Annotated in this window: 207 protein-coding genes, 4 tRNA genes and 3 pseudogenes (2 of these 214 only partly in view); 126 read left to right on the top strand and 88 right to left on the bottom strand. The window is 66.8% G+C overall.

Features of this window, described 5'->3' with window-relative positions; genetic code table 11:
- On the top strand, positions 1-1001 hold the 3' portion of the coding sequence (locus IB223_RS10610) for a putative DNA modification/repair radical SAM protein (RefSeq protein ID WP_192201630.1). Its footprint begins 250 nt before the window's first position; 1001 of the gene's 1251 nt are visible here — the last part of the coding sequence; its start codon lies beyond the left edge, outside the window; its stop codon occupies positions 999-1001.
- Between the two features lie 9 nt (positions 1002-1010).
- Positions 1011-1808 (top strand): annotated as a pseudogene (locus IB223_RS10605) (TIGR03915 family putative DNA repair protein); the annotation flags it as partial.
- A gap of 102 nt (positions 1809-1910) precedes the next feature.
- Here IB223_RS10605 and IB223_RS10600 read toward each other — a convergent pair.
- Positions 1911-4481, bottom strand: coding sequence for a TonB-dependent receptor (locus IB223_RS10600; RefSeq protein WP_343227186.1), 2571 nt, complete (start codon positions 4479-4481; stop codon positions 1911-1913).
- Positions 4482-5130: 649 nt separating this feature from the next.
- Here IB223_RS10600 and IB223_RS10595 point away from each other — a divergent pair.
- Entirely contained in the window at positions 5131-6060 is a 930-nt protein-coding gene (locus tag IB223_RS10595) for a PD40 domain-containing protein (RefSeq protein ID WP_192201627.1), read from the top strand.
- On the opposite strand, the gene IB223_RS18840 is transcribed toward IB223_RS10595, so the two are convergent.
- Complete coding sequence (locus IB223_RS18840; protein ID WP_225591074.1) at positions 6021-6410, bottom strand: DUF1428 domain-containing protein; 390 nt, start codon at positions 6408-6410, stop codon at positions 6021-6023. The genes IB223_RS10595 and IB223_RS18840 overlap by 40 nt on opposite strands.
- Positions 6399-6758 (bottom strand): annotated as a pseudogene (locus tag IB223_RS18835) (DUF1428 domain-containing protein); the annotation flags it as partial. The gene IB223_RS18840 and the pseudogene IB223_RS18835, both read right to left, overlap by 12 nt.
- 139 nt (positions 6759-6897) lie before the next feature.
- Here IB223_RS18835 and IB223_RS10585 point away from each other — a divergent pair.
- Positions 6898-7629: a hypothetical protein gene (locus IB223_RS10585; RefSeq protein WP_192201626.1), complete on the top strand. Its 732-nt coding sequence runs from the start codon at positions 6898-6900 to the stop codon at positions 7627-7629.
- Between the two features lie 9 nt (positions 7630-7638).
- On the opposite strand, the gene IB223_RS10580 is transcribed toward IB223_RS10585, so the two are convergent.
- On the bottom strand, positions 7639-8739 hold the full coding sequence (locus tag IB223_RS10580; protein ID WP_192201625.1) for a DUF1615 domain-containing protein: 1101 nt from the start codon (positions 8737-8739) through the stop codon (positions 7639-7641).
- A 105-nt stretch (positions 8740-8844) separates the two neighbouring features.
- On the opposite strand from IB223_RS10580, the gene IB223_RS10575 reads away from it, so the two are divergent.
- On the top strand, positions 8845-9519 hold the full coding sequence (locus IB223_RS10575) for a GNAT family N-acetyltransferase (protein ID WP_192201624.1): 675 nt from the start codon (positions 8845-8847) through the stop codon (positions 9517-9519).
- A 20-nt stretch (positions 9520-9539) separates the two neighbouring features.
- On the opposite strand, the gene IB223_RS10570 is transcribed toward IB223_RS10575, so the two are convergent.
- Positions 9540-10679, bottom strand: coding sequence for a helix-turn-helix domain-containing protein (locus tag IB223_RS10570; protein WP_225591001.1), 1140 nt, complete (start codon positions 10677-10679; stop codon positions 9540-9542).
- On the opposite strand from IB223_RS10570, the gene IB223_RS10565 reads away from it, so the two are divergent.
- Both IB223_RS10565 and IB223_RS10560 read left to right on the top strand, forming a co-directional pair.
- Positions 10678-11436: a sterol desaturase family protein gene (locus IB223_RS10565; RefSeq protein WP_192201623.1), complete on the top strand. Its 759-nt coding sequence runs from the start codon at positions 10678-10680 to the stop codon at positions 11434-11436. The genes IB223_RS10570 and IB223_RS10565 overlap by 2 nt on opposite strands.
- Before the next feature lie 68 nt (positions 11437-11504).
- Positions 11505-11888 (top strand): STAS/SEC14 domain-containing protein, encoded by a 384-nt coding sequence (locus IB223_RS10560; RefSeq protein ID WP_192201622.1) that lies wholly within the window; start codon positions 11505-11507, stop codon positions 11886-11888.
- 203 nt (positions 11889-12091) lie between these two features.
- Here the strand turns inward: IB223_RS10560 and IB223_RS10555 are convergent, their stop codons facing one another.
- The 7 genes from IB223_RS10555 to IB223_RS10525 all read right to left on the bottom strand — a co-directional run bounded on the left by IB223_RS10555 (position 12092) and on the right by IB223_RS10525 (position 17017).
- On the bottom strand, positions 12092-12649 hold the full coding sequence (locus tag IB223_RS10555; protein ID WP_192201621.1) for a redoxin domain-containing protein: 558 nt from the start codon (positions 12647-12649) through the stop codon (positions 12092-12094).
- Positions 12650-12721: 72 nt separating this feature from the next.
- Positions 12722-13498: a hypothetical protein gene (locus IB223_RS10550; protein ID WP_225591000.1), complete on the bottom strand. Its 777-nt coding sequence runs from the start codon at positions 13496-13498 to the stop codon at positions 12722-12724.
- A 91-nt stretch (positions 13499-13589) separates the two neighbouring features.
- On the bottom strand, positions 13590-14234 hold the full coding sequence (locus IB223_RS10545) for a MarR family transcriptional regulator (protein ID WP_192201620.1): 645 nt from the start codon (positions 14232-14234) through the stop codon (positions 13590-13592).
- 73 nt (positions 14235-14307) lie between these two features.
- Positions 14308-14841 (bottom strand): hypothetical protein, encoded by a 534-nt coding sequence (locus IB223_RS10540; protein WP_192201619.1) that lies wholly within the window; start codon positions 14839-14841, stop codon positions 14308-14310.
- 21 nt (positions 14842-14862) lie between these two features.
- Complete coding sequence (locus IB223_RS10535; protein WP_192201618.1) at positions 14863-15369, bottom strand: hypothetical protein; 507 nt, start codon at positions 15367-15369, stop codon at positions 14863-14865.
- A gap of 10 nt (positions 15370-15379) precedes the next feature.
- A complete protein-coding gene (locus IB223_RS10530; RefSeq protein WP_192201617.1) occupies positions 15380-16465 on the bottom strand; it encodes a hypothetical protein in 1086 nt (361 codons plus the stop codon).
- Between the two features lie 138 nt (positions 16466-16603).
- Positions 16604-17017 carry a DoxX family protein gene (locus IB223_RS10525; RefSeq protein ID WP_192201616.1) on the bottom strand — a complete coding sequence of 138 codons (414 nt, stop codon included), beginning with the start codon at positions 17015-17017 and terminating at the stop codon, positions 16604-16606.
- Positions 17018-17133: 116 nt separating this feature from the next.
- On the opposite strand from IB223_RS10525, the gene IB223_RS10520 reads away from it, so the two are divergent.
- From IB223_RS10520 to IB223_RS10510, 3 genes are all read left to right on the top strand, one after another.
- Positions 17134-18066, top strand: coding sequence for a LysR family transcriptional regulator (locus tag IB223_RS10520; protein ID WP_192201615.1), 933 nt, complete (start codon positions 17134-17136; stop codon positions 18064-18066).
- Positions 18067-18137: 71 nt separating this feature from the next.
- Positions 18138-19532, top strand: a complete 1395-nt coding sequence (locus IB223_RS10515) for a DUF1800 domain-containing protein (protein WP_192201614.1) — start codon at positions 18138-18140, stop codon at positions 19530-19532.
- Positions 19533-19534: 2 nt separating this feature from the next.
- The gene (locus IB223_RS10510) at positions 19535-20668 is read left to right on the top strand and encodes a DUF1501 domain-containing protein (protein WP_192201613.1); all 1134 of its coding nucleotides are present in this window, start codon (positions 19535-19537) and stop codon (positions 20666-20668) included.
- A 16-nt stretch (positions 20669-20684) separates the two neighbouring features.
- On the opposite strand, the gene IB223_RS10505 is transcribed toward IB223_RS10510, so the two are convergent.
- Both IB223_RS10505 and IB223_RS10500 read right to left on the bottom strand, forming a co-directional pair.
- On the bottom strand, positions 20685-23888 hold the full coding sequence (locus tag IB223_RS10505) for a bifunctional diguanylate cyclase/phosphodiesterase (protein ID WP_225590999.1): 3204 nt from the start codon (positions 23886-23888) through the stop codon (positions 20685-20687).
- Positions 23889-24043: 155 nt separating this feature from the next.
- Complete coding sequence (locus IB223_RS10500; protein WP_225591072.1) at positions 24044-24874, bottom strand: alpha/beta hydrolase; 831 nt, start codon at positions 24872-24874, stop codon at positions 24044-24046.
- A 477-nt stretch (positions 24875-25351) separates the two neighbouring features.
- Between IB223_RS10500 and IB223_RS10495 the strand changes: the two genes are divergently transcribed.
- Positions 25352-25741 carry an MAPEG family protein gene (locus IB223_RS10495; RefSeq protein ID WP_192201611.1) on the top strand — a complete coding sequence of 130 codons (390 nt, stop codon included), beginning with the start codon at positions 25352-25354 and terminating at the stop codon, positions 25739-25741.
- A 122-nt stretch (positions 25742-25863) separates the two neighbouring features.
- A complete protein-coding gene (locus IB223_RS10490) occupies positions 25864-27021 on the top strand; it encodes a hypothetical protein (RefSeq protein ID WP_192201610.1) in 1158 nt (385 codons plus the stop codon).
- 17 nt (positions 27022-27038) lie between these two features.
- On the opposite strand, the gene IB223_RS10485 is transcribed toward IB223_RS10490, so the two are convergent.
- Genes IB223_RS10485 through IB223_RS10475 form a run of 3 tightly spaced genes read right to left on the bottom strand, consistent with a single transcriptional unit; the run spans position 27039 to position 28482 of the window.
- Complete coding sequence (locus IB223_RS10485; protein ID WP_192201609.1) at positions 27039-27263, bottom strand: RNA-binding S4 domain-containing protein; 225 nt, start codon at positions 27261-27263, stop codon at positions 27039-27041.
- A gap of 30 nt (positions 27264-27293) precedes the next feature.
- Complete coding sequence (locus tag IB223_RS10480) at positions 27294-27965, bottom strand: serine/threonine protein kinase (protein WP_192201608.1); 672 nt, start codon at positions 27963-27965, stop codon at positions 27294-27296.
- A gap of 31 nt (positions 27966-27996) precedes the next feature.
- Complete coding sequence (locus tag IB223_RS10475; protein WP_225591071.1) at positions 27997-28482, bottom strand: sigma-70 family RNA polymerase sigma factor; 486 nt, start codon at positions 28480-28482, stop codon at positions 27997-27999.
- Positions 28483-28691: 209 nt separating this feature from the next.
- Between IB223_RS10475 and IB223_RS10470 the strand changes: the two genes are divergently transcribed.
- From IB223_RS10470 to IB223_RS10445, 6 genes are all read left to right on the top strand, one after another.
- On the top strand, positions 28692-30599 hold the full coding sequence (locus tag IB223_RS10470) for a DEAD/DEAH box helicase (protein WP_192201607.1): 1908 nt from the start codon (positions 28692-28694) through the stop codon (positions 30597-30599).
- 150 nt (positions 30600-30749) lie between these two features.
- Complete coding sequence (locus IB223_RS10465) at positions 30750-32357, top strand: GGDEF domain-containing protein (protein WP_192201606.1); 1608 nt, start codon at positions 30750-30752, stop codon at positions 32355-32357.
- A gap of 133 nt (positions 32358-32490) precedes the next feature.
- Positions 32491-34920: an EAL domain-containing protein gene (locus tag IB223_RS10460; protein WP_192201605.1), complete on the top strand. Its 2430-nt coding sequence runs from the start codon at positions 32491-32493 to the stop codon at positions 34918-34920.
- 40 nt (positions 34921-34960) lie between these two features.
- Positions 34961-35680 carry a pseudouridine synthase gene (locus IB223_RS10455; RefSeq protein ID WP_192201604.1) on the top strand — a complete coding sequence of 240 codons (720 nt, stop codon included), beginning with the start codon at positions 34961-34963 and terminating at the stop codon, positions 35678-35680.
- Positions 35681-35768: 88 nt separating this feature from the next.
- Positions 35769-36839 (top strand): sensor domain-containing diguanylate cyclase, encoded by a 1071-nt coding sequence (locus tag IB223_RS10450; RefSeq protein WP_192201603.1) that lies wholly within the window; start codon positions 35769-35771, stop codon positions 36837-36839.
- Between the two features lie 91 nt (positions 36840-36930).
- Positions 36931-37353 (top strand): universal stress protein, encoded by a 423-nt coding sequence (locus tag IB223_RS10445; protein WP_192201602.1) that lies wholly within the window; start codon positions 36931-36933, stop codon positions 37351-37353.
- 6 nt (positions 37354-37359) lie between these two features.
- Here IB223_RS10445 and IB223_RS10440 read toward each other — a convergent pair whose 3' ends face one another.
- Positions 37360-38307 (bottom strand): DMT family transporter, encoded by a 948-nt coding sequence (locus IB223_RS10440; RefSeq protein WP_192201601.1) that lies wholly within the window; start codon positions 38305-38307, stop codon positions 37360-37362.
- A 101-nt stretch (positions 38308-38408) separates the two neighbouring features.
- Here IB223_RS10440 and IB223_RS10435 point away from each other — a divergent pair, with 101 nt between their 5' ends.
- The gene (locus IB223_RS10435) at positions 38409-39053 is read left to right on the top strand and encodes a Pr6Pr family membrane protein (protein ID WP_192201600.1); all 645 of its coding nucleotides are present in this window, start codon (positions 38409-38411) and stop codon (positions 39051-39053) included.
- Between the two features lie 203 nt (positions 39054-39256).
- A complete protein-coding gene (locus IB223_RS10430) occupies positions 39257-40558 on the top strand; it encodes an MFS transporter (RefSeq protein ID WP_192201599.1) in 1302 nt (433 codons plus the stop codon).
- 5 nt (positions 40559-40563) lie between these two features.
- Here IB223_RS10430 and IB223_RS10425 read toward each other — a convergent pair whose 3' ends face one another.
- Positions 40564-41388, bottom strand: a complete 825-nt coding sequence (locus IB223_RS10425) for a DUF72 domain-containing protein (RefSeq protein WP_192201598.1) — start codon at positions 41386-41388, stop codon at positions 40564-40566.
- 69 nt (positions 41389-41457) lie between these two features.
- Here IB223_RS10425 and rraA point away from each other — a divergent pair, with 69 nt between their 5' ends.
- Positions 41458-41940: a ribonuclease E activity regulator RraA gene (gene rraA, locus IB223_RS10420; RefSeq protein ID WP_192201597.1), complete on the top strand. Its 483-nt coding sequence runs from the start codon at positions 41458-41460 to the stop codon at positions 41938-41940.
- A gap of 55 nt (positions 41941-41995) precedes the next feature.
- Here rraA and IB223_RS10415 read toward each other — a convergent pair whose 3' ends face one another.
- Positions 41996-43807, bottom strand: a complete 1812-nt coding sequence (locus IB223_RS10415) for a DUF885 domain-containing protein (protein WP_192201596.1) — start codon at positions 43805-43807, stop codon at positions 41996-41998.
- A gap of 113 nt (positions 43808-43920) precedes the next feature.
- On the opposite strand from IB223_RS10415, the gene IB223_RS10410 reads away from it, so the two are divergent.
- Entirely contained in the window at positions 43921-44271 is a 351-nt protein-coding gene (locus IB223_RS10410; RefSeq protein WP_192201595.1) for a GFA family protein, read from the top strand.
- 105 nt (positions 44272-44376) lie between these two features.
- On the top strand, positions 44377-45261 hold the full coding sequence (locus tag IB223_RS10405) for a DUF2785 domain-containing protein (protein ID WP_192201594.1): 885 nt from the start codon (positions 44377-44379) through the stop codon (positions 45259-45261).
- Between the two features lie 16 nt (positions 45262-45277).
- Here the strand turns inward: IB223_RS10405 and IB223_RS10400 are convergent, their stop codons facing one another.
- A complete protein-coding gene (locus IB223_RS10400) occupies positions 45278-46213 on the bottom strand; it encodes a LysR substrate-binding domain-containing protein (protein WP_192201593.1) in 936 nt (311 codons plus the stop codon).
- 106 nt (positions 46214-46319) lie between these two features.
- On the opposite strand from IB223_RS10400, the gene IB223_RS10395 reads away from it, so the two are divergent.
- Complete coding sequence (locus IB223_RS10395; RefSeq protein ID WP_192201592.1) at positions 46320-47216, top strand: DMT family transporter; 897 nt, start codon at positions 46320-46322, stop codon at positions 47214-47216.
- Positions 47217-47351: 135 nt separating this feature from the next.
- On the opposite strand, the gene IB223_RS10390 is transcribed toward IB223_RS10395, so the two are convergent.
- On the bottom strand, positions 47352-48257 hold the full coding sequence (locus tag IB223_RS10390) for a peptidylprolyl isomerase (protein ID WP_192201591.1): 906 nt from the start codon (positions 48255-48257) through the stop codon (positions 47352-47354).
- 132 nt (positions 48258-48389) lie between these two features.
- On the opposite strand from IB223_RS10390, the gene IB223_RS10385 reads away from it, so the two are divergent.
- Together IB223_RS10385 and IB223_RS10380 are read left to right on the top strand one after the other, a co-directional pair.
- Positions 48390-48755 carry a PadR family transcriptional regulator gene (locus IB223_RS10385; protein WP_192201590.1) on the top strand — a complete coding sequence of 122 codons (366 nt, stop codon included), beginning with the start codon at positions 48390-48392 and terminating at the stop codon, positions 48753-48755.
- Complete coding sequence (locus IB223_RS10380; RefSeq protein WP_192201589.1) at positions 48752-49672, top strand: sensor domain-containing protein; 921 nt, start codon at positions 48752-48754, stop codon at positions 49670-49672. The genes IB223_RS10385 and IB223_RS10380 overlap by 4 nt, the downstream gene beginning before the upstream one ends.
- Before the next feature lie 134 nt (positions 49673-49806).
- Here the strand turns inward: IB223_RS10380 and phaZ are convergent, their stop codons facing one another.
- Positions 49807-51054: a polyhydroxyalkanoate depolymerase gene (gene phaZ, locus IB223_RS10375; protein ID WP_192201588.1), complete on the bottom strand. Its 1248-nt coding sequence runs from the start codon at positions 51052-51054 to the stop codon at positions 49807-49809.
- 79 nt (positions 51055-51133) lie between these two features.
- Complete coding sequence (locus tag IB223_RS10370) at positions 51134-51742, bottom strand: class I SAM-dependent methyltransferase (RefSeq protein ID WP_192201587.1); 609 nt, start codon at positions 51740-51742, stop codon at positions 51134-51136.
- A 98-nt stretch (positions 51743-51840) separates the two neighbouring features.
- Between IB223_RS10370 and IB223_RS10365 the strand changes: the two genes are divergently transcribed.
- The gene (locus IB223_RS10365; RefSeq protein WP_192201586.1) at positions 51841-52257 is read left to right on the top strand and encodes a CopD family protein; all 417 of its coding nucleotides are present in this window, start codon (positions 51841-51843) and stop codon (positions 52255-52257) included.
- Positions 52258-52437: 180 nt separating this feature from the next.
- Here IB223_RS10365 and IB223_RS10360 read toward each other — a convergent pair whose 3' ends face one another.
- Positions 52438-52824, bottom strand: coding sequence for a helix-turn-helix domain-containing protein (locus tag IB223_RS10360; protein ID WP_192201585.1), 387 nt, complete (start codon positions 52822-52824; stop codon positions 52438-52440).
- Positions 52825-53139: 315 nt separating this feature from the next.
- On the opposite strand from IB223_RS10360, the gene IB223_RS10355 reads away from it, so the two are divergent.
- From IB223_RS10355 to IB223_RS10345, 3 genes are all read left to right on the top strand, one after another.
- Positions 53140-54405, top strand: coding sequence for an HlyD family efflux transporter periplasmic adaptor subunit (locus tag IB223_RS10355; RefSeq protein WP_192201584.1), 1266 nt, complete (start codon positions 53140-53142; stop codon positions 54403-54405).
- Between the two features lie 361 nt (positions 54406-54766).
- Positions 54767-55261: a hypothetical protein gene (locus tag IB223_RS10350; RefSeq protein ID WP_192201583.1), complete on the top strand. Its 495-nt coding sequence runs from the start codon at positions 54767-54769 to the stop codon at positions 55259-55261.
- Between the two features lie 180 nt (positions 55262-55441).
- A complete protein-coding gene (locus tag IB223_RS10345) occupies positions 55442-57544 on the top strand; it encodes a peptidase domain-containing ABC transporter (RefSeq protein WP_192201582.1) in 2103 nt (700 codons plus the stop codon).
- A gap of 86 nt (positions 57545-57630) precedes the next feature.
- Here IB223_RS10345 and IB223_RS10340 read toward each other — a convergent pair whose 3' ends face one another.
- Complete coding sequence (locus tag IB223_RS10340) at positions 57631-59325, bottom strand: alkaline phosphatase (RefSeq protein ID WP_192201581.1); 1695 nt, start codon at positions 59323-59325, stop codon at positions 57631-57633.
- Positions 59326-59466: 141 nt separating this feature from the next.
- Between IB223_RS10340 and IB223_RS10335 the strand changes: the two genes are divergently transcribed.
- Both IB223_RS10335 and IB223_RS10330 read left to right on the top strand, forming a co-directional pair.
- Positions 59467-60744, top strand: a complete 1278-nt coding sequence (locus tag IB223_RS10335) for a dicarboxylate/amino acid:cation symporter (RefSeq protein ID WP_192201580.1) — start codon at positions 59467-59469, stop codon at positions 60742-60744.
- Positions 60741-61172 (top strand): GNAT family N-acetyltransferase, encoded by a 432-nt coding sequence (locus IB223_RS10330; RefSeq protein ID WP_192201579.1) that lies wholly within the window; start codon positions 60741-60743, stop codon positions 61170-61172. Before IB223_RS10335 ends, IB223_RS10330 begins: the two co-directional genes overlap by 4 nt.
- Here the strand turns inward: IB223_RS10330 and IB223_RS10325 are convergent.
- The 3 genes from IB223_RS10325 to IB223_RS10315 form a co-directional block, all read right to left on the bottom strand.
- The gene (locus IB223_RS10325; RefSeq protein ID WP_192201578.1) at positions 61169-62035 is read right to left on the bottom strand and encodes a bile acid:sodium symporter family protein; all 867 of its coding nucleotides are present in this window, start codon (positions 62033-62035) and stop codon (positions 61169-61171) included. The genes IB223_RS10330 and IB223_RS10325 overlap by 4 nt on opposite strands.
- A gap of 168 nt (positions 62036-62203) precedes the next feature.
- Positions 62204-62878 (bottom strand): C40 family peptidase, encoded by a 675-nt coding sequence (locus tag IB223_RS10320; RefSeq protein WP_192202385.1) that lies wholly within the window; start codon positions 62876-62878, stop codon positions 62204-62206.
- A gap of 218 nt (positions 62879-63096) precedes the next feature.
- Positions 63097-63654, bottom strand: coding sequence for a C40 family peptidase (locus tag IB223_RS10315; RefSeq protein ID WP_192201577.1), 558 nt, complete (start codon positions 63652-63654; stop codon positions 63097-63099).
- An 83-nt stretch (positions 63655-63737) separates the two neighbouring features.
- Here IB223_RS10315 and IB223_RS10310 point away from each other — a divergent pair, with 83 nt between their 5' ends.
- The 6 genes from IB223_RS10310 (at position 63738) to IB223_RS10285 (ending at position 70007) form a co-directional block, all read left to right on the top strand.
- Positions 63738-64217, top strand: coding sequence for a peptidylprolyl isomerase (locus IB223_RS10310; RefSeq protein WP_192201576.1), 480 nt, complete (start codon positions 63738-63740; stop codon positions 64215-64217).
- Positions 64218-64330: 113 nt separating this feature from the next.
- On the top strand, positions 64331-65578 hold the full coding sequence (locus IB223_RS10305; RefSeq protein WP_192201575.1) for a DUF418 domain-containing protein: 1248 nt from the start codon (positions 64331-64333) through the stop codon (positions 65576-65578).
- 19 nt (positions 65579-65597) lie between these two features.
- Entirely contained in the window at positions 65598-66848 is a 1251-nt protein-coding gene (locus tag IB223_RS10300; protein ID WP_192201574.1) for an FAD-dependent oxidoreductase, read from the top strand.
- On the top strand, positions 66845-68200 hold the full coding sequence (gene gorA, locus IB223_RS10295) for a glutathione-disulfide reductase (RefSeq protein ID WP_192201573.1): 1356 nt from the start codon (positions 66845-66847) through the stop codon (positions 68198-68200). Before IB223_RS10300 ends, gorA begins: the two co-directional genes overlap by 4 nt.
- A 36-nt stretch (positions 68201-68236) precedes the next feature.
- The gene (gene hutG, locus IB223_RS10290) at positions 68237-69013 is read left to right on the top strand and encodes an N-formylglutamate deformylase (RefSeq protein WP_192201572.1); all 777 of its coding nucleotides are present in this window, start codon (positions 68237-68239) and stop codon (positions 69011-69013) included.
- 10 nt (positions 69014-69023) lie between these two features.
- Positions 69024-70007 (top strand): DMT family transporter, encoded by a 984-nt coding sequence (locus IB223_RS10285; protein ID WP_192201571.1) that lies wholly within the window; start codon positions 69024-69026, stop codon positions 70005-70007.
- 7 nt (positions 70008-70014) lie between these two features.
- On the opposite strand, the gene IB223_RS10280 is transcribed toward IB223_RS10285, so the two are convergent.
- Positions 70015-71157: a carboxylate-amine ligase gene (locus tag IB223_RS10280; RefSeq protein ID WP_192201570.1), complete on the bottom strand. Its 1143-nt coding sequence runs from the start codon at positions 71155-71157 to the stop codon at positions 70015-70017.
- 106 nt (positions 71158-71263) lie between these two features.
- Between IB223_RS10280 and IB223_RS10275 the strand changes: the two genes are divergently transcribed.
- Complete coding sequence (locus IB223_RS10275; protein ID WP_192201569.1) at positions 71264-72625, top strand: hypothetical protein; 1362 nt, start codon at positions 71264-71266, stop codon at positions 72623-72625.
- A 73-nt stretch (positions 72626-72698) separates the two neighbouring features.
- Here the strand turns inward: IB223_RS10275 and parE are convergent, their stop codons facing one another.
- Positions 72699-74588: a DNA topoisomerase IV subunit B gene (parE, locus tag IB223_RS10270; RefSeq protein WP_192201568.1), complete on the bottom strand. Its 1890-nt coding sequence runs from the start codon at positions 74586-74588 to the stop codon at positions 72699-72701.
- 281 nt (positions 74589-74869) lie between these two features.
- Between parE and IB223_RS10265 the strand changes: the two genes are divergently transcribed.
- From IB223_RS10265 to IB223_RS10225, 9 genes are all read left to right on the top strand, one after another.
- Positions 74870-75121, top strand: coding sequence for a hypothetical protein (locus IB223_RS10265; protein ID WP_192201567.1), 252 nt, complete (start codon positions 74870-74872; stop codon positions 75119-75121).
- A 141-nt stretch (positions 75122-75262) separates the two neighbouring features.
- Entirely contained in the window at positions 75263-76924 is a 1662-nt protein-coding gene (locus tag IB223_RS10260) for a CTP synthase (RefSeq protein ID WP_192201566.1), read from the top strand.
- A 152-nt stretch (positions 76925-77076) separates the two neighbouring features.
- Entirely contained in the window at positions 77077-77910 is an 834-nt protein-coding gene (gene kdsA / locus IB223_RS10255; protein ID WP_192201565.1) for a 3-deoxy-8-phosphooctulonate synthase, read from the top strand.
- Between the two features lie 17 nt (positions 77911-77927).
- Complete coding sequence (gene eno / locus IB223_RS10250; protein WP_192201564.1) at positions 77928-79214, top strand: phosphopyruvate hydratase; 1287 nt, start codon at positions 77928-77930, stop codon at positions 79212-79214.
- A 3-nt stretch (positions 79215-79217) separates the two neighbouring features.
- The gene (gene ftsB / locus IB223_RS10245; RefSeq protein ID WP_192201563.1) at positions 79218-79568 is read left to right on the top strand and encodes a cell division protein FtsB; all 351 of its coding nucleotides are present in this window, start codon (positions 79218-79220) and stop codon (positions 79566-79568) included.
- Positions 79565-80263, top strand: coding sequence for a 2-C-methyl-D-erythritol 4-phosphate cytidylyltransferase (gene ispD, locus IB223_RS10240; protein ID WP_192202384.1), 699 nt, complete (start codon positions 79565-79567; stop codon positions 80261-80263). The genes ftsB and ispD overlap by 4 nt, the downstream gene beginning before the upstream one ends.
- 18 nt (positions 80264-80281) lie before the next feature.
- Complete coding sequence (gene ispF, locus IB223_RS10235) at positions 80282-80773, top strand: 2-C-methyl-D-erythritol 2,4-cyclodiphosphate synthase (protein WP_192201562.1); 492 nt, start codon at positions 80282-80284, stop codon at positions 80771-80773.
- A complete protein-coding gene (gene truD / locus IB223_RS10230; protein ID WP_192201561.1) occupies positions 80770-81828 on the top strand; it encodes a tRNA pseudouridine(13) synthase TruD in 1059 nt (352 codons plus the stop codon). The genes ispF and truD overlap by 4 nt, the downstream gene beginning before the upstream one ends.
- Before the next feature lie 119 nt (positions 81829-81947).
- Positions 81948-82172, top strand: a complete 225-nt coding sequence (locus IB223_RS10225) for a hypothetical protein (protein ID WP_192201560.1) — start codon at positions 81948-81950, stop codon at positions 82170-82172.
- 59 nt (positions 82173-82231) lie between these two features.
- Here the strand turns inward: IB223_RS10225 and IB223_RS10220 are convergent, their stop codons facing one another.
- Positions 82232-82780, bottom strand: a complete 549-nt coding sequence (locus IB223_RS10220) for a Smr/MutS family protein (protein ID WP_192201559.1) — start codon at positions 82778-82780, stop codon at positions 82232-82234.
- Between the two features lie 89 nt (positions 82781-82869).
- Here IB223_RS10220 and surE point away from each other — a divergent pair, with 89 nt between their 5' ends.
- The 5 genes from surE to IB223_RS10195 all read left to right on the top strand — a co-directional run bounded on the left by surE (position 82870) and on the right by IB223_RS10195 (position 86674).
- Entirely contained in the window at positions 82870-83649 is a 780-nt protein-coding gene (gene surE, locus IB223_RS10215) for a 5'/3'-nucleotidase SurE (protein ID WP_192201558.1), read from the top strand.
- Positions 83646-84323: a protein-L-isoaspartate(D-aspartate) O-methyltransferase gene (locus IB223_RS10210; RefSeq protein ID WP_192201557.1), complete on the top strand. Its 678-nt coding sequence runs from the start codon at positions 83646-83648 to the stop codon at positions 84321-84323. The genes surE and IB223_RS10210 overlap by 4 nt, the downstream gene beginning before the upstream one ends.
- 5 nt (positions 84324-84328) lie before the next feature.
- Positions 84329-84985 (top strand): exopolysaccharide biosynthesis protein, encoded by a 657-nt coding sequence (locus IB223_RS10205; RefSeq protein WP_192201556.1) that lies wholly within the window; start codon positions 84329-84331, stop codon positions 84983-84985.
- Positions 84986-85052: 67 nt separating this feature from the next.
- Entirely contained in the window at positions 85053-85808 is a 756-nt protein-coding gene (locus IB223_RS10200) for a peptidoglycan DD-metalloendopeptidase family protein (protein WP_225591066.1), read from the top strand.
- Positions 85809-85852: 44 nt separating this feature from the next.
- Positions 85853-86674 (top strand): endonuclease/exonuclease/phosphatase family protein, encoded by an 822-nt coding sequence (locus IB223_RS10195; protein ID WP_192201554.1) that lies wholly within the window; start codon positions 85853-85855, stop codon positions 86672-86674.
- Here IB223_RS10195 and IB223_RS10190 read toward each other — a convergent pair.
- The 3 genes from IB223_RS10190 to yhbY are packed head-to-tail and all read right to left on the bottom strand — an operon-like array spanning position 86635 to position 87984.
- Positions 86635-87264 carry a D-Ala-D-Ala carboxypeptidase family metallohydrolase gene (locus tag IB223_RS10190; RefSeq protein ID WP_192201553.1) on the bottom strand — a complete coding sequence of 210 codons (630 nt, stop codon included), beginning with the start codon at positions 87262-87264 and terminating at the stop codon, positions 86635-86637. The genes IB223_RS10195 and IB223_RS10190 overlap by 40 nt on opposite strands.
- Positions 87265-87277: 13 nt before the next feature.
- Complete coding sequence (locus tag IB223_RS10185) at positions 87278-87655, bottom strand: Mth938-like domain-containing protein (protein WP_192201552.1); 378 nt, start codon at positions 87653-87655, stop codon at positions 87278-87280.
- A gap of 23 nt (positions 87656-87678) precedes the next feature.
- Complete coding sequence (yhbY, locus tag IB223_RS10180) at positions 87679-87984, bottom strand: ribosome assembly RNA-binding protein YhbY (protein ID WP_192201551.1); 306 nt, start codon at positions 87982-87984, stop codon at positions 87679-87681.
- Positions 87985-88085: 101 nt separating this feature from the next.
- Between yhbY and rlmE the strand changes: the two genes are divergently transcribed.
- From rlmE to IB223_RS10120, 12 genes are all read left to right on the top strand, one after another.
- On the top strand, positions 88086-88718 hold the full coding sequence (rlmE, locus tag IB223_RS10175; protein ID WP_192202383.1) for a 23S rRNA (uridine(2552)-2'-O)-methyltransferase RlmE: 633 nt from the start codon (positions 88086-88088) through the stop codon (positions 88716-88718).
- A gap of 49 nt (positions 88719-88767) precedes the next feature.
- Positions 88768-90696: an ATP-dependent zinc metalloprotease FtsH gene (gene ftsH / locus IB223_RS10170; RefSeq protein ID WP_192201550.1), complete on the top strand. Its 1929-nt coding sequence runs from the start codon at positions 88768-88770 to the stop codon at positions 90694-90696.
- A 186-nt stretch (positions 90697-90882) separates the two neighbouring features.
- Positions 90883-91782, top strand: a complete 900-nt coding sequence (gene folP / locus IB223_RS10165) for a dihydropteroate synthase (protein ID WP_192201549.1) — start codon at positions 90883-90885, stop codon at positions 91780-91782.
- A 57-nt stretch (positions 91783-91839) separates the two neighbouring features.
- Positions 91840-92790, top strand: coding sequence for a tRNA (adenosine(37)-N6)-dimethylallyltransferase MiaA (gene miaA, locus IB223_RS10160; RefSeq protein WP_192201548.1), 951 nt, complete (start codon positions 91840-91842; stop codon positions 92788-92790).
- A gap of 173 nt (positions 92791-92963) precedes the next feature.
- On the top strand, positions 92964-93242 hold the full coding sequence (gene hfq / locus IB223_RS10155) for an RNA chaperone Hfq (protein WP_062355623.1): 279 nt from the start codon (positions 92964-92966) through the stop codon (positions 93240-93242).
- 34 nt (positions 93243-93276) lie between these two features.
- A complete protein-coding gene (gene hflX, locus IB223_RS10150; RefSeq protein WP_192201547.1) occupies positions 93277-94617 on the top strand; it encodes a ribosome rescue GTPase HflX in 1341 nt (446 codons plus the stop codon).
- A gap of 236 nt (positions 94618-94853) precedes the next feature.
- Entirely contained in the window at positions 94854-95978 is a 1125-nt protein-coding gene (gene hflK / locus IB223_RS10145; RefSeq protein ID WP_192201546.1) for an FtsH protease activity modulator HflK, read from the top strand.
- Positions 95975-96838, top strand: a complete 864-nt coding sequence (gene hflC / locus IB223_RS10140) for a protease modulator HflC (RefSeq protein WP_192201545.1) — start codon at positions 95975-95977, stop codon at positions 96836-96838. The genes hflK and hflC overlap by 4 nt, the downstream gene beginning before the upstream one ends.
- 91 nt (positions 96839-96929) lie before the next feature.
- The gene (locus IB223_RS10135) at positions 96930-97115 is read left to right on the top strand and encodes a DUF2065 family protein (RefSeq protein ID WP_192201544.1); all 186 of its coding nucleotides are present in this window, start codon (positions 96930-96932) and stop codon (positions 97113-97115) included.
- A 221-nt stretch (positions 97116-97336) separates the two neighbouring features.
- The gene (locus IB223_RS10130) at positions 97337-98629 is read left to right on the top strand and encodes an adenylosuccinate synthase (protein WP_192201543.1); all 1293 of its coding nucleotides are present in this window, start codon (positions 97337-97339) and stop codon (positions 98627-98629) included.
- Between the two features lie 307 nt (positions 98630-98936).
- Positions 98937-99257, top strand: a complete 321-nt coding sequence (locus IB223_RS10125) for a hypothetical protein (RefSeq protein WP_225590998.1) — start codon at positions 98937-98939, stop codon at positions 99255-99257.
- Positions 99258-99542: 285 nt separating this feature from the next.
- Positions 99543-99848, top strand: a complete 306-nt coding sequence (locus tag IB223_RS10120; protein WP_225590997.1) for a hypothetical protein — start codon at positions 99543-99545, stop codon at positions 99846-99848.
- 62 nt (positions 99849-99910) lie between these two features.
- Here IB223_RS10120 and IB223_RS10115 read toward each other — a convergent pair whose 3' ends face one another.
- Genes IB223_RS10115 through IB223_RS10105 form a run of 3 tightly spaced genes read right to left on the bottom strand, consistent with a single transcriptional unit; the run spans position 99911 to position 103924 of the window.
- Positions 99911-101635, bottom strand: a complete 1725-nt coding sequence (locus IB223_RS10115) for a deoxycytidylate deaminase (protein ID WP_192201542.1) — start codon at positions 101633-101635, stop codon at positions 99911-99913.
- Between the two features lie 50 nt (positions 101636-101685).
- Complete coding sequence (locus IB223_RS10110; RefSeq protein ID WP_192201541.1) at positions 101686-103548, bottom strand: DUF2075 domain-containing protein; 1863 nt, start codon at positions 103546-103548, stop codon at positions 101686-101688.
- 25 nt (positions 103549-103573) lie between these two features.
- A complete protein-coding gene (locus IB223_RS10105; RefSeq protein WP_192201540.1) occupies positions 103574-103924 on the bottom strand; it encodes a nucleotide pyrophosphohydrolase in 351 nt (116 codons plus the stop codon).
- A gap of 159 nt (positions 103925-104083) precedes the next feature.
- On the opposite strand from IB223_RS10105, the gene IB223_RS10100 reads away from it, so the two are divergent.
- The 6 genes from IB223_RS10100 (at position 104084) to IB223_RS10075 (ending at position 113081) form a co-directional block, all read left to right on the top strand.
- On the top strand, positions 104084-104962 hold the full coding sequence (locus tag IB223_RS10100; RefSeq protein WP_192201539.1) for a GIY-YIG nuclease family protein: 879 nt from the start codon (positions 104084-104086) through the stop codon (positions 104960-104962).
- Positions 104963-105347: 385 nt separating this feature from the next.
- The gene (locus tag IB223_RS10095; protein ID WP_225590995.1) at positions 105348-105839 is read left to right on the top strand and encodes a hypothetical protein; all 492 of its coding nucleotides are present in this window, start codon (positions 105348-105350) and stop codon (positions 105837-105839) included.
- 118 nt (positions 105840-105957) lie between these two features.
- On the top strand, positions 105958-106320 hold the full coding sequence (locus IB223_RS10090; protein ID WP_192201538.1) for a hypothetical protein: 363 nt from the start codon (positions 105958-105960) through the stop codon (positions 106318-106320).
- 400 nt (positions 106321-106720) lie between these two features.
- Entirely contained in the window at positions 106721-111562 is a 4842-nt protein-coding gene (locus IB223_RS10085; protein WP_192201537.1) for a M91 family zinc metallopeptidase, read from the top strand.
- A 794-nt stretch (positions 111563-112356) separates the two neighbouring features.
- Complete coding sequence (locus tag IB223_RS10080; RefSeq protein WP_192201536.1) at positions 112357-112833, top strand: hypothetical protein; 477 nt, start codon at positions 112357-112359, stop codon at positions 112831-112833.
- 172 nt (positions 112834-113005) lie between these two features.
- Positions 113006-113081 (top strand) — tRNA-Thr (locus IB223_RS10075).
- A gap of 67 nt (positions 113082-113148) precedes the next feature.
- Here the strand turns inward: IB223_RS10075 and IB223_RS10070 are convergent.
- Complete coding sequence (locus IB223_RS10070; RefSeq protein WP_192201535.1) at positions 113149-114687, bottom strand: heme peroxidase family protein; 1539 nt, start codon at positions 114685-114687, stop codon at positions 113149-113151.
- Between the two features lie 447 nt (positions 114688-115134).
- Between IB223_RS10070 and radA the strand changes: the two genes are divergently transcribed.
- Positions 115135-116526: a DNA repair protein RadA gene (gene radA / locus IB223_RS10065; RefSeq protein ID WP_343227185.1), complete on the top strand. Its 1392-nt coding sequence runs from the start codon at positions 115135-115137 to the stop codon at positions 116524-116526.
- A 135-nt stretch (positions 116527-116661) separates the two neighbouring features.
- On the opposite strand, the gene IB223_RS10060 is transcribed toward radA, so the two are convergent.
- Entirely contained in the window at positions 116662-117180 is a 519-nt protein-coding gene (locus tag IB223_RS10060) for a demethoxyubiquinone hydroxylase family protein (protein ID WP_225590994.1), read from the bottom strand.
- Positions 117177-117968, bottom strand: coding sequence for a cytochrome c biogenesis protein CcsA (ccsA, locus tag IB223_RS10055; protein ID WP_192201533.1), 792 nt, complete (start codon positions 117966-117968; stop codon positions 117177-117179). Before ccsA ends, IB223_RS10060 begins: the two co-directional genes overlap by 4 nt.
- Positions 117969-118065: 97 nt before the next feature.
- Here ccsA and ffh point away from each other — a divergent pair, with 97 nt between their 5' ends.
- From ffh to IB223_RS10020, 7 genes are all read left to right on the top strand, one after another.
- Complete coding sequence (gene ffh, locus IB223_RS10050) at positions 118066-119436, top strand: signal recognition particle protein (RefSeq protein WP_192201532.1); 1371 nt, start codon at positions 118066-118068, stop codon at positions 119434-119436.
- A gap of 118 nt (positions 119437-119554) precedes the next feature.
- Positions 119555-120355, top strand: coding sequence for an aminotransferase class IV family protein (locus tag IB223_RS10045; protein WP_192201531.1), 801 nt, complete (start codon positions 119555-119557; stop codon positions 120353-120355).
- Between the two features lie 106 nt (positions 120356-120461).
- Entirely contained in the window at positions 120462-120716 is a 255-nt protein-coding gene (gene rpsP, locus IB223_RS10040; protein WP_142124374.1) for a 30S ribosomal protein S16, read from the top strand.
- Between the two features lie 38 nt (positions 120717-120754).
- Entirely contained in the window at positions 120755-121282 is a 528-nt protein-coding gene (gene rimM / locus IB223_RS10035; RefSeq protein ID WP_225590993.1) for a ribosome maturation factor RimM, read from the top strand.
- Positions 121283-121346: 64 nt separating this feature from the next.
- Positions 121347-122105, top strand: a complete 759-nt coding sequence (gene trmD, locus IB223_RS10030; RefSeq protein ID WP_192201529.1) for a tRNA (guanosine(37)-N1)-methyltransferase TrmD — start codon at positions 121347-121349, stop codon at positions 122103-122105.
- A gap of 149 nt (positions 122106-122254) precedes the next feature.
- Positions 122255-122662 carry a 50S ribosomal protein L19 gene (gene rplS, locus IB223_RS10025; protein WP_192201528.1) on the top strand — a complete coding sequence of 136 codons (408 nt, stop codon included), beginning with the start codon at positions 122255-122257 and terminating at the stop codon, positions 122660-122662.
- Between the two features lie 113 nt (positions 122663-122775).
- Positions 122776-123177, top strand: coding sequence for an RNA-binding S4 domain-containing protein (locus IB223_RS10020; protein WP_192201527.1), 402 nt, complete (start codon positions 122776-122778; stop codon positions 123175-123177).
- 78 nt (positions 123178-123255) lie between these two features.
- Here IB223_RS10020 and IB223_RS10015 read toward each other — a convergent pair whose 3' ends face one another.
- The 3 genes from IB223_RS10015 to mutS form a co-directional block, all read right to left on the bottom strand.
- Positions 123256-123870, bottom strand: a complete 615-nt coding sequence (locus IB223_RS10015) for a DUF937 domain-containing protein (protein ID WP_192201526.1) — start codon at positions 123868-123870, stop codon at positions 123256-123258.
- A 173-nt stretch (positions 123871-124043) separates the two neighbouring features.
- On the bottom strand, positions 124044-126290 hold the full coding sequence (katG, locus tag IB223_RS10010; RefSeq protein ID WP_192201525.1) for a catalase/peroxidase HPI: 2247 nt from the start codon (positions 126288-126290) through the stop codon (positions 124044-124046).
- A gap of 450 nt (positions 126291-126740) precedes the next feature.
- Complete coding sequence (mutS, locus tag IB223_RS10005; RefSeq protein WP_192201524.1) at positions 126741-129284, bottom strand: DNA mismatch repair protein MutS; 2544 nt, start codon at positions 129282-129284, stop codon at positions 126741-126743.
- Positions 129285-129641: 357 nt separating this feature from the next.
- Between mutS and IB223_RS10000 the strand changes: the two genes are divergently transcribed.
- From IB223_RS10000 to IB223_RS09960, 9 genes are all read left to right on the top strand, one after another.
- On the top strand, positions 129642-132206 hold the full coding sequence (locus tag IB223_RS10000; protein WP_192201523.1) for a TonB-dependent receptor: 2565 nt from the start codon (positions 129642-129644) through the stop codon (positions 132204-132206).
- A gap of 127 nt (positions 132207-132333) precedes the next feature.
- Positions 132334-132825, top strand: a complete 492-nt coding sequence (locus tag IB223_RS09995; RefSeq protein ID WP_192201522.1) for a CinA family protein — start codon at positions 132334-132336, stop codon at positions 132823-132825.
- A gap of 31 nt (positions 132826-132856) precedes the next feature.
- Positions 132857-134542 (top strand): AarF/UbiB family protein, encoded by a 1686-nt coding sequence (locus IB223_RS09990; protein ID WP_192201521.1) that lies wholly within the window; start codon positions 132857-132859, stop codon positions 134540-134542.
- A gap of 48 nt (positions 134543-134590) precedes the next feature.
- Positions 134591-135232, top strand: coding sequence for a transcriptional repressor LexA (gene lexA / locus IB223_RS09985; protein ID WP_192201520.1), 642 nt, complete (start codon positions 134591-134593; stop codon positions 135230-135232).
- A 194-nt stretch (positions 135233-135426) separates the two neighbouring features.
- Complete coding sequence (gene recA, locus IB223_RS09980; RefSeq protein ID WP_192201519.1) at positions 135427-136461, top strand: recombinase RecA; 1035 nt, start codon at positions 135427-135429, stop codon at positions 136459-136461.
- A 30-nt stretch (positions 136462-136491) separates the two neighbouring features.
- Complete coding sequence (gene recX, locus IB223_RS09975; RefSeq protein ID WP_192201518.1) at positions 136492-137007, top strand: recombination regulator RecX; 516 nt, start codon at positions 136492-136494, stop codon at positions 137005-137007.
- A 93-nt stretch (positions 137008-137100) separates the two neighbouring features.
- Positions 137101-139752, top strand: coding sequence for an alanine--tRNA ligase (gene alaS / locus IB223_RS09970; protein ID WP_192201517.1), 2652 nt, complete (start codon positions 137101-137103; stop codon positions 139750-139752).
- Between the two features lie 151 nt (positions 139753-139903).
- A complete protein-coding gene (gene csrA, locus IB223_RS09965; protein ID WP_142124622.1) occupies positions 139904-140113 on the top strand; it encodes a carbon storage regulator CsrA in 210 nt (69 codons plus the stop codon).
- Between the two features lie 76 nt (positions 140114-140189).
- Positions 140190-140282 (top strand) — tRNA-Ser (locus tag IB223_RS09960).
- A gap of 117 nt (positions 140283-140399) precedes the next feature.
- Here the strand turns inward: IB223_RS09960 and IB223_RS09955 are convergent.
- Positions 140400-140476, bottom strand: a tRNA-Arg gene (locus IB223_RS09955).
- A gap of 260 nt (positions 140477-140736) precedes the next feature.
- Between IB223_RS09955 and IB223_RS09950 the strand changes: the two genes are divergently transcribed.
- On the top strand, positions 140737-142311 hold the full coding sequence (locus IB223_RS09950; RefSeq protein ID WP_192201516.1) for a right-handed parallel beta-helix repeat-containing protein: 1575 nt from the start codon (positions 140737-140739) through the stop codon (positions 142309-142311).
- A gap of 234 nt (positions 142312-142545) precedes the next feature.
- Positions 142546-143943: a TIGR03013 family XrtA/PEP-CTERM system glycosyltransferase gene (locus tag IB223_RS09945; RefSeq protein ID WP_192201515.1), complete on the top strand. Its 1398-nt coding sequence runs from the start codon at positions 142546-142548 to the stop codon at positions 143941-143943.
- A 25-nt stretch (positions 143944-143968) separates the two neighbouring features.
- On the opposite strand, the gene IB223_RS09940 is transcribed toward IB223_RS09945, so the two are convergent.
- A complete protein-coding gene (locus tag IB223_RS09940) occupies positions 143969-144886 on the bottom strand; it encodes a glycosyltransferase (protein WP_192201514.1) in 918 nt (305 codons plus the stop codon).
- Here IB223_RS09940 and IB223_RS09935 point away from each other — a divergent pair.
- The gene (locus tag IB223_RS09935; protein ID WP_192201513.1) at positions 144873-145904 is read left to right on the top strand and encodes a polysaccharide deacetylase family protein; all 1032 of its coding nucleotides are present in this window, start codon (positions 144873-144875) and stop codon (positions 145902-145904) included. The two genes, IB223_RS09940 and IB223_RS09935, sit on opposite strands and share 14 nt — an antisense overlap.
- Before the next feature lie 30 nt (positions 145905-145934).
- Here IB223_RS09935 and IB223_RS09930 read toward each other — a convergent pair whose 3' ends face one another.
- From IB223_RS09930 to IB223_RS09915, 4 genes are read right to left on the bottom strand one after another with little or no spacing between them, the layout of a single operon-like run.
- Positions 145935-146990 carry a hypothetical protein gene (locus IB223_RS09930; RefSeq protein ID WP_192201512.1) on the bottom strand — a complete coding sequence of 352 codons (1056 nt, stop codon included), beginning with the start codon at positions 146988-146990 and terminating at the stop codon, positions 145935-145937.
- Between the two features lie 3 nt (positions 146991-146993).
- Entirely contained in the window at positions 146994-147974 is a 981-nt protein-coding gene (gene nadE, locus IB223_RS09925; protein WP_192201511.1) for an NAD(+) synthase, read from the bottom strand.
- Positions 147971-149479, bottom strand: a complete 1509-nt coding sequence (locus IB223_RS09920; RefSeq protein WP_192201510.1) for an AMP-binding protein — start codon at positions 149477-149479, stop codon at positions 147971-147973. The genes nadE and IB223_RS09920 overlap by 4 nt, the downstream gene beginning before the upstream one ends.
- A gap of 21 nt (positions 149480-149500) precedes the next feature.
- Positions 149501-149749 carry an acyl carrier protein gene (locus IB223_RS09915; RefSeq protein WP_142124353.1) on the bottom strand — a complete coding sequence of 83 codons (249 nt, stop codon included), beginning with the start codon at positions 149747-149749 and terminating at the stop codon, positions 149501-149503.
- Positions 149750-149891: 142 nt separating this feature from the next.
- Here IB223_RS09915 and IB223_RS09910 point away from each other — a divergent pair, with 142 nt between their 5' ends.
- Positions 149892-151106: a PQQ-dependent sugar dehydrogenase gene (locus IB223_RS09910; protein WP_192201509.1), complete on the top strand. Its 1215-nt coding sequence runs from the start codon at positions 149892-149894 to the stop codon at positions 151104-151106.
- A 10-nt stretch (positions 151107-151116) separates the two neighbouring features.
- On the opposite strand, the gene IB223_RS09905 is transcribed toward IB223_RS09910, so the two are convergent.
- The 3 genes and pseudogenes from IB223_RS09905 to IB223_RS09895 all read right to left on the bottom strand — a co-directional run bounded on the left by IB223_RS09905 (position 151117) and on the right by IB223_RS09895 (position 155293).
- Positions 151117-152061, bottom strand: a complete 945-nt coding sequence (locus tag IB223_RS09905; RefSeq protein ID WP_192201508.1) for a class I SAM-dependent methyltransferase — start codon at positions 152059-152061, stop codon at positions 151117-151119.
- A gap of 34 nt (positions 152062-152095) precedes the next feature.
- Positions 152096-154009 (bottom strand): annotated as a pseudogene (asnB, locus tag IB223_RS09900) (asparagine synthase (glutamine-hydrolyzing)).
- Positions 154010-154105: 96 nt separating this feature from the next.
- Complete coding sequence (locus IB223_RS09895; RefSeq protein WP_192201507.1) at positions 154106-155293, bottom strand: glycosyltransferase; 1188 nt, start codon at positions 155291-155293, stop codon at positions 154106-154108.
- A gap of 92 nt (positions 155294-155385) precedes the next feature.
- Here IB223_RS09895 and IB223_RS09890 point away from each other — a divergent pair, with 92 nt between their 5' ends.
- Genes IB223_RS09890 through IB223_RS09880 form a run of 3 tightly spaced genes read left to right on the top strand, consistent with a single transcriptional unit; the run spans position 155386 to position 158577 of the window.
- A complete protein-coding gene (locus IB223_RS09890; protein WP_192201506.1) occupies positions 155386-156417 on the top strand; it encodes an acyltransferase in 1032 nt (343 codons plus the stop codon).
- A gap of 46 nt (positions 156418-156463) precedes the next feature.
- Positions 156464-157951 carry an oligosaccharide flippase family protein gene (locus tag IB223_RS09885; RefSeq protein WP_192201505.1) on the top strand — a complete coding sequence of 496 codons (1488 nt, stop codon included), beginning with the start codon at positions 156464-156466 and terminating at the stop codon, positions 157949-157951.
- Entirely contained in the window at positions 157948-158577 is a 630-nt protein-coding gene (locus IB223_RS09880) for a hypothetical protein (protein ID WP_192201504.1), read from the top strand. The genes IB223_RS09885 and IB223_RS09880 overlap by 4 nt, the downstream gene beginning before the upstream one ends.
- A gap of 12 nt (positions 158578-158589) precedes the next feature.
- On the opposite strand, the gene IB223_RS09875 is transcribed toward IB223_RS09880, so the two are convergent.
- Genes IB223_RS09875 through IB223_RS09850 form a run of 6 tightly spaced genes read right to left on the bottom strand, consistent with a single transcriptional unit; the run spans position 158590 to position 165373 of the window.
- Positions 158590-159681, bottom strand: a complete 1092-nt coding sequence (locus IB223_RS09875; RefSeq protein WP_225591062.1) for a GNAT family N-acetyltransferase — start codon at positions 159679-159681, stop codon at positions 158590-158592.
- A gap of 2 nt (positions 159682-159683) precedes the next feature.
- Positions 159684-160826 carry a GNAT family N-acetyltransferase gene (locus IB223_RS09870; protein WP_192201502.1) on the bottom strand — a complete coding sequence of 381 codons (1143 nt, stop codon included), beginning with the start codon at positions 160824-160826 and terminating at the stop codon, positions 159684-159686.
- Positions 160810-162870: an NAD-dependent epimerase/dehydratase family protein gene (locus IB223_RS09865; protein ID WP_192201501.1), complete on the bottom strand. Its 2061-nt coding sequence runs from the start codon at positions 162868-162870 to the stop codon at positions 160810-160812. Before IB223_RS09865 ends, IB223_RS09870 begins: the two co-directional genes overlap by 17 nt.
- The gene (locus IB223_RS09860) at positions 162867-164072 is read right to left on the bottom strand and encodes a glycosyltransferase (RefSeq protein WP_192201500.1); all 1206 of its coding nucleotides are present in this window, start codon (positions 164070-164072) and stop codon (positions 162867-162869) included. The genes IB223_RS09865 and IB223_RS09860 overlap by 4 nt, the downstream gene beginning before the upstream one ends.
- Complete coding sequence (locus IB223_RS09855; protein WP_185742035.1) at positions 164065-164676, bottom strand: class I SAM-dependent methyltransferase; 612 nt, start codon at positions 164674-164676, stop codon at positions 164065-164067. Before IB223_RS09855 ends, IB223_RS09860 begins: the two co-directional genes overlap by 8 nt.
- 25 nt (positions 164677-164701) lie before the next feature.
- Positions 164702-165373 (bottom strand): J domain-containing protein, encoded by a 672-nt coding sequence (locus tag IB223_RS09850; protein ID WP_192201499.1) that lies wholly within the window; start codon positions 165371-165373, stop codon positions 164702-164704.
- 185 nt (positions 165374-165558) lie between these two features.
- Between IB223_RS09850 and IB223_RS09845 the strand changes: the two genes are divergently transcribed.
- From IB223_RS09845 to IB223_RS09805, 9 genes are all read left to right on the top strand, one after another.
- Positions 165559-166626, top strand: a complete 1068-nt coding sequence (locus IB223_RS09845; RefSeq protein WP_225590992.1) for a polysaccharide deacetylase family protein — start codon at positions 165559-165561, stop codon at positions 166624-166626.
- Positions 166627-166647: 21 nt separating this feature from the next.
- The gene (locus tag IB223_RS09840; protein ID WP_192201498.1) at positions 166648-167943 is read left to right on the top strand and encodes an O-antigen ligase family protein; all 1296 of its coding nucleotides are present in this window, start codon (positions 166648-166650) and stop codon (positions 167941-167943) included.
- The gene (locus IB223_RS09835; RefSeq protein ID WP_192201497.1) at positions 167940-169493 is read left to right on the top strand and encodes an oligosaccharide flippase family protein; all 1554 of its coding nucleotides are present in this window, start codon (positions 167940-167942) and stop codon (positions 169491-169493) included. The genes IB223_RS09840 and IB223_RS09835 overlap by 4 nt, the downstream gene beginning before the upstream one ends.
- Positions 169490-170836: a phenylacetate--CoA ligase family protein gene (locus IB223_RS09830; RefSeq protein ID WP_192201496.1), complete on the top strand. Its 1347-nt coding sequence runs from the start codon at positions 169490-169492 to the stop codon at positions 170834-170836. Before IB223_RS09835 ends, IB223_RS09830 begins: the two co-directional genes overlap by 4 nt.
- Positions 170837-170843: 7 nt before the next feature.
- Positions 170844-171995, top strand: coding sequence for a glycosyltransferase (locus IB223_RS09825; RefSeq protein ID WP_192201495.1), 1152 nt, complete (start codon positions 170844-170846; stop codon positions 171993-171995).
- A gap of 30 nt (positions 171996-172025) precedes the next feature.
- The gene (locus tag IB223_RS09820; RefSeq protein WP_192201494.1) at positions 172026-172667 is read left to right on the top strand and encodes a polysaccharide deacetylase family protein; all 642 of its coding nucleotides are present in this window, start codon (positions 172026-172028) and stop codon (positions 172665-172667) included.
- 109 nt (positions 172668-172776) lie between these two features.
- Entirely contained in the window at positions 172777-173964 is a 1188-nt protein-coding gene (locus IB223_RS09815) for a hypothetical protein (RefSeq protein ID WP_343227204.1), read from the top strand.
- Complete coding sequence (locus IB223_RS09810; RefSeq protein ID WP_192201493.1) at positions 173961-174752, top strand: glycosyltransferase family 2 protein; 792 nt, start codon at positions 173961-173963, stop codon at positions 174750-174752. Before IB223_RS09815 ends, IB223_RS09810 begins: the two co-directional genes overlap by 4 nt.
- A 2-nt stretch (positions 174753-174754) precedes the next feature.
- Positions 174755-175678, top strand: coding sequence for a glycosyltransferase family A protein (locus IB223_RS09805; RefSeq protein WP_192201492.1), 924 nt, complete (start codon positions 174755-174757; stop codon positions 175676-175678).
- A gap of 9 nt (positions 175679-175687) precedes the next feature.
- On the opposite strand, the gene IB223_RS09800 is transcribed toward IB223_RS09805, so the two are convergent.
- From IB223_RS09800 to IB223_RS09765, 8 genes are all read right to left on the bottom strand, one after another.
- Positions 175688-177697, bottom strand: a complete 2010-nt coding sequence (locus tag IB223_RS09800; protein WP_192201491.1) for a heparinase II/III family protein — start codon at positions 177695-177697, stop codon at positions 175688-175690.
- 275 nt (positions 177698-177972) lie between these two features.
- The gene (locus tag IB223_RS09795; protein ID WP_192201490.1) at positions 177973-179835 is read right to left on the bottom strand and encodes a hypothetical protein; all 1863 of its coding nucleotides are present in this window, start codon (positions 179833-179835) and stop codon (positions 177973-177975) included.
- A gap of 10 nt (positions 179836-179845) precedes the next feature.
- Positions 179846-181147, bottom strand: a complete 1302-nt coding sequence (locus tag IB223_RS09790) for an outer membrane beta-barrel protein (protein ID WP_192201489.1) — start codon at positions 181145-181147, stop codon at positions 179846-179848.
- Positions 181148-181167: 20 nt separating this feature from the next.
- A complete protein-coding gene (locus IB223_RS09785) occupies positions 181168-181935 on the bottom strand; it encodes a polysaccharide biosynthesis protein (RefSeq protein WP_192201488.1) in 768 nt (255 codons plus the stop codon).
- A gap of 10 nt (positions 181936-181945) precedes the next feature.
- Positions 181946-183535, bottom strand: coding sequence for an XrtA system polysaccharide chain length determinant (locus IB223_RS09780; RefSeq protein WP_192201487.1), 1590 nt, complete (start codon positions 183533-183535; stop codon positions 181946-181948).
- On the bottom strand, positions 183535-184155 hold the full coding sequence (locus tag IB223_RS09775) for an XrtA/PEP-CTERM system exopolysaccharide export protein (protein WP_225590990.1): 621 nt from the start codon (positions 184153-184155) through the stop codon (positions 183535-183537). The genes IB223_RS09780 and IB223_RS09775 overlap by 1 nt, the downstream gene beginning before the upstream one ends.
- Positions 184156-184250: 95 nt before the next feature.
- Positions 184251-185258: an NAD-dependent epimerase gene (locus IB223_RS09770; protein ID WP_192201486.1), complete on the bottom strand. Its 1008-nt coding sequence runs from the start codon at positions 185256-185258 to the stop codon at positions 184251-184253.
- Between the two features lie 27 nt (positions 185259-185285).
- On the bottom strand, positions 185286-186575 hold the full coding sequence (locus IB223_RS09765) for a nucleotide sugar dehydrogenase (protein ID WP_305079808.1): 1290 nt from the start codon (positions 186573-186575) through the stop codon (positions 185286-185288).
- A gap of 226 nt (positions 186576-186801) precedes the next feature.
- Between IB223_RS09765 and galE the strand changes: the two genes are divergently transcribed.
- Positions 186802-187818, top strand: coding sequence for a UDP-glucose 4-epimerase GalE (gene galE, locus IB223_RS09760; RefSeq protein WP_192201485.1), 1017 nt, complete (start codon positions 186802-186804; stop codon positions 187816-187818).
- Between the two features lie 116 nt (positions 187819-187934).
- Positions 187935-188990: a diguanylate cyclase gene (locus IB223_RS09755; RefSeq protein WP_192201484.1), complete on the top strand. Its 1056-nt coding sequence runs from the start codon at positions 187935-187937 to the stop codon at positions 188988-188990.
- 7 nt (positions 188991-188997) lie between these two features.
- Here IB223_RS09755 and IB223_RS09750 read toward each other — a convergent pair whose 3' ends face one another.
- Positions 188998-189837, bottom strand: a complete 840-nt coding sequence (locus IB223_RS09750; protein WP_192201483.1) for an alpha/beta fold hydrolase — start codon at positions 189835-189837, stop codon at positions 188998-189000.
- A gap of 14 nt (positions 189838-189851) precedes the next feature.
- A complete protein-coding gene (thiD, locus tag IB223_RS09745; RefSeq protein ID WP_192201482.1) occupies positions 189852-190658 on the bottom strand; it encodes a bifunctional hydroxymethylpyrimidine kinase/phosphomethylpyrimidine kinase in 807 nt (268 codons plus the stop codon).
- Positions 190659-190734: 76 nt separating this feature from the next.
- On the opposite strand from thiD, the gene IB223_RS09740 reads away from it, so the two are divergent.
- On the top strand, positions 190735-191784 hold the full coding sequence (locus IB223_RS09740) for an acyltransferase (protein ID WP_343227184.1): 1050 nt from the start codon (positions 190735-190737) through the stop codon (positions 191782-191784).
- Between the two features lie 18 nt (positions 191785-191802).
- Here IB223_RS09740 and IB223_RS09735 read toward each other — a convergent pair whose 3' ends face one another.
- From IB223_RS09735 to IB223_RS09720, 4 genes are all read right to left on the bottom strand, one after another.
- Positions 191803-192516 (bottom strand): YoaK family protein, encoded by a 714-nt coding sequence (locus IB223_RS09735; protein WP_192201480.1) that lies wholly within the window; start codon positions 192514-192516, stop codon positions 191803-191805.
- Positions 192517-192537: 21 nt separating this feature from the next.
- The gene (locus IB223_RS09730; RefSeq protein WP_192201479.1) at positions 192538-193935 is read right to left on the bottom strand and encodes a PhoH family protein; all 1398 of its coding nucleotides are present in this window, start codon (positions 193933-193935) and stop codon (positions 192538-192540) included.
- 115 nt (positions 193936-194050) lie between these two features.
- Positions 194051-194536: a peroxiredoxin gene (locus IB223_RS09725; protein ID WP_192201478.1), complete on the bottom strand. Its 486-nt coding sequence runs from the start codon at positions 194534-194536 to the stop codon at positions 194051-194053.
- A 2-nt stretch (positions 194537-194538) separates the two neighbouring features.
- Entirely contained in the window at positions 194539-195099 is a 561-nt protein-coding gene (locus IB223_RS09720) for a glycine cleavage system protein R (protein WP_142124317.1), read from the bottom strand.
- Between the two features lie 179 nt (positions 195100-195278).
- Between IB223_RS09720 and dapA the strand changes: the two genes are divergently transcribed.
- Together dapA and IB223_RS09710 are read left to right on the top strand one after the other, a co-directional pair.
- Entirely contained in the window at positions 195279-196187 is a 909-nt protein-coding gene (dapA, locus tag IB223_RS09715; RefSeq protein WP_192201477.1) for a 4-hydroxy-tetrahydrodipicolinate synthase, read from the top strand.
- A 15-nt stretch (positions 196188-196202) separates the two neighbouring features.
- A complete protein-coding gene (locus IB223_RS09710; RefSeq protein ID WP_192201476.1) occupies positions 196203-196694 on the top strand; it encodes a hypothetical protein in 492 nt (163 codons plus the stop codon).
- A 160-nt stretch (positions 196695-196854) separates the two neighbouring features.
- On the opposite strand, the gene fdxA is transcribed toward IB223_RS09710, so the two are convergent.
- Positions 196855-197178 (bottom strand): ferredoxin FdxA, encoded by a 324-nt coding sequence (fdxA, locus tag IB223_RS09705; protein ID WP_056881145.1) that lies wholly within the window; start codon positions 197176-197178, stop codon positions 196855-196857.
- 302 nt (positions 197179-197480) lie between these two features.
- Between fdxA and IB223_RS09700 the strand changes: the two genes are divergently transcribed.
- Entirely contained in the window at positions 197481-198188 is a 708-nt protein-coding gene (locus IB223_RS09700) for a pirin family protein (protein ID WP_192201475.1), read from the top strand.
- 80 nt (positions 198189-198268) lie between these two features.
- Here the strand turns inward: IB223_RS09700 and IB223_RS09695 are convergent, their stop codons facing one another.
- The 8 genes from IB223_RS09695 to IB223_RS09660 form a co-directional block, all read right to left on the bottom strand.
- Complete coding sequence (locus IB223_RS09695; protein ID WP_142124313.1) at positions 198269-198427, bottom strand: DUF1427 family protein; 159 nt, start codon at positions 198425-198427, stop codon at positions 198269-198271.
- On the bottom strand, positions 198424-198654 hold the full coding sequence (locus IB223_RS09690) for a DUF1427 family protein (RefSeq protein ID WP_192201474.1): 231 nt from the start codon (positions 198652-198654) through the stop codon (positions 198424-198426). Before IB223_RS09690 ends, IB223_RS09695 begins: the two co-directional genes overlap by 4 nt.
- The gene (locus IB223_RS09685) at positions 198651-200285 is read right to left on the bottom strand and encodes an MFS transporter (RefSeq protein WP_192201473.1); all 1635 of its coding nucleotides are present in this window, start codon (positions 200283-200285) and stop codon (positions 198651-198653) included. Before IB223_RS09685 ends, IB223_RS09690 begins: the two co-directional genes overlap by 4 nt.
- A 3-nt stretch (positions 200286-200288) precedes the next feature.
- Positions 200289-202130 (bottom strand): amidohydrolase, encoded by a 1842-nt coding sequence (locus IB223_RS09680; protein ID WP_192202374.1) that lies wholly within the window; start codon positions 202128-202130, stop codon positions 200289-200291.
- 88 nt (positions 202131-202218) lie between these two features.
- Positions 202219-202677, bottom strand: coding sequence for a DoxX family protein (locus IB223_RS09675; protein ID WP_192201472.1), 459 nt, complete (start codon positions 202675-202677; stop codon positions 202219-202221).
- Positions 202678-202689: 12 nt separating this feature from the next.
- Positions 202690-203346 (bottom strand): hydrolase, encoded by a 657-nt coding sequence (locus IB223_RS09670; RefSeq protein ID WP_192201471.1) that lies wholly within the window; start codon positions 203344-203346, stop codon positions 202690-202692.
- 91 nt (positions 203347-203437) lie between these two features.
- On the bottom strand, positions 203438-204037 hold the full coding sequence (gene wrbA / locus IB223_RS09665; protein ID WP_192201470.1) for an NAD(P)H:quinone oxidoreductase: 600 nt from the start codon (positions 204035-204037) through the stop codon (positions 203438-203440).
- A 59-nt stretch (positions 204038-204096) separates the two neighbouring features.
- Positions 204097-204456 carry a helix-turn-helix transcriptional regulator gene (locus IB223_RS09660; protein WP_185742033.1) on the bottom strand — a complete coding sequence of 120 codons (360 nt, stop codon included), beginning with the start codon at positions 204454-204456 and terminating at the stop codon, positions 204097-204099.
- A 305-nt stretch (positions 204457-204761) separates the two neighbouring features.
- On the opposite strand from IB223_RS09660, the gene IB223_RS09655 reads away from it, so the two are divergent.
- From IB223_RS09655 to IB223_RS09640, 4 genes are all read left to right on the top strand, one after another.
- Complete coding sequence (locus IB223_RS09655) at positions 204762-205379, top strand: response regulator transcription factor (RefSeq protein ID WP_192201469.1); 618 nt, start codon at positions 204762-204764, stop codon at positions 205377-205379.
- A 77-nt stretch (positions 205380-205456) separates the two neighbouring features.
- Positions 205457-206263, top strand: a complete 807-nt coding sequence (locus IB223_RS09650) for a MipA/OmpV family protein (RefSeq protein WP_192201468.1) — start codon at positions 205457-205459, stop codon at positions 206261-206263.
- A gap of 35 nt (positions 206264-206298) precedes the next feature.
- Positions 206299-206877 carry a GNAT family N-acetyltransferase gene (locus IB223_RS09645; protein ID WP_192201467.1) on the top strand — a complete coding sequence of 193 codons (579 nt, stop codon included), beginning with the start codon at positions 206299-206301 and terminating at the stop codon, positions 206875-206877.
- Positions 206878-207004: 127 nt separating this feature from the next.
- Positions 207005-208000: an MBL fold metallo-hydrolase gene (locus IB223_RS09640; RefSeq protein WP_192202373.1), complete on the top strand. Its 996-nt coding sequence runs from the start codon at positions 207005-207007 to the stop codon at positions 207998-208000.
- Positions 208001-208015: 15 nt separating this feature from the next.
- On the opposite strand, the gene IB223_RS09635 is transcribed toward IB223_RS09640, so the two are convergent.
- The 3 genes from IB223_RS09635 to IB223_RS09625 form a co-directional block, all read right to left on the bottom strand.
- A complete protein-coding gene (locus tag IB223_RS09635) occupies positions 208016-209392 on the bottom strand; it encodes an ATP-binding protein (protein WP_192201466.1) in 1377 nt (458 codons plus the stop codon).
- A complete protein-coding gene (locus IB223_RS09630; RefSeq protein ID WP_192201465.1) occupies positions 209389-210054 on the bottom strand; it encodes a response regulator transcription factor in 666 nt (221 codons plus the stop codon). Before IB223_RS09630 ends, IB223_RS09635 begins: the two co-directional genes overlap by 4 nt.
- 161 nt (positions 210055-210215) lie before the next feature.
- Positions 210216-210290: transfer RNA gene (locus IB223_RS09625), tRNA-Glu, on the bottom strand.
- 31 nt (positions 210291-210321) lie between these two features.
- Here IB223_RS09625 and pcnB point away from each other — a divergent pair.
- The 6 genes from pcnB (at position 210322) to pgi (ending at position 215912) form a co-directional block, all read left to right on the top strand.
- On the top strand, positions 210322-211719 hold the full coding sequence (gene pcnB, locus IB223_RS09620; protein ID WP_192202372.1) for a polynucleotide adenylyltransferase PcnB: 1398 nt from the start codon (positions 210322-210324) through the stop codon (positions 211717-211719).
- Positions 211720-211724: 5 nt separating this feature from the next.
- Positions 211725-212207, top strand: coding sequence for a 2-amino-4-hydroxy-6-hydroxymethyldihydropteridine diphosphokinase (gene folK / locus IB223_RS09615; protein ID WP_192202371.1), 483 nt, complete (start codon positions 211725-211727; stop codon positions 212205-212207).
- Between the two features lie 17 nt (positions 212208-212224).
- Positions 212225-213037: a 3-methyl-2-oxobutanoate hydroxymethyltransferase gene (gene panB / locus IB223_RS09610; protein ID WP_192201464.1), complete on the top strand. Its 813-nt coding sequence runs from the start codon at positions 212225-212227 to the stop codon at positions 213035-213037.
- Between the two features lie 36 nt (positions 213038-213073).
- Positions 213074-213916 (top strand): pantoate--beta-alanine ligase, encoded by an 843-nt coding sequence (panC, locus tag IB223_RS09605; RefSeq protein ID WP_192201463.1) that lies wholly within the window; start codon positions 213074-213076, stop codon positions 213914-213916.
- A 102-nt stretch (positions 213917-214018) separates the two neighbouring features.
- On the top strand, positions 214019-214399 hold the full coding sequence (gene panD / locus IB223_RS09600; protein ID WP_192201462.1) for an aspartate 1-decarboxylase: 381 nt from the start codon (positions 214019-214021) through the stop codon (positions 214397-214399).
- A gap of 1 nt (position 214400) precedes the next feature.
- Positions 214401-215912, top strand: a complete 1512-nt coding sequence (gene pgi, locus IB223_RS09595) for a glucose-6-phosphate isomerase (RefSeq protein ID WP_192201461.1) — start codon at positions 214401-214403, stop codon at positions 215910-215912.
- A gap of 189 nt (positions 215913-216101) precedes the next feature.
- On the opposite strand, the gene queG is transcribed toward pgi, so the two are convergent.
- Complete coding sequence (gene queG / locus IB223_RS09590) at positions 216102-217163, bottom strand: tRNA epoxyqueuosine(34) reductase QueG (RefSeq protein WP_192202370.1); 1062 nt, start codon at positions 217161-217163, stop codon at positions 216102-216104.
- Between the two features lie 85 nt (positions 217164-217248).
- On the opposite strand from queG, the gene IB223_RS09585 reads away from it, so the two are divergent.
- From IB223_RS09585 to IB223_RS09560, 6 genes are all read left to right on the top strand, one after another.
- Positions 217249-218721 carry an NAD(P)H-hydrate dehydratase gene (locus IB223_RS09585; protein WP_192201460.1) on the top strand — a complete coding sequence of 491 codons (1473 nt, stop codon included), beginning with the start codon at positions 217249-217251 and terminating at the stop codon, positions 218719-218721.
- Between the two features lie 49 nt (positions 218722-218770).
- Complete coding sequence (gene tsaE / locus IB223_RS09580) at positions 218771-219253, top strand: tRNA (adenosine(37)-N6)-threonylcarbamoyltransferase complex ATPase subunit type 1 TsaE (RefSeq protein WP_192201459.1); 483 nt, start codon at positions 218771-218773, stop codon at positions 219251-219253.
- Positions 219254-219340: 87 nt separating this feature from the next.
- Positions 219341-220921 (top strand): N-acetylmuramoyl-L-alanine amidase, encoded by a 1581-nt coding sequence (locus IB223_RS09575; protein WP_192201458.1) that lies wholly within the window; start codon positions 219341-219343, stop codon positions 220919-220921.
- Between the two features lie 65 nt (positions 220922-220986).
- The gene (gene mutL, locus IB223_RS09570) at positions 220987-222792 is read left to right on the top strand and encodes a DNA mismatch repair endonuclease MutL (RefSeq protein ID WP_192201457.1); all 1806 of its coding nucleotides are present in this window, start codon (positions 220987-220989) and stop codon (positions 222790-222792) included.
- A 34-nt stretch (positions 222793-222826) separates the two neighbouring features.
- Positions 222827-223732 (top strand): DUF1684 domain-containing protein, encoded by a 906-nt coding sequence (locus tag IB223_RS09565; protein ID WP_225591056.1) that lies wholly within the window; start codon positions 222827-222829, stop codon positions 223730-223732.
- Between the two features lie 13 nt (positions 223733-223745).
- Positions 223746-224681, top strand: a complete 936-nt coding sequence (locus IB223_RS09560; protein ID WP_192201456.1) for a TraB/GumN family protein — start codon at positions 223746-223748, stop codon at positions 224679-224681.
- Positions 224682-224693: 12 nt separating this feature from the next.
- On the opposite strand, the gene rnfB is transcribed toward IB223_RS09560, so the two are convergent.
- Together rnfB and metG are read right to left on the bottom strand one after the other, a co-directional pair.
- Positions 224694-225110 carry an Rnf electron transport complex subunit RnfB gene (gene rnfB / locus IB223_RS09555; protein ID WP_192201455.1) on the bottom strand — a complete coding sequence of 139 codons (417 nt, stop codon included), beginning with the start codon at positions 225108-225110 and terminating at the stop codon, positions 224694-224696.
- A gap of 22 nt (positions 225111-225132) precedes the next feature.
- Positions 225133-227182, bottom strand: partial view of a methionine--tRNA ligase gene (metG, locus tag IB223_RS09550; RefSeq protein WP_192201454.1) — the 3' portion only. 11 nt of this gene lie beyond the right edge of the window; 2050 of the gene's 2061 nt are visible here — the last part of the coding sequence; its start codon lies beyond the right edge, outside the window — the gene reads right to left on this strand; its stop codon occupies positions 225133-225135.

Here is a 227182-nt window from a genome sequence, read left to right as displayed (position 1 = left end):
CGCGCTTCGCCACGGCCGAGGTGGTGCGGCTGACGCTGGAGTTCTACAAACGCAATTACATCGAGGGCCTGTTCCTCTCCAGCGGCATCATCCGCAATGGCGACTACACCATGGAGCAGCTGGTGGAGGTCGCGCGCAGCCTGCGCGAAGACCATCGCTTCGCTGGTTACATCCATCTGAAGACCATCCCGGAAGCATCGCCGGAACTGCTCGCCGCCGCCGGCCGCTACGCGGACCGGTTGAGCATCAACGTGGAATTGCCGACGGAAGAGGGCCTGAAGCAGCTGGCGCCGCAGAAGCAGGCGCAGGGCATCCGCGATGCGATGGGCGAACTGCACACGCGCATCCTGGCCGCCAGGCCGACGAAGCAGGAAGCGCAGCCCAGGCGCAGGCGTCCGCCGAAGTTCGCGCCGGCCGGGCAGAGTACCCAGATGATCGTGGGCGCCGACGCCGCGGATGATCGCGCGATCCTGGTCGCCAGCGATGCCCTGTACAACAGGTTCCGCATGCGTCGCGTGTACTACTCCGCCTTCAGCCCCATTCCCGATGCGTCCATGCAGCTGCCGCTGCGGGCGCCGCCACTGCTCCGCGAGCATCGCCTGTACCAGGCGGACTGGCTGCTGCGTTTCTACGGTTTCGACGTGCAGGAGATCGTCGGCGACACCGGCGCGCAGGGCGGCATGCTGGACCTGGATGTCGATCCCAAGCTGGCGTGGGCGTTGCGGCATCCGGACCGGTTCCCTGTCGACCTCAACGCCGCACCGCGCGAGATGCTGCTGCGCGTGCCCGGCCTGGGTGCACGCAACGTGCAGCGCATCGTCGATTCGCGCCGGCAGGGCCGGCTGCGTGTCGCGGACCTGGCACGGTTGCGCGCGCCGTTGCAGAAGGTGCTGCCCTTCGTGGTGCTGCTGGACCACCACCCGCGCCAGCGCCTGGACGATCCGGCGCGCCTGCGACGCGAACTGGCGCCCACACCGCGCCAGGCCGATCTTTTCGGCTGAGTCGCGGGAATGTTCCGTGCCACGGTGACGCCTGCGTGGGATCTGGACGCCTGGCGCGTGCAGGCACGGCATGCGTGGGAAGCGGCGCTGCCGCCGGACGCAGTGGAATGGCAGGCCGATGCGCAGGGCGAACTGCTGGGGGGTGCAGCCGTGATGGACCAGCCGGTGCAGCGGACGGGATTGTCGGTGCCGGCGGACTTCATGGCGTTCGCCGCCTCGGTGCTGTGCCATCGCGATGCCGGCCGGCATGCGCTGCTGTACCGCCTGCTGTGGCGCATCGGCAATGGTGAGCGCGCGCTGCTCGACCGCGCCACCGATGCCGACGTGCACCGCGCGACGCGCTGGGCGCAGGCGGTGCGGCGCGATACGCACAAGATGAAGGCGTTCGTGCGCTTCCGCCAGATCGACGGCGAGGACAACCACTATCTCGCCTGGTTCGAGCCGGACCATTTCATCGTCGATCGCGTCGCACCGTTCTTCATGCGCCGCTTCGCCGGCATGCGCTGGGCCATCCTCACGCCATATCGCAGCGTGCAATGGGATGGCGCGCAGCTGTGGGCAGGCGAGGGCGCGCAACGATCCGATGCGCCGGCAGACGATGCGGAGGATGCGCTGTGGCGCACCTACTACGCCAACATCTTCAATCCCGCACGCCTCAACACGCGGATGATGCGGCAGGAAATGCCGCAGAAATACTGGAAACACCTGCCCGAGACCCACCTGCTGCCGGATCTCGTCCGCGAGGCAGGCCGGCGTGTGCGCGAGATGGACGAACGCGAGGCGCAGGCGCCGCGTCGCCGCATTCCCGGCCGGGTGACGCCGTCCGAATGAAGGCGCGCACCGCTGGCACGCGGCCGCACCTGGCGCGACACGCCACCGGTGCCCCGTGCGGGGCACCGGTGCGCGCGGTCAGAACTTCCAGCCCACGCGTGCGTAGTAGAAACCGCCGTTGAAGCCGTAGGGCGAGTGCACGGGATAGGCCGCGCCCGCCACGGACGCCCCCCACGGGTTGTCGTCCGGGGTTTCGTCGAACAGGTTCTGCGCACCGACGTTGACGTACAGGCCGGAGGGGAACGTCCAGCCCACTTCGGCATCCACGATCACCTTGCTGTCCTCGTAGATCGGCAGGCCGCCGTCGTCGATGCTGATGGCGCCGCTGTCCAGGTGATCCTCGTACCAGGAGCCGTAGTAGCCCAGGCGCAGGTTCGCGTGGAAGACCTCGCGCTTGTGGTTGATGCTGAAATAGCCCTTGGTCTTCGGCAGCGATTCCTCGATCTTGTAGACGCGGGCTTCGTTGATGAAGTTGGGGTCGTAGCGGTCCACCTCGGTCTTGTTCCAGTTGGCGGCGAGCGAATAGGTGGTCGTGCCGCCGAAGTGGTCCGTTTCCACGCTGGTGACCAGGTCCACGCCGGTGGTGGTGGTGTCGAACGCGTTGCCGAAGTAGGTCACCGAACTCAGCGACGCCGCTTCCGGATTGCCGGAGGCCACCAGCGCATCGCGTTCCTCGGGCGTCAGCGCGAAGCTGGTGCTCAGGGCGATGCGGTCTTCCACCTCGATGCGGTAGCCGTCCAGGGTGACCAGCCAATCGCCGCTGTTCCACACCATGCCCAGCGAGAGGTTCTTGGACTCTTCCGGCGTCAACGCCCGCGCGCCCTTCAGGATGGCGATGGGATTGGTCGGCGGCAGCGTGGCGATGTCCTCCAGCACGCTGCCGTTGAACGCGGTACTGATCTGGCTGATGTTGGCCTGGCCGGGCGTGGGTGCACGGAAGCCGGTGTTGTACGCGCCACGCAGGGCGAAGGTGTCGGACACATCGAAGCGCGCGGTCAGCTTGCCGTTGGTGGTGCTGCCGAAGTCGTCGAAATCCTCGTGGCGCACGGCGGCGGCCAGCAGCAACTGTTCGGTGAACTGCGCCTCCAGGTCCAGGTAGACCGCCCAGTTGCGCCGGTCCCATTCGCCTGCGGTGCGCGGGCTGAAGCCATTGAAGCCGTTCGAGCCCAGGGCGAAACCCTGTTCGGTCAACGGGCCGATGCCGGTGGAGGCATCGTCACCGGCCTTCACCTCGAAACTCTCCTCGCGCCATTCCGCACCTGCGGACAGGCGCAGGGCTTCGGCGGTGAACGAGGTCTCGATGTCGCGGCCGACGTCGAAGTTCACGCCCTTCTCGGTCTGGGTATTGCCGCCGGGACTGAAGCGCAGGCCTGCGGGCTGCGCCGCGCCGAGCGACGCATTGACCGTGTTGTAGATGACGAAGTCGATATCGTTGCGGCCGTAGGTCGCACTGACATCCCAGTGCCATGCGCTGCCCCAGGTGCCCTTGGCGCCACCGACCACGGAGATGTCCTCCAGGCTGCCGCCGAAGCGCGGCGTAAAGCCCCCGGGCAACGTGGACAGGAAGGTGAAGCAATTGGCCGGCAACGCGGCCACTGCCGTGCTGACGGTGCTGTACGGGATCAGATTGCCGCCCGCGTCGCGCAGGGCGATGGTCGGGCAGCCGCCGGCGCCTGTGGTGTCGCCGATCAGCAGGGTCTCGCCCCCGTCGTTGGAGTACACACCGGAGCGCGCGGTGGGGTCACGGAAGTAGAAGCCGCCATCGACCTCGCGCTGCGCGTAGTTGCCGAACAGGTAGACATCGACGCTGTCGCCGGTGATGCCGAGGTTGGCGACGAACTTGAGGTCGTCGTCCACCTTCGGCGAGCCCCAGATCTGTGCCGGCACCGGCACGCCGGGATAGCCGGCCGCGATCGCGGCGGCGGCGTCGTTGCGCTGCACGCTGCGCGACGTGTCATCGGCCTGGCGCCATTCGGCGGTCAGCGTGGCGTAGCCGCGCTCGGTCAGCGGCAGACCGATCTGCGCGGAGTACTGGGTGGTGAAGCCATCGCCTTCGTAGTACTGGCCGGCGAAGGCTTCGAAAGCCCCGCCTTCGCTGATCTTCTTCAACCCGAAGTTCACGACGCCCGCGATGGCGTCCGAGCCGTATTGCGCGGCCGCGCCGTCGCGCAGCACTTCCACCTGCTCCAGCGCCAGCGACGGAAACACCGACAGGTCGGGGCCTTGCGAGCCGTCGGACAGGCCATGGCCCAGGAAGGTGATCACGGCGGAGCGGTGGAAGCGCTTTCCATTGACCAGCACCAGCGTGTTGTCCGGCGGCAGGCCGCGCAGGTTGGCCGGCCGGATCAGGCTGGCGGCATCATCGATCGGGATGGTGCTGACATTGAATGAAGGCACCAGCACGCGCAGCTGGTCGAGCGCATCGGTGGCGCCCTGGTTGCGGAACTCCTCGGCACTGATGATGTCGATCGGCACGGCGGAGGAGGATACGGTGCGCGGCTGCCCACGACTGCCCAGCACCGAGACGGTATCGAGCGTGGTTGCTTCCTCTGCCGGCGGCGTCGCCGCCGGTGCAGGTGAAGGTTCCGTCGTCTGCGCGACGGCGGTGCTGCTGCCGACCAGAGTGGCGGCGGCGAGGGCCCATTTCACTGCGGATGCCAATGGCGTGCTCGAAACACGTACGTGCGGCTTCTCTCTGTTGCCCATGCGGTGCGCCCCTTGAATGTGCTGTGTGGTGTCGAAGTAGTTCTTGCGCGAGTGCCGTCAGCGGCCACGCGGATACCGCCCGCACTCCGGGTAGTGGGCGTTACACATTGCTGTCATCGCCGTGCTACCGCCTGCACCTTAGGCGGCAGCAAACAGCTCGAAACGAGGCATGGATCACACGATGGCGCGGTGCACAACGAAAGTAATCATCGTTCCGTTCTTTGCATTCTTCGCACGCTTTTCACGCAGTCCCTTGCACGCGAACGGTGCGCGTTGCGCCAGCGTTGTGCAGCGATGCCACGTGCATGCGTATACGTGCGCGTGGAGAACGTCGATGTCCGCCAGGGACGCGCGATGCACCGCATGCGTGCACGCGCGATCGAGTCTTCGCACCATGCGGGTTCGTTCGGGTCTGCATGGACATCCTCGAGTGGGGACCGCTGTCTTCAGGCCGCAGGAATCGTGACGCGTGCCGGCGCGGATCGACGGCGTCGCACGTTGAGCGGGGCTCAAGGCTGGCTTGCGGAATGTTCGCTTCGCCCAGCGCAGCGTGCCGCGTAGCGTCGCGCCAGCCCTGCGATGAGGAGCCGACATGTTGCGTGCCACGGGTCTATTGCTGCTTTCCGGTCTCGCCATCGACGGCACGGCGGGTGAACCCGGGGATCTCCCCATTCCTGTTCCGCAGCGATGGACGCCGCCTGCGCTGAGCAGTGACCAGTATGAATCGTCGCCCGTGTTCTCCCCGGACGGTCGCGAGGTGTTCTTCTTCCGCGCACCGCCGTCGTTCGACCGTTATCGCCTGCTGTCTTCGCGGTGCGAAGGCGGGCGATGGCGTGCGCCACGCGAGCCGACCTTCGCCGGCGCAGCCGACGCGCTGGAAACCGATCCCGCCTACAGCCACGATGGCACCTGGCTGTATTACGCCAGTGACCGCGCGAACAAGGACGATCTGGACATCTGGCGCGTGCCGCGCCACGCCGACGGCCACTTCGGCGAACCCGAGCGGCTGCCCGCGCCGGTGAATTCGCCGCAGACCGAACTGCTGCCGCGGCCGCTGCCGGATGGCCGCCTGCTGTTCGGATCGCACCGGCCGGGAGGCATCGGCGGACGTGATCTTTACATCGCCACGCCGCGTGCCGACGGTCGCTGGGATGTCGAACCGCTGCCGGCGCCGGTCAACACGGCGGCCGATGAATACGAGGCCGATCTCGCGCGTGATGGCCGGGTACTGGTGGTGGTCGCCCATCGCGGCACCCGCTCGCACCTGTATGTCTACGATCGCGACGGCGACGCGTGGCGCGAACGCGGCCGCGTTCCGGCGCACGATGATGTCTTCCAGGTGGGGCCGCTGCTGTCGCCGGACGGAAGGCGGCTGTTGTTCGCCCAGGCCGATGGCGACGCATCGGGCGAGTTCTTCCTGGTCGATCTCGCGCCGGGGGCCGACTTGGCATGGCCCCCGACGTGCGGTGATGCGCGCGCAAGTCAGCCGCGCAGTTCGACTACCGGCGAGAATCCGCCATAGACCATGCGCTGGCCGTCGAACGGCATCGGCGGATTGTCCGGATTGGACGGGTCCATGCGCGGGTCTTCCATCATCTTCTGCATGCCGGCATCGCGCGTGGCCTTGTCCGGCCACTCCACCCACGAGAACGCCACGGTTTCGTCGTCTTTCGCCTGCACTGCGCGGAAGAAGTCGGTCTGCGTGCCGCGTGGCACGTCGTCGCCCCAGCCTTCGATGATCCGGGTGGCGCCAAACCCCATGAAGATGGTGTCGAAGGTGTTGGCATAGTCGGTGAAGGCGGCCTTCTTCGCCGTGGGTGCCGCGAGGATGAAGCCGTCGACATAGGATGAAGGCGCCCCCGTGCTACCCAGTTCCAGTGCCGGAGTGAAGCCACCATAGATCAGTCGCTTGCCGTCGAACGGCATCGGATTGTTCTCCGGCGACATGCGCGGGTCTTCCATCATCTTCTTCATGCCGGCGTCGCGGGTGGGCTTGTCGGGCCACTCGATCCACGAAAACACCACGCTTTCGTCTTCCTTCGCCTGCACGGCCTTGCGGAAGTCGGTGACGGTGCCGTCGGGCACGTCGTCGCCCCAGCACTCGATGACACGGGTGGCGCCCTGTTCGATGAACACGGGGTCGCCATGGTTGGCATGGTCGATGAACTTCTGTTTGTTGGCGGTCGGCACGGCGGCCACGAAACCATCGATGTAAGGCATGGGAAACCTCCGGGAATGCGACGCCGGAATGGCGCCTTCATGGATGCGACGAGTGGGGCGGGCGGAATTCGACAGACGGCTGGCCGGTACCGGCCGGGCGGGGCGTTCAACCTGCCACGATCCGGACAAAGGTGGTGTGATGGCGGTTTCTGCAACGGGCGCGGTGCCGCGCCGGGCTGGCCCATGGGGCATTGGCAGCGCGGTGTGGATCCTGGCGCTGGCGGCATTGGTGCTGGCGGGATTCTGGAAGACATACTTCAGCCGGTTGAGCCTGGCCGATCTGGTCACGCACCTGCATGCCGGCCTCATGCTGGCATGGATGGCGATGCTGCTGGTACAGCCCTGGCTGGTGCGGACGCGGCGCATGTCGCTCCACCGGCAGGTGGGGCAGTTCTCGTACGGCGTGATGCCGGGCGTGCTGGTGACGGCGCTGTGGCTGTCGCAGCTGCGCATGGCCGCGGCACCGCCGGAGATGTTCAGCCTGCAGGCGATGTTGCTGTACCTGGGCACGGCGGCGTCGGTGATGCTGGCGTTGTTCTGGGGCCTGGCCATCCGTCATCGTCGCGACTCCGCACTGCACGCGCGATACATGGTGGCCACGGCGCTGGTGATGATCGATCCGGCGATGGCGCGCCTGGTGCTGGCGCTTTTGCCCGAAGGCGTGCGCATCAATCCGTCGTGGGTTGGCTATGCGTTGACCTTCGCCGTGCTGGGGCTGCTCATGTGGTGCGAACGTGGCGCTCCGCGTGGCCGTGGCGTGTTCCGCTTCGTCACGCTGGTGTTCGTGGTCAACTTCGTGCTGATGCACGTGGTGCCGGGCACGCAGCCGTGGCAGGCGTTCGCGCGCTGGTGGGGCGGGCTGGCCGGCTGACGCGTGTGCTCAGCGCTGCAGGCAATGCCGGTAGCGCTCGTCCACGCGCGTGGCGAACCACGCGGTGGTGAGGTCGCGGGTGATCTTGGGGCTTTCCAGCTTGATGCCGGGGATCATCGCGCGCGGCAGCGGCTTGCCGGCGCGGGCCTCGGCCAGGGCATACACGCGCGCGTACAGGTCGGTATCGCCGAAGTCGAGCCGGTTGCCGCGCTGGAGTGCGGCGCGGATCGCACGATCGTCCATCCGCAACGCGTCGGCCAACCTGCGGACCGCGCGTTCGGTCTGGCCCGGCGTGTCCAGCGGTGCGCCGGGATTCAGCAGGTCGCCGTCCAGGGCGAGCGGCACTCCGGCCGCGATGCCGACGGCGCTCTGGAATGCCGCATTCCGGCTGGCGTACCAGCCGGCGTTGTAGTCGGCGAAGCGATGCACCTTGCGCGTGTAGGGCGTCTGGTATCCCAGCAGGTGGGCGATGCCGAAATACAGGCCGCCGCGACGGGTGAATACTTCGTCGCGGATGCTGCCCTCGACGGGATACGGATAGTCCGATGCGTTCGATTCCGCGAACGGAATGCCCACCTGCATCGGCCCGCCGGTCTGCACCGGGTTGTAGTCGGAGAACAGCCGTCTGCCCAGCGGCACGCTGCCGATCATGTCCTGGTAGATGTCGCTGAGGTCGCGCTCCGTGCGTACCGCGCGCAGCCGCTCGGCGTAGCTGCGCCCGTCGGGTGAACGCAACGCGAGCGCGGCATCCACCATGAAACCCGGTACGTGCAGGGCCGACGCGCGACGGTCGATCTCGCCGCGTGCGATCTTCGGCAGGTTGGCGACCGCCGGATTGGCGACATAGCCGGATTCCTGTTCGGTCACCGCCAGCACCGCGCAGATGTTCTCGCTGTTGGGCTCGATGCGCTGGGCCGCGAACGCGGTCTCGATGTCGGCGGCCCAGCGTTCGCGGTCGGCGACCTTGGCCGGCATGCGTCGCATGATTTCGCTGCGCGTGTCGGCCGGCGGACGCACAGGGGCGGGCGGTGCGGTGGCGCAGGCCGCCACAAGAAGCGCAGACGCAATCGGGAAAACGCGCAGCAGGAAGCGGAGGACAGGGTTCGTCATGCGCGCAGCATACGTAGCGCGGCGGTGGGATGCACCATGGTTCGCCGCGTCGTGACCTTGCGTGCCCGGCGTGGATAATCACGGTTCCGCACCTCGTGCCCGCCGATGACCGACACACTCGACAATCCATTCTGGGCCGCGCTGGATTCGATCCACCGCGACATCGCCTTGCGCGCGGGCGAGGTTGCCCGGTATCCCGCCGACCACGCGCCGTTCCTCGGGGTCGCGTCCCCTGCGGTCCGCGTCGGCGATGCCTTCGAACGCCTGGTCGCGCCGGGTGAATCGGTCTATCTGCTCGGCGTCGCGCCCACGGTGCCGGCGGGCTGGGCGCTGCAGGCGTTCCGGCCGCTGGCGCAGATGGTCTGCGATGCGCCGCTGGCGTCCGTGGACGGGCCGGAGATCGTGCCGTTGGGCGAAGCCCAGCGGGCCGACGTACTGGCGTTGACGGCCCTGGTGTATCCGCACTACTTCAGGCCGTGCACGATGGACATGGGACGTTACTTCGGCATCTACGAACACGGCCGGCTGGCCGCGATGATCGGGGAGCGGCTGGGCAGCGACGCCACCCGCGAGATGAGCGCGATCTGCACGCACCCGGACTTCAATGGCCGCGGCTACGCGCGTCGCCTGACCGTGTGGCTGACCAACGACACGCTGGCGCGTGGCATGCAGCCGTTCCTGCATGTCAGCCATGAAAATCCGCGGGCCAAGCAGTTGTACGAGCAGCTTGGCTATCGCGTGCGACGCGACATCGGCTTCTGGTCGTTGCGGCGCGCGTGAGTGCGGATGCGCGGCGGGCGCTAGGGTGCGCCCGCCTGCTGCAGCATGCGGCGCATGCCGCCGAAGCGCCGGCGGTACTGCGCGGGCGACAGGCCGACCTTGCGCCGGAACAGGCGGCTGAAGTAGGCCGCGTCCTCGTAGCCCACGGCCTGTGCGATGGCTTCGACGGCGTCGTCACCGGCTTCCAGCTGCTGCTTGGCTTCTTCCAGCCGCAGCGTGTGCACATATTCGAGCGGTGACAGGCCCGTCGCCTGCTGGAACCGGCGCGCGAACGTGCGCTCGGCCAGGCCGCTGGCCTGCAACATGCCCGCGACGGGCGCTGGCGTGTCGTAGTGCTGCGCGATCCACACCTGCGACCGGGTGACCGCGGTGTCCGAATTGGTGCGCGTACGCGCCAGGTTGGCGAAGGGCTGCTGGCCGGTCTGGTGCCAGTCGATCAGGAACACGCGTGCCGTCTGCATGGCGCATTCGATGCCGGCCACGCGTGCGATCAGGTACAGCGACAGGTCCTGCCAGCTGGAACCCCCGCCCCCCATCACCAGGCGCTGGTCCGGTCCGGCGGTGACGACCACGCGTTGCGGATGGACCTTCACGCGGGGGTGCCGTTCGGCCATCGCGTCGCAGTACGCCCAATGCGTGGTCGCATCGCTGCCGTCGAGCAGGCCGGTTTCCGCCAGCAGCATCGCACCGGTGCAGGCGGCGGCGATCACGCTGCCGCGGGCATGGCAGTCCCGCAGCCAGTGGGCTTCCTCTTCGTAGCCGTGCAGGGCGATGTTGCCCGGGTAGATGGCCAGGTCGGGGATGCAGATGAAATCCGGGGCGGGCAGGTCGCGCATCGCGACTTCCGGGGTCACCACGATGCCGTTGATGACCGGCATGGGCGTGGTGTCGCGCGCCACCACGATGGGACGGAACACCGAAGCACCCGGTGGCTCCCCGATCATCGCCGGCCAGTCGCGACCAGCGGAATTGAACAGGTCGTACATGCCGTACAGCACCGACGCGGCGGCACCGTGGGTGGCGAGCAGGGCGATGGTGGGGGGATCGCGGCGCGGCATGACGGAAATGTCAGGTTGGCGGCAGAAATGGCTGCGGTGCCAGGGCGTGGCGGCCCGTATCGTGCCGCCTCCCCCGTAGTAGAACAGAGCTGCTGCCGTCATGCCATCGCCCCTCGAACTCCTGCTTCACCCCCTGTCGTTCGCCTTCTTCGGCATGTATGCCGTGCTGATGCTGTGGGAGGCGATCGCCCCCGCGCGCGTGCTCCCGCGCGTCGCGCGCTGGCGCACGCGGGGCCTGCTGGCGGCGGTGTTCTACTTCCTGCTGTCGTCCTATCTGCCGATGCTGTGGACGCAATACCTGCTGCCCCTGCAGCTGGTCGACCTGAGCCATCTCGCGTGGCCGGTCGGTGGACTGGTCGGCCTGCTGGTGTACCAGGCACTCGCGTACGCGTGGCACCGTGCATTGCATGCCAGCGACGTGCTGTGGCGCTTCGGCCACCAGCTGCATCACAGTGCGGAGCGGCTGGATACGTTCAGCACGTTCTGGTTCAGCCCGCTCGATACGCTGGGCTGGACCGCCGTCGGCAGTCTCGCGCTGACGCTGGTCGTCGGGCTGAGTCCGGAGGCGACCACGTTTGCACTGCTGGCGGCCACGCTGCTGGCGATGCTCACCCATGCCAACGTGAATACGCCGCGCTGGCTGGGCTGGTTCGTCGAGCGCCCCGAGATGCACTCCTGGCATCACGCGCGCGGCCTGCACCGGCAGAACTATTCCGAATTGCCGGTGTTCGACCTGCTGTTCGGCACCTTCCACAACCCGCGCGATTTCGCTCCGCAAACGGGTTTCCACGAAGGCGGTTCCGCGCGGGTCATCGAGATGATGATGGGGCGCGACGTGGCACGCGATCCAGTTTCGTGAAGCGTCCTTGACGCGCCTGCGGGTGCCGACGGGTATGGTCGGGCACTCCCTTCGACGGAATGCCCGGCATGATCGAGATCCTGAGCAGCCCACCGCACGTGGCTGCCTACCGCTTCAGCGACCAATTGACCGGCGAGGACTATGACGCCTGCATCGCCGATATCGAAATGCGCCTGGCGCAGTTTCCGCGCATCGCCGTACTCGGCGACATCAGCGACCTGCACGGACTGTCGGTGGACGTGATCGGCAAGGATCTGCGCTACGCGTTGGCGAAGCGCGGGGAGTACGCGCGCTTCGCGCGGGCGGCGGTAGTGACGGACAAGCGGTGGCTGGTGGCGGTGACCGGCGTGGTCGATCGCCTGATGCCGCAGACCGAGATGCGGACGTTCGCGCCGGAGGAGCGGGTGATTGCACTGGCCTGGGCGGCGGAACTGGACCCTTCGCTGGTCTGAGGAACCGGGTTACGGGAACAGCGCGCCACCGATCAGCGCCAAGGTCATCCCCAGGCCCATGAAGGCCAGACGATGCATCAGCGGGAAGGTGGCAGGGGTGGCCGAACGGTGCATGGTGCTATCCAAACCCAACGGGCGCGAACGCGCCGTGAAACCCCTGTGCCTCATCCAACGCCACTACCGGTGGCCACCGGCCAGCGGCTTCACGCAGGCAGCGCGCATCCCTCCGGACCGCAGCTTTCACCCGTCACCGTCCGGGATTGCGCTCCACCGGCACGTGAGCCCGCGTGCGCCTCATGCACCAGCGCCGCGATCTGCGCGCCCAGCACCAGGTCGCTGACCTGGCCGAAGTGCTGGTGGCGGATGCGTCCCTGTGCGTCGATGAGGGTGAGCGTGGGCGTGCCGCGCATCGCATAAGCCTGCATGGTCCGTGGGATCGGCCCGTGCGTGCCGGGGCGGTCCACGCCGACCGGGAAACCGATGCGGTACTCGTGCAGGAAGGCCTGCAGCGACACCGGCGTCATCGCGTCATGGTGTTCGAACACGGTGTGCAGTCCGATCACGGCGACCTGGTCGTCGGGGAACGTGGCATGCACGCGCGCGGCCTGGGGCAGGCCGTGCGACACGCAGCCGGGGCAGAGCATCTGGAAGGCTTCCAGCACGACGACCTTGCCGCGCAGGGATTCCAGGGTGATGGCTTCGGATGTGTTGAACCAGCGGTCCACCTGCCAGGGTGGCGCCGGTCGGGGTTGCGTTGTCATGGGGGTGATCTCGTGATGCGCGGCGGTGACGGTCCGGGAAGCGGACCGTCACCGCGTGGCGCGTACAGCGGTTTACTGGTTGGGTTTGCCGGGCAGGCTCAGGTTGCCCGAAGCGACCTTGAACACGTCCACCACGCACAGCAGCGGCGCATGCACGCTGGCATTGACGCGCAGGCCGGCGGTGACGCCGTCGAAGCTGCCCGCGGTGACCACGCCGATGTCGTCGAACGGCACCTTCACTTCCACCGTCTCGGCGTTGAGCGTGGGGCTCCAGCCCGGGCTGTCGAGCAGGATCGGGAAACCCGGCCAGGTCTTGGGCAGGCGAGGCTTGCTGCCTTCGGGAATGTCGACCACCGCGAGCGCGCCGGGGCCGCAGGCCTCGTTCGGCTTCAGCACGACCCAGTGGCTGTGCCAGAGGTTGCCGTCATTGTCGAGCTTGCCGTCGCCGTTCTCGTCGTACAGCGGCGTGTCGTCGAAATCCGGGTGCGCGGTGACCGCCATCGCCAGGATGCCGGCGCCTTTCTCGAAGCCGACTTCGTACGGATCGATCGTGGTCGGCCACACGTAGGAGAACACATCGCTGCCGGCCAGCTTGCCGGTGGCGGCGGGCGTGCTCTTGCCGGCCTTGCCGGACACGGCCATGTGGAACGTGGCGATGTTCTTCTCGGTGGTGATCCTGGTGTGCACGATGTCGAAATCGGCGACCACCGCCTTGTCGGCGGCGGGCTTGATGCCGCCGGTGTGCGATGTGCCGTCATGGGCCTGCAGACCGCCGACGACCAGCGCGAGCGCGGTGGCCAGTGCGAAGCGTGTGGTGGATGTTTTTTTGCGGGATGTGTTCTGGCGCATAATCGAATTCCTCTTGCTTGCTCTTGCAGGGTGGGTGGGAGGTACCGGGCGGCGTCCGATTGCAGTCGGGCGCCGCCCATCTTGTTTCCGCCTACGGCGGAGTCGGTTGGCGGAAGCGGGCCACGCTTCCAAGCCGTTGTGCGTCATCGGCGGGCTGCTGTTCGGCGCAGTCCACGCGCAGTTCGGCATCGCCGAACGGTGTACCGAGGAAGGCACAGACATGCGGTGCCCCGGATTCGCCCGAGGCGAAGGGGCGGAAGAACTCGCAGCCCAGGCAGGTCCGCAGGCCGGTGGCCAGGCCCTGTTCCTGCGCCTCGTTCACCAGCAACTGGGTAACGCGCAGCAGGGCGCCGAGGTCGGTTTCGCCCAGCGATTCAACCAGCGAGCCCATGCCCTGGTCCGGGCGCTGCAACTGCGTGGCCATGCGCGAGCCGGAGGAGGTCAGCCTTACGCGCGCCGCGCGCGCATCGTCGGGGTCTGGCGTGCGACGGATCCATTGTTTGCCTTCCAGCGCCTTCAGCGAGTCGCTGAGGCTGGCCGGCGACACGCCCAGGCGCTCTGCGATCTGGCGGGCACGCAGGCCGTCCTGCACGCCCTGCAGCATGCGCAGCACTGCCGCCTGCGTCGGCGGCAGCGAAGGCGTGCCGTCCTGGCGCCACGATTGCGCGCGCACGAGGTGGGCGAGCTGTTCCAGGCCCCGGGTGGCCTGCCTGCGCTGGAAGGGGGTATCGATCATGGCGAGTAAGTTAGGAGTCCTAACTATATAAGTCAACGACCGTTCGTCGGCTTGGCGAGACAGGCCCATCGCGTCACCAGCGCATCATCGGCAAGGGATCCAGCGGGTGCCGGCGCAACCGCTGCAGGGTGAGCATCGCCAGGCGCCGGTGGAAGCCCGCATTCGGGAAGGCGGAGATCACCTCGCGCACGGCATCGCGAGGAAGCCCGAAGCGGCGCACGCCCCGACTGACATCGATCCAGTCCGCACGTCGGAACACCTCCACGCTGGCCCGCGTGCCGGGTGGCAGCTCGCGGATCCGGTGGTGGGCATCGATCATCGCATCGACCTCGTCGCACCAGTCCGCGTGGCCGGTGGCATGCAGATGCGCGCGCGCCAGCTGGCGCGACGGCGGCAGGTAGTCGAATGTGCCGGCCGTCCAGATCCCGAGGTCGTGGAAGGCGACCGCGATGCTCAGCTTCTCGAGCGCGAGGGCATCGCCGGGTGCCAGCAGCCAGTAGAAGTTCGCCACCCGGTACGCGTGGTGGCGATAGGCGGTGGCGTCGCCGCCCAGCGACGTCGCGTGCGCGGCGAGCAGGGCGTCCAGCGTCGGCAGCGCGATCAGCATGGCCGCCGCGCGTCCGCTGGTTCAGGTCGCAGGCTGTGCCAGGGTCGTGCGTCCGCGGCGCAGTGCTCGCACCTGCAGCACCATGCCGACGAGGAACACCAGGAAGGTGCCGCCCACCAGCTTCTGCAGCAGCGGGTCCTGCGGGCCGGATACCAGCGGCGCACCGATCGGCACGCGCGTGAGCGTTTCGGTGAAGCCGGGGATGAAGTGGAAGTACACCGTCAGGGTGAACGCCAGCGCCGAAGCGACGTGCCGCCACGACCCGATCACGGCGTTGCGTCCCAGCAGCACCGCAACCGCCAGCACGATCAATGTCAGCACGGTCAGTCCGTGCGCTTCGCTCAGCTTGCCGGTCCGCATCAGGAAGAAGCTGGTGATGCAGGTGGCGACGGTGAACCACGTGTACGTCTTGCCGAGCGGCGTCGCATAGCGGATGTCGTGATAGCGCAGCAGCGCGTACAGGCCGCCGAACAGTGAGACCAGGCTGATGGCGGTGTGGAACCAGCCGAAGGGCGTGATGTTGAGCATGGGATGTTCCTCAGTGGGCAGGCGGTGGCGGATCGGGAAGATCGAACTGCACGAGGTTCCAGCGGGTGACGTCCTCCTCCCACTCATCGCCACGCGCGGCGGTGAGGGGCAGGGCCAGGTTGGCGACGATCATGCGGCGTCCCTGCACCGCGATCGCTGCGGGGAACAAAAGGCCGCGCGGCGTGCCGTCGCCATCCACACCCAGGAAGTCGCCGGCACGATGGCGCACGCGACCCTGTTCGTCCAGTGCCACGATCGTGTCGATCTGGTTGGCGGCGACCCACAGCAGTCCCTGGTGGAAGAGCAGGCCATCGGCGCCGTACGTACCGTCGGCCAGCACGTCGATCGCACCGTCCGGCATGCGCTTGCGCAGCACGCGCCCGTCGCCGGCGTTGTTGACATAGAGCATCGATTCGTCGGCATTGAAGGCCAGTCCGTTCGCGCCGAACGGCAGCGCGCCCGTGGTCGCGAACAATGGATTGCGCGCGAACACGTCGATGGTGCAGGGCCGGCATGTGGTCGCCTTCGCGATGCGGTAGATCGCACCCTGGAAGGAGTCGGAGACATACAGCGTGCCGGCGCGGTCGAACACCAGTCCGTTGATCGCCGGGAAACCCTGCGAGCCGAAAGAGATCGTGTCGTGGCTGCCGTCGGGGTTGTCGATACGCCGCGTCGACGGCGCAGGTGGCGACAGTGCGGCGAAGGTGGCGACATCCTCGATCGGGCTGTCCGCATCGAACCGTGCCGGTAGCCGTTGCAGTTTCGAGGCGCCGAAGTTCAGTACATAGACATGGCCGTCGCGGAACGTCACCCCGGTAAGCGGCGTGGGCCCGAAGCGGCGCTGCGCCAGCAGCCGGCCATCGGCAGCGAAGCGGAGCACCTGGTTGTTGCGTGCGGACTCCGGCATGCGTGCATCGAAGGTCCCGGCATAGATCTCGCCGGTCGCTGGATCGACATCCAGGCTCTCCGGGTGCCGCACGTCGAGCGGCAGCGTGGCGAAGGGCGTCACCGGCAGGCGACCGATGTCGGACGCGACCGAAGGGCCCGCGATCGACAGGACGGCAAGACCGAAGACGAGCAGGAGGCGACCGCGCATGCGGGGTTCCACGAAGGGGCAGACCGCACGCTGGCACGCCGTTCCCGCGGACGCTTGTACAAGCGTGCGGGCAAGGTCCGGAAACGCGGAACGCCGGCATGTGCCGGCGTTCCACATGACGCATGGAGCGAGGGCGCTTCAGCGGTTGTCGATGCTCCAGCCGCCGGCACCGCGGGCCGCCAGCGTGATGAAGCCACCGGCGATGGCGAAGTTCTTCAGGAACATGATCTGCTGGATCTGGTCGCCCAGGTTGCTGTGGAACAGCACGGCGCTGGCGATGGAGAACACCGCAAGAATGCTGGCGACGATGCGGGTCCTGTAGCCGGCGATGATGGCCAGGCCGCCGAGCACTTCCAGCGCGATGACCAGCGGCAGCAGGGCGCCGGGGACGCCGACGGACTCCATGTAGCCGGCGGTACCGGCGTAGGCGGCCAGCTTGCCGAGGCCGGAGATGACGAACAGCGAGGCGAGCAGGCTGCGGCCGACCAGGTCGGCGGCGCCACGCAGGGCGGGAAGGCGGGTGGTGGTCGGGGTAGCGGTAACAGTGGACATGGTGGACTCCAGGGAATGAGGTGGTGGGTGCAGCGGGTACGGAGCGCAGGTTAGGCCGTGGCGATGCATCCCGGAAGCCTATATATTTCGATGATATCCATCGCCTGGAGCGATACATGCTCGATGCCGTCACGCTCGACCAGCTCCGCACCTTCATCGCCGCCGCCGAGCAGGGCAGCTTCTCCGCCGCGGGGCGCAAGCTGCGGCGTGCCCAGTCGGTGGTCAGCCAGACGCTGGCGAACCTGGAACTGCAACTCGGCGTCACGCTGTTCGACCGCGGTGCCCGCTACCCGCAACTCACCGACGCCGGCCGCGCGCTGCTGGTGGAAGCGCGCGCGGTGGCCGGGCACATGGACACCTTCAAGGCGCGTGCCCGCAGCATGGCCGAGGGACTGGAGCCGGAACTGTCGGTCGCGGTGGACGTCATGTTCCCGATGGGCGCACTGACGCGCGCCGCCGCGCACAGCGGCATCGCGTTTCCGCACACGCCGTTGCGGCTCTACGTGGAAGTGCTGGGCGGCGTGATCCAGCCGGTGCTGGACGGCACTTGCCGCATCGGCGTAGTGGGCTCGTTGCCGGAACTGCCGGACGTGCTGGCAGTGGAGCCGCTGTTGTCGGTGCCCTTCGTCACCGTGGTCGCGCCCGCGCATGCAATGGCCAGCATCAGCGGCACTGTTCCGACGAAGGCATTGGCGCAGCATGTGCAACTGGTGCTCACCGATCGCACACCGCTGACGGCAGGTCGCGATTTCGCGGTGCAGTCGCCGCTGACGTGGCGGCTGGCCGATCTGGGCGCCAAGCATGCTTTCCTGCGTGCGGGCCTGGGCTGGGGCCACATGCCGCTGCACATCGTCGAAGAGGACCTCGCGGCGGGCCGCCTGAAACGCCTGCGCATCGCCGACGCCGATCCGCGCTACGCGCAGATGCCGATGCGCGCGGTATGGCGAAAGGACACGCCGCCGGGCCCGGCGGGACGCGCGTTCATGGCGCAATTGCGCGAGGGCCAGGTCGGCGCATCCAGTCGGGTGAAGCCGCGTCGACATCGCTGACGATGCGTGATGCGTGTCAACGCAGGTGCGGGCCGCGCGTTGGAAGGAGTATCGCTCCACGGAACTCCCCGATGATCCGCCGCGAAACCATCAGCGCCGCCAACCGCTTCGGCCTGGGTGCACGGCCCGGCACGCTGGCGCAGGTCGACGATCCGCGCGGCTGGCTGCATGCACAGCTCGATCTGCCCGCCACCGCGCCACGCACCCCCTTGCCGACAAGTGCGGACTACCTGCGGCAGGAATACGACTACCTGCGTGCGCGGCGCGCCGCCCGCAATGGAAACGGTGATCCGGCGACGGGATTCCGCGAGCGGTTCGCGCGCCTGCAATTAGGGGAACTGGGTTGGAGGTATCGGCACGCGGTGGACACCGAGCAGGATTTCGTCGAGCGCCTGGCGCGGTTCTGGTCGAACCATTTCGCCGTCTCCGCCGACAAGCGAACGGCGGCCCTGTATGCCGCGCCCATGGAGCGCGAAGCGATCCGCCCGCACGTGACCGGTACCTTCGCCGACCTGCTGGTCGCGGTGGAACAACACCCCGCGATGCTGCGTTACCTGGACAACGTGCGGTCGATGGGCGAACAGTCGCGCCTGGCACAGCGCGCGCGTCGCCGCAGGGAAGACGGAGGCGACGATGCGCCGCGCACAGGCCTCAACGAGAACCTCGCGCGCGAGATCCTGGAGCTGCATACGCTGGGCGTCGATGGCGGTTACGCCCAGGAGGACGTGCGCGAACTCGCGCGCGCGATCACCGGCTGGAGCCTGCCGTTGCCGCGCGACGCCGGGGCGGGTTCTGCGACGGCGTTCCGGTTCCGCGCCAACGCGCACGAAGCGGGCACGCGCGACGTGCTCGGGCGTCGCTACGCGGCGGAGGGCGAAGCCCAGGGCCGCGCCATCCTGCGCGACCTGGCGGTGCACCCCGCCACGGCGCGCCACGTCTGCGGCAAGCTTGCGCGGCATTTCGTCAGCGACGCACCGCCACGTGCGCTGGTGGATCGCATGGCCGGGGCGTGGGAGCGCAGCGGCGGTGCGTTGCGCGCCGTGTACGCGGCGATGATCGACAGCCCAGAAGCCTGGGCGCCCGACGCACGCAAGCTGAAGACACCGGACGACTTCGTCGTGTCGGCACTGCGCAGCACCGGCACGTTGCCAGGCGAACAGCCGCGGGCACTGGTCGGATTGCTGGGAAGGTTGGGGCAACCGCCGTTCACGCCGCGCTCGCCCGCGGGCTTTGCCGACGATGCGGCGGAATGGAGTGGCTCCGACGCGGTGTGGAAGCGCATCCAGGCCGCGCAGACGCTGGCCGAGACCGCGACGGGCACCGGCCCGGATCCGCTGCGCGTCGCCGGGGACGTCTTCGGTCCGCAGCTGGGTGCGGATACCGCTTTGGCGTTGCGACGCGCCGAATCGCCGCGCGAAGGGCTGGCGTTGCTGTTCGCCAGTCCCGCCTTCCAGTGGAGGAGCTGACAGTGAGACTGACCCGACGCCATTTCCTCGCGGCCGGCGGTGCCGCGATCACGCTCAGCCTGTGGCCGCGGCTGGCAGGCGCCGCCGATGCACAGGACACACGGTTGCTGGTCGTCCTGCTGCGGGGCGGCCTGGACGGCCTGCACGCGGTGATTCCTGTCGGCGATCCCCTGCTGGCGCGCTTGCGCGGGGCACTGATGGTGAAAGATGCGCGCCGGCTCGATGCCGACTTCGCGCTCCATCCGGCGCTGGCCTTCAGTCATGAACTCCACGCCCGTCGCGAATGGTTGCCGGTGCTCGCCGTGGCACCGCCGTACCGGCTGCGTTCGCACTTCGAGGCACAGGACAACCTGGAGAGCGGCACCGCCGTGGGCGGTGGAGCCTCGAACGGCTGGCTCAACCGCTGCGTCGCCGCGTTGCCGTCATCGCGTGCACTTGCGGTCGGCACGGTAATGCCGTTGATCCTGCGCGGGCCGGCCGACGCGACGACGTGGTCGCCGCCATTGCCGGAAGACGTCAATCCGATCCTGCTGCAGCGCCTGCAACCGCTCTACGCCGCCGATGCGCAGCTCGCGCAGCCGTTCGAACAGGCGGTCGCGGCGCAGGCCATGCAGGCGGGCGGCAACGTGGTGCGCCTGCCGCAGGCGATGGCGGCGGCGGCGCGCTTCATGGCCGCACCCGATGGCCCGCGCATCGGCTTTGTCGAAAACACCGGTTGGGATACCCATGCGCAGCAGGGGCCGGTGCTGGCGCGCAAGCTAGCCGAACTGGACCTGGGCCTGCGCCAGTTCCATGACGGCATCGGCGCGCTCTGGGCGCGCACGGTGGTGATGGTGGTGACCGAATTCGGGCGCACGGCCGCCGTCAACGGCACCGGCGGCACCGACCACGGTACCGGCACGCTGGCGATGCTGGCCGGCGGTGCGGTGGCGGGAGGGCGCATCGCAGGCGACTGGCCAGGCCTTGCGCCGGCACAGCTCAACGAGGACCGCGACCTGCGTGCGACGACCGACCTGCGCAGCGTGTTCAAGGGCGTGATCGGTGATCACCTGGGCATCGCGACATCGGCATTGGAGGCCCGCGTCTTCCCGGACAGCCACGCCGCGGCGGCGATGACGGGCCTGCTGCGCGGATAAGGCGAAACGCGCCCGGTTACGTCTGTGCCTGGCGCAGCTCGCCGCGTGCCAATGCGGTGGCCTCTTCGACTTCCATCGGCCGGCCGAAGAAATAACCCTGCATCTCATCGCAGCGCATCTGCTGCAGCGCGTGCATCTGTTCGGCGGTCTCGACGCCTTCGGCGATCGTGCGCAGGCCCATTTCGTGGGCGAGCACGAGGATGGTGCGTGCGATGGCGCGGTCGGTGCTTTCCGCGGCGATGCCGTCGACGAAACTGCGGTCGATCTTGATGATGTCCAGCGGCAGGCGCTGCAGGTACGACATGCTGGAATAGCCGGTGCCGAAGTCATCCAGCGCGAGCTGCACGCCGAGCGCATGCAGGGACTGCAGCATCTGCTGCGCCGCGCCCATGTCTTCCACCAGCACGCTCTCGGTGAGTTCGAGCGTCAGTGCGTTGGCGGGCAGTGCGTGCCGCTGGAGGCAGTCGGCGATCCACGGCGCCAGGGTGGGCTGGCCCAGCTGGCTGGGCGACAGGTTCACCGCCATGCCCAGCGTGCGCAGGCCCATCGCACGCCAGCGGGACAACTGCTGGCAGGCCTGTTCGAGCACGAAATGGCCGATGTCTTCCATCAACCCCGCGCTTTCCGCCAGCGGGATGAACACCGATGGCGGCACCTCGCCCCATGCGGGATGTCGCCAGCGTGCGAGTGCCTCGAATCCGGTCAGCTGCAGCGTGTCGCCTGCCACCACGGGCTGGTACGCCAGCCGCAACTGGCCGCGGGCGACGGCTTCGCGCAGGGCGGTCACGCGGCTCAGGCGGTCGTTGGCTTCCTGCTGCGTGCTGGCGGAGGGCAGTCGCACCTGGTTGCGGCCTGCGCGCTTGGCGAGGTGCCGGGCATCGTCGGCGCTGCGCAGGAGGGTCTGCAGGTCAACGCCGTGTTCGGGCGAATGGGCCAGGCCGATGCTGGCCGTGACGGTGAAGGAGGGATGCGTGGAATACAGCGCGATCGGCTGCCCCACGGCGCGGCGGATGTCTTCGGCGATGCGGGTGAGCTGGTCGATGTCGATGTCGGCGAAATGCGCGAGGAAGCCCTCGCCACCGTAGCGGTACACGAAACCCTGTTCGCCGCATGCCGCCGAGATGCGCTGGCCCATGCGGCGCAGCACTTCATCGCCGCCGTCGTGGCCGAACGAATCGTTGACCATGCCGAAGCCGTCCAGGTCCATGATCGCCAGGCCGTGGCCCGACATGGAGGGCGTCGCGATCCTCTCGGTGATGAGGTTGGCCTGGGCCGAGAAACGCGGCAGGCCGGTGGCGCTGTCCATCGCGGCGGCATCATTCAGTCGCCGCTGCGCATCCAGGCGGCGTTCGGTCTCCAGAAGCAGTGAGCGCGCGGTCTCCGCCGCTTCCGATGAGCGCCGCCGCGAGAGTTCGAGCAGGAACAGCACGAACGCGATCAGCAGCCCGCTGCTCAGGCCGCCCACCACCAGGGCGCGCGGCAGCACGAACGAGCTGAGTGCCGGCGGCGACCACAGTTCCAGCCGCACATCGTGGCCCGGTAGCGCGACCGTCTGCACCGAGAGCGGCGCCCCCACGGGCTGGCCGTGTTCCACCGTGGCCATGCCCTCGGCCGTCGCGCGCACGGGGCGGTCCGAGAGCACCGCCTTGCTCAGTGTCGTGACGAAGTCATCCAGCGCGACGAAGGCCTGCGTGCGCCGCCCCGCGACATCGACGGTCAGCCACCAGCCGCCAGGGACCGATTGCAGGTGGCCTTCTTCCGCCACCGGCCCGGCGGGCGAGGGCGCTGCGGGGGCATCGAAGCCAGGCCGCACCCACCGCAGCTCGCTGCCGTCGTCGCCCACGCTGCGCACGACACGGAATGCGCCGTAGACACGCACCATGTCCTCGACATGCTGGTCGAAGAGGGTCTCGGCGGCGTCCGGCCGGGCCGCAGCCAGCGCGGCGGACAACTGGCGCAATGCGCCGCGGCGCAGTTCCATGCCGCGCAGGAAGGTGGGTGTGGCGCTGGCGGTCTGGATTTCCATCACGCGGCGCGCCATCGCATCGCGATCGGCCGTCGCGGCGACCCAGTACATGCCGCCGAGGAGCAGCGCCGCCGCCATCGGCATGACGCCGAGCAGGCGATGGCGCAGCGAGTTCTCGCCCGCCACCGCCAGTGCCAGGCCCACCGCCACCAGTTGCGCCGACGCGGTCAGCGATACCTGGTAGATCGACAGGCCTTCACGGTGATAAGGCAACTGGATCAGCAGGCCCAGCGCCGCCATGCCGGCGACCGAGGCCATCGCGATGCCGAGACCGCGGGTGATGCCCCAGCGCAGGCTTTCCCAGCGCTCCAGTGCCTGCGGCAACACGGCAACCGCCAGCCATGCGGTGAGCACGCCGTAGTCGGTATAGCCTCCGATCAGGGGTGTGGTGAGGCGAGGCAGCCAGCCGAGCCGATGCAGGAGGGCATTCGCCGGGGTGACGATGCCTCCGAGCGTCTGCAGCAGCGTGAGCAGCAACGGAACGGTGACCACGGCCAGCAGGATCCACGCCGGCCGTTCCTGTTCGCGCTGGCGCAGCAGCAGGGCCAGCGCCACGAGCGCCACGCAGAGCGTGGAGATGGGCCGCATGGGCGGATAGGCCACGCCCATCTTGCCGACCAGGCTGCCGGGAACGTGCCAGCCGATCAGGGCGAGCGCCGCGAACGCCAGCACGAAGGCGACCAGTTCGGTACTTGCGTCGAGCGTGCGGCCCGAGCGCAGCGATGGCGTATAGACCAGCAGGAACATCGCCAGCGCCGACAGCGCGACCGACCAGCCGATCTCGGCCACGCCGCCCGGCTGCAGCGCGCCCAGCACCGGTTGCACGGCGAGCAGCAGCAGTGCCGCGGCGAATACGCGCATGACGAACTCGGGCCAGAAGCCGCGCCACAACCGCGTCCACACGATGATCGCGGTCGCGGCCAGGACCAGGCAGGTGCCGAGCGCGTGGAAATGCCACAGGTGCAGCAGGAACAGCACCGCGAGCAGCCCGGCGACGGCGAGACGCACCGGGCGCTGCTCGCTGCGCCAGGTGGCGATGGCCACCATCACGCCGATCACCGGCACGCTGTCGTCGACGAAGTGCACGCCGCCGATGTTCACCAGGGTGAAGGTGGCGGCCAACAGCCACGCGAACGCCGCCGCGAAGCGTTGCGCCCAGTGCACGGGCCGCCAAAGGTCCTGGTGTATCGCCAATGCTGTCCCCTGGGGGCCGACACCCCGTCGCACTGTGATACCCAAATCGCCGCCTACCCGCAAGCACGGAGGGTGCAATGGGTGATCCGGCCCGGCAGATCGGCTGCCGGTGCGCGGCCCGCGCTGTGCGGACCGCGCAGGCCTTACCCGGGCCGTCAGCCCTTGGCGAACGCCAGCATGTCGGCGTTGAGCTTGTCCTTGTGCGTATCGGTGATGCCGTGCGGGGCGCCGGCGTAGACGATCAACTGGCTGCCCTTCACCAGCTTGGCCGACGCACGCGCGGCGGCATCGATCGGGACGATCTGGTCATCGTCGCCATGGATGATCACGGTCGGCACGTCGAACTTCTTCAGGTCCTCGGTGAAATCGGTTTCCGAGAACGCCTTGATGCTGTCGTACGTGTTCTTGTGCCCGCCCATCATGCCCTGCAGCCACCATGCGTCGATGACGCCCTGCGACGGCGTCGCGCCGGGACGGTTGTAACCGAAGAACGGGCCCGAGGGGATGTCCTTGAACAGCTGCGAACGGTTGGCCAGCAGGCCGGCGCGGATGCCGTCGAACACGTCGATGGGCAGGCCGCCGGGATTGGCCTCGGTCTTCAACATCAGCGGCGGCACAGCGGATACCAGGCCGGCCTTCTTCATCCGCTTCGTGCCGTGGCGGCCGATGTAGCGCGCCACTTCGCCGCCGCCGGTGGAGAAGCCGAACATCGTGATGTCCTTCAGGTCCAGGTGTTCGATCAGCTGCGCCAGGTCGTCGGCGTAGTGGTCCATGTCGTTGCCGTCCCAGGGCTGGCTCGAACGTCCGTGGCCGCGCCGGTCGTGTGCGATCACGCGGAAGCCGTTCGCGGCCAGGTGGTAGGCCTGGGATTCCCAGCTGTCCGCGTTGAGTGGCCACCCGTGGCTGAGGGTCACCACAGGTCCGTCCTTCGGACCCCAGTCCTTGAAGTAGATCTGCACGTCGTCTTTGGTGGTGAACAGGCCCATGGTGGTTCTCTCGATGGCGGGGGGAGGGGAAGGCAGCGCGGATGTCGCGGAAGAAGCCGCCGGCGGGCGGCTGCACGCCGCCAGGGGCAGCAGCGCGGCGGCGGTGACGGCGGCGCCCGCCAGCATCACGTGCCGGCGTTGCAGGTCTATGTCATGCGGGGAGGGTGGCAGGGCCATGCTTCCGGTCCGGTGAAGGCGACCCGGGGTCGCGGTGGGGTGGGGTCTCCACCTTCCCATCGGGGGCGGCATGCCGATTGCACCCGCGTGCGCAGATGGCACCGCCGTGGCGCAGCGGCGTGGTAGCCGTCAGCCTGCGAAGGTTCCGCCGATCCGTCCGGCACCATCGCGCCACAACAGGCGCCTGAGCCAGCGCCGCGCGCAAGCCGTGAACTACGGCGAAGACTGCAGCCGCCAGGTGCGCGCAGGCGTGCGCCGGGCTGCGCTAGAGTGGGCGGACCTTGCACGAGGCCGTCCACCATGCCGATCGAACTGAAGATGCTCGCCTGGTCCATCGCACTGGGACTGGCGCATGTGCTGCTGGGGGCCGCGCTGACCACCCGGCAACGTGGATTGAAGTGGAATGTCGGCGCGCGCGATGCCGTGCTGCCGCCGCTGGAAGGCGTCGCCGCACGGATGGATCGGGCACTGCGCAACTTCCTGGAGACCTTCCCGTTCTTCGCTGCCGCCACGCTGGCGGTGGTGGCGCTTGATCGTGGCGACGCCGGCACCGCGCTTGGCGCGCAGTGCTATTTCTGGGCGCGTCTTGCCTACGTGCCGCTGTACGCGGCGGGTGTGCCATACCTCCGTACCATCGTCTGGACCGTCTCGCTGTGGGGCCTGCTGCAGGTGCTCTGGGCGTTGCTGTGACGTCGCCACGGACGCCGGGTTCATCGCACGGTGGGCCCGCGCCGCGGGTTTGACACTAGACTAGGCCGACCCTCACCCATGCCCGTGCCTTCGTGCGCAGGCGTCGCGCCCTGATCGACCGGATGTTGTCCCGCACCCTGCACCTTCCCCTGTCCCTGCTGCTCGCCGCCAGCCTCGTGCTGGCCGGCTGTGGTGCGCGCGAGGCGGACGGCGATGCGCCCGATGCGATGGCCCAGGCGCCGGCCACCGACGCCGCACCGCCAGCGGAAACAACCTCGCAGCAGGCCGAACGTGGCGACGGTGCGGTGTCCACCGGTCCGATGTCGCCTGCGCGTGGCGCGCCTGCCGAGAGCGGCTCTCTCGAAGGCCTGCCTACCGACTGGCCGCTGGCGAAAGTCGAGTCGGGCAAGGCCTGGGTCAGTTGCCGCGCCGACTACAACACCGAACAAGGCGATGGCGAGCCCCTGGAATCGCTGGCGTTCTTCAGCGTGGTCGATGCGCTGTCGGCATGCCAGAAGGGCGGCGTGCTGCGCCTGCGTTACCAGGGCAAGATCGCGGCGGATTTCACCGATCTGGTCTCGCGGGTGGCCGACATCGCCGAGCGCATGGCCATCCACAAGCGCATCCTCGATCTGGACTCGGCCGGCGGACAGGTGGAGGACGCGATCAAGGCGGGCGATGCGATCGGCGGCGGCGGCTGGACGATCTGGGTGCGCGAAGGCTCGGTCTGCCACAGTGCCTGCGTGTTCGTGCTGGGTGCCGGCGACAACCGGATGATTTCCGGCAAGGTCGGCGTGCACCGGATCATCCGCATGAGTTCCACCGCGACCACGCGCAGCGAACTGAACGAGGAACTGCGCGGCGTCTACGACCGGGTGAAGGACTATCTTTCGCGCAACGGCGTGGCGGTCGCCGTCGCCGACCTGATGATGACGGTGCCCAACCGCAGGTTGCGCCTGCTCAGCAAGGACGAGCTCCAGGAATACGGCCTGGATGGCACCAATGCCGCCCAGGACGACCTCGACCGCCTGCAGCTGATGCGCCGCTGCGGCGAGGATTTCGTGTTGCGCCGTGACGCCTTCCTGCGCAGCTTCGACAGCGAGTGCAAAGCGGCGGGGAAGGACCTGGACCAGATGCAGGCGTGCGGTCTTACCCTGCGCGAGCGTTTCGAGTTTCCCGATGCGAAATGCCCGGCCGACAGTCCGTTGTCGGAGTTCGACCGCATGGCCGACGCGGAAGAAGCGCTGGAACCCGGCGACGCATCGGGCACCGCGCCCTGACCCGCGCGCATTGAGGCTCAGCCGGAACCGGCGACCACGCGGATCTCCGCATCGCCGACGCGGACGACCTGGCCGGCGCGGATCTTGGCGGTCTTGCGCGATTCCACCACGCCATCCACGGCGACCTCGCCCGCTGCCACGATGGCCTTGCCCTGGCCGCCGCTGTCGGCAATGCCGACCAGCTTGAGCAGTTGGTTGAGTTCCACGTGGTCGCGGTCAAGTTCGAAATCGATGCGTTGCATGCGCGCAGTGTAAGCCACGCGGGTGACGGCTCAGTCCTGCTCGAAGCGTGCGATCTCATCGAACTGGGCGCGTGCGCGGCGCAGGCTGGCACCGCTGATGCTGTCTTCCATCGCCTTCGCCAGGCGTGGCCGCGCCGGGTTGCGCGACCAGCGATGGAACCAGGCCGTGGCCAGCAATCCCGCCGCGCCGACCAGCAGGCCGATCCACACCATGCCGGGTGCGCGGGCGTACAGGTCGGTACCCCCGAGTCCGGCCAGCACCATCAGCACCGGCACCCACAGGAACCACCACGGCAACCCCGCCAGCATTCCGTTGACGATGTAGGTGCGCCGCAGCGTGGCCAGCCGCTTCTGGATGTCGACGATGGGCTGGGCGTAGTCGATCTGCCCGATGCGGTGCAGCGTCTGGCCGGCCATCGCGATGGTCGCGATGCCGTAGAGCTGCACGACGATGCCGGCCACGACGGTCGTCCATGGCAGGCCGTCGCCGGATTGCCCGCCGCGGATCCACAGCAGCGCCGCCAGCAGGATGAAGGGAATGCCGAACAGCGTCTGCGCCACCTGGCCCCAGAACAGCGGGCGCAGGCTCGACAGCGCCTTCTGCTTGCGTTGCTCCAGCAGCACGTGGGCCTGCAGGGCATCGTGCCGTTCCAGGCGGCGCGACAGCGTCTGCCATGCCAGTTTCAGTTCATCGGTTTCCATGGCGATTGTTCCGTAAGAAGAAGTCATCGGGTCAGAGTTCCTGGCGCAGCCGCTGTTTCAGCCGGCTGATCTTGGTGGCGACATTGGTTTCGCTCAGGCCCAGCACGTCGGCCATCTCGCGGTAGCTGTGGTCTTCCAGGTAGAGCAGCAACAGGGCGCGGTCGAGCGGCGGCTGTGCCTGGATGAAGCGGTACAGCAGGTCGACCTGCTGGCGCCCTTCGTGGTCATGTGCATGCGGGTCGGCGAGGTCGTGATGGTCTTCGGTCCACGCCTCGGACGACGGTCCACGCGTACGGCTCCGGACGTGCGAGATCGCCACGTTCAGCGCGATGCGGTACATCCAGGTGGCGAACGGGCGCGCGTGGTCGTAGTCGGGCCAGGCCTTCCACAGCTGCGTGGCGATGTCCTGCATCAGGTCGTCGCGGTCGTCGCGGTGCCAGGCGTAGGTGCCGGCGACCTTGGCGATGATGCCGCGGTGGGCCTGCAGCAGCGCCGGGAAGCCCTCGCGGGCGTCCATGGGGCTGTGGGCATTCATGGCGGTGGTCGAATCCATTCCGGCATCGGCTCGATTGTGCGGTGTGCAGGGTGATTCGCCGACGGGCCCGGAAAATCACGTGGCCGCATCGCCGGCGCCGGGTCAGCGGGTGCTGCAGCGCGACAGGAGCCCCCCGAAAGCGCACAATACGCGGCTCGGCGTGCGGCTCCGCGACGCCCCGGAGTATCCGCATGTCCCAAGAATCCCCTTCGCCCGCCCCCCTCCTTTTCGCCGATCTCGGCCTGCCGGCACCGGTCATGGCCGCCGTCACCGAGGTGGGGTACGAAACCCCGTCCCCGATCCAGGCGGCCACCATTCCCGCCATGCTGGCCGGACGTGACGTGCTGGGCACGGCGCAGACCGGTACCGGCAAGACCGCGGCGTTCGCGCTGCCAGTGCTGGCCAACATCAACCTGAATGCCGGGAGCCCGCAGGCACTGGTGCTCGCGCCCACGCGCGAATTGGCCATCCAGGTGGCCGAGGCGTTCCAGAAGTACGCCGGCAAGATCCCCGGCTTCCACGTGCTGCCGATCTACGGCGGCCAGAGCTACTACCCGCAGCTGCAGGCGCTGAAGCGCGGCGTGCACGTCGTGGTCGGCACGCCCGGCCGCGTGATCGATCATCTGGAGCGCGGCTCGCTGGATCTGTCCGGGCTGACCACGCTTGTGCTGGACGAAGCCGATGAAATGCTGCGCATGGGCTTCATCGACGACGTCGAGACGGTGCTGAAGAAGACCCCGGAAACACGCCAGGTGGCGCTGTTCTCCGCGACCATGCCGCCGGCCATCCGCCGCATCGCGCAGACCTACCTGAAGGACCCGGTCGAGGTGAACATCGCCTCCAAGACCACCACCTCGGCCAACATCCGCCAGCGCTACTGGTGGGTCAGCGGCATGCACAAGCTGGATGCGCTGACCCGGATCCTGGAAGTGGAGCCGTTCGACGGGATGATCGTGTTCGCCCGCACCAAGGCGGCCACCGAAGAGCTGGCCGACAAGCTGCAGGCGCGCGGCCTGGCCGCCGCCGCGATCAACGGCGACATGCAGCAGGCGGCGCGCGAGAAGACCATCCAGCAGCTCAAGGACGGCAAGCTGGACATCCTCGTCGCCACCGACGTGGCCGCGCGAGGCCTGGACGTGGAGCGCATCAGCCACGTGCTGAACTACGACATCCCGTACGACACCGAAAGCTACGTGCATCGCATCGGCCGTACCGGGCGCGCCGGTCGCACCGGCGATGCGATCCTGTTCGTCACCCCGCGCGAGAAGGGCATGCTGCGCTCGATCGAGCGCGCCACCCGCCAGCCGATCGAAGAGATGCAGCTGCCCAGCGTGGAAGCGGTGAACGACCGCCGCGTGGAGAGGTTCCTGGCCCGCATCACGGACATGCTGGCATCCGGCAAGGCCGGCGAATTCCGCGCGCTGATCGAGCGCTACGAACGCGAACAGAACGTGCCCGCGGTCGACATCGCCGCCGCGCTGGCGCAACTGGTGCAGGGCGACACGCCGCTGCTGCTGTCGCAGGAGCGCACCCCGCGCGAGCAGCGCCCGGTGCGCAGCGAGACCTATGGCAACGCCCCGCGCCGCGAGCGCGATGAGCGTCCGCGCCGCCACGAGGACGGTCCGGGCGAGCGCCCGGCGCGCAGCTTCGACAAGCCCGAGCGCTCGCGCATCGAGCGTCCCGACACCGACCGTCCGCGCGCCGACAAGCCGCCGCGCGGTGCGCCCGAGGTCGGCATGGAGACCTATCGCATCGAGGTGGGCCACGCCCATGGCGTGAAGCCGGCGAACATCGTCGGCGCGATCGCCAACGAGGCCGGGCTGGAGAGCCGCTACATCGGCCGCATCGACATCCAGCACGACCACACCACGCTGGACCTGCCCGAAGGCATGCCGCGCGAGCTGCTGATGCACCTCAAGAAGGTCTGGGTGTCCGGCCAGCAACTGCGCATCCACAAGCAGGGCGAGGATGCCGGCAGCGCGCCGCCACGCCGGTTCGCGGGCGCAGGCGCAGGCAAGGGCAAGCCACGCGGCGACAAGCCGTTCGGCGCAGGCAAGCCGGCCGGCAAGCCGCACCGCAAGGGGCCGCCGCGCGAGTGAGGGCTCTGCCGGTACCCGGGCACCGGGAGTGGCACGGAAGTTGCATTCCGGAGACGCAAGCCAGCGCACCGGTCATCGGGAGAGCGGCGACATACCGGAGTGTCTGTGAGGGGGAACGGGGATCAACGTGGCGGGATCGCGGGGTGGCTGATGCTGCTCTTCGTGCTGTCATGCCCGGTCCAGGCCGCTCCTGAAGCCGGCCGGGACTACCTGGTCACCGGTGCGCCCACCTCCGAACAGGCGCCGCAGCGGCACTGCACGCCCGCGATGCTGGCCGGGCTGACCGAGCGGGTCGAGATCCCCGCACCACCGGGAGGGTGGTCGGGTGCCCCGCAGGCGGTCAACGTGTTCAACATCTTCGCGGGCGAGGTGCGGGTGCACCATGGCGACCGCGAGGTCTGTGGGCGCATGCACGACGCCCGCACGCGCGATTCGCGGTTCCGTGCCGGCGTGGGCATGGTGGTGGTGCCCCCGGCGGGCAACCGGGAGCCCATCGAGGTGGCCTGGGCCACGCCATTGAAGCCCGGATGGATTCCCACCGTCCGCATCGGTGCACCCAGCCCGGTCCAGCAGTTCGACACCGCGCGCCTGCTGGTGCGGACGGCGTGCGTGGCCATCGCCATCGCGCTGGCCTTCATGGCACTGATGGGATTCCTGAGCACGCGCGACCGCGTCTTCCTGGGCTACACCCTGCTGTGCGCGCTCAGCGTGCTGGGACAGGCGGTGCTGAGTGGCCTGAGCGGCTACCCGGAACCCTGGCTGCCCATCGGCGATGGCGAATCCCGGTGGCTGGTCGCGTTCTCCTGTCTGGGCTTGCCGACGCTGCTGTACGTGATGTGGCTGCTGGTCGGCGGCGCGCGCGCCTGGCCCGGCACGCGACGCTGGCTGCCCTGGCTCGTCGTGGGCATCGGCGCCACCAGCGTGGCGGTGGCATGGTTGCCGCAGGAAGGCCTGTCGCGGCTGGCGACCGGCGTGGACATGGGGTTTTCCGCAGGCTGCGGTGTCATCCTGGCCCTGGGCCTGTGTTTCCTGCGCCGCCAGCGCGCCGATGCCATGGCGGCGATCGCCGCCGTGATGCCGTTCCTGGCGATGGCCGCGATGGACCTGGCCGACAGCCGCCTGTTGATCGAATACCGCGTGGAAGCCATCCAGCTGTCGATCACCTGGTTCCTGACCGTCAGCGCGTACGTGCTGAACCTGCGCCTGGGCCAGTTGCGCCGCCAGCGCGACGAGATGCGCGCCCTGGCCGACACCGACGAACTCACCGGCCTGCCGAACCGCCGCGCCGGCCTGAAGCGGCTGGAGCAGCACATGCGCGATGCCCGCGCGGGCGAGGAATCGCTGGCCGTGGGCTTCCTCGACATCGACCTGTTCAAGCGCATCAACGACGTGCACGGGCATGCGGTCGGCGACCGGGTGCTGGTGGCGGTGGCGGGCACCCTGACCTCGGTGGTGCGCGACCCCGCGGACGTGATCCGGATGGGCGGCGAGGAGTTCCTGGTGCTGCTGCCCGGCATAGGCGGTGCCACCGCGCGGGCGCGCCTGGAAGCGATGCGTACGCAGGTGCGCGCGACCGGCGCCGGGCTGGGCATCGAGGGCCTGCTCGTCACCGCCAGCATCGGCCTGGCGACACTGGAGCCGGAGGACCTCGACGCGGCATCACTGCTGCGTCGCGCCGACGAGGCGATGTACCGGGCCAAGCGGGCCGGGCGCGACCAGGTGGTCGACGCCGGGGCCGCCCCGGATGACAGCAACTGACGCGGGACGACCATTTGTCGGCGGTCCGTGTCGAATGATGACCATGGCCTCAAGCGCGCCGGGGCCGGGCCGATGAACGACGATGGAGGCCCGCGCGAATGCCTTCCGTCGCGTGGACCAACAGGAGTGACATGTGGACAACAGGGAAGCACCCCTAGCGGGCGGAATGTCCGGCGGTGACCGCGACCGGGGGCTGCAGCGCCTTCCGGCCCGGGTCGCGGTGCTCATCATCCTGTCCGCACTGGGCGCACTGCTGATCGCCGCCGTGCTTGAAACGCAGGCGGGTGCCACCGCTTACATCATCGGCGAGAGCCACTGGTCCAAAGCGCAGCAGCGTGCCGTGCACAGCCTGTACCGCTACGCCCGCCATGCGCAGCCCGCCGACCTGGCCGATGCGCGCGCCGCCCTGCGCGTGCCGCTTGGGGATCGCACGGGCCGACTGGCGCTGGAGCGCACGCCGGTCGACGTGGCCGCCGCCCGTGCGGGGTTCCTGCAGGGCGAGAACGCGCCGGAGGACATCGAGCGCCTGGTCTGGATGTACCGCATGCTGGGCAAGGCCCCGTACTTCCGCGAATCGGTGCGCCTGTGGCGCGAGGCGGAAGTCGAGATCCAGCACCTGGTAGCGCTCGCCGACGAACTCGAGTCGCGTCCGCCAGGCGCCACGCGCGACGATGCCAGCGTCCGCGCCTACCAGCACAGGTTGATGGAAATCGACGCGCGCGTGCGCCCGAAGGAACTCGCGTTCTCGCGCTCGCTGGCGGAGGGCGCGCATTTCATGCGACGCGTCCTGTTGGGGCTCAGCGCGGTGGCGTTCCTCGTGCTCTGCGCGTATGCGCTGCATGTCATGCGCAGCACGCTGCGCCGCGTGCGCGAGACCGAAAGCGAATTCCGCATGGCGTTCCACCAGTCCGCGGTGGGCATGCTCAAGCTGGATCGCGATGGATGTTTCACCCAGGCGAACGAGGCGCTGGCGCAGATCCTCGGGATGCCGCTGCATGACATCCGCTCGCTGCACCTGTCCGACGTCCTGCATGCCGACGATCTGCAATGCGATGCCCATGGCACCATCGACTGGACCCGCATGCTCGAGCCGGGCGAGCGCCGGCTCGTGCGTCGCGATGGCGACGTGCGATGGGTGCGCTGGACGGCGTCGGTGGTCGCAGCGCGTGCGCGCTGTGCGGAGCGGGTGTTCGTGCTGGTGGAAGACGTGTCCGAAGCACATGAGCTCGCCTGCGAGATCGCGCACCAGGCCAGCCACGACGACCTCACCGGCCTGATCAACCGGCGCGAGATCGCCCGCCGGCTGGGCAGCGCGCTCGGGCAGGCACATGGATGCGATGGGCGGCACACGCTCTGCTACATCGACCTGGACCAGTTCAAGCTGGTCAACGACACCTGCGGGCATGAAGCGGGCGATCGCTTCCTGTGCCATTTCGCCACCCGGGTGGCGGCGCAGCTGCGTCGTGAAGACTGGCTGGGGCGCCTGGGCGGCGATGAGTTCGCGGTGCTGCTGCACGACACCACGCTGGAGGAAGCGGAAGCGGCGATGGCGCGCATCCATGCGTCGCTGGGCGAGTCCTCGTTCCAGTGGAACGGCCGTACGTTCGGCCTGAACTGCAGCATCGGCGTGGCCGAGATCAACGACACGGCAGTGGACGTTGACTGGCTGCTGCGCGCGGCCGATGCCGCGTGCTATGTCGCCAAGGAAGAAGGGCGCAACCGCATCCGCTGCTATCGCGATTCCGATCCCAGCCTCTCGCGTCGCCGCCACGAACTGGAATGGGTGGCGCACACGCAACTGGCGATCGCGGAAGACCGCCTGTTGCTGTATGCGCAGCAGATCGTCGCGCTGGATGGCAGCCAGCGCCTGCAATACGAAGTGCTGGTACGCCTGCGCGACCGCGAAGGCCGGCTGCATGCGCCGGGGGTTTTCCTGCCGGCGATGGAACGTTACGGGCAGGGCATGGCGGTCGACGCCTTCGTCGTCGATGCGGTGTGCCGCCACTTCGCGCTGCATCCTGCGCACCTGGCGCGCGTGGACCTGTGCCACGTGAACGTGTCCGCGCAGTCCATCGCCGACCCTGCTTTCCTGGAGCACGTGAACCTGCTGCTGGACCAGCATCCGGGCGTGGCCACGCGGCTGTGCTTCGAGATCACCGAAACGGCGGTGATCGCCAACCTGGACGATGCCTGCCGCTTCATCGATGCGATGCGGGCGCGCGGGTGCCGGATCGCGCTGGACGATTTCGGCAGCGGCCTGTCGTCGTTCGCCTATCTCAAGCGGTTGCCGGTGGACATCCTCAAGATCGACGGCGCCTTCATCCGCGACCTCGCACGGGGCGAAGTCGACCTGGCGCTGGTGCGTTCGATGAGCCAGATGGGGCAGGCGCTGGGCAAGGTCACCATCGCCGAGTGGGTCGAAAGCGATGCCGTGTTGGCGCAACTGCGCGAGGTGGGCATCGGGCACGTGCAGGGCTACGCCGTCCACGTGCCCTGTCCGCTGGACGAACTGATGGCGGCATGGGAGTCCGTTCCGGCCGGCGCATACGCGGAACCTGCCTGAAGCGGGCGACGGCGGGCGCCCGATCCCGGATAATGGCGGCATGACCATCCGCCTCAACAAGCACATCGCCGACACCGGCTTCTGTTCCCGCCGCGAGGCCGACCGCCTGATCGCGGAACGCCGCGTCACCGTCAATGGCATGGCCGCCGGCATGGGCGCCGTGGTGGGCGAGGGCGACGAGGTGCGGGTCGATGGGCAGCCGCTGAAGGCGCGTGCGGTGAAGGCAGGCAAGCGCAAGCACGTCTACATCGTGCTGAACAAGCCGGTCGGCATCACCTGCACCACGGAGTCGTCGGTGAAGGACAACATCGTCGACTTCATCGGCCACGAGCAGCGCATCTTCCCGATCGGCCGCCTGGACAAGGATTCCGAGGGCCTGATCCTGCTGACCAGCAACGGCGACATCGTCAACCAGATCCTGCGCGCGGAGAACCGCCACGAGAAGGAGTACCTGGTGGCGGTCAACAAGCCGGTGACGGACGAGTTCCTGCGCGGCATGGCGCGCGGCGTGCCCGTGCACCGGCAGATGACGCTGCCGTGCCGGACCAACCGCATCGCGAAGTTCGGTTTCCGCATCACCCTCACCCAGGGTTTGAACCGGCAGATCCGCCTGATGGCCGCCGCGTTCGACTACCGCGTCACCCAGCTGCGCCGGGTGCGGATCGACAACGTGAAGCTGGGTGACCTGAAGCTGGGCCGCTGGCGCAACCTCACCGATCAGGAACTGCGTGGCCTGCTGCCGCAGCAGGAAACCTGGTGACGCATAGCGTGATCGCCGTCGCGGGGCGGCGGCATCCGGCGCTCACGAACATCGGCATACTGCTCCGGTATCCACATCCCCTGCCGGCATGAGCCGACCTCTCAAGCCCGACAACGAAGAAGAACGCCTGGCTGCCCTGCGCAGCTTCGACATTCTCGACAGCGATCCCGAACGCGCCTTCGACGATCTGGTGCGGATCGCCGCCGCGATCTGCGATGTACCGATGGCGGCCGTCACGCTGATCGATCGCAACCGGCAGTGGTTCAAGGCCCAGGTCGGCATGGACAGCCCGGATCCCTCGCTGGAAACCTCCTTCTGCGCGCACACCATCCTCAGTCCGGATGCCATGACGGTGGTGCCGGATGCGACGCGTGATGCGCGCTTCGCCGACAATCCGCTGGTCACCGCCGGGAACGGCATCCGGTTCTATGCGGGCGCACCGCTGGTGACGTCGGATGGCTTCGCCCTGGGCGCGCTGTGCCTGGTGGACGCGCAGCCGCGGCAGCTGGAGCCGTTCCAGCTCACCGCACTGGATGCGCTCTCGCGGCAGGTCTCCCAACTGCTGGAGTTGCGCCGCGTAAGCCGGCAACTGAGCCATCAATTGCGCGAGCGCGGCTGGTACGAACAGCAGATGCAGCTCTACCAGGACCAGCTGGAGCAGCAGAACGCCGATCTCTCCGAGCAGACCCGCACCGACGTGCTGACGGGGCTGCCCAACCGGCGGGCATTCGCGGCTGCGTTGGAGGCTGCGATGCGCAAGGCCGAGGAGTCCGGCGAGCCGCTGGCGGTGGCGGTGCTGGACGTGGACCACTTCAAGACGATCAACGACCTGCATGGTCACGATGAAGGCGACCGCGTGCTGGTGGCGCTGGCGGACATGCTGAAATCCCAGTCGGCCGGACGTGGACTGGCCGCCCGCTACGGTGGCGAGGAGTTCGTCATCCTGATGCCCGGCGCGAAGTGCGACGAGGCACGGCTGCAGTGCGAGTACATGCGGCAGAGCGTGGGCCTGCTGCCCATCGGCCTGCCGGTATCGGTCAGCATCGGTCTGGCGGACCGTCAGGGCGGGGACACCGCGGAGACCATGTTCCGTCGCGCCGACCAGGCCCTGTACGAAGCCAAGCGCAGCGGGCGCGACCGGGTGGTGGTGGCGACCTGAGTTGATCGGGATCAATGCGCGCCGCGACGGACTGACGCATGCTGTACCCATCGGCGGCGCAGCGGGCGCCCGCCCCATGCGGAGAACGACGATGAAGATCCTGTTGGCCGTGGATGGAAGCGAGATCGGACTGGCGGCCGTCCGCCACCTCGTGGAACTGAGCAAGACGCTGGCCGACCTGCCCACCGTGACCCTGCTGTATGTCGATCCGCCGCTGCTGCGCTCGGTCGCGCTGGAACTCGGCAGCGATGGCGTGGAGCGTTACCACGCAGAGAACGGCGCCTACGCGCTGAAGAAGGCGCGCACCGCGCTCAAGCGCGCGCAGTTGCCCTTCGTGGAGAAGATCGTGGTGGGTGAGCCGGCCGAGAGCATCGTCAAGCAGGCCAAGTCCGGCAAGGCGGATCTGATCGTGATGGGTACCCACGGGCGCGGCGCGTTGAAGCAGCTGCTCGTCGGTTCGGTGGCGCTGAAGGTCATCGCCACCAGTCCGGTGCCCGTGGTGGTCGCGCGCTGACCGCGCTCAATCGACGATGTTCTTGGCCTCGGAGGTGCCCAGCACTTCCGGGTGCTCGATGCGCCTGGGGCGTTGCGTCAGCGGATGCAGGAACACCGCCGCCAGGATGATGCCGACGCCCAGGTAGAACAGCGGCGTCAGCTCGCGCTGCTCGCCCAGCAGCACGATCGCCAGCATGATGGCGTAGACCGGTTCCAGATTGGTCACCAGCTGCACGCCGTACGCACTGAGGTGCTTCAGCGCGACCAGCGACAGCGCGAACGGCAGCAGCGTGCAGGCCAGCGACAGCACCAGCAGCAACACGCCGTCCTTCAGCCCGGGCAGCACGAACAGTTCGCCGGCGAAGGCGGGGAACAGGATCGGCATCAGGGGTGCCAGCAATGTCAGCAGGATGGTGCCGGCGCCAAGTTCCAGTCCGGTGATCGTCAGCGGCTCGCCGTGGTCGATCAGGCGCTTGTTGAGCGGCCCGAACACCGCCACCAGCAACGCGGATATCGCGCCGACCAGCACGCCCAGCCGCATGCCGTCGGGGATCCCGCCGACCACCAGCGCCACGCCCGGCAACACCGCGATACCGAACAGCAGCTCGCGCCAGGAAAACGGCCGGCGTGTCAGCCAGGGCTCGATCACCGAGGTGAAGGCCGGCGCCAGTGCGATGCAGGTCACCGCCACGGACGCATTCGACAACTTGATCGCGCCGTAGAACGTCAGCCAGTGCAGTGCCACGATCACGCCGATGCCGCAATACGCGAGGACCAGCTTCAACGGCATCGCGCGCAGGCCACGCCATACGCGTGGCAGCAAGGCGAGGGCGACCACCACGATCAGCATGCGCCACCACACCAGCGGCAGCGCGGACAGGCTGATCAGCTTGCCCAGGATAGGCGTGAAGCCCCACAGCAGCACGCACAGGTGGATCTGCAGCTGGGCCTTGGCGGTCGGTGTCATCGGCATGCGTGCATTGTCGCCGAAGCGCCGCGCGGCTGGCGATGAGACCACTCCCGACCGGGCGCTTGCCGTGGCAAGCTGGCGGGACCGCGGATCGAGGATCACCGATGTCGCCCACATGCCTTCCCGTCGTGCCCCGCACGTTCGCCGCGCTTGTGGGGCTGCTTGCCCTGGCGGCGCTGGTGCTGCAGTACGTCCTGATCCTGCAGCTGACCCGCGACAATGTCGGCGTGGTCCTGGGCACGGTGCGATTCGTCACCTACTTCACCATTCTCAGCAATATCGCGGTGGTGCTGGTCGCCTTCGCTGCGGCGACGGGGCGGTCGGGCTTCTTCGGGCAGGCCCGCGTGCGCGGCGCGGTCGCGTTGTACATCGGCGTCACCGGCAGCATCTACTTCTTCATCCTGCGCCACCTGTGGCAGCCGCAGGGCGCGCAGTGGTGGGCCGACACCGGCCTGCACTACGCGGTGCCGCTGGCGTACTGGGCGTGGTGGCTGACCTGCGTACCGTACGGGGCATTGCGCTGGCGCGACGTTGCGGGATGGCTGCTGTTCCCGCTGGGTTACGTCGGCTGGGTGTTCCTGCGTGGCGCATGGGTGGGCGAGTATCCGTACCCTTTCATCGACGTGGGCCAACTGGGCTGGGCGCGCGTGGGCGTCAACGCACTGGGCGTCATGGGGGTGTTCGTGGTGCTGGGGCTGGTCGTCGTGGGCATGGACCGCGCACTTGGCCGGCGCCGCGCTTCCCTGTAGGAGCGACGTGAGTCGCGACCGCGCGTCGTCCGGTCAAGCAAAGCTGCATCGCGCGTGGTCCGTCGGATGACCGGCGTGTCCTGGCGAGGTCGGTGTACGGTCGCGACTCACGTCGCTCCTACAGGAAGCAACAGTGCTGGACGTGTCTCGTGTGGCATGCGATGTTCGCGCGCCATGACGGGGCCGACATTCGGGACCAACGCATGACAACCGACGACACATCGCGTCCGATCCACCGTCCCTTCGACCGGCGCGATGCGAAGACGCTCGGCCTGTCGGCGCTGGGCGGTGCGCTGGAGTTCTACGACTTCGTCGTGTTCGTGTTCTTCGCCAAGGTGTTGGGTGCGTTGTTCTTCCCGCCCGGTACCGCGCCGTGGCTGGCACAGCTGCAGGTGTACGGCATCTTCGCGGCGGGCTACGTGGCGCGACCGCTCGGCGGCGTGGTGATGGCGCACTTCGGCGACCGCCTGGGCCGCAAGCGCATGTTCACGCTCAGCGTTTTCATGATGTCGGTGCCCACCCTGTTGATCGGCCTGCTGCCGACGCACGCGCAGGTCGGCGCGCTGGCGCCGCTGTTGCTGCTGGCGATGCGCGTCGTGCAGGGGATCGCGGTGGGCGGTGAAGTGCCGGGGGCCTGGGTGTTCGTGGCCGAACACGTGCCGCGCGGTCGCGTCGGCATCGCCTGCGCCACGCTGACAGCGGGCCTGACCGCCGGCATCCTGATCGGCTCGTTGCTGGCGGCCTGGATCAACGCGCATTACAGCGCGACCCAGGTGCAGGGGGGCATCTGGCGCGTGCCGTTCCTGCTGGGCGGCGCGTTCGGCTTCATCGCGGTGTGGCTGCGGCGCTGGCTGGAGGAGACGCCGGTGTTCGTCGAGATGCGCGAGCGCCGGCAGCTGGCGCGACGACTGCCGGTGAAGCAGGTGCTGGCCGCGCACCGGCCCGCGGTGATCCTGTCGATGCTGGCCTCGTGGCAGTTGACCGCCGCCATCGTGGTGATCGTGCTGCTGACGCCAACGCTGGTGCAGACCAGCTTCGGCATTGCGCCTGCCGTGGCATTCCAGGGCAACAGCCTGGCGACGCTGGCGCTGGTGTTCGGTTGCCTGGTCGCGGGGTGGGCGGTGGACCGCATTGGCGTGGGGCGCGCGCTGCTGTTCGGGTCCTTGGGGTTGGGCGCGGCTGCGTACGCGTTGTACGGCGCCCTGGTGGCGGGCCACCAGGCGCAGTTCGTGGCCTGGTACACGCTGGCCGGTTTCTGCTGCGGGGTGGTGGGCGTGACGCCGGCGCTGATGGTGGCGGCGTTCCCGCCCGAGGTGCGCTTCTCCGGCCTGTCGTTCTCGTACAACGTGGCGTACGCGCTGTTTGGCGGACTGACGCCGCCGCTGGTCGCATGGCTGTCCGTCGCCTGGGGACCGTTGGCGCCGGCGCACTACGTGTCCTTCACCTGTCTGGTCGGTGTCGGCGTCGCCGCATGGGTCATCGTGGCGCGCCCGCTGCGCTACTGACGGCGCTATCTCGCGAGCTTGCGGATCAGTTCCATCGCCGCGGCCGGATTGCGTTCCTTCGCGCTGCTGATGAAGTAAATGAACACGTCGCGTCGCGGCAGCTCGGGCGCGGGCTCGCCGACGTGCGGCAGTTCGGCGATGTCTTCGCCGCGCGACCAGGCGCGTGCACGCTCGGCCCACTGCGCCAGCTCCTTCGGCGGATACCCGGTCTCGATCGGCTGCGAGCGCATCAGGCGTGCATAGACGAAGTCCGCCGTGAGGTCGGCGAAAGAGGGATAGTCGATGGAATCGGTGAAGACCGTGGCGACCTGGTGGCGGCGCGCCAGGTCGATGAAGTCCCCATCCACCGCGCCGGGATCGCGGACCTCCAGCGCATGCCGTAGCGGGCGACCATCGATCTCGCGAGGCAGCAGCGCCAGGAAGGCGTCGAGTTCGTCCGCGTCCACGCGCCGGCCCGCTTCGAACTGCCAGACCAGCGGGCCGAGCTTGGCGCCGAGTTCGGCGATACCGGCGACGAAATCTTCCACCTGCACCCGCGTGGAAGCCAGCGAGCGCGATTGCATGATGCGCTTGGGCGCCTTGGCCGAGAACATGAAGCCATCCGGCGTCTGGTCGCGCCAGCTGGCGTAGGTCGCGGCCTTCTGCGCGCTGTAGTAGGTACCGTTGATCTCGATGGCGGTGAGCTGGCGGCTGGCGTATTCCAGCTCACGCCGTTGCACCAGGCCATCGGGATAGAAATTCTTGCGCCAGGGCGCGAAAGTCCAGCCGCCGATGCCGACACGGATACCGTCGGTCGAGACCGGGGGTGCAGAAGCGAAGAGATCGTCCATGCGCGAAGGATAGCGCGGCCTCCGTCGCCGCCGCGTTACCATCGAGCCACCCCACGCCAGAGAATCCGCATGTCCTGGACCACGCCCGACCTGTGCGACCAGTACCCCGATGTGCAGGTCGCCGAGCCGATGTTCCGTGGCTATGGCGGACGCGTCGCCTTCGCCGGGCCGGCGGTGACGGTGAAGTGCTTCGAAGACAACTCGCGCGTGCGCGAACTGGCCGCCACGCCGGGCGAGGGCCGGGTCATCGTGGTCGATGGCGGCGGTTCGCTGCGTCGCGCGTTGCTGGGCGACCAGATCGCGGCGAACGCGGTGAAGCATGGGTGGTCCGGCTTCTTGATCTTCGGCTGCGTGCGCGATGTCGATGCGCTCGCGGCCCTGCCGCTCGGTGTGCAGGCGCTGGCGTCGCACCCGATGAAGACCGAGAAACGCGGACTGGGCGACGTGGACGTGCCCGTGGCGTTCGCCGGTATGTCGATCGCGCCGGGCGACTGGATCTACGCCGATGCCAACGGCGTGATCGTGGCGACGACGGCATTGCAGGCCGAATGAAGAAGGGCGGGCCTTGCGGCCCGCCCTTCGCGGGGTCGCCTCTGGCGCGCGTCGATTACTTGATCGGCTCGTCCAGCATCAGCTGGCGGACGAAGCGCACCGGCGGCGCGCCGTACGACAGCACCTGGTCGTGGTAGGCCTTCAGGTTGAACTGCGCGCCCTGCTTGGCCTCGGCGGCCTTGCGCATGTCGAAGTGCTCCTGCACGCCGACGAAGTAGGTGGGCAGCTGCGCCGAGGTCAGCTGCGCGCGCGTCCACTTGCCTGATGCTTCGCGTTCCTGCTGGAAGGTCTGGCGCACCATCAGGTCCATCGCCTGTTCGCGCGTCCAGCCGTCCACCTGCACGCCCTGGTCCAGGATCGCGTTGGCGATCGTGCGCAGGTAGAACTTCATCTGCACCAGGCGGAACAGTGGATCGTTGTCGAGGTAGCCGGCGTCGGCCATCATCTTCTCGGTGTACACCGCCCAGCCTTCGGCGAACATGCCCGAGCGCAACACGGCGCGCAGCGTGGACGGGAACTTGGCCGAGTGCCAGCCTTCCAGGTAGTGGCCCGGCGTGCCTTCGTGGATGCTCAGCAGGTGGATCATCCGGCTGTTGTATTCGCGCAGGAACGAGTCGACCTGCTTCTGGTCCCACTCGTCCGGAATCGGCGAGACGGCGTAGAAGGTCTTCAGGTGCTTGTCGAGCGGGCCCGGCGAATCGCAGTAGGCCACCGCCACGCCGCGCTGGAATTCCGGCATCTCGATGATTTCGACCGGCGCATCGGGCAGCGTGACCAGGTCGTGCTTGCGCACGAACTCGGTGGCCTGCGCAAGCGCCGCTTCGGCATCCGGCACCACCTTGTCGCGCGCCGGGCGTTCGGCGTAAGCCAGCTCGAGCGCGGCCTCGATCGCCTTCTGCTGTTCGTCGGCGGTGGGCGTTTCCGGCAGGGCGGGCGCGCCGGGCTTGTCCTTCAGCACGGTGCGGGCGATGCCGTACATCTCTTCGCGCACACGCTTCAGCTCGCCTTCGGCGCGCTGCTTGATGTCGGCGCGCGACAGCGACGACAGCAGCGCGAACTGAAGTTTCTGGTCGTACAGCGCCTGGCCGATGCGGAAGTCGCCCTTCGCGTTCGGCACCAGCGTCTTGTCCAGCCAGGCCTGGTGTTCGGCCACGGCGGTCTTCAGGCCGTCGATGGCGGCCTGCGCCTGCGCGCGGTCGGCCTCGGGAAGGTCCTTGAGGTTCGGCGTGATGAAGGTGTCGACGATGCTCAGGATGCCGGCGTTCTGCTTGGCGACGGTTTCGGCATGGACCTTGGGCACGCGCGCCGGGTCGAGGTTCTCGCGCGCCTGCGCCAGCAGCGCCGGGATCTTCTGCATGCGCGCGGTGGCGGACTTCAGGCGCTCGGGCAGCGGCGCGAACTCGCGCGCCATCAGGCCGTAGATCGCGCCGCCGGCCACGTTGTTGTAGACCTGCGGATCCCAGGCCCAGCTCTGCAGCGTCTCGGCGGTCCAGATGTCGTACTGCAACTGGTTGCGCAGGATGGCGGCATCCACCTGGTTCTCGCGCGACAGCGTGGCGACGTCGAGCGCATCGAGTTCGCCGAGGATCTTCTTGCTGAAGTCCAGGCTCTTCTGGCGACCGGTCGCGCTGAGATCATCCAGTTCGCCGTCGTATCTGTGTTCGCCGATCTGGGTGGCACTGACGGGCGACAACTGCAGCCAGCCATCGAGCGCGCGCTTGGACAGGTCGGCGAAGGCAGCATCGGCCTTGGCGGTGTCAGCGGTCGCGGCTGCGGTGTCGGCACCCGGGGCGGCGGTGGGGGCTTCGCTCTTCTGGCAGGCGGCCAGCGAGGCCAGGAGGGCGGCGGCGAGCAGGGTCTTGCGCATGGGAGTCCTGTTGCAATGCAGCGTGGTCGAGGCGCACAGGATAGGCCGAAGGTCACCCCCATGCCCATGCCATTCGATATACGCTGATCCGCCGGACGAAGGAAAACCACGCCATGAAACACGAAGGAAGCTGCCATTGCGGCCGTATCGCATTCGAGGTCGAGGGCGACATCACCGACGTCGTCGATTGCAATTGCTCGCTGTGCCGTCGGCGGGGTGGCCTGCTGTGGTTCGCGCCACGCGAAGCCCTGGTGCTGAAGACGCCGGAAGCCGACATGTCCACCTACACGTTCAACAAGCACCACATCCAGCATCGCTTCTGCGCGACCTGTGGCATCGCCCCGTTCGGCGAGGCCGCGCATCCGGCGACCGGTGCGCAGATGGCGGCCATCAACGTGCGCTGCCTGCCCGGTGTGGACCTTTCCGCATTGAAGGTCACCGCCTTCGATGGTGCCAGCGCCTGATCGTGGTGGGGACGGAGTAGTTCGCCTGCGCTGTTCCGTACGTTGTCGCTGGCAGCCAGCAGGGTCCGCAAGGTAGGCGGCGGCACAAGTGTCGAGGAGATGACGATGCGTTCATGGGCATGGCTGGCGTGGGCGGGGATGCTGCTGTCGTATTCGGCGCAGGCGACCTGTCCGCCCGAAGGCACGGATCCGGGTTCGCTGCGGTTGCTGCGGGAACAGAAATTCGCCGTACCCGGCGAGGTGCGCGCTGCCCTGGTGGCGGGACTGCCGGCGTGCCTGGCCGATCCCGACCCCGCAGTGCGCGATGGTGTGGCATACGAAGGTCTCAGCACCTGGCTGCGCGCGGGACAACTGGACGTGCAGCAACGCCGCGCATTGCGCGATCGCCTGTACGCGATGCTGGGCGAGGATGTCGCCGCAGGGTTCGGCCCGCCTTTCGCGGCGCTGGTGTTGTCGGAGGTCGCGCGCACCGACCGAGTGGCGCCATGGATGTCTGCAGACGAGCGCGCCGACATGGTTGCGCGCGCCGCCGCGTACCTGGCGTCGGTGCGCGACTATCGCGGGTTCGATGCTGTCGAGGGTTGGCGGCACGGCGTGGCGCATGGCGCGGACTGGTTGCTGCAACTGGTGCTCAACGAACAGGTGGACCGCGGGCAGGTGGATACGCTGCTGCAGGCGGTGGCGGAACAGGCCGTGCCGGAGAGCGCGCACGCCTATGTCTTCGGCGAGCCGGGGCGACTGGCGCGGCCGGTGCTGTACGCCGCCAGGCGTGGCCTGCTGGACGAGGCGGCGTGGACGCGCTGGTTCGGTGCATTACCGCCAAGGCTGGGCATCCCGGAACAGGCATACGCCGACAGCGTATGGCTTGCGCGCCGGCACGATCTGATGGCGTTCCTGATGAGTGTCCACCTGGAAGCCGACCAGTCCGGCGACCCCAACATCCGTGCGCTGAAACCGGCCGTGGTGCAGGCACTGAAGGCCGTGCCCTGACGCGTCGCGTGCAGGGTCAGCCGCCGCGACGTCCCAGGAAGTCATCCGGCATCGGTGGCAGGGGCGTGCGTTCGTCGCGCGCTTCCTCTTTCAGCCAGTCGATGAAGGCCTGTGCGGCGGCGCTTGGCGGTTTGTGCGCGGGGTGGACGGCGTAGTACGCGAAGCGCGCCTTCAGGGCCGGACCGGGCAGGCGCACCAGTTCGTAGCGTTGCAGATATGGTTGCGCGACGTGGCGGCGCGCCAGGGCGGCACCCACGCCGTACACCGCGGCGCGCATCGCGTCGGTGCTGTCGTTGAAGCTGTGCATGGTGGGCAGCCGCAGGCCGCGCACGCCCGCGGCACGGAACCAGTCGCGCCAGCCCTGCAGGGCGAGGTCGGTGACCAGCGGCAGCTGTGCGATCTGGCGCGGCTCCAGCACGGCGTCGATGCCCGGCAGGGCCGGGGACGCGACCGGGAACAGTTCGTCGTCCATCAGGTGGTGCGCGGTCAGGCCCGCCCAGTGCCCGGGCCCATGACGGATGCCCAGTTCCGGACCCTCGTCATCGAACCGCGTCAACGCGATACCGGTATCGACATGCAGTCGGATGTGCGGATGGCGCGCACAGAACCGGGGCAGTCGTGGCAGCAACCAGCAGTAGGCCAGCGAGTGCAGCGTGGTGAGGCGCAGCGTGGTGGTCTTGCCGGCCAGTTGCAGATGCGACGCCACCGCATCGATATCGCCCAGCGCCGCGTTGGCCGCATCCGCCAGCTGCCGGCCTTCGGCCGTGAGCTTCACGCCGCGGGCATGGCGCTGGAACAGCACCACGCCCAGCAGCGCCTCCAGCTTGCGCACGTGGTGGCTGACGGCGCTGGCGGTGAGGTGCAACTCGTCGGCCGCATGGGCGAAGTTCTGGTGGCGTGCCGCAGCGGCGAAGACGCCGAGGGCGGGGAGCAGGGCAGGACGCAGGCTCATGGTAGTTCCAGGCACAAACCAGATTTGTGGCTTGGCCGTATCGTACGCGCTTGTGGAGGCCGTACGTTGGGTCAGAATGGCGACAGGCACGAATGAGGGTGTGGCGATGACGCAGGGAAACGCAGCCGTGGGAGCGCTCCCCGAGGTGGCCGGACGTGACTGGCGCACGCCGCTTGAACTGCTGGCCCTGGGCGCGATCTGGGGCAGCTCGTTCCTGTTCATGCGGATCGCGGCCAACCCGTTCGGGCCGTTCGCGCTGGTGGAAGTGCGGCTGGCGCTGGGTGCGCTGGTGCTGCTGCCGTTCCTGTGGCGCGAGCGCGCGCATTTCAGCGCCGGCATGTGGCCGAAGCTGGCCCTGATCGGCGCGATCAACTCCGCGATTCCCTTCCTGTTGTTCGCCTGGGCCGCGCAACGTTCGCCGGCCGCGATCGGTGCGATCTGCAATGCGATGACCGTGTTGTTCGCGGCATTGGTGGGGTTCCTGTTCTTCGGTCAGAAGATCGGGTTGCGGCGGTCGCTCGCGCTGCTGGTCGGGTTCGTCGGCGTGGTCGTGCTGGCCACCAGCAAGGCGGGTGGGCTGAGCGTGGGCGGTGCGGTCGTCGCGGGTTCCACCGCGGCGTTGCTCTACGGCGTGGGGGTCAACCTGGTGCGCAGGCATCTGGCGGGGACTCCTCCCGCTGCTGCGGCAGCGGCCACACTCGGGTGTGCAGCCCTGCTCGTGCTTCCGTTCGCGGCCACGCACTGGCCCACCGCGTCGATCGGCATCGGCGCGTGGAGTGCCGCGATCGCCATCGGCGTGGTCTGCACGGGGTACGCGTTCCTACTGTATTACCGCCTGATCCACCGCATCGGACCCGCACGCGCCTCGACGGTGACCTACCTGGTCCCGCTGTTCGGCGCCGCCTTCGCATGGCTGTTCCTGGGTGAGCCGGTCACACCCGCCATGCTGGCGGCGGGTGCGCTGATCCTGGGCAGTGTTGCGGTGAGCCAGCGCGCGGCGTGATCGTGGTCGTAGTGACAGGTGTGGGAGCGACGTCAGTCGCGATTGAATGAGATCAGCCCCGCGAGCCATTCCGCAGCTCAGGACTTGCCGATACGTCATCGCGACTGACGTCGCTCCCACAACATGCCCAGCGCTTCAGCGCTTCGCTTCGCGTACGGGCAGCGGCACGTTGCACAGGTCGATGTGGCCTGCGGGTTGCACGTACCAGCCATCGCGGCGATTGCGACGTGCTTCGGTGGCGGCAGCGAAGGTTTTCGAGTCGGTGCGCAGCACCTGCAGCGGCATGCGTTCGCTTTCCGGCATTTCACTGGCCAGGCGGATGGCGGTGATCGGCGTGCGTTCCTCCGCCTTCTCATAGAAGCCCATCGGCTCCGGCCCGCGCGGAATCGCGCTGAGCAGTTCCATGCCCTTCACCACACGGCCCACCAGGGTGATGTTGCGGTCCAGCTGGCGCGGCGATTGACCGGTGACGACATAGAGTTCGCTGCCATTGCTGCTGTCGGGCGGACCGCCGCGACCTGCGCCGAGCGCGCCGTAACAGTGCGCCAGCCAGGCATCGCCCGCCTTCGGATCGCGCGCGGCGGGAAACCCGTCCACGAAGCCCACTTCTGGCGCCCAGCCATCCACGTCCGGCAGCCGAGTGAAGGCCAGGCCGGTTGCCGTGCGCGCGAACTCGGCCGGCAGTTTTGTCTTCGCAGTGCCCAGCGACTTGGCTTTTGCGGCGTCCTCCGCCTCCGCATCGCCGAACTGGACCACGAAGTTGTCGTGCGAGCGGTAGATGCCCAGGCCGTTCCAGAAGCCCTCGCGCGCCAGTGTGCGGATGTTGGCAACGTGTTCCGGTGCGAATGCCGGCGCCAGTTCGATCACCACCCGGCCCGCAGGCAGGTCCATGTACAACGTGTTCGCCGGCTCCAGCGTGCGCCAGTCCGCGTCAGGCGATGCATCGAGGATCTCCTTCGCACTGGGATGCTTCGGTGGTTCCTCGGCATGCGCGGCGGGAAGGGCGAACAGGCAGGCAAGCAGCAGTGGCGTCAGGCGCATGGCGGGTCCGGGACGGGAGATGCCTCGATTGTAGGGAGGCCGGCGGTCTCAGTGACTACTGGCACATCCGCTATATCAAACTTCGTAATAGCATCGTCTCCAACCTAGCGGGAGTGCCGCGGAGGGGGAGTCATGAGTGAGCCCGATATCCAACTGAAGAAGTTCCAGAAAGAACTGAGTGCGGGCACCGTGTCGCTGGCGTTGCTGGCGGTCCTGGCCCGGGCGGGTGAGCCGCTGTACGGGTACCTGATCGCCAAGCAGCTCGAACGCGTCGGCGACGGCGTGCTCAGCGGCAAGCAAAGCGCGCTTTACCCGGTGCTGCGCAACCTGGAGGGCGGCGGACTGCTGGACAGCTTCATCGAACCCTCCGTTGCCGGCCCACCACGCCGCTACTACCGCATTACCGAGGCAGGGCGGCTGACCCTGCAGTCCTGGATCGCCGCCTGGCGTGCCACCCGCGATTCCGTCGATTCCGTGCTAGAGGGGATTCCTGCATGAACACCACCGCCACCCCGGGCAGCCGCCTGCCCACCACCATCCCCGAGTACCTGGATCAGTTGCGTGCAGCGCTCGCCGGCGCCGACAAGGCCATGGTCCAGGACGCCGTGTACGACGCGGAGGAATACCTGCGTTCGGAACTGGCGGAAAACCCGGGAAAGTCCGAAGCCGAGGTGATCGCCTCCGTCGCCGGCAGTTACGGCGCACCAGCGGAAGTTGCGGACATCTATCGCGAGACCGAAGTCACCGTGACGCGTGCGCTTCGGCCACCCTTGCCGCCGAAGCGCAAGTCGGTGCTGGGCCAGTTTTTCGGGGTCGCCGCCGATCCGCGCACCTACGGCGCCTTGTTCTACATGTTGCTGTCGCTGGCCACCGGCACGTTCTACTTCACCTGGGTGGTGACCGGCGCCAGCCTGTCGATCGGCCTGCTGATCCTGATCATCGGCATTCCGTTGCTGCTGCTGTTCCTGATGTCGGTGCGCCTGCTGTCGCTGGTCGAAGGCCGGGTGGTGGAAGTGTTGCTGGGCGAGCGCATGCCGCGCCGTCCGCTGTACACGCAGCGCGACAAGCCGTGGATGACGCGCTTGAAGGAACTGTTCACCGATGGCCGCACCTGGACGGCGATGCTGTACCTGCTGCTGATGCACCCGTTGGGCATCCTGTATTTCTCGGTCGCCATCACCTTGCTGGCCTTGTCGCTGGGATTGATCGCCGCGCCCGTGGCGTACTTCCTGCCGTTCGACTATGTCCTGAACTTCGGCGGCTGGAGCCTGGTCAACGAAGCGCCCTGGCTGCTGCCCTTGGCATCGGTGGCCGGCATCCTGCTGCTGTTCGCCACGCTGCACCTGGCGCGCCTGACCGGCCTTTTCCACGGCTGGCTGGCCAAGCACCTGCTGGTGCGTACGCCGGTGGTGTGAGGGAGGGATGTGGGAGCGGCGTGAGTCGCGAACGAAAAGGCCGCCCGTGAGGGCGGCCTTTTCTTCTGTCGGCATGGATGCGCCGATCCCTCAAAAGCTTCGCGACTGACGTCGCTCCCACAGTAAGCGATGCGTCAGCCGGCGTACTTGGCGATGAAGTCGCGCACCTGCGGGTAGACCTTCTCGCGCCAGCGACGTCCGCTGAAGATGCCGTAATGGCCGGCACCTTCGACCGTCAGGTGCTTGTGGTGCGCCTTCGCGATACCGGTGCACAGGTCATGCGCGGCGGCGGTCTGGCCCTGGCCGGAGATATCGTCGAGTTCGCCCTCGATGCTCATCAGCGCGGTCTTCCTGATAGCGGCCGGCTTCACCAGTTCGCCATTGACCGTCCATTCGCCGCGCGGCAGCAGGAACTCCTGGAACACGGTACGGATGGTGTCCAGGTAGTACTCGGCCGGCATGTCGAGCACCGCGTTGTATTCGTCATAGAACTTGCGATGCGATTCGGCATCCTGCAGGTCGCCCTTGACCAGGTCCGCATAGAAATCCCAGTGCGACATGAAATGGCGGCTGGGGTTCATCGCAAGGAACCCGGCATGCTGCAGGAAGCCGGGATACACGCGACGGCCTTCGCCGGGATAGGGCACCGGCACCGCGTGGATGACATTGTTCTCGAACCACGACAGCGGATTGCGCGTGGCCAGGCTGTTGACTTCGGTAGGGCTGCGGCGCGCGTCGATCGGGCCGCCCATCATCACCAGTGAACGCGGCGTGGCTTCGCCGCGCGCTGCCATCAGCGACACTGCCGCGAGCACCGGCACGGTGGGCTGGCAGACGCTGATCACATGCAGTTTCTCCGCGCCGATGTGGCGGATGAACTCCTCAACGTAGGCGACGTAGTCGTCGAGGCTGAAAGCGCCTTCCGACTCGGGCACCATGCGCGCGTCCACCCAGTCGGTCACGTAGACCTTGTGGTTGCGCAGCAGGGTGTGCACGGTGTCGCGCAACAGCGTGGCGTGGTGGCCCGACAGCGGCGCCACCACCAGCACCACCGGGTCGTCCTTCAGCAGGGCGATGGTGTTGGCGTCGTCGGTATAGCGTTTGAAGCGGAGCAGGCGGCAGAACGGCTTCTTCACCGCTTCCAGTTCCACCACGGGCACCGTACGGCCGTGCGCCTCGACTTCGCGGATGTCCCACGCCGGCTTTTCGTAATCCTTGCCGATGCGGTGGACGAGTTCATTACCGGCCGCGATGCGCTCGGCCCCCGGTACGTTCGAGAGCCAACTGGTCGGCGTGGAGAACATCCGTGCGTTGGCTTCGGCCATGTAGGCCAGCGGCGCCATCCATGCGCGTCCGAGTTCGTGCAGTTGGTACAAGGTCATGGCTGTCCGGAATCCCGCTTTTGGTGCACGGTGCTGCGCCGCAGCATACCGCAAAGCCGGTACCGCCGCGCATGCGTGTTCAGGTTATCGGCCGGAAATCCGCAGCCTCCAGCACCGCGACGTCGCCCGCCAGGCCCGGGCCCAGCCAGCAGTGGTTGCCGATCGACTGGAAGCCCAGTCCATTGAACGCTTCCCGGTACCACGCTGCCCTGCGTGGCTGGAATCCCTCGTGGTCGCCTTCGAATTCGTCCTCCTTCGCGAAGGTTTCAAGGAAGGCGACACCGCCGCACAGTTCCGCCAGCCCCGGCAGTCCACGCTTCAGTTCGCGGGTCGGCACGTAATGCAGCACATCCGAGCACACCAGCAGGTCGACCGGCTCGCAGGGGCGCAGGTACTGGAAGTCCTCGAAACGCGCGTAATGCAGGTTGCGGGTGCGCCCGAAGCGCCAGATCGCATACTCACTGCTGTCGAAACCGAGGTACTGCAACTTCGGCCGCAGCTTGAGCAACGGCGCGCGCCACGCGCCTTCGCCGCACCCGATGTCCAGCACGGTGCGGATCGGCCGTTCCAGGTGGTACTCGGCCACCGCCACTGCCATCGCCACCTTGCGCGCCAGCCGCGGCGCGCCGCCGATATCGCCGTCGCGATACCAGCGCTTGAAGTAGTCGGCGTCGTACTGCTTGATCATGCGTGTGCCCGGGTGCGGAAAGGCGGGAAGCTTACGCGATGCAGCGCGTTATCCTATGCGCCGCACGCCATCCCGCGCAGCCAGACGGAGCCAGCCGCATGTACCTGTGGGTCAAGACCTTCCATCTCGTCTTCGTCATCGCCTGGATGGCAACGGTGTTCTACCTGCCGCGCATCCTGGTCAACCTGGCCGAGACCATGGGGCAGGCCGACGTGCAGGCGCGCCTGGTGCTGATGGGGCGCCGGCTGTATGGCTTCGGCCACAGCATGTTCGGCATCGCGGTGATCCTGGGTGGCGTGTTGTGGTTCCATTTCGGCATCAGCGGCGGCTGGCTGCACGCCAAGCTCACGCTGGTGGCGCTGATGCTGGTGCACTTCATCGTCACCGGCCGCTGGCTGAAGGGTGCTGCAAAGGGCAAGTCGCTGCCTTCGCCCACCGCGCTGCGGTGGTTCAACGAACTGCCGCTGCTTGGACTGATCGTGGTGGTGTGGCTGGTGTTGGCGAAGCCGTTCTGAATTCGATCCGTTAGCACGGGGGATCCCGGCGCGTTGCGACGCGCGCGCTATCGCGGCGCTTTTTTTGGTCGAGGCGCGTTGCTGGCCAAGCCGTTCTGAGGCTGATGCGTGCCCTCGGCTCAGCCGGCGTACCGATACCGTGCGAATGCGGCGCCCGGAAACCGTCGCCTCGCGTCGCGATCAACGCGGTCGAGCGCCATGGCGCGCGGCGCGTGGTGTCATGGCTTCGCAATGCAGCACGACTTCCAGCCGGGCATGTTCCGTCATGCGCCGGAACGCGGCCAACAGACGCCGCTCGTACTCGTCATGGAGGACCATCTCGCCCTCGACAGCAGGGGTGTCGTCGTTGCCGCCATGATCGAGAGGGCCGCGGCCGGTGGCCAGCCATTCGAAGCTGACGTTGGTCAGCTGGGCGATGTGGGCCAGTCGCGAGGTGGCAGGCAAAACGCCGTCCGCGCCTTCCCAGTTGGCCACCGCACTGCGGGTGACCCCAAGGTTCAAGGCTAGGGCCTCCTGGGACAGCCTGGCGCGCTGGCGCGCTATCCGGATGCGCATGGACAGCTTCATGTGTCGTGTTGCTCGTTCCGCCGTGGGGTCTCCACGCTAGCCCGCCTGATTCCGGGACGCAATTAACATTTTTTGCGTCAGCGACACTGACGTCAACTTGTACAGCCTGACTGACGTGAATGTGCAAGCGATTGATGCGAAAGGGTCGACTAAATGTGACTGTCAGCAGGACTGACGCGCGGCGCTGAAGCGCGTGTTGCTCGCGGCGTCGCGGCTGCTAGAGGATGACGACGAAGGCTGGCGCAAGGGTATCGCCCACGCGCTCTGGCTCCAGAGGGGGTCGACGCCTTTCGTACTCAAGGACGCAAGACCGCAATGACGCAACCGCTGTTCCGCCCTGAAGTCTTGGAAGCCAAGCGCGGCAGTTGGCTGGGCGGCATCTCGCTGGCGCAGCCGGTCCGGTTGTGGGTGCTGACGCTTGCAGCGGTGGTGGCCGCCATCCTCATTGTCCTGTTCGTCACGCTAGGCACCTACACGGGCCGTTCTACCGTGACCGGGCAACTGGTGCCTTCGCAGGGCCTCGCCACGGTGCTGGCGCCGGCCACCGGGGTGGTGGCCCGGCTGGATGCGGTGGAGGGCGCCCGTGTTGGGATGGGCACAGCGCTGGTGGTGGTCACCGTTCCCCGCGCGACATTGGCATCAGGCGACACGCAGGTCGCGCTGGAACAGCAGTTCGGCCAGCGGCAAGCGGGCCTCGTGTCTGCGCAGCAGGCGCAGCAGTGGCAGCTGCAGGCACAAGCGCAAGGTGCACGCGAGCAACTGGCAGTCGCGCAACGTGAACTGGCACAGATCGAAGCGGAAGTGGCGACCCGCCAGGATCAGATCCGTATCGCCAACGAAACGCTGGAGCGGTTGCGCCGGCTGGAGGATGGACAGTACGTCAGCGTGTTGCAGATCAAGCAGCAGGAAGCCGGTGTGCTGGAGTACACAGGGCAGCGTCAGGCCTTGCAGCGTCAGGCCATCGGCACGCGCCGTCTGATCGCGCAGCTGCAGCAGACGGTGCGCGAGCTGCCCGCGCAGTGGCAGGCGAGCGAGGCGGGGTTCAGGCGTGAATTGGCGCAACTGGAACAAGAGCGTGTGCAGACACAGGCCAGCGGGGCGCTGGTGGTCAAGGCGCCGGTCACGGGTGTGGTGGCGACACAGGTGGTCAAACCGGGGCAAGCGGTGCAGGCCGGTCAACCGTTGATGACGCTGTTGCCGGGCGACGGGTGCCTAGAAGCCGAGTTGCTGGTGCCCAGTCGGGCCATTGGTTTCATCGAGCTAGGCGATCGTGTGCTGCTGCGCTATCAGGCGTTTCCTTATCAGAAGTTTGGTCATCAGGAGGGGCGCGTCGCGGCGATCAGTCGCAGCGCGTTGAACTCCGGTGAGTTGGGTGCGTTGGTCGGGAATGCGCAGCAGGGCGAGCCGTTCTATCGGGTGACGGTCTCGCTGGCGCGACAGGCGATCAAGGCCTATGGCAAGCCGGAAGCGTTGAAGCCAGGGATGTTGGTGGACGCGGATGTGCTGGGTGAGCGGAGGAGGCTGGCCGAATGGGCGTTTGAGCCTTTGTACTCGCTCAGGGGAAAAATCAGTGATCGTTGATCCTAACTCCGCAGAACGTGCGTGTCGAAGCGAGATTTATAGAATTGCCGAGTGTGCCTCGGCCCCAGAGGCAGGGAATGCCTTAATACAAATGGAGAAAATCAAATGCGCGAGCTGAACCCAGCTGAGATCTGTGATGTCGATGGCGGCCTGAGGTCCGTTTTCTGGAGCGCCGTCGCGGAGGCTGTTATCAGTAGTGTCAAGGGTGCCTATAACTATGTTACTGATGACGGAGAGGGCGGAGGGGAAGCATTCCAGAATGGTGAGCCTACTGTCGTAGCAAACGTGTATGGTGCATAGAGTTTCAGCCTGAGTTGTGGCAGGCGGCGTTCTGCGTCGCCTGCTTTTCATGTAATTCAAAGTGGAAGCTGAGAATATGTTGTTGAGGGTTGATATGGCTTACTACAGTAGACTGTTCTCGACATTCAAGTGGGTGCCTATTGCGGCTTTCATTTCATTCTCTTCAAGCCTGTTGGCGGCTATTGCGATAAGGTCAACAGCTGGCGACGTTTCTGCTTACGCGCGAGAAGCTCCCGTTGGTGTGATTGATTTCATTGGTATATTGGTAGTTGCGCCGATTATTGAAACATTGATGCTGTCGTTATTGGCGATGTCTTTATCAAAAGTTGTGCGAAGTATGGTTTCTGCTTGCGTTCTGAGTGCGTTCTTGATTGCTATTTTTCACGGAATATTTTCATGGATTCAGTCTTTGCTTGTTTTCTTGCCGTTTGTCGTTTTTAGCACCCCGTTTTGGGGAGGTAATTTTTTCAGTCGAAAGCCTATTCTTATTTCTGCGTCAATACATACTCTTCATAACTTTCTGGTATGTTTCGTTGCATTATCAGGGTTTATATGATTCAGGGTAGAAATAACGGTCGGATTCCTGCTCGTAGTCTTTGGATTGTTCTTTCTAGTACATTTTATATTTCGATATTATTACAAGCCCGTATTGGATCGGTTTGACATCGTCAAAGGCTTTGACTTGAGTTTTTTTGGCTCATATTTGTATCTAGCTGGCCGAAAGTAAGGTTGCTGTATGAAGGTTGTTATTCAGTCAGAAGCCGCTGAGTGCGGTCTTGCTTCTTTGGCTATTGTGGCTAGCTACTATCGCCTGCGCTTTGGCTTGGCCGAGCTGCGTCATCGTTTTCCACTTTCCCTTAAAGGCGCCAAGCTCAATCATCTGATCCACATCGCCCAGCAGATTGGCTTCTCCACGCGTCCGTTGCGGCTGGAGATAGAAGACGTAGGTAGACTCGCGCTGCCCTGCATCTTGCATTGGGACTTCAACCACTTTGTCGTGCTGGTGAAGGTTGGTTCGTCCAAGGTCACGATTCTGGACCCGGCTATTGGTGAACGGAAGCTCTCGCTCAAGGAGTTGTCTGACCATTTCACGGGTGTGGCGCTGGAATTGACGCCAACGGCCGAGTTCAAGCCGCAGAAGGCGGCGCCCACCGTGACGGCCAGGCAGCTTACGGGTCCGGTACGCGGCCTGTGGCGCGCCTTGGCGCAGATCCTGCTGCTGTCCGTGGCGTTGCAGGTGTTCGTGGTGCTGGCGCCGTTCTACATGCAGTGGGTGGTGGACCAGGTTCTGGTCTCTGCCGACCGCGACTTGCTGACGGTACTTGGGCTAGGTTTCGGCTTGGCGCTGGGGCTGCAGATTGGCATCGGCTTGCTGCGTAGCTGGTCGGTGGTCTACCTGTCGTCGCGATTGGGGCTGCAATGGATGGGTAACGTGTTCGCCCATCTGCTCAGGCTCCCACTGGACTACTTCGAGAAGCGGCATCTTGGCGACATCACTTCACGCATGTCGTCCGTACAGGCCATCCAGCGCACGCTGACCAACAGCTTCGTCGAGGCCATCATCGATGGCCTGATGGCCGTGGTCACGCTGGGCCTGATGCTGTTCTACAGCTGGAAGCTGGCCTTGGTGACGTTGTTGGCTGTCATCCTGTATCTGGGCATCCGGGCCATTGTTTATCGTCCCGTCCGCGACCGCACCGAGCGGCAGCTGATCGCCGGTGCAAAGCAGCAGACCCACCTGCTGGAATCATTGCGCGGCATGCAGAGCCTGAAAGTAGCGGGCGAGGAGTCGCAGCGCCGCAGTACCTACGACAACCTGATGCACGACACCGTCAACCAGGAGGTCAGGCTGGCCCGGATGGGGTTGGGCTTCAACAGTGCCAGCCAGCTCGTGTTCGGCATCGAGCGCATCGCGGTGATCTGGATTGGCGCCACGCTTGCGCTGCAGAACGTGTTCTCGGTCGGCATGCTGATCGCCTATCTGGCCTACAAGGACCAGTTCGCCGGACGCATGGCAGCCCTGATCGACAAGTGGATCGAGTTCCGCATGCTGCGTCTGCATGGCGAGCGCTTGGCCGACATCGTGTTGACGCCGCCGGAGGAGCAGGCCGCCCAGCCTGAGGTGTTGCCCCCGGCCAGTACCCGGATCGAGGTGGAGAACCTCTCGTTCCGCTACGGCGACGGTGAGCCGTGGGTGCTGAAGGACTGTAGCTTCACGGTCGAGACGGGCGAATCGGTGGCGATCGTCGGCGCCTCCGGTTGCGGCAAGACCACGCTGGTCAAGGTGCTGCTGGGCCTGTTACCGCCCACGGAGGGCATCGTCCGGGTGGGAGGGCACGACCTGCACAAGATCGGCCCGCGTAATGTCCGTACCCTCGTCGGCGCTGTCATGCAGGACGACCAGCTGTTCGCCGGCAGCGTGGCCGACAACATCAGCTTCTTCGATCCGGAGATGGATCAGGTCCACATCGAGCACGCGGCGAGACTGGCGGCGGTCCACGACGAGATCGCGGCCATGCCGATGGGCTACCACAGCCTGATTGGCGACATGGGCAGCTCGTTGTCGGGTGGGCAGAAGCAGCGCGTGATCCTTGCCCGGGCGCTGTACCGCAATCCCAAGCTCCTGTTCCTCGACGAGGCCACCAGCCATCTCGACGTGGTGAAGGAGCGGTTGGTCAACGACGCAGTCAAGGCCCTGAGCCTGACCAAGGTGATCGTCGCCCACCGTCCCGAGACCATCGCCAGTGCCGACCGCGTGCTGATGATGGAGCAGGGTCGCATCGTGCAGGAGATCAGGCCTCAGCGGCCAGCGCCGGACACCGTAGCCGTACCTGCTTGAACTGCGGCGGCGCCTCGGCGCGATCGCTTTTGGGGCAGCGGAAGCACATCGTGTCCCGGATGCCTCCACGCAGACCGGCCTAGGATCTACTTCTTCTCGAAATCCACCGGCTTCGGCAGTTCCACCGGCACGCCATTCGCATCGCACGTACCCGCCGCGCACAGGCGCGCGCGCAGCTTCGGGGCGGCCTGCACGATGACGTGGTAGATCGCGTTCTGTTCCAGCGTGCCGCGGAAGGCGTCGCTGCCTGGACCGATGGCCCAGATGCCGACGTCTTCGCCGCCGTGTGATTCCGACTTCAGCGGCACCAGGGCTTCCTGCAGGTAGTCGGGATGCTCGGTATCGACATGGCTCAGGTCCGGCCGGCCTTCGGACGGCTCGACGCTGCTGGGGGAATGCAGGAAATGCTTCGGCCCTGCCGGCTGGCGGTTGCTGGCGCCGGTGTAACCGGGGCCATTCGCGTACGTCAGCGTGGTGAACGTCATGCCGGTCTGGTCGCGCGCGAGGTCGCCGGGCGTGTCGTCTTCGCCGCCCTGGCCGCGCACCTTGCCCAGGATCGGATTGCCGCGCACGGGATAGCCGACGAAGTTGAGCGTGTGCGAATGATCGGCAGTGACCACGATCAGCGTGTCGTCGCGTGACGTGGCTTCTGTCGCTGCGCGCACGGCATCCGACATCGCGACGGTTTCATCGAGCGCGCGATACGCATTGCCGTAGTGGTTGGCGTGGTCGATGCGCGCGCCTTCCACCAGCAGCACAAAGCCTTCCGGATTGCGCGAGAGCGTGCGGATCGCGGCGCGGGTCAGGTCGGCCAGGGACGGCTCGCCCTGGTCGTCCTTGCGGCGGTCATGCTCGAACTGCATGTGGTCGTACTCGAACAGGCCCAGCAACTGCGGCGCGTCCGCGGCGGCCTCCAACTGGCGGGTGTTCCAGGCATAGGCACCCTGAGGATGCGCCTGTTGCCACTCGGCGACCAGGTTGCGGCCGTCGAGGCGCTGGCCGACCTTGTCGTCTTCTTCCGGATCGCGCACGTCCACGGGCAGGAACTCGCCGCGCCCGCCACCCAGTACCACCGACGGGCCATGTCCGAAGCGTGCGGCGGCCAGCAATTGCTGTGCAATGTCCTTGCAGCCGGCGTCGGTCGCTTCCGCTGGCAGGTCGCTGTCGTTTTCCCAGTCGCGATGCGAGACATGCGCGTAGGTCGCAGCGGGGGTCGCATGCGTCACGCGGGCGGTGGTGACGACACCCGTCGCCAGCCCCGCGCTGTCCGCCAGCGTCAGCCAGCTGAGCAGGTCCTTGCTGCCGTCGGGCGTGCATTCGCCCTTGCGTCCGGCCGACACGCCGATGGCGCCCATGTGCGACTTCACGCCCGTGGCTACCGCCGTCATCGTGCCTGCGGAGTCGGGGGTCTGCGAGTCGGTGTTGTAGGTCTTGCTGAAAGCGGTGTGCGGGAAGCGCTCCCAGCTCAGCAGGTTCTCCTCGCCCGGCATGCCCTTGCGCTGGCCTTCGAAGATGCGCGCGGCGGCCACCGTGGTCAGGCTCATGCCGTCGCCGAGGAAGACGATCACGTTCTTCGCACGTCCCTGCATGGCGCCATTGGCTGCAGCCTTGGCGGCACCGCTGCGGTACCACCATTGCGGTGTCTCGCCCTGCGGGTGCGCGACGGGCGGGACGTCGACGGCGAGCGGGGAGGAAGTGGCGGGCGAGGTGCTGGCGCAGCCGGCGAGGACGGTGAGCCATGCCAGGCCGGCGAACGGCGATACGAGGGAACGCAGGAACATGAGGAGCCGTGTGGAGGACAGTCGGCCCATTATGACGGTCGCGCAGTGTCCTGTTCATGACACCCGGCATTCCGTCGGCATGGTCGCCCCGCGCGGAGCCATGGGCTAAGGTGTCGCGTCCGTTTTTGTGAGTCGCGGTGGATGAGTCTGGTCTCGGCCTGGTTGAGGATTCCGTTCTGGCAGCGCGTCGTCGCCGGTTTCGTGCTGGGCGCGCTGGCGGGATGGTGGCTGGGACCGGCGGCCGGGATCTCGCTCAAACCCCTCGGCGACCTGTACGTCACGCTCATCAAGATGATCGCAGTGCCGCTGGTGTTCTTCGCGGTCATCAACGCCGTCTCCAGCCTGCATGGGCAGAAGTCGGTCGCTGCGCTGGGCGGACGCACGTTCCTGTGGTTCGCGATCACGGCGGCGATGGCCGTCTGCGTGGGCCTGGCGGTGGGCTGGGTAGTGCAGCCCGGCAAGGGCCTGACCGGTTTGATGATGGCGCCGGACTATCAGGTACGCGAAGTACCGACGCCGGTGCAGGTGCTGCTGGACATCGTGCCGTCCAATCCTTTCAAGGCGCTCACCGAGGGCAAGATCCTGCAGGTGATCTTCTTCGCCGGCCTGCTGGGCTTCGCCCTGGTCAAGCTGGGCGAACGCAGTGCGGGCCTGCGCAAGCTGGCCGGCGAGGCCAGCGACACCATGGTGCAGGTCACGCGCTTCGTGCTGGAGATGACGCCGCTGGGCACGTTCGGCCTGATCGGCGCGCTGGTGGGCACATACGGTTTCGAGAAACTGTTGCCACTGGGCAGCTACATCGGCGCGCTGTACCTGGCATGCGCGCTGCACATCGTCGTCGTGTACGGCAGCCTGCTGCTGGCGCACGGATTGAATCCGTGGAAGTTCTTCCGCGGCGCCGCGCCAGGCATGCAGGTGGCGTTCGTCAGTTCGTCCAGCTTCGCTTCGATGCCGGTCGCGCTGCGCAGCGTCACCCACAATCTGGGCGTGGACAAGGACTATGCAGCGTTCGCGGTGCCGCTGGGCGCCAGCATCAAGATGGATGGGTGCGGCGCGATCTATCCGGCGTTGACTTCGATTTTCGTGGCCCAGTACTTCGGCCTGGACCTGTCGGTGAACCAGTACTTCGTCATCCTGCTGGCGTCGGTGCTGGGCAGCTTCGGCACGGCCGGCGTACCCGGCACGGCGACCGTGATGGTCACGCTGGTGCTGAGCGCGGCCAACCTGCCGCTGGAGGGCATCGGCCTGCTGGTGGCGATCGACCGCATCCTGGACATGATGCGCACGATGACGAACGTGACCGGCCAGATGCTGGTGCCGGTGCTGGTGGCGAAGGAAACCGGTCTGCTGGATCGCGAAATCTACGAAAGCGCATCGAGCAATGTCGGTCTCGGGGATGATGCCGCCTCGACGCCATGAATGCCGATGCGATTCAACTAGTGGATTCCTTCCCCGATGTAGCCACCTATCGTCGGCTCCGGGTCGAAGCAGGAATGTCGCCCAAGACGCAGGAAGCCGCTGAGCGCGGCCTCGCCAACACGCTGTACGGCGTCAGCTTGGTGAAGGCGGGTGACGTGATCGGCATGGGGCGCGTCGTTGGCGACAACGGCACGGTGTTTGCCGTCGTGGACATCGCCGTGCGGCCCGACCATCAGGGCCAGGGGCAGGGCAAGCGCATCATGGCCGCCCTGGATGCGTGGCTGCGCGCGAATGCGCCCGCTTCCGCCTACGTCATGCTGATCGCCGACGGTGACGCCAGGCACCTCTACAGCCGGTTCGGGTTCGCCGAAACGGCGCCCGTCTCGGTCAGCATGGCCTATGTGGCCGATGGCCGCCGGGGAGCCTAGGCGGTTGCGGCCTTGTCCCGCGATACCCACCACGCGAACACGCCCGCCGTGACGAACATCAGCAGGCTGTAGACCGCCGCCGGCACCGAGATGGTCGCGTTCTGCAGCACGTTGAGTGCGATGAAGATCGCCAACGTGCCGTTGTGGATGCCGATCTCCATGGCGATGGCGATGGCCTGTTTCTTCGGCAGGCGCAACGCCAGCGGCGCCGCATAGCCGGCGCCCATGCTGGCCAGGTTGAACAGCAGGCAGGCCAGCCCGACGATGGCGAAGTAGGTGGTCAGCGTCTTCCACTCCTGCGCCACCGCCGCGACCACCAGCAAGGCCAGCACCAGCACCGACAGCAGGCGGATGGGCTTCTCGGTGCGCGCCGCGAACCCTGCGGCCTTGGCGCGGATGACCATGCCGAGGGCAACCGGCAGCAGGATGATGGCGGCGACTTCGACGACTTTCTTCGTCGGTGGCGGCACGTACTGGCCTGCGCCGAGGAAGTACTCCAGGGAAAGGTTGAGGATCACCGGCAGCGTCAGCAGGCAGAGCAGGCTGTTGATCGCGGTCAGGGTGATGTTCAGCGCGACATCGCCGCGTGCGAGGTGGCTGTAGATGTTGGCGGTGGCGCCACCGGGCGAGGCGGCCAGCAGCATTAGGCCCACCGCGAGTTCCGCAGGCAGACCGAAGCCCAGGGCCAGGCCGAACGCGACCCAGGGCAGCACCAGCGTCTGCAGGGCGAGACCGATCAGCACGGCGCGCGGATAACGCGCCACGCGACGGAAATCCTCAAGCGTCAGTCCCAGCCCGAGGCCCAGCATGATGATGCCCAGGGCCAACGGCAGCAGCAGATTGGTCAGCAGTGATGCCTGCATCGCGTACGACTCCCCTTCGGCGCGAAGAAAAAGGATGCGCGGTAATGGCGCAATCGTCGGAGGATGGAGGCAAGCCGGCGATCGATGCAAGCTGCGGCGCACAGAAGATGGAAAAGAAGAAGGCCGCGCGGGGCGGCCTTCTTCATCGTTGCTCTGGCATGCGTACGGTTACATCGCGACGCGACGCGCACTCAGGTAGCGGTTGGCCCAGTAGCCGGTGAGCAGGCTGTCCACGCGCACATCCTTGCCACGACTGGGCGAATGCAGGAAGCGGCCTTCGCCCACGTAGATGCCTACATGGTTCACCCGGCCCTTCAATCCGAAGAACACCAGGTCGCCCTGGCGCAGTTCCTCGCGCGCGCCGACCATTTCCGCGTCGGCCTTGGCGGCCATGTCGCGGGACACGCGCGGCAGCTCGATGCCCAGTGCCGTGCGGAACACATAACCGACCAGGCCGCTGCAATCGAAGCCACTGTCGGGCGACGTGCCGCCCCAGCGGTAGGGCGTGCCCATCAACGCAAGGGCGCGCTGGAGGACCACTTGTACCTTGCCCCCCTGCTGTTCCTGCGCCACGACGCCTTCCTTGCTCAGGTCGTACGCGGCCAGCAACTTGCTGATGTCGCCGGCCACCATGGCCGAGCGGTCGACCAGCGGCAGCGTATCGCTGGCGGCCAGACGGGGGAGCAGGGCGGAGAGGGTGGCGGTGGCGGCCTCGGCGGCCTTTTCCTTGACGCTGGTGGTGACTGATTTGGCGGCTGGGGCCACCACCACATCACTGGACGCCGGCGTTGACGCGGCGTCGACGGTGGCCGGGGCAGTCTGGGCCTGCACCACGGCGGCCATGGCGCACAGGCCAAGGCCCACAAGAAGTCGGGAAACCCTCCGCGGCAGGCGGTGGGTGGCGGCAGGCTGGCCTGTTGGCAGGTCGTCGTCGGTCGTCACGCGCGGGATGGGTTTAACAAGTCAGGGGCGATAATGCCGGCTGATCAGAGCGATTTGGTTCAGAAATCGTTATTTATTTGTTAAGTGTGAACGTTCCGCGTCACAGACTTGACCGATTCCTAACGAAGGACGCGTTTCGCGCCGCTGTAATGGTCCCGCCAGTAGGGGCCGTCCAGATGATCGAGCCGGACCGTACCGCCCGTACTCGGGGCATGCACGAACCGGCCTTCACCCACGTAGATCCCCACATGGGTCACGTTGCCGCGACTGCCGAAGAACACCAGGTCTGCGGGCGCCAGGCGGCGTGGTTCGATCCTGGGTCCCTGCACCTGCGCCAGTTCCCGCGACGTGCGCGGCAGACGCACATCCAGCATGTCCCGATAGACGTAGGTCACCAGGCCGCTGCAGTCGAAGCCGGATTCCGGCGTGTTGCCGCCGTACCGGTACGGCGTGCCGACCAGGCCGATGGCGCGCATCAGGACCGAAGTGGCGGCGGCGGGATCGTCGGCCTGCACCACCGGCCAATCGCGTTGCGCGTGGGGCGGAGGCGATTTGCGGACCTGGGGCTTCGAGCTGCCACAGCCGGCCAGGGCGATCAGGCCGGCGCAGAGCAGGAGGACGGCCCAGCGCCGAAGTGGCGCGGGCAGGGTCAAGCCGGGATAATGTCGGGCCTTCATCGCGGCGCATCTTCGCCGCATTCCCTTGCGGTCCACAAGCCGCGCCCGTCCTGCCCGCCGGCAGGCCCCGTCCAGAGTCCCGCATGAAAATCGCAAAAGACAGCGTCGTCCGTTTCCATTACACCGTGTCCGAAGCCGGCCAGGAGCCGATCGAAAGCTCGAAGGACCGCGAGCCGCTGGCGATCCTGATCGGCCACGGCAACATCATCCCGGGCCTGGAGACCGCGATGCAGGACCGTGAAGCCGGCGAGAGCTTCGGGGTGGACGTGGCGGCGGCCGACGCCTACGGCGAGCGCCGTGACGGCCTGAGCCAGCGCGTGCCCAAGAAGCACTTCGGCAACCAGCGCCTGGTGCCGGGCCAGCAGGTCGTGCTGCAGACCAACTTCGGCCCGCGCGCCGTGACCATCCAGAAGGTCGGCATGAGCGTGGTGGACGTGGACCTCAACCATCCGATGGCAGGCAAGGACCTGCACTTCGACGTGGAGATCGTGGAAGTGCGCGAAGCCAGCGCCGAGGAACTCGAGCACGGCCATGTGCACGGCGACGGTGGTCATCACCACTGATCCACCGCATGCCTGCTTCCAGGACGGCCCGCGAAAGCGGGCCGTTTCTTTTGGCTGCGCGGGATGCCGGGCAGCGCATGGTCTAATCGGGGCGAAGACATCAGGGGATGGGAATGGCGGCGACGATCACCGATAACCTGGCGCCCATCGCGGTGGCCGAACGCATCGAAGCGATGGACGTGCTGCGCGGCTTCGCGCTGCTGGGCATCCTGCTGATGAACATGGAGGGCTTCGTGGGGCCGGTGATGGCGTCGGGCACAGGCCTGGACCCGACGCTTGCGGGGATCGACCGCATCGTCGACCTGCTGGTGTACGTGTTGGTGCAGGGCAAGTTCTACACGCTGTTCTCGCTGTTGTTCGGCATGGGCTTCGCGGTCATGTCGCAGCGCGCCGAACTGGCGGGCCGGCCGTTCGCCGGCGTGTACTGGCGACGGGGCCTGGTGCTGCTGGCCTTCGGCGTGATCCACGCGCTTTTCATCTGGGCCGGCGACATCCTGATGATGTACGCGCTGTGTTCCTTCCTGCTGCTCGCGTTCCGGCCAATGCCTTATCGCTGGTATGTCGGGCTCGGCCTGGTCGCATATGCCATGCCGATCGGCTTCATGTTCCTGATGGGAGGCATGGGGTCGCTGTTGGACGGCACGGCGGGCTGGGACAAGGCGATGGCCGAGATCGGCACGCAGATGCGGGCGCTGATCGACAGCGAGCGCATCGCGTACGGCAGTGGCAGCTATGCCGATGCCACCTGGCAGCGCCTGAAGAGCACGGGCATGGCGCTCAGCAACATCACCATGTTCGGCTTCATCGCGTTCGGCCTGTTTTTGCTGGGCGCTTGGTTCGTGCGTAGTGGCGCCATCGCGCGACCCGGAGAATTCCCGCGCATGTACGCGACCCTGCGTTGGGTGGCATGGCCGCTGGGGTTGCTGTCCATGCTGGGTTCGGTGGCGCTGGAACCGACGATGGATTTCGCCACGTTCAACCTGCGGGTGTCCACGGCGTTCACGCTGCAGATGCTGGCGAACCTGCTGATGTGTCTGGGCTATGTGGCCTGGGTGATGCGCGCGCTGGCCTCGGCGCCGTGGCAACGGCCGCTCGTCTGGCTGGCGCCGGCGGGGCGCATGGCGCTGACCAACTATCTGACGCAGTCGCTGGTGTGTACCTGGATCTTCTACGGCTATGGCCTGGGTTATTTCGAGCAGTTGCCGCGTGCGTGGCAACCGGTGTTCGCGGTGGTGCTGTTCGGCCTGCAGGTGGCGTTGAGCCGGCTCTGGCTGTCGCGGTTCCGGTTCGGTCCCGTCGAATGGCTGTGGCGTTCGCTGACGTACGCGGAGCTGCAACCTTTGCGGCTTCGCGCCGGGTGATAGCGACTAGACTGACAGGGTGGATATTCCCCGCGACGACGTCCTGATCATCGGTGGCGGTGCCATTGGCCTGGCGACCGCGCTGGCACTGCTCGAAGCAGGCCGCGGCGTGCGCGTGCTGGACGCCGCCCGCGTCGGCGGCGGCGCCTCGCATGGCAACTGCGGCACCATCACGCCCAGCCACGCGCCACCCCTGGCCGCGCCGGGCGTGGTGGCACAGGCATTGCGGTGGATGTTCACGCCGGATGCGCCGCTCTACCTCAAGCCCCGCGTCGATCCCGCGCTGTGGCACTGGCTGCTGCGCTTCGCCGCCCGCTGCAACCTGCGCGACTGGCGTCGCAGTACGCAGGCGCGTGCCGCATTGCTCAATGATGCACGGGCCCGGCTGACGGACTGGGTAGGTCGCTATCGACTGGAGTGCGAGTTCGAGGAGGAAGGACTCGACTACGTGTTCCGCGATCCACGCAGATTCCAGCGATATGTGGATGAATGCACGGCACTGGCGGAGTTCGGCATTGCCACGCAGGTGTTCGGCGGCAAGGACTACGAGCGCGAGGAACCCGCCATGCTGCCTGGCGTCGCGGGCGCCATCCGGTTTCCCGGCGATGCGCGGCTGCGTCCGGACCGTTATGTGGCGGAACTCGCGCGCGTGGTGCGCGAGCGCGGGGGTGTCATCGAAGAACACTGCCGCGTGGAAAGGCTCGAAACGACCTCCACCGGCGTGCGGCTGGCAACGGCGCAGGGCACGCGCGCGGGACATGATGCCGTCATCGCACTGGGTGCCTGGACGCCAGCGTTCGCGCGCACGCTGGGATTGAAGGCGCCCATCCAGCCAGGCAAGGGCTATTCGATCACCTACGCGCGGCCTCTGCGCGTGCCGCGTCACCCGATGGTGCTGAAGGATCGCTCGGTCTGCGTGACCGTGTGGGAAAGCGGCTTCCGGTTAGGGAGCACGATGGAATTCTCGGGCCTTGACGACACCCTCAACGAGACGCGGCTGGCTGCCCTCGAACGCGGCGCGCGCGAGTTCCTGCGTGAGCCCTTCGGTGCCGAAGTGCACGAGCGCTGGTACGGGTGGCGCCCGATGACATGGGATGATCTTCCGTTGTTGGGGCGCGTGCCCGGCCATCGTCACGTGTGGATGGCGGCGGGCCACGGCATGCTCGGCATCAGCATGAGCACGGCGACCGGCCAGTTGATGGCCGACCTGATGACGGGCCGCACCCCGGCTCTCGATCCCTTGCCCTACCGACCGGAGCGATTTGCATGAAGCCGCAGGAATTCGACCTGATCGTGATGGGGGGCGGCTCGGGCGGCCTGGCCGGCGCATTCCGGGCAGCGTCGCATGGTGCGAAGGTGGCGTTGCTGGAACCCAGGGAGCTGGGAGGCACCTGCGTCAACGTGGGCTGCGTGCCCAAAAAGGCGATGTGGCTGGCCGCCGAACTGTCGCAGAAGATCGCCTTGGCATCATCGCTGGGCTTCGACGTCGCGCCGCCCACGCTGGACTGGAAGGAGTTCATCGTCCATCGCCAGCGCTACATCGCCGGCATCCATGCCAGCTATCGCAAGCGGCTGGATGAAAGTGGCGTGGTGCTGATGCCTTGCCATGGCCATTTCAGCGACGCGCACACCGTGGTCAACGCAGACGGCGTGGCGCTGCAAGGCAGGCAGGTGCTGATTGCGACAGGGGGCCGGCCATCACGACCGGAGATTCCTGGCGCAGGGCTCGGCATGGTCTCGGATGACTTCTTCAACCTGTGCGCGGCGCCTCCCCGCGTGGCGATCGTGGGCGGTGGTTACGTGGCGGTCGAACTGGCCGGCGTGTTGCAGGCGCTTGGCAGCCAGGTGGAACTTTTCGTGCGCGGTCAACGGTTGTTGGACGGCTTCGACGAGCAGATCACCGCGGAGCTGGCGGATGACATGCGCCAGCACGGGGTGCGTCTGCATTTCGGACATGCCGTGGCAGCGCTGGAGGAGGCATCCGGGGGCGGAGTGACGGTATTGGCGGTGGACGGGACGCGCAGCGAGCGCTTCGACGCGCTGATTTTCGCGACGGGGCGTACACCCAATAGGTCCGGCATGGGCCTGGACAAGGCGGGCGTGGCGATCGATGCACGCGGATTCGTCCAGGTGGACGCGTACCAGAACACCTCGGTCGCCGGGATCTGCGCCGTGGGCGACGTGACGGGACAGGCGGCACTGACGCCCGTGGCCATCGCGGCGGCACGTCGCCTGATGGATCGCGTGTTCGGTGGACAGGCCGATGCGAAGCTCGACTACCGCAACATCGCCACGGTGGTGTTCTCCCATCCGCCGGTCGGAAAAGTGGGTCTGACCGAAGCCGAGGCACGTGCCTGCTTCGGCGAGCAGGTGAGCGTATATGCGACGCGCTTCAGGCCGATGCTGCATGCACTGGCCGATTCGCCGCAGCGCAGCCTGTTCAAGCTGGTCTGCACGGGCGACGACCGGCGCGTGGTCGGCCTGCATCTGCTGGGCGAGGGGGCCGACGAAATGCTGCAGGGGTTCGCGGTGGCGTTGAAGAAGGGCATCACCCTGGCCGACCTGCACGACACGATGGCCATCCATCCCACCAGCGCCGAGGAAGTGGTGCTCCTGCGCTGACGCCTGCCCCGGTGGGGGCGGCGATACAATGGCGGCATGGACACCTACACCCTGCATCGCGGCACGACGCCGCTGCTCATCAGCCTGCCGCACCACGGCACCGCGCTGCCGGACGAACTCGCTGCGCGCCTGACGACCGAGGCACGCCGCGTGCCTGATACCGACTGGCATGTCGCCGAGCTGTATGCCTTCGCGCGCGGACTCGGCGCATCGATCATCGTGCCTGCGTACTCGCGCTATGTGGTCGACCTCAACCGGCCCGAGGATGATGTCTCGCTCTATCCGGGCCAGAACACCACCGGCCTGTGCCCCGTCGTGCGTTTCAGCGGCGAGTCCGTCTACCTGCCGGGACAGGAGCCGACGCCGGAGGAGATCGCGGCACGCGTGGACACCTACTGGCGCCCCTATCATCGAGCCCTGCAGGCCGAGATCGCGCGCCTCCACGAAGCGCACGGGCGCGTCGTGTTGTGGGAAGGCCACTCCATCCGCAGCGAGGTGCCGTTCCTGTTCGAGGGTCGCCTGCCGGATTTCAATCTCGGTACCGCCGGTGGAGCGAGCTGTTCGCCGGGCCTGCGGCACGCGCTGGAAGGCGTGCTTGCGTCGCAGGTGGATTTCAGCTTCGTCGTGAATGGTCGATTCCGCGGCGGCTACATCACCCGTCATTACGCCGATGTCACCCGGGACATCCAGGCGGTGCAGCTCGAACTGGCGCAGCTGAACTACATGGACGAAGACAGCTTCGCCTACCTGCCCGAGCGCGCCGCGCGCACGCAGGGGCTGATCCGTCGCCTGCTGGAATGCACGCTGGCGTGAAGCGGTCGCCATGACACAGCCGCAAGCGGAAGACGAACTGGCGCAGCCACTCGACGTGGCGCCGGCCGAGGCAGTGGAAGCGCCGCAGGCGCGACCGGGCCTGCACGCGGTCAGCCGCTCCGGCCTGCTGCTCGCCGCAATGGGTGCCATCGCCTTTTCCGGCAAGGCGATCATCGTCAAGCTGGGCTATCGCTACGGTGCCGACGCGGTGACCTTGCTTGCGCTGCGCATGCTGGTTGCGTTTCCGTTCTTCCTGCTGATGGGATTGTGGGCCGCGCGGCGCAGCGCGGCGCTGTCGAAGGATGACCTGGGCAGAATCCTGCTGCTGGGTTTCCTCGGCTACTACCTGGCCAGTTTCCTCGACTTCGCGGGTCTGGCGTACATCACCGCCACGCTGGAGAGGTTGATCCTGTACCTCACGCCGACGTTGGCGGCGCTGATCGGCGGGTTGGCGTTCCGCAAGCGCATCTCGCGCAGGCAGGCGTGGGCGCTGGGGGTCAGCTATGCCGGCGTGGCCCTGGCATTTGGCCATGACCTGCAGGCAGGCGGTTCCAACATCGCGCTCGGCAGCGTGCTGGTGTTCGGCAGTGCGCTGGCCTATGCGCTCTACCTCGTTGGCAGCGGTGAAGTGGTGGCGCGCGTCGGTGCGGTACGCCTCACGGCGTACGCCAGCAGTGTGGCCAGCGTGCTTTGCCTGCTCCAGTTCCTGCTGCTCCGGCCGCTCGGTGCGCTGGTGTTGCCATGGGAGGTGTACGCACTTTCGTTGGTCAACGGCACGCTATGTACGGTGTTGCCGGTACTGGCGGTCATGATGGCGGTGGCCCGGATCGGTTCTGCACTCGCGGCGCAGGTCGGGATGATCGGGCCGGTGTCGACCATCGTGCTCAGCCTGTTGTTGCTGGGCGAGCCGGTGGGGCCGTGGCAGGTCGCGGGTACGGTGTTGGTGATGGCGGGTGTTTTCGTGGTGTCGCAGCAGAAGGCCATCGTGCGCTGAGCAGTCGTCAGGCCGGTACGCTGGCCGTCGCCAGCCACTCCACCACCTGGGCCAGCGCGTCGCCATGCGTATCGCCGGCCAGCCTGCGTGCCTGGTACTGCTGCAGTTGCCGGTGCGCGCTCGTGCCATCTTCGAGGATGCGCCACACACGTTCGATCTGGGTCTCGCAACTCAGCGCCGCGATGTCCGGTGCCAGGGCGTCCAGGGTGCTCTCCAGCATTTCACGCACCGACACCAGCCGACGGCTGCCGAGATCGATCAGGCCCGCGTCGAAGCCGTGGCGTTGGGCGCGCCAGAGGTTCTCCGCGATCACCGCCTGCTCGCCAGCCTGCAGTCGGTCGTGCAACTGCGGCGCTCGCTCCAGGTGCCGGATCAGGCAGCGGAACAGCTGCGCGATCGCCAGTGCATCGCGTGGGTCGGTGCAGGCGTCGGTGACGCGCAGCTCCAGGGTCGGGAAGGCGAGTGACGGTCGAAGTGCCCACCACAGGAAACTCGCATCACGAATGGCTCGCCCGTCCACCATGCGCTGCACGTAGTGGTTGTATTCGGTCTGGTCGCGGAACAGCGGCGGCAGGCCGGTGCGGGGAATCTCCTGGTACGCCGTCTGCCGGTAGCCCATCAGGCCGGTGGCATGTCCCATCCAGAACGGTGACGAGGTGCTCAGGGCCAGCAGCAGTGGCAGGAACGGCTGCATGCGCGCCATCAACGGCACACGTTGCGCCGGATCGGCTGGTTGTACGTGCACATGCAGGCCGCACAGCAGGTTGCGGTGGCCGAGCATCTGCAGCTCGTCCATCACCTGGTCGTAATGGGGCTTGTCGGTGCTGCGCTGACCGCGCCACTGCGCCAACGGATGCGTGCCTGCCGACAGGATGCCGAGGCCATGCGTGTGTGCAATCCCGCCGACCGTGCGACGCAGCGTGAGGAGGTCACGCGCTGCGGCGCGCGGGTCGTCATGCACCTCCGTCTGCACTTCCACCTGCGTCTGCAGCATCTCGCTGCCGAAGCGCTCGCCCAGTGCCGAGCGGCATGCCTCGAAGAAGCGGCGCGGCATGTGCCGCAGCCGGCGACCATTGCGGCGCACAAGGAAATACTCTTCTTCCAGGCCGAAGGTGTAGGGGTGCGATGCATATTCCGGCGGATGCGTCATGCCTCGGTTATCGCACGGGGCAAGTGAATGCCCTGTTCAACCCGGCTGCGACCTTTCCGGTGTCGGCTGCATCTCCTGTAGATCCTTCTCCCAAAGCAGACATCACATGACCCGTTCCGCTTTCTTGCTGGTATTGCTCTCGCTCACGGCAGCACAGGGCGCATCGGCGGCGGCGGCTCCCTTGCTGGACGTCCGGATCAACAGGCTTCAAGGCCTGCTGGATCTGGCGCTGTCTTACTGCGGAGGTGATGAGGCGTCGCCGGCATTGCGAAAGGCGCTCGCGGACGTAGCAGCACCGAGTGCACTCGATGCGGATCGCCTGCGCCGGTTCTGCGGCATGGACCGGTGGCGCGATGTGCGCGCCACGGAAGCGCGGCCTCGAGGCTACGGGCAATGGTCGTCGCCCTGGTGGAGGCTGCAGGATGCCGCCGTTCTTTCACCCGACCTGAAGACGTTCGAGCGACGTATCGTCGTGGACTACGACGCCGAGGACAGGCAGATCGTCCTCGAGGCGCTTGCGGCGATCGAACCCCGCTATGTCGAAACAGTGGAAAGGCCGTTGGCACGCGAGGCGTCCACCATGGCGGATGGCGTGCGCGACCACATGCGCAAGCACAGGGTGGACATGCTGCTCGCCGCGACGGCCAGGTTCTATGGCTCGCCCCGCGCCGCTGATGTGCCCTGGACCATCGGCCTGTCCCCCGTCCCAGCAGGTGGGGGCTCGTTCAGCGCCACGGTCAACGGACAGGTCGTGCGCAGCTTCATGCCGGTGGACAGCCGTGATTACACGGCCTACGCGAGCGTGGTGGTGCACGAGGTAGCGCATGTCCTGTTCGGCGGCCAGCCACTCGCGCAGGTGGACCGCATCCGAGCGGCTTTCCGCGATGCGCCGTCACCCAACCGACGCTACGCCGAAGCCTGGCTCAACGAAGCCTTGGCGACAGCCGTGGGCAATGGGTGGGCCTACCGGCGCATGGCGGGCAGCGACGACACCGCACCCTGGTACGACGATTCCGTCATCGATGCCTATGCGCGGGCCATCGCGCCCGCGGTCTACGCGCGTCTGGACGCCAACGCTCCCATGGACGAGGCGCTCATGGCCGGATGGGCCGCTGCGTTCGATCGCGCCCTGCCGGACGCACGTGCCGACCCGGATGTACTGCTGCAGCACCTGGTCCTGGTGACGTCGGAAGGGCGTGACGTAGCGGGCAGGCTGCAGCACGCGTTGCGCACGCGGATGCAGGTGCGCGCGCTGACCGTCGTCAGCGAGGCGCCCGCGGACCAGGTGCCCGAAGAGGCAGCGACGATCTTGCGCGTGGAACTCGGCGAGGTCCCGGGATCGGGTGAATGGACGCGCGAGGAAGCCCCGGACGGCAGGCTGATCTTCCAGGTCCGGCTACGGGATGCCGATGCGTTTGCGGGAGCACTGGAGGCGCTGGTGGCGCGCATCCGCGCGGACGCCTGGTAAGGACGGGCCGCGCCAATGCCGAAGGCTGAGCACGAGGTCGTCGTAACGGTCCCCGTGCAACAAACAGTCGCGATCAGACTTCCAGGGACGCCAGGTCGCCCTTCGCTTCCAGCCACGTCTTGCGGTCGCCCGCACGCTTCTTGGCCAGCAGCATGTCCATCAGGCCGTGCGTCTGCAAGCTGTCGTCCACGGTCAGCTGCACGAGCCGCCGCGTATCGGGGTGGATGGTGGATTCGCGCAACTGGGCGGGGTTCATTTCGCCGAGCCCCTTGAAGCGGGTCGTGTTGACCTGGCCACGGATCTTTTCGCGCTCGATCTTCTCCAGCAGCAGGCGCTTCTCTTCCTCGTCCAGCGCATAGAACACCTGTTTGCCCACATCCACGCGGAACAGCGGCGGCATGGCGACGAACACGTGGCCTGCCTGCACCAGCGCCGGGAAATGGCGCAGGAACAGGGCGGCCAGGAGCGTGGCGATGTGGAGGCCGTCGGAGTCGGCGTCGGCCAGGATCACGACCTTGCCGTAGCGCAGCCCGCTGATGTCGTCCTTGCCGGGATCGCAGCCGATGGCGATGGCGAGGTTGTGCACTTCGTCGGAAGCGAGCACCGACGTGCTGGCGACTTCCCAGGTGTTCAGGATCTTGCCGCGCAACGGCAGGATGGCCTGGAAATCCTTGTCGCGCGCCTGCTTGGCGCTGCCGCCTGCGGAGTCGCCTTCCACCAGGAACAGCTCCGTGCGCGACAGGTCCTGGCTGATGCAGTCGGCCAACTTGCCGGGCAGGGCGGGGCCCTGGGTGACCTTCTTGCGGATGACCTGCTTCTCGGTCTTCAGGCGCGCACTGGCGCGCTCGATGGCGATCTGCGCGATCTTCTCGCCCAGCTCAACGTGCTGGTTCAGCCACAGGCTGAAGGCATCGTGGGCGGCGCCTTCGATGAAGCCGGCGGCCTGGCGCGACGACAGGCGTTCCTTGGTCTGGCCGCTGAACTGCGGATCGGTCATCTTCAGCGACAGCACGAAGGCCACGCGGTCCCACACATCTTCCGGCGCCAGTTTCACGCCGCGCGGCAGCAGGTTGCGGAAATCGCAGAATTCGCGCAACGCATCGGTCAGGCCGCTGCGCAGGCCGTTCACATGCGTGCCGTGCTGCGCAGTGGGGATCAGGTTGACGTAGCTTTCCTGCACCAGTTCACCTTCCGGCACCCAGGCCACGGCCCAGTCGACGACCTCGCTGTCCTTCTTCAACTGGCCGACGAAGATGTCCGGCGGCAGCAGTTCGCGGCCCGCCATTTCGCCCCGCAGGTAATCGCGCAGGCCGTCCTCGTAGTGCCAGCTGTCGCGCTCGCCGCTGGCTTCGTCGAACAGGGTGACATTCAGGCCGGGGCAGAGCACCGCCTTGGCGCGCAGCAGGTGCTTGAGCGCGCGCACGTTGAATTTGGGCGTGTCGAAATACTTGGGATCGGCCCAGAAGCGCACGCGGGTGCCGGTGTTCTTCTTGCCCACGCTGCCGACGACTTCCAGCGGCGAGGCGCGGTCGCCGTTGCGGAAGGTGATGCGGTGCTCGCTGCCGTCGCGCTTGATGTGCACTTCCACCAGGGTGGACAGCGCGTTGACCACGCTGACACCCACGCCATGCAGGCCGCCGGAGAAGGTGTAGTTCTTGTTGCTGAACTTGCCGCCCGCATGTAGCCGGGTGAGGATCAGTTCCACGCCCGGGATCTTCTCTTCGGGATGGATGTCCACCGGCATGCCGCGACCGTCGTCGCTGACTTCGCAGCTGCCATCCTTGAACAGCGTGACTTCGATGCTGCCGGCGTGTCCGGCCAGCGCCTCGTCCACTGCGTTGTCGATGACTTCCTGCGCCAGATGGTTCGGGCGCGAAGTGTCCGTGTACATGCCTGGGCGGCGCTTGACGGGGTCAAGGCCGGAGAGGACTTCGATGTCGGCGGCGTTGTAGCGGCTGCTCATGGGGTTTTTCAGGTTCTCGGTGCGGCGGCGCGGCGCCATGGACGCCGCAGGATGACGTGATGGTGGGGACAGTCGACCCGAAGGTCGTCGCAGGCCACGCGACGCGCCCTGTTCCCGTCCGGAATCCCGGACCGGGCGGCAGTGTGCGGCCAGTGCGGCTTTTTTGCCATGTTCAGTCGAGGGCCGGGCAGGGCGCAGTACGCTTGCGGCGTGGACATGGAAGCCCTTGCGGGCGCCATCCGGTGCCCCCAGATTCCCGCCATCCCACGAGGAGCATTCCCATGAAGTCGCGCAACCTGTTGCTGCTCTCCGCCGCCGTCGCCGGCGCGCTGTTCGCGGTCCATGCGTTCGCCCAGTCCAAGGCGGGCGCCGATGCCGACAAGCCGAAGCAGGACCAGTCCCAGACCAGTGATCCGTCCGACCCCGACGCCAAGGCGCGCCGCCGTGCCGCCAACGAGGCCGCAGCCAAGCGCAAGGCCGCCGAGGGCCAACAGAAGAAGGCGGGCGAGGAAGAGGAAGAGCGCAAGCCCTGACCTTTCGCAGATCCGTCGAAACCCTTGCGTCGCAAGGGTTTCGTGGCTCATCACTGATGGCAGACGCCCCGCTCCGGCGGGGCGTCGCGCTTCCGGGCGACACCTGTTGCCTGTAGACTATGGCTTTCCGGAGCCCCGCCCATGACTCCCCTGATTTTCGTTACCGGCGGCGTTGTGTCCTCGCTAGGCAAGGGCATCGCCGCCGCTTCGCTTGCGTCCATTCTTGAAGCACGTGGCCTGAAGGTCACGATGATGAAGCTGGACCCCTATATCAACGTCGACCCGGGCACCATGAGCCCGTTCCAGCACGGCGAGGTGTACGTCACCGATGACGGCGCCGAGACCGATCTGGACCTGGGCCACTATGAGCGCTTCGTGCGCACCCGCCTGAGTCGCAAGAACTCGGTCACCACCGGCCGGATCTACGAGAACGTGATCCGCAAGGAGCGTCGCGGCGACTACCTGGGCGCCACGGTGCAGGTGATTCCGCACATCACCGACGAGATCCGCCGCTGCATCGACGAGGCCACCGAAGGCTTCGACGTGGCGCTGGTGGAGATCGGTGGCACGGTCGGCGACATCGAATCGCTGCCGTTCCTGGAAGCGATCCGCCAGATCCGCACCGAGCGCGGCCCCGAGAAGGCCCTCTTCATGCACCTGACGCTGGTGCCGTACGTGGCGGCCGCGGGCGAGCTGAAGACCAAGCCCACGCAGCATTCGGTGAAGGAACTGCGGTCGATCGGCATCCAGCCCGATGTGTTGCTGTGCCGGTCGGAGCAGCCGATCCCGGACTCCGAGCGCCGCAAGATCTCGCTGTTCACCAACGTGCCCGAACGCGCCGTCATCAGTGTGCCGGACGTGGACGTGCTCTACCGCATTCCGATGGGGTTGCACGGGCAGGGCCTGGACGAGATCGTCCTGCGCCAGTTCCGCATCGACAACACGAAGGCGGCGGACCTGTCCGAGTGGGAAGCGGCGGTCGATGCCACGCTCAATCCGCTGGACGAAGTGACCATCGCCGTGGTCGGCAAGTACGTCGACCACCAGGATGCCTACAAGTCCGTGGGCGAGGCGCTCAAGCATGGCGGCCTGCGCCAGCGCACGCGCGTCAACCTCAAGTGGATCGAAGCGCAGGAACTGGAAGGCACTGACATGGCCCTGCTACGGGGCGTGGACGGCATCCTGGTGCCGGGCGGTTTCGGCGACCGGGGTTTCGAAGGCAAGGTGCTGACCTCGCGCTTCGCGCGCGAGCAGAAGCTCCCGTACTTCGGTATCTGCTATGGCATGCAGGCGGCGGTCGTGGATTACGCACGCCATGTGGCCGGCCTGACGGACGCCAACAGTACCGAGAACGACAAGCAGTCGCCGCACCCCGTGATCGGTCTGATCACCGAATGGCGCACTGCGACGGGTGACGTGGAGAAGCGCGACGAACGCTCCGACCTGGGCGGCACCATGCGCCTGGGCCTGCAGGAGCAGCGCCTGAAGCCCGGCACGCTGGCGCGCGAGCTCTACGGCAAGGACGTGGTGGCCGAGCGCCATCGCCACCGTTACGAGTTCAACAACCGCTACCGCACGCAGCTGGAAGACGCCGGCCTGGTTGTCGCCGCCAAATCCATGGACGACCTGCTGGTGGAGATGGTGGAACTGCCGCGCAGCGTGCACCCGTGGTTCCTGGCCTGCCAGGCGCACCCGGAGTTCCTGTCCACGCCGCGCGATGGCCATCCGCTGTTCGTCGGTTTCATCCGCGCCGCGCGCGAGAAGAAGGCCGGCGGCAAGCTGTTGAAGGAAGCGCGGGCTTGAAGGCTTGTTCCTTCTCCCTCCGGGAGAAGGTGCCCCGAAGGGGCGGATGAGGGTACGGCGAAGTCCGGGATGTTCCAGCCTTGCTGATTCCGCCGTACCCTCACCCCAACCCCTCTCCCGGTGGGAGAGGGGTTCTGACCAAAGGTGAATGCATGAAACTCTGTGGTTTTGACGTCGGCCTGGACCAGCCCCTTTTCCTGATCGCCGGTCCGTGCGTGATCGAGTCGATGCAGTTGCAGATCGACGTAGCCGGACGCCTGAAGGAAATCACCGGCAAGCTGGGGATGAACTTCATCTTCAAGTCCAGCTTCGACAAGGCCAATCGCACCTCCGGCACCAGCTTCCGCGGTCCGGGTATGGAAGAGGGCCTGAAGGTGCTGGACGCGGTGAAGAAGCAGGTCGGCGTGCCGGTACTCACCGACGTGCACGAATACACGCCGATGGATGAGGTCGCCGCCGTCGTCGACGTGCTGCAGACACCGGCTTTCCTCGTGCGCCAGACGGACTTCATCAGGAAGGTCTGCTCGGCGGGCAAGCCGGTGAATATCAAGAAGGGCCAGTTCCTGTCGCCCTGGGACATGAAGCCGGTCGTCGACAAGGCCAAGTCCACCGGCAACCACGACATCATGGTCTGTGAGCGCGGCGCGTCCTTCGGCTACAACAACCTTGTCAGCGACATGCGCTCGCTGAGCGTGATGCGCGATACCGGTTGCCCGGTGGTGTTCGATGCGACGCATTCGGTGCAGTTGCCGGGTGGGCAGGGCACCAGTTCGGGCGGTCAGCGCGAATTCGTACCGGTGCTGGCACGTGCGGCGGTTGCCGTGGGCGTGGCGGGCCTGTTCGCCGAAACCCACCCGGACCCGGCCAAGGCCCTGTCCGATGGGCCGAATGCCTGGCCGCTGGACAAGATGGAAGCGCTGCTGGAAACCCTGCTGGCGCTGGACGGCATCACCAAGAAGAACGGTTTCCTCGAATCCACTCTCTGAGCTGAGCACACGACACGATGACCCAGATCGCCAAGATCCACGCCCGCGAAATCCTCGATTCCCGCGGCAATCCCACCCTCGAAGCCGAGGTCACGCTGGACGACGGTTCCTTCGGTCGCGCGATGGTGCCGTCCGGCGCCTCGACCGGCACCAAGGAAGCGGTCGAATTGCGTGATGGCGACAAGACGCGTTACCTGGGCAAGGGCGTCCGCAAGGCGGTGGAGAACGTCAATGGCCCCATCGCCAACGCGCTGCATGGGTTCGACGCCACCGACCAGGAAGGCCTGGACCGTCGCCTGATCGATCTGGACGGAACCGAGAACAAGGGCCGCCTGGGCGCGAATGCGCTGCTGGGTGTGTCGCTGGCCAACGCGCATGCGGTGGCGGCGTCGAAGAAGATCCCGCTGTGGCAGCACCTGGCCAACGGCAACGACGTCACCCTGCCGGTGCCGATGATGAACATCATCAACGGCGGTGCGCATGCTGACAACAACGTGGACTTCCAGGAGTTCATGGTGCTGCCGGTCGGTTTCGATTCGTTCGCCGAATCGCTGCGTGCCGGCACCGAGATCTTCCACTCGCTGAAGTCGGTGCTGAAGGGCCACGGCCTGAGCACGGCGGTTGGCGACGAAGGCGGCTTCGCACCCGACTTCCGCAGCAACGTGGAAGCGCTGGACACCATCCTCGAGGCGATCGGCAAGGCCGGCTACACCGCTGGCGAAGACGTGCTGCTGGGCCTGGACGTGGCCTCCAGCGAATTCTTCGACAACGGCAAGTACCACCTGGTGGGCGAGAACAAGCGCCTGACCAGCGAGCAGTTCGTCGACTTCCTCGCCGACTGGGCCGCGCAATACCCCATCATCACCATCGAGGATGGCCTGGCCGAAGACGACTGGGCGGGCTGGAAGCTGCTGACCGACCGGATCGGCAAGAAAGTGCAGCTGGTCGGCGACGACCTGTTCGTCACCAACCCGAAGATCTTCAAGGAAGGCATCGAGTCCGGCACCGCCAACGCCATCCTGATCAAGGTCAACCAGATCGGCACGCTCAGCGAAACGCTGGAAGCCATCGCGATGGCGCACCACGCCAACTACGCGTCGGTTGTCTCGCACCGCTCCGGCGAAACCGAGGACACCACCATCGCCGACATCGCGGTGGCCACCACGGCCACGCAGATCAAGACCGGTTCGCTGTGCCGCAGCGACCGCGTGGCCAAGTACAACCAGCTGCTGCGCATCGAAGAAGCGCTGGGCGGCAAGGCGCGCTATGCCGGTCGAAACGCCTTCGTGTCGCTGAAGAAGTAATCCATGCGCAAGGCGCCCTGGTTGCTGCTGGTGCTCGTACTGCTGCTGGGATGGCTGCAGTACAAGTTCTGGTTCGGCGTGGGCAGTTCCGGCCAGGTCGTCGCGCTGGAGCAGCAGGTCGAGGCGCAGAAGCGCGAAAACGCCGGTCTTCAGGAGCGCAACGACGCGCTCGCCGCCGAAGTCGAGGACCTGAAGTCCGGCGAGTCGGCGGTGGAGGAGCGCGCGCGCAGCGAACTGGGCATGATCAAGCCGGGCGAGAAGTTCTACCGCGTGGTCGAACCGGCGGCGCCGACACCGGTCGCGACCAGTGACGAGGCGGGAAGCGACGGTGATGTCGCGGAGCCCGTTCCCTGATGGCCCGCATCTGGGCCGTCGTGCCTGCCGCCGGACGCGGTACGCGCTTCGGCGGCGAGCTTCCCAAGCAGTATCTCGTTGTCGATGGCGCGCCCCTGATTGCGCATACGCTGGCGGCCCTGTTCGCGCATGACGCGGTGGAGGGTGCGGTGGTGCCGGTCTCCGAGAACGACCGGGACTGGCCGCGCTGGACCGAGTTCGCGGGCAAACCGGTGCGCCCCTGTATCGGGGGTACGAGCCGTGCGGCGTCCGTGTTGGCCGGCCTGCAGTCGCTGCCGGGCGATGTGCGCGCGGATGACTTCGTGCTGGTACACGACGCCGCGCGTCCGAACCTGTCGCTCGCAGACCTGTCGCAGCTACTGGAGCGCGGCCGCAACGATCCGGTCGGCGCCATCCTCGCCGCCCCCGTGCGCGACACGTTGAAGCGTGCGGGAGACGATGGCGGCATCGACGCCACCGAGCCGCGCGAGCGGCTGTGGCGTGCCTTCACTCCGCAGTTGTTCCGCCGCCTGCAGCTGACCCGTGCGCTGGAGGCCGCCACGGCCGACGGTGTGGAAGTCACCGACGAAGCGATGGCGATGGAGCGCTTGGGCCTGCGGCCGTTGCTGGTGGAAGGCTCCGAAAGCAATTTCAAGATCACCACGCCGGCGGATCTGGCGCGGTTCGCCTACGAACTGGCGCAACGCGACCGCTGACGCCGAACCGGGAACGACATGTCCGACTCACTGAACATCCGCATCGGGCAGGGCTTCGATGTGCACGCCTTCGGCGACGGCGACCATGTCATGCTCGGGGGCGTGCGCGTGCCTCATGAACGCGGCGTGCTCGCGCACAGCGATGGCGATGTGGTGCTGCATGCGCTGTGCGATGCCATGCTGGGCGCGCTGGCGCTGGGCGATATCGGCCTGCACTTCCCGCCGTCGGATGACCACTGGAAAGGGGCGGACAGCCGCGCATTCGTACGCCATTGCAACGCCCTGATCGGCGAGCGGGGCTGGCGCGTCGGCAACGCCGACGTCACCGTGATCTGCGAGCGGCCGAAGGTCGGCCCACATGCCGGTGAGATGCGGGCATGCGTGGCGGAAGACCTGGGCATCGATACCGATGCCATCAGCATCAAGGCCACCACCACCGAGAAGCTGGGGTTCACCGGTCGCGGCGAGGGCATCGCGGCGCAGGCGGTCGTGTTGCTGGTGAAGGCGTGAGCGAAGAGCTGCCCCGTGCGTTCGGCGCATCCGTGCTGTGCGCGACCGTGCGCAACGCGCCGGAAGACTTCTTCGTGGAGGAATTGCCCGGCTTCGCGCCCTCCGGCGAGGGTGAGCACCTGCTGCTGACCGTCGAGAAGCGCGGCATGAACACCCAGTTCGCGGCCAAGCGCATCGCCGCATGGGCGGGCATCGCGGAGATGGGCGTGGGGTATGCGGGCCTGAAGGACCGGCACGCGATCACGCGACAGCGTTTCAGCGTGCACCTGCCGCGCAAGACGGCCCCTGATCTGGCGGCTCTTGCCTCCGATGATCTGACGGTGATCGAGTCGACCTGGCATTCGCGCAAGCTCCCGCGCGGAGCCTTGGCGGGCAATCGCTTCGAGCTGGTGCTGCGCGATGTCGTCGGCGATGCCGGGGCCATCGAGGCGCGATTGCGCGACATCGCCCTGCATGGCCTCCCGAACTGGTTCGGCGAACAGCGATTCGGTCGCGACGGCGGCAATGTCGCGGCTGCATTGACGATGTTCGCGGGTCGGCGGGTGCGTCGCGAACAACGCTCGATACTGCTGTCGGCGGCGCGTTCCGCCTTGTTCAACCGGGTGCTGGCGGCCCGGATCGCCGATGGCAGCTGGAATCGGGGGCTGGAGGGCGAAGTCTGGACGCTCGCGGGCAGCCGCAGTGTGTTCGGGCCGGAACCCTGGAGCGATGCGCTGGCAGAGCGGCTGGCCGGTTTCGACATCCATCCCTCCGGTCCGTTGTGGGGCCAGGGAGAGCCGCGTGTGCAGGCTGCGGCGCGCCTTTGCGAGGAGCGCGCGCTGCAGGGGGACGATGCGGCCGCGATGCGGGCCGGGCTGGAGCGCGAAGGGCTGAAGCAGGAGCGGCGCGCGTTGCGATTGCGGCCCGACGGGCTGGCCTGGCAATGGCTGTCGACCGATGTGCTGCGGTTGGCATTCGCCTTGCCGCCGGGGAGTTACGCGACGGCGGTGCTCCACGAACTGGGTTCGACGCGGGATGCGTCGCAGCCGCAAGACCGTCCGTCGGAACGCGACTGAAGACACTGGAAGCGCCGTCCAGCAGGCGTATAAGCGGAAACAGGCGTCGCCAGCGACGTGCCGGCTGCAGACCGCTGGAGGGCGCCCCACAGGTTCTTTCCACACGCCGGAGGGTCGCCATGAACACCATGCTTCGCCTTGCAGTTGTGTTGTCCGTCTGCGCCTTGCTGGCCGCATGCGCCAGTACGCGTGGAACCGCCAGTTCGCCGCCGCCCGCCCAGCGTCAATTGACCGCCGAGCAGCAGTACATCGCCTATGTCGAGCGGATCGCCAAGCGTCGTGGCATCCACCTGACGTGGGTGAATCCCCCGCGGATAGAGGACAGCACTGCCAACAAGCAGTGAGTCTGGCCCCAGAGTGGTCGACGCCCATGCCTGTCGGAACGGCGGCAGGGGCGTCCTGATCAGCTGCGGCTTCGTGCCAGCAATACCAGGACCGCGCCCGTGCCGCCCTGCGTGGGCGGTGCCGAATGGAACGCCAGCACGTCCGCGCGCTGGCGCAATACCCGGTCCACGAGATTCTTCAATACCGGTGCATCACCTTCGGAGCGCTGGCCCTTGCCATGGATCACGCGCACGCAGCCATGGTCATGCGCATGCGCTTCCGCGAAGAACCGGCGTAGCAGTCCCTCCGCCTGCAGCGCGGTGGCGCCATGCAGGTCCAGCTCGTCCTGTACCGAGAACTGCCCACGCTTGAGGCGCTGGAAGGCGCGCGGCGAAAGCACCTCGCGGCGGTAGCTCAATACATCACCGGCGGCGCGTACATCCAGGGATTCCATGCCCCGCTGGAACTCGCCAAGCGCTTCGTGCTCGTCGCGATCGGCCATGCGCGCCGAAGGCTTCGGCGGCGCCTTGCGTGGCGGTGGCGGCGCTTCCTGCAGCCGTCGCACTTCGCCGATCGCATCGCGGAACAGCGCGGCGTCATCGTCGTCGGGAGGCGTGGGGCGGGACATGTCGCCAGCGTAGCGGCATCGGCACGTGACGCAAGCGCGGGAAGCTGCGGCGTGGTTCCGGTATCATGGGGCCGTCCCCGAGGAAACCCATGCGCGTACTGGTCAGCAACGACGACGGCGTTGACGCCCCCGGCATCCGAATCCTGGCAGAAGGCCTGCGCAGCGCGGGCCACGAAGTGTACGTGGTCGCCCCCGACCGCGACCGCTCGGGCGCCAGCAATTCGCTGACGCTGGACCTGCCGATCCGGCTCAAGCGCATCGATCACTACACCTGCAGCGTGGCTGGCACGCCGACGGACTGCGTGCACCTGGCGTTGACCGGGATGCTGGAGTTCGAGCCCGACATCGTGGTGTCGGGCATCAACAACACGGCCAACCTGGGCGACGACGTCATCTACTCCGGCACGGTGTCGGCGGCGATGGAAGGCCGCTTCCTCGGCTTGCCGGCGGTGGCGATGTCGCTGGTCACCCGGAACCACGATGCGAAGCACTACGAAACCGCCGCGCGCGCCGCAGTCGAGATCGTGGCCCGGCTGAAGTCCGATCCGTTGCCGGCTGACACCATCCTCAACGTCAACGTCCCCGACCTGGCCTGGTCCGACCTGCGGGGCTTCGAGGTCACCCGCCTCGGTAACCGCCACCGCTCCGAGCCCTGCGTGCCGCAGCCTGACCCGCGCGGCCATACCGTGTACTGGATCGGTCCCGCGGGGCGCGAGCAGGATGCAGGCCCCGGCACCGATTTCCATGCCGTGCGTACCGGCCATATTTCCATCACGCCGATCCACGTCGATCTGACGCGCTACCAGGCGCTGGAGAAGGTCGCCGGCTGGGTGGGTGGATTGACTGCCGCGCTCGAGGACGCCCCATGACGCCGCGGTTGCGTCTGCAGCCCGAGGCCGTCGGCATGGGCATGACGTCCCAGCGCGTGCGCGATCGCCTGGTGGACCGCCTGCGCGAGTCCGGCATCACCGACGAGCGCGTGCTCAATGTCATCCGCACGCTGCCGCGTCACCTGTTCGTCGATGAGGCGCTGGCAACGCGCGCCTACGAGGACACGGCGCTGCCGATCGGCCACAGCCAGACCATTTCCCAGCCCTGGGTGGTGGCGAGGATGACCGAAGTGCTGCTGGAGACCTCGCCGAAGAAGGTGCTGGAGATCGGCACGGGGTCGGGTTACCAGGCCGCAGTGCTCGCCATGCTCGGGCTCGAAGTGCATACCGTCGAACGCATCGGCGACCTGCTGCGGCAAGCGCGCAAGCGCCTGCGCCAGCTGGGCATGAACGTGCGCAGCAAGCACGACGATGGCCGCATCGGTTGGGTCGAACACGGTCCGTACGATGCGATCATCGTGACCGCCGCCGCTCCCGCGCTGGTGCCGGTGCTGGTGGAACAACTCGCGGTGGGCGGGCAACTTGTCGCACCGGTCGGCGGCAGTGGTTCGCAATCCCTGGTGCGCCTGCTGAAGCGCCCGGATGGCAGCGTGGAAGAAACCACGCTGGCCCCCGTGGTCTTCGTGCCGCTGCTGTCGGGAACCCTGGATTGAGCGGCGTGACGGATCCGCAACACGACGCAGATGCGCTCGATCAGGCGGCTTCGCTGGGCGAGCAACTGGCGGACATCATCGAGCGCCTTCCGCCGGACACGTTGAGCCTGGGCGAACTGCTGGATGTCTTCAGCGACGAAGGGCTGCTGTTGCTGACCATCCTGCTGACGCTTGTGTTCCTGATCCCGGTGTCGATCCCGGGCGTCAGCACCGTGTTCGGCGCGGCCATCCTGCTGGTCGGGGTAAGCCGGTTGATCAACCGACCGCTATGGCTGCCGGCGCGCGTGAAGGACAAGGCATTGCCGGCCGATCGCCTGCGTCCTGGCCTGATTGGCGGACTCGTATGGGTCCGCAGGATGGAGAAGATCAGCAGGCCGCGTCGCCTGCGCTTCTTCGTCGACGGTGCGGGGCAGGGGACGCTCAACAATCTTGCTTTCATCCTGGCGGCACTGCTGTTGATGGCGCCGTTCGGATTCGTGCCATTCAGCAATACCCTGCCAGCCTTGGCGCTGTTGCTGTACGCCATCGGTTTCATCCAGCGCGACGGGGGTGCGATCCTGCTGGGCCATCTGGCCAACATCGGCACGATCGTCTACTTCAGCGTACTGATCGGCGGCGGCGGCGTTGCGGTGCGCGAACTGTTCCAGCGATTGACCGGCTGAGGCCGCCAAGCCACGCCTTGAGGAAACGACTCCACGCATGACCACGACGCTCCGCTCCCGCAATCGAATGACGCGCGTCCTCCTGATCGGCTTTGCCGTGGCGATGCTGGGCGCCTGCTCGACCACGGTGGTACGCGAGCCGTCCTCGTCATCGACCCGCAAACCTTCGCAGGCCAAGCCGGGCGCGACGGTGCGCGTGCAGCGCGGCGATACCCTGTTCGGCATCGCATTCCGCAATGGGGTCGATGTCAACGACCTCGCGCGCTGGAACGGCATCGCGCCGCCCTACACGATCTACCCCGGGCAATCGCTGAAGCTGTATCCCGGCAACGCCGGCAGCCGGCCCACCGCGACGACCACGCCCCCCAAGCCCGTCACCGGCGCGACCACGCGCCCGACACCGCCCGCACCGGTCACGCGTCCTGTCGCGACGCCAGCGCCGGCTAACGCCGGATTCTCGTGGCGCTGGCCGGCGGAAGGCCATCTGATCGGACGTTTCGTCGCAGGAGATGCCACCAAGCAGGGCATCGACATCGCAGGCAGCAGCGGCCAGGCGGTGCGCGCGGCGGCGGACGGCGTGGTGGTGTACTCCGGCGCCGGCCTGGTGGGCTATGGCGAACTGATCATCATCAAGCACAGCGAAGCCTGGCTGTCCGCATACGGCCACAACCGCAAGCGGCTGGTGAATGAAGGCCAGAACATCAAGGCCGGCCAGCAGATCGCGGAAATGGGCAGCAGCGGCGCATCGCGCGAGATGCTCCACTTCGAGATCCGCCACAACGGCAAACCGGTCGATCCGCTGCAGTATCTGCCGGCGCGTTGAGTATCGTGCCGATGATCGTGTCGATATGGCGGAAGCGGGCCCTGATGGCGTTGGGGCTGATGGCAGTGGTGGCCCTGGTCGCCTGCCAGCGGCCACGCAGCGCACCGGCGGCGTCGACCGTCGACGTGGTCACCCTCAACCTGTGGCACGACAAGCAGGACTGGCCCCATCGCCAGGACATGATCGTCGCCGGGTTGAAGGCGCTGTCGCCGGACGTGATCGTGTTGCAGGAAGTGCTGCAGGATGCCGCGCTGCCCAACCAGGCGCAGGTGCTGGCCTCACGCCTCGGCTACCGGTACCGGTTCTTCTCGGCCGACGCACCGGAACAGCCACGGCGCTATGGCAACGCCATCCTGGTCAAGGGCGCGATCGAACAGTCGCGTGAAGTGAAGCTCGCGCCACTCGACGATTACCGGAATGCGGGTTGGGTGCGGACGACGGTGCACGGGATGCCGTTGAACGTCTACGTGACCCATCTGCATTACAAGCCGGAGGGCGGGGCGATACGTGCCGAACAGATCGCGGGCGTGCTCGCGCTGATCGACGAGACGGCCGGCGACGCACCCTCGATCATCGGCGGCGACTTCAACACGCGTTCGGACACGCCGGAACTGGCGCCGCTGCGCGCGCGCTTCCTCGAAGCCTACTCCGAGGCGCACGCGGGCGTGGACACCAACACGCCGGTGCACACCACGCTCAACACGCACCTGGGTCATCCACCGATCCGCATCGATCATGTCTTCGCCCAGCGCAAGGCGTTCCGCGTCGTCGACGCGGACATCATCCTTGACCAGTCCGACGCGAAGGGCGCCTGGCCGTCCGACCACTACGGTGTCCGGGTACGGTTGGCCCGCGCGGCCGACTGACCCGCTGCACCGGTGACACACAGTGAGGTTCCGCGCCGGTGGTCGTTGCCCCAGGTACGGTGCCCGGCCGTATCGATGTGGATCCTGGTCGGCGTGTAGAAGCCCAGTCCCATCGCCAGTGACGGACCCCGCGTGCGCCAGAACTTGCACAGGGCGCGTGCTTGGCTGCCGTCGGCAAGGTCGAAGTCCAGTGCATTGTTGAGGAGGTGGCGGCTGCGCGTGCTCCCTCCCGAACAGCGGTTCAGCGCGGCGGACCGGTAACCGGAGCGCACGTTGCTGCCTTCGACGATACCCAAGGCCTGCAATTGCGCGACCACGCGCAGGGTCGGCACGATGGCGGCGGCGCGGTCGGAAGGGGGCAACAGGAATTCCGGCGCCTGGCAGGTCCGCCAGCGGCGGCTGGAGCGCAGCAGCGCATGCATCGGCACCACATCACCGACACCGGCGTCGGTCAGCATGCGTTCGTAAGCGGTCAGGCTCTGTGCGCCGCCGCCCTGCCGCCAATCGTCGTAGCGCTGCGCGGCATCCGGTGGGGCCCGGTTGCATGCGGTGGCGAACAGGATGGCGGGCAGCAGGAGCAGGTGCCGCATCGCCATGACGTGGTCAGCGTGGCGCCAGCAGGAACCCGGCCACGACCTTGCGCGATTCACTGGCCAGCACGTTGAACGTGCGGGCGGCGGCGGCGTTCGTCATGACCTCAAGGCCGACGCCCAGGCTCAGGCACGCGGCCATGACCGCTGCAGGCGGGAACACCTGGCGCTCGCCGGTGCCCAGCAGGACTACTTCCGGCTTCAGCGCCAGCAGCGGCGCCAGATCGTCCGGTGCAAGCAAAGCGCTGTCGCGTACCGGCCAGTCTTCGACGAGTTGCTGCGGCGAGAGGATGAAGCTGGCCGACAGCGTCCGGTCGTTCACCCGGGCGGACTGGCCGTCGGCGGACCGCAGGGTGAAGGCGTAGTCGGGCAGTTCGTGGTTCAGTTGCATGGCGGGCGACCTGCGCGCCGGGGTCAGCCGCGCGGCAGCACGATGTGCCGGCGTTCCTTGCTGGGCCGATACAGCACGGCCGTGTGGCCGATGCGCTGCACCAGGGCGGCGTCGGCCTTGTCGGCTAGGTCGTCGATCATCGCGTCGCGGGCGTCGCGGTCCTCGCCGGCGACCTTCACCTTGACCAGTTCGTGCTGCTCAAGCACGGCATCCAGCTCGGCGATGAAGGCCGGCGTGACACCCTTGTTGCCGATCTGCAGCAGCGCCTTCAGGTCGTGGGCCTGGCCGCGCAGGAAACGGGTCTGGGCAGCGGTCAGGGCAACAGGCATGCGGCACGGTACGGGTTCAAAAGGGTGATCAGGGTATCATGGCCACCCCCACGAACGGCTCCGGCGGCTCCCGTCGCAGCGTGCCCGGAGACCTCGCCGACATGGCCACCCGCAGCAAGAGCAGCCAGCGCTGGCTGAAGGAACACTTCTCCGATCCCTACGTGAAGAAGGCCCAGGCCGAGGGCCTGAGGTCGCGGGCTGCCTACAAGCTGGAAGAACTGCTGGAGCGCGACCGCCTGCTCAAGCCGGGCATGGTCGTCGTCGACCTGGGCGCCGCGCCGGGCGGCTGGTCGCAGTTCGTCCGCCAGGCATTGGGCGACAGTGGCCGCGTGGTGGCGATGGACATCCTCGACATGCCGCCGCTGGCCGGGGTGGAGTTCCTTCATGGGGATTTCAGGGAAGACAGCGTCCTATCCCGGTTGGAAGCCATGCTGGACGGCGCTCCCGTGGACCTTGTGCTGTCGGATATGGCCCCCAATAAGAGTGGTGTGGATGCGGTCGACCAGCCGCGGATGATGCATCTGGCGGAGTTGGCCATGGAGTTCGCCGACAGCCACCTGAAGCCGGGCGGGGCGTTCCTGATCAAGCTGTTCCAGGGCACCGGTTCCGACGACTACATCCGCGAGCTTCGCCGCCGCTATGACAAGGTGGCGATCCGCAAACCGGACGCGTCCCGCAAGCGCTCCCCCGAGGTGTATGCCCTGGGACAGGGCAAGCGGATCCAGATCAAGTAAGGTGACGTAAAGTGCGTATTACGAAAGAGGAACGCCGGAGCCGATGAGGATGAACGACCTGACCAAGAATCTTCTGCTGTGGGTAGTCGTCGCCGTCGTGCTGATGGTCGTCTTCCAGAGCTTCTCGCCCAAGGGCGGGGCCACGACCACCAGTGGCGCGATCACGTATTCCGAGTTCCTGCAGGAAGTCGAAGCGGGCCGCGTCGCGTCGGTGCAGTTCACCAACGAGAGCAATCTGTCGACCAACGCGATCACCTTCAAGCGCAAGGACGGCCAGACCGGCACGGTCTACGGTCCGCAGGATCCCAGCCTCGTCAACGAACTGATCAGCAAGAACGTCACCTTTGACCGCGAGCAGCCCGACAGCGGCATCTCGCTGGTCGCGATCCTGCTGAACTTCCTGCCCGTGCTGCTGATCATCGGCTTCTGGATCTTCATCATGCGCCAGATGCAGGGCGGTGGCGGCGGTGCCAAGGGCGCGATGTCCTTCGGCAAGTCGCGCGCCAAGCTGCAGGGCGAGGACCAGGTGAAGGTGACCTTCGCGGACGTCGCCGGTTGCGACGAGGCAAAGGAGGAAGTCGGCGAACTGGTCGAGTTCCTGCGCGATCCGGGCAAGTTCCAGAAGCTGGGCGGCAAGATCCCGCGCGGCGTGCTGATGGTCGGCCAGCCCGGCACCGGCAAGACGCTGCTGGCCAAGGCCATCGCGGGCGAGGCCAAGGTGCCGTTCTTCAGCATTTCCGGTTCGGACTTCGTCGAGATGTTCGTCGGCGTCGGCGCCAGCCGCGTGCGCGACATGTTCGAGCAGGCCAAGAAGCACGCCCCCTGCATCATCTTCATCGATGAAATCGACGCCGTCGGCCGCCACCGCGGTGCCGGCCTTGGCGGCGGTCATGACGAGCGCGAGCAGACCTTGAACCAGCTGCTGGTCGAGATGGACGGCTTCGAGGGTGGCGAAGGCGTCATCGTCATCGCCGCGACCAACCGTCCCGACGTGCTGGACCCGGCGCTGCTGCGTCCGGGCCGCTTCGACCGCCAGGTCGTGGTCGGGCTGCCGGACGTGAAGGGCCGCGAGCAGATCCTGCGCGTGCACATGCGCAAGCTGCCGCTGGCGGACGACGTCGAGCCGATGGTGATCGCGCGCGGTACGCCCGGCTTCAGTGGCGCCGATCTGGCCAACCTCGCCAACGAGGCCGCCCTGTTCGCCGCACGCGAGAATGCGAAGGAAGTCCGCATGGACCACTTCGACCGCGCGCGCGACAAGATCCTGATGGGCGCCGAACGCCGTTCGATGGCGATGAGCGAGGACGAGAAGACGCTCACCGCCTACCACGAGGCCGGCCATGCCATCGTCGGCCGCCTGGTGCCGGAGCACGATCCGGTCTACAAGGTCACCATCATCCCGCGCGGTCGCGCGCTGGGCGTGACGATGTACCTGCCGGAAGGCGACAAGTATTCGCTCAATCGCGTGGCCATCGAGTCGCAACTGTGTTCGCTGTATGGCGGCCGCGTCGCCGAGGAGTTGATCTTCGGTGCCGACAAGGTCACCACGGGCGCGTCCAACGACATCGAACGCGCCACCAAGATGGCGCGCAACATGGTCACCAAGTGGGGCCTGAGCGACGAGATGGGCCCGATCGCCTACGGTGAGGAAGAGGACGAAGTGTTCCTCGGCCGGTCGGTCACCCAGCACAAGAATGTCTCCAACGAGACCGCGCGCCGGATCGACGAAGTCGTCCGCGCCATCCTGGATCGCGCCTATGCGCGCACCAAGACGATCCTGACGGAGAACATGGACAAGCTGCACACCATGTCGCAGCTGCTGCTGGAGTACGAAACGATCGACGTGCCCCAGATCGACGCCATCATGGAAGGGCGCGAGCCGCCTCCGCCGATGGGCTGGAACAAGACCGGCAAGGACGACGACAAGCCCGAGTCGCGTCCGCTGCCGCCGATTGGGGGTCCTGCCGCGCAGACCTGAGGCGCGTTGATCCACCCGTTGCGTGACGCGAAGGCCTGGCCATGCCAGGCCTTCGTCGTTCCGGTCTGGCGGAAGCGACGCGAGGCGCGATGCTTCCTCGTGCCGCGTCCGTCACGGTGGGCGGCGACTGGCGTCGCTCCCACAACGGAGCGCTCTACAATGCGCGCAGCACATCGGGAGAAGCGCATGTTCGACACCGTCCCCCAGCTCGACTGCGCCGGCCGCATCCTCCGGCTCGACCGCCCGCAGGTGATGGGCATCGTCAATGTCACCCCGGATTCGTTTTCCGATGGCGGCGCGCATGACACGACGGAAGCGGCCGTCGCGCACGCGTTGAAACTGGTGGAAGAGGGCGCGGACCTGCTGGACATCGGGGGCGAATCCACGCGCCCGGGCGCGGACGAGGTGGCGCTGGAGGAGGAACTGCGCCGCGTGATACCGGTGATCGAGCGGCTTGCCGCGCAGATCGCGGTGCCGATCAGCGTCGACACCTCCAAGCCGGACGTGATGCGCGCCGCCGTGCAGGCCGGTGCGGGCATGATCAACGACGTCTACGGCCTGCGCCGCGACGGTGCGCTCGAGACCGCCGCGATGCTCGGTGTGCCGGTGGTCCTGATGCACATGCAGGGCGAGCCGCGTTCGATGCAGGCCGCCGCGCAGTACGACGACGTCGTCGGCGAGGTGCACCGGTTCCTCGCCGAGCGCATCTTCGCGGCCGAGATGGCCGGCATCGCGAAGAAGCACATCGTCATCGATCCCGGCTTCGGTTTCGGCAAGGACACCCCGCACAACCTGCAGTTGCTGGCGCAGCTGGAGCGGTTCGTCGAGCTCGGCGTGCCGGTACTGGCGGGTCTGTCGCGGAAGCGCAGCATCGGGCAACTCACCGGTCGTGATGCGCCGGCTGATCGCGTGGCCGGATCGGTGGCTGCGCACCTGATCGCCGCACAGCGCGGCGCGGCTATCGTGCGGGTACACGACGTGGCCGCCACGGTGGATGCGTTGAAGATATGGAATGCCGTCGCCGCCATCCCGGCGCCCCGCAAGCCGACCGCCGCGCAGACGATCCGCTGGCCCGACGACGAGTAGAGGGCTGGCCCCGCCGCCACGCCGGGCTGCGTGGCGGACGGATGCGACAATACCCGCATGCCGCTCGATGCCCGTCCCCTCGCCATCGCCATCATGGGCCCGACCGCGTCGGGCAAGACCGCGTTCGCGCTGGAAGTGGCGCAACGTTTCGGTGGCGAGATCATCAGCGTGGATTCGGCGCTGGTCTACCGGGGCCTCGACATCGGTGCGGCCAAACCCACGGCGGAAGAGCAGGCGCGCGTGCCGCATCACCTGCTGGACGTGCGCGACCCGTGGCAGGCGTATTCGGCGGCCGAGTTCGCGCAGGAGGCACGCGTCGCGCTGGACGGCATCGCGTCGCGCGGGCGATTGCCGATCCTCGCCGGCGGCACCGGCCTCTATTTCCAGGCCCTGCTCGAAGGGCTGGCCGCCATGCCGGCGGCGGATGCCGCATTGCGTGCCGACATCACCGCGGAAGCGCAGGCGCAGGGCTGGCCGGCCCTGCATGCGGCGCTGGCCCAGGTCGACCCCGCCGCCGCCGCGCGCATCCACGCCACCGATCCGCAGCGCATCCAGCGGGCGCTGGAGGTGTACCGCCTCACCGGCAAGCCCATCAGCCACTGGCAGCGCGAAGCACGCGGCATGCGCCTGCCGTTCCGCGTGCTGAAGCTGGTACTCGCACCGGCCGACCGCACCGTGCTGCATGAGCGCATCGCGCGCCGCTTCGACCTGATGCTCGAACAAGGCTTCCTCGACGAAGTCCACCGCCTGCGCGCACTGCCGGGCATGCAGGCCGTCGCCGTCCCTCTCGACCTGCCGGCGGTGCGCGCCGTGGGCTATCGCCAGGCGTGGGAGTACCTCGACGGCCAGGGCGATGCGGCGGCGTTCCGTGAGCGCGCCATCGCCGCTACCCGCCAGCTCGCCAAGCGCCAGCTGACCTGGTTGCGCGGAGAACTGGACGCGCGCTGGTTCGATCCGGCCATCGATCGCGCCCGCCTGGACGATGCACTGGCCCTGTTCCTGCCGTGATCGTGGACCGTTTGGGTCACATTGTCCGGAATTGGGACCCGTTGCCTGACTTGGCAACGCCCCGCCGGGCCGATGTTGTGTAACATCGGGGCTCCGGGACGACAGGGGAGCTGTTCGTCGGCCCGGCACGGCACCACATACCTAACTATAAGAACGCAAGGCGGGAGTACGTCATGTCCAAGGGGCAATCCCTGCAGGATCCTTTCCTGAATGCACTGCGGCGCGAGCGCGTCCCGGTGTCGGTCTACCTGGTCAACGGCATCAAGCTGCAGGGCACCATCGAATCCTTCGACCAGTTCGTGGTCCTGCTGCGCAACACGGTCAGCCAGATGGTCTACAAGCACGCCATTTCCACCGTGGTGCCGGCGCGCAACGTGCGCGTGGGACCGGGCGGCGGCTACGTGCAGCAGGGTGACGAAGACGCCGAAGGCGGCGACGACGAAACCGCGTGATAATGCGTGCCTCTAGTGAAGAGGCACGACCCCATTGTTTGAAAGATCCCGCAAGGGCGAGCATGCGCTGCTGATCCAGCCGCATGCCGGCGGCCGTCCCGACGACGGCCTCACCGAGGAATTCAGCGACTTGGCGCGCTCGGCCGGCGCCACCATCGCCGCGCTGCTTACCGCGCGCATCGACCGCCCCAATCCCTCCACGCTGATCGGCAGCGGCAAGCTGGAAGAAGTGAAGGCCGCCGCCGATGCCACCGGCGCCGACCTCATCCTGGTCAACTTTCCGCTGTCTCCGGGCCAGGAACGCAACCTCGAAAAATTCCTCGAGCGACGCGTGCTTGATCGCACCGGGCTGATCCTGGACATCTTCGCGCAGCGCGCGCGCAGCCATGAGGGCAAGCTTCAGGTCGAACTGGCGCAACTGCGCCACATGGCCACGCGCCTGGTACGTGGCTGGACCCACCTCGAGCGCCAGCGCGGCGGTTCCATCGGCTTGCGTGGTCCCGGCGAAACCCAGCTGGAAACCGACCGCCGCCTGCTGCAGAAGCGCGTCGAGCAGTTGCAGAAGCGGCTGGAGAAAGTCGAGGTGCAGCGCACCCAGATGCGCCGCGCCCGCGTGCGCAGCGAACTGCCGCGCGTGGCGCTCGTGGGCTACACCAACGCCGGCAAGTCCACCCTGTTCAACATGCTCACCGGCGCGGAGGCCTACGCGGCCGACCAGCTGTTCGCCACGCTGGACCCCACCGTGCGCCGCATCGACCTGCCCGGCGGCGCGGTGGTGCTGGCCGATACCGTGGGCTTCGTGCGCGACCTGCCGCACGAACTGGTCGCCGCCTTCCGCTCCACCCTGAGCGAGGCCCGCGAAGCCGACCTGCTGCTGCACGTCATCGACGCCGCCGATCCGCACCGCGAAGAGCGCATCGCACAGGTGGACGAGGTCCTGCAGGAAATCGGTGCCGGCGACCTGCCGCAGATGCTGGTGTTCAACAAGATCGACCGCATCGAAGGCGCCGAACCGCGCCACGACCAGCCCGACCCCGGCGTGGACGAAGGCGACGCCCCCAGTGCCGGCATGGGCCGCGAGCGGGTATGGCTGTCGGCGCGCGATGGCGCGGGCATCGATCTGCTGCGCGGCGCGCTGGCGCAGCGGCTGGGCTTCCAGCGCGTGCGCGGCGAACTGCACCTGCCGGCGAACTCGGCACGCCTGCGCTCGCGCCTGCACGCACTCGGTGCGGTGCTCGCGGAGGACTTCGAGGAGAACGGCTGGCGCGTCACCCTCGACCTGGCCCTGGCCGACGCGCAGCGCCTGGCCTCGCAGGCCGGCGGGCATCCGCTGGAGGCGTTGCTGCCGAAGATGGAGCGGGAAGACTGGCAGTAGGGCGGGATCGGATTGCCGTTGTAGGAGCGACGTAAGTCGCGACCGCACAGGTGAACCGCCCGAGGCAAATACCCTGCACGGAATTCCCGCGGTCGCGACTTACGTCGCTCCTACAGGGACCCGAATCCGGTGCCCCATGACCTCCCGGCCTTGCCTCCGGGCCCGGTCGCCCCTATCTAGTAGAATCGAAACCTGCGCCGGCCCCAGCCGCGCGAATCTTTCAATACGGAGTGGGCATGGCCTGGAACACCCCTGGCAGTGGCGGCGGCGGATCTGGCAACAACGGCAACCGGAACAACAGCTGGAAGCCGCGCAACCGGCAGGGCGGCGGCATCGGCGATGTGGTCGAACGCCTGCGCGGCCTGTTCGGCGGCGCTGGCGGCGGCAATCCGCTGCGCTGGGTGCTGCTGGGCGTGGGCATCCTGGTGCTGTTCTCCAGCTTCCAGCTGATCGGCGAGCAGGACCGGGGCGTGGTGCTGCGCTTCGGCCAGTACAACCGCACCATGCAGCCCGGCCCGAACTTCAAGTTCCCCTGGCCCATCGAAAGCGTCACCAAGGTCAACGCCACCGGCGTGCGCACCTTCAGCAACAGCCTGCCGGTGCTGACCCGCGACGAGAACATCATCACCGTGTCGTTCAACGTGCAGTACCGCGTGGGCGATCCCAAGCTGTTCCTGTTCGGCACCACCGACGCCACCCGCGTGCTGGAGCAGACTGCGCAGAGCGCCGTGCGTGAAGTGATCGGCCGTTCCGACCTGGACGCGGCGCTCAACAATCGCGGTCCGCTGTCCGCCACCGCCGGCACGGCGCTGCAGGCCTCGCTGGAGGCCTACCGCACCGGCCTGGTCGTCACCGAACTGAGTCTGCAGGACGCCCGCCCGCCGGAAGCCGTCAAGCCGGCGTTCGACGAGGTCAACAGCGCGCAGCAGGAAAACGAGCGCGTGGTCAGCCAGGCGCGTGCCTATGCGGCCAAGATCGTCCCCGAGGCGCGCGGCGACTCGCAGCAGATCCGTACCCAGGCCGAAGGCTACAAGACCGCCTCCATCGCCCGCGCCACCGGTGACGCGACCCGCTTCAGCCTGCTGCTGGACGAGTACCGCAACGCGCCGGAGGTCACCCGCAAGCGGCTGTGGCTGGATACCGTGCAGCAGGTGCTCGCCGACAACCGCAAGGTGGTCGGCGGCGACAGCCGCCAGCTGATCTACGTGCCCATGGGCAACGCCGCCGGCTCGTCCGCCGGTCAGCTGCCCACGGGCGTGATTCCCACCGAAATGATGCCGCCCGTGGAAAGCACCCCGTCCAGTTCCCGCAATGCGGTGCGCTCACCGCGCCCGGCCGGCCGTGAGGAGGCGCAGCCATGAAGACTTCATTGATCGTCGGCATCGCCGTGGCCGTGCTGCTGGGCCTGATGGGCTCGGTCTTCGTGGTGCGCGAAGGGCAGGTGGGCCTGGTGCTCAACCTGGGTCGCGTGGTGCGCAGCGAGATCGGCCCCGGCCTGCACTTCAAGCTGCCGCTGGTGGAAACCGCGCGCGTGTTCGATCGCCGCTTCACCGCCAACGAGTTTCCGCCCGAACGCTCGCTGACCTCCGAGCGCAAGGACGTCAGCGTCGACTTCATCGCCATCGGCTTCATCGTCAACGCGGCCGATTTCTACCGTGCCACCGGCGGCCAGGCCGACCTGGCCACCGAGCGCCTGGCGCCCATCATCAAGGAATCGCTGCGCAACGAGATCAACTCGCGCACGCTCACCCAACTGGTGTCGGGCAACCGCAATGAGCTGATCGAGAAGCAGCTGCCGGCGATCAATGCCGGTGCCAAGAACCTGGGCATGCAGGTGGTGGACATCCGCTTCAAGCAGATCGACCTGCCGACCGACAGCGAAGTCATCGACCAGGTCTACAACCGCATGCGCGCCGAACGCTCCCAGGTGGCCAGCGCCCTGCGCGCGCAGGGCGCCGAGCAGGCGCGGATCGTGCGGGCGCAGGCCGACCGCGACGTGGCGGTGCTGCTGGCCGAAGCCGAGCGCGATGCGCAGAAGCTGCGCGGTGAAGGCGATGCCGAAGCCGCCCGCCTCTACGGCGTGGCCGCCAACCGCGACCCGGCGTTCTACGCTTTCCAGCGCAGCCTGGAGGCCTACCGGGCCTCGTTCAAGGATGGGCAGGGCGTGATCGTGCTGGACAAGGACGACCCCTTCCTCCAGTACATGCGCAGCGACCGCTGAGCCTCCTCCACCGGCCGCCCCAGGGCGGCCGGTGCCGTTTCAGCCCTGTTCTCCATCGCCCCGCCATCACGGCGGCGCCGGGACTTCCCCCATGTCCGAACTCTGGTCCGCCTTGTGCCTCGTCGCCATCCTCGAAGGCCTGGTGCTGTTCGCCATTCCCGCAGGATGGAAGCGCGCCGTGGTGCAACTGCTGCAGATGTCCGACGGCCAGGTGCGCGCCGTCGGCGGCTTCATCCTGATCTTCGGGCTGACGTTCTTGTGGGTGTTGAAGCGCTGAACGGAAGCGCTGGGGCAGGGTAGCCCCCGTCCCCCTAAACCCGGATAATGCACAAAAGCCGGACGGGCTCCCTGCGTGGGAAGACCGCCGGCTTTTTCCGTGTCTGGGCCCGGCGTGGCGGGCGGCTCCCCGATGGAGCCTGCCGGCATCAACGGCGCCGTGGACCAGCACGACCCTTCCGGTGGCCCCGATGGCCGCCAACAATCGAGGAGTTACCCGTCATGGGTCAGTCAGTCGTCGTTCTCGGCGCCCAGTGGGGCGATGAAGGCAAGGGCAAGATCGTCGATCTGCTCACCGAGGAAATCGGAGCCGTCGTCCGTTTCCAGGGCGGCCACAATGCCGGCCACACGCTGGTCATCGGGGGCAAGAAGACCGTGCTCCACCTGATCCCGTCCGGCATCCTGCGCCCCGACGCGCTGTGCCTGATCGGCAACGGCGTGGTGCTGTCGCCGGCCGCGCTGATCAAGGAAATCGACGAACTGGAATCGGCCGGCGTGGAAGTGCGTTCGCGCCTGAAGATCTCCCCGGCCACGCCGCTGATCATGCCGTACCACATCGCCCTGGATCAGGCCCGCGAGAAGGCTGCCGGCGGCAAGGCCATCGGCACCACCGGCCGCGGCATCGGCCCGGCGTACGAGGACAAGGTGGCGCGTCGCGGCATCCGCGTGGCCGACCTGCATTACCCCAAGCAGCTGGAAGAGCTGCTGCGCACCGCGCTGGATTACCACAACTTCGTGCTGACCAAGTACCTGGGCGTCGACGCCGTCGATTTCCAGAAGACCTACGACGAAGCGCTCGCCTTCGGCGAATACGTGCAGCCGATGAAGTCCGACGTGGCCGGCATCCTGCACGACCTGCGCAAGCAGGGTAAGCGCGTGCTGTTCGAAGGCGCGCAGGGTGCGCTGCTCGACATCGACCACGGCACCTATCCCTACGTCACCAGCTCCAACACCACCGTCGGCGGCGCATTCGCCGGCACCGGCGTGGGCGCGGACGCCATCGACTACGTGCTGGGCATCTGCAAGGCCTACGCCACGCGCGTCGGCGGCGGTCCGTTCCCGACCGAGCTGGACGACGAAGTGGGGCAGGGCATCCGCGACCGCGGCCAGGAATACGGCGCCTCCACCGGCCGTCCGCGCCGCTGCGGCTGGATGGACATCGTCGCGCTGAAGCGCGCCGTCGCCATCAACGGCATCTCCGGCCTGTGCATCACCAAGCTGGACGTGCTGGACGGCATGAAGACGCTGAAGATCTGCATCGCGTACGAATACCGCGGCAAGCGCACCGAGTACGCGCCGCTGGATGCCGGCGGTTGGGAAGAGTGCACGCCGGTGTACCTGGAATTCCCGGGCTGGGACGAGAACACCCATGGCGTGACCGAGTGGGACAAGCTGCCGCCGGCCGCGCGTGCCTACCTGCGCGCGCTGGAAGAGCTGTCCGGCTGCCCGCTCGCCATCGTCAGCACCGGCCCGGACCGCGACCACACCATGGTGCTGCAGGACCCGTTCGCCTGAGGGATTCTGCCCGCAAGGCGGGAGGCCTGCCTTCCTTCTCCCCGCAAGCGGTGCGCATGCTTCTCCTTCTCCCCGCAAGCGGGGAGCATGCTTCTCCTTCTCCCCGCAAGCGGGGAGAAGGTGCCGAAGGCGGATGAGGGGCAAGCGCGATCCATCACCACCGACAAAGCCCCGCCCACGCGGGGCTTTTTTGCGCGCCCCACATTCCGGCACACGGCTTGCATCGCGGTCATCACCCTAAATAGCGGCCGCCCGTGGCCGTTAGTAGCAACAGATGTCACCCGCAATTGTTGGAGCCCCCACCCCCATGCATCGCACTGCTGCCCACGCCTCCGTCATCAATGGCCCCTGGCAGGCCTCCGCCCCCAAGGCGGCGGCCCCGCGCGCGCCCGAGCGCCGCAAATCCACCGCGGCGCAGGATGCCGCAGACCTGCGCGCCGGCCTCACGCCCGCGCAGTTGATGACGCTGGAAGCGCTGGAGATCTTCCAGTGGCGCCTGGCCTTCGTGCGCCGTCCGCTGTTCTGCGCGCCCATCCCGGTGTTGTTCGATCGTGACGCAACGCGTCACGTGGTGATCGAAGAAGACGGCACGCTCAACGAAACCCCAACGCTCGTCCTGCGCGCCTGACGCCTGCATATCCTTCTCCCCGCGGGCGGGGGTGAAGACGATCTGCCTGCGCGGCATGCCGCGCGATCGTCGGAACGCCGGGCGTGCTTCGCCCGGCCGGGGTGGGTGCCGAAGGCGGATGAGGGGCAAGCGCGATCCCTCCAAGCCCGTCGCCCCTTTCCCTGAACGCCCCTCCGCGACACAACGCGCTCCTCACGTTCCCTTGAGCCCGGCCGATAGAAGGTAAAGCTGCCGCCACAGCGGCACCCCCGTTCCCGTTCCACGCCATCAGGAGCCCCCCACCGGATGACGGATCCCCATCGCCCCCGCGACACCCCCGACCCGGACGCCCCGGGCACCTCTCCCCGTACGCCGGAGCGCCGCAAGGGCGCGCCGAAGATGGACGACGCCACGCTGCTGGCCGGCCTCACCCCGCAGCAGCAAGCCACCATCCACACCATGGAAGCCTTCCACTGGCGCCTGAAGTTCGTCCGCCGCCCGCTGTTCAAGACCCCCATCCCCGTGCTGTTCAACCGCGAGGGTGATCGCTACGTGGTGGTGAACGAGGATGGGACGATTGATGAGAACCCGGTGTTGGTGTTGAGGGATTGAAGCAACTGCTTTCCAAGTCCAATTGCCGCGGCCTCGATCCCTCTGTACGTCAGATCGCGAGATCAAACCAATGGAGGCTGCGGGCTCACAGGAATATCCGTAAGTCTCGCGTTGTACTCATCTTTGACAGGCATGAGTGGATCGTACAGTCGATGATAGGCATGCCCAATTGCGCCACGGAAAAGCGCTAGCTCAGGCTGGTTTTCTTTGTTCCCGGAGCGCAGTACGTGTACTTGCGAAATACCTGGATAGGGGTCGACGTAAACGACCTTCTTCACGCCAAGCTGGAATGCCTTCTTCGAGCACAGCTCGCAAGGACTGGCTGTCGTGTAAAGGTAGCCTCCACTTATTCCGCTGTTCCCATGCTTTGCGAGTTGCAAAAATGCATTCTCTTCAGCATGCAGCGAACGAGTATGAACCTGATTGTTCTCGTTCTTGAGCGAGTTATATGTGTCTTTGAAGCAGATTGGGCAAGGAAGTCCCAACGGACTTAGTGCCATGTTTCGCCTCGCATAATTGCTTTCGACTTTGGCTCTAAAATCTTCGTCGGTCTGCTCAAAGTCGCTAAAGGCCAATGAGTCGCCGCCCTTAATTAACTCATTTGCGTCTCTTAGTAGGCAGGGCACTTGGCCCGCGGGGACATCATTCCAGCCAACAGCTTTGATCGAATAGTTCTCATCCGCTATGGCGGCACCAACCTGCCTAGAGATGCAGCCACTATTGAGCTTTGCGGTGAACGCGAGTTGCATGCACCTCTCGTCTCGGGTTGGGGTTATCAGCCCTGGCCTTAACATCAAAGCGACGTACCTCACGATTTGCGCATTTAGTTCACGAATGCACTTGCTTCTCTGTCTTGGTTCGCCCGGATTCGCGAAGAAAATGTCGGACTTTTGGATGCACTCTTGAATGTTCTGGGAGACGTAGCTCGCGTAGCTTTTTAGAGATTTGCCGCCCGCGTACTCCTTGCTGTCCAGTGCAGCTATCGCTTCCTTGCTTAGGCCAAGTCGCTCGAGTCTGCTTCGGCGATGTAGATCGTTGGTACTTATCGCAATTGAGAAAAACGTGGCGAACTGATCCCTTAGATACACCAGCTCCAGCGGGTTCCTTACGGCGTCTATAACTACTCTAGTGCTCTTTTTTCCGTTAGCTCGATCATGCGTAAAGGCGGCCTTAGCCAGTCTTTTTACTCGCCGCATCAAAGAGAAGACTTTAGTAGGATTGATCTCCGACGAGATCGCGGAGCCGCTAAGTCGTATGTTGTCTCCCATGAGCTGAAACGCGGGGGCATACTTCGTATCCAGCAGTTTTCTAACTTCGCCGGCGCACGGCTCAAGGTGTGTGAAGAAGAAACTCCAAGCGCTAGACTCACTCTTTCGGTCGCCATCGACAATGCATTTCTTGAAATGCTTGTAGGACTCGACTTTTTTTAGGTCGATGAGAGTGTCGCTAACGGCCTTGCTAAGTGTAGGGTCGCCAACGCAGGTGAGGATGAAATCCTCGATCGGCTTCTTATCGTTATCGAGAAGAAAGCTAAGGATGACCGTTGAGACAGTAATCTTCTTGAAAGGGATCCATTGGCGCTGGAGAAGAAGTCTGGCTATTCCAAGTTTTCTCTTCTCTGGCTCCGTCGAGTCATCCTCCGAAAACGGGATTTCAGCAAGGTTCTTGCAGAGATTGTTGGCGGTAGTTGTGCAGCCGCTTCCTGTTCTTCCTGTGAGGGCTACGATTAGAAAGTCAGTTCGTTCGAAGTATGCTTCGTTGATCCCATCTGCGACGTGCGTTGTCATGACGGTGCTTCCCTCGCGGTGGTTGCTGTGGATGAACGATCCCGACTCAGCTATCGAAGGTTCTGCTTAATCTTTGTGCCAAGTGATGGGTCGACGCAGTAAACGTAGCATCCCTTCAGTCCTCTGCTTAGAAGGGTCTTGTAAGTATTTGAGATGATGGCCTCGAGCTTGTGCTGAATGGTTGGGTCGCTTTTCAGCTTTGTTTTATGGCCAAAGACCGACCGGTCTTGTTTGGATCGGCGACTTGCATTTCTGACTAGCGTTCCGTCGGTGATCGTCAGGTCGCGCCCGATTATTACTCCTACATAGTCAAGCTCGAGGCCCTGGCAGGTATGGATGCAGCCAACCTCTTCGACAGAATTTTCCGCCATGATCCAGAGGCTGCCGTCGACGCTAAGATTCCATTGCGCTTGATAACCGAACTCCGGAATCACGATGTCGTAGGCTGCGGAATCCTTCTTGCTCTTCCAATCCCAGCAATACCCCGCGACCACTCGTGATCGATTGTTTAGCTTGTTCTTCTCTCGAATCAGGCTGTGTAGTTCAACTGGCGATTCAACGATTCGGAAGTCGAAACTGTCGCGGTCGAAATCCGTGTTGGCGGTTTCGCGGATACCCAGCCAGTTGTCCAGCCACGCGATGTAGCCATCGGAGCCGCCGCAGCGGAACTGGGAGCTCAGCTCCAGTGTCGTGATTTCCGCACCGGCTGCATTTGCCCAATGCATCAACTCCCGGGTATGCCCGATATCGGCGAGCGTCACGATCTGGTCGTCATCCACGAAGAAGATCGTGCACTTGGCACTGCGGATGAGTTCCATGACCTGGTTCTCGCCCAGGTTGCCGTACAGGCCGCTCTTGGCGTTCAAACGATGCGCTTCGTCGACGACAAGCGTGTCGAACACGTTGGGCTCCGCGTCATGGAAGCCGCCAGACCCTGAGAACATGTTGCCGACTTCAACTCTGCGTACCTGACCCGCCAGCTTCTTCGCATACACGGCGCGGGGCGCGGCGTTCTTGGAGACGTACTTGGTCACCTGTCCGCGCTTGGTCAGCGCCACCAGCAGATTGACCGCGACCACCGACTTTCCAGTGCCGGGGCCGCCCTTGACGATGACCACCTGCTTGCGGGTTTCGCTTGCCTGCTCGGCGCGGGCCAGGCAGGTCTCGTAAACCACCTTCTGGTCGTCGACCAGGACGAACTCCTGATTGCCCTTGAGCATCTTGGCCAGACTGTCGGCCAGCATCTTGGAAGGGCGAATACGCCCGTTCTCCATCTTGTACAGCAGTTCTCCCTTGTCTCCCTTCTTGACGTGCTTCTTGATGAAATCGCGCAGGCGCTTGAGTTCGTCCTCGCCCTTCAGGAAGACAGGCGCCTTGTCGAGATAGGGGGCATAGCGCGCGTCGCGGATGATCCCGTCGTCGCGGTAGTTGTGCAGATAGGCGCAGGGCTGTAGCGCCGTCCCGGATTCGTAGACGGCTTCATTGAAGCCATTGAGCAAGGCCGCGTAGGACCATGCCTGATAGCTGGGGTGGGGGCCTTCGGTCTCGGCACGACCACCGCGATTGGCGACGATCAAGCCGTCCCTATCGCTCAGCTTGGCGGACGACCACTGTTTCAGCTCAACGATGATGACATGGGGTGTGCCGGCGTCATCGGCGCCGGACAGGATGAAGTCGATGCGCTTGGCCGTCTGTGGGATCCCGAACTCCACGCCAACCCCGATGTCGTCGGGAATCTGTGGGTCGCGCAGCACCCGGGACATCTCGCGCAGCGAGGCCGCCCATGATTTGAACTCGGCGTCCGTTGCGTAGCGGCCCATCTTCTGGACATAGGCCGCATTGATGACGTCTTCGATGTTCCTGTTGTCGTTGTCATCCAGGAACTGGTGTTTGGTTGCTTGGTAAACGATCACGCGAGCCTTCCCCTTGGCATCCCGATCAGAGTTCCGTGTACTTCCTGCTGCTGCCCCTGGCCTTGTCGACCGGGTACTTTTCGGCATTGAGCGCCAGCTTGTTCTTGGCAGCCGCGACCGGGTCGATTTGGAGCTTGTCTGCCAACTGCAGCAGGTAGAGCAGGACATCCGCGATCTCGAGTGCCACTTTGTCCCGTTGCTCCGGCGACAGATTCTGGCTCTGCTCGTCGGTCAGCCATTGGAAGTGCTCCAGCACCTCGGCGGCTTCAATCGACAACGAGGCCGCCAGGTTCTTGGGCGTATGGAACTGGCCCCAGTCCCGCTCCTCCGCAAATCGGCGCAGCGCGGTCTGTAGTTCCTGCACGTCGTTACTCACCCCGTCTTCCCCTTCCGCACCCCTCAAATGTGAGTATATGGGGAGACGCCCGGACGTGCCGGGTGGTCGGCACGCAGCACGGGGCGACCGCTTTCCGGACAGCCTCCCGTATGCGATCTCACGAGGGCCCAGAGGCCAAGATTCGAGGATTCAAGCGACGTGTCCGAGCTGATAGAACTCAACGACTTGCTTGCCAAGGCCGGGATCCCACCCAACGAGGTGCTCGTCATGCGCCATCGGCCCACCGAACGCGAGCTGCGCAAGGTGCTTCCCTGGCTGGCGGCCGAGCGGCACCACATCTATAACGCCTACCAGCAAAGTCACGGTCCCATCGTGGAGAAGGCGCTGGGTCGGGCCCGCTATCTGGCTTCGTTCATCGGGCACGAAGCGGGTAGGGCGGTCTTCGTGGGCCTGTATGGGGTGAAAGGCGCCAGGACCGTATCGACACGCGAGTTCTGGGGGATTACAGAGAACGCCGAGCTAAGAGCGCTTGGTACGCGGGGGCCGAAGGATCGCGATCACTCGTTGTGGTTTGACCTGGAGCCGCTGGACATGATGTCGGCGTGGAAGGGACGTCTGGTCGTTCGCTGGCCCGGTATAGAGCGCTCGTGGTGGCGCTGGGCGGATCGGAATCTGATTGCCGTGCATGCTCTCCATGAGGACGGCCTTCTGGTGCCTCCCATGCCGGAATGGCACTCGCTGGTGGTGGATTGGACACAACTGCCTTTGTTGCCTGCGCGGTGGCAACTGCTGCTCAAACAGTGGCGAGGCATATATCTGATATTTGATCGCGGCTCCGGCAAGCGCTACGTCGGATCTGCAGCAGGAGAAGAGAATCTTCTGGGGCGCTGGTTGAACTACGCAGATTCCGGCCACGGCGGAAACAGGCTGCTGAGAGGACTCGACCCCGCCGGATTCGCTTTCAGCATCCTGCAGCGCCTGTCGCCGGATATGGAACTGCGTGATGTCATCCATGTGGAGGCTTCATGGAAGGAGCGGCTGCATACGCGGGCACCGTTCGGACTCAATGACAACTGAACCCTCTCTACTCACACATAGCCTGACTCGCCAGCCAAATAGCCTCGCTCAACACACACCAAGCCTCACGCGTCAGGCTTTTCGGGTGGCTCAACACACAGTAAGCCTGACACGTCAGGCATTTCGGCTGGCTCAACACACACCAAGCCTGGTGCGTCAGGCAATTCGGCTGTTTCAACACACACTAAGCCTGAGCCGTCAGGCTTTTTGACTGGGTCAACACACACAACGGCTGACGCCCCAGGCTATTTGCCTCGGTCGATATCGTTCGCGTGAGAAATCCAACATTAGCGCGCACAACGTCGCATCGGCGTTTGTGCGCGCTACGCTGCATGCGCCGGTCGGACCCGGCCGGCATTACGCAGAACACAACTAAGGACGGACCATGACCCAGAACCGCATCAGCCTCACCCTCGACCCCACCACGGTGGAGCGCATCCTGGCCTCCATCACCGCACTTGAGGCCGACCTGCAGCAGCTCGTCGCGCTCACCAACGACGAGCGCCGCGACCTCTTCAAGATGGGCACCAAATCGCAGGCCTTCTGCACCACCGCGCTGAGCGTGGCGGAACAGCACGCCGGCATCATGCCGCGCGACTTCGACCTTGCCGCCTTCCAGCAGGATCACATGGCACTCGACGCCCTGCGCCCCTGTTCCCTGCGCCTGGCCCACCTGTATCAGCGCGTCACCGACACCGAACTCGCCCTCGGCAGCGACCTGATGGCCGCCTCGCTGGAGGTGTACGGCGTCATCAAGGTGGCCGGCAAGGACAAGGGCGTGGACGAAGCCCGTCGCGAACTCTCGCAGCGCTTCGTCCGCAGGAACCGCGCCGCCTCGCCCGACGAACCCGGCGGCTCGAGCGGCGGCAACGGCTGACACACAGCCCGCCCGGACAACAGAAGGCCCCGCACCGCGGGGCCTTTTCATGTGCGGTCGAGCAAGCGCACATCCACGTGATAAAACCCCGTCACCGCACCCGTGCCCAGGAGCCTGCATGCCCGTCTACATGATCCTCAGCTGGGCCTTCATCGTGGCCGGACTGGTGTACAGCATCGTCGCGCTGGTGTTGCAGTGGCGCGCATGGCGCCGCTTCCGCCACGTCAGCTTCGGCCTGCTGACCATCTCCACCGTGACCGCCCTGATCAACCAGGGGCTGATGGCCATTCCCTACGTACGCACCCTCGACGCAACCGCATTGGCCTCGCTGATGGCGCTGGCCGCGATCCCGTTCGCCCATGCCCTGGTGCTGGGCGTGTGGGGAACGTGGTCGCTGTTCCGTGCCTATGGGCGTGTGGTGGAGGAGAACGCACGGTTGCGTGAGGCGTTGGGGCAGGTGGGTGAAGGCGGATGGGGGTAATGCGTCGCGCGTGATGGCTTTGCTGGGTGGCGCATGGGCAGTTGGTTCGGGGCCCTGTCCGGCGTTATTGCCACCGCATGGCTGATACAGAGACGGCGCGACGCGACGCATGGTCAATGCGTCGCGCTCCGGAACGACCCCAGCGTGGACGAGTTGCACTGCGGGGCCTGGAAGTCTTGGAAGGGCGTCGGAACTACCGCGCCGGGTGAGTCGGAGTGGAGGCCAGGGCGGATGCACTCCATCGAGTGCTCCAGTCCTGCCAGGCTTGGCACCGAGCCTGCCCCAACTACATTCATTTACTCGTCGCTGGATCTTTCCCGCAAGGCATCCAGGAAGTATGTTCTTCGAAGGGGTGCGGATTCCATGATGGAGCCGCCAGGACAATGATCGAGGGGATGCCATGGAGACAGCGCGCAAGCGGGTGGCTGGGTGGATGCTGTTGATGCTGGGAGCGGGCGCAGGGCTGGATGCATCCGCGCAGACACCTTCCAAGTATCCCTGGGACGAATACGACAAGCGTGTCGAGTCCGCCAAGCAGGCGGCCGCGCTGAAATCCGACCTGTTCGGGGATCAGGTCAATCTCGCGAACGGGTCGCTGTCGTTCACGGCCACCGACGTGGCGATTCCGGGTAACAACGCACTGCCCGTGGGTATTTCCCGCTCCTACTCGGTGCAGAACCGATACGAGACCGTGACGGATCAGATGATGGCGGACTGGGATATTGATGCGCCCAGCATCAGCGGTTCGTTTGCCTCCAATTGGCAGAGCCGGGTGCCCGGCGATCCCGGACGCCGTTGTTCAGCACCCGCGCACCAAGCGTCGCCGCCGTCGCCGGTATGGGACATCAATGTCTGGGACTTCTGGCAGGGCAACACGCTCAATGTGCCGGGAGCGGGCGGCGAGCTTCTCCAGGTGCGACCCGGCGCCTATTTGCCATCGACGGGCGGGCCGTACTACTGGATGACCACGGGCCAGACTTATGTGTCATGCCTGTCCACCATCAAGAACACGACGGGTGAGGGCTTCCTGGCGATCACGCCGGACGGAACCAAGTACTGGTTCGACTGGATGGCCCAGTATCGCGAGCCCAACCTGAGCAGTGCGAATGGCGGCAGCAATATCGCGCGCCGCAAGAACGTGCTGTATGCCACCAAGGTGCAGGACCGCTTCGGCAATACGGTCGAATACACGTATACCAATGCCTGGAATGCGCCCGGTCGGCTGACCGGCATCGTGTCCAGCGATGGGCGTCAATTGGCCATCACTTACAATGGACAGGGGCATATCGCCACTGTGGTACAGGGGACACGTACCTGGACGTACCAGTACGTCGCCGCCGGCACGAGAAGAAGCCTGTCGGCTGTCATACAGCCGGATGGGGCGCAGTGGACGATCGGCTTTTCCCCTTTCACCTCGGCGACGATCCAGTATCCGATGGGTGCCGCGAACGAGCCCACGCGTGATTGCTTCGTGCGTCTCTCCGGACCGATCGGTCCTACGGAAGTATCAGGAACGATCCAGCATCCCTCAGGGGCAACTGGAACGTTTACGGTCGGATGGTTGAGGCACGGCCGCAGCAACGTGCCCGTGGCATGTCAGAACTTCGATGTGGGTGGCGAGTTCGGCACCAATACCAACGATGACACCAATCAGTGGACGATTGCCTACGAGGCGTATTCGCTGACGAAAAAGCGCATCACAGGGCCGAGTCTGACGGCGTCGGAGTGGAACTACACCTACACGCCCAACATCAGCTACCAGTTCTATCCGGGCGGCGACATGATGACCCCGTGCCCGATGGGGACCATGTGTGGCGAGCCGATCTGTATGTCGGATGCGTGCGCGGGCCGGGCGGAGACGTTAGTGCTGGGGCCCAATGGCGAGCGCACCAAGTATTTCCATGGCAACAGTTATCGCTATAACGAAGGCAAGCTGCTGCGCGTGGAGCGGGGCAGTACCACGACGCCGCTCATGGATGTGCAGGTTTCGACCTTCGACCTGAGCATGGCGCCGCAGGGCTACCCGGAGCGCTTCGGCTACAGCCTGCGAGAGAACTTCGATGGGTTCACGTCCGAGTACCACCGTCCGCAGCTGAGCACTACGACGACGCGTGATGGCGTGGATTTCAAGTATCAGGTCGATCTCTTCGATGCGCTGGCCAGGCCGAAAGCAGTCAAGCGTTTCAGTTCGATTGCGGGCAGCCAGGTCAAGACGGAACTGACGGACTACCACGATAATCAGTCGCTTTGGGTGCTGGGCCAGACACAGAAGCTTGTCGTGAATGGGCAGGAGGTCGCGGAGTCGACGTTCGACGCCTTGGCGCGACCGTCGATCAGCGAGTCGTACGGCAAGGTCATGCAGACCTTGACCTACAACGCCGACGGCACGGTCGCCACGGTCAAGGACGGCAACAACAACGTCACGACCGCCAGCAACTGGAAACGCGGCGTCCCGCAGGCCATCCAGTATCCGCCTACACCGGAAGCACCTGCGGGTGCGGTGGAGTCGGCGATGGTCAACGACAGCGGTTGGATCACCTCGGTCACCGACGAGAATGGTTACACGACTGGCTACGGCTACGATGCCATGGGCAGACTGGCCAGCATCGTGTATCCCACGGGCGACACCACGGCGTGGAATACGACTACGCAGGTGTTTCAGCAGGTTTCGGCAAGCGAGTACGGCATCCCGGCCGGACATTGGCGGCAGACCGTCACGACGGGAAATGCAGTCAAGATCAGCTACTACGACGGCTTGTGGCGTCCCTTGGTGACGCGCGAGTACGACGCTGCGAACGAAGTAGGGACGAAGCGCTTCCAACGCTTCACTTACGATCATGCTGGGCGAACGACGTTTGCATCGTATCCGGGCACAACGGATGTGCTGACGACGGGTACCTGGACGGCGTACGACGCTTTAGGTCGACCGACGTCAACCAGTCAAGACAGCGAGCTCTCTCCCAGCTTGCTAACGACCACCATCCAGTATCTGGCTGGCTTCCAGCAGCAGGTGACGAATCCGCGTGGCTTCTCGATACTGACCGAGTACCAAGCTTTCGATGTCCCTGCAACGGACTATCCAAGTGGTGTGACCCAGTTTGCCGGTGCTGATACGTCGGCGACGGAGATTCATCGCGATGTGTTCGGCAAGCCGGTGCGTATTCGTAAGCGCAATGCGAGTGGCAGCCTTTTCGTTGATCGGCATTACGTGTATGACGGCTATCAGCAACTCTGTAAAGCGGTGGAGCCCGAGACGGGCGCTACCATCATGGACTATGACAACGCAGGGAATCTGCAATGGAGCGCGGCGGGCCTGCATCATCTGATGGGAACGACCAGCTGCGACACCATTGCTGGGCGGGATTCGGGGCGGAAGGTCACGCGGTACTACGATGCTCGGAGCCGGCTGCATCAGTTGCTGTTTCCGGATGGTCGTGGAAATCAACTCTGGACGTATACGCCGGACAGCCTGCCTTCGCAGGTCACGGTATGGAATGACGCCGGTGGCGGGGCGCCGGTGGTAAGCGACTACGTCTACAACAAGCGACGCATGCTGACCGGCGAGTCGATTCATCAGCCGAACTGGTATGTATGGGGTCTGGGGTATGGCTATGACGCCAACGGAAGCCTGGCCACGCAAACTTACCCGACCGGTCTTGTCATCACCTATGCCCCCAATGCTTTGGGACAGGCCACGCAGGCGCGCGATCAGTCCGGCTACTACTACGCCTCTGGTGCCAGCTACTACCCCAATGGGGCGATCAAGCAGTTCACCTATGGCAATGGCCTGCTTCACACCATGACCCAGAATGCCCGTCAGCTTCCGGATCGGGTTTCCGGCAGCGGCCTGTCGATGGATTTCAGCTATCGCTATGACGCCAACGGCAACGTAAACCAGATCTATGACCACGTGCCAGACATGATCCCGGGCAGTCCGCCCAAGTACCGCCTCATGGAGTACGACGGACTGGATCGCCTTACAGCTGCCGGTTCCGCGATGTTCGGGGGTGACCACTGGCACCACTTCACCTACGACGCTCTGGATAACATGAAGTCGTGGAAGCTGGCAGGGGTAAAGGACTACGCGGAGTATGTTTACGGTGCAGGCAACAATCGGCTTGAGAACATCAAGAACAGTAGCGGCGCCACGACAGTAGGCTTTGGTTACGACCTGCAGGGCAATCTGGAGAACAAGAACGGAAGCTCTTACACGTTTGACTACGGCAACCGACTACGCGAGGCCCACGGTCCGACCGGGGCTGTCGGTGGGCCAGAGTGGTACCGCTACGATGCCCAAGGTCGGCGTGTTAATGCTTGGGGGACGTCTCTCAATTTGATTGCATCGCAGTACAGTCAGTCGGGGCAGGTGCTCTACACGGAAGACTATCGCGCGGGAAAGAATTTCGAGCACATCTATCTCGCTGGGAGCTTGATCGCCGATAGGGTCTGGACGCACTCAACGCAGTCTCTTCAATCGCTGTTCAAGCACACCGACGCGCTGGGCAGCCCGATCGCGGTGACCAATCATGCCGGCACCGTCATCGAGCGGAACGACTACGAGCCCTACGGTGCCGTAATCGGCAAGCCCAACTATCAGGGCATCGGCTACACGGGGCATGTGCAGGATGCGGCAACCGGGCTGACCTACATGCAGCAGCGGTACTACGATCCGCATGTGGGGGTGTTTCTTTCGGTTGATCCGGTGACGGCGCACGAAAAGCCGGGGGTTAACTTCAATCGGTATTGGTACGCAAACCAGAACCCCTACAAGTACACGGACCCAGACGGGCGACGCATCCGAATTGAGGGCACGAGAGAGTTCAAGCAGCAGGTCAGAGAAGACATTAAGAAGCTGGAAAGTAAGCCTGAGGGGAGGGCTCTGGTCAATTCTCTACGGGACACTAAGAACGTGATCTTAATTAGAGAGTCAACGGGCGATAACTCTACTAGGGTTAGCGCCAGCCCCTCTGCAAACAAAGGCGTAGGGTTGGGGTCAGAGATCAAATACAACCCGAGCAATAACACTGGGGGGCAAGATGCGACTGGATCTACGCAGAGGCCTGCTTTTGTTGGTCTTGGGCATGAAATGGGACATTCAAAAGCGATCAATGAAGGTGTCCAAAGCTCTGTATATGGAGCCCCCATCAAGGGAACGACACCGCCAGCTGAGTACCAGTCCCTCCCGATTGAGAATAAGATCAGGCAGGAGCATGGGATACCCATTAGGCCGACATACTTCTAGAGGTTCAAGTTATGGCGCTAGCAACGAGATTAGTTTTTTTTGTTTTTCTTCTGACAGGGTGCAGCACCGTGCGCGAGTTGGATTCGGACATGGCTTCTCATGTCAAAGAGTTGGAGCGCGGACTTACCCTTCCCGCTGGAGCGTCCGATATAAGCTCGTACACTCGCTACTATGCAAGGACGGATGCGGGAATGCTCAGTGGCGTACTTGTACTAGGGGGGGATATGGGGATTCACCTTGTTACGCTTGATAAGCTTCCCGTTGTCTTTGACGGGGGATGCAGTGTCATTCGAATTGAATATGAGTACGAAGCACGCAGGGTCTTGTCGGTCTCGTGTTCCGGCTTAGCTTAGGGTCACGGGTTCGGGTGGATTGTTGAACCCCAACATGCTGGACGATGGCGAGGCATGTAACCCACGCATTCGCTCCCCGGCTTCCCAGCGGCTTACCACCCCATCCCCAACACCCCCGCATTGACCCGGCCCCACCCCAACCCCTAAAATTCGCGGCTCCGCCGGAATAGCTCAGTTGGTAGAGCGGCGCATTCGTAAAGCCTCCAGCACCGTTCCGAAGCGACACTTATAAGCAACACCGAACAAGGCCCGCTAACGCGGGCCTTTGTTTTTTCCAGGTGTTTCCAGTAAGTACGGATGATATGCGTCCAAGCGCGAAATCGACGTTTGGGGCGTAAGTTGGCTTAGTGCCGGCTTCGCATTTTCGGGCCATTGCCGCATAAGATTCACCTCAGGCTGCAGTTGGACTGCTGGCATAATTCGGGAAAGTGGGGGTGAACAATGATCCGAGTCTCGTCGATCCTTGGTTGGTCGTTTGCGGTCTTCACGGGAAGCCTGCATGCACAGGATTTGCAGAAACTTGATGGGGAGCCCGAGACAGTCGGTCGCTACCTGCTTTCGATGCCAGCGCGCACGTTGGACCCAATCATTGAGCATTGTTCCCATAAGCTCCCCGAGCTAAGGGAATCGTTGATGAAGGAAAGGGCGGGATTTGTCGTCAAACTTAGCGAGGCGAATAAGCCCCTAATGGAGCAATTGAATGACGATCCTGAGTTCAATACGCCTATGCAAGAAGCGATACAACAGCGCGTACAAACGTTCAATGATGGCGCGCTCGGCAAGTTTAAGCAGTTCGACCCCGCAGTCGTATGCCCGACAGTCCTGGAAAACATCCAAGGCGCTACGATAGATAAGCTTACCCAAGTGGTACAGGATACATATCGAGCCTACCTGCCAGTCGTTCGAGAGAAGAACTGACGGCAGTCAGGGCCATAGGTTGGGGTGAGCTTGCGAACCCCAACATGTTGGACGATGGCGAGGCATGTAACCCACGCATTCGCCCCCCCCGGCTTCCCAGCGGCTTACCACCCCATTCCCGACACCCCCACATTGACCCGCCCCCACCCCAACCCCTAAAATTCGCGGCTCCGCCGGAATAGCTCAGTTGGTAGAGCGGCGCATTCGTAATGCGTAGGTCGTAGGTTCGATTCCTATTTCCGGCACCAGCTGCACCAGAAGGGCCGCCCGCAGGGGCGGCCCTTCTGCTTTCAGCTCACAGCACGGCCCGCCGGCTCAGTCCCCGATCGGGTTGATCTCGTCCACGAAGGTCAGCAGGTCCGCCATGGTGTACCGGCCCGCCGCCGTGGGCGTGGCCCCCGGTTTGAACAGGCTGGGCTCGAACAGCGGATTCTGCCGACGGAACGACAGCGCATCGCTGTCCAGCAGCCCGATGAACGTCTCCGCCACGATCCGGCTGCCCACCTGGCCCAGCCGATCACCGTTCTGCTGCACCTGGGCCTCCTTCAACAGGTAGTACCAGAGCGGGGTATTGCTCCCCAACCCCTGCGCAATGAGCACCTGTCCATCCGGCCCGCCGCCCAGCTCCTGCGGGGTCAACGGGGTCAGCTGCATGGCCGCCGCCGCCGCCTGGCCCGAGGGCAGGCCCATGCGCACACCGCGCATCAGATTGCGCGTGGGCAGCGAACCACCCCCATTCGGCAGGCCGTGCAACTCCGCCGCCAGCAGCGGATCGATCTTGCGCGTGGCGTCGGGCGTCACCCCGCCGCCGGGCAGATCGTAGAAGCGCCGCCAGTCGATGATCCAGTCGCTGGGCACCGGGATGTCCGCCGTGTTGCCGCTGCCCGACACGCCGCTGAAGCGGAACAGCAGCGCCAGCGTCGCAGGCCTCTGGCTACCGAAATTGAACACGCGGTTGTAGTTGTACGCATTGCGTACCTGCGAATGCCCGAAGCGGTACGCCGCCACCGAAAACTCCACCGGCATGAACGCCTCGCCGGCGAAATCGAAGAACCGGCGACCGTTCTGCACCACGTCGGCCAGCACGGCGGCATCGCACAGCCGTCCCAGGAAATCGTCGATCACCATCCGCTGGTAGTGCCAGGTGACCAGCTTCCGCGCCTCGGTGAACAGGCCAGCTTGCGGAAAGCCCTCCGCCTCCAGCTTGTCGACGCACTTGTTGTGCAACTTGATGAAGGCGAGGTGGGTCTGCGCGACCACCAGGTTCTCATCGTTGCGCGGATCGCCGATCACCGCCGTGCCATTGAGCCGCAGCAGATCGTTCGGCATGCCGGCGGGGATCGATGCATCGCCCTGGCCCGTCTGCGTGGCACCCGCGCGCAGTTTGCGCCGGCCGGGTTCGTACAGATACGGCTGCGTGGACGGGCCGGTTCCATACACCGAATCGAGATCCAGCTTGGGCGTCCGGAAATTGAACACCGCCTGCGGATCCACCAGCACTTCCGGCATGGCGGTGGGGTCGAAGGTGATGTCGTGATCGATGAACTGACCGAGATACGTGAAGCCGGAAGGGATGCCGGGGTTGTCGCGGGTGGGATCCGCGCCGGCCGGGTCACGCATGGCATCGCCCAGCGCTGCGAGGGCCGCATCGTCCACCACCAGTCCGGGCAGGTTCGGAAACATGCGCCCGAACCGGCCGGGATCGAACACCGGTCCCTTGGGCGGCGGCGTCTCGTTGCGGGGATCGTAGCCGTGCTGCGGCCAACTGGCCGGTGACGCGCCGTAGCTGTAACTGCATTTGCCGTAGGCGTGCGTGGACGCGGTCTTTGCGGAAGTCTTCTTCTTGACGGGCATGGTGAATCTCCATTTTCGGAAGTGGAGTGCCGACGACATGGCAGGGGCATGCCGCCGGCACCACGTGCGATGGACGCGATGGCGTCTTCCGGGAACCGTGATCGCAAGACACGACCGCGACGTTTGCAGCGACATCGCGTGAATGCCAACGCGCCGATGGCGATGCGCCGGCCTACCGTATGTCGAGAAGTGGCGGGTTTCGCGTGGTGTTAACGCTGTCCGGCGACACCACGGCGCGCGAGTGATTCAGCCGCTCAATGAAAGCGATAGGAGTCGCCTTCTGCGAGTGCGGTTCGCACCGGGCACAGGCGACCGCGTGTTCGCGAGGTGAGGGAGTGCGCCAACCCACGCGTCCGTGACGTGGTCGTCTCGTCCGCTTGCGACGGATCTCGCCAGACGAGATTGCAGGCAGCTACAGTAGGTGCTCATTCGAGCATGAGCGTTCCGGTGGCCAAGATTTCCACGAAGACCCGTACTGCCTTCGTCTGCGGTGAATGCGGTGCCGACCACAGCAAATGGCAGGGCCAGTGCGCCGACTGCGGGGCGTGGAATTCCCTCAGCGAGATCGTGCTGGAAACCGCCGCCAGTGCGCCCGCCGCCGCCCGTCGCTCCGGCTGGGCCGGCAAGGCCGAGGCGCCGAAGGTCACCGCGCTGAAGGACGTGCGCCACAGCGAGGAAGCGCGCGTGACCACCGGCATCGGCGAGTTCGACCGCGTGCTGGGCGGCGGCCTGGTGGAGGGTGCGGTGGTGCTGGTGGGCGGCGACCCGGGCATTGGCAAGTCCACCCTGCTGCTGCAGGCCGTGGCGAAGATGTCGGCCAGCCTGCCGGCGCTGTACGTCACCGGCGAGGAGTCGCTGGCCCAGGTCGCCGGCCGCGCCGTGCGCCTGGACCTGCCGCTGGACAACCTGCAGGCCCTGGCCGAAACCGGCATCGAGAACATCCTGCAGCACGCCTCGGTGGCACGGCCGAAGCTGATCGTGGCCGATTCCGTGCAGACCCTGTGGACCGAGTCGCTGACCGCCGCCCCCGGCTCGGTCAGCCAGGTGCGCGAGAGTGCGGCACGGCTGGTGCGCTACGCCAAGGAGACCGGCACGGCCGTGTTCCTGGTCGGCCACGTGACCAAGGAGGGCGGCATCGCCGGCCCGCGCGTGCTGGAGCACATGGTGGACGCCGTGCTGTATTTCGAAGGCGAGAGCGGCAGCCGGTTCCGCGTGCTGCGTGCCTTCAAGAACCGCTTCGGTGCGGTCAACGAACTGGGCGTGTTCGCCATGGGCGAGAAGGGGCTGAAGGAAGTCCCCAACCCGTCGGCGATCTTCCTGTCCGGCGGCAGCACCCAACAGCCCGGCAGCTGTGTGCTGGTCACCCGCGAAGGCACGCGCCCACTGATGGTGGAGGTGCAGGCGCTGGTGGATAGCTCGCCGCTGTCCAACCCGCGCCGCGTGGCGGTGGGCCTGGAGCAGAACCGCCTGGCCATGCTGCTGGCCGTGCTGCACCGTCACGGCGGCGTGGTGGTGGGCGACCAGGACGTGTTCGTGAATGTCGTCGGCGGCATCCGCGTGCAGGAAACCGCGGCCGACCTGCCGGTGCTGCTGGCCGTGCTGTCATCCCTGCGTGACCGTCCCCTGGCCGAGAAGACCGTGGCCTTCGGCGAAGTGGGCCTGTCCGGCGAGATCCGCCCCGTGCCCAACGGCGAGGAGCGTCTGCGCGAAGCGGCCACGCACGGCTTCAAGCGCGCCATCGTGCCCAAGGGCAACGCACCGAAGTCGGGCGCGTTCAAGGGACTGGAGGTGGTGGCCGTGGAGCGGCTGTCGCAGGCGCTGGAAGCGGCGGCGGAGTAGGGCAGGGCGCGGATCCCTTGTAGGAGCGACGTAAGTCGCGACCGCACGGCTGACGCGCGCGCCAACCCTCCAAGGTGTGTCGATCTCGCGGTCGCGACTGACGTCGCTCCTACAAGAAGCAGGTCGCGACGAGCATCAGAGCCGCATTCCCAGCCAGATCACCGCTTCCGTCGAGACGCGCACGATCGGGGTCAGGATCGGCGGCCAGAAAGCGCCGGAGTGCATCGCGTCACGGCCGTGATCGTGATGCTCCTGTTCTTCCACGACGATACGAGACACCGCATCGAAGGCATCCGCGTCGGTGGACGCGAGCTGCTGCCGTTGCGCCATCAGGTGCCGCAGCACCACGCTTTCGACGGCATACGTGGTGGCCGCGATGGCGGATGGTCCCAGCAGGCCGGTCACCAGTCCCAACGTCCAGCCGCCGACACCGCACAGCGCATAGCTGCGGCAGCGACGGACACCGCGTGCCTGGAGGCGATCTTGAAACAGGGTGTGATGACCGAGTTCGTGATCGAGGAAATGCCGGAGCAGTGGCACCAGCTGCGGCGCGGTCCACTGCGACACCAGGATCTGTGCACGATAGATGTTGACCGCGCCGTGTTCGCCCGCGTGATCGACCTTCAGGATCCGGTCGCCCAGCGGCGTACTCAAGCCCGCCTCAGCACCATCTCGTACACGAACTTGCTGCCGAAGAACGCCAGCAGCAACAGCGCCATGGCCGTCAGCGTCCAGTGCACGGCCTTCGCACCGCGCCAGCCGTAGCGCCAGCGTCCGACCAGCAGGGCGCCGAAGGTCAGCCACGACAGCACGCTCAGCACGGTCTTGTGGGTGAGCTTCTGGATCAGGAAGTTCTCGACGAAGAGCACGCCGGTCAGCAGCGTGGCGGTCAGCAGGATGAAGCCGACCGTGATCGTGCGGAACAGCAGGTCTTCCAGTTCGGTCAGCGGTGGAAGGGCGCGCAGCCAGAGATGGAATTGGCGGCGGCGCAGGGCGCGTTCCTGCGCCCACAACATAAGCGCCAGCAAGGCGGCGATGGCCAGCGCCGCGTAGGCGAGCAGCGCGAGCCAGGCGTGCAGTTGCAGGCGCCAGTCCAGCCCGCTGGAGGCCCGGTGCCCGTACAGGTGGTAGACCACCAGCAGCAACGCGGCCAACGGGAACGCCACGACGCCGAGGGCGGCCATGCGGCCCTGGATGGCGACCAACAGGGTCATTACCGCCATGCCCAGCGACACGAGGGACAGGGCCGCGAAGAAGTGCATGTCCGGGCCGCCCGGCGTCCGCCAGGCCACCAGCAGGTGGTAGGCACCATGCAGCAGCACGCCGCCGACCGCGGGCCACAGCCACAGGCGCATGCCTTCGCCCGGATCACGGCCGACGGAGCGGACCAGCAGGCCGGTGGCGAACAGGTAAAGCGCGACGGCAATGAGAATGACTGTCATCGGAGCAGTGTCGCACAGCGGGCCGGCAGGAAGGCAGGGGGCGGGCGCGGCGCGACCGCATATAATTCCGGTCCGATTTTCCCCGGTCCCTTCCCCCATGTTCGAATCCCTGACCCAGCGCCTCTCCGGCACCATCGAACGCCTCCGTGGCCGCGGCCGCCTGAGCGAGGAGAACATCCGCGAGGCTACCCGCGAAGTCCGCATCGCCCTGCTGGAAGCCGACGTGGCGCTGCCGGTGGTGCAGGCGCTGATCGAGCGCATCAAGGTGCGCGCGGTCGGCCAGGAAGTGCTGAAGTCGCTGACCCCGGGTCAGGCGTTGATCAAGGTCGTGCGCGATGAGCTGACCGCGGTGATGGGCTCGCAGGCCAGCGACCTGAACCTCAACGTGCCCGCGCCCGCCGTCATCCTGATGGCCGGCCTGCAGGGCGCGGGCAAGACCACGACCGTCGGCAAGCTGGCCAAGCACCTGCGCGAGAAGCGCAAGAAGAAGGTGATGGTGGTCAGTGCGGACATCTACCGCCCGGCCGCCATCGAGCAGCTGAAGACGCTGGCCCAGCAGGTGGACGTGCTGTTCTTCCCGTCCGATGCCGGACAGAAGCCGGAAGCCATCGTCCGCGCCGCCATCGATGATGCGCGCAAGTCCTTCGTCGACGTGCTGATCGTCGATACCGCCGGCCGCCTGGCGATCGACGAAGCCATGATGGCCGAGATCAAGGGCCTGCACGCGGCGGTGAAGCCGGTGGAAACGCTGTTCGTCGTCGACGCGATGACCGGCCAGGACGCCGCCAACACCGCCAAGGCCTTCAGCGAAGCGCTGCCGCTGACCGGTGTGGTGCTGACCAAGACCGATGGTGATGCGCGCGGTGGCGCGGCGCTGTCGGTGCGCTACATCACCGGCAAGCCGATCAAGTTCATCGGCGTGGGCGAGAAGCCCGACGGGCTGGACGTGTTCCATCCCGAGCGCGTGGCCAACCGCATCCTCGACATGGGCGACGTGCTGTCGCTGGTGGAGCAGGTCGAGCAGAACGTCGATCGCGAGAAGGCCGAGAAGCTGGCGGCCAAGGTCATCAAGGGAAAGAAGTTCGACCTCAACGACATGCGCGACCAGTTGGAGCAGATGCAGAACATGGGCGGCATCAGCGGCCTGATGGACAAGCTGCCCGGCATGGGCCAGATCCCCGAGCACGTGAAGCAGCAGGTACAGCAGGGCAAGGAAGTGCCGCGCATGATCGCCATCATCAACTCGATGACGAAGAAGGAGCGCCGCAATCCCGCGCTGCTGAACGGTTCGCGCCGTTCCCGCATCGCCAAGGGCGCCGGCCTGACCCCGGCCGACGTCAACAAGCTGATGAAGCAGTACCAGCAGATGGAAAAAATGATGGGCAAGCTGGCCGGCGGCGGCATGAAGGGCCTGATGCGCAACATGAAGGGCATGATGGGCGCGCGCGGCGGCATGCCGTTCCGTTGAGAGCTCGCCTTCTGTAGGAGCGACGTGAGTCGCGACCGGATGCTGTCGGCCTCCATGGTGTTTTCGTTCTCGCGGTCGCGACTCACGTCGCTCCTACATTGAAAGAGCCAGACGCCGCATGACCTCCGCTTCCCTCAACGGTCAACCCGCCACTGCCGACGACCTGCGCGCGCTGGCGCTAGCCAACTACGGCCACTTCACCTCGATGCAGGTGCGCGATGGCGCCGTGCAGGGTCGTGCATTGCACCGGCGGCGTCTCGAAGAGGCGACGCAGGGGCTGTTCGGCACGCGACTGGACGGCGACGATGCGCTGAAGCAGGCCGCACGCGCGATGCAGGAAGCCGGGTTGCGCGATGCGTCCTTGCGCATCACCGTGTTCTCCACCCGTTTCGACTACCGCGATCCTGCGCGAAGCGTCACCCCCGACGTGCTGGTGTCGCTGGCGCCGCCGTCATCGCCGGACAAGCCCGCACTGCGGGTGAAGTCCTATCCGTTCGTACGTCCCTTGCCGCAGTACAAGCACGTGGGGACATTTCCGCTATTCCACTACCGCCGCCAGGCGCTGGCGGACGGGTACGACGACGCGCTGTTCGTCGATCCGGCCGGGCAGGTGGTCGAGGGATCGATCTGGAACCTGGGCCTGTGGGACGGAGAAACGGTGACCTGGCCCGAGGGACCTGCATTGCGCGGCACGGCCGAGCGGTTGCTGCGCCAGGCGCTGGAAGAGGTGGGCGTCCCGCAGCGGTGCGGGCCTATCCCGCTGGCCGAGCTGGGCCGGTACCGGGCGGGATTCGCCTGCAATGCCAGTGGCCTGCAGCCGGTGGTGGCCGTCGATGGCGTCGCATGGGGCCTTGATACCGCCCTCATGGGGGTATTGAAGAAGGCGCTGGATGTCATGCCCTGGGAGCCGCTGGCCTGACCGTCCGGGCGACCTGTCCGGGGGTGGGTTTTCCTGACCGATTCAATGGCTTAGAATAGCCGGCTTACCTCGCCATTCTGGCGACTGGGCAACACTGGAAAACACCATGGTCAAGATCCGTCTCACCCGCGGCGGCGCTAAGAAGCGCCCCTTCTACCACATCATCGTCACCGACTCGCGCAGCGCGCGCGACGGCCGCAACATCGAGCGCGTGGGTTACTACAACCCGGTCGCCGCCGGCAACGAAAAGCGCGTCGAACTCGACGTGGCCCGTGTCGACCATTGGGTCGGCAACGGTGCGCAGCTGACCGAGAAGGTCCGCAACCTGTACAAGGAAATCAAGACCGCTCCGGCGGCCTGATGGCCTTGGCCGCGCAGACCGCGCGGCCTTCCGTACGCATGAACACCGAGCGCCCACCGACCCCGCAGAAGATGATTCTGCTGGGAAGGCTTCTGGGCGCTTTTGGTGTGCGTGGCCAGATCAAGATCGAATCCTGGACCGAGCCGCGCGAGGCCATCTTCCGCTACCAGCCGTGGACGCTGCGCGACGCCAGCGGCGCCGAACGCGAATTCACGGGGGCCCGTGGCAAGGCATCCGGCAAGCACCTGGTGACCACGCTGCCGGGCGTGGAAGACCGAGATGAGGTGGAGGCCATGCGCGGATTGGAGATCTTCGTCCCGCGTTCCGCACTGCCGCCGCCGAGTGCCGGCGAGTTCTACTGGGTCGATCTGGAAGGCCTGCGCGTGGTCAACGTGGACGGCACCGATTTCGGCACCGTCTCGCACCTGTTCTCGACCGGTGCCAACGACGTGCTGGTGGCGCGGGGCGACCGCGAGCGCCTGATTCCGTTCGTCGATCCCGATTACGTCCGCTCCGTGGATTTCGAGGCGGGCGTGGTCACCGTGGACTGGGATCCCGAGTTCTAGCCGCCTCGCGGGCGACCGCCGTGGCGGTTACCCTGCGTCCCCACCCAAGTTGCAGCCGATCGCCATGCGTATCGACGTCATGACCCTGTTCCCCGAGTTCATCGCCCAGGCAGCCGCCGTGGGCGTGGTCGGGCGCGCGCAGGAACGCGGGCTGCTGTCGCTGCATGGCTGGAACCCGCGCGACTACGCCAGCGGCGGCTATCGCCGCGTGGATGATCGTCCCTTCGGTGGCGGTCCCGGGATGGTGATGATGATCGAGCCGCTGCAGGCCTGCCTGGAGGCGGTCCGCGCCGCGGACGCCGCGCCGGCGCCCCTGATCTACCTGAGCCCCCAGGGTGCGCCGCTGACCCAGAAGAAGGCGCGCGAACTGGCCGCGCTGCCGCGCATCATCCTGCTGTGCGGCCGCTATGAGGGCGTGGACGAGCGTTTCCTCGATGCCGAGGTGGACGAGGAACTGTCCATCGGTGACTACGTGCTGTCCGGGGGAGAACTGGCGGCCGCCGTGGTCATCGACGCGGTCGGCCGTCTGCAGGACGGCGCGCTGAACGATGCGGATTCGGCCATCCAGGACAGTTTCGAAGGCGATGGCCTGCTCGATTGCCCCCATTTCACCCACCCGTCCAGCCACCCGTTGGGTGACGTCCCGGCGGTCCTGCGATCCGGCGACCATGCCGCCATCGCCCGCTGGCGTCGCCAGCAGGCGCTGGGGCGCACCTGGTTGCGCCGGCCCGACCTGCTGGAAGAGGCGGGCCTGACCAAGGCTGACAAGGCCCTGCTGGCGGCCTTCCGGGCAGGTCAGGCCGGCAGGGACGGGGCAGGGTAGCCAGTCTGGCCGGGAATCCGGTAGAATGCGCGACCCTTGGGCGGTTCACGCCCCCGGATCCCATAACAATATCGTGCGGCGCAATTCGGCGACTGCATCAGTTTTCGTTGTCGCAAGACACAATCACGCATACAAGCATTGGTGCCAACATGAGCAAGCTCCTCCAGGAATTCGAAGCCTCCCAGATCACGCGCGAGCTGCCCGCGTTCGGCCCCGGTGACACCGTGGTCGTCAACGTGAAAGTGAAGGAAGGCAACCGTGAGCGCGTGCAGGCGTACGAAGGCGTTGTCATCGCCAAGAAGAACGCCGGCCTGAACTCCGCGTTCACCGTCCGCAAGATCTCGCACGGCTACGGCGTCGAGCGCGTGTTCCAGACCCACAGCGCCACCATCGACTCGGTCGAAGTGAAGCGCCGCGGCAAGGTCCGCGCCGGCAAGCTGTACTACCTGCGCGAACTGGAAGGCAAGGCCGCCCGCATCAAGGAAGATCTGGCTGCCAACGCCGCCGCCAAGGTCGCCCGCCAGGCCGCCGCTGCTGCGGCTTCCGCCGCCGAGTAACGGCTGGCTGGATAGCGCTGCAGGAACGGCCACCTCCGGGTGGCCGTTCGCGTTTCCGGCGGGTGGATTCCGCAGCGGAATGACGCTCATGCACCTGTTGTTCCTCGATCACGATGACTGAACTCCCCACTGCAACCGTGCGCCTGGACCTCTGGCTCTGGGCAGCACGCTTCTTCAGGACCCGAAGCCTGGCCAAGCAGGCGGTCGAGACCGGCAAGGTCGACGCGGCCGGGCAGCGCGCGAAGTCGTCGCGTGCGGTGCGCGTGGGCGATGTGCTGGTGATCACGCGAGGTGAGGAGGTCTTCGAGATCGAGGTGCTTGCGCTGAGTGACCGTCGCGGTTCGGCCGCGGTGGCGCAGGCGCTGTATTCCGAATCGGCAGCCTCCAGGCAGCGGCGTGAGGCCGCACTCGCGGCGCGCCGTGCGGAGCGTGCCGGTTACCAGGCGCCGCAGTCGCGACCGGACAAGCGCGCGCGTCGCCTGATCCGTGCGTTGGGCGACATCGATGCGCTGTAGCGGTACCCGCGCCTGAAACGGAAGAAGGGCGCCGATGGCGCCCTTCCTGGTTGCAACTGTGCGCTACGTGGAAGCGGATCAGCGTCCGCCGCCGAACATGCCGCTGCCGATCTTGAGGATATCGCCCAAGCCGAGTTGGCCATCGCCGTCCTGGTCCAGCACGGCGCCAAGCAATCCGCCGCCCAGACCGCCCTGTTGCTGTACCTGGCGCTGTTCCTGTCCCAGCACTTCAGCCAGTCCCAGCGGATTGTTCTGCGCGCTGCCCTGGCTCATGCGCTGGGCGAGGAAGGCGAGCACGATGGGGGCGAGGATCTTCAACAACTGGCCTGCACGTTCGCCACCCAGCCCGGTCGCCTGGCCCAGGCCCAGTTCGGCACGGTTCTGCTGGCCGCCGAAGACATGCCCGAGGATGCCCGCACCGTTGGCCTGCGGCGAAGAAGCGCCACCCAGCACCGCGCCCAGCACACTGCCGATGTCCAGCCCGCCGTGGTTGCGTTGCAGGGCACCGAAGAGCGCCTCCGCACCCTGCGGCTGCGCCGCGTTGCGACCCAATGCGCCCAACAGCAGCGGGAGTGCGGCGCCGATGGCGCTGGATGCCTGCATCTGGCCGATACCCAGTTGCTGCGACACCTGTTGCAGCGGCGCGCCCTGCAATTGGGCGAAGAGGTCTTCTGCGAGGGATGCGTTGCTCATGGTGCGGTCGTCCTCCTGGACGCGGTGGGAAGCGGCGCATCATGCTAGCGCCAATCTGACCCGTCGCCGACTCACACTAGCGGTCGGCCGACCGGCGGAAACAGCAACGCCGCATACCTTTCGGGGCATGCGGCGTTGACAGAGCGACGCGAGCGCTGATCGGGCCGATCGCCTTACTTGAGGTCGAAGCGGTCCAGTTCCATCACCCGGGTCCAGGCGGCGACGAAGTCCTTCGCCAGTTTTTCCATGCCGTCGGCGCTGGCGTAAACCTCGGCGAGCCCGCGCAGGACGGAGTTCGAGCCGAACACCAGGTCCACGCGCGTACCGGTCCATTTCGCGGCCCCGGTCTTGCGATCGCGGCCTTCATAGCGGTTCGCGCCGGTCGCTTTCCATTCCGTGCCCATGTCGAGCAGGTTGACGAAGAAGTCATTGCTCAGCACGCCCGGCCTGTCGGTGAACACGCCCTCGCTGCCACCCTCGGCATTCGCACCCAGCACGCGCAGGCCGCCGACCAGGGCCGTCAGCTCCGGCGCCGTCAGCGTCAGCAGCTGGGCGCGATCCACCAGCAGGTGTTCGGCCGGCACCACCGAGGGTCCCTTGAGATAGTTGCGGAAGCCGTCGGCGAAGGGTTCGAGCACGGCGAACGATTCGACGTCCGTCTGGTCCTGGCGCGCATCGGTGCGGCCGGGCCGGAACGGCACGCTGACATCGATGCCGCCAGCCTTCGTCGCCTGCTCCACGCCAACGCCGCCGGCGAGCACGATCAGGTCGGCCAGCGAGATCTTCTTGCCGCCGGCAGCGTCGAGGTTGAACTCCATCTGGATGCGTTCCAGCGTCTTCAGCACTTTCGCCAGCTGCCCGGGCTGGTTGACGGCCCAGTCCTTCTGCGGGGCGAGACGGATGCGCGCACCATTGGCGCCACCGCGCTTGTCACCGCCACGGAAGGTCGAGGCCGACGCCCACGCGGTCGAGACCAGTTCGGGTACCGACAGTCCCGATGCTGCGATCTTCGTCTTCAGTGCGTCGATGTCGGCCGCATCCACGGTGGCGTAGTCCGCCTTGGGAAGCGGGTCTTGCCATACCAGTTCTTCCTTCGGTACCTCCGGGCCGAGGTAGCGCACGCGTGGCCCCATGTCGCGATGGGTCAGCTTGAACCATGCGCGCGCGAAGGCATCGGCGAAGGACTGCGGGTTCTCCAGGAAGCGCCTGGAGATGGGCCCGTAGATCGGATCGAAGCGCAGCGACAGGTCGGTGGTCAGCATCTTCACGCGCTGCTTCTTCGATGCGTCATGTGCGTGCGGCACATCCTCAGGCGCGTCCTTGGCAACCCACTGATGCGCGCCGGCCGGTGACTTCTCCAGTTCCCATTCGAAGCCGAACAGGTTCTCGAAGAACTTGTTGCTCCACAGCGTCGGCGTCTGCGTCCAGGTCACTTCGATGCCTGACGTGATCGTGTCGCGGCCCTTGCCGCTGCCGAACTTGTTGTGCCACCCGAAGCCCTGCTGCTCCAGATCGCCCGCTTCCGGCTCGGCGCCCACGTTGTCGGCCGGGCCGGCACCGTGGGTCTTGCCGAAGGTGTGGCCACCCGCGATCAGGGCGACGGTTTCCTCATCGTCCATCGCCATGCGGCCGAAGGTGTCGCGGATGTCCTTGGCGGCCAGCAGCGGATCCGGATTGCCATCGGGGCCTTCCGGGTTGACGTAGATCAGGCCCATCTGGACGGCGGCCAGCGGGTTCTCCAGCCGGCGCGAGTGCACGTCGCCGTCGGCATCGTCGTCGGAGACCAGCACGCCTTCATCGGCCGGCTTCTCCACGCCTTCGGAACCATGCGCATAGCGCACGTCACCGCCGAGCCAGGTGGTTTCCCGACCCCAGTACACGTCCTGGTCGGGTTCCCAGGTGTCTTCGCGGCCACCACCGAAACCGAAGGTGCGGAAGCCCATCGTTTCCAGCGCCACGTTGCCGGCCAGGATCATCAGGTCGGCCCAGGAGATGCTCTGCCCGTACTTCTGCTTGACCGGCCACAGCAGGCGGCGCGCCTTGTCCAGGCTGACGTTGTCCGGCCAGCTGTTGAGGGGCGCGAAACGCTGCTGCCCGCGACCGCCACCACCACGTCCATCGCCGATGCGGTAGGTGCCTGCACTGTGCCAGGCCATGCGGATGAACAGACCACCGTAGTGGCCGAAGTCGGCCGGCCACCAGTCCTGCGAATCGGTCATCAGGTCGCGCAGGTCCTTCTTCAGCGCGTGGTAGTCGAGCTTGTTGAAGGCCTCGGCATAGTCGAAGCCGCCGTCGAGCGGATTCGAGCGCGAGGAATGCTGGTTGAGCAGGTCCACGCGCAGCTGGTTGGGCCACCAGTCGCGGTTGCCGGTGCCGCCGCCAGCGGTCTGGTGAAACGGGCACTTTGATTCGGTGGTCATGCGTGTGCTTCCTTTTGCCGTCGGGTGTGGGTGGGAAGGAATCGGATCAAGCGGGCGACTGCGATCGCCATGCCTGCGGCGCGCGAGCGGCGCGGGGCGGCCGCGTGTGCTGGAGGGTGGGGAGCGGAAGGGGCCAGCGGTTCTTCGAGACGGTGGGCGCGTGCGGGGCGTACCGGATGGCGGGCATGCACATGGCTGACGTCCTGCGGGCGTTGGCGGATGGCGACCAGACTAGGCAATGCGAACGATCAATGAAAATCGTTTGTGACGAAGAATTCGATAGCGCGATTCAATGGTGCATTGCGCAACTGACGATCCCCGGGTGGCGCATACGACGATACGCCGCGCACGTTACGCGGATGTTGTACGAGCGTGCGCGACCCACTCTACTGCTGCCTGCCGGCATGCACCGGATCAGCCAATGGCGTTCGCGGGGTCCTCGCGAAACGGTCAGAGCAGGGCTTTCAGCCGATACATGGCTTCGAGTGCCTGCTTGGGCGTCAGTTCGTCAGGATCGATCGCGGCAAGCGCTTCCTGTGCGGCCGAAGGCCGGGCGGCGAACAAGGCGAACTGCTGCGGTGCATCGAGGGCCTGGGGGGCCATGTCCGAGGCGTGCGTCTCGCGGCCGCGCTGCTCCAGTTCGGCCAGGCGGCGACGGGCCTGCTGCAGCGTGGTCCTCGGCAGGCCGGCGAGGGCGGCCACCTGCAGGCCGAAGCTGCGGTCCGCGGCGCCTTCCTTCACCGCGTGCATGAAGACCAGCGTATCGCCATGTTCGACGGCATCGAGATGCACGTTGGCGATGCCGCTGCCTGTTTCGTTGGCCAGCGCGGTGAGCTCGAAATAGTGGGTGGCGAACAACGTGTGGCAGCGGTTGGTCGCGGCGAGATGGCGTGCGACGGCGTCGGCCAGTGCCAGGCCATCGTAGGTCGACGTGCCGCGGCCGATTTCGTCCATCAGCACCAGCGATTGCGCGGTGGCGTGGTGCAGGATGTAGCTGGTCTCCGCCATCTCCACCATGAAGGTGGACTGCCCGCGTGCGAGATCGTCGCCCGCGCCGATGCGGGTCAGGATGCGGTCGACCGGGCCGATGACGGCGCGCGAGGCAGGCACGAAGCTGCCGATGTGGGCGAGCAGCACGATCAGCGCGTTCTGCCGCATGTAGGTGCTCTTGCCGCCCATGTTCGGGCCGGTGATCACCAGCATGCGCCGGTCTTCGTGCAGGTGCAGGTCGTTGGGCTCGAAGGGTTCCTTGCGCACCGCTTCCACCACGGGGTGGCGGCCGCGCTCGATCCGCAGGCCCGGCACATCGTTGAGTTCCGGCTGGGTCCAGTCCAGCGCCTGCGCCCGCTCGGCGAAGGCGGCGAGCACATCGAGTTCGCTGAGCGCGGCGGCACAGCGCTTCAGCGGTTCGAGTCGCTCGTTGAGCGTGTCCAGCAGCGCGTCGTACAGCAGCTTCTCGCGCGACAGCGAGCGCTCGCGCGCCGACAGCACCTTGTCCTCGAACTGCTTGAGCTCCTCGGTGATGTAGCGCTCGGCGCCGGTCAGCGTCTGCCGTCGGGTGTAGTGCACCGGTGCTTTGTCGGCCTGGCCCTTGCTGATCTCGATGTAGTAGCCGTGCACGCGGTTGTAGCCCACCTTCAACGTGGGAATGCCGCTGCTCTCACGCTCCCGGGTCTCCAGGTCGATCAGGAACTGGTCCGCGTGGGTGCTGAGTTGGCGCAGTTCGTCCAGTTCGGCATCGTAGCCATCGGCCAGCACGCCACCATCGCTGAGTTTCAGCGGCGGTTGCGGTGCGATGGCGGCCAGGAGCAGCGAGGCGGTATCGGCATGCTCACCGAGCGCCATGGCCAACGCCTGCAGGCGCGGCGCGTCCAGCGGCACCAGGTGCGAACGCACGTCCGGCAACAGGGCAAGGCCGTCGCGCAGCGTGGACAGGTCGCGCGGCCGCGCGGAGCGCAACGCCACGCGGGTGAGGATGCGTTCCACATCGCCCAGCGCACGGAAGCCCGTCCGCAGTTCGCGGTCGGTGCCGTGTTCGATCAGCGTGGCCACGGCCTGGTGGCGTTCGCCCAGCACACGCTGGTCGCGCAGTGGCCGGTGCAGCCAGCGACGCAGCAAGCGTCCCCCCATCGGGGTGATGGTGGAATCGAGCACGCCGAGCAGCGTGTGCCGCGTGTCGCCGTCGACGCGCGTATCGAGTTCCAGATGGCGGCGCGTGGCTGCGTTCATGGCGATGGCATCGCCGGCCGATTCCACCGCGATCGCGGTCAGGTGGGGCAGGCGCTGCTTCTGGGTTTCTTCCACGTACCCGAGCAGGGCACCCGCGGCGCCCGTGGCGAGCGGCTTGTCGTCGATGCCGAAGCCGCTGAGATCGTGCAGGCCGAAGAAGTTCAGCAACTGCCGCCGGCCGCTGTCGGGATCGAACAGCCAGGGCGCGCGTCGGCGAATGCCCGTGCGCTGCTGCAGGAATGCCGGCCAGCCTTCTTCGTCGGGAACCAGCAGTTCGGCGGGCTCCAGGCGGGAGAGTTCGGCCTCCAGCGCGTCGTCGCTCTCCACCTCATTGACCATGAAGCGACCGCCGGCCAGGTCTGCCCATGCAAGGCCATAGCCCGAGCGGCCACGCGCGACGGTCATGAGCAGCGTATCGCGACGCTCGTTGAGCAGCGCTTCGTCGGTCACGGTGCCTGGGGTGACCACGCGCACCACTTTCCGTTCGACCAACCCCTTCGCCAGCGCCGGATCACCGATCTGCTCGCAGATCGCCACCGATTCGCCCAGCGCCACCAGCCGGGCCAGGTAACCCTCGCAGGCGTGGACCGGTACGCCCGCCATCGGGATGGGCGCGCCGCCCGAGCTGCCGCGCTGGGTCAGCGTGATGTCGAGCAGCCGGGCCGCCTTGCGGGCATCGTCGTAGAACAGCTCGTAGAAGTCGCCCATCCGGAACAACAGCAGGAGGTCCGGGTACTCCGCCTTGGCGGCGAAGAACTGCTTCATCAGGGGCGTGTGTTCCGACTTGTCTTTGCTCACGAGGCCTGTGGGGAGGGGAAGTGCGAAAGGGTGCTGATTGTAGCGGCTGGGCGTGCGTGGCCGCGGAGTGGAACAGGGGGGCTGGCACAGCGAGCAGCACCGGCGTAATCGAAGTTCCGCACGATCGTTCGGAAAATCAGTGACTTATCCATGCCAAAGTGATGGCCTGCGTATCGACGCAGTGCAGAATGCCGTGCTGTGAAGTGGGTGTTAATTTCGCGTTGACGCAAGGGGAGTTGCGTTCGCCACAGCGGCATCACTGCACGCTACATCCAGAAACACACAAGCACCCGTCGCCAGCACATGACCCTTGGAGGGGAGAACATGGTCACCGCATCGCCCAGGCACAAAGCGCTTTCACTTGCCGTCTTCGCCGCGCTCTGCGCCAGCTCGCATGCGTATGCGCAGCAGGCCGCACCCGCGGCAGAGGAAGAACCCACCACCCTGGCGACCATGACGGTCACCGCGCAGAAGCGCGAGGAGGCCATGCAGGACGTGCCGATTGCGGTGACGGCGGTGTCCGAACAGCTTCTGCAGGACACCGGCGTGCGCGACATCAAGGACCTGCAGGTCCTCGTGCCCGGCCTGACTGTCACCAGCACCCAGAGTGAAGCCATCACCACCGCCCGTATCCGCGGCGTCGGCACGGTGGGCGACAACGTCGGCCTGGAATCATCGGTCGGCGTGGTGATCGATGGCGTGTACCGTCCGCGCAACAGCGTCGGCTTCGGTGATCTGGGGCAACTTGAGCGCATCGAGGTGTTGAAGGGGCCGCAGGGCACGGTGTTCGGCAAGAACACCTCGGCCGGCGTCATCAATGTGGTGACCCGTCGCCCGAGCTACACGCAGAGTGCGGAAGGCGAGGTCACGGTCGGCAACTACGGTGCGATCGGCGTGTCCGCCAGCTACAACGACGCGCTGGGCGAAGCGGGTGCGTTCAACATCTATGCGGCCAAGCGCAAGCGCGACGGCTGGATGGATGTCCGCACGGGCAACGGCCCGCGCCAGGAAACCGACGACAACGACCAGAACTTCCATACCGTGCGCGGCAAGCTGTTGCTGGAGCCCTCGGAGAACCTGGAAATCCTGGTATCCGGTGACTTCACCAGTCGTGAGGAAAACTGCTGCGCGGCGGTGCAGACCACCGTGGGTGCCACGGCCGCGATCCTCAACGCCCTGGTCGGGGGCAAGGCGGTTGCCGCGCCGGGCGACGATCCGTTCGACCGCGTGGCCTACAGCAACCGTCCGACCACGCAGGACATCAAGGAAAACGGCGTGGCGGTCGAGGTGAACTGGGATTCGTCCTGGTTCGGTGGCGCCACGCTGACATCGATCACCGCACAGCGCGAGTGGGAGGCGATCAACGGCCTGGACTACGATTTCAGCACGGCCGACATCCTGTACCGCGTGGCAGACGAAGACGAGTCCTTCACCGGCTTCAAGACCTTCAGCCAGGAGTTCCGCCTGACGGGCGGCAACGACCACATCGACTGGATGGTCGGTGCGTTCTACACCGACGAGGACCTGGACCGTACCGAGACCTATCGCATCGGCTCGCACTACGAGCCCTATCTGTCGGTTGCGCTGCTGTCGATCATCAATCCGGCCCTGGGCCAGTCGCCGACCGCGCCGCTGTTCCTGTCGCAGGCGACGGGCCGCCCGTTCGGCACCGTGTTCGCCGGCCTGGGTGCGCTGGATACCTACGAGCAGAGCGCCAAGAGCACGGCGCTGTTCACCAACAATACCTGGCACGCCACGGATGCGCTCGACCTTACCCTGGGCCTGCGCTACACCCGCGAGAAGAAGACGCTGGTGTCGAACTACAGCAACCCCAACGGCGGTGCGGGCTGCGGCGCGATGCTGGCCAACCAGGCCGGCGTCGTGGGTGCGCTGATGGCGCGCGGCCTGTCCCAGGCACAGGCGGTGGCTGCGGCGCCGACGGTGGTCGGCTACGGCTGCCTGCCGTGGGCCAACCCCCTGCACAACGCGCCCACGCGCGACACGGTGCAGGAGCGTGAAGAGAAGGAATGGTCCGGCACGCTGAAGGCGGCATACCGCTGGAACGAGCACGTCATGACCTACGGTTCGTTCGCGCGCGGCTACAAGGGTGGCGGCTTCAACCTCGATCGCGTGCAGTCGTCCAACGGCCTGTCCAGTGGCGGCACGGGCATCCTGCCGGTGCTCGACACCTCGTTCGCAGGCGAGTTCGTGGACAGCTACGAGCTGGGCGCCAAGACCACGTGGCTGGACGGCAACCTGTTGTTGAACGCCACCCTGTTCCACCAGAAGTACGAGGACTTCCAGCTCAACAGCTTCCTCGGCACCAGCTTCGTGGTGCGCTCGATCCCGGAAGTCACGTCGCAAGGCCTGGATGCCGAGCTGATGTGGCAACCACGCTCGATCCGCGGCCTCATGCTGCAGGGCGGCCTGATGTACGCCGACACGCAGTACGGCGACAGCATCCCGGGCGGGGATTTCGTGGCGCCCACGGGTGCGCTGTACAAGCTGCCCGGCGCGCAGATGAGCTTCGCGCCGAAGTGGTCCGGTTCGGCGTCGCTGACCTACGAATGGGACGTCGGCAGCCTGACGGCGCGCTTCAACATCGGGGCCAAGTACGTGTCCAAGTACAACACCGGCTCCGATCTGGATCCGGAGAAGATGCAGGATGCCTACGCCGTGGCCAACGCACGGTTCGGCATCGGCGCGCAGGACCAGCGCTGGATGCTGGAGTTCTGGGGCACCAACATCACCGACGAGGACTACGTGCAGGTCGGCTTCGATGGGCCGCTGCAGAACGTGTCGCCGGCGCCGAACAACCCGTTCAACACCTTCAATGCGTTCCTCGGCGCACCCCGCATGTATGGCGTGACCCTGCGCGTGCGTTACTGATCCCCTTCGCAGAACATCGCGAACGGCCCGCCTCCCAGGCGGGCCGTTTTCTTTTGGGGCGGCATGGCGGGGCGACAGCGCCGGACAAATCGGCTACAACACGCACGCCCCCCAGCCGGAACCGATGATGTCCGTCCCCACCGATGAAGAACTGCACGTCCTGGCCCACCGTCTGGGCGAGCGCCTCAGGCAGGGCCGCGATCATCTGGTCACGGCGGAAAGCTGCACGGGGGGCTGGATCGCCAAGTGCGTCACCGATATCGCCGGCTCATCGGACTGGTTCGATTGCGGCTTGGCGGCGTACAGCTATGAAGCCAAGCAGGCCCTGCTGGGCGTGCGGCCGCAGACACTGGAGACGCATGGCGCGGTCAGCCGCGAGACGGTGATCGAAATGGTGTCCGGGGCACTGGTGAGTTCGGGCGCCAGCGTCGCGGTGGCCGTGACCGGCATTGCCGGCCCGGGCGGCGGTAGCGCGGACAAGCCAGTGGGTACGGTCTGGATCGGCTGGAAGCGGCGGGGCGGCTATGCGCGCGCCGAGGTTTTCCAGTTTTCGGGTGATCGCGATGCCGTGCGCCGGCAGACGGTAGCGACCGCGCTCGACGGGTTGGAAAAGCTGTGATCGCGGTTATCCGCCGCGGAGGAATGCGGTGATGTGGGAAACGCTGGGCACGGTGCGCGATCTGGGCCGATTGCAGGAAATCGCGTCGGTACTGATCCGCTGGGGCTTCGGCGATGTCGTCAAGCGCATCGGTATGGCCGGCGTGCTGGAGAAGGCGGGGCGCCTGCTGCACTGGCAGGCGGTCGAGGAAGGACGCCTGCGCATGGACGTGCCTGCGCGGCTGCGCTGCACGTTGCAGGACCTGGGCCCCACGTTCGTGAAGCTGGGCCAGGTGATGGCCACCCGGGTAGACCTGTTGCCGCCCACGTGGATCGATGAACTCTGCCAGTTGCAGAATGCCGTCCCGGCGTTGCGATGGGAGGACGTGCTGCCGCAACTGCGCGAAGACCTGGGGGCGGATCCCGAAGCGGTCTTCGACCGGATCGAGCAGGAGCCCCTGGCCGCCGCCTCACTGGCCCAGGCACACCGCGCGTGGCTGGCCGACGGCAGCGCGGTGGTGCTGAAGATACGCCGCCCCGGCATCCGCGACACGGTGGAAGCCGATCTCCGGCTGCTGAAGCACCTGGCCGTCATCGTCGAGAAGAATCTTCCCGAACTGCGCCGTTACCATCCCCAGCGCATCGTGCAGCAGTTCAGCGCCTCGCTGCGCCGCGAGCTGGATTTCGCCGCGGAATGCCGCAATGCCGAGCGCATTGCGCAGAATTTCGCCGGGCGCGAGGACATCGTGATCCCGCGTGTTTACTGGGAGTGGACCTGCGAGCGGCTCAACGTGCAGGCCTGCCTGGACGGCATTCCCGGGCGCGACCTCGCCGCCGTGGATGCGGCGGGACTGGACCGCAGGCAGCTCGCGCGCACCGGGGCGGGGATCGTGCTCAAGATGGTGCTGGAGGACGGTTTCTTTCATGCTGATCCGCACCCCGGCAACATCTTCTACATGCCGGACGGCGCCATTGGTGTGATCGATTTCGGCATGGTCGGGCGGGTCACCGAGCAGCGCCGCTTCCAGATCGTGCGCCTGCTGCATGGCCTGGTCGCACACGACCCGGAAGCCGTGGCGGAAGTCCTGTCCGACTGGACCGAGGAAAACAACGACGTCGACGAACTGCGCTTGCAGGAGTCAGCCGGTGCCTTCGTCGACCAGTATCGCGGCGTGCCGCTGAAGGACCTGCGCATGGGTGCCATGCTCGGCGACGTCACCGCGATGCTGCGCGAGCACGGCCTCAGCCTGCCTGCGGACCTGGCGTTGATGATCAAGGCGTTCCTGACCCTGGAAGGCATGGGGCGCCAGCTCGACCCGGATTTCGACATGGCCAGCGAAGCGCGCCCCTACCTGGAGCGCGCCATGCTGGAGCGCTATGCGCCCGATGTCCTGGTAAGGCGCGGACGACGGACCTTGTCCGGGCTGGTGGACCTGTTGCGCGACATGCCGCGCGACGTGCATCGGCTGCTGCAGTCGGCCCGGCGCGGCAAGCTGCAGATGCACATCGAGGTCGATACGCTCAAGGTGTTCGGCGAGCAGGTGGACCGGGCTGCCAACCGCCTGACGATGGGCATCATCACGGCCGCCCTGATCATCGGTTCGTCGATCGTGATGAACAGCGTGGGCGGAGGTGTTTCCAACCGGTGGCTCATGGCGCTCGGCGTGCTGGGTTTCCTCGGCGCCGCCCTGTGCGGGGTGTGGATCCTGTTCTCGATCCTGCGCAGCGGGAGGCGCTAGCGCTCCCCGGGTTGCCAATCGGCGAAGTTAGTAGTATTACTACTAACCATGGATCTGACCGATACCCAGCACGCCATCCTCGCCCTGATTGCCGAACGGCTGGAAGCCGAGGGCATGCCGCCCTCGCAGGCGGAAATCGCCAAGGCCTTCGGCTTCAAGGGCGTGCGTGCCGCCCAATACCACCTGGAGGCGCTGGAACAGGCGGGGGCCATCGAACGGGTCCCCGGCCGTGCGCGCGGCATCCGCCTGCTCAAGGCACCGATGCCCCCCCAGTCGGACCTCGCATTTCCCGCCGCCAATGAAGATGGCCTGCGCGTCCCGGTACTGGGGCAGGTAGCGGCGGGTTCGCCGATCGGCGCGGACGCAGGGCACCACGATTACGTGCTGCTGGATCGCGCCTTCTTCGCGCCCGCGCCGGACTACCTGTTGAAGGTCAAAGGTGACTCGATGCGCGACGAGGGCATTTTCGACGGCGACCTGATCGGGGTGCACCGCACGCGTGACGCCCGTTCCGGCCAGATCGTAGTGGCGCGGATCGACGACGCCATCACCGTCAAGCTCTTGAAGATCGGCAAGGACCGCATCCGTCTGCTGCCACGCAATCCCGACTATGCCCCCATCGAGGTGCTGCCCGATCAGGACTTCGCCATCGAAGGCCTGTACTGCGGGTTGGTGAGGCCGAACCGGTGACGCTTGGCGCGAGATCGGTCGAGATGCCTTCCTGCATCGAAACGCGGTGTTTCCCGACTTCCCACTGCGGTGAGCGCCGATCCCGGCAGCCCCCCGCGAGCAACTAATTTCTCCCATGCCCGTTCCGTCGCAGCCTGTGCGATGGCCGCTCCCCACACTGATCGCACCTGACCACCTTGACTAGGACCACGACAATGGATGAGAACAAGAAGCGCGCCCTTTCCGCCGCACTGACCCAGATCGAGCGCCAGTTCGGCAAGGGCTCGGTGATGCGCATGGGTGACCGGGTCATCGAGCCCGTGGAAATCATCCCCACCGGCTCGCTGATGCTGGACATCGCCCTGGGCATCGGCGGACTGCCGCGTGGTCGTGTGGTGGAGATCTACGGTCCGGAATCCTCCGGCAAGACCACGCTGACCCTGCAGGCCATCGCCCAGTGCCAGAAGCAAGGCGGCACGGCAGCATTCATCGACGCCGAGCATGCGCTGGACCCGATCTACGCCGCCAAGCTGGGCGTGAACGTGGATGACCTGCTGCTGTCGCAGCCGGATACCGGCGAACAGGCGCTGGAAATCGCCGACATGCTGGTGCGCTCGGGCTCCATCGACATCGTGGTCATCGATTCCGTGGCGGCGCTGACGCCGAAGGCTGAAATCGAGGGCGAGATGGGCGATCAGTTGCCCGGCCTGCAGGCGCGCCTGATGAGCCAGGCCCTGCGCAAGCTCACCGGCAACATCAAGCGCTCCAACACCACCGTCATCTTCATCAACCAGTTGCGCATGAAGATCGGCGTGATGATGCCCGGCCAGAGCCCGGAGACCACCACCGGCGGCAATGCACTGAAGTTCTACGCCTCGGTCCGCCTGGACATCCGCCGCATCGGTGCCATCAAGAAGGGCGACGAGATCATCGGCAACCAGACCAAGATCAAGGTGGTCAAGAACAAGCTGGCGCCGCCGTTCAAGCAGGTCGTCACCGAGATCCTCTACGGCGAAGGCATCAGTCGCGAAGGCGAACTGATCGACATGGGCGTGGAAGCCAAGCTGGTGGAGAAGGCGGGCGCCTGGTACAGCTACGGCAGCGAGCGCATCGGCCAGGGCAAGGACAATTCCCGTACCTTCCTGCGCGAGAACCCCGCCATCGCCGCCAAGCTCGAAGCCGAACTGCGTGAGAAGTTCCAGCCCGCTGAAGCGCAGCGCGAAGAAAGTGCGGACAACGACGGCGAATAAGCATCGCGGCAGGTGAGATGGGCGCGTGTCATGGTCGATGAAGCAGGAGATGCACCGGGGACGGGACGCCGCCGTCGCAAGCCGGTCGAGCAGACGCCCCTGCAGCGCGCGCTCGGACTCCTGACCCGTCGGGAGCATTCCCGGCGGGAGTTGTCCCGCAAATTGACGTCCCGTGGAGTGGAAGCGGCCGATGTGCGATCGGCCGTGGACCGGTTGGCAGGTGAGGGCTGGCAGAGCGACACGCGCTTTGCAGAGGCCCTTGTCCGCAGCCGGGCCTCGGGTGGTTATGGTCCGCTACGGATCAGGGCTGAGCTGTCCACGCATGGGCTGGATCGCGAGGCAGTAGCGGCGGCCATGGCCACCTTCGATGGCGACTGGACCGAAGCGGCGTGCGACCTCGTCCGCCGTCGTTTCGGTCCAGCCCGCCAGATCGACCAGGCTCAACGGCGCAAGATCGCTGATTTCCTGATCCGGCGCGGCTTCGATGGCGCCGCCATCCGTGCCGCAAGTCGGCTGGAGGCGGAGGACTGGGACGGAGCGGCCTGATAATCTAGGGCATTGGGTTGCTTCCACCCCGCCTCACCCGCATGTAGCGGAGAGCGCGGCGCGGTGATGCGCCTTCCAGCCAATGCCTGCCAGATGACCACTCCCAATATCTTCAGCACCCGCCAGATCCGCCAGGATTTCCTCGATTTCTTTGCCGGGAAGGGCCATACCATCGTGCCGTCTGCCTCACTCGTGCCCGGCAACGACCCCACGCTACTGTTCACCAATTCCGGCATGGTGCAGTTCAAGGACGTGTTCCTGGGCGCCGAGAAGCGGAGTTACGTACGCGCCGCCGACGTGCAGCGCTGCCTTCGCGCAGGTGGCAAGCACAACGATCTGGACTCAGTCGGCTATACGGCCCGCCATCACACCTTCTTCGAGATGCTGGGCAACTGGTCCTTTGGCGATTACTTCAAGAAGGAAGCCATCGGCTGGGCTTGGGAATTGCTGACCGAGGTCTGGAAGCTGCCCAAGGACCGCCTGCTGGTCACGGTGTATCACACCGATGACGAAGCCTACGACCTGTGGCATGACATGATCGGCCTGCCCGCTGAACGCATCGTGCGCATCGGCGACAACAAGGGCGCCCCTTACGCATCGGACAATTTCTGGCAGATGGCTGATACCGGCCCCTGCGGTCCCTGCACTGAAATCTTCTACGACCATGGCGACCACATCGCGGGTGGTCCTCCGGGCTCGCCGGATGAAGATGGTGATCGCTATATCGAGATCTGGAACAACGTCTTCATGCAGTTCGACCGGCAACCCGACGGCACGCTGATACCGCTGCCGGCTCCCTGTGTCGATACCGGCATGGGACTGGAGCGCCTGGCGGCCGTGCTTCAGCATGTCCACACGAATTATGAGATCGATCTGTTCCAGGGCCTGATCCGCAAGGCGTCCGAGCTGACCGGTACGGCCGACCTCGAGAACAAGTCGTTGCGCGTGATCGCGGACCATATCCGCGCCTGCAGCTTCCTCATCGTCGATGGCGTGCTGCCTTCCAATGAAGGGCGTGGTTACGTGCTGCGCAGGATCATCCGCCGCGCGCTGCGCCATGGTTGGATGCTGGGCGTGCGGCAGCCGTTCTTCCACAAAATGGTCGGCACGCTGTCGGACTTGATGGGCGATGCCTATCCCGAACTGCCCGCCGCTCGCGAGCTCGTCGAGCGTGCACTCAAGGCCGAGGAGGAGCGCTTCGCCGAGACCCTGGATTCGGGCATGCGCATCTTTGATGATGTGGCTTCTCGCGTCACCGATGGCGTGATCCCGGGCGTCGACGCGTTCCGGCTCTATGACACCTATGGCTTCCCGGTCGACCTGACCGCCGATATCGCGCGTGAGCGTGGGCTGACCGTGGATATGGCGGGTTTCGATGCCGCGATGGAGCAGCAGCGCGAAACCGCGCGTGCCGCCGGCAAGTTCACCTCGACGACCGGTCTGCCTGCCGACCTGGTGGCGCAGCTTTCGCCTACTGGATTCCTGGGTTACGACCAGCTCGATGCCGGCGGCCTGGAGATTGTCGCGCTGCTCAAGGACGGGCGCCCGGTGCAGGCGGTGCAGGCGGGTGACGAGGCCGTTGTCATCCTGGACCGAACCCCCTTCTACGCGGAATCCGGTGGCCAGGTCGGCGACACCGGCGTGCTGGCCGAGCAGGGTGTCGAGTTCGATGTCGCGGACACGCTCAAGTTCGCTGGCCAGTTCCACGGCCACGCAGGTCGCGTCGCGAAGGGTTCGTTGAAGGTGGGCGACCACGTCGTGGCGTCGGTGGATGCGGCGCGTCGCGTCAGCACCATCCTCAATCACTCCGCCACGCACCTGTTGCATGCGGCACTGCGCGAAGTGCTGGGCACCCATGTGCAGCAGAAGGGATCGCTGGTCGCGCCGGATCGCCTGCGCTTCGACTTTTCCCACTTCCAGCCGATGACGCCCGCGGAGCTGGCCGAGATCGAGCGCCGCGTCAATGCGCAGATCCGTGCCAACAACGAGGCCGAAGTGCATCACATGGGCATGCAGGAGGCGCTGGATTTCGGTGCCATGGCCCTGTTTGGCGAAAAATATGGCGAGAACGTGCGTGTGCTGAAGATGGGCGGCTATTCCACGGAGCTGTGTGGCGGCACCCACGTCGGACGCACGGGGGACATCGGCCTGTTCAAACTGGTCGGTGAAAGTGGCGTATCCGCAGGGGTGCGACGCATCGAGGCGGTGACGGGGCAGGGTGCTCTGGATTACGTGGCGGATGAGGAGCGCCGGCTGTCCGAAGCTGCAGCCCTTCTGGGCGGGAACGCCAGCGAAGTGGTCGAGAAGATCCGGGCCCTTGCCGACAGGCAGAAGAAACTCGAGCGCGAACTGGAGTCCCTGAAGGCAAAGGCGGCCTCCAGCGCCACGTCCGACCTGGCCGGGGGGGCGGTCGACATCGCCGGCGTCCGCGTACTCGCGTCACGGCTGGAAGGCTTCGACGCCAAGGCGCTTCGCGATGCCATGGACCGACTGAAACAGCAGCTGGGTGACGCCGTGATCGTCCTCGCCGGCACCGCGGACGGCAAGGCGGCACTGGTGGCGGGCGTGAACGGTGCCGCAACCGGCCGGGTCAAGGCGGGGGAACTACTGTCACATATCGCCGGTCAGATCGGGGGCAAGGGCGGTGGTCGCCCGGACCTCGCCCAGGGTGGTGGTGAGGACGGGCCCGCCCTTGCTGCGGCCCTCAAAGGTGTCCCCGCATGGGTCCAGCAACGCCTCGCCTGACCCGTCCATGGGCTCATTCGGCGCTTGCGGCCGTGTGCCTCCGGCCGCTACCATGCTTTAAGTTCATGAATGTACCAGGAAGCAGTCGGCCGGTTTTCACAAGGCCGGCGCGCCCCCGGCACTATCCTTTGCCGGATTACGGAGAAGAAACATGTTGATCTTGACCCGCCGTGTCGGCGAAACCCTGATGATCGGCGATTCGGTCACGGTGACCGTGCTTGGCGTGAAAGGCAACCAGGTGCGTATCGGCATCACCGCGCCCAAGGATGTGGCCGTGCATCGCGAAGAAATCTACCAGCGCATCCAGCGCGGCGAAGAGATCGCTTCGCCTGCAGGGTCTGAAAACGTCACTTCGGAGTGAATTTGTTTGCCGCCTGCGCGGTGAGCCGCTATCCTAGGCGGCCGCTGCAGCGTGGCTGCAACGTGCGACAAAAACCGGAGTGATGCCCGAGTGGCCGAAGGGGCTCCCCTGCTAAGGGAGTATAGGGTCAAAAGCCTTATCGAGGGTTCGAATCCCTCTCACTCCGCCAGTTGATGAAAGAAGCCCCGCATTGCGGGGCTTCTTTTTGTCCGCATGAGCTGGAGCGATGCTCCTCTTCTCGCGGACGAAAAAAAACAGGCTGACCTAAGTCAGCCTGTTTCGAAAATGGCGCGCCCGGAGAGATTCGAACTCCCGACCGCCTGGTTCGTAGCCAGGTACTCTATCCAGCTGAGCTACGGGCGCGTTTCGTTAGAAGCGGAATTTTGCACGAACGAATTTCACCCGTCAATAACCTGATGGAAAGATTCCTTGGGCACGACGCCTGCGGCCGTCTTCGACGGTCCTTCGCGTACTTGAAGGCAGATCCGATCACCGAAATGGGGCGCGCGTCTCATCCGCAGCGCTTAATGAAGGCCCGGATTAGCAGGCTGTTCACGCCCGCGTCGGGACAATGATCGGGCAGGGGAAACAACAGAACGCGAGCAATCGCGGGAGTCCATTTGATGCATTTCTCAAAACCCTTGCTTGGGCTGGGGCTGCTGGCGGCTGTCCCCTTGAGCGCGGCTGCCGCGACTTACAACGTCGGCCCGGGGCGCACCTATACGCAGCTCACGACCCTCTTCAGCAGCGTCAATCTGGCGCCTGGCGACATCGTCGAAGTGGACGGCAATGCGACCTACGCCGGCAATATCGTGGTGGGCAGCGATGACAGCGGTACCGAAGCCAGCCCGGTGACGATCAGGTGGCGCCGTGTCGCCGGGGCAACCCGGCCGGTGCTTTCGGGGGGCACCCATACCATCAAGTTCGAGCAGTCGAACCACGTCGTGCTGGAAGGCTTCGAGGTGACCGGCGGAACGAGCTCCTGCATTTTCAGCGAAGCCCACAACGCCACGGTACGCGATGCCTACGTGCATGACTGTCCCTCGCACGGCATCCTGGGCGCCGACCAGAACTCCGGTTCGTTCACGCTCGAATACAGCGAGATCGCCCGCTCGGGTCAGGGTGACCGCCGGCACGCGATCTACATGCAGTCCGACGAAGTGGCCTATCCGGACACCGTCTTCAGGATGCGCTACAACTACGTGCACAGCGCCACGGGTGGCGTCCTGGTGCGCGTACGCCATCAGCGTGCCGAAATCCACTACAACTGGATCGAGGGTTCGGACCTGCACGAAGTCGAGCTGATCGGACCCGACTGCGAAACGCAGAAGTCCGGCTGGACGGCGGATCTCCGGCGCGAAGACGCCGAGCTCGTCGGCAACGTCATCATCCATCGTTCGACGAGTCGTTCGGGCAATGCGCTGCGCATTGGCGGCGATCTCAACGGACGCAACCAGGGGCGCACGCGCCTGGTGAACAACACCATCCTGATGGACCGCTCCGGCACGGCGAACGCCGTGCTGGTCCAGTTGGGACAGGGCTCGCTGGAGATGCACAACAATGTGATCTATCAGCCGGCAGCGGGCAGTGCGCCCAGCATCGTCCGCGAGAATCCGGCCAGCAACGTCGACACGCCGTACTGTGGGCCGCAGAGCAGGGAGCCCTGGTCGGATGGCCGCAAGGTCGCCGGCTCCAACAACTGGGTGCAGACGGCGGCGGCGATGGTGCCGACGGAATGGACGGGCACGCTGCGCGGCAACGACCCGATGTTCGTCGATCTGGCGCAGCGCAACCTTCGTCCGCGCGCGGGCAGTCCCCTGTTGAACGCGGGCAACAATACGCCCGTGACGCCAACCGCTTTCCCGTTCCCGTCGCCGCAGCTGCTGCCGGCCTTCGATCCGCCATTGCGGACCAAACTCGCGATGGGCGATGCGCACGCCCGTCTTCTGCTGGAGAACCGCATCGACGTGGGGGCGTTCGAACAGTTCGACATCGACCAGGTCTCCGACCCGATCCGGGTGAATGGGTCGCAACCGTTGATCCCCTCACGCGCGTCCGGAGCGGCGGCACAGCCGGTGACCGCGTCCCAACCGGCCATTGCCACCCCTGCGCCGGCCACGCTGCCGGCGGTCCGCGAGCGGCCGCGCTGGCGGCAGGCGCCCGCTGCACGTTACCGAAGGGGCGTTGTCCGCCGCTGACGCGCGGCCGTTTTCCCCTGTTGCGACCAGAGGCCGCCCTTCGGGGCGGCCTTTTTTCGTTCCCGTGTCCGGCACTGGCGGAAAGTCACGTTCGAGGAGGTGTGTCGGAAGTAAGAAGACGTACCGGCGCCAGAGCGATGGTTTTCCCGGGAAGGGATGGCCGCGTGGCGACGGAATGAAACGTATCGCGGTACGGGCCGAGGGTGCTGGCCGGTACGGCAGCAGGGGGCGTCGATGAAGGCAGCGCACAAGAGCCGCAAGGACCGGGTGATCCGGTTCCTGTGGTTGGGGGAAGTGGTCGTACTGTTCGCAGCCGTGATGGCGGCGGCGTGGATCCGCTTCCACACGGATCCGGAATACCAGGTGATGTTCCTGGAACAGACACCGTGGCGCGCGGCACTGGTGGCCTTGGCCATCACCGGCTCCATGACCGCCTTCGGCCTTTACCAGACCCACGTCCGGCACTCGCGCATGGACTTCGTCCTGCGTCTGGCGCTTTCGTTCGCGTTTGGCGGCATCGCGCTCGTTGTCCTGTATTACCTGGTGCCTCCTGCGTATCTCGGTCGCGGCGTGCTGGCCATCTCGCTGGGCATCGGGGTGGTCGGCATCGTGCTGGTCCGCATCGGGTGGGTGCGGGTGTTCCATTCGGACGTCCTCAAGCAGCGCGTCCTGATTCTCGGTGCAGGTCGCAACGCGGACCTGATCAATTCCTGCATGCGGCGCCGCTCGGACCGTCGCACGTTCTCGGTCGTGGGATTCGTGCCGGTGCCGGGCCAGCCCGTGCTGGTGCGCGAGGACATGCTGGTCCACATGGGGGATGAAGGCCTGCATGCCCTGACCGAACGCCTGCTGATCGACGAGTTGGTCATCGCGCCCGATGAACGTCGTGGCGGGCTACCCATGGAGCAGATGCTCCAGTGCGTACAGCAGGGGATATCTGTGGTCGACCTGTCCAGCTTCTTCGAACGCGAAGCGGGCATGGTGCAGCTCAACGCGGTGGACCCGTCCTGGCTGGTGTTCTCGGGGGGCTTCGACTACTCCACGCCACGTCGCCTCAGCAAGCGCTTCTTCGACCTGCTGGCGGCGGGCGCGCTGTTGCTGGTCAGCTGGCCGCTGATGGTCCTGGTGGGCCTTGCTGTCTGGCTCGAATCGGGCGGGCCTGTCTTCTACAGCCAGACTCGCGTGGGCGAGCGTGGGCGGCATTTCACGCTGACCAAGTTCCGCAGCATGCGGGTGGATGCCGAGAAGGGCGGTGTCGCGATCTGGGCCAGCAAGGATGACGACCGCAGCACGCGGGTGGGACGCTTCATCCGCAAGACGCGCCTGGACGAACTGCCGCAGCTCATCGCGGTGCTGCGCGGCGACATGAGCTTCGTGGGGCCGCGACCGGAGCGTCCGCATTTCGTCGACATGCTCAACGATGAGGTGCGTTATTACGGCGTGCGGCACAGCGTCAAGCCCGGTCTGACCGGGTGGGCGCAGCTGCGCTACCCCTACGGTGCGTCAGTGCGCGATGCGGAAGAGAAACTCAAGTTCGATCTGTTCTACGTCAAGAACCATGGTCTGGTGTTCGACGTGATGATCCTGCTGCAGACCGTAGAGGTCGTGCTGTTCGGCCGCGGCGCGCGCTGAGCGGCCGCGCATGCGGAAGGGAAATTCAGCCGGCCGGGAGCAGGCCGCGCAGGAAGCGCTTCAAGCCGAACGGCAACAGGGCCAGGATTTCGCGACGCTGTCCCCTGTCCCGCGAGAGCCGCCAGGCGCGGCTGGCCAGCCTGGCGCCCGCAACCCAGCGACGGCGTATCAGCATGCCGCGCGCATTGCGCAGATAGGTGCCGGCAAGCGCGGCGTCCAGTTCGCCGTCGTCAAGCGTGCCGCGGGCACCAGCGACAGCGGCTTCGACCACGCGGACATAGTCGTCGTACGTGCTGCTCGCCGCCGAAAGGCCATCATGGCCCCGCATCGCGCGCACCAGTGCCCGTTCGACGACACCGATCGGCCAGTGACGTGCGACCCTCAGGTGGAATTCGAGATCCTCGGCAGTGCGCAATGCCTCATCGAACCCGCCCAGCTGGTCCACCACCTGCCGGCGGACCATGACCGACGCGGGAATCAATGCCGGGTTGTGCAACAGCCACCGCAGCGCCCAGCCATCCTCGCGGATCACCTCGCGGCGGTGGAAGACGTCGATGTGCCGGTAATCGCCATCGATGCGCTCGACGTCGCAGACGACCATGCCGAAGTCCGGCCTGGATTCGAGGAAGGCGACCTGCAGTGCCGTCTTTTCCGGCAACCACTCGTCGTCGCTGTCGAGCAAGGCGAGATAGCGTCCACGGGCGAGGCGGAGGCCATGGTTGCGTGCGGCCGATACGCCTGCGTTGGATTGCCACACGTGCTTCACGCGTTCGCCGTAGCGCGCCTCCAGCATGTCGGCCGTGCCATCGGTGGAGCCGTCGTCCACCACGATGATCTCGTCGACGCGGCGGGTCTGCGCCAGCACGGAATCGATGGCGCGCGGCAACAGGTCCCGACGGTTGTACGTCGGTATAATCACTGAAACTTCGATGTCGGGCGCCATGCTGAAGGACGTCTCCAAGAAGCTGTTGTACACGAGCGGATTGCTCGGCCTCTATCACCGGCTGCGCAACGCCGACAGCCTGACGGTGGTGATGTTCCATCGTACCTTGAGTCCGGACGATCCGCGCTGGGCGACCTGCGATCCCGACTACACGCTGGCCACGCGCTGGCTTGAACAGTCGCTGGCGTTCTTCCGCCGCCACTACAGCGTGGTATCGCTGGAGCAGGTGCTGGCGTCGCGCAGGACAGGCGCGCCCCTGCCGCCAAGATCCCTGTTGATCACCTTCGACGACGGCTGGGCCGACAATGCCCACTACGCGCTTCCCGCGTTGAAGCGGGCGGGCTTGCCGGCGCTGCTGTTCGTGGTGGCGGACGCGGTGGGAACCCGGCAGCCTTTCTTCCAGGAACGCCTCATCGGCGCCTGGCGACGCGGAGCGCTGGGTGTGCGCGAACTGGCGGCTGCGTTGCCGGCTGGCGAGGCGCCAGGGGCCGAGGTCGATGAGACCATCGGTGCCCTGCGCGAAGTGATCGCGCGTCTCGAAGCATTGGAGGCGGATGTCCGCGTGCGCGTACTGGAGCCTTTCATGGCGCGGCTCGATGATGGGCACCGCCACATGGTCACTGTCGAGGAACTGCATCAGCTTGAAGCCGGGGGTGTTGCCCTGGGCCTGCATGGCAAGACCCATACACCGATGAGGCTTGCGGCTGATCTGGATGCGGAACTTGCCGGCGCACGTACAGCGCTCGCCCAGCATCTGGGGCAGACGCATGCCAGTGCGGAGTCGATGTCGTTTCCCCATGGATCGTTCGATGCCGCCATCGCGCAGCGGGCGCGGGAAGCCGGTTACGAATTGCTGTTCACCAGCGTGCCGGTACTGAATCCCACGACGCCGGGCGTCGGCTGGCTGCTGGGCCGGACCGGCTTCGAAACCGACGCGGTGGTCGATGCCAGGGGACGGTTCCGCGAAGACTGGCTGGCCCTGTACCTGTTCCGTCGACAGGCGCGCCGCCTGGCCTGATGCTGTCGGGCACGGGTGCCGCCGCGCGCGCTATTCGTCTTCGTCCGCCGAGGTCAGGAACAGCGATGCGGCGGCTGCAGGTTCGTCTGACGAACTCCAGCGCGTGAACACCGGTCTCCGTCCGCGCTCGACGAAATGCAGCGCCTGCCATCCCGCGCGTTGCGCGTCCGAGGTGCACATCTCCACCGAGACAGCCGCGCAGCCCAGCGTACGCGCGGCACGAAGCAGCTCGCCCACGTGCATGGCCGCCATGCCGTTGGCGCCGTCGAGAGACCAGAAGTCGCGCACATGCAGCGTACCCTCGATGCGCTGCACGGCGAACCAGGCCTGCAGGGCACGGTCGCGTGCGCGCTTCACCAGCAGATAGCGGGTGGTCGCCAGCGGAGATTCGTCGAAGCGCCAGCGCAGATGGCCGACATCGCGTACCGCCATGACATCGTCACCCTTGTGGGAGTCCGCCCACACGGCATCGATGCGGGCGTCGGCCTGGTCCGTCCATGCCGAGCGCAACGCCGGGCCGCGCAGGCGCGACCATGCATCGCGAAGCGCGACCAATCTGTCGGCCACCCAGCCTGCGGGCGACGCGAGCCAGCCTGGCAGGCGGCTGCGAAGATAGTGGGCGTGGCGCAGCACGCGTGCGTAGCGCACCAGATGCGCGGACTGGGCATACCCGATCCGCTTGAACACCGGAGCGGCCTTGGGATTCGGGAAGCCGTAGAGAACATCGAGCGCCTCACCCGCAGCCGCGATCAATCCCTGCTGCAGCATCAGTGCGGGCCCCAGTGAACGATGCTGGGGCAGCACGGCGAGGTCCACGAGCACGCCCCCGCGCAGTTCCCGCCCCTGCCACACGAGGCGGCGCCTGCCTGCGGATGCCGTGCCCACGTGCGTCTGCGTCGGGACATCGAGCAGCAACTGCAACAGTGGCTCGCCATGCGGGCAGCGCAGGTAGAACCACTCGTACTTCGCGGTCATCCGGGCATCCTGGCCCAGGTTGCCACGCCACAACGACAGCACCGTCTCCCGGTCGCGCGCCGGATGGCCGGCTCCCACGAGGTACTGCGGCGGGGTGGGCATGGCGTTCATCGCTCAGTCCAGTTCGGGAACGTCGCCGGCCAACACCGGCGCCATGTGCAGATACTTCGTGGTGCGGCGCTTGTTGCGGACGTCGTCGTAGACGGCCTGCGCGTGCGCCGGCGTGATGCCCAGGGCGATGGCGAGCTCGCTGGCGGGGCGGCCATGGTTGAGCGCCCAGATGGCGAGATCCATCTGCTGGTAGGGCAGGGCGAAGTAGAACTCGTCCTGGCCCTGGCTCAGGCTGTAGGTGTCGGTGGTCGGGATCGCGGCGCAGACGCGCTCCGGCAGGCCGAGGTGGCGTGCCATGCCGTAGACCTGCGACTTGTACAGGTGCGCGATCGGCTTGACGTCGGCCGAGCCGTCGCCGTTCTTGACGAAGAAGCCCTGGTCGTACTCCACCCGGTTCGGCGTGCCGACGACGCCGTAGTTCAGGCGGTCGGCATGGAAGTACTCCAACGTCTTGCGGATGCGCTGCTTGAAGTTGGTGGCGGCGACGATCGTCAGGTAGTCGGCCAGCGCGAGATCGCGCTCGTGCATGGCGCCATCCGGCGACTGCGCGATCAGGCGGAAGCGGTTGATGCGGCCTTCGGTGCCGCCGTCGATGACGATCTTGAACTTCCAGCCCTCGCCGTACTCGGGCAGGGTGTTGCGCACGGCTTCGTCGCGGGCGCGGTAGCAGCCGATCGCCGCCAGCGCAGGGGCGATGTCCACGGTCTCGGTCCGCACGCCGAGGTGCTCGGCGAGGATGCGCGCGCGCGCGGCGCTGTCGTCGGAGGAATCCTGTTCGGGCAGGATCAGCGTGAACACGCGGTCGGGCCCCAACGCGCGCACCGCGAGCGCGGCGCTGACCGAGCTGTCGATGCCGCCGGAGATCGCGACCACCAGGCCGCGCCGGTGCAGTTGGCGCGCCGTGATCTCGCGCAGGCGCGCCGCGATACGGTCGGCTTCGCTCTGGTAGTCGATGTCGAGGACATGGTGATCGAGCTGGCTCATGGTGTCGTGGTCTGCTCCGTCAGTTGGACGCGTCTTACCTTGCCGGATGCAGTCCGCGGCAGGGCTTCGACGAAGGTGATGTGTCGGGGAATCTTGTAGGCCGGCAGGCGTGCACGGCAGTGTGCCTTGATGCGGTCTTCCGCACGGGGAATGCATTCGTCCGCCACCACGAAGGCCTTGATGACCTGGCCCAGCGTGTCGTCGTCGATACCGACCACCGCCACTTCGCGGATGCCGGCAAGTTCTGCGATGACTTCTTCCACGTCGTTGGGGTGCACGCGGTGGGCACCGGTCTTGATCATGTCGCTGCGTCGGCCCTGCAGGAACAGATAGCCGTCGGCGTCGACATGGCCGAGATCACCGGTATGCAGCCAGCCATCGCGCAGGACTGCCCCGGTGCCGGCGGGATGGTTCCAGTAGCCCTGCATGATGCCGGGCCCACGCACGCAGACTTCGCCTGCTTCGCCCGTCGAGGCGGGGCTGCCGTCCTCGCGCAGGATGCGCCACTGCGTATCCTGCACCGGGATGCCGACCGAGCCGCGCTTGTCGTCAAGCCGTTCCGGCGGGAGCCAGCTGATCCGCGACGTGGCTTCGGTCTGGCCATACATCAGGAACAGGCGCGCATCCGGAAGCACGGCGCGGACACGGTCGGTCACGACGGGCGCCATCGCGCCTCCGGCCTGCGTCAGGTAACGCAGCGAAGACAGGTCGTGGCTGCGGCGCTCCAGCATGTCCATCAGCAACACGTAGGTGGACGGAACGCCGGAGAAGCCGGTCGCGCGGTGGCGCTGCAGCGCGTCGAGCACCTGGATCGGGAAGACCATGCCCGGGCCAAGCACGATGCACGCACCGCTGGCCAGGTGGGTATGCAGCACCGATGCGCCATAGGCGTAGTAGAACGGCAGCACGCTGACGATCACGTCGTCGCGCGTCAGCTCCAGGTAAGCGATGACGGCATCGGTGTTGGCGGCGAGATTGCCATGGCTCAGCATCACGCCCTTGGGCTCACCTGTCGTGCCCGAGGTGTAGAGCAGTTGTGCCAGCGTGTCGTCGGCAGCGTCCTGCGGCCAGTCGTCGTCGCCCTCACCACGTGGCAGGTCGTCGTCCGGGGACAGCGCGATCGCGCGTGGCGTGGGGGCGGTGTCGTCCCATTGCGCCAGCGTCTGCTCCATGTCGCGATGGCCACTCTCATGCACCACGAAGCGTGCACCGCAGTGGCGCAGCCAGGGCATGAAGTCGCGCGAGCGTGCCTGCGCATTCAGGGGCGCGGCGATGCCGCCGGCCAGCCAGATGCCATACAGCGCCACGGCGGCTTCGATCCTGTTCGGAAGCACCAGCGCCACGCGTTCGCCGGCCTGCAGGCCGGCCTCGCGCAGGTGATGCGCGAAGCCAGACGCTTGCGACCAGAAGCTACCGTAGTCGATCGTGCGCTCGCCCTCCACCATCGCGGTGCGTTGCGGCGTGGTACGTGCGATCCGCGCGAGTCGGGTGGCGAGGCGCTCCATGGCGACGGCGTACGCGACGGGTCAGCCGGCCAGCTTGCGCGAGACGAACGCGTCGACGGTCTGGATGGAATCGAAGTTGGCGGGTGTCATCTCTTCCGCCGCGATCTGCAGCTTGAACGCGTCCTCCAGGAAGAACACCAGCTCGTGGATCCCCGTCGAGTCGATGATGCCGCCCTGGATCAGCGAATCCTGATCGCCCACGGCGGAAGGGTCATCCGAGAAGAGAAAGTTCTGCAGGATGAAAGTTTTGATCTGCTGCTTCTGCGGCATGGTTTCCCCAACGTTTCTTGTTCCGTTGCTGCTCACATGAACGGCGGTTCCGCGTATCACCGGCCATCGGGATGGGGGGGCTGGCCCCCGATCCGCCGGTGCTACCATCGCCGCCCAGTATCCGCGCCGACAGGAGTCCACGATGCGTTTCTCCCTGTGTCTGCTGATCGTGGCGCTGGCGGCGTGTCGCCAGGCCGATCCCGTCGCCGCGCCGGCGGTGCCGCCCCGCTCGGTGCTGGATCCGGCGCCTACGGCCTACGCGTCGGAGAGGCAGGATTTCGTGGTGTCGGAACAGGTCGTCGGCCTCGATCATCCGTGGTCGCTCGCCTTCCTGCCCGGCGGCGGCATGCTGGTCACCGAACGGGCGGGGCGACTGCGCAGGATCGCCGCCGACGGCAGCGTGTCGGCACCCCTTACCGGGTTGCCCGAGATCTTCGTCGACGGACAGGCCGGTCTGCTGGACGTCGCACTGTCACCCGGTTACCCGCAGGACGGTTGGGTCTACCTGGCATTCGCCGAGCCCAATTTCCGCGGCAACAAGGCGGGGACTGCGGTCGTGCGCGGCAAGCTGCAGGGTGATGCGCTGGTCGAGTCGACCGTCGTGTACCGGCAGGAGCCCAAGCTCTCGCACGGCACCCATGTCGGCGCACGGCTGGTGTTCGACGATCAGGGCAATCTGTTCGTCACCCAGGGCGACAATCGCGTCGGTGCGGCCACGGCGCAGGAGCTGGACAAGCTCTCGGGCAAGATCGCGCGCATCCATCCCGATGGCACGGTGCCGGCCGACAATCCCTTCGTGTCGCGCGCAGGTGCCCGTGGCGAGATCTGGTCGTACGGGCATCGCAACGTGCAGGGTGCAGCCCTGCATCCCGTGACGCGCCAGTTGTGGGCCACCGAACATGGGCCCATGGGCGGCGATGAACTCAATCTGCCCAAAGCCGGCCTCAACTACGGCTGGCCCGTGATCACGCACGGGATCGACTACAGCGGCCGGCCCGTACCGGGTTCGCAGGGCAAGGCGGCGCCCGGCATGGAGCAGCCCCACCATGTCTGGGCGAAGTCCCCCGGTCTCAGCGGCATGGCGTTCTACACCGGCGACGCGTTGCCGGGCTGGAAGGGCAACCTGTTCCTGGGCGCGCTGGCGGACAAGGCGCTGATACGCCTGGAACTGGAGGGCGACCGCGTGGTGCACGAAGAACGCCTGCTGACCGAACGCAACCAGCGGATCCGCGATGTGCGGCAGGGGCCGGATGGCGCGCTGTACGTGCTGGTGGATGCGCCGGCACCCGACGGCAAGCTGCTGCGTATCGCTCCTGCGCCCGCAACACCCGCACCGGCACAGGCTGCGTCGCAGTAGCGCGCGAGGGTCAGCCGGCCGCGCTCGCAGCCGGCTTGCGCGCGATGAAATCCACGCTGGTGATGCACAGCTGCTCGGCCGGGACGTGGGCGAACTGCGGGTGCACGGGCGTGCCGGCGAGCTGGCGCATGCGTTCGGGCCGCGTCGTGGACGTGTCCAGGTCGATGTCGAATCCATGCCGGCGCGCGCCTTCCACGAACCAGTGCGCGCGCAGGCGGTTCTGGTAGAGAAAGGCGTTGTTCCAGCGCTGCCACTGGTTGTCGGAATACTTCAGGTAGTGCAGCTGGTGGATGCTGCGGTCCACGTAGGCGTAATGGTCGCCGCAATTCACCGAATGGAACATCAGGCCGCGCGGCGACAGGATCCGCATGGATTCGGCATACATCGCATCGATCACATCCGGCGGCACGTGTTCGAGCACGCTGTTGGAGAACACCACATCGACATCGCCGTCCGGAAGCGCGGTGCGGGTGGCATCCGCCGGCGAGCGGTAATGGATCACGCCGCCACTGGCGGCGTCGAGGTCGGCACCCGCGCGCAGGCGGTCGAGCAGCTGCCGATGGCGCTGTTCGACGTCGGCGAGCGGAACTCCGGCGGCGGTGGCGATGCGGTCGAGGAAACGGCCGAGCACGTCCGCACAGCGCAACGTCAGGTCCATGCGCAGGTGCGGATTGAGATCGTACGTGGTCACGCGTGCGGCACCTGCCAGATAGCAGGCGAACGGGAACGTCGGGTACCACCCGGTACCGATCTCGAAGCAGCGGACGCCGGGCAGCACGACGCCGGCGCCGCGCAGGTGGCCGATCATGATTTCCCAGTCGTCCACCTTGGTCGCGAGTTCACCGTCGAAATCGCGCAGGCCGCCGAAGCGGCGCTGCAGGTGGAAGTGCAGCCCGTGCCCACCGGGCAGCGCGCCGAGAATTTTCTGGATGGTGCCCTTGACCCGCCAATCCATGCCTTGCTCCCCTCGAGATGTCCGAGTGTGCGTCCTACGCGACCGCGCCGGAAGGTTGTGTCGTCGGGAGGGGCGACAAGCGCGCCTCGACGGTCTGCCGGTGCACCAGCATCGTGGAAAGGATGCCCACGAATGCCTGGTTGTCGGCGAAGCCCGTCGCCCGTCCAAGCCGGCACTTCTCCACCAGCCGCGATACCGGCGCGGGGTCGAAATAGCCGGCATCGCGGATCGCATCGGGCGACAGCAGGTCGGCGACGTAGTCCAGCGGCTTGCCGTCGAAGAAGAAGCTCTGGCTGTCCGGTGCGCGGTACGGCTGCTTGGTCCGCTGCACGATATCCGGCGGCAGCAGTTCCGCCAGGGCGCGCCGCAGCAGGTACTTTTCCGTCATGCCGCGGATCTTGAAGCTGGGCGGCAGGCGGTTGGCGAACTCGATGACGCGATGGTCGAGGTACGGGAAACGGCCCTCGATCGAGTTCGCCATCGCCACCCGGTCGCCCTGCGAGGACAACAGGTAGCCGGCCAGCAGCGACTTGGCTTCCACGTACTGGTCGCGCGCGAGATCGCTCCATCGCGCGATGTCCGGCGGCAGCGTGTGCTCGTACGCCTCCAGCGGGTCCCAGTGCGCGGCCGTGGTCCGCAGGTCCGGCGACAGGAAGGCGAAGGCGCGCTGCGAGGTGGTCCAGCGCGGCACGTGCGCGAAGATCGGCCGGTGGAGGTGCTCCATGCCCTGGCCGAAGAACGATTGCGCGAACGCGGGGCTGCTCACCGGCGAGTTCTGCAGGTAGCCGTACAGCTTCTCCAGCAGGCGCGGTCGCAGGCGCGAGCCGGGCTGGCGCGCCCAGAAGCGTCGCACCTTGGCTTCCTTGAACAGGTCGTAGCCGCCGAACACTTCGTCGGCGCCTTCGCCGGTCAGCACGACCTTGTAGCCGTGCTGGCGCACACTGCCGGCCAGCAGCATCAGCGGGACGGGCCCGGTGCGCAGCACGGGTGTTTCCGTGTGGCGGATCAGGCGCGGAAACGCATTGCCGATGTCGCGGCGCGTGCACATCAGCGTGGTGTGGTCGGTGCCCAGGTGCCGCACCATCGCCTGCTGGTGCGCGCTTTCGTCGAACTCGCCATCCTCGAACGCCACCGAGAACGTGCGTACCGGCGTGTCGGTGAAGCCGCGGATCAGGGCGACGATGCCGGAGGAGTCGAGGCCGCCGCTGAGGTAGGCGCCCACCGGAACGTCGGCACGCAGCTGCAGGCGCACCGCATCGACCAGCAGTTCGCGCAGCTCCGCCGTGGCCTGCTCCAGCGTGAGCGGGTACCGTGAAGGCGATGTCGCGTCCGCGTCGGGGAACGTCCAGTCCCAATAGCGGCGCAGGTGCTGGCGCCCGTCGCGCTCCACCGTCAGCACATGCCCCGGTGGCAGGCTCTGCACGCCCTGGTAGAGCGTCTCCGGATCCACCGGCGCCCAGTAGGTCAGCGTCTGCAGCAACGCCTGCGGCTCGAGGTGCGCGCACTCCGGCAGTACCGCCAGCAGCGATTTCACTTCGGAGGCGAACCACAGACGACCGCGCTGGCGGGTGTAGTACAGCGGACGGATGCCGGCCCGATCGCGCGCCAGCACCAGGCGCTGGCGTTCGCTGTCCTACAGGGCGATGGCGAACTGGCCGTTGAGATGATGGACGAAGTCCTCGCCGTAGCGGTCGTACAGGTGCACGATCACCTCGGTGTCGGACTGCGTGTAGAACACGTGGCCCTTGTCCTCCAGCATCCTGCGCAGTTCGACAAAGTTGAATATCTCCCCGTTGAACACCGTCCACACGGTGTGGCGCGGATTGTGGATGGGCTGGTCGCCGGTGGACAGGTCGATGATCGACAGACGCGCATGTGCCAGTCCGATACTCGGCGCAGCGTGGAAACCGAAGCCGTCCGGGCCGCGGTGCGCCAGTGGCTGGATCATCCGCTCCAGCCAGGGCCGCGCCTCCGTCGAGACGACGCTGGGACCCATGAAACCCGCGATTCCGCACATGTGTTGCTTCCCCTGTCCGTGTTCTTGTCAGGCCTGGCCGGTGGCGTAGTACGACCGGCCGGCATGCGTTTCGGCGAGCGCTTCCCCGCAGGCATCCAGGGTTTCCCGGGCGACCTGCTCCCAATCCCGGGAGAAGCGCCGCGCGAGTGCGGCTTCGTCCCAGTTCCGTTCCAGTGCCTGCGCCAGTGCGGCCGCCAGCGCGTCCGCATCGCGGGCCGGGACCAGCATGCCGTTGGCCGCATCCACGACTTCCGGGATGCCGCCGACAAGGGTCGCCACCACGGGCCTGCCGCATGCCAGGGCTTCGACCAGCACGTTCGGATGACCTTCCGAATAGCTGGGCAGCGTGACGACATCGGCAGCGACCATCCAGCGCGCCACGTCGGCGGGTGCCTGTGCACCGGCGAGTTGCAGCGGCAACGAGGGATCGGCAGCGAGCGCCGCGTCCAGCTCGGCCCGCAGCGGACCTTCACCCACCAGCACCACACGGGCGCGCGGCCGCTGCGCTGCCAGGCGGCGCGACGCCTGCAGCAGTTCGCGCAGGCCCTTCTCGGCGACGAGACGGCCCACGTAAAGCACCACCTCGGCATCCTCCGCCACGCCGAGCGCGCGCCGCACGGCGCTGCGGTCGCCGGGGTGGAACAGACTGGCATCGCAGCCATTCGGAATCGCGCGGATGCGATGGGGTTCGGCACGGTAGCCGTCGACCGCAACGCGTCCCAGGTCTTCGCTGACCACCAACAGCCGGCGCGCCGCGCGGACCACGGGTCGGGTCAGGCGGCGGCTGATGGCATCCCGCACGCGCAGATCGGAGCCGCGCGCACCCGCGACGAAGGGGACGCCGGCCGCGCGTGCAGCCCGCATCGCGCCGTAGCCGTCCGGGTACAGCCAGTAGGCCAGCACCACGTCAGGCGCGAAGGCGCGCAGCGGCGCGGCAAGCGCCTGTGCACACAGATGGCCATTGAAAGGGCGGCTGATCGCCGGCAACGCGGGATAGCGCACATGGTCCACGTCGCAGCCGGGCGCGACCTGCGCATCTTCCACGGGGCGATACAGGTAGCTGCGCGGCCGTGCCCAGCGGGGATACGAAGCGACCGGGCTGATCACCTTCACCTCGGCGAGCCGCGACAGCTCGCGCACGGTCTGGTAGACGGGGCGGCCGCGGTTGGGTTCGCCGGCGATCGGGAACTGGGAGGTGACGATCAGGATACGCATGCAGGAGTCGTGGAGGAGAGGCGGCCATGCTGTCCGCAGCACGGTGTGGTTGGCGTTATCAGAACCGAGTCATGCCGATGCAGGGGAACAGGGTGGGTCACGAAACGTCTACGCCCTCGCGGATGGTGGAACTGGACGCCCTGCGCGGTATCGCCGCTGTCGCCGTGCTGGGTTACCACTTCACAACGCGTTATCAGGAGCAGATAGGCCATGCCGGCGGCATGGCGCTCGACCTGCGGGTGGGCAAGTACGGCGTCTACCTGTTCTTCCTGATCAGCGGTTTCGTGATCTTCATGACGCTGGAGCGCACGCGCAACGCGATGGATTTCGTGGTGTCGCGCTTCTCCCGGCTCTTTCCGGGCTATTGGGCGGCCGTCATGCTCACCGCCGCCGTGGTGTATGCCGCCGGGCTGTCGATGCAGCAGCTTCCGCTTGGGGCGCTGCTGCTCAATTTCACGATGGTGCAGGAGATCCTCGGTGCCGAGCATCTGGATGGGTCCTACTGGACCCTGCAGATCGAGCTGTTCTTCTACGTGCAGATGCTGTTCTGGTTCGTGGTCGGCCAGCTCAGGCGCATCCACTGGATCATTGGCGGATGGCTGCTGTTGGCGACGGTCGAGGGCCTGTGCGAGAAGCATCACTGGCACTTCTCGTACTGGGTGCGGGAACTGCTGGTCCTGCGCTTCATTCCGTTCTTCGCGCTGGGCATTCTCTTCTATCGCATGCATCGCCATCCGGGCGAGTGGCGGCTCAACTTCGTGATGGTGCTGTTGGCGCTGCTGGCCATCGCGATCGGCGAACGGCCGGTGTTCCTGCCGGTGGCGCTGGCCTGCTGCGCGATCTTCGCGCTGTTCCTCCGGGGCGGGCTGGGATTCCTCGACACGCGCCTGTTCGTGTTCCTGGGCAGCATCTCGTATGCGCTGTATCTGGTACACCAGGCCATCGGCTTCGTGGTGATCCATCAGCTGGAGCAGCGTGGCGTGCCGGCGTTGCTGGCGTGCGCGGTGGCGACTGCGGTGTCGCTGATCCTGGCGGTGGGCCTGAACCATGGCGTCGAACGGCCGATGATGGCGTGGATGCGCGAAGGCTGGCGGCGGCGCGGGATGCGCCTGGAGACGACGTGAGCGATCATCCGTTCATCGGATACTTGCATCGGCACGGGACGCTTGCTTGAACGATCACCGAAAGATCTTTTCCGGTGCCGCACTCGGCATCATCGGCGGCCTGTCGGGACGCGCCGTGGGCCTGGTCGGAACGTTGCTGATCGCGCGCCACCTGACGCCGGACATCGTGGCCGAAGTGACCGTGGCCACGGTCATCGCGCTGACCGGCAACTGGATCGCCGCGTGGGGGTGCGGCCAGTATGTCGTGGTCCGTGGGGGCGAGGGCAGGGAGGCCATCTTCGCCGCGAGCATGGTGTACCTGCTTGCAGGCATCGCCATGATCGCAGTGCTCTGGTGGGCCACACCGACGCTCGCGCTTTGGCTGCAGGCCCCGCGGGTGGCCGACTACCTGCCTGGCGCCCTGCTGGGCATCGGTATCCGCCGCCTCGGCGCGATGCCGGACAAGCTGCTCGCACGCGAGCTGCGCTTCGGACGGATCGCGCTGGGCACCGCGCTCGGCGACGTGGCCTATGCGGTGGTGGCCGTCTCGCTGGTCAGCACGACCACGCTGGGCGGGCAGGCGATGATCATCGCCTTCATCGTCCAGTCCTGCGTCATTGCCGGCGCGACGATCACGGCCACGCGCCTGCGCGACTGGCTGCTGCCGGTGAAGGTATCCGCCGCGCGGCTGCGCGACATTCTCCGCTTCGGCGCACCGATCACGGGCGAGATCGTCCTCAGCGAGGGTGCGCGCTACTGGGACAAGCCCTTGATGTTCCGGCTCGTGGGCGCGCATGACGCAGGCAGCTATGGCATGGCGTTCAACCTTGCGCAGTTGCCCGCGGTCTATGTGGGGGGACATATCGGCACGGTGATGGTGCCGGCCGTGACGCGCGCGCCGCCACAGGAGCGGCCTGCACTGATGGTGCGCGCGCTGACGTTCGCGGCATTGCTCCTGTTCCCGATGTCGGCGGGCCTGGCGATATGCGCGCCCACCCTGGTCGCCGCGCTGCTGCCCCCGGCCTGGTCGCAGGTCGCGCCGTTGCTGGGCGTGCTCGCCCTTGCGTCGCTGCCCGGGACGGGCAGCTTCATCCTGTCCGCGTTCCTCGCGGCACACGCGCGCAATCATTGGCTGATGTGGATCGAGGTGGCGACGATGGCGACCCTGGTGTCGTCGTTGTGGCTGCTGTCGAAGGGCGGTGTGCTGATGGCGTCGGGTGCCATCGGCGTGGCTGCGCTCGTGCAGTGGCTGCTCACCGTCAGGGCATGCCGCGCCGACGGCCTGCGCCTGCAGGGACTGGCGGCGCCCTGGCTGCGCATCGCGCTGGCGTGCGTGGTGATGGGGGCGGCCGTGCTGGCCTGGCGGTGGGCCACGCAGGCGCACCTGGCCATCGGCTGGCGGCTGGCGGGCGAAGTGCTGGTGGGCATGGTTGTGTATGGTGGTGCGATGTGGGGCGTCGGGCGCGACCTGGTCGGGGACGCGCTGGCGGGACTGGGGATGTCGCGTCGGCGACACCTCGAAGATCGGGTGCGAGAAGGGGAAAGCACACCATGATTCATTTCGATGCCATCGCCTTGCTGCGACGGCCGGCGGCGAAGCAGTGCACGATGGCGCTGTCGGAGGAGCAGCGCTTCGTCGAACTGCGGGAAGCGGACATGGACCGCCTGGTGGCGGCGTATCGCGCGAACGGCATGTCGGGAAAACCGGAACGCATCCTGCGGCGCTATCGCCACGGCATGCGCTGCTTCGGCATCCTCGAGGGCGAAGAACTGGTCGCATGGTTCTGGGCGCTGCACGGCGTGCCGCGCTACATGGACGAACTGGCGTGGCTGCTGCCACTGACGCCCTCCCAGGTATGGTTGCGCGATGCGTTCGTGGTGCCCAAGCGGCGCGGGAGGCGCCTGCTGGTGGCGATGATGGGGCAGGGGATGAGCGTCGAATCCACGCCGATGGAGTATTTCTCCGACGTGAGCGTGTCCAACCGGCCTTCGCTGCGGGCCCACGATGCGATGGGCTTCAGTCGCTTTGCGACGGTACGCAGCCTGCGGATTGGCGATGCATGGTTCTGGCGCAGCCTGCCACCGGAGGAATTTCCGGCACCGACCATGATCAGGCCTGCGCAACGCCGCCTGCGTCTGACGGCCGAAGAGATCGCCTGGCACCGCGAACAGATCGCGTGATGCCGGGCGGCGTCAGTTATCGTGCCCTCGCCTGTACGCGAGCGGGCGCAACGGGCGCGCCGCGGCGATCAATCCACGCGGCAGTCCTCCCGCGTGCAGGATGCCGGAGATCATGGGCTGGCGGTCCGGCAGCAACTCGCCCATGTAGGAATCTTCGTGAGCCTGGCTGTCGAACAGGGCCAGCTCTGGCCATCGCCCGTCCAGGGCCTGCAGCAGGTGCCATTCATTGAGTTTGCCGGGGCTGGCGTTGGCGAAGTCCGCATCCCAGCCCGTCTTGAATCCGCTCAATACATTGCCGCACAGCAGGTTGCTGCTGGAAGCCACCACGCGGTCGCCGCACAGCGTTTCCACGAACACCATGTGGCCGCGATCCGCCAGGCGCGCGCTGGCTTCCAGGAAGAACGTGCGCTCCGCGCCGGATGCGAGCATCGAGCTGCCCTGTGCGCCCTTCCAGCCCGCATCCTCCAGGGTCAGGTGGCGGCTGGCTGCATGGGAATCGGCCTCACGCCCTTCGAGGATGCGCAGGCTGACATCGCCGCGTTCCTGCAGTCGACGCGACCGTCGACGCAGGTCCTTCGCCACGTTCGGCCGGACCCGCGCGGCGGCCGGCACATCACCCGGAATGCGGCGCAGTACCGGTCTGCGCGAGAAACCGGTCTGGCTCCAGCGCAGTCCGGTTCCTTCGCGCAACGCCGCCCACAGTTCGCCGTCGGCGGCCGCGTTGTGCCACACGATCGCGCGTTCGCGCCAACTGCCCCGGTGCATCAGGCGGGCGAAAGCGCCGGCGATGGCGCCGGCCTCGCCCGGCAGGTGCAGGCTGCCGGACTGGAACGCATGCAGATGCCGATACGCGCGCCAGTGCGGCATCGGCACGAACAGATTGGCGGCGCGTCGCTGCAGGCAGGTCAACGCCAGCAGATCGCTTCCGCGCTCGATGGTCAACACCACCGGAGGCGCATCCGGCGTCAGCCAGCGCGCGGCCGCTTGCACGAAACCCGGCAGCAGGAAGGGCACGGAGGCTGCGGTGGCACGCGCCAATCCGTCCCAGGCTTCGAAGTCGGCCGCGGTCAGTTCGTCGAGCGTCCGCAGCCGCGTGCGCAACATGCTCACGGCAGGATCTCCTGGCCATGCCGGCGGCGGTACAGGTCGACGATGCGTGCACGCCAACCCACCCGGTCCACCGACAGCCATGCCATGCGGCCTTCGGCCATGGCCAGCGAGCGCTTGTACTCGGCGTTGCCGGCCATCAGTTCGTAGCGGTCGAAGCCATGGCCGGCGAACTCGTTGATGGCCGTGCTGAGCAGCAGCAGTCCCGGGCTTCCCGTGCCGCCGATCTGCCGGTAGTTGATGCCGGCCTGATAGAAATACGCGATGCCGCGCCAGACCAGGTGGTACAGGTAGCCCACGATGGTGCCGCCTGACTCCAGGCGCATGAGATGGACGCCGGTCTCCTGCGTGGAGGCCGCGATCAGGGCGTGGTGGAACGCGATGATGCGCGGATCGGCGAACGCGCCCTGTTCGCCGGCATCCTCGTCCCAGTGCGCCTGATGCAGGCGGACCAGTTCGTCGAAGAATTCCACCCGGTCGGCGAGCGTCACCGCCGTGCAGCAGGCCAGTGGGCCGAACTGGTCGATCAGCTTGCGAGCCGTGCGGCGCAGGTTGGCGCGCGTGCGGCTGCCCGGCACGGTGGTGACGTAATCCTGGTGGCCCAGGCGCAGGCTGGCCAGATCGACATACGGGGTCGCGCTGCTGGTCCGCTGCAGGCGAAGGCGCGGTGAGCGCAATCGCTCCAGCGGGAGTGCGTCCATGTCGATGCCCGGCAGGTAGAGCGTCAGCCAGTGGCGCTCATGGCGTTCGAAGTGGTCGACGCAGGCGACCAGCACATCGTCCTCGTGTCCCGCGAGCGACAGCACGCCATTGAATTCGACGGTGATGCTGTCCGCCACGCGATCACCGACCTGGTGCAGGCGCACATGCTTGAGCCCCAATGCGAACCAGCGCCGCTGTTCCACCACGATACCCAGGCCGACCACGCGGCCCTCGACATGCACCGACAGCAAGCGCGCGCGCCGCAGCGGGCACAGGGTGCGAAGCCAGGTGCCGATCCACATCCAGCTCTGGAAGAAGCTGCCACGCGATTGCTGCTCGAGGGCCCGCCATTGCGTTTCCAGCAGGTCCAGAGGGGGCAGCTGCTCCACCCGCACGTCATGCCGGGCAGACGGCGTCACGCTGTCACCCGAACGTCGCATCCAGTCCCCTCTCCACGCCCACCCGCGGGGTCCAGCCCAGGTCCGTGCGCGCGGCCGTGGTGTCGAAGTTCGCCAGTGGCCGCAGCGAGCGCACGCGATAGCGTGTCAGCGGCACGTCGCGACGCAGGATCCTGCCCAGCTGCTCCACGCCGAAGCCCAGCGTCATGAACATCCAGCGCGGAACCCGCACGACCTTCACTTCGTCGCCGAGTTTCCGCTTGCAGCGGGCCAGGTAGTCGGCCTGGGTGATGTGCGAGGTGTCCACCACGTTGAACAGCGGTCGCGCCGGTGCCGGTGCGTCGGCCGCGCACAGCAGCGCGTCCACCACATCGTCCACGTACACCAGCGGCAAGGCCTGCGCGCCGTCGCCGACGGCGACCCAGCGACCGGCCAGGGCGATGACGCCGTTCGGGGTGACCTTCTCGGCGCCGGGCCCGAATATCTGGCCAGGACGCACGACGATGGCAGGCAATCCCCGCTGCGCCACTGCATCCAGCACCATGCGTTCGGCCGACAGCTTGGTCTGGGTGTAGGCACCGCGCCAGTCAGGATGCGGCTCCAGCGGCGACGCTTCGGTCATCACCGCATTCACGTCGCGTCCCGCGTGATCGAACACGCTCATCGAGCTGACGTACACCAGCCGCTTCACCGAAGCGTCGACACAGGCATCGACGATGTTGCGCGTGCCCCAGACGGTGCCGGCCTCGAAGTCGCGCGGTCCACCACGCATCGCAGCGCCCACGTGGTAGACCAGCGGCACGCCGTCGACGGCATGGCGCACGATGCGCGGGTCGCCCAGGTCGCCGATGACGGTCTGGATATCCTTGTCCTGCGCGAAAGCCGCCACCGGGCGACGCACCAGCACGCGCACCGTCCTGCCCTGTTCGCGCAGGCGTGCGACGACGCGCTTGCCGAGGAAGCCGGCGGCGCCGGTGACCAGCACGTCCGCCGGCGGAAGCGCGGCGTAGCGCGATTCCAGCAGCGCGATGCGCTCCGCATCGGGCGCCGCACAGACTGGTTCCAACAACTGCGCGATACGCAACGCGTCCTCGCCAGTAAAGGGAGGAGATGCGTTGTCGCGCGCGGCGCGTGCGAACTCCGCCGCACCCCGCCGGATGCCGGGTGACGGCTTGAGCATGCCGGTGGCGAACCGCACCACGTTCCATGGCACGCGGAACACGTCCTTGCATGCACTGGCGAAGGCGTTGACCACGATGCCGATGAACTTCGGCCCGGGCAGCACCCGGTGGATGCGGCATGTCTGCAGGAAGCGGTCCACCTCGATCGTGCCGCGCGTGCCGCGCACGAACACGCGGTTCTCCATCGGCCGGGCGTTCCACGACAGCAGCAGGCGGCCCACGCCATCGCGCGCCACCGCATGCGCCTGCCATTCGTCGAAGTGCAGGTTGGGGTCGGTGCCGCGGGCCTGGCAATCCACGCGCAGTTCGCGCACCGGCCCAAGGAAGGCTTCCAGGGTATACAGGCCATGCACGCCCAGGTCGCGGAACGGATACGAGCCCTGGGTGACCGAGCCCGGCAGCGGGCCACCGGCATACGGCGGATACTCCGAGTTGCGCACGATCTCCACCGACACCACGTCGCCGATGCATCCGTCGCGCACCGCCTGCATGGCCTGCATGAGCACGGGATCGAAGAGGTCGGAATGGTTCACGCCGAGTTGCAGCTTGCGCGTGCGTGCGGCGGCGATCATCGCCTCGCAATCGGCCACCGTATCGGCCATCGGCTTTTCCACCAGCACATGGCATCCCATGTCCATCGCCCGCAGGGCGATGGCGGCATGGAAGGCAGGCGGCGTCAGCACGTAGACGGCCTGGGGACGCTGGTCCGCCAACTCGTCCAGATGGGCCGCGACGCGCGGCACCTTGAAGCGGTCGGCCAGCGCCTGCGCCGCGGTGAGGTTCGGGTCGCAGATGCCGACGACATCGACGAAATCCAGCTCGGCCAGGGCGGCGAGGTGATGGGTGGCGACATAGCCCGCGCCAACGATGGCAACGCGCAGGCGGGTGGAAGCGGGAACGGTCATGGGGCAGGGGTCATCATGGAGGTATGTGGTCGGTGATCGAGCGCGTGGATCACGGTGGCCAGCACGTCCTCGACCCGGCGGTCCCAGGTCTGCGCTGCCACGGCGGCGACGCGTTCGTCGGCAGCCTCGCGGCTGTCGTCGCGCAGTGCCTGCTCGAGGGCGGCGAGGAAGCCGCCCCGGTCTTCCGCAATGCGGACCCACTGCGCGAACTTCGCGATCTCGGGGTTGTACGTGCTCACCACGGGCTTGCCGGTGGCCAGGTACTCGCGCAGCTTGAGCGGGTTGGCGTTGGCGACCTGGCGGTTCATCCGGTACGGGATGATGGCGGCGTCGAACGCCTTCGCCCATTGCGGGAGCGTGGGGTAGGGTTGGGGACCGGCCAGCCGCACATTGGGCAGTGCCCGCAGCAGAGACACATCGACCGCCGGGTGGCCGACCAGCAGGAAGCTCCATTGCGGGCGCTGTTGCGCCAGCCACGCGATCAGCTCGATGTCGATCCATTCGTGGATCGAGCCGATGTAGCCGATCACGGGTCCCTTCAGATCGCGTGCGCCTTCCGCCACGGGCGTGTCGGGCATGCGCGCGGTGAGGAACAGGTCCAGGTCCACGCCGTGCGGGGCGTACGTGGCCGTGGGGTTGAGCGCCTGTTTGAGGGGCAGCAACGACGGTGGCGCGACGAACAACTGGTCGGCCTCGCGGCTGAGCGCCTCGTCGCGGCGACCGATCAGGTCGGCATCCACGCCGGGATGCGCCGCGTAGTCGTCGATGCAGTAGTACACGCAGAAGTCCTCGCCCAGGCGGTGCGCGAGGAAGCCCGGGTGGGGGACGACGAACCACGACAGGTAACGGGTGATGCCGACCATGCGCAGCGCGCGACGCACGGCCCAGCGGCTGAAGAACCGGTTGAAGACCTCCACGCCGGGAATGCGCCGGAACGGCAGCTGCGGCACGGTGCAATGCCAGAAGCCCTCGCGGATCGGTACCGGCGGCCGCAGCGCGGCGGCCAACTTGCGCCATGCGCGCTTGAGGTCGCGCCCGGAGGTGTTGGGCGCCCGCATGCCCGGGGAGTCCACGTAGAGCACGGGCATGCGGTTCGCCAGGCGTGTGGCGACGTGGTGGCTGCTGGTCCGGTTCTCCGCGTTCCAGTCGTTGCCGAAATAGACCACGCCGCGCCCCTGCAGCGCGGTGGACGGATCACTCATCACGCCACCAGCCGATGAGCCAGGCGGTGCCGCCATGGTGGATCCAGGTCTTCTGCAGGCCGGGAATGGCCTCGACGTGCGGCCCCACGCGGCCGCACGCCGGCGCGAAGAACGTCACCAGGCCACAGCGGCCGAGGTGACGCATGCGGGCGATCGTGGCCGCAGGATCGCTCAGGTAGTACAGCACCTCGCAGGCGGTGACGAGGTCGAAGCGGTGACGCTCGTCGCCCCACGGTTGCTGGAACAGGTCGGCGGCGGCGAAGTGCGCCTGCGGCAGGCGAAGGCGCGCGCGTTCCACCGCGGCCGCACTGACATCCAGGCCGTACTGTTCGTCGCTGAGGCGGGCCAGATGCTGGGTCTGGTGTCCTTCGCCGCATCCGATCTCGAGTACCGAACCCACGCGGCCGAACGCCTGCTCGATGACACGGTTGGTGGCTTCGAAGCGGGTGCGCTCCATGGCCGAGTCCATGTTCCATGGATCCTCGACGCGATAGGCCAGATCCAGGCGCGCATGGTTGTCGTTGCCGCCCACGCCGCGCAGCGCGTACTTCATCCACAGGCGACGCTGGGCCTTCTTCAGCAATCGGGCGGTATCACTCCACATTCGCGTGTCCTCTTTCCTTGTCCGCTCAGCCGCACGCGGCCGGGCCACGTGGGCCCTCGGTTGCCTGGTGCGCGGAGTCACGTCCTGCCGGCAGCGGACGCGAAGGTGCGCTGTACCAGCCGGTGATCCTGTCGCATTCGATGTCGATCCACGAAGGACCGTAATGCCAGCGCGCAGCATGCTCGGTTGTCGGCTCGCCCAGGATCCTGCGCGCCTGCCCGGTGTCCATGCCCAGTTCGAGCTGTCGCGCGGCGCGTGGCTGCCATGCTGCTGCGGAGGCATCGCCGGGGCCGGCGGGATCGAGGGTGGGGACGGAGGTGCGGTTGGCGCCCAGCCAGTACAGCAGCGCGGCGACCAGGGCGCCGATCAGCAGGTAGCGGCGTGAGCGGGGCGGCGAGGGTGTTTCGTCGTACGCGGGCATGTCGTGGGCGACGGGTTCGGCCTGGGCCGGGGCGTGCATGCTGCGCCGTGGTGCGGAGGCGCCCGGCAGCCGTCCATGCACGCGGTGGAAGTCGAGGGTCGCTTCGTACAGGCGATTCAGACGCTGCAGTCGCGGCAGGTCCGAGGCATCGCCCTGCATGTCCGGGTGCAGGGCCGCCACGCGCCGGCGATAGGCCTGCTTGAAGGCGGCCATGCCGCATTCCGCGTCCAGCCCCAGCTCTTCGTACATGCTGACGAAGTCGGTATCGTCCGACATTGGTGACGCGCCCCTGTATCGCCGTCGGCGCCTTCTTGGCGCGTGATGTCTGCTTTCCCAGCTATACGCGTTCCGGGGCGCGATCCGGCCAGTCCAGGGGCTGGCCGCGCGCGCCGGCTTTCTACGTATTCACCAGCACAGGCAAGGTTGCCGAACTGCGGATGATGATGGCCAGGGGATCATCGATGAGCGTCGCGGCGCGCGTGGGGCGCCGGCAGCTGTTGGCACGCTGGTGCCATCGGCTGGGCGCGCTGCCATTGCTGAAGCGCGTGAGGCCGGGGGCGCACGGAGAAGTGCGCGTGCTGGCGTACCACCGCGTGCTGGAGTCGTCCGACCCGCAGGGTTTCAGCTTCGATCCGGAGTTGATCAGCGCGTCCGCGGACGTCTTCCGCCAGCAGATGCAGCACCTGAAGGCGAATTTCGTGCCGATGCGCTTCGACGAGGTGCTGGACCATCTCGATCGCCGCAGGCCCTTGCCTGCAGGCGCCACGCTGATCACTTTCGACGACGGCTACGACGACAACTACCGCATCGCGTTCCCGATCCTGCGCGACCTGGGCATGTCGGCGATGTTCTTCGTGTCCACGGGCCACATCGATTCCGGGCGGCCGTACGCGTACGACTGGCTGGTGCACATGCTGTGCTCGGTGTCCGACGGCGCGCGCCTGCAGGTGCCCGAACTGGGCATCGACTGGGCGGTGGAAGCCACGCTGACCGGGCGCCGGCGACAGGCTTCCGACTTGCTGTACCGGGTGAAGCTGCTGGATGACGACGAGCAGGCGGCACTCGTTGCCCGGCTGGAAACCACCTGGGGCATCCCGCGCACCGTGGGTCACCCGGATTGCCGGCCCATGACCTGGGACCAGCTGCGCGAGATGGAGCGTGGCGGCATGGAGATCGGGTCGCACGGCGTGGACCACCGCATGCTGGCCAAGCTGTCGCTGGAGCGCATGGTGGGCGAGGTGCGCGATTCCAAGCTCGCGCTGGAGCGTGAACTGGGTGTGCCCGCGCGGGTCATCTCGTATCCCGTGGGCGGGCCCGATGCGTTCAACCACGACACGGTCGAGGCGGTTCGCGCAGCGGGCTTCGGGCTGGCGTGCAGCTACGTGGCCGGCGTAGGCCGGCTGGGGCCGGCCACGCAGTTCTCGCTGCCCCGCCTGCCGGTGGAGCGACACATGGACATGCCCTGGTTCCAGGCGATGATGGCGCTGCCGGAGCTGTTCACCTATGCCTCGCGGCTGCGCACGGGCTGAGGCAAGGAGCGACAGGGGACCATGTTCTTTTTCTTGTTGGTGTACCTGATCCTGGTGCTGATCAGGCCACAGGACTACCCGGCGGTGGCCGAATCGCCCGGGCCGCCCCTGCAGTCCATCGCGCTGGTGCTGGCGGCGGGCCTGTGGGTGTTCTCGCAGCGCAAGTCGTTCAACCAGCCGCAGTACCTGCTGATCCCGATCTTCCTCTTCATCGCCATGGTGTCCAAGGTGGTGAACGGCTGGGCGGGCGGTGCGCTGTTCGTGTTCTTCGTGTTCGCCCCCGTGCTGCTGGCCTACGTGCTGCTCGCCAATGCCGTGGATACGCGCAAGCGCATGCAGGTGACGATGGGGGTGTTCATCGTGTGTGCGTCGGTGCTGGCGGTGCACGGCATCGACCAGGCCAGCACGGGCATCGGCTGGACCGGCGTCGAGCTCTCGCAGGGCACGCGCATCCAGTACGTGGGCATCTTCAACGACCCCAACGACCTGGGCATGTTGTTCGTGATGTGCCTGCCGATGGCCTTCTATCTGAGCGCACAGGGTGGCTGGCTGGGGCTGAAGCGGCTGTTCTGGTGGACCACCATCGTGTTGCTGGTCTGGGGCTGCTACCTGACCAATTCGCGCGGCACGCTGCTGGCGCTGGTGGCGATGCTGGGCGTGTACGTCTGGCGCACGCGCGGCCTGTTCCTGGCGGGCCTGATGGGCGCCGGCGCACTGGGAGGGCTGATGATGCTGCCCTCGCGCATGCAGGAAATGGATGTGTCCGAAGCCTCCGCGATGGGACGCGTCGAATCGTGGTACGAGGGCATCCAGATGTTCATCGGCAGTCCGGTGTTCGGCATCGGTGCCGGCGGCTACTCGGACCTGCATGAACTGACGGCGCACAACTCCTTCGTCCTGGTGCTCGCGGAAACGGGCATCGTGGGTTTCACCGTCTGGCTGGCGATCGTGGGCTACTGCTTCCGCATGATGCTGGCCATCGTGAACCGCGGCGACGACATCATCGACGACGTGCCGCTCGAGGTGCCCGACGATATCGCGCTGAAGGAATGGAGGACCGACAAGGCCTTGAGCCTGAGCCTGCTGTTGTCGCTGACCGGCTTCTTCACGGCGGCGTTCTTCCTCAGCCGCAGCTACGTGATCATCCTGTACCTGCTGGTCGCGCTGGTCGTCGGCCACTACACGCGCATGCGGTCCACGTACCCCAGCCTGCCGCAGTTCTCGCTCGACAGGGACATCATCCGCTGGCCCCTTATTGCCGTAATCGGCGTTATCGGGCTGTATCTGACCGTGAAGGTCCTGTTGGCCCTGGCATGAACTCCCGCTCGCGCACGCTCAGCAACACCCTGTTCTCCTCGGTGGGCATGTACACCGAGTACGTGCTGGGCATGCTGACGTCGATCATCATCGCCAGGCACCTGGGACCGGAGGGTTTCGGCACCTACAGCCTGGTGATCTGGCTGGTGGCGATGGGCGTGGCGACCACCAACTCGGGCACGGCCAGTGCGGCGATCAAGTTCATCGCCGAACTGCGCGGATCCGGGCACCTCGAACAGATCCCCTACGTGCTCACCTACCTGCGGCGCGCGCAACGGGTGTTCATGCTGTTCGTGCTGCTGGCGGGCGCCGCGTTGTTCATCTTCGCCGGCGACCATGTCGCGCCCGGCATGAACCACACGCTGCTGCTGGGGTTCCTGATCCTCGGCGTGGTGCTGCGCTCGTCGTACATGTTCAACATCGGAGTGGCGAAGGGCTTCGAGAACTTCCGCGCCACCGCGATCGTGGCGCTGGTGTCCACCCCCATCAACCTGCTGCTCGTCATCGCGGCGTGGCAGCTGGACGCGCCGGTGGAATGGCTGCTGGCGGTGTTCTCGCTGTCGGGCATCGTCTTCTACGTGGTGTCGCTGCGGCAGATCCGTCCGCTGCTTCCGCCACGCCAGCCCGGCGTGGTGCTGCCGCCGACACTGCGTGCGCGCATCGGCCATCACATGCGCTGGACGGCGCTGACCGTGTCGGTCAGCTTCCTGGTGGCCAGCGAGGTGGAGGTGATGTTCCTCAACCTGTACGCGGACAGCCATGATGCCGGCCAGTTCAAAGTGGCTTACCAATTGGCGGTCGGCGCGGCGGCGCTGGTGCCGGGGGTGTTCGGCGCGCTGCTGCTGCCGATGATGGCGAGCGCGCTCAGCCAGGGCAGGGAAGTCGCAGCGCGGCGCTTCGCCGGCACCACGCATTACCTGTCGCTGCTGGCGACGCCGCTGATGGCGTTCGGCCTGGTATTCGGCGACGACGTGATCCACCTGTTGTACGGGCCCGAATACTGGGCGGCGGGTCCGCTGTTCTCGGCCTGCCTGTTCGCCACGTGCCTGACCACGATGGCGCAGGGGGCCTCCAGCATGCTGGTCAGCGCGGACCGGCAGCGCAGCATCCTGGTGCTGGCCGTGACCAGCGGCGTGCTGAAGCTGACGCTGTCCGCCGTGCTGATCGCGCACTTCGCCCTGGTGGGCGCGGTGATCGGCTATCTCACCGTGGCCCTGGTCAACGCCACGCTGTACATCTCGCTCGCGGTCCGGGTCAGCCATGCACGGCTGGCCTGGGGCGCGCTGGGGCGCGTGCTGTTGGCGGGCGCGCTGGCGGCGGCGCTGGCGTGGCCGTTGCGGGGGCATCTGGTGCCCTGGGCGGCGGTCCTGCTGGGGGGCGTGCTGCTGGTGCTGTCGTATGCGCTGTTCACGCTCCTGCTGCGCTGCTGGAGCCGGGACGACATCGAGCACCTGCAACTGCTGCACCGCCGCTTCGCCGCGGGTCGTCCTCGGATGGGCGCGCGCCTGCTGGCGTGGGCCCACGAACGTGCGGGGGAAGGCGCCTCATGACGGGTCTCTACGAACCCCTGTTCCGCCACGTGCTTTTCCCCGCGTACGAATCCGGCTTGCGCGGGCGCAAGACGCTGTCGTACCTGCGCGAGTACGAGCGCCAGCAATGGCTGGCGCCGGAGCAGATCGATGCGCTCCAGTGGCAGAAGCTGCAACACCTGCTGCGCCATTGCTGGGAGCACGTGCCCTACTACCGGGACACCTGGGCCGGGCTTGGCATTGCCGCGCCGGAGGACATCCGCGATCCCGCGCACTACGCTCGGCTGCCCGTGCTGGACAAGCCCACGATCCGCGCCAACTTCGAGCGCTTGATCGCCGGCCCGCAGCGGGCCGGCCTGCTCTACAAGACCACCGGCGGCTCGACCGGCGAACCCCTGAAGTTCGGCTACACGCGCGACAGCTATGAGCGCCGCGTCGCGATCATGTGGCGTGGCTACGGATGGGCCGGTGCACGACTGGGGCAGCGCACCCTTTACCTGTGGGGCACGCCGCTCGGCGCGCAGAAGCGCAAGGACCTCCTCTACCACGGCGCCTTCAACCGTCGCATGCTCAATGCCTTCGAGATGGACCGCACGCGCATGGCGGAGTACGCCGATGCGATCGATCGTTTCCAGCCCGAAACCATCGTGTCCTACGTCGCGCCCATCGTGGAGATGGCGGACTGGCTGATTGCCACCGGTCGCCGGGTGCATGTGCCGCTGCGCATCCTGGGTGCCGCCGAGGCGCTGCATGACGCGCAGCGCACGCGCATCGAGCAGGCCTTCGGCGCGCCGGCCTACAACACCTACGGCTGCCGCGAGTTCATGCTGATCGCCGCCGAATGCGAGCACCGAGATGGTCTTCACGTCAACGCGGACCATCTGAAGGTGGAACTCGGCCATGGCGAAAGTGTCGGCGGGGAAGGGCCGCGCGAACTCGTGATCACCGACCTGCACAACCTGGGCATGCCGCTGCTCCGCTACGTCAATGGCGACCTCGCCACGCCCGGCCACGGCCGCTGCGCTTGCGGACGCGGACTGCCGCGGCTGGCGCGCGTGGATGGACGCAAGCTGGATGCGTTGCGCACGCGTGATGGCCGGTTCGTGCCGGGCGAGTACGTGGTGTATGCCTTCCTGGGCGCGACCGGCATCCGGCGCTACCAGGTGGTGCAGAAGCAACTGGATGCATTCGAGATCCTGATCGTGCCGGACGCAGGCTTCGATGCCGGCATCATCGAACATGTGCGGAGCGAACTGGTCAAGGTCGTGGGCGACAGTGTCGCCCTGAACTTCCGCCTCACGGACGAGATCCCGCTGACGCCCAGCGGCAAACAGCGGGTCACCGTGTCGGAACTTGGAGGATAGGAAGAGCGTGGAGATCGTGCATTTCGTCGAGAACCTTGACCGGGGCGGGCTGGAACGCACCGTGGTGGACTTGATCGCGAGCCAGCGCGAGGCGGGCCACCAGTGCCGGGTCATCTGCCTGTTCAAGCTGGGTCTGCTGGCCAGGGAACTGCTGGCCAGCGGTGTCCGGGTGGACGCCTGCGGCAAGCAGCCCGGCCTGGACCTGCGCGCGCTGCGTCGCGCACGCGCATTGCTGCGGCAGTCGCCCAACGCCGTCATCCACACGCACAACGCCATGGCGCACTACTACGCGGTGATGGCTTCGCTGGGCTTGCCCGTGAAATGCCGCATCAACACCCGCCACGGCATGGGCGGTCGCTCGCGCAGCGGTCGCCAGGAATGGCTGTACCGGCAGAGCATGCGCTTCACCGACTACGCCGTCGCGGTATGCGAAGCCGCACGCGAGCGGTTCGCCGAGGAAGGCGTGCATCCGCGGCATGGCCTGCTGGCGGTGCCGAACGGCATCCGGCTGGAGCGCTTCCGTTCCGCTGGCCCGGATGCACGCCAGACGCTTGCCACCGAACTTGGCTGGCCTGCGGGCAGCCGGATCATCGGAACCGTGGGACGACTGCAGCCGGTGAAGGACCACGCGTTGTTGCTGCGCGCCTTCGCCAAGGTGCGCATGCAGGTGCCGGAAGCGGTCCTCGCCATCGTCGGCGACGGTCCGTTGCGCGAGGCGCTGGAAGCGCAGGCCACGCAGGCCGGACTGGCGGACGCGGTCAGGTTCCTCGGTGATCGCCATGATGTGCCGCGCCTGCTCATGGGCATGGAAGTGTTCGCGCTGTCGTCGTCCAGCGAAGGCTATTCGATCGCGCTGCTGGAGGCGTGCGCCGCCGGGCTTCCGATCGTGGCCACGGATGTGGGTGGCAACCGCGAGATTGTCCGCGAGGGTGTGAACGGCCGGCTGGTACCGTCGGGGGATGCGGCCGCGCTCGCCACGGCGTTGATCGCGCTGCTGCGCGGCGGCGACCGTGCCGCGACGATGGGTCGGGCAGGGCAGGCGTGGGCGCAGGCGGAAGCCTCGTTCCGCACCATGGCCGAGCGTTACCATGGCCTCTACGAGGATGATGGCCAGGACATGTCGTCCGGTGCGATGGCCGTGCAGGGACGCATCTCATGAAACTTTGCGCTTCCCGGTAACCTGATCGCCATGAATCCACGTCCACGACGCCTGAAACTGCTGCGCTTCCTGCCGAACGGCTGGTTGTCGACCGCCGGCCCGAGCGGGGAGCGGCGTGCGTTGTACCTGACGTTCGACGATGGCCCGCATCCTGCCCATACGCCGCCATTGCTGGACCTGCTGGCGGAGCATGATGCCAAGGCCAGCTTCTTCCTGGTGGGGCGCGAAGTGGAGCGGCACGACGCGCTCGCGCGCCGCATCGCCTCGGAAGGGCACACGCTGGGCAACCATTCGTACTCGCACCCGGTCTTCGAATCGCTGACGCTGGGGCAGCAGATGGAAGAGATCGATCGCACCGAGAAACTCCTGCAGGGCATCGATGGCCGCGCACGCCACGCATTCCGGCCACCCCGCGGCGTGTTGAGCGTGCCGATGCTGGCGCGGCTGGTGGGTCGCCGGCACCGCATCGACTACTGGTCGTATGACAGTCTGGACTACAGCCGCCGTCCGGTGCCGGAGTTGCTCGAGACGATCGAGCGCCATCCACCGCGCGGTGGCGACATCATCCTGATGCACGACGACAGCGACCATTCGCTCGAAATGCTGCACCGCCTGATCCCGGCATGGAAGGCCCAAGGCTTCGATCTCCGCGCCCTCCCGCACGTGCATTGACCCTGCCGCACACCGGCAAGGCGTGGCCGGTGCATCCGCGTTGTCGCGTTTTCTGGAGTGACGATGGCGCGACCACGCGCCGGCAACGACAGGGGGATGCTTGGACGGTGTGATGTGGCTGGCGGGGCTGGCCGTCGTGATCCTGGCGACCGTGCTGGCGGTCTGGAAGTTGCTGCGTTCGCGCAACATGGAACTCTGGATCGGCAACTACCTGCGGCGCCCGCGCATGCGCGCCGTGGAGGGGCCCGTGCACGTGATGTTCTGCTTCGTCGACCACTTCGAGCCCATGTGGCATGGCGCCGATGAAGCGACGCAGCGCGAGCGCGTGGACCGCTGGTGCCGTGACTACCGCACGCTGGCCGGACGCCACCGCGATGCGGATGGCCGGCCGCCCCAGCACAGCTTCTTCTATCCCGAAGAGGAGTACGTGCCGGAGTATCTCGACAAGCTCTCCGCGCTGTGCACCGACGGCTATGGCGAGATCGAAGTGCACCTGCACCACGACAACGATACCGAGGCCAACTTCAAGGAAGGCATGTCGCGTTTCTGCCGCGTGCTGCACGAACGCCATGGCGCGCTGCCGCGTGATCCGGCCACGGGCGAACTCCGTTTCGGCTTCATCCACGGCAACTGGTGCCTGGACAATTCGCGGCCCGATGGCCGCTGGTGCGGCCTGGACAACGAACTGATCCTGCTGCGCGAGCTGGGATGCTACGCGGACTTCACGCTGCCTTCCGCACCCAGCGACACCCAGACCAGCACCATCAACAGCATCTATTACGCCACCGACGATCCGCATGCGCCGAAGTCGCACGACCAGGGCGTGCCGGTCCGCGTCGGCGGACAGGCGAGTGGCGACCTGATGCTCATCCAGGGGCCGCTGGGCCTGAACTGGAAGGATCGACGCATGGGCATCATCCCGCGCATCGAGAATGCCGATGTGCGCAGGGGCCAGCCGCCGACGCCGCAACGGGTGGATGCCTGGGTGCGCGCCGGTGTGCACGTGCAGGGCAGGCCCGACTGGCTGTTCGTGAAGATCCATACCCACGGCACGCAGGAAGGCGATATCGATACGCTGCTCGGTCCTCCGGTTGATGCGATGCACGACTATCTCGAATCCGCCTACAACGATGGCAAGCAGTACGTGCTGCATTACGTCACCGCGCGCGAGGCCTACAACATCGTCAAGGCCGCAGAGGCGGGCATGCAGGGCAATCCTGGCACCTACCGCGACTATGCGTTGCCGGCCCCGCGCGCATCCTGGGCAGGCGGCAAGATGGCACAGGCGGCCGCGTGACGGACGCTCCGCCAGCCGCCCCGCTGGATGCGCCGATGGTCAGCGTGGTGATGCCCGTGTACAACGCGCAAGCCACGATGCGCCGGTCCATCGATTCGGTCCTGCAGCAAAGCCACGCGAACCTGGAACTGCTCCTGGTCAACGACGGCTCGCGCGACGGTTCGCCGGCCATCATGGACGAGTACGCAGCGCGCGATCGGCGCGTGGTGGCGATCCACCAGGTCAATGGGGGCGTCGCGGCTGCACGCAACCGGGGGTTGCAGGCCGCGCGCGGAAGCCACGTCGCGTTCCTGGACAGCGACGACTGGTGGACGCACGACAAGCTCGCCCTGCAACTCGAACACATGCGGCGGACCGGCGCGCGCGTGTGCTACACCGCCTATCAGCGCGTGGGCGAGGATGGCAGGCCATTGGCGACCGTGCTGCCCCCGGCGCGCGTGGACTATGCCGGCATGCTCTACAGCAACCGCATCGGCAACCTGACCGGCATCTACGAGCGCTCGCTGGGCGAGGTGGCGTTCCAGAAGATGGGGCATGAAGACTACGTGTTCTGGCTGGATCGGGTGCGACGTGCCGGCCATGCCGAACGCGTGCCGGATGAGCGGCCGCTCGCGTACTACCTCGTCCGGGAAGGTTCGGTGTCGTCGAACAAGTTGCGTGCCGCCGGCTGGCAGTGGCGGATCTACCGCGACATCGAGAGCCTGCCCTGGCCGCGGTCGGCGTGGTGCATGCTGCACTACATCGCGCATGCGCTGCTCAAGCGACGTCCCGTCTCAAGGCTGGCGTGACCATGGCATCGTCTTCCCCCGTGACGGTGCCGGACTACGCGGTGGTGATTCCGGCGTACCAGGCCGCTGCCACCCTGGCACGCGCGCTGGACAGTGTCGTGGCGCAGACCCTGCCGCCGCGCCAGATCGTGGTGGTGGACGATGGCTCCCCCGATGGCGACGAGATGGCGCGCATCGTGGCGGGCTATGGCGGTGTCGTCGAACTGCTGCGGCAGCCCAACGGCGGACCTGCCAGCGCGCGCAATGCAGGCGTGCGCGCGACATCGGCGCCATGGGTGGCATTCCTGGATGCGGACGACACCTGGTTGCCGCACAAGATGCAGGCACAGATGCCCTTGGCGATGGATTCGCGTGCCGGTCTTCTGCATGGCAGTGCGCGAGAGGACCGCCTGGCGCTGCCGGCGGAGATGGATTTCGACCTGCTGTGGCGGTGCAACCGGATATGCACCTCGATGAGCGTGGTGCGCCGTGACGTCTTCGATACGCTGGGTGGCTTCTTCGAAGCGCGCGAGCTTATCGGTGCCGAGGACTACAGCCTGTGGTTGCGCATCGCGCACGCAGGCTGGCGGGTGCGTGCCTGCCCTGGCCTGGTGGGCCGTTACACGCCGGTGGAAGGCAGCCTGACCAGTCGTATCGAACGCTGCGCCGCTGCGGAGATCCACAACGCGCAGACGCTGGGCGAACAGTTGTCGCTGCCTGCCGCGATGGTGGCGTGGAAGGTGCGGGTGATCCGTACGGAGTTCGCCCGCCACCTGATCCATGCGCGCCGGTTGCAGCCGGCACGCCACCTGCTGTTGCCGGCGCTGGTCGCACGGCCCACGCTGGAACGCCTCAGCCTGATGTCGATCAGCTGCATGCCCATCCCCGTGCTGGACATGCGCCGCCGCCTGCGTGCGCGCGGGCGGCGGCCTCACCCCTGCCCGTGACGGGGCAGGTCAGATTTCGCTCAGTTCGACGACATAGCCGGTGGTGCCGCCCTGCACGTCGATGCGGAAGCGCGCGCCATCCTCGACGTACTTGCCCGAGCTGAAGTTGCTGTTGATCGTCGCGTTGGCCGGCTCCAGCACGCGTACGCGCAGGCGGCCCGCCGTGGCTTCGCGGCTGTTCACCAGTGTCGGCGCAACCGGCACGTTCACCTGGAACGTCGCGGTGGTGCCGCTGGTGATGCTGAAGCTGTCGCGGACGGTCAGGCGGCGGTTGGCGAAGGTGAAGTTGCGCTGCCAGTTGGTGACCGCGTCGCTGTTGCAGAACGCCGGGGTCAGGTTGGCATCGGCGGTGAAGGCGCCGCCGCTGCCGGGATTGACCGTGAGCGTCGAGGCCCGCGTGGTGGATTCGCACTGGCGTGCCACCGTGCCATTGCGCACGAAGCGCACCAGGTTGTGCACATCGGTGCCCTGGTTGATGCCGCTGTGGCTCCAGATGTTGGCGGTGACCGCCAGCCAGTCGCCGGAGAACAGCGTGAACGAACCCTGGTCCTGGTGGGCGTGGCTCTCGTTGTAGGGTCCGGCCACGATCGCCAGCCACATCGCATCACGCGTCCATCCGGTACGCGCGAACAGGTGTCCGGTACCGCGGGCGTGGTAGACCAGCTCCGACGGTACGGCGGCCGTGGTGCCGGCAGGCAGCAGGTCGTAGCGATAGTTGAAGCCGGAGCCCATGCGCGCGATCGAGATGTTGTTGAGCCACCAGGTCGCTTGGTTCTGCACGACCGGATTGGTCGCCACCGAACGGGCCTCCAGCATCAGGCGGCGGTGGTAGTCGTAGATGTCGGGAACCGAACTGCGTGCCTGGTCGCCGATCGGCGCGAAGCGGTCCAGCGTGGGCACCGTGGCATGCACCCAGTACGGGATGCTGTCGGACGCATGGCTGTTGGCGTTGGCCAGGTCGGTGCCGGTGGCATCGCGCCAGATGCGGTACAGCGAGAACAGCCGCATGTGCGAGGTCCCGTAGCCGGTGCCTTCGCTGCTGCCGCCGCCGGGCAGCCGGGCGAAGTAGGTCTGCAGCGCAGGCAGTTTGTTGTCGCGGAGGAAGTTGAACCAGGTGCTGTTGCCGCTGGCCAGCGCCCAGTACATCGTCGCTTCGACGAAGCTGTAGTAGTAGTTGTTGCCGGGATTGCTCACCGACCAGCCGGACCACGGATGGCTGCGACCGCCCCATTGGGCGTTGTTGTAGTTCCAGATGTTCCACACCGCCTGTTCCGCGTATGCGGACCAGCGGGTGCGCTGGCTGGCCGTGATGCTGCCGCCGCAGGCAGTCATGGTGGCTGCGACATCGGCGATCATCGGGCCGACCTCGAGATAGGAATCCCCTGCCACGGCAGGACGGCCGCCACCGGCGATCGCGGATTCCGCCGCGCTGACCTGCGCCTCGACCATGCTGACAGCCAGCGTGCAGTACTTGGCCTCGGGCGAAAGCTGGTACATCAGCGCGGCCTCGGCGGCACTGAAGCCGTAGCCGCGGTTGCCGCCCACGGCCGCATCCACCCAGCCCTTGAAGCGGGTGTAGGCCGCAGAGGTCTTGTCGACCGCCGGCACCGGCATGGGCAGGTTCACCAGCCGTGGCCGGGAGGAGTTCGAACTGATCCGTCCGCCGCTGCTCAGGACCGGGGTTGAATCCACGGTGGGCGCAACCGGCGTGAGGACGACGGGATTGGTCGTGCTGGCGCCCTGTGTGCCGATGGCAGCGCGTTCGCGCGCACGGCGGGCGAGCCGGGTGTTGGCGGAGGCGCGTGTCCAGAAGCGCAGGACGTGGTCGCGGGTATCCTGGCGCAACTCGGCGAAGTCATCTTCGGCCTGGATCCAGGCGTGGGATGCGAAGGCCTGGGCACGAAGCCCGAACAGGCCGCCGGCGGCGCTGGCAGCGGTCAGGGCGGTAAGCGATGCGGCGCCCAGGAACAGGGCGATGGGCAACCGGCGGGTGCGGCGGGGGGAAGCGGGCGTGCGCAACAAAGGGGTTCTCCTGGCAAGAAAACCGCGCACGAACGAATTGGAAGACGACAGCCCTCGAGGCTGGTGACTACCCGCTGCAGCGCCCCCTCGCTACATGCGATCCGCGCAACGGCGGGCGGATCATAACGTGGGGCTTCCGTCAAAACGGACGGGCTGGGTCACAGAAACGCAGGTTGGTTCAGCCGGCGGCAGGGGAGGTCACGGGCTCGTGAGGACGGCTTTGCGACGCGCCGCACTGTTTGCGCCGCTTGCGTCGCCCGATACGACCCGGGTCATTTCTCGCTGAGTTCCACCTTGTAGCCGGTCTGTCCGCCCGAGACATCCACCCGCCAGCCGCGCCTGAACTCCTGCGCGTCATCGTCGCTCCAGGTGTGGACACGCAGCATCGCATTCGCGGGCTCCAGCACGCGGATGCGCAGCCGCCCGGCGATGGCTTCGTTCCCCTGGACGGTGGGGCGCTCCGGAACATTGACCTGGAAGATCGCACGGGTCCCCGTGCCCAGCCGGAAATCGTCCTGCACCAGCAGCTTGCGGCCACCGAACTCGATGCGCCGCTGCCAGGACTGCAGGGCCGGATTGTCGCGATACACCGGGGTCAGGTCGGCCGTCGCGGTGATGCCGCCATCGGGCCGCGGCGTCACGGTCACGCGGGAGCGCGAGCGCGGTGTTTCGCACTGGTGTACCACGGTGTCGCCGCGCGGCGCCGCGCATTGCTGCGCGTCCGGATTGGCGCGTTCGAAGCGCACCACGTTGTGCACGGGCGTGCCCTGCTGGATGCCGCTGTGGCTCCAGATGTTCTCGGTCACCGCCAGCCAGTCGCGTGCGAACAGAGTGAATCCGCCTTGTTCCTGGTGCGCGTGACTCTCGTTGTAGGGGCCGGCGACGAACGACATCCACATCGCGTCCTTGCCCCAGTCGCTGCGCGCGAACAGGTGGCCGGCACCTTCAGCGTGGTAGACCAGAGCCGGGGGCGGATCGCCGCCATCACCGGCCGGCAACAGGTCATAGCGACTGTTGAAGCCCTGGCTCATGCGCGGCACCGAGATGCTGCGCAGCCACCACGACGACATCGCGCGCGCATCGGCATCCGTCGTCAGCTGGCGCGCTTCCAGCACCAGGCGGCGGTGATAGTCGAACAGTTCGGGTATCGAACTGCGCGCCTGGTCGCCGATCGGCGCGAAGCGGTCCAGCGTGGGCACCGTGGCATGTATCCAGTACGGAATGCTGTCGCGCGCATGCGTGCTGGCCGTGGCCAGGTCCTCGCCCGTGCTGTCCTTCCACAGGCGGTAAAGGCCGAACAGGCGCATCTGCGCAGCGCCATAGCCGGTGCCTTCGCGGCTGCCGCCGCCCGGCAATTCGGCGTAGTACGCCTTCAACGGCGGCAGGCGGCGTGTCTTCAGCTCGTCCATCCAGGTCTTGCTGCCGCTGACCAGCGCCCAGTACATGGTCGCTTCGATGAAGCTGTAGTAGTAGTTGTTGCCGGGATTGTCGATGGACCAGCCGGTCCATGCGTGGGTGCGTCCGCCCCACTGCGCCCGGCCCGGGTTCCAGACGTTCCACACCGCCTGCTCGGCAAGGGCGGACCAGCGCTGCCGCTGCGCGGCATCGATCATGCTGGTGCAGGCGTGCAGCGTCATCGCCAGGTCCGCGATGCGGGGACCGACCTCCAGGTACGAATCGCCGGCGATCGCGGGGCGCGAACCGCCTGCAATCGCGCTCTCGGCTTCAGCGACTTCCTTTTCCACCATGCGGACGGCGAGCTTGCAGTACTTCTCGCCCCCGCTGAGCAGGAACATCAGGGCGGCGTCGCTGGCGCTGAACGCATAGCCCGGGCTGCCCGATACGGCGGTGTCCACCCAGTTGCGGAAGCGGCCGTACTCCGGCGACCTGCGATCGACGAACGTCAGGTCGATCTTCAGCTGGTCGGTCCCTGCCGTTGCGGGCGGGGAGGCAGGCGCGGCCGTCGCCTGCGGCGCATCGGCGGAGGCCTGTGTCGCGCGGGGCTCCTGCGCCGCGGTCGTCTCCGGTGCATCGGCTGCACCGCAATGGCCGATGGCGGCTGCCAGCAACGCCAGCGTCAGCAACACCGCACTGGGAATGCCATGCGTCTTCAATCTGGAGGGCGTGGCGCGCATGCCGGACACCTCAACGGTTGGAGTAGGCGATGCTCAGGTAGATCAGGTTCTGCGAGACGCTCTGGCCAATGTCGGTGCTGTCGCGCTTGTAGCGCTCGGCGTGCAGGCGCGCCGACCAGCGGGGCGCCCACTGGTATTCCAGGCTCGCGCCCACGCGCGAGGTCTCGTCCTCGCGGTTGAGCTGCGTGTAGTCCAGCCGTTCCCAGGTGGCGTAGCTTCCCAGCGTCAGCGAACGACGGATCAGCCACTGCAGGTCGAAGCGCGCGCCGCGCGTCTTCTGGTCGAACGTATCCGAATCCACGTAGTCGCGCTTCTGTGCGTACGGGGTGACGGAAAAGGTCAACCGCGTGCCCGTGTACCGGTAGCCGAGGTCGATGCTGCGGACCTCGTACGGTGAGGCATTCACCACCGCGTCGCCGGTCAGGACGTTCTCCGGCACCGTGGCCTCGGACTGGATGCCGGTCAGTGCATCTGTCGCGGTGTCCGAGAACTGGCTGGACACGGCCGCGATCAGCTGGCTGTGCGGAGACAGGTTCCACTCGGCATCCGCGCGCAGCAGCGGCTCGGAGCGCGACTCGCCCTGCCGGTAGTCGATGCGCGAATAGCCCAGGTCCGCGCCCAGTTCGAAGTTGGCCAGCGTGCGGACATAGCGTCCGTAGATGTCGTAGCGGTTGTAGTCGCGGGCCACGATGTCGTCGTCGAAGTCCACGCGCTGCGCCTGCAGGTTCAACGATACGCGGCTGGTGGGCGAGAGTTCCTTGATCGTGCGGACCGCGGCGGCGAGGCGCTGCGAATTGAACTCGTCGGTCACTTCGGCATCACTGTGCACGTAGCGCAGCTCGGCCTGCCCGTGCAGCGAAGACGTCCAGTTGAACAGCACCGTCGGACCGGCGGAGAACACATTCACTTGCTGGCGGTTGCCCGGGCCATCGGGTACCAGCGAGTCCACCGGCTGCACCGTCAGGTTGTCCTCCACCACGAAGAACAGGCGCTGCGGGATGGCCACCCAGTTCATGCGGCCGGAGAGCGTGCCATCGACGGTGTCGGCGAAGACGTCGTCCTCGTAGTCGCGGTACTCGGCGCGCCCGTCCAGGCTCAGCTGCAGCGCCGAGATGTTCTCGGTGACGCTGAAGCCGACGCCGGCGCGCAGGTAGCGCTGTTCGATGGGGTCGGCCGGCACCATCGTCACGTTGCTGTTGTGCTCCATGCCGAGGTCCACGGTGTAATCGACCCGCGCGGCGAACGCGTGGCCGGAGAACGTGGCCAGCACGGAGGCCGCGATGACGGAAACGCGAAGGCGGGTGACGCGCATGCCGATGCTCCTTGGCTGCTTCACGGGATTTCGTTGAACACCACGCCGGCCACCTTGTCGGCCGGGAAACTGCCGATGGCCTTCTCCAGCTTCTCCGGCGTGACCTTGCCGTAGCCCGCGACCAGGACCACCAGGTCGGCGAGCTCGGAGAGGATGCGCGCATCGGGCGAACCGAGTACCGACGGACTGTCGAGGACGAGGTAGCGGTCGGGATAGCGGCTGCGCAGCGAATCCATCATCGCGCGCATGCGGAACGAACTGAACGCTTCGCCGGTCATCTCGCGCTGGCGGCCGCTCGGAATCAGGCGCAGGCGCGGCACGCCGGTGCGGTAGAGGATGCGGGCGAGATCGGTGTCGCTGTCATCCAGGTAATCCATCAGCCCGCCGTGCCCGGCGTCCACGCGCAGCGCGGTGTGCTGCGTCGGATGCAGCGCGTCGCAGTCCACCAGCAGCGCGCTCTTGGTGTCGTCGAACGCGAACGCCGTGGCCAGGTTGCGGGCAACGAAGCTGCCGCCGCAGCCGTGGCTCACCGGCGCCACCAGGGTGACGAAGTTGCGCTCGCCGCCCAGCGCGAGCAGCCGCGTACGCAGCTCGCGGAACGCATCGGCCTGTTCGCGCACGGAATCGTTGCGATGGATGACGCGACGCTCTTCCAGTTCGCGTGGCGTCAATGCCGTGGGCTCGTCCATCAGGGCCAGCGAGCGGGAGGTATCGGCGCGGTAGGGTACGCCGTGCAGTCGGTCGTTGTCCGGGGTCACTGGCTTTTCCATTGTGGCGTGTTGGGTCATGGCGGAGGCCTCAGGCGGCAAGCTGCTTGAGGCCGAACACGAGCCCATACGCGAGCACGACGACCAGGAGGATGCCGACGCTCATCGCGTTGCGGGTCAACTCCTGGCGACGGTCACGCGGCGAGTGGTAGGTCGGTACCACGGTGAGCAGCGGCCGGTCGGTGAGACGCTGCACCTGGTGCGCCGAGCGGATGCGCGGATCGAAGCGTGCGCGCAGGAACAGCAGGCCGAGGGGAATGCCCACCGCCATCAGCAGCCCGCCGATGGCGAAGTGCATGAAGCGCAGGCCCGTCGGGCGCAACGGCATCGTCGCGGGATCCTGTACGCGCAGGGTCAGGCCGCGTTCTTCGCGGTCCAGCTGCATGGAGACGCGGGCGTTCTCGCGCCGGCGCAGCAGGTCCTGGTAGATGTCGCGGTTGACCTCGTAGTCGCGCGTGAGTTCGGCCAGCGCGCTTTCGGAGTCGGCGATGCGCCGGCTGCGGTTGAGTTCGTCGTTGAGCATCGATTCCGCGATCGACATGCGCGATGCGGTCGCGGCCACTTCGCGGCGGGTCTGCGCCTGTTGGCTGCGCAGCTCCTGGTACAGCGGGTTCATCTGGGCCTCGTCGAACGGACTCCCGCCCTGCGGCGCGGAGGCGCGACGGTTCTGCTCGTTGACCATCGACTGCTGCAGGTCGGCCATCTGGTGGCGCACCCGCACGACGTCCGGATGCTGCTCGGTGTAGTTCAGCAGCAGGCGATCCAGTTGACCCTGCAGTTCCAGCAATTGCCCGCGGTACAGGCTCTCGCGCGTCTGCACGGCGGTGACCGCCGATTCGCCGGAGAGCTGCGAGGCGATCGCGCCTTCGCGCGAGCGCTGTTCGAGCAGCGCCATGCGGGTCTGTTCGACCGTGGTGCGCAGCGAGCTGATGCGCGTGTTGGCGTCGGTCGCACTGCCGGGCTGGGCGTCGGTGTTGGCCGAGCGGTATGCACGCAGGCGCTCCTCTGCCTCAAGCAGCTTGGCGTGGTAGTCCTGCACCTGCTTGTTGATGAACTCGTAGGCCTCGCGGCTTTCGCGTTCCTTCGCCGCCAGGCTCTCCTTGATGAACATGTCGCTCAGACGCTCCGTCACCTCGTAGGTGCGCTTGGCATCGCTGTCGCGGTAGGTGATCTGGATCAGGTTGGGGCGCGGGCTGGTGATCGCGATGCGGCCCTTGATCTGCTCCATCAGGCGGTCCTGCTGGACGGCGTTGGGCACGTTTTCCAGCCAGCCGCCGGTTTTCAGCGCATCCTGCAGGACCCGCTGGCTGTAGATCACCTGCCGGGCCATGCCGGCACGGTCCACGACGCCGGTCGCCACCGCGCGGCCTTCCAGCAGCGGCTGGATGATGTCGCTCTCCTGCGCCAGGATTGTCGTCGAGGCGGTGTAGTTCTTCGGCAGCACCAGCAATCCGACCACCAGCGTCAGCAGGGCGACGCCGGCGAAGATGCCGACCAGCGCCACGCGGTGGCGGCGTGCTTCGCGCAGCAGGATCGGGGCCAGTTCGTTGGGCGACAGCGCGCCCGCAGGCGCGGCCGGCGCAGCGTATCCGCGCCGCGCGGGAAGATTGCTCTGGCTCATCAGAACGTGCGCTCGGGAACGGTGATGACGTCGCCGGGCGACACCGTGTAGTTGGTGCTCAGGTCGCCGCGGTTGAGGATGCGGTCAAGCCGGACCGCATAGGTCTGGGTCTGCTCGGCGCCCTTGCGGTGCAGGTCGGACCTGTCGGCGGCCGCGAACTCGGTGATGCCACCGGCGGCGAGCACGGCGTCCAGCACCGTCATGCCGGGGCGGTAGGGCAGCGACACGGGCTGGCGGACGGCACCGGTGACGCGCACCCGGGACAGGTACTCGTGGCTGCGCAGATCGGTCAGGATCACGGCCACCTGCGGATCGCGCACGTAGGTCGCCAGGCGTTCCTGGATGTCTTTCGCGACGTCCCCCGGGGTGCGGCCGCCGGCCGGCACGTCGCCCACCAACGGCACCGAAATCATGCCGTCGGGACGCACCGGCACGGTGATGCCGAGTTCCGGGTTGCGCCACACGGAGACCTGCACGATGTCGTCCACGCCGATGTGGTACGCATCGGTACCCAGCGTGCTTGTCGCGGGCGGTGGCGTCTCGCTGCCGGAGGAGGTGGCGCACGACGCCAGCAGCATGGAAAGGAGGGTGGCGGCAAGGCCGGCAAAGAGGCGTTTCATCGGAGGATCCCCTGGAGTTGCTGATGCCGGTAACAACGGCGGCGACAGGGGAATCCGGCCACTGCGGAGCGCCTTGCCGGCGCTCCTGGTCGTGCTTACTCGGCGTAGAACGTCCGGTACCAGTCCACGAACCGGCGCACGCCGGTCTCGATGGGCGTCGTCGGCGAATAGCCCGTATCGCGGCGCAGGGCTTCCACGTCGGCTTCGGTGTCGGGCACGTCGCCGGGCTGCATCGGGAGCAGGCGCTTCTCCGCCTTGCGGCCCAGGCAGTCCTCCAGCACTTCGATGTAGCGCAGCAACTGCACCGGCTGGTGATTGCCGATGTTGTAGACGCGGTACGGGGCGCTGGACGAACCCGGGTTCGGCAGCAGCGGGTCGTACGCCGGATCCGGGCCAGGGACGGTGTCCAGCGTGCGGATCACGCCTTCCACGATGTCGTCGACGAAGGTGAAGTCGCGGCTGTGGTGGCCGTGGTTGAACACATCGATGGGCTTGCCCTCGAGGATGTTCTTCGTGAACAGGAACAGCGCCATGTCAGGCCGGCCCCAGGGGCCGTACACGGTGAAGAAGCGCAGTCCGGTGGTGGGCATGCCGAACAGGTGGCTGTAGGTGTGCGCCATCAGTTCGTTGGCCTTCTTGGTGGCCGCGTACAGGCTGACCGGATGGTCGACACTGTCCTCCACCGCGAACGGCAGTTTCCGGTTCGCGCCATAGACCGAACTGGACGATGCGTAGACGAGATGCTCGATGCCGCGGTGCCGGCAGGCTTCCAGGATGTTGGTGAAGCCGACGATGTTGCTGTCGATGTAGGCGTGCGGGTTCTCCAGCGAGTAGCGCACGCCGGCCTGGGCGGCCAGGTTGACCACGCGCTGCGGCTTGAACGCATCGAAAGCCGCTTCCAGTGCCGTGCGGTCTTCCAGCGAGCCGCGCACGAAATGGAAGCCCGCCTTCGGCAGGAGCCGGGCCAGGCGGGCCTCCTTCAACGTGGGGTCGTAGTAGGCATTGAGGTTGTCATACCCCAGCACCTCGTCGCCGCGATCGAGCAGGCGATGGCTGAGGTGGGAGCCGATGAAGCCGGCAGCGCCGGTGACCAGTACGCGCATCAACAGGGTCTCGTGGAATCGGGTCGCTTACAGGCAGTCGTCGACGGCGTGGCGGGGCAGGGCCCGCTTCACGTCGAAGAGCACGGCGCCGGGCTTGCCGAGTGCGCGGACACCTTCGGCGCCCCGTTCGGTGAACTCCCGGTGCGCGACCGCCAGGATGATGGCATCGTACTGGCCGGCCTGTGGCTCCGCCACCAGTTCCAGTCCGTATTCGTGCCGTGCTTCATCCGCGTTGACCCACGGGTCGTGCACGTCGACATGGGTGTTGTAGCTGCGCAGTTCGGACACGATGTCCACCACCCGCGTATTGCGCACGTCGGGGCAGTTTTCCTTGAAGGCCAGGCCCAGCACCAGCACCCTGGCGCCGGCCGTGGGCAGGTTGCGCTTGGCCATCAGCTTGGCCACGCGGCGGGCGACATGGCTGCCCATGCCGTCGTTGATGCGTCGTCCGGCCAGGATCACATCCGGGTGGTAGCCGATCTGTTGCGCCTTGTGGGTCAGGTAGTACGGATCCACGCCGATGCAGTGGCCGCCGACCAGGCCGGGGCGGAATGGCAGGAAGTTCCACTTGGTGCCGGCGGCTTCCAGCACTTCGTGGGTGTCGATGCCCAGGCGGTGGAAGATCAGGGCCAGTTCGTTGATCAGCGCGATGTTGACGTCGCGCTGGGTGTTCTCGATGACCTTGGCGGCTTCCGCCACGCGGATGCTGCTGGCCTTGTGCGTGCCGGCGGTGATGATGCTGCCGTACAGCGCGTCCACGAAGTCGGCGACCTCGGGGCTGGAGCCGGAGGTGACCTTCATGATCGTCTCCAGCCGATGCTGCTTGTCGCCGGGATTGATGCGCTCGGGGCTGTAGCCGGCGTAGAAATCCCGGTTGAAGACAAGCCCGGACTCGCGCTCGATGATCGGCACGCAGACTTCCTCGGTCGCGCCGGGATAGACGGTGGATTCGTAGATGGCGACCGCGCCCTTGCCGATGGCGCGGCCGACGGCGCGGCTGGCGGATTCCAGCGGATGCAGGTCGGGGCGCTTGTAGTCGTCGATCGGCGTGGGGACGGTGACGATGAATACGTTGCAGCCTGCCAGCGCGGCCGGATCGTCGCTGAAGTCGAGCTGCGGCGTGTCGCGCAGTTCCTCGGCGGTCACTTCCAGCGTGTGGTCATGATGCCCGCGCAGTTCGGCCACGCGCTTGCCGTTGATGTCGAACCCGAGGGTGGGAAACCTGCGACCGAAGGCGACGGCCAGCGGAAGGCCGACATACCCCAGTCCAATCACGGCGATCCTGGCCTGGTCCAGGGTAGGCAGTGGTGCGTTCATCGATGTGGAGATCCCCTGTGTGTCGCGTCTGTCGAGAAGTCTATACGGTGGCGCGGTGGGCGCGTTCGCCCGGTTCCCGGCCTGGTGTCGAGTCGATCAACGTCCAAAGCACGCCCGGGAGGACACGCGCCAGGATTGGCCTGAATGTGTCGCTGCCTGCGTAACAAGGGGCAATCGTCCATCGGGAAGATGGCGCGACCTGCGACCTGCGACCGGGGGAGTCGAGATGCGGATCCTGTTGTGCGGCGGCGCCGGCTACATCGGCGCGCACACCTACGTGGTGCTGGTGGAACGCGGCCATGATGTGGTGGTGGCCGACAATTTCAGCAACAGCTCGCCGGGCGTACTGACCCGGCTGCAGCAGATCACCGGCCACCCGGTGCCTTTCCAGCCGCTGGACCTGCGCGAACGCGAGGCCGTCTCGCGGTTCTTCGAACGCCAGCCGTTCGATGCGGTCGTGCATTTCGCTGCGCTGAAATCGGTGGGCGAATCCTGCGAGCGTCCGCTGGACTATTTCCACAACAACATCGGCGGCACGCTCAACCTGCTGCACGGCATGCAGGCGGCAGGCGTCAGGCGGCTGGTATTCAGTTCCTCCGCCACGGTCTACGGAGACCCCGCCAGCGTACCCGTGCGCGAAGACGCGAGCCTCCAGGTCACCAATCCCTATGGCCGCACCAAGCTGGTGATGGAAGAGCTCATCGGCGATCTGTGCCGCAGCGACGCGGAATTCCATGCCGCGAACCTGCGCTACTTCAACCCGGTGGGCGCGCACGAATCGGGCCTCATCGGCGAAGATCCCACCGGCATTCCCAACAACCTGATGCCGTACATCTGCCAGGTGGCGGTGGGGCGGCGTGACCGGCTGAGCGTATTCGGCGGCGACTGGCCAACCCTGGACGGCACCGGTGTGCGTGACTACATCCATGTGATGGACCTGGCGCGCGCGCATGCCGATGCGCTGGATTTCCTTGCCCGCGAGCAACGCAACCTGACCGTCAACCTGGGCACGGGCCAGGGGGTCAGCGTGCTGCAGCTGGTGAAGGCATTCGCGGATGCGGCCGCACGGGACATTCCCTACGAAGTGGTCGCACGGCGGCCCGGCGACGTGGCGGAGGTGTACGCGGATCCCTCGTTGGCCCGACAGGCGCTCGGCTGGCAGGCCGAACTGGGGGTGGAAGCGATGTGCCGCGATGCGTGGCGCTGGCAATCCCGGAATCCCCAGGGCTACCCGGCGGCATGATCGATGCGCCGAACGTGACCCGGTTGGCATAAGCGGGGGCGCGGCGTCGTGTCGCGGGCTGGCACCGCCCGCGTGATTGGCCGAGAATCCGCTCAATTCCCACCGCCTGGATCCGCTTGTCCTCCGACGCTGCACGCGACATGGCGGAACAGAACCGCTCACGCTATGGCCTGCGCATGTACCGGATGCGCGCGCTGGGGCTGGGGCTGGGCGCGATATGCGTGGCGGCCGTGCTTTACGAACATTCGGCGTCGCCCGCCCTGTGGGTGCTGCTGATCGCCAATGGCTTCCTCTGGCCGCACCTGGCCTACCTGCGGGTGAAGCTGAGCCGGGACGAACCCATCCAGGCCGAATTCCAGAATCTGACCTTCGATGCGGCGATGGGTGGCTTCTGGATCGCCGCCATGCACTTCGATGCGCTGCCCAGCGTGCTGCTGGCGGTGATGCTGACGATGGACAAGGTGATCATCGGCGGTGGACGCTTCGGCATCCGCACGCTGGGCACGATGATGCTGACCTGCCTGGCGGCCAGCGCAGCGTGGGGTTTCGCCTTCGATCCCTACACCAGCTACCCCGTGGTCCTGGCCTGCCTGCCGTTCCTGGCCATCTATCCGATGGCGATCGGCGTTGCCACCCACTCGCTGTCGCGCAAGGCGCGGCAACAGAAGGACCTGCTGGAGAAGATGGCGCGCTTCGATGCCGCCACCGGGCTGATGAACCGGCAGCAATGGCTGCATGCCGCCACCACCGAGCTCAAGCGCTTCCAGCGATCAGGCCGGACGGCGGTGCTGGTGCTGATCGACATCGACCGTTTCAAGGACATCAACGACGGCTACGGCCACACGGTCGGGGATGAAGTGGTGGAAGAGTTCGCGCGATTGTTGAAGGCCTGCCTGCGCGATGTGGACACGGGTGGCCGTTATGGCGGCGACGAGTTCGGCGTCGTCATGCCCGATACGCGCTGGGAAGAAGCGATCGTGGCGGCGGAGCGGCTGCGGCGGCAGGTGGCCGCCTGTGCCTTTTCCGCACGCGGCCTGCGCTGCACCGTCAGCATCGGCCTGTCCGAAGCGCATCCGGGCATCGCATCGGTATCGGACTGGATCAACAGTGCGGACAGCGCGCTCTACCGTGCCAAGGCGCAGGGACGCGACAGCATCGTCGTGGGCTGCTGATCCGCGATCAGGACAGCAGGGCGTCGATCACGGCGGCAGGTTGCTTCATCCAGGCGAAGTGATCCGCATGCGTGCCCAGCGCCGCGTGGTGCAGCGTGGTGACGCGGGTCGGGCTTCCAGGCATCTTGGCCGCCAGCGCGCGCAGCGAGCTTTCCGGCGCCAGCCAGTCGTCGTCGAAGAGCACGCCATGGAGTGGTGCCTGGACCTGGCGCATGCCGGCTTCCAGATCCACCGGCAAGCCGGCGGCGCGATAGCGGCCGCTCAGGCCCACGCGTGCCCAGTCGCGGATCAGGCTGCGTGCTTCGTCGCCGCCAAACCCCAGGCGACGACCGGGCAGCGCACCGCATGCGCGTGCCAGCCAGGGCGCGAACTGGTAGAAGAACGGCAGTGCGTAGCCGCGCGGCGCGGGGAACGCACGCCAGTAAGGCGTGCCGCTGCCGACCAGCCACAGCCCTGCGAATGCGTCGGGATGCTGGCCCAGATGGCAGGCCGCGAGCTGCCCACCCAGGCTGTGCCCGCCGATCACATGCGGCACATCGGGTAGCTGCCGGCGAAGTTCCGCATGACTCGATGGCAGGTCCATGCCCAGCAGCTCGCGGTAGCCCCAATCATGGCGGCGGTCCGCGCGCAGCGAGCTGCTGCCGTTGCCGCGCCATTCGTGCACGAACACCGCCATGCCGCGTGCGGCCAGGCCCTCCGCGAACGGCATGTAATGCCGCGCCGCCACGCCGAGGGCGGGGACCCACAGCACGGCGGAGTTCGCCTGCGCGGGGATGCGCGCCATCAACGCATACGCATGGCCGTCGGGCGTGGTCAGCGGGATGTCGTGCGCTGAAATCGTGGGCATGTCGATGTCGTCCATCAGACGGGCGCGGCGCCGAAATGGTCCAGCACGAGGATCTCGCTGCGTCCTGGGCGGTAGCCGCCCCGAAGCCCGGCGTGCACGTAGTCGGATGCGGCGAGGCAGGCCTCCTTCATCGCCATGCCCTGCGCCCGGCGGGCCGCGATGGCGGACGCCAGCGTGCAGCCGGTGCCATGGGCTTCAAGTGCGAGGCGCGAATGCGCCGTTTCCGCCACGCCTTCCGCATCCGCATACAGGTCGACGACGTCCCCGTCGCCGGGCAGATGGCCGCCCTTGAGGAACACGGCGTGCGCGCCCAGCGCCAGCAGGTCCCGCGCCGCGTCGCGCATCGCCTGCACATCGGGGATCGTGCGTCCCAGCAGCAGTTCGGCTTCGGGCAGATTGGGCGTCAGCACGTCGGCCAGTGGCAGCAACTGGCGGCGCATGGCGTCCAGCGCGTTGTTCTCCAGCAACCTCGCGCCACTGGTGGCGACCATCACCGGGTCGACGACCACCGTGCCGGGGTTGTGCCGGACGAGTGCTTCGACCACGGCGCCGATCACCTCGGCGGTGGCCAGCATCCCCAGCTTGACCGCGCGGATATCGAAGTCCTCGAAGCACGCATCCAGTTGCGCGCGCAGGAATTCCATCGGCGGCACGTTCACCGCCGTTACGCCCCTGGTGTGCTGCGCGGTCAACGCAGCGATCGCGGAGAGGCCGTGCACGCGGTGCGCCGCGAAGGTCTTGAGGTCGGCCTGGATGCCGGCGCCGCCACCGGAATCGGAACCGGCGATGGTCAGGGCGGAGACAGTGGAAGGTGAGCGCATGCGGCCATTATGCCGTCAGCCTTGCGCCGGATGGCCCCGTTGGCGCGCATCCTGCGTCTAGGGGGTATCGCAAGGCGTGCCGGAAACGGCGACAGGGGATGGCGTGGGAAAACGGCTTTCAGGGCTCGATGGCGTGCGTGCGATCGCCGTGCTCATGGTCCTGCTGGGGCACGCCGCCGGCCTTCCCCAGTTCCCGGTGGTGATCAGGAACCTGCTCGTGCTCGATATCGCACGCTTCGGCGTGGCGATCTTCTTCGTGCTCTCCGGTTTCCTGATCACCACGCTGCTGATCGACGAACGCAGCCGGCGGGGGCGTGTTTCCTTGCGCGACTTCTACCTGCGCAGGACGATCCGGATCTTCCCCGCAGCCTATCTGTACATTGCGTGCGCGGTCGTGGTGGCGTCCATCGGCTGGGCGACACTGAAGCCCGGGGACGTGCTGCATGCGTTGACCTATACGATGGATTACCACCACGACCGTGGATGGACGCTGGGGCACCTGTGGTCGCTGGCGGTGGAAGAGCAGTTCTACCTGCTCTGGCCCTTGCTGTTCCTGTGGTCGGGCAAGCGCGCCGCCGTCGTGGTGGGGGTCATCATCGCGCTGGCACCGCTGGTGCGTGTGGTCGCGTGGATGGGGTGGCCGCAGGCGCGCATCGGGATCGACGAAGAGTTCCAGTACGTGGCGGATTCACTGGCCACGGGTTGCCTGGCCGCGCTGCTGGTGCACCGGTTCGGCAAGGAACGGTTGGCGGATGCGATTCCGGCGGCGGCCTATCCGCTGGCGGCGCTGGTTGCCGTGATGGCGGCGTCGTTCTCCGAATGGCCGTCGTTCTACCTGCCGGTGGGCGCGACCCTGGTCAACATCGCCATCGCGGTCTGCCTGCTCGGTGTGGTGTTCCGGGTCAATCCCGGAATCGATCGCGTGCTGAACAGCCAGGTGGCCGTGTTCATCGGCACCATCAGCTACTCGCTCTATCTGTGGCAACAGATCTTCCTGGGCAGGAATGTCCCGCTCGCGCGCGAGATGCTGCCGTTGGCGATTGTCCTGCCTTTCCTGGCGGCCAGCGCCAGTTATTTCGCGGTGGAGAGGCCGCTGATCCGGCTACGTGAGCGTTTCAGGCACTGACACCCGGGAAAGGACGGATCAATCCGGTGGTCCGCGTTCGACGCCGTGATCCACCGGCTCCTCGCCCGTATCGACGAAGCGTCGATGCAGATATACGACGTGCGCGATACCCGTGAGGCCGGTGAGCATCGCGGGCACCAGCAGCGCGTCGTAGGCGAGGCGCAGGTACAGCCACGCGCCGAGCACGCCTCCGGCGAGGAAACCGCTGATGATCAGGCCGCTGAGGGTCAGTCGGCGCACCGGCAGCGGCATCCCGCGCAGCAGGTGGCCCAGTCCGATGCCGAGGTCGGTGAACATGCCGCTGAGGTGCGTGGTGCGGACGGCGGCACCGCTGTAGGTGGTGACCATCGCGTTCTGCAGTCCGCACGCCATGGCGGCGAGCAGGGCGCCCCAGATCTGTTCCTGCTTGAACAGCGGAATCGCGGCGAGCAGCACGACCGCTTCCAGCGCCAGTACCACGCCGTAGCGACGCCCCAGTTTCAGCGTCTGGTCCTGGATGATCAGGCCGCTCAGCATCGCGCCAAGGCAGAACGCGATCAGCATGCCCCACAGGTGCGTCACTGCGCGCAGGTCTCCCTGCGCGAGTGCCGCCCCCAGCAGGCTGGTAGTGCCGGTCAGGTGGCTGACCGCCTGATGCTCGAAGCCGAGATAGCCGATGACATTGACCATCCCCGCCACGCACGCCAGCAGGACGGCGCCGATCCAGACCCAGCGGGGAAGGTGGAGGCCCATGGCGTCGGCACCCGTGTCCGGTTACAACACTTCCGACGCGTAATCCGCCAGGCGCGACCGCTCGCCACGCCGCAGCGTGATGTGCGCGCTGTGCGCCCAGTTCTTGAAGCGGTCCACCGCGTAGGTCAGGCCGGATGTCGTCTCCGTCAGGTAGGGCGTGTCGATCTGTTCCACGTTGCCCAGGCAGACGATTTTCGTGCCAGGGCCTGCGCGGGTGATCAGCGTCTTCATCTGCTTGGGCGTGAGGTTCTGCGCCTCATCGAGGATCAGGTAGCGCGACAGGAACGTGCGCCCGCGCATGAAGTTCATCGAGCGGATCTTGATGCGCGAGGCCAGCAGGTCGTTGGTCGCCGCGCGCCCCCACGCACCGCCTTCCTGGTTGTGCGTCAGCACTTCCAGGTTGTCGGTCAGCGCGCCCATCCACGGCGTCATCTTTTCTTCTTCCGTGCCGGGCAGGAAGCCGATGTCCTCGCCCACGCTGACCGTGGCGCGGGTCATGATGATCTCGCGGTAGCGCTGCTGGTCCATCGTCTGCGCAAGGCCGGCCGCCAGTGCCAGCAGCGTCTTGCCGGTGCCGGCGGTGCCGAGCAGGGTGACGAAGTCGACTTCCGGATCCATCAGCGCGTTGAGCGCGAAGTTCTGCTCGCGGTTGCGCGCATTGATGCCCCACACCGCGTGCTGGCTGTGGCGGAAGTCATCGACGATCTGCAGCGTCGCCTTGTCGCCTTCCACCCGGCTGACACGGAACTCCGATTCGTCATCGCCGGGCAGGTAGAGGTACTGGTTCGGGTACCAGCCCGCGCCCTCGGTCATGGTGACTTCGTAATACGTGCGTCCCTTGTCGGTCCAGGAGCGCAGGTCCTTGCCGTGGCGCTGCCAGAAGTCCTCCGGCAGCGGATCCGCGCCGGTGTACAGCAGGCTGAAATCGTCCAGCGCGCGGTCGTTCTCGTAATCCTCCGACACGATCCCGGCAATCGCCGCCTTGATGCGCAGGTTGATGTCCTTGGACACGAACACCACCGGGATCTCCGGCGTGTGTTCCTTCAGCGCCAGGATCGCGCCGAGGATGGCGTTGTCGGGGATGACGGCGCCGAAGCTCTTGCCGGCGTCGAAATGGCTGGTCTGGAACCGCAGCAGGCCTGCGCTTTCCTTGCCGCGCAGCTGCAGGCTGTTGGGCTGGATCAGCGGGATGCCGGCGGCCAGGTTGTCCAGGCCGGACGCTTCGACCAGTTCGTTGAGGAAGCGGCTGACCTGCCGCGCATTGCGGCTCGCTTCCGACGTGCCTTTCTTGCCGTTGTCCAGTTCTTCGATCACCTGCATCGGCAGGAAGACATCGTGTTCCTCGAACTTGAACAGCGCGGTGGGGTCGTGCATCAGCACGTTGGTGTCCAACACATAGATACGCTTGCTACGGGTCATTCGGGCAACCTCATCGAGGAAGATGTGTGAACACGGGCGACTTTTCCGCGGACAGCAGCGAACCACCATGACCCGCCGCGGCGCGGGATGGTGGGTGGAAGGGAAGGGGATTTCGTCACTGGGCCTGGTGGGCCTTCAGGGCGTCCAGCACGGCGTCGGCATGGCCGGGAACCTTCACGCCGCGCCATTCCTGCGCGATGCGGCCGTCAGGCGAGATCAGGAACGTGCTGCGCACCACGCCCAGCACCTTGCGGCCGTACATGTTCTTTTCGTGGATCACGTCGAAGGCCTTGCACAGCGCTTCGTCGGCGTCGCTCACCAACGGGAACTTGAACCCTTGCTTGGTACAGAAGTTGTCGTGCGATTTCACCGAGTCGCGCGACACGCCCAGCACGATGGCGTTCAATTTCTTGAATTTCGGCAGCAGCGCGTTGAAATCCAGCCCTTCGGTGGTGCAGCCCGGCGTGCTGTCCTTCGGGTAGAAGTACAGCACCAGCCAGCGGCCGGCATGGTCGGCGAGGGTGGTGGTCTCGCCGCCGGACAAGGCCAGCGGCAGTTTCAGTGTCGATTTGGGCAGGGCGTTCGTGCTTTTCGCCGTCATCGTCAGAACTTCATCGGATCCATGATCGCGTCCAGGTTCAGATGGTCGCAGAATTCAAGGAAATCGTCGCGCAGCGCGGCGATGTGCATGTTGGCCGGCACGCCGATGGTCACCTGCGCCGAGAACATCTCCGCACCGGTCTGCATGGCGCGGTAGCGCGTGCTCTGCAGGTTCTCGATGGTGATGCCCTGGCGGTCGAAGAAGTCGGCCAGCTGGAACAGGATGCCCGGTTTGTCCGCGGCCACCACTTCCACGATGTAGGGCAGCAGGTTGGACTGCACCACCTTGGGACCGGTGCGGTAGAACACCAGTTTCAGGCCCTCGTCGCGCTCGAGCCGCGTAAGCATGGTTTCCAGCTTCGCCACCGCGTCCCACGAACCCGTCGCCAGCGCCGTGACGGAGACGTCGCGCCCCACCGTGGACAGCCGGGCATCCACCAGATTGCAGCCGCTGTCGGCGATGCGGCGCGTCACCGACAGAAGCGGCGACTCCGGATGCGTCGTATAGGCGGTGATCAGGAGGTGGTTTTCGGTCGGCGAAGGCCGGGGCGTGGAATCGGTCAAGAGAGCTTCCGGCGTTGCGGTCAGGCTGAATGGCGGCCGGGCAGCGTCCCGGCGACGCAGGCAGCATACTTGCCCGCCCTTTGAGCCCGCAAGTAACATGCGGCCGACATTGCAGGCGAACCGGCCAACTGCGCTTATTGGCGCCTCCGGACGCCGGACACCCCACCGAGAGCCATCCCTTGCATCTTTCCGGCAGCATCACCGCACTGGCCACGCCGTTCCTGGCGTCGGGCGAACTCGACCTGGAAGCCTGGCGTTCACTGCTCAAACAGCAACTGGATGGAGGCACGCAGGGCGTGGTGGTGGCGGGATCGACCGGTGAAGCGGCTGCGCTCTCCGACGACGAATACGACACACTGTTGCGCATCGCGGTGGAGGACGTGCGCGGGTGCATTCCCGTGCTGGCAGGTACCGGCCAGATGAATACGGCCAAGACCATTGCCGCCACGCGACGCGCAGCCGCGGCGGGTGCGCAGCTCGCGCTGGTCGTCACGCCGCCCTACGTACGCCCGACGCAGGCCGGGCTGCTGGCGCATTACCGGGCGGTGGCCGACCAGGGCGGATTGCCCGTGGTGCTCTACAACGTGCCCGGCCGCACCGGGTGCGATCTGTTGCCGGAAACGGTGGCCGAGCTCGTCGACCATCCGAACATCGTGGGCATCAAGGAAGCGCGCGCAGAACCCGAACGCATGGCGGCCCTGCTGGCGCTGCGGAAGGAGGGCTTCGCGGTCCTGAGCGGCGACGACCCGACGGCCTCCCGCGCCATGCTGGCCGGTGCCGATGGCCTCATCTCGGTGGGCTCGAATGCCCTGCCGCGCACCTTCCGCCGCCTGTGCGACCTTGCCCGCGCGGACGAGGCGGCCGCAGTCGCCGGACTGGATGCCCAATTGCAGGAGATCTATGCCTTCCTCGGCGTGGAATCCAACCCCATCCCGGTGAAGGCGCTGCTGCAGCGCGCAGGCTTCGGCGATGGCCTGCGCCTGCCGCTGCTTTCGCTGTCCCCCGCCCATGCCGATACTGCCGATCGTCTCGCCGCCGTGGCGCAGGCGCTGGAAGCACAATCCAACCGCGACATCCTCGCGGCCTGAACCCAGGAGATTCTCATGCGTCTTTCGTCTTCCCTCGTGCGTCCGCTTGCCCTGGTGCTGCTGGTCGTTTCCGTCGCCGGCTGCTCATGGTTCAAGAAGGGCGCGAAGGGCGACTACGCGCTGGCGCCTGAAACCCGTCCGCTGGAAGTGCCGCCGGACCTCAATCTGCCCAACACCAGTGGCGCCATGCAGATACCTGCCGCCAGCCAGGCCACGGCGGCCGCAGCGCCCGCAGCCGCGGGTGGTTTCACCGTCGCCGGTACCCGTGACGAAGCGTTCACCCGCGTGGGCGAAGCGCTCGCCGGCGTGGAGGGCGTCACCATCGCCAGCCGGGCCCAACTGCTGGGCACCTACGACGTCAGCTACGAGGGGGCCAGCTTCCTCGTCCGTGTGTCGGGCGTCGAAGCCGGCGCCTACGTGACGGCGGTCGATCCGCGCGGCCTGCCGGCCACATCGCCGGCCGCAACCAAGCTGCTGGCGGCGCTGAAGGCCAAGCTGGGCGGGTGAGCAGCCCAACGTGGCGGGGAGAGGGATGCGTTGCCGTCGTCCCGGCGCATGCCGGGACCCAGCTTGACCAGCCATCCGGCTATCCATAACCACCGTGACGACGAAAAAGGCGCCTCGCGGCGCCTTTTTCATGTGTGCGTGGTGCGGCAGCGTGCGCCCGTCAACGCTCCAGCAGCGGCAGCTTGTCCGGCTTGCCTTCCCACTCCTTCGCGTCCGGCAGCGGATCCTTGCGCGTGGTGATCACCGGCCATGCCCGGGAAAGTTCGGCGTTGAGCGCGACGTAGCCTTCCTGGCCAGCCGGCACGTCGTCTTCCGGGTAGATGGCATTGATCGGGCACTCGGGTTCGCACAGCGTGCAGTCGATGCATTCGTCCGGGTCGATCACCAGGAAGTTGGGACCTTCATGGAAGCAGTCCACGGGGCAGACTTCCACGCAGTCGGTGTACTTGCACTTGATGCAGTTTTCGGTGACGACGAAGGGCATGAGGTTGGATGTGCAGCGAAGGAAACCGTGCAAGTTTAAATCACCGCGTCATCCAGGATGGAAATGTTTCTCGGCAGCCCCGTGCGTGCGCGGGTCCGGGCGTGGCACGCGCATGGAATGTCCGCGTGCGCGGACGGCGTGGCTTGCGGCGCCTCCCGCCTGATCGTTCCAGCAGGCGTGGCGCAGTTCGGTTCGCCTGGCCTATATTTCCATTTATGGAACGATCTATTGGTTTTCGTCGGCTTTATCCCATCCGTGTCGAGGATCATGCTGCACGCCTCACCACACACCGGAGCACCGCCATGATCACCTTGCGCCCCGCCACCGCTCGCGGCCACGCCAACCACGGCTGGCTGGACTCGTGGCACAGCTTTTCCTTCGCGAGCTACTTCGACGACAAGCACGTCCACTGGGGTCCGCTGCGCGTGATCAACGAGGATCGCGTGGCCGCCGGCCGCGGCTTCGGCGAACACGGCCACCGCGACATGGAAATCATCAGCTACGTGCTGGAAGGTGCGCTGGGCCACAAGGATTCGATGGGAACCAGCTCCAGCATCGTGCCGGGCGATGTGCAGCGCATGAGCGCCGGCACCGGCGTGCAGCATTCGGAGTTCAACTACAGCGAAACCGGGACCACCCATTTCCTGCAGATCTGGATCATCCCCGACAAGCAGGGCGTGGCGCCCTCGTACGAAGAGAAGCGCTTCGCCGCCGAAGAGAAGCAGGGCCGCCTGCGGCTGGTGGTCAGCCCGGACGGCGCCGATGGTTCGATCTCCATCCATCAGGATGCGCGCCTGTACGCCGGCCTGTTCGACGGGGATGAAGCGGCGGAACTGCGCCTGGCCGAAGGTCGCCTGGGTTACGTGCACGTGGCGCGCGGCGAAGTGACCGTCAACGGCCGTACCCTGTCGGCGGGCGATGCGTTGCTCTACGAAGGCGAGCCGCTGGTCAGCGTGGGCCAGGGCATCGGGGCGGAAGTGCTGGTGTTCGACCTGCCGCCGTTGAAGTAGGCAGGCGGCGCTGCGGCGCTTGCATCGACCAGAAAGGGTGCGCGGATGCGCACCCTTTTCCGTTCTCGGGAAGCGGTCGATCAGGCGAGCATGCGCTCGGCGACCAGGAAGCCCGCCGTCATGGCGACTACCAGCAGCGCGCCCTGCAGCCGGGGCGGCGCGGGCAGCGGCACGTCCAGCAGGCGGCAGCCCATGCCGATGGCCAGTGCCAGCACCAGGCCGAGCAACGTCAGCATCATGGGCGTCCTCCCTGTCTCGTCTCGCCGGTCGGTCCGCCGCAGTGCGCGACGTGGCGTGCTTCGCGGCGCGCCATGAAACGGTCGGCAAGGACATATCCCAGCGTCATTGCCACCACCAGCAGCGCGCCCACCAGCACCGGCGGCGCCGGCACCGGAATGCCCATCCAGCGACAGCCGAAGCCGATGGCGAAGCCCAGCAGCACGCCGGCGAGGAATTTCAGGTTCATGCCATGCCTCCCGGCGCCTGCGATGGTGCGGGCACGGGATTGCCTGGCGCACCGCCGATGAAATGCCGCACGACGGGTGCGTGGGTCGGGTCCTCCAGCAGCGCCTTGACCGCATCCTGCAGGGCTCGCTCGTCTTCGGTGACGCGTTCGTGCTGGCGCAGGTGCTCGTGCCAGGAGCAGTCGACGAAGTACTCCAGGTAGGTGCCAGGCTGCGTGCTGTCTTCGGCCACGCCCCATTGCACGGCGCCATTGCGCCGACGTGCGTGCCCCAAGGACTGCATGCGGGTCAGGAACTCCTCGCGCCGCGCGCGATCCACGTGGTACTCCACTGTCACCAGCACCGGGCCGCGGTCACCGCCGACATCCCCCGCGACCACCGGTTGCGGCCAGTGACCCGACGGAGTGACGTTGACCCGCGCGGCCTCGCCCAGCCGGAAGCGCCAGCTGGCCAGTGCGGCAATCACGGTGCCGGCCGCCGACACGATGAGCGCCGCCGGTGTTCCGTAGGTCTGGGCAACCAGGCCCCAGCCCAGGCTGCCCACCGCCATGCCTGCGGAAAACACCACGATGTACAACGACAGCGCGCGTGCCCGTACCCACGCCGGCACCGAAGTCTGCGCGGCGATCTGCAGCGATGACAGTACCGTGATCCACGCGAAGCCATTGAACAGCGACACGACATACAGCGCGGGGATGTTGCGCAGCAGGGCGAGCGCCACCATGCAGCCTGCGTAGACGCCGGTGGCGGCCAGCACCATCGCGTCGGGATCGAAACGCGTGCGCAGGGCCGGCAGCAGCATGGCGCCGCCGATCGCGCCGATGCCGATGCAGCCCAGCAACAGGCCGTAGGTGCCCGCACTGGCACCCAGCTCCTGCTTCACCACGATGGGCAGCAGCGCCGTCAATGCACTGGCGAAAACGAAGAAACAGGCGGCCTTCACCAGCACCGACTGCAGCACCGACGCCTGCCTGGCATACCGCAGCCCCGCGCGCAGCGCCATGCCGAAGGTTTCCGGCGGCAGCGCCGAGGATGCCGGCGTGCGCCGCCAGCGCCACAGCACAACGACCACGCCGAGGAAGCTCAACGCGTTCACCGCGAACGCCCAGGCGATGCCGGCCTGCGCCACGATCAGGCCGCCGAGCGCAGGGCCGATGGAGCGCGCGATGTTCATGCTCAGCGAGCCCAGCGCCACCGCCGGGCCCAGCATCGGCCGGGGCACCAGCTCGGGCGTGGTCGCCTGCTGCGCGGGCATCGCCATCGCCGCGCCGATGCCCAGCGCGAACGTCAGCGCCACCAGCGTCCATGGCCGCAGCATGTCCAGATGCGCCAGCACCGCCAGCGTGCTGGCGACCAGCAGCATCCACAGCTGCGCGAAGATCAGGTAGCGCCGCCGGTCGACGATATCGGCCAGCGTGCCGGCCACGATGGCCAGCAGCACGACGGGCAGGGTGGTGGCGGACTGCACCGCGGCCACCATCAGCGGCGAACCGGTGGTTTCCGCCATGACCCAGGCGGCGGCGACATCGTGGATCCACGTGCCGATGTTGCCGACCAGGATGGCCAGCCACAACGCGCGGAATGTCGGTTGCTGCAGCGGTGACCAGGGTCCGACGGGTGCGGGCGTCGCCATCGGTCAGAACGCGAAGCAGGAGCAGCCCATCGCGCCCCAGAAATTCCGCAGGTCATGCGTGGGCGTGGCGTGGTGTGCGGCATGGCCGTGCTCATGCACCTGGCAGTGCTTGCCATGAGCATGCGATATCGCCGCGGTCGCCTGCGCGAGGGTGCCGCCCTGGTAGCCGCCGAAACGGTTGACCGGCGACCAGTCCGGCATCGGGGATGGCAAGGTGGGTGCGAGCGGGGTGTACGGTCCGTCACCGTGCACGATGCGCCCGCCCACCACCGTCAACACGCTGGTGATGTCGGGGATGTCGGCCTCGGGCACGCTGAAGAAATCCGCGGACAACAGCGACACGTCGGCGAACTGGCCCGGCGCCAGCCGTCCCTTGTGGTCCTGTTCGCTGGAGAACCACGCACTGCCCCGGGTCCACAGCGCCAGCGCCTCCTCGCGTTCCAGCCGGTTGTCGTCGCCGTACATGCGCAGGCCGCCGAGCGTTCGCCCGCTGACCAGCCAGTACAGCGCCACCCAGGGGTTGTAGCTGGCCACGCGGGTGGCGTCGGTGCCGGCGCCGACCGGCACGCCCGCCTGCAGCATGCGGCGTACCGGTGGTGTGTGCTTCAGCGCGTCGCTGCCGTAGCGTTCGGCGAATAACTCGCCCTGGAACGCCATGCGGTGCTGGATGGCGATGCCGCCGCCCAGGGCGCGCACGCGGTCGATGTTGCGCGGCGAAATGGTCTCGGCGTGGTCGATGATCCAGTGCAGGCCATCGAACGGCACTTCGCGGTTCACGCGTTCGTAGACGTCGAGCACGCGGGTGATGCTTTCGTCATAGGTGGCATGGATGCGGAATGGCCAGCGCTTTTCCGCAAGCAGGCGCACCACGTCATCCAGCTCGCCTTCCATGTCGGCCGGCAGTTCGGGGCGCGGTTCGCGGAAATCCTCGAAGTCCGCCGCCGAGAACACCAGCATCTCGCCCGCGCCGTTGTGGCGCAGCATGTCGTCGCCCTGGCGCGGCGAGAGCATGCCCGACCAGCGCTGGAAGTCGGCCAGTTCCTGCCCCTTCTTCTGGGTGAACAGGTTGTAGGCGATGCGTACGGTCAGTTCGTCGTCCGCGTGCAGTTTCTGGATGATCTCGTAGTCTTCAGGATAGTTCTGGAAGCCGCCGCCCGCATCGATCACCGACGTGATGCCCAGCCGGTTCAACTCGCGCATGAAGTGGCGCGTGGAGTTCAGCTGGTACTCGGCCGGCAGCTTCGGCCCCATGGCCAGTGTCGCGTACAGGATCAACGCGTTCGGCTTGGCCAGCAGCAACCCGGTGGGATTGCCAGCCTTGTCGCGTTGGATCTGGCCTCCGGGCGGATCGGGGGTGTCCTTCGTGTAGCCCACTGCACGCAGCGCGGCGCGGTTGAGCAGGGCGCGGTCGTAGAGGTGCAGCAGGAAGACCGGCGTGTCCGGCGCCAGCGCGTTGATTTCCTCCAGCGTGGGCAGCCGTTTTTCGGCGAACTGGTGCTCGCTGAAGCCGCCCACCACCCGCACCCATTGCGGCGCCGGCGTGCGATCCACCTGGGTCTTCAGCATCGCCATGGCGTCCGCCAGTGACCGCACGCCGTCCCAGCGCAGTTCCAGCGTGTAGTTCAGGCCGCCACGGATCAGGTGCGTGTGGCTGTCGTTGAGGCCGGGGATCAGCCGGCGTCCGCCGGCATCGATGATGCGCGTGGTGTCGCGGGCGCGCGCCATCACGTGGGCCTCGTCGCCCACCGCGAGTATGCGTCCGTCGGCGAAGGCGATCGCGCTGGCGGAAGGCTGTGCCGCATCCAGCGTGGTGATGCGGGCGTTGCGCAGGATCAGGTCGGCCACGGGAAGTTCTCCGGATCGGGCATCGCGGGGCAGTGCAGCCAGCGCGGCAACCGCCGCCGCAGTCTTCAGCAGGTGGCGGCGCGTATCGTCAACGGCCATGCGCGAACCCCGATCGTGCGGTGCGCAGGGCATCGAAGGACAATGCGCCCGGGCCGGTCAATGCCACCGCGAGGTTCACCAGCAGCCACAGCAGCGGGTACTCGATGCCGCCGTGCATCCAGAACCAGCCGTGCGACAGGTTCAGCGCCACGGTGACACCGAGGAACGCCGCCGAGCCGAGGGCCGCGATGCGCGTGAACGCACCCGCGAGCACCATCAGTCCGAGCAGGGTCTGCAGCGCGGCCAGCAGCAAAGGCAATGGCGTGGCGGAAGGCAGGCCGAAGTGCTGGAGTTCGGCCGCGAACCCGGCGATCCCCGGCCCGCCGAACCAGCCCAGCAACTTGCCCAGTCCATGCGGCAGGAGGAAGCCGCCGGCGGCCAGGCGCAGCACCAGCAGCCCGGTCGAGGCAGTCTCATGGCCTGCGCGTTGCGCGACGTTGGCGGCCATCGCGGCGTCCCGTCAGTGGCCGCCTTCGGACGCCCCGAACATGCTCTTGGCGTACTGGATGCCCAGTCCATAGCCGCCGCCGTGGAGCTTCGCGATGCCGGTGGTCAGGTCGTAGGTCGCGCTGCGTGCCCAGTCGCGTTGCAGTTCCAGCAGGTACTGCACGCTGGTCATCGGCCGCACGCCGGCCTGGACCATGCGCTGCATGGCGCGTTCGTGTGCCTCGGCGGTGACGTCGCCGCAGGCATCGGCGATCACGTAGACCTCGAAGCCCTGGTCCAGCGCGGACAGCGCCGGCCCGACGATGCACACGCTGGTCCACAGGCCGCCGAGCACGATGCGCCCTTTTCCGGAGGCGTTCACCGCCGCGATGACCGCCGCATCTTCCCAACAGTTCATGGTGGTGCGGTCGAGCACCTTCGCATTCGGGAAGGCGTCGGGGATTTCCGGGAACAGCGGACCGGAGAACGACTTCTCGGCCACGGTGGTCAGCAGCGTCGACACGCCGAAGCCAGCCGCGCCCTTGGCGACCAGCGCAACGTTGTTGCGCAGCATCGCCACGTCGATGGAGTGCGTGGCGAACGCCATCTGCGACTGGTGGTCGATCAGGATCAGCGTGTGGTCGTGAGGCGTGAGCAGGGTCTTGCCGGCGGCGGGGGTGGCGGTGGGCATGGCGGGCTCCGGGCATGGGGTAGGAATCGCACCACTGTGGCGCGCGCACGCGCACGCTGGCTTGCATCGGCGTGCGCGCTGCCCGCGAACCTCATCCGTGCAGCTTGATCGCAGTCTCGGCGACGCGCTGGCCCTGGTAACGCGCGGCGTCCAACTCGTTCTGCGTGGGTTGGCGAGAACCATCGCCGCCCGCGATGGTGGTGGTGCCGTAGGGCGAGCCGCCGGTGACTTCATCCAGTTTCATCTGGCCGGCAAAGCCGTAGTCCAGCCCCACGATCACCATGCCGAAATGCAGCAGGTTGGTGATGATGGAGAACAGGGTGGTTTCCTGCCCGCCGTGCTGGGTGGCGGTGGAGGTGAACGCGGCCCCGACCTTGCCGTGCAGCGCCCCCCTGGCCCACAGGCCGCCGGCCTGGTCCAGGAAGTTCGCCATCTGCGAGGACATGCGGCCGAAGCGCGTGCCGGTGCCGACGATGATCGCGTCGTAGTCGGCGAGCTCCGCGATCGTCGCCACCGGGGCGGGCTGGTCGAGCTTGTAATGGGACGTCCGCGCGACCTCCTCGGGCACCAGTTCCGGCACACGTTTGATGTCCGCGCTTGCGCCGCCTGCGCGCACGCCTTCGGCCACGGCGTGGGCCATGGTTTCGATATGCCCGTAGGCGGAGTAGTAGAGGATCAGGACCTTGGCCATCGTGCGACTCCCGTGGAGGACGGAGGAATGCGGCGCTCGCGCCGCGATGCCGGGCAGGGTTACCCGTGCCGGGTTACCGGCGCGTGCAGGTGGCGGAACTCGCGCGGCGAGTAGCCCGTCATCCGACGGAAGGTACGGGTGAAGTGGCTCTGGTCGAAGAAGCCCAGCGAGGCGGCCGTGGCGGAGATCTTCTGCGGCCCGCGCGCCAGTTGCGCCTTGGCCAGGGCGATGCGCTTGGCCAGCACGTATTCCATCGGGCTCTGGCCGGTACTGACGCGGAACAGGCGGGCGAAGTGGAAGCGACTGACGCAGGCCGCAGCCGCGATGTCGGTCAACGTCAGGCTGTCGCCGATATGGCGCTCGATGTGGTCAAGCGCACGTGCGAGTGCTCGCGCGCCAAGGCCTCTCGGGGCCGGCACATTGTCCGCGTACATCCCGGCTGATGTGGAATGCGCAAGCGTCGACTCGAGAGGGAACAGGGACGGGGAACCATCCACGGCAGTGTCCTCGGGTGTTGGCGGTGGGGGCGCGCCTGCGGACAGGGGTGGATGGCGCAGGGCGTGTGCGCCATGGTCCTCACGCGGCACATGGCGCATAAGCCCCGATCGGGCGACGGCTGGATCCCCCGATTGGGGGGCGGGTTGCCTGTCCGGAGGCTGCGCCCGTATCGTGCAAGGATCGCTGCGCCGTCGATTGCGTGGCGCCCGTCCAGGCCGATGTCCGAATGCCCATCCGTATCCTCACCGTCGACGATCACCCCTTGCTGCGTGAAGGCATCGCGGCGGTGATCGAGGGGCAATCCGACATGCAACTGGTGGGGGAGGCCGCCAATGGGCGCGAGGCCCTGCAGGTTTTCCGCGACTGCCGCCCGGACGTGACGTTGATGGACCTGCAGATGCCGGAGATGGATGGCGTGGAAGCCATCGGTGCGATCCATCGCGAATTCCCGGAGGCGCGTGTCGTGGTGTTGACCACGTACCAGGGCGATGCGCAGGCGCTGCGCGCGTTCAAGGCGGGGGCGTCGGGATACCTGCTCAAGAGCATGCTGCGCCGCGAACTGGTGGACACGATCCGCAACGTACATGCAGGTCGCCGGTGCATCCCGCCCGAGATCGCGTCCGGCATCGCCGAACATGCGTCCGATGACGCGTTGACCCTGCGCGAGATCGAAGTGCTCCGACAGGTGGCGGACGGCAACGGCAACAAGCGCATCGCCCACCACCTCGGCATCGCGGAGGAAACGGTGAAGGCGCACATGAAGAACATCCTCGCCAAGCTGGATGCCAACGACCGCACGCATGCGGTCACCATCGCGGTCCGCCGCGGGATCTTCCATCTCTGAAGGATTTAAGGAGTTCTTAAAGAGCGTGCGGGAGCATGGGTGGGCCGGATGTCCGGTCCCCCACCTGCGAGGTCTCCATGAGTGCGTTGCGCGTCTGTACGCCATTGTTGTTGCTGTTGCCGCTCTCCGCTGCCGCACAGGTCGTCGAACGCACCGACAAACAGGCGCATGACCAGCTGCCGTCGCGCTGGAGCGCCGGCCTGGCGGTCGTCCACCGCGACAGCGAATACGCCGGCGAGGGCACCCGGACGCGCCTGCTGCCCAATGTCGCCTATGACGGTGACCGCTTCTACCTGCGTGGTGCGGCGTTCGGCTACCGGGCCTACCAGGATGATCGCTTCGAACTCCGCACCTTCGTCGCCGGACGGCTGGATGGCATCGATGCCGATGACTTCGGCAGGGCCGAACTGGCGCAGCGCGGCGTGGACCGCGATCTGCTGGAAGATCGCGACGACAGTGTCGATGTCGGTGTGGGCGCGAGTTGGAAAGGCACCGCCGGCAAGCTCGATCTGGATGCGCGCGTCGATGTCACCGGCACCAGCGACGGCTACTCCATCGCGCTGGACTACAGCTATCCGGTGACGCTGGGGCGCACGACCCTGGTCCCTTCCATCGGCGCGATGCGCCTGTCGGCGGACATGGCCGACTACTACTACGGCACGCTGGATGAAGAGGTCGCACGCGGCGTGGTCGCCTACCGTCCGGGTGCCGCGACAGTGCCGCGCGCCAGCCTCACCCTGATCCATCCCTTCGCCAAGCGCTGGGCGGTGCTGGGCAACCTGGAGTACCGCGCGTTGCCCGACGCCCTGCAGGACAGTCCGCTGGTCGAGGCGGACAAGGACCGCAGCACGTCCCTCTTCATCGGCGTGTCGCGCGGGTTCTGAAACGCAGTTGCCCTTCCCCCCACCGGAGCGACCCCATGTTCTCCAGATACCCCCATGCCGGCGTGGAGCCGATGCCGGGTCCGATGCCCGCAGCGTACCTGCTGTCGCCGGATGAACTGGCGGGCGCACACGTGCCCGTCGATCACGACGTCCTGATACGACGCGTGTCGCGCACCCAGGCTGCCGCGCTGATGCAAATGTGCGACCGCCAGATGGCCGAACTGTCGCGTGTGCCTGGCAGGCGCGACGGCGGCGTGCTCGAACTGATGGAGGCGTTGTTCGAGCCGCCGCTGCGCGCATGGGCCTGGATGGCGGAGCGGGGCGGTGAACCCATCGGCCATGCATTCGCCACGGTGGGCTTCTCGATGATCGAGCGCGCGTATTACTTCAACCTGGAATCTCTGTTCGTTCCGGCGAGCGAACGCCCGTCGGGCGTCGCCGTCGCGTTGCTCGCCGAGGCCCGTCGCATGGCCGAAACGCTCGGCTGCGTGGACCTGCGCTGGCAGGTGCCGCTGGCGCAGGGCAGCGGGGAAATCGCGCTGCCCGGCCACGCCGGTGCCGCGACGATGATCCAGTACGTGTTCCCTACCCTGCAGGGCCAGCAGCATGACTGACGTAACGAGAAGCCATCCACACCGCCCGGAGCGCAGAAAAGGGCGCAGGCACTTGCGGCGCCTGGTCGCGGCCGCCTGCGTTTCCGCCACCGCCTTCGGGTATGCCGGCCTGTCTGGCTGCAGCACGATGGCGTATCCGCAATCGCCCCAGTTCGGCGAGGATGGATTCCAGAACGTACGCAAGCCGCGCCCGCTGGGCTGGCGCCAGACCGGCAAGCTCTGGTGGGATTTCCTCATCGGCGGCAAGCCGGCGGGCACGGTGCCTGCCGGCACCATCCCCGTGCAGGCAGTGACGGCGGCGCAGTTGGACCACGCTGCGGACGGCACGCTGTACCGGCTGGGGCATTCCACGGTGTTGATGAAGCTGGACGGACGGTTCTGGCTGACCGATCCGGTGTTCTCCGAACGTGCGTCACCGGTCCAGTGGGCCGGACCGAAGCGTTTCCACGCGCCGCCGCTGACCATCGAGCAACTGCCGCACCTTTCCGCCGTGGTGCTGTCGCACGACCACTACGATCATCTCGATCGCGACGCGGTGCGTGCGCTGGCAGCCAAGACGGATGTGTTCCTGACCCCGCTGGGCGTGGGTGACCGCCTGGTGCGCTGGGGCGTGCCGCGCGAGAAGGTCCGGCAACTGGACTGGTGGGGCGACGTCGCGCTGCAGGGCGTGCGCTTCACCGCGACGCCGTCGCAGCACTTTTCCGGCCGCACGCCTTTCGACCGCAATGCCACGCTGTGGGCGTCATGGGTGATCGAGTCGGACGACCTGCGGGTCTTCTTCAGCGGCGATACGGGCTACTTCGACGGCTTCCGCACGATTGGCGAGCGCATGGGGCCTTTCGACATCACGCTGTTGGAATGCGGCGCCTACGATCGCCGTTGGCAGGACGTCCACATGCTGCCCGAGCAGACCCTGCAGGCGCATCTGGACCTCCGCGGCAAGTGGTTGCTGCCGATCCACAACAGCACCTTCGACCTGGCCTTCCATGGCTGGAGCGAACCGATGGAAACGCTGTACACGCTGTCGCGGCGGGCGGGCGTGGACATCACCACCCCCGTGATCGGCCAGCCGCTGGTGGTCAGGCAACCGGAAGGCACGCATCCGTGGTGGCGCAGCGAGTGAGGTATGCCGCGCGGCTCAGGCGTCCTGGGCCGCGCTGAAGCCGACCCTGCAACCGAAGCCGCGGCCGGCGATGCCGTCACCCACCGTGATCATCGCCTCGTGTGCACGCGCGATGCGCTGGACCAGCGAAAGGCCGATGCCGCTGCCGCGTTCGCCATTGCCATGGCTGCCACGGAAGAAGCGCTCGAAGATGCGCTCGCGCTCCTCTGCGGGAACGCCGGGACCATTGTCGCGGACCGCCAGCCAGGCGCTCGCGCCATCGGGGTCCATGCCGCAGGCGATCTCGATGCGGGCGCCTTCTCCGCTGTAGCGCACGGCGTTGTCCAGCAGGTTGCGGGCGAGGATGCCGATATCGTCCAGGTCGCCCAGGACGCTGGCCGGCTCGGCGTGGATCGCAAGGGTCTGCTGGCGTCGCGATACCATCGATTCGAACTCGCGCGCCACCATCGTCACCACGTCGGGCAGCGCGACGACGGGGCGGTCTTCGCGCAGGGGCGACGCATCCACGCGTGCGGAGTCGAGCAACTGCTGCGCGAGCCGCGAGGTGCGCTGGATGCCCTGCGCCAACTGCTCCAGTGCCGCATGCGCGTCGGCCTGGGTGCCGGCGCGCAGCGCCACCTGGGTCTGCGTGAGCAGCGCGGCGAGGGGGGTGCGCAGTTCGTGCGCAGCGTCTGCAAGGAACTGCCTTTCGCCGCGCATGGCGTGCGACAGGCGTTCGAGCAGAAGGTTGAACGAATCCACCAGCGGCCGGATCTCCCGCGGCATGCCGGTGGACGGCAGCGGTGCGAGATCGTGTGCCTCGCGCTGCGCCATGTCCCGGCGCAGGCGGTTCATCGGCCTCAGGCTCCAGTGGATCGCAAGGCCCACCGTCATGGCCAGTACCAGCAGGATGCCGATCCCGCTCCACAGGCTGATCTTCACCCAGTAGGCCAGTTCCGCACGCATGGCGGATTGCGCCATGCCGGCCTGCACCTGGATGCGGCCGCTGGCATCGGTGATGGCATAGACGCGCCACGGTTCGCCGCCCACCTGGCTGACCACGAATCCCGGTTCGAAATCGGCGCGCAGCGGCTCGGTCGGTGCGCCGGCCGACAGCACCACGGGATGGCGCCGGCCGAGGATCCACACCTGGTAGCGCAGGGTTTCGAACTTCCTGTAGGTGGAGCGGGCGCGCGTGGGCAACTTGAGGCGCGGCCCTTCACTCAGCGCGTCGAGGTTGGCCGGCATCGACAGCAGGATCTGCTCGGCTACCTCCTGCAGGAACTGGTCTTCGTGTCCTTGCTGCTGCCGCGTCATCTGGAGGTGCTGTCCGCCCAGCCAGCACGCCCACCCCAATGCCAGGGGCGTCATCACGGCCAGCAACAGTTTGGCTTTCAGTGAATGATGGCTCATTCGCCCTCTCCCAGCCGGTAGCCGAAACCATGCACGGTGGCGATGACGCCGTCGCCGAGCTTCTTGCGCAACTGGTGGATGTACACCGCGATGGTGTTGCTCTCGATCGCCCCGTCGCCGCCATAGACCAGCGACTCCAGTGTTTCGCGCGCGATCACGCGGCCGGGCCGTTCCATCAACGCCAGCAGGGTGCGGTACTCGTGCACACCGAGCTTGATCGGGCGGCCTTGCTGACGGACCGACCGATCCGCCGGGTCCAGCACGATGTCGCCGTGACGCAGCACGGGTGCGACGCGCCCCTGGGTCCGCCGCACCACGGCACGCAGGCGCGCACCGAGTTCGCCGGTTTCGAAGGGCTTGACGATGTAGTCGTCGGCACCGGCGTCCAGGCCGCGGACGCGGTCGCTCAGCTGGTCGCGGGCCGTGATGATCAGGACCGGGGTGGTGTCGTAGCGCTGGCGCAGCGCAGCCAGTACGTCCAGACCGGAGCCGCGAGGCAGGCCCAGGTCGAGCAGGACCGCCGTGTAGCCGTGATCCACCAGGGCGAGGCGAGCCGCGGACGCATCCTCGGCACGATCGATGGACCAGCCATCCTGTGCCAGTGCGGCGGCCAGTGCGTCGCCGAGCATGCGATCGTCTTCAACCAGGAGCAGGCGCGACACGGGCGACCCTTGGGGATGGCGGGGGCCCCATGCTAGGTGGAAGCGATTAAACAGTCTTTAATGGGGCGATGGCACGGGCAGCGGAAACACAAAACCCCGCCGGAGCGGGGTCTTGAGTCGATTCACCGGCCATGGTTCTCAACCCGTGGCCCTGTGCCGGATGGCGCTCCCTAGGGGACTCGAACCCCTGTTTTAGCCTTGAGAGGGCCACGTCCTAACCTCTAGACGAAGGGAGCGTTTTTGGTGAAACCGGCTCAGCGGATTAGTATAGGCGGCGACCCGGCCCAGGGCAATCATCCTGGCAGCCGTGCGACCCACCTGCATGGAACCGCCGCTATTACGCCGCTCACTGCTCTGCGAACCATCCCCCGCGACCAGCACACCATCTCGCGCAAGGACATCAGCCCGAATGCGCTGCGCGTGCTCTACCGCTTGCGGGATGCCGGCTTCCAGGCCTATCTGGTCGGCGGCGCGGTGCGTGACCTGCTCGTGGGCGGCCACCCCAAGGATTTCGACGTGGCCACCGATGCCACGCCGGAGCAGGTCCGCCAGCAGTTCCGCAATTGCCGCCTGATCGGGCGCCGCTTCCGCCTGGCGCACGTGGTGTTCGGTCGCGAGATCATCGAAGTCGCCACCTTCCGCGCCAACGTCGATGACGGCAGTGGCGACCGCGAGATGGACAACGGCCGCCTCGTCCGCGACAACGTGTACGGCTCCGTGGAAGACGATGCGGTGCGCCGCGACTTCACCGCCAACGCGTTGTACTACGCCATCGACGACTTCTCCGTGCGCGACTACGTGGGCGGCTTCGAGGACGTGATGGCGCGGCGCCTGAAACTGATCGGCGAGCCGGAACTCCGCTACCAGGAAGACCCGGTCCGCATGCTGCGCGCGGTCAGGCTGGCGGCGAAACTCGATTTCGAGATCGAAGCAGCGACCGCCGAACCGATCGGCCGGCTGGCGCCGCTGCTTTCGGAAGCCGCGCCCGCCCGCTTGTTCGAGGAAATCCTGAAGCTGTTCCTGTCCGGCCATGCGGTCGCCAGTTTCGAAGGGCTTGAGCACTTCGGTTTGCTGAAGGTGCTCTTTCCCGAGACCGCGGCAGCGCTGGCATCCAACCGCAGTGGTGCGCTTCGCCGGATGGTGATGGCGGGGCTGGCGGGAACCGACCAGCGCGTCGCCAACGACGAGCCCGTATCGCCTGCCTTCCTGTTCGCGTTGCTGCTCTGGCCGGCGTACTGCCGCGCCCTGATGGGGTTGCAGGCCCAGGGCGTGCATGCCGAAGAAGCCCAGCGACGTGCCGCCGACCGCGTCACCCTGCACCAGTTGAACACCGTGGCGCTGCCGCGCCGCTTCTCGTTGCCCATGCAGGAAATCTGGTTGTTGCAGACCCGCTTCGGCAACCGCCAGCGCAAGCGCGTCACGCGGCTGCTGTCGCATCCGCGTTTCCGCGCGGCGTTCGACTTCCTTGCGTTGAGGCTCGCGGCATCGCCCGAACACGCCGAGGACGTCGCGTTCTGGCGTGATGCACAGACGCAATCCGGCGAAGAACTCGCGGCTGCGCTCGGCGTCGCGGTGCCGGGCGATTCCTTCGGTGAAGAAGGTGCGCCGGCATCCAAGCGTCGCCGCCGCCGTCGTTCCCGCAGCACGGCTTCGTCGCCCGAATGAAGACAATGGTCCAGGCCTGCATCGGCCTGGGAGCCAATCTCGGCGACGCCGCAGGCACGCTGCGACAGGCCGTGATCGCGCTCGGGCAACGCGAAGACGTGGCGGTGCGCCGGATGTCGCGCTGTTACCGCACACCGGCGTGGGGCAGGGAAGACCAACCTGACTTCGTGAATGCGGTGGCGTTGCTGGAGACCCGCCTGCCGCCGCGCGCGCTGCTCGATCTGCTGCTGGCGGTGGAAGCGGACTTCGGCCGTCATCGGATCGATGGCGAACGCTGGGGGCCGCGCACGCTGGACCTGGATCTGCTGCTCTACGGTGATGCGGTGATCGACGAACCCGGCCTGCGCGTGCCGCACCCGCACCTGCACGAGCGCGCGTTCGCGCTGGTTCCGTTGCTGGAGGTCATGCCGGACGCCCGTATCCCGGGTTACGGCGACGCGCGGGACGCTGTGTCCGTGCTGGAAATGTCCAACATCCATCCCTTATGAGTGGATAATGCGGGGCTATGAGCACGCACGCAGACAGCAAGCCCTGGACCGTTCCCGCCCTCGCCGACGCCAAGCGCGAGGGCCGCAAGCTGGTGATGCTGACGGCCTACGACAACAGTTTTGCCCGGGTCATGGATGCCAATGGCGTCGACCTGGTGCTGATCGGTGATTCGCTGGGCATGGTGGTGCAGGGCCATGACTCCACGCTGCCGGTGACGGTGGACGACATCGCCTACCACACCCGCGTGGTGGCGCGTGGGTTGACCCGCGCGCTGCTGGTGTCGGACCTGCCGTTCCAGTCCGATGCCACGCCCGAGCGCGCGCTCGATGCCGCGACTGCATTGCTGCAGGCGGGCGCCGAGATGGTCAAGCTGGAAGGCGCGGGGCACAAGCTCGACGTCATCCGTTTCCTGGTCGAGCGCGACATTCCGGTCTGCGCGCACCTGGGCCTGACGCCGCAGTCGGTGTTGAAGTTCGGCGGTTATCGCGTACAGGGTCGCGGTGAAGCGGCGGCCGCGCAGTTGCGCGACGATGCGCGCGCCGTGGCGGAGGCTGGGGCGCAGATGCTGGTGCTTGAATGCGTGCCGTCGTCGCTGGCGGCCGCGATCACGGCCGACATCGCCATTCCCACCATCGGCATCGGCGCCGGCCCCGGCTGCGACGGGCAGGTGCTGGTGCTGCACGATTTCCTCGGCCTGGACACGGGCCATCGGCGACCGAAGTTCGTCAAGGATTTCCTTGCCGACGGCGGTTCAGTCGCGGGCGCGGTGCGCGCTTATGCCGACGCGGTGCGCAGCGGGGCGTTCCCCGACGACGCCCATTCCTACTGACCGCGCTGCGCGCAACGACACGCCACAGGGGCCACGATGATCGAGACCATTACCCAGCTTGACGCATTGCGTGCACGCGTCAGGGAATGGAAGCAGCAGGGCCTGCGTGTCGGTTTCGTGCCCACCATGGGCAACCTGCATGCGGGCCATTACTCGCTGGTGATGCTGGCGCGGCAGTACGCCGACCGCGTGGTGTCCAGTGTGTTCGTCAATCCGACCCAGTTCGGACCCAACGAGGACTTCACCCGGTACCCGCGCACGCCCGAGGCGGACATGAGCGGGCTCGAAGGCGCCGGCTGCGATGTCCTGTGGTTGCCGACGGTCGAGTCGATGTACCCGTTCGGGGTCGAGCTGGCGGCCAAGGTGCACGTTCCCGGCGTCAGCAGCGTGCTGGAAGGCGCGCACCGGCCCGGCCACTTCGATGGGGTATGCACGGTGGTCAGTCGCCTGTTCAACCAGGTGCTGCCCGACGTCGCTGCCTTCGGCAAGAAGGATTACCAGCAACTGGCGGTGATCCGGCAGATGGTCACCGACCTCGCATTCCCCGTGCAGGTCCTGGCAGGCAGCATCGTGCGCGAGGCCGATGGCCTGGCGATGAGTTCGCGCAACCAGTACCTGTCCGCGGACGAGCGGCCGCGTGCGGCGGAGATCCGCAGGACCCTGATCGCGATGCGTGAAGGCCTGCTGGCCGGGCAGTCGCGCGCGCAGGTGGAGTTCGACGCTGCGCGGCACCTTGCCGGCGTGGGCTACGCGGTCGACTACACCGTGGTCCGCCGTCACGACCTGAGCGAGCCGCAGGATGGCGAACAGGGCGCGAAGGTCGCGCTGATCGCCGCCAAGCTGGGGCGTACGCGCCTGATCGACAATCTGGAATTCTGACGGCGCAGGCAGTCCGGCGCCGTACGCGGTCTTGCACGGGCATGCACGCCATGGCGTGCACGAGCGGCTAAACTTGGCGTTCCCGTCCCCCTTGCCGCCGACATGCACCTCAGCCTGCTCAAGACCAAGATCCACCGCGCCACCGTCACCCATTCCGAGCTGAACTACGAAGGCTCCATCGCCATCGATGGTCTGCTGCTGGACGCGACCGGCATCCGGGAATTCGAACAGGTGCATATCTGGGATGTGACCAATGGCGCCCGCTTCTCGACGTACGCGATCCGTGCCGACGAGGGCAGCGGCATCATCTCGCTCAACGGCGGCGCCGCGCGCCACGTGCAAGTGGGCGACCTGGTGATCATCGCCGCGTTCGCTTCGATGAGCGAAGAGGAAGCCGACCGGTTCCAGCCTACGCTCGTCTACGTGGACGGCCAGAACCGCATCACCCACACCAACCGCAGCATTCCCAAGCAGGCTGCCTGACATGACCACCGGTTTCGATGCGCTGCAGTCCCACGCCACGCGCCTGCGTGGGGGCCCACTGAGTGAGTTGCTGGCGCGCGAGCCCGACCGCGTTGCACAGCATGCAGTGCGCAATGGGCCGCTGTACTTCAACTTCGCGCGCCAGTCCTATGATGCGCCGGCATGGCAGGCGCTGCTCGAGCAGGCGCGTGCCGCCGACCTGGCTGGTGCGTTCCGGCGCCTGTTCGACGGTGAGAAGGTCAATGTCACCGAAGGTCGCGCGGCACTGCATACCGCCTTGCGCGGACAGCACACCGATGCGGTCGTCGCACGCGAGGCGCATGCGTCGGCAGTGGATGTCCGGCAGCGCATGGCGGCGCTGATGTCGCAGCTGGAAGGCAGCGACGTGACCGACATCGTCAGCGTCGGCATTGGCGGTTCCGACCTGGGGCCACGCCTGGTGGCTGATGCCCTGCGTGATCCATTGCCGGGTCGCTTCCGCGTGCACTTCCTGTCCAATGTGGATGGCGCGGCCGCTCAGCGTACGCTGGCGCCGCTGGATCCGGCACGCACCGCGGCGGTGCTGATCTCCAAGACGTTCGGCACGCAGGAAACGCTGCTCAACGGCACCATCCTGCGCGACTGGCTGGGCGGCAGCGAACGGCTCTATGCCGTCAGCGCGAATCCCGAGCGTGCGGCGGCGGCATTCGACATCGCGGCCGAACGCGTGCTGCCGATGTGGGACTGGGTCGGCGGACGTTATTCGCTGTGGTCGGCGGTCGGTCTGCCGATCGCGCTGGCGATCGGTTTCGGCCGTTTCGAACAGCTGCTCGAGGGCGCGTCGGCGTTCGATGCACACGTCATCGGCACCCCGCTGGCCGGCAACATCGCGGTGCGCCATGCGTTGACGGCCGTGTGGAACAGGAACGTCCTCGGCCATGCGGCGCAGGGCGTGATGACCTACGACCAGCGCCTGGCGCTGCTGCCGGCCTACCTGCAGCAACTGGTGATGGAAAGCCTGGGCAAGTCGGTCAAGCTGGATGGCAGCCCGGTGGGCGTCGATACGGTGCCCGTGTGGTGGGGGGGCGCAGGCACGGACGTGCAGCACAGCTTCTTCCAGGCCTTGCACCAGGGCACGGGCATCGTGCCGCTGGATTTCGTCGGTACGGTCAACAGCGACGCGCCTTATGCGGAGAACCACCGCGCGCTGCTGTCCAACCTGCTGGCGCAGAGCGAGGCGCTCGCCAATGGCCAGCACAGCGATGATCCGCACCGCAGCTATGCTGGCGGCCGTCCGAGTACGCTGATCCTGCTGGATGCGCTGACGCCCCAGTCGCTGGGCGCATTGATCGCCATGTACGAACACAGCGTGTACGCGCAGTCGGTGTTGTGGGGCATCAATGCGTTCGACCAGTTCGGCGTGGAACTCGGCAAGCAGCTGGCCAATGGGTTGCTGCCGGCACTCAAGGGCGAAACCGAGGTAAAGGATCCAGTGACCCGGGCGCTGCTGGCTGAGATCGCCGCGCGCGGCTGAAGGCGCTGCGCATCGACGCATCCATTCTGTAGGAGCGACGTGAGTCGCGACCGCACGAATGAAGCGCCATCGACGATGGATCACACGGATCGCAGAGGACGCGGTCCCGCACGAACGACCTTCCGTGTTCGTTCGCATGATGCATGACCCGCGTCCGCTTCACTCGTGCGGTCGCGACTCACGTCGCTCCTACAGGGCGTGGTGCCTGTGCAGGGCCCATGCCACGTGTTCGCGCACGAGCGGGGACGGGTCCTCGCGTCGGCTTTCCAGCGCGGCGAGTACGTCGGGCGTCGTCGGCGCATTGCCCAGTGCCACCGCGATGTTGCGCAGCCAGCGTTCATGCCCACTGCGCCGGATCGCCGAGCCCTCCGTACGGCGCAGGAATTCATCGCCACCCCACGCGAAGAGTTGGGGCAGCGTGGCCACGTCCAGATCGTTGCGTGCGCGGAAATCCGGTTCGTCGGTGCGCTTGGCGAACTTGTTCCACGGACACACCAGCTGGCAGTCGTCGCAGCCGAAGATGCGGTTGCCGATGGCAGGCCGCAGGTCTTCCGGAATCGCGCCCTCGTGCTCGATGGTGAGGTAGGAAATGCAGCGGCGCGCATCGAGCCGGTACGGCGCGGTGATTGCCTGTGTCGGGCACACGTCGATGCAGCGCGTGCAGGTGCCACAGTGCGCTGATGCGGGCGCATCGACCGGCAACGGCAGGTCGACGTAGATCTCGCCGAGGAAGAACCACGAGCCGCCGTCCTTGTCGATCAGGCAGGTGTGCTTGCCGATCCAGCCCAGACCCGCATTGCGCGCCAATGCGCGCTCCAGCACCGGCGCCGAATCCACGAACACCCGATGGCCGAACGCGCCGACTTCCTGCTGCAGGCGTTCGGCCAGCTTCTGCAGGCGGTTGCGCATCAGCTTGTGGTAATCGCGGCCCAGCGCATAACGCGCGACATAGGCGCGCGTGCCGTCCTGCAACGTGTCCCAGGCGTCGTCGCTGTCGTTCCGGCCATAGTCGAGTCCCACGGAGATGACGCGCAACGTCCCGGGAATCAGTTCCTTTGGCCGTGCGCGCTTGTCGCCGTGGTGTGCCATCCACGCCATCGATCCATACAGGCCCTGCGCCAGCCAGTCGCGCAGGTGGTGTTCGTCGTCGCCGAGTTCGATGCCGGCGATGCCGCAGCGCTGGAAGCCGAACTCGCGCGCGAGTGCGCGCACACGGAGCGCCAGCGCATGCGGGTCGGGTGAGGGCGTCATCGGGCCGGGATGGAACATGCGGGAATTATAGGTGGCTGGACCGCATTCACTTCCCCGCAACCCCGGCCAGTCCTAGAATCCGGCCATGTCCGGCACCTTGCCCCTTCATTCCACGCTTGCCGCGCGGGCATTGGACGAGCGCGCCACGCATGCGCTGGGGGACGATCCCTATGTGCTGATGCAGCGTGCCGGGCAGGCGGCCTGGCAGCATTTGTTGTTGCACTGGCCGGAGGCCCAGCGCATCGTCGTGGTGTGCGGTCCGGGCAGCAACGGCGGCGATGGCTACGTGCTTGCGCGGCACGCACATCGCGCGGGCCGGCGCGTCGAAGTGGTGCACCTTCCCGCGCACGTGCCGGGCAATGCCGTCGCCCAGCGTGCCTGCACCGACTACGTGGCGGCCGGCGGGCACGTAACGCTGTTCGATGGCGCGTTGCCGAAGGGCGACATCGTGATCGATGCGCTGTTCGGCATCGGACTTTCGCGCGCACCGGATGCGGACGTCCAGGCCGTGATCGATGCGGTCAACGCGCAGGTGGCGCCGGTGTTCGCATTGGACGTGCCCAGCGGCGTGGACGCCGATCGAGGCAGCGTGCCCGGCACTGCGGTGGTGGCCACGCGCACCCTGCAGTTCATCGTGCGGCACGCGGGCCTGCATACAGCGGATGCGCTGGAATACACCGGCGTACTCGCGCTGGACGACCTCGGCCTGCCTGCCGACACGCCTGACGGCGTGCAGGCGCAGGCGTCGCTGTTGCAGCAGGATGCGCTGGCACGCTGGTTGCTGCCGCGCCGCCGCAATACGCACAAGGGAGAGTCCGGCCACGTACTGTGTATCGGCGGCGATGAAGGCAGTGGCGGTGCGATCGCCTTGTGCACGGAGGCCGCGCTGCGTGCGGGTGCCGGCCTGGTGAGCGTGGCGACGCGCGCGGGGCATGTCGCGGCATTGCTGTCGCGCAGGCCGGAAGCGATGGTGCGGGCGGCGGAGTCGACGAGCGACCTGGTGCCGATGCTGGCGCGCTCGCACGTCGTCGCCATCGGGCCGGGACTCGGGCTGCACGACTGGGGGCGAGCCCTGTTCCAGCATGCCGTGCGCAGCGCGAAGCCCCTGGTGCTCGATGCGGACGCACTCAATCTGCTGGCCGACACGCCGCAACCACTGGAAGACGCGATCCTGACACCACACCCTGGCGAAGCCGCGAGATTGCTCGGCTGCACGACGGCGGACGTGCAGCGGGATCGATTCGGCGCGGCGGCGGCCATCGCGCGACGCCATGCATCCGTTGTGGTGTTGAAGGGCGCAGGCACCATCGTTGCCGCGCCCGACCAGGTGCCGCGCGTGATCGATGCAGGCAATCCCGGCATGGCGGTGGGCGGAATGGGCGATGTGCTCACGGGCGTCATCGCGGCATTGCGTGCGCAGGGCCTTTCCGCGTTCGATGCGGCGAGTGCCGGTGCGTTGCTGCATGCGCTGGCGGGTGATGCAGCGGCGTGGGATGGCGAACGCGGCCTGCTGCCGGGGGATCTGTTTCCGCATATACGCCGATTGGTCAATCCTTGAAGCACACACAAGCGATCGCCCGACGCCGGCAAGCCCTTAGAATCGCCGCATGCACATCCTTCTCGCCGACAGCGACGCCACCGAAGCGTTGGGCCACGCGCTTGCCCGCACCCGTCCGCAACCCGCCGTAGTGCACCTGCAGGGTGACCTGGGCGCGGGCAAATCGACCTTGGCACGCGCCCTGCTGCGTGCGCTTGGTGTGACCGGCGCGATACGCAGCCCGACCTACACACTTGTCGAGCGTTACCCTCTGGAAAGTGGCGAAGCCTGGCATCTGGATCTCTACCGGATCGGCGATGCCGGTGAACTCGAGTTTCTGGGCCTGGATGAGGGGACTGCCGTGCTCTGGCTGGTGGAATGGCCAGAGCGTGGCGGCGCAGTGCTGCCGCGGGCGGACCTGCAGGTACTGCTGGACGTGGAGGGAGAGGGGCGCTCGGCGCGCCTCGTCGCGTCGTCAGAGGTCGGGGAGCAGTGGCTGTTCCGGTTGGCCGAAGCAACGCATTTGCAGGCGCCATCTCTCCAGACTGGTTAGGAACATCCGGCAGGTCACGGATTATTAAGGGAAAACGCCTTGCATTCGTGACTCGATGGTGCTTGAATCCGCGGCATGATCCCGGGGATGCCCACCACGACCGCCGCCGCGTTGCGCCTTGCCCTCGCGGGCCTGCTGGCGTTGGCGCCTTGCGGGCTGCGCGCGGGTGAAGTCACCGCCGTCAGCCTGAGCCAGGGCAGCACCGGCACACGGGCGGAGATCCAGCTTGCGGGCGCCGGGCAGTACAAGACCCTGACGCTTAAAGCACCGGACCGGCTGGTCGTCGACCTGCCGGCCTCGAAAGCGAAGGCAGGCCTGCGTCTGCCCGTGCCTGCGGGCATCGTGCGTGCAGTCCGCACCGGCCAGCCCGATCCCACCACCCTGCGCATCGTGTTCGACCTGGCATCGCCGGTTGCCGCGCTTAAGCCCCGCATGGAGCAAGCGGGTGGGAACTCGCGCCTGGTGATCGAATGGCCCGGCGATGGCGTGCCCGCATCCACAGCCCTGGCGCCGACGGCCCCGGCCACGCAGGCAACGACGGTGCCGACCACGGCCGCGTCGACGGCCGCATCGACTGCCTCGCCGCAGGCCGATGCCGCCCGCGCGACTGCGCTGCTGACCGCGCAGGTGGTGCAGGCGGGGAGTGCGCCCGCCGCACCCGTGCCGGCACCATCGGCACCCACGACGGTCGGGAGCGCCGCCACGACGCCCTCGCCGCAGGCCATCCTCAATGGCCAGCCGATGCCGAACACCGCGCCGGCATCCACGGTGGGCGGCGAGCGTCCTGCCTATACCATCGCCACCGGTCAGCCGGCCCCTGTACCTGGCTCGGCCGTCACGTCGGCGACCGGAACCGCACCCGCGCCGGAAGCTCCGAAGCCTTCCAGCAGCCTCGTTGCCGGTACGCGACCGCTCGTCGTGGCCATCGATCCCGGTCACGGCGGCCAGGATCCGGGCGCGATCGGCCCCAGTGGCCGTTACGAGAAGCATGCAGTGCTGGCCATTTCCAAGGAACTGGCCCGGCAGATCAATGCCACGCCGGGCATGAGGGCCTACCTGGTCCGCGATACCGACGTCTACGTCGAACGCCCGCAACGTGCCCGCAAGGCGCGTGGCGCGAAGGCCGACATGTTCGTATCGATCCATGCGGATGCTGCGGAGAACCGCAGTGCGTGGGGTTCGTCGGTATACGTCCTGTCCCTGCGCGGCGCGTCGTCGCAGCACGCGCGCTGGCTGGCCGACAAGGAGAACGCCTCCGACCTGGTCGGCGGTGTGCGCCTGACCAAGGACACGCTGTCGAACGTGTTGCTGGATCTCGCCCAGAGCGGCCACATGAAGGCGTCGCAGGACGCGGCAGGGCACGTGCTGACCTCGCTGAAGGGGTTGGGCAAGACCCACAAGCCGCAGATCGAGTTCGCCAACTTCGAAGTCCTGCGCAACTCCGACATGCCGGCGATGCTGGTGGAGACGGGTTTCATCTCCAATCCGGACGAGGAGAAGCGCCTGTTCGACCCGGCCCACCAGCGCAAGGTGGCAAGCGCCGTGCTGGAGGGCATCCAGTCCTACTTCACCCGCCAGCCGCCGCCGGGCACGTTGTTCGCCGCGCGCGCGCAGGCGGAAGCCGAGGCGCGTACCGTCGCCGCCGGTGGCGCTGCCGGCGCGCCCTGATCCCGCACGCGCTCGGCTATCATCACGTCTGATTCCCCGGGACGGCGCGCCAGCGCCGCCAGCACGTGCCGATCCGCCAGCTCCCCGATACCCTCATCAACCAGATCGCCGCCGGCGAAGTCGTCGAACGCCCCGCGTCCGTGGTCAAGGAACTTGTGGAGAACGCGCTCGATGCCGGCGCTCGCCGCGTCGACATCGACCTGGAAGAGGGCGGCGTCCGCCTGATCCGCATCCGCGACGACGGCGGCGGCATCGCGCCGGACGAACTGCCGCTGGCGGTGTCGCGCCATGCCACCAGCAAGATCGCTTCGCTCGACGACCTGGAGGCGGTGGCCACGCTCGGCTTCCGCGGTGAAGCGCTGCCGTCGATTGCCTCGGTCAGCCGCTTTGCGCTGACGTCGCGCCGTGCGCAGGACGAGCATGGCGCGACGCTACAGGTTGAAGGCGGCAAGGTCGGCGACGTGGCGCCCAAGCCGCACGCGGTCGGTACCACGGTGGAAGTGCGCGAACTGTTCTACAACGTGCCGGCGCGGCGCAAGTTCCTGCGTGCCGAACGCACGGAGATGGGCCACATCGAGGAGTGGTTGCGGTCATTGGCGCTGGCGCGCCCCGACATCGAATTGCGGGTGTCGCACAACGGGCGTCCGTCGCGGCGATACAAGGCCGACGAGCTCGAATCGCTCGCTCGGCTGGGCGAAACGCTGGGCGAGGAGTTCGCACGCAATGCGCTGCGCGTGGACCATGCCGCCGCAGGCCTGCGCCTGCACGGCTGGATCGCGCAGCCCGGCTACTCACGGGCCAGCGCCGACCAGCAGTACGTGTACGTCAACGGACGTTCCGTGCGCGACCGCAACATCGCGCATGCGGTGAAGATGGCCTATCAGGATGTGCTGTTCCATGGCCGCCAGCCTGCGTACGTGCTGTTCCTGGAGCTCGATCCCACGCGTGTGGATGTGAACGTCCACCCGGCCAAGCACGAAGTCCGCTTCCGCGACACGCGATTGATCCACGACTTCGTCTACCGCACGCTGCATGAAGCCCTGGCGGAAACGCGGGCGGGCATGGTGCCGCAGGGCAGCGCTGCACCGCCGTTTGCGCCGCAATCCGCCACGTCCGTGCCTTCTGCGTGGATGCCCACGCAGCAGTCTCCGCTGGGACTCAACGTGGCCGAGGCGCCGGCGGCATATGCAGCGCTCTATGCGTCCGCGCCCGCGACGTCCCCGGACTCGCAGGCGATGTATTCGCCGTCATCCATGCCGGTGATGCCGGCGAACGACGCGGAAGGCATTCCTCCGCTGGGCTTTGCCATCGCGCAGCTGCATGGCATCTATATCCTGGCGGAGAACGCCGACGGGCTGATCGTGGTGGACATGCACGCCGCCCACGAACGCATCGGCTACGAAAAACTGAAGGGCGCGCACGACAGCATCGGCCTGCGCACCCAGCCGCTGCTCGTGCCGCTGGTGCTGGCGGTGGCCGAGCGTGAGGCGGACGTGGCCGAGCGCGAGGCCCCCACGCTCGCTGCGCTGGGGTTCGATGTCAACCGCAGCGGTCCGCAGTCGCTGAGCGTGCGCAGCATTCCGGCCCTGCTGTCCAATGCCGAGCCGGAGGCGTTGCTGCGCGACGTGCTGGCGGACCTGCGCGAGCATGGCGAAAGCCGGCGCGTCGCCGCTGCGCGCGACGAACTGCTGGCGACGATGGCCTGCCACGGCGCCGTACGCGCCAACCGGCGCCTCACGCTGCCTGAAATGAATGCACTGCTGCGCGAGATGGAAATCACCGAGCGCTCCGGGCAATGCAACCATGGCCGTCCGACCTGGACGCGCTTTTCGTTGAGCGAGATCGACCGCTGGTTCCTGCGAGGACGCTGAAATGGGGAAGAACACGGGATGGCTGGGGATGGCCATGCTGCTGGGCCTGCTGGCCGCGTGTGGGGGTGATGGCGGGAAGGGCGCGACGACCGGCAAGGTCGTGGATGCCGGCTTCCTGGCCGACAACACCGCCTGGCGCGAGCAGCGGAAGAATGAGCTCGTGGCACCGGACGGCTGGACCAGCCTCGTCGGCCTGCACTGGATCGAACTGAAATCGCACTTCCTCGGCAGCGGACCGGCCAGTGGCATCAAGCTTGCCGTGGGCCCGGCGAAGATGGGCATGTTGACTCAGCAGGAAGGCCGCATCTTCTTCACGCCCGAGCGCGGTGGCGACCTGACGTTCGACGGCGAACCGCTGAAGGGACGCGTGGAATTGCAGAGTGATCGCGATCCTTCGCCAAGCACCGTCGGATTCGATGAAGGCAAGGGCACGCTGTCGGTCATCGAACGCGGAGGACGGCACGCCTTGCGCGTGAAGCATGCCGATGCCGAGTCGCGTACGCAGTTCGTGGGACTGGACTACTGGCCCATCCAGGAAGCCTGGCGCGTGGAGGGGCGCTACATCGCGCACCCGCCGGGCAAGACGTTGACCATCGTGGACGTGATCGGCGTGACCAACGAGTCACCGAATCCCGGCGCGGTCGAATTCGAACGCGACGGCAAGACGTTCCGGCTCGAAGCCCTGGGTCCGCCGCAGGGGCCGTTGTTCTTCGTGCTGGCCGACCGCACCAGTGGGCACGGCAGCTATCCTGCAGGCCGTTTCCTCGATGCGGACGGACCCAGCAACGGCAAGGTGGTGCTGGACTTCAACCGCGCCTACAACCCGCCGTGCGCGTTCACGCCGTACGCCACCTGTCCGCTGCCACCGGCGGAGAACCGGCTCGACCTGCTGGTCGACGCGGGTGAAAAGGCATATGCAAAGCCCATCAAAGTGCTCTGAAAGGAAGGATCCGATGCTGTTGCGCCGTTCGCTGAAAACCCTCGTGCTGACCGGGCTGCTGGGCAGCGCGTCCGTGCTGGCGGCAGACGCCCCCAAGGCGACGGGAGCGCCCGTGCCCCTGCTGTGGAAGGTGTCCGACCAGGACAACGCGGTTTACCTGCTCGGCTCGTTCCACCTGCTGCGGACCAGCGACTATCCGCTCTCGGCCGATGTCGACGCCGCATTCGCCGATGCCGAGCGACTGTTGTTCGAACTGTCGCCCGAGGAAATGCAATCACCGGCGCTGCCGCAGTTGATGATGCAGGCGGCCATGCGCACCGATGGCAAGACGCTCCAGCAGGACCTGGACGCGGCGACATGGACCCGGCTTGACGCGTGGGCCGGCAAGAACGGTGTGCCGCTGGTTACCTTCAACGGTTTCGAGCCCTGGTTCGTCGGCCTCACCATCAGCATCGTCGAGATGACCAGGCAGGGACTGGATCCGAAGCTGGGCCTGGACAACCACTTCATGGACAAGGCCAAGGTCGCCGGCAAGCCGACCGGCGGGCTGGAACGTGCGCAGGAACAGATCGGCGTGCTGGACGGCATGGACGCCAGCGAGCAGCGCCAGTTCGTCACCGAAGCGCTGGAACAGGCCGACAAGGGGTCGGCGGAAACCGAGCGATTGCACCAGGCCTGGCGTCGCGGCGATGCAGAAGGCCTGTGGGCCGGCATGGCAGCCGACATGAAGCGCCAATACCCGCGCCTGTACCAGCGCATCAACGTGGAGCGCAACGACGTGTGGGTGCCGAAGATCCGGCAGATCCTCACCCAGCCCGGCGACGACGATGCGCTGGTCGTCGTTGGCGCCTTGCATCTGCTGGGCAAGGATGGCGTGGTGGAGAAACTGAAGGCGCAGGGGTATGCGGTCGAGCGCGTGTGCTCGGCATGCGCAAACGGCGGTCGTTGACCGGCCTGGAACTCAGGGCGCCTGGACCGGCTCCATCACGATGCAGTCGACCGGGCACGCAGGCACGCAGAGTTCGCAGCCCGTGCACAGCGGATCGATCACCACGTGCATGTGTTTGGCACCGCCGATGATGGCGTCCACGGGGCAGGCCTGGATGCACTTCGTGCAGCCGATGCAGTCGGCTTCGATCACCACCGCGACGATGGCCGGCTTGTGGGTGCCGCGCGTGCGGTCGTAGGGCAGCGGCGGCATTTCCAGCACCCTGGCGAGGGCTCGCGCGCCCTCATCGCCACCGGGCGGACAATGGTCCACGCGGGCGTCGCCACGTGCCATTGCCTGGGCGTAGGGCAGGCATCCGTCATAGCCGCATTGGCCGCATTGGGTCTGCGGCAACAGGCGGTCCAGTCGTTCGACCAGATCGGCGTTCATCGCCGTGGCGCGGCCTCGCGAATCAGCGCACCGGCATGCCGGGCAGGGCGCCGGCATCCGCATCCAGCAGCGCCAGCGCGCCACCGTCGAAACCGGCCGACAGGATCATGCCCTCGCTGACACCGAAGCGCATCTTGCGCGGGGCTAGATTGGCGATGAACACCACGTTGCGACCCACCAGCTTCTCCGGCTCGCCGTAGCTGGTGCGGATGCCAGAAAAAATCTGCCGTTGGCCCAGATCGCCCGCGTCAAGCAGGAAGCGCAGCAGCTTGTCGGAACCGTCGACGAAACCGCATTCCAGCACCTTGCCGATCCGCAGGTCGAGCCGGGCGAAGTCATCGATGCCGATGACGCTCGCGGCCCCCTGGGTTTCCGCCGTCGCCACGGGTTTCGTTTCCGTCTTCTTCTCCGCTACGGCAAGTGCGGGTGCAGTGAGGGTGTCCTTGGAGGCGTCGGTCATGGCGTCGATCAGTTTCGGGTCGATACGGGTGAACAGCGGCGAGTAGGGCTGGATGGTGTGGCCGAGCAGCGGCACAGTCACGTCGCCCCAGACCACCACCGACGCGCTGAGGAAGGCTTCGGCCTCCGCCGCCGTGCGCGGCAGCACGGGCTTCAGTGCGGCGGCCAGGATGCGGAACAGGTTCAGGCCCTGCGTGCAGACGGCCTGCAATCCGGCGTCGGCACCGTCCTGCTTGGCGATCACCCAGGGCTTTTCGTCGTCGATGTACTTGTTGGCCTCGTCCGCCAGCGCCATGGTCAGGCGCAGCGCGGTGGCGGGCTCGTTGCGTTCGTAAGCCTCGGTGATGGGACCGAGTGCGTCGACGAAACGCTGGTACATCGCCGGATCGGGCAATGCGTCCGCCAGCTTCCCGCCAAAGCGCTTGTCGATGAAACCGGCGCAGCGGCTGGCCAGGTTGACGAACTTGCCCACCAGGTCCGCGTTCACGCGTGCGATGAAGTCGCCCAGGTTCAGATCGAGATCATCCACGCCGCCCGCAGACTTGGCCGCGTAGTAGTAGCGCAGCGCCTCCGGCTCCAGGCCGACATCCAGGTAGGTACGCGCCATGATGAAGGTGCCGCGCGACTTGGACATCTTCGCGCCATCCACGGTCAGGTAGCCATTGACGTGCAGGCGCGTGGGCGCGCGCAGGCCGACGCCCTTCAGCACGGCAGGCCAGAACAGGCCGTGGAAGTTGACGATGTCCTTGCCGATGAAATGGTGCAGTTCGGTGTCGGTGCCGGCCTTCAGGTACGGGTCGAAGTCCATGCCCAGGCGCGCGCACAGCGTGCGGAAGCTGCTCAGGTAGCCGATCGGCGCATCCAGCCACACGTAGAAATACTTGCCGGGCGCGCCGGGGATCTCGAAGCCGAAGTAGGGCGCGTCGCGCGAGATGTCCCAGGCGCGCAGGCCACCCTCCGCATCCAGCCATTCGCGCAGCTTCGCCTTGACGCCCGGCAGTGCAACGTCACCGGCCAGCCATTCACGCAGGAACGCCTCGAAGCGGCCGACCTCGAAGAAGTAATGTTCGGAATCGCGGATCTCGGGGGTGGCGCCCGACAGCACGGATTTCGGTTCCTTCAACTCCGTCGGTGCGTAGGTGGCCCCGCACACTTCGCAGTTGTCGCCATACTGGTCGGCCGAACCGCAGTTGGGGCAGATGCCCTTGATGTAGCGGTCCGGGAGGAACATGCCCTTGGCCGGGTCGTAGAACTGCGCGACGCTGCGGCGCGCGATGTGGCCACCGGCCTCCAGGCGCCCGTAGAACGCCTCGGTGAGCTCGCGGTTGGCGACCGAATTGGTGGAGTCGTAGTGGTCGAACGCCACGCCGAAGGCGGCGAAGTCGCGTTCGTGCCCGGCCTGGATGCCGGCGATGAAGACTTCGGGCGTGACGCCCGCCTTCTCGGCGGCCAGCATGATAGGCGTGCCATGGGTGTCATCGGCACAGACGAAGAAGACCGTGTCGCCGCGCATGCGCCGTGCCCGCACCCAGATGTCGCCCTGGATGTAGCCCACCAGGTGACCGAGGTGCAGCGGTCCGTTGGCGTACGGCAGGGCGTTGGTGACGAGGGCG

It is taken from the genome of Pseudoxanthomonas sp. PXM03 (genome assembly GCF_014852005.1).
In the GTDB taxonomy this organism is placed as follows: domain Bacteria; phylum Pseudomonadota; class Gammaproteobacteria; order Xanthomonadales; family Xanthomonadaceae; genus Pseudoxanthomonas_A.
The sequence above is the reverse complement of the archived record's forward strand: the minus strand, read 5'-3'. Positions and strand labels throughout refer to the sequence as shown.

What these genes read in the sequence shown, in the direction of transcription:
- IB223_RS09930 (WP_192201512.1), bottom strand. Translation starts at nt 146,990, where the DNA reads ATGAACGCCATGCCCACCCCGCCGCAGTACCTCGTGGGAGCCGGCCAT.
- IB223_RS09830 (WP_192201496.1), top strand. Translation starts at nt 169,490, where the DNA reads ATGACGGGTCTCTACGAACCCCTGTTCCGCCACGTGCTTTTCCCCGCG.
- IB223_RS10090 (WP_192201538.1), top strand. Translation starts at nt 105,958, where the DNA reads ATGCCCGTCTACATGATCCTCAGCTGGGCCTTCATCGTGGCCGGACTG.
- IB223_RS10535 (WP_192201618.1), bottom strand. Translation starts at nt 15,369, where the DNA reads ATGCTCAACATCACGCCCTTCGGCTGGTTCCACACCGCCATCAGCCTG.
- hutG (WP_192201572.1), top strand. Translation starts at nt 68,237, where the DNA reads ATGGACACCTACACCCTGCATCGCGGCACGACGCCGCTGCTCATCAGC.
- IB223_RS09640 (WP_192202373.1), top strand. Translation starts at nt 207,005, where the DNA reads ATGGCGTATCCGCAATCGCCCCAGTTCGGCGAGGATGGATTCCAGAAC.
- IB223_RS10585 (WP_192201626.1), top strand. Translation starts at nt 6,898, where the DNA reads ATGGCGGTTTCTGCAACGGGCGCGGTGCCGCGCCGGGCTGGCCCATGG.
- rraA (WP_192201597.1), top strand. Translation starts at nt 41,458, where the DNA reads ATGTCCTGGACCACGCCCGACCTGTGCGACCAGTACCCCGATGTGCAG.
- IB223_RS09775 (WP_225590990.1), bottom strand. Translation starts at nt 184,155, where the DNA reads ATGAAACGCCTCTTTGCCGGCCTTGCCGCCACCCTCCTTTCCATGCTG.
- surE (WP_192201558.1), top strand. Translation starts at nt 82,870, where the DNA reads ATGCGCGTACTGGTCAGCAACGACGACGGCGTTGACGCCCCCGGCATC.
- IB223_RS09650 (WP_192201468.1), top strand. Translation starts at nt 205,457, where the DNA reads ATGAGTGCGTTGCGCGTCTGTACGCCATTGTTGTTGCTGTTGCCGCTC.
- IB223_RS10445 (WP_192201602.1), top strand. Translation starts at nt 36,931, where the DNA reads ATGAAGATCCTGTTGGCCGTGGATGGAAGCGAGATCGGACTGGCGGCC.
- rnfB (WP_192201455.1), bottom strand. Translation starts at nt 225,110, where the DNA reads ATGAACGCCGATCTGGTCGAACGACTGGACCGCCTGTTGCCGCAGACC.
- IB223_RS10330 (WP_192201579.1), top strand. Translation starts at nt 60,741, where the DNA reads ATGAATGCCGATGCGATTCAACTAGTGGATTCCTTCCCCGATGTAGCC.
- IB223_RS10045 (WP_192201531.1), top strand. Translation starts at nt 119,555, where the DNA reads ATGACCTCCGCTTCCCTCAACGGTCAACCCGCCACTGCCGACGACCTG.
- IB223_RS09730 (WP_192201479.1), bottom strand. Translation starts at nt 193,935, where the DNA reads ATGACCCGTAGCAAGCGTATCTATGTGTTGGACACCAACGTGCTGATG.
- lexA (WP_192201520.1), top strand. Translation starts at nt 134,591, where the DNA reads ATGGATCTGACCGATACCCAGCACGCCATCCTCGCCCTGATTGCCGAA.
- IB223_RS10455 (WP_192201604.1), top strand. Translation starts at nt 34,961, where the DNA reads ATGACCATCCGCCTCAACAAGCACATCGCCGACACCGGCTTCTGTTCC.
- IB223_RS09865 (WP_192201501.1), bottom strand. Translation starts at nt 162,870, where the DNA reads ATGACCGTTCCCGCTTCCACCCGCCTGCGCGTTGCCATCGTTGGCGCG.
- IB223_RS09805 (WP_192201492.1), top strand. Translation starts at nt 174,755, where the DNA reads ATGGCATCGTCTTCCCCCGTGACGGTGCCGGACTACGCGGTGGTGATT.
- IB223_RS10335 (WP_192201580.1), top strand. Translation starts at nt 59,467, where the DNA reads ATGAGTCTGGTCTCGGCCTGGTTGAGGATTCCGTTCTGGCAGCGCGTC.
- panC (WP_192201463.1), top strand. Translation starts at nt 213,074, where the DNA reads ATGATCGAGACCATTACCCAGCTTGACGCATTGCGTGCACGCGTCAGG.
- IB223_RS09645 (WP_192201467.1), top strand. Translation starts at nt 206,299, where the DNA reads ATGTTCTCCAGATACCCCCATGCCGGCGTGGAGCCGATGCCGGGTCCG.
- IB223_RS10275 (WP_192201569.1), top strand. Translation starts at nt 71,264, where the DNA reads ATGACCCGTTCCGCTTTCTTGCTGGTATTGCTCTCGCTCACGGCAGCA.
- IB223_RS10485 (WP_192201609.1), bottom strand. Translation starts at nt 27,263, where the DNA reads ATGCAACGCATCGATTTCGAACTTGACCGCGACCACGTGGAACTCAAC.
- yhbY (WP_192201551.1), bottom strand. Translation starts at nt 87,984, where the DNA reads ATGCCTGTTGCCCTGACCGCTGCCCAGACCCGTTTCCTGCGCGGCCAG.
- IB223_RS09995 (WP_192201522.1), top strand. Translation starts at nt 132,334, where the DNA reads ATGTCCGTCCCCACCGATGAAGAACTGCACGTCCTGGCCCACCGTCTG.
- IB223_RS09700 (WP_192201475.1), top strand. Translation starts at nt 197,481, where the DNA reads ATGATCACCTTGCGCCCCGCCACCGCTCGCGGCCACGCCAACCACGGC.
- IB223_RS09840 (WP_192201498.1), top strand. Translation starts at nt 166,648, where the DNA reads ATGTTCTTTTTCTTGTTGGTGTACCTGATCCTGGTGCTGATCAGGCCA.
- queG (WP_192202370.1), bottom strand. Translation starts at nt 217,163, where the DNA reads ATGACGCCCTCACCCGACCCGCATGCGCTGGCGCTCCGTGTGCGCGCA.
- rplS (WP_192201528.1), top strand. Translation starts at nt 122,255, where the DNA reads ATGAGCAAGCTCCTCCAGGAATTCGAAGCCTCCCAGATCACGCGCGAG.
- IB223_RS10265 (WP_192201567.1), top strand. Translation starts at nt 74,870, where the DNA reads ATGAAGTCGCGCAACCTGTTGCTGCTCTCCGCCGCCGTCGCCGGCGCG.
- IB223_RS10220 (WP_192201559.1), bottom strand. Translation starts at nt 82,780, where the DNA reads ATGTCCCGCCCCACGCCTCCCGACGACGATGACGCCGCGCTGTTCCGC.
- IB223_RS10345 (WP_192201582.1), top strand. Translation starts at nt 55,442, where the DNA reads ATGAAGGTTGTTATTCAGTCAGAAGCCGCTGAGTGCGGTCTTGCTTCT.
- IB223_RS10115 (WP_192201542.1), bottom strand. Translation starts at nt 101,635, where the DNA reads ATGACAACGCACGTCGCAGATGGGATCAACGAAGCATACTTCGAACGA.
- IB223_RS10560 (WP_192201622.1), top strand. Translation starts at nt 11,505, where the DNA reads ATGATCGAGATCCTGAGCAGCCCACCGCACGTGGCTGCCTACCGCTTC.
- fdxA (WP_056881145.1), bottom strand. Translation starts at nt 197,178, where the DNA reads ATGCCCTTCGTCGTCACCGAAAACTGCATCAAGTGCAAGTACACCGAC.
- IB223_RS10490 (WP_192201610.1), top strand. Translation starts at nt 25,864, where the DNA reads ATGTTGTCCCGCACCCTGCACCTTCCCCTGTCCCTGCTGCTCGCCGCC.
- IB223_RS10425 (WP_192201598.1), bottom strand. Translation starts at nt 41,388, where the DNA reads ATGGACGATCTCTTCGCTTCTGCACCCCCGGTCTCGACCGACGGTATC.
- IB223_RS09795 (WP_192201490.1), bottom strand. Translation starts at nt 179,835, where the DNA reads ATGCGCGCCACGCCCTCCAGATTGAAGACGCATGGCATTCCCAGTGCG.
- trmD (WP_192201529.1), top strand. Translation starts at nt 121,347, where the DNA reads ATGCGTATCGACGTCATGACCCTGTTCCCCGAGTTCATCGCCCAGGCA.
- panB (WP_192201464.1), top strand. Translation starts at nt 212,225, where the DNA reads ATGAGCACGCACGCAGACAGCAAGCCCTGGACCGTTCCCGCCCTCGCC.
- tsaE (WP_192201459.1), top strand. Translation starts at nt 218,771, where the DNA reads ATGCACATCCTTCTCGCCGACAGCGACGCCACCGAAGCGTTGGGCCAC.
- IB223_RS10555 (WP_192201621.1), bottom strand. Translation starts at nt 12,649, where the DNA reads ATGACAACGCAACCCCGACCGGCGCCACCCTGGCAGGTGGACCGCTGG.
- IB223_RS09950 (WP_192201516.1), top strand. Translation starts at nt 140,737, where the DNA reads ATGCATTTCTCAAAACCCTTGCTTGGGCTGGGGCTGCTGGCGGCTGTC.
- ispF (WP_192201562.1), top strand. Translation starts at nt 80,282, where the DNA reads ATGTCCGACTCACTGAACATCCGCATCGGGCAGGGCTTCGATGTGCAC.
- IB223_RS10360 (WP_192201585.1), bottom strand. Translation starts at nt 52,824, where the DNA reads ATGAAGCTGTCCATGCGCATCCGGATAGCGCGCCAGCGCGCCAGGCTG.
- eno (WP_192201564.1), top strand. Translation starts at nt 77,928, where the DNA reads ATGACCCAGATCGCCAAGATCCACGCCCGCGAAATCCTCGATTCCCGC.
- IB223_RS10340 (WP_192201581.1), bottom strand. Translation starts at nt 59,325, where the DNA reads ATGTTCCTGCGTTCCCTCGTATCGCCGTTCGCCGGCCTGGCATGGCTC.
- miaA (WP_192201548.1), top strand. Translation starts at nt 91,840, where the DNA reads ATGCCGCTCGATGCCCGTCCCCTCGCCATCGCCATCATGGGCCCGACC.
- IB223_RS10095 (WP_225590995.1), top strand. Translation starts at nt 105,348, where the DNA reads ATGACCCAGAACCGCATCAGCCTCACCCTCGACCCCACCACGGTGGAG.
- IB223_RS09710 (WP_192201476.1), top strand. Translation starts at nt 196,203, where the DNA reads ATGCGTCTTTCGTCTTCCCTCGTGCGTCCGCTTGCCCTGGTGCTGCTG.
- IB223_RS09920 (WP_192201510.1), bottom strand. Translation starts at nt 149,479, where the DNA reads ATGGAGCGCCTCGCCACCCGACTCGCGCGGATCGCACGTACCACGCCG.
- IB223_RS10385 (WP_192201590.1), top strand. Translation starts at nt 48,390, where the DNA reads ATGAGTGAGCCCGATATCCAACTGAAGAAGTTCCAGAAAGAACTGAGT.
- IB223_RS10315 (WP_192201577.1), bottom strand. Translation starts at nt 63,654, where the DNA reads ATGAAGGCCCGACATTATCCCGGCTTGACCCTGCCCGCGCCACTTCGG.
- IB223_RS10575 (WP_192201624.1), top strand. Translation starts at nt 8,845, where the DNA reads ATGACCGACACACTCGACAATCCATTCTGGGCCGCGCTGGATTCGATC.
- thiD (WP_192201482.1), bottom strand. Translation starts at nt 190,658, where the DNA reads ATGCGCTCACCTTCCACTGTCTCCGCCCTGACCATCGCCGGTTCCGAT.
- IB223_RS09670 (WP_192201471.1), bottom strand. Translation starts at nt 203,346, where the DNA reads ATGCCCACCGCCACCCCCGCCGCCGGCAAGACCCTGCTCACGCCTCAC.
- alaS (WP_192201517.1), top strand. Translation starts at nt 137,101, where the DNA reads ATGACCACTCCCAATATCTTCAGCACCCGCCAGATCCGCCAGGATTTC.
- IB223_RS09990 (WP_192201521.1), top strand. Translation starts at nt 132,857, where the DNA reads ATGTGGGAAACGCTGGGCACGGTGCGCGATCTGGGCCGATTGCAGGAA.
- IB223_RS10130 (WP_192201543.1), top strand. Translation starts at nt 97,337, where the DNA reads ATGGGTCAGTCAGTCGTCGTTCTCGGCGCCCAGTGGGGCGATGAAGGC.
- rlmE (WP_192202383.1), top strand. Translation starts at nt 88,086, where the DNA reads ATGGCCACCCGCAGCAAGAGCAGCCAGCGCTGGCTGAAGGAACACTTC.
- IB223_RS10580 (WP_192201625.1), bottom strand. Translation starts at nt 8,739, where the DNA reads ATGACGAACCCTGTCCTCCGCTTCCTGCTGCGCGTTTTCCCGATTGCG.
- IB223_RS10415 (WP_192201596.1), bottom strand. Translation starts at nt 43,807, where the DNA reads ATGCGCAAGACCCTGCTCGCCGCCGCCCTCCTGGCCTCGCTGGCCGCC.
- IB223_RS10450 (WP_192201603.1), top strand. Translation starts at nt 35,769, where the DNA reads ATGAGCCGACCTCTCAAGCCCGACAACGAAGAAGAACGCCTGGCTGCC.
- IB223_RS09875 (WP_225591062.1), bottom strand. Translation starts at nt 159,681, where the DNA reads ATGTTGCGCACGCGGCTGCGGACGCTCGACGAACTGACCGCGGCCGAC.
- IB223_RS10500 (WP_225591072.1), bottom strand. Translation starts at nt 24,874, where the DNA reads ATGGGCCTGTTCACCACCAAAGACGACGTGCAGATCTACTTCAAGGAC.
- IB223_RS09750 (WP_192201483.1), bottom strand. Translation starts at nt 189,837, where the DNA reads ATGCCCACGATTTCAGCGCACGACATCCCGCTGACCACGCCCGACGGC.
- IB223_RS10530 (WP_192201617.1), bottom strand. Translation starts at nt 16,465, where the DNA reads ATGCGCGGTCGCCTCCTGCTCGTCTTCGGTCTTGCCGTCCTGTCGATC.
- IB223_RS09845 (WP_225590992.1), top strand. Translation starts at nt 165,559, where the DNA reads ATGAGCGTCGCGGCGCGCGTGGGGCGCCGGCAGCTGTTGGCACGCTGG.
- hflC (WP_192201545.1), top strand. Translation starts at nt 95,975, where the DNA reads ATGAAGACTTCATTGATCGTCGGCATCGCCGTGGCCGTGCTGCTGGGC.
- IB223_RS09635 (WP_192201466.1), bottom strand. Translation starts at nt 209,392, where the DNA reads ATGAGCCATCATTCACTGAAAGCCAAACTGTTGCTGGCCGTGATGACG.
- folP (WP_192201549.1), top strand. Translation starts at nt 90,883, where the DNA reads ATGTTCGACACCGTCCCCCAGCTCGACTGCGCCGGCCGCATCCTCCGG.
- IB223_RS09675 (WP_192201472.1), bottom strand. Translation starts at nt 202,677, where the DNA reads ATGGCCGCCAACGTCGCGCAACGCGCAGGCCATGAGACTGCCTCGACC.
- nadE (WP_192201511.1), bottom strand. Translation starts at nt 147,974, where the DNA reads ATGAGCCAGCTCGATCACCATGTCCTCGACATCGACTACCAGAGCGAA.
- pgi (WP_192201461.1), top strand. Translation starts at nt 214,401, where the DNA reads ATGACCACCGGTTTCGATGCGCTGCAGTCCCACGCCACGCGCCTGCGT.
- IB223_RS09575 (WP_192201458.1), top strand. Translation starts at nt 219,341, where the DNA reads ATGCCCACCACGACCGCCGCCGCGTTGCGCCTTGCCCTCGCGGGCCTG.
- ftsH (WP_192201550.1), top strand. Translation starts at nt 88,768, where the DNA reads ATGAACGACCTGACCAAGAATCTTCTGCTGTGGGTAGTCGTCGCCGTC.
- IB223_RS10390 (WP_192201591.1), bottom strand. Translation starts at nt 48,257, where the DNA reads ATGCGCCTGACGCCACTGCTGCTTGCCTGCCTGTTCGCCCTTCCCGCC.
- IB223_RS09565 (WP_225591056.1), top strand. Translation starts at nt 222,827, where the DNA reads ATGCTGCTGGGCCTGCTGGCCGCGTGTGGGGGTGATGGCGGGAAGGGC.
- recX (WP_192201518.1), top strand. Translation starts at nt 136,492, where the DNA reads ATGGTCGATGAAGCAGGAGATGCACCGGGGACGGGACGCCGCCGTCGC.
- rpsP (WP_142124374.1), top strand. Translation starts at nt 120,462, where the DNA reads ATGGTCAAGATCCGTCTCACCCGCGGCGGCGCTAAGAAGCGCCCCTTC.
- IB223_RS09560 (WP_192201456.1), top strand. Translation starts at nt 223,746, where the DNA reads ATGCTGTTGCGCCGTTCGCTGAAAACCCTCGTGCTGACCGGGCTGCTG.
- IB223_RS09780 (WP_192201487.1), bottom strand. Translation starts at nt 183,535, where the DNA reads ATGAGCCAGAGCAATCTTCCCGCGCGGCGCGGATACGCTGCGCCGGCC.
- IB223_RS10085 (WP_192201537.1), top strand. Translation starts at nt 106,721, where the DNA reads ATGGAGACAGCGCGCAAGCGGGTGGCTGGGTGGATGCTGTTGATGCTG.
- IB223_RS10525 (WP_192201616.1), bottom strand. Translation starts at nt 17,017, where the DNA reads ATGTCCACTGTTACCGCTACCCCGACCACCACCCGCCTTCCCGCCCTG.
- katG (WP_192201525.1), bottom strand. Translation starts at nt 126,290, where the DNA reads ATGACCACCGAATCAAAGTGCCCGTTTCACCAGACCGCTGGCGGCGGC.
- IB223_RS09935 (WP_192201513.1), top strand. Translation starts at nt 144,873, where the DNA reads ATGTCGGGCGCCATGCTGAAGGACGTCTCCAAGAAGCTGTTGTACACG.
- IB223_RS10550 (WP_225591000.1), bottom strand. Translation starts at nt 13,498, where the DNA reads ATGCGCCAGAACACATCCCGCAAAAAAACATCCACCACACGCTTCGCA.
- galE (WP_192201485.1), top strand. Translation starts at nt 186,802, where the DNA reads ATGCGGATCCTGTTGTGCGGCGGCGCCGGCTACATCGGCGCGCACACC.
- phaZ (WP_192201588.1), bottom strand. Translation starts at nt 51,054, where the DNA reads ATGACCTTGTACCAACTGCACGAACTCGGACGCGCATGGATGGCGCCG.
- ffh (WP_192201532.1), top strand. Translation starts at nt 118,066, where the DNA reads ATGTTCGAATCCCTGACCCAGCGCCTCTCCGGCACCATCGAACGCCTC.
- IB223_RS10475 (WP_225591071.1), bottom strand. Translation starts at nt 28,482, where the DNA reads ATGGACGCCCGCGAGGGCTTCCCGGCGCTGCTGCAGGCCCACCGCGGC.
- IB223_RS09855 (WP_185742035.1), bottom strand. Translation starts at nt 164,676, where the DNA reads ATGTGGAGTGATACCGCCCGATTGCTGAAGAAGGCCCAGCGTCGCCTG.
- IB223_RS09880 (WP_192201504.1), top strand. Translation starts at nt 157,948, where the DNA reads ATGATTCATTTCGATGCCATCGCCTTGCTGCGACGGCCGGCGGCGAAG.
- IB223_RS10125 (WP_225590998.1), top strand. Translation starts at nt 98,937, where the DNA reads ATGCATCGCACTGCTGCCCACGCCTCCGTCATCAATGGCCCCTGGCAG.
- folK (WP_192202371.1), top strand. Translation starts at nt 211,725, where the DNA reads ATGGTCCAGGCCTGCATCGGCCTGGGAGCCAATCTCGGCGACGCCGCA.
- IB223_RS10355 (WP_192201584.1), top strand. Translation starts at nt 53,140, where the DNA reads ATGACGCAACCGCTGTTCCGCCCTGAAGTCTTGGAAGCCAAGCGCGGC.
- gorA (WP_192201573.1), top strand. Translation starts at nt 66,845, where the DNA reads ATGAAGCCGCAGGAATTCGACCTGATCGTGATGGGGGGCGGCTCGGGC.
- IB223_RS10020 (WP_192201527.1), top strand. Translation starts at nt 122,776, where the DNA reads ATGACTGAACTCCCCACTGCAACCGTGCGCCTGGACCTCTGGCTCTGG.
- IB223_RS10480 (WP_192201608.1), bottom strand. Translation starts at nt 27,965, where the DNA reads ATGGAAACCGATGAACTGAAACTGGCATGGCAGACGCTGTCGCGCCGC.
- IB223_RS10200 (WP_225591066.1), top strand. Translation starts at nt 85,053, where the DNA reads ATGACGCGCGTCCTCCTGATCGGCTTTGCCGTGGCGATGCTGGGCGCC.
- IB223_RS10410 (WP_192201595.1), top strand. Translation starts at nt 43,921, where the DNA reads ATGAAACACGAAGGAAGCTGCCATTGCGGCCGTATCGCATTCGAGGTC.
- IB223_RS10370 (WP_192201587.1), bottom strand. Translation starts at nt 51,742, where the DNA reads ATGATCAAGCAGTACGACGCCGACTACTTCAAGCGCTGGTATCGCGAC.
- IB223_RS10000 (WP_192201523.1), top strand. Translation starts at nt 129,642, where the DNA reads ATGGTCACCGCATCGCCCAGGCACAAAGCGCTTTCACTTGCCGTCTTC.
- IB223_RS10260 (WP_192201566.1), top strand. Translation starts at nt 75,263, where the DNA reads ATGACTCCCCTGATTTTCGTTACCGGCGGCGTTGTGTCCTCGCTAGGC.
- IB223_RS10210 (WP_192201557.1), top strand. Translation starts at nt 83,646, where the DNA reads ATGACGCCGCGGTTGCGTCTGCAGCCCGAGGCCGTCGGCATGGGCATG.
- IB223_RS09910 (WP_192201509.1), top strand. Translation starts at nt 149,892, where the DNA reads ATGCGTTTCTCCCTGTGTCTGCTGATCGTGGCGCTGGCGGCGTGTCGC.
- IB223_RS09585 (WP_192201460.1), top strand. Translation starts at nt 217,249, where the DNA reads ATGTCCGGCACCTTGCCCCTTCATTCCACGCTTGCCGCGCGGGCATTG.
- IB223_RS10405 (WP_192201594.1), top strand. Translation starts at nt 44,377, where the DNA reads ATGCGTTCATGGGCATGGCTGGCGTGGGCGGGGATGCTGCTGTCGTAT.
- IB223_RS09835 (WP_192201497.1), top strand. Translation starts at nt 167,940, where the DNA reads ATGAACTCCCGCTCGCGCACGCTCAGCAACACCCTGTTCTCCTCGGTG.
- IB223_RS10325 (WP_192201578.1), bottom strand. Translation starts at nt 62,035, where the DNA reads ATGCAGGCATCACTGCTGACCAATCTGCTGCTGCCGTTGGCCCTGGGC.
- IB223_RS10185 (WP_192201552.1), bottom strand. Translation starts at nt 87,655, where the DNA reads ATGCAACTGAACCACGAACTGCCCGACTACGCCTTCACCCTGCGGTCC.
- IB223_RS10545 (WP_192201620.1), bottom strand. Translation starts at nt 14,234, where the DNA reads ATGATCGATACCCCCTTCCAGCGCAGGCAGGCCACCCGGGGCCTGGAA.
- kdsA (WP_192201565.1), top strand. Translation starts at nt 77,077, where the DNA reads ATGAAACTCTGTGGTTTTGACGTCGGCCTGGACCAGCCCCTTTTCCTG.
- IB223_RS09695 (WP_142124313.1), bottom strand. Translation starts at nt 198,427, where the DNA reads ATGATGCTGACGTTGCTCGGCCTGGTGCTGGCACTGGCCATCGGCATG.
- IB223_RS10570 (WP_225591001.1), bottom strand. Translation starts at nt 10,679, where the DNA reads ATGACGGCAGCAGCTCTGTTCTACTACGGGGGAGGCGGCACGATACGG.
- IB223_RS10190 (WP_192201553.1), bottom strand. Translation starts at nt 87,264, where the DNA reads ATGCGGCACCTGCTCCTGCTGCCCGCCATCCTGTTCGCCACCGCATGC.
- IB223_RS10015 (WP_192201526.1), bottom strand. Translation starts at nt 123,870, where the DNA reads ATGAGCAACGCATCCCTCGCAGAAGACCTCTTCGCCCAATTGCAGGGC.
- IB223_RS10320 (WP_192202385.1), bottom strand. Translation starts at nt 62,878, where the DNA reads ATGGCCGCCGTGGTGCAGGCCCAGACTGCCCCGGCCACCGTCGACGCC.
- wrbA (WP_192201470.1), bottom strand. Translation starts at nt 204,037, where the DNA reads ATGGCCAAGGTCCTGATCCTCTACTACTCCGCCTACGGGCATATCGAA.
- IB223_RS10080 (WP_192201536.1), top strand. Translation starts at nt 112,357, where the DNA reads ATGATCCGAGTCTCGTCGATCCTTGGTTGGTCGTTTGCGGTCTTCACG.
- panD (WP_192201462.1), top strand. Translation starts at nt 214,019, where the DNA reads ATGCACCTCAGCCTGCTCAAGACCAAGATCCACCGCGCCACCGTCACC.
- parE (WP_192201568.1), bottom strand. Translation starts at nt 74,588, where the DNA reads ATGAGCAGCCGCTACAACGCCGCCGACATCGAAGTCCTCTCCGGCCTT.
- IB223_RS10070 (WP_192201535.1), bottom strand. Translation starts at nt 114,687, where the DNA reads ATGCCCGTCAAGAAGAAGACTTCCGCAAAGACCGCGTCCACGCACGCC.
- IB223_RS09765 (WP_305079808.1), bottom strand. Translation starts at nt 186,575, where the DNA reads ATGAACGCACCACTGCCTACCCTGGACCAGGCCAGGATCGCCGTGATT.
- IB223_RS09820 (WP_192201494.1), top strand. Translation starts at nt 172,026, where the DNA reads ATGAATCCACGTCCACGACGCCTGAAACTGCTGCGCTTCCTGCCGAAC.
- ftsB (WP_192201563.1), top strand. Translation starts at nt 79,218, where the DNA reads ATGCGCAAGGCGCCCTGGTTGCTGCTGGTGCTCGTACTGCTGCTGGGA.
- rimM (WP_225590993.1), top strand. Translation starts at nt 120,755, where the DNA reads ATGAACACCGAGCGCCCACCGACCCCGCAGAAGATGATTCTGCTGGGA.
- IB223_RS10495 (WP_192201611.1), top strand. Translation starts at nt 25,352, where the DNA reads ATGCCGATCGAACTGAAGATGCTCGCCTGGTCCATCGCACTGGGACTG.
- mutS (WP_192201524.1), bottom strand. Translation starts at nt 129,284, where the DNA reads ATGAAGCAGTTCTTCGCCGCCAAGGCGGAGTACCCGGACCTCCTGCTG.
- IB223_RS09850 (WP_192201499.1), bottom strand. Translation starts at nt 165,373, where the DNA reads ATGTCGGACGATACCGACTTCGTCAGCATGTACGAAGAGCTGGGGCTG.
- IB223_RS09915 (WP_142124353.1), bottom strand. Translation starts at nt 149,749, where the DNA reads ATGCCGCAGAAGCAGCAGATCAAAACTTTCATCCTGCAGAACTTTCTC.
- IB223_RS10395 (WP_192201592.1), top strand. Translation starts at nt 46,320, where the DNA reads ATGACGCAGGGAAACGCAGCCGTGGGAGCGCTCCCCGAGGTGGCCGGA.
- hfq (WP_062355623.1), top strand. Translation starts at nt 92,964, where the DNA reads ATGTCCAAGGGGCAATCCCTGCAGGATCCTTTCCTGAATGCACTGCGG.
- IB223_RS10515 (WP_192201614.1), top strand. Translation starts at nt 18,138, where the DNA reads ATGATCCGCCGCGAAACCATCAGCGCCGCCAACCGCTTCGGCCTGGGT.
- IB223_RS09790 (WP_192201489.1), bottom strand. Translation starts at nt 181,147, where the DNA reads ATGCGCGTCACCCGCCTTCGCGTTTCCGTCATCGCGGCCTCCGTGCTG.
- ccsA (WP_192201533.1), bottom strand. Translation starts at nt 117,968, where the DNA reads ATGACAGTCATTCTCATTGCCGTCGCGCTTTACCTGTTCGCCACCGGC.
- IB223_RS09785 (WP_192201488.1), bottom strand. Translation starts at nt 181,935, where the DNA reads ATGACCCAACACGCCACAATGGAAAAGCCAGTGACCCCGGACAACGAC.
- IB223_RS10280 (WP_192201570.1), bottom strand. Translation starts at nt 71,157, where the DNA reads ATGACGCATCCGCCGGAATATGCATCGCACCCCTACACCTTCGGCCTG.
- IB223_RS09735 (WP_192201480.1), bottom strand. Translation starts at nt 192,516, where the DNA reads ATGGGCCTCCACCTTCCCCGCTGGGTCTGGATCGGCGCCGTCCTGCTG.
- IB223_RS10465 (WP_192201606.1), top strand. Translation starts at nt 30,750, where the DNA reads ATGCTGCTCTTCGTGCTGTCATGCCCGGTCCAGGCCGCTCCTGAAGCC.
- IB223_RS10470 (WP_192201607.1), top strand. Translation starts at nt 28,692, where the DNA reads ATGTCCCAAGAATCCCCTTCGCCCGCCCCCCTCCTTTTCGCCGATCTC.
- IB223_RS10285 (WP_192201571.1), top strand. Translation starts at nt 69,024, where the DNA reads ATGACACAGCCGCAAGCGGAAGACGAACTGGCGCAGCCACTCGACGTG.
- IB223_RS10365 (WP_192201586.1), top strand. Translation starts at nt 51,841, where the DNA reads ATGTACCTGTGGGTCAAGACCTTCCATCTCGTCTTCGTCATCGCCTGG.
- IB223_RS10435 (WP_192201600.1), top strand. Translation starts at nt 38,409, where the DNA reads ATGTCGCCCACATGCCTTCCCGTCGTGCCCCGCACGTTCGCCGCGCTT.
- IB223_RS09685 (WP_192201473.1), bottom strand. Translation starts at nt 200,285, where the DNA reads ATGGCGACGCCCGCACCCGTCGGACCCTGGTCACCGCTGCAGCAACCG.
- IB223_RS10305 (WP_192201575.1), top strand. Translation starts at nt 64,331, where the DNA reads ATGGCGGCGACGATCACCGATAACCTGGCGCCCATCGCGGTGGCCGAA.
- IB223_RS10380 (WP_192201589.1), top strand. Translation starts at nt 48,752, where the DNA reads ATGAACACCACCGCCACCCCGGGCAGCCGCCTGCCCACCACCATCCCC.
- IB223_RS09940 (WP_192201514.1), bottom strand. Translation starts at nt 144,886, where the DNA reads ATGGCGCCCGACATCGAAGTTTCAGTGATTATACCGACGTACAACCGT.
- IB223_RS10520 (WP_192201615.1), top strand. Translation starts at nt 17,134, where the DNA reads ATGCTCGATGCCGTCACGCTCGACCAGCTCCGCACCTTCATCGCCGCC.
- IB223_RS09690 (WP_192201474.1), bottom strand. Translation starts at nt 198,654, where the DNA reads ATGAACCTGAAATTCCTCGCCGGCGTGCTGCTGGGCTTCGCCATCGGC.
- IB223_RS10135 (WP_192201544.1), top strand. Translation starts at nt 96,930, where the DNA reads ATGTCCGAACTCTGGTCCGCCTTGTGCCTCGTCGCCATCCTCGAAGGC.
- csrA (WP_142124622.1), top strand. Translation starts at nt 139,904, where the DNA reads ATGTTGATCTTGACCCGCCGTGTCGGCGAAACCCTGATGATCGGCGAT.
- IB223_RS09945 (WP_192201515.1), top strand. Translation starts at nt 142,546, where the DNA reads ATGAAGGCAGCGCACAAGAGCCGCAAGGACCGGGTGATCCGGTTCCTG.
- IB223_RS10225 (WP_192201560.1), top strand. Translation starts at nt 81,948, where the DNA reads ATGAACACCATGCTTCGCCTTGCAGTTGTGTTGTCCGTCTGCGCCTTG.
- IB223_RS10195 (WP_192201554.1), top strand. Translation starts at nt 85,853, where the DNA reads ATGGCGTTGGGGCTGATGGCAGTGGTGGCCCTGGTCGCCTGCCAGCGG.
- hflK (WP_192201546.1), top strand. Translation starts at nt 94,854, where the DNA reads ATGGCCTGGAACACCCCTGGCAGTGGCGGCGGCGGATCTGGCAACAAC.
- IB223_RS10440 (WP_192201601.1), bottom strand. Translation starts at nt 38,307, where the DNA reads ATGCCGATGACACCGACCGCCAAGGCCCAGCTGCAGATCCACCTGTGC.
- IB223_RS09655 (WP_192201469.1), top strand. Translation starts at nt 204,762, where the DNA reads ATGCCCATCCGTATCCTCACCGTCGACGATCACCCCTTGCTGCGTGAA.
- IB223_RS10120 (WP_225590997.1), top strand. Translation starts at nt 99,543, where the DNA reads ATGACGGATCCCCATCGCCCCCGCGACACCCCCGACCCGGACGCCCCG.
- IB223_RS09770 (WP_192201486.1), bottom strand. Translation starts at nt 185,258, where the DNA reads ATGCGCGTACTGGTCACCGGCGCTGCCGGCTTCATCGGCTCCCACCTC.
- IB223_RS09870 (WP_192201502.1), bottom strand. Translation starts at nt 160,826, where the DNA reads ATGCGACGTTCGGGTGACAGCGTGACGCCGTCTGCCCGGCATGACGTG.
- IB223_RS10310 (WP_192201576.1), top strand. Translation starts at nt 63,738, where the DNA reads ATGAAAATCGCAAAAGACAGCGTCGTCCGTTTCCATTACACCGTGTCC.
- IB223_RS10540 (WP_192201619.1), bottom strand. Translation starts at nt 14,841, where the DNA reads ATGCTGATCGCGCTGCCGACGCTGGACGCCCTGCTCGCCGCGCACGCG.
- IB223_RS10400 (WP_192201593.1), bottom strand. Translation starts at nt 46,213, where the DNA reads ATGAGCCTGCGTCCTGCCCTGCTCCCCGCCCTCGGCGTCTTCGCCGCT.
- IB223_RS09860 (WP_192201500.1), bottom strand. Translation starts at nt 164,072, where the DNA reads ATGAGTGATCCGTCCACCGCGCTGCAGGGGCGCGGCGTGGTCTATTTC.
- IB223_RS09905 (WP_192201508.1), bottom strand. Translation starts at nt 152,061, where the DNA reads ATGGATTGGCGGGTCAAGGGCACCATCCAGAAAATTCTCGGCGCGCTG.
- IB223_RS10595 (WP_192201627.1), top strand. Translation starts at nt 5,131, where the DNA reads ATGTTGCGTGCCACGGGTCTATTGCTGCTTTCCGGTCTCGCCATCGAC.
- recA (WP_192201519.1), top strand. Translation starts at nt 135,427, where the DNA reads ATGGATGAGAACAAGAAGCGCGCCCTTTCCGCCGCACTGACCCAGATC.
- IB223_RS10565 (WP_192201623.1), top strand. Translation starts at nt 10,678, where the DNA reads ATGCCATCGCCCCTCGAACTCCTGCTTCACCCCCTGTCGTTCGCCTTC.
- IB223_RS09895 (WP_192201507.1), bottom strand. Translation starts at nt 155,293, where the DNA reads ATGCGTATCCTGATCGTCACCTCCCAGTTCCCGATCGCCGGCGAACCC.
- IB223_RS10430 (WP_192201599.1), top strand. Translation starts at nt 39,257, where the DNA reads ATGACAACCGACGACACATCGCGTCCGATCCACCGTCCCTTCGACCGG.
- IB223_RS09725 (WP_192201478.1), bottom strand. Translation starts at nt 194,536, where the DNA reads ATGACGGCGAAAAGCACGAACGCCCTGCCCAAATCGACACTGAAACTG.